Source organism: Rhizorhabdus wittichii (assembly GCF_017607425.1).
GTDB lineage: Bacteria > Pseudomonadota > Alphaproteobacteria > Sphingomonadales > Sphingomonadaceae > Rhizorhabdus > Rhizorhabdus wittichii.
The window spans coordinates 4,456,625-4,679,572 of record NZ_CP059319.1 but is presented as its reverse complement, the minus strand read 5'-3'; the positions used below and the strand labels follow the sequence as shown (position 1 = coordinate 4,679,572).

Annotated in this window: 212 protein-coding genes, 1 tRNA gene and 2 pseudogenes (2 of these 215 only partly in view); 73 read left to right on the top strand and 142 right to left on the bottom strand. The window is 69.4% G+C overall.

All coding sequences use genetic code 11. The annotated features are described in order from the left end of the window. Nucleotides 1–1,191, bottom strand: the 5' portion of a protein-coding gene (locus HRJ34_RS22530; RefSeq protein ID WP_208632443.1) for a Xaa-Pro dipeptidase. It extends 90 nt beyond the left edge of the window; the window shows 1,191 of its 1,281 coding nt (coding positions 1–1,191); its start codon is at nt 1,189–1,191; its stop codon lies off the left edge, out of view. 68 nt (nt 1,192–1,259) lie between these two features. Here HRJ34_RS22530 and HRJ34_RS22525 point away from each other — a divergent pair, with 68 nt between their 5' ends. Next, entirely contained in the window at nt 1,260–1,802 is a 543-nt protein-coding gene (locus HRJ34_RS22525) for a hypothetical protein (protein WP_011952952.1), read from the top strand. A gap of 66 nt (nt 1,803–1,868) precedes the next feature. Continuing rightward, nucleotides 1,869–2,054 (top strand): hypothetical protein, encoded by a 186-nt coding sequence (locus tag HRJ34_RS22520; protein WP_011952953.1) that lies wholly within the window; start codon nt 1,869–1,871, stop codon nt 2,052–2,054. A gap of 68 nt (nt 2,055–2,122) precedes the next feature. Here HRJ34_RS22520 and HRJ34_RS22515 read toward each other — a convergent pair whose 3' ends face one another. The 3 genes from HRJ34_RS22515 to HRJ34_RS22505 are packed head-to-tail and all read right to left on the bottom strand — an operon-like array spanning nt 2,123 to nt 7,447. Further along, on the bottom strand, nt 2,123–5,209 hold the full coding sequence (locus tag HRJ34_RS22515) for a CHAT domain-containing tetratricopeptide repeat protein (RefSeq protein ID WP_208632442.1): 3,087 nt from the start codon (nt 5,207–5,209) through the stop codon (nt 2,123–2,125). Beyond that, nucleotides 5,206–7,029, bottom strand: a complete 1,824-nt coding sequence (locus tag HRJ34_RS22510) for a M48 family metalloprotease (RefSeq protein WP_208632441.1) — start codon at nt 7,027–7,029, stop codon at nt 5,206–5,208. Before HRJ34_RS22510 ends, HRJ34_RS22515 begins: the two co-directional genes overlap by 4 nt. Nucleotides 7,030–7,069: 40 nt before the next feature. After that, nucleotides 7,070–7,447 (bottom strand): hypothetical protein, encoded by a 378-nt coding sequence (locus HRJ34_RS22505; protein WP_226948903.1) that lies wholly within the window; start codon nt 7,445–7,447, stop codon nt 7,070–7,072. Nucleotides 7,448–7,793: 346 nt separating this feature from the next. Here HRJ34_RS22505 and HRJ34_RS22500 point away from each other — a divergent pair, with 346 nt between their 5' ends. Then, nucleotides 7,794–8,690: a TonB-dependent receptor domain-containing protein gene (locus tag HRJ34_RS22500; RefSeq protein WP_208632439.1), complete on the top strand. Its 897-nt coding sequence runs from the start codon at nt 7,794–7,796 to the stop codon at nt 8,688–8,690. A gap of 19 nt (nt 8,691–8,709) precedes the next feature. Here HRJ34_RS22500 and HRJ34_RS22495 read toward each other — a convergent pair whose 3' ends face one another. Beyond that, nucleotides 8,710–9,027: a DMT family transporter gene (locus tag HRJ34_RS22495; RefSeq protein ID WP_029548761.1), complete on the bottom strand. Its 318-nt coding sequence runs from the start codon at nt 9,025–9,027 to the stop codon at nt 8,710–8,712. 46 nt (nt 9,028–9,073) lie between these two features. Between HRJ34_RS22495 and HRJ34_RS22490 the strand changes: the two genes are divergently transcribed. Beyond that, nucleotides 9,074–9,718: a DUF1345 domain-containing protein gene (locus HRJ34_RS22490; protein ID WP_011952959.1), complete on the top strand. Its 645-nt coding sequence runs from the start codon at nt 9,074–9,076 to the stop codon at nt 9,716–9,718. Between the two features lie 171 nt (nt 9,719–9,889). Here the strand turns inward: HRJ34_RS22490 and HRJ34_RS22485 are convergent, their stop codons facing one another. The 3 genes from HRJ34_RS22485 to ispG are packed head-to-tail and all read right to left on the bottom strand — an operon-like array spanning nt 9,890 to nt 12,421. Beyond that, on the bottom strand, nt 9,890–10,369 hold the full coding sequence (locus tag HRJ34_RS22485) for a GNAT family N-acetyltransferase (RefSeq protein ID WP_208632438.1): 480 nt from the start codon (nt 10,367–10,369) through the stop codon (nt 9,890–9,892). Then, a complete protein-coding gene (locus HRJ34_RS22480) occupies nt 10,366–11,253 on the bottom strand; it encodes a DMT family transporter (RefSeq protein WP_208632437.1) in 888 nt (295 codons plus the stop codon). The genes HRJ34_RS22485 and HRJ34_RS22480 overlap by 4 nt, the downstream gene beginning before the upstream one ends. 43 nt (nt 11,254–11,296) lie before the next feature. Beyond that, nucleotides 11,297–12,421 (bottom strand): flavodoxin-dependent (E)-4-hydroxy-3-methylbut-2-enyl-diphosphate synthase, encoded by a 1,125-nt coding sequence (gene ispG / locus HRJ34_RS22475; RefSeq protein WP_208632436.1) that lies wholly within the window; start codon nt 12,419–12,421, stop codon nt 11,297–11,299. Between the two features lie 181 nt (nt 12,422–12,602). Between ispG and HRJ34_RS22470 the strand changes: the two genes are divergently transcribed. From HRJ34_RS22470 to HRJ34_RS22460, 3 genes are all read left to right on the top strand, one after another. Beyond that, entirely contained in the window at nt 12,603–13,559 is a 957-nt protein-coding gene (locus HRJ34_RS22470) for an isoaspartyl peptidase/L-asparaginase family protein (protein WP_208632435.1), read from the top strand. Beyond that, nucleotides 13,559–14,401 carry a S1/P1 nuclease gene (locus tag HRJ34_RS22465; protein ID WP_208632434.1) on the top strand — a complete coding sequence of 281 codons (843 nt, stop codon included), beginning with the start codon at nt 13,559–13,561 and terminating at the stop codon, nt 14,399–14,401. The genes HRJ34_RS22470 and HRJ34_RS22465 overlap by 1 nt, the downstream gene beginning before the upstream one ends. Before the next feature lie 106 nt (nt 14,402–14,507). Beyond that, nucleotides 14,508–14,960, top strand: coding sequence for a hypothetical protein (locus tag HRJ34_RS22460; RefSeq protein ID WP_016745669.1), 453 nt, complete (start codon nt 14,508–14,510; stop codon nt 14,958–14,960). 152 nt (nt 14,961–15,112) lie between these two features. Here HRJ34_RS22460 and HRJ34_RS22455 read toward each other — a convergent pair whose 3' ends face one another. The 22 genes and pseudogenes from HRJ34_RS22455 to HRJ34_RS22350 all read right to left on the bottom strand — a co-directional run bounded on the left by HRJ34_RS22455 (nt 15,113) and on the right by HRJ34_RS22350 (nt 36,090). Next, nucleotides 15,113–15,310 carry a hypothetical protein gene (locus tag HRJ34_RS22455; protein ID WP_011952966.1) on the bottom strand — a complete coding sequence of 66 codons (198 nt, stop codon included), beginning with the start codon at nt 15,308–15,310 and terminating at the stop codon, nt 15,113–15,115. A gap of 7 nt (nt 15,311–15,317) precedes the next feature. Further along, nucleotides 15,318–16,220: an SPFH domain-containing protein gene (locus tag HRJ34_RS22450; RefSeq protein WP_011952967.1), complete on the bottom strand. Its 903-nt coding sequence runs from the start codon at nt 16,218–16,220 to the stop codon at nt 15,318–15,320. A 137-nt stretch (nt 16,221–16,357) separates the two neighbouring features. After that, nucleotides 16,358–16,885 carry a peptidoglycan-associated lipoprotein Pal gene (pal, locus tag HRJ34_RS22445; RefSeq protein ID WP_016745667.1) on the bottom strand — a complete coding sequence of 176 codons (528 nt, stop codon included), beginning with the start codon at nt 16,883–16,885 and terminating at the stop codon, nt 16,358–16,360. Between the two features lie 66 nt (nt 16,886–16,951). After that, nucleotides 16,952–18,271 (bottom strand): Tol-Pal system beta propeller repeat protein TolB, encoded by a 1,320-nt coding sequence (gene tolB, locus HRJ34_RS22440; RefSeq protein ID WP_011952969.1) that lies wholly within the window; start codon nt 18,269–18,271, stop codon nt 16,952–16,954. 67 nt (nt 18,272–18,338) lie between these two features. After that, nucleotides 18,339–19,136: a hypothetical protein gene (locus tag HRJ34_RS22435; RefSeq protein WP_226948902.1), complete on the bottom strand. Its 798-nt coding sequence runs from the start codon at nt 19,134–19,136 to the stop codon at nt 18,339–18,341. After that, nucleotides 19,136–19,639 carry a protein TolR gene (gene tolR, locus HRJ34_RS22430; protein WP_011952971.1) on the bottom strand — a complete coding sequence of 168 codons (504 nt, stop codon included), beginning with the start codon at nt 19,637–19,639 and terminating at the stop codon, nt 19,136–19,138. Before tolR ends, HRJ34_RS22435 begins: the two co-directional genes overlap by 1 nt. Continuing rightward, nucleotides 19,639–20,337, bottom strand: a complete 699-nt coding sequence (tolQ, locus tag HRJ34_RS22425) for a protein TolQ (protein WP_011952972.1) — start codon at nt 20,335–20,337, stop codon at nt 19,639–19,641. Before tolQ ends, tolR begins: the two co-directional genes overlap by 1 nt. Nucleotides 20,338–20,341: 4 nt before the next feature. Next, the gene (locus HRJ34_RS22420) at nt 20,342–20,785 is read right to left on the bottom strand and encodes a YbgC/FadM family acyl-CoA thioesterase (RefSeq protein WP_011952973.1); all 444 of its coding nucleotides are present in this window, start codon (nt 20,783–20,785) and stop codon (nt 20,342–20,344) included. Between the two features lie 207 nt (nt 20,786–20,992). Further along, nucleotides 20,993–22,021, bottom strand: coding sequence for a Holliday junction branch migration DNA helicase RuvB (gene ruvB, locus HRJ34_RS22415; RefSeq protein WP_011952974.1), 1,029 nt, complete (start codon nt 22,019–22,021; stop codon nt 20,993–20,995). A gap of 73 nt (nt 22,022–22,094) precedes the next feature. After that, on the bottom strand, nt 22,095–22,694 hold the full coding sequence (ruvA, locus tag HRJ34_RS22410) for a Holliday junction branch migration protein RuvA (protein ID WP_011952976.1): 600 nt from the start codon (nt 22,692–22,694) through the stop codon (nt 22,095–22,097). After that, nucleotides 22,691–23,188: a crossover junction endodeoxyribonuclease RuvC gene (gene ruvC, locus HRJ34_RS22405; protein ID WP_016746461.1), complete on the bottom strand. Its 498-nt coding sequence runs from the start codon at nt 23,186–23,188 to the stop codon at nt 22,691–22,693. The genes ruvA and ruvC overlap by 4 nt, the downstream gene beginning before the upstream one ends. A 264-nt stretch (nt 23,189–23,452) precedes the next feature. After that, entirely contained in the window at nt 23,453–24,196 is a 744-nt protein-coding gene (locus HRJ34_RS22400) for a YebC/PmpR family DNA-binding transcriptional regulator (RefSeq protein WP_011952978.1), read from the bottom strand. Between the two features lie 170 nt (nt 24,197–24,366). Beyond that, nucleotides 24,367–25,652: pseudogene (locus HRJ34_RS22395) on the bottom strand (dihydrolipoamide acetyltransferase family protein). Between the two features lie 6 nt (nt 25,653–25,658). After that, nucleotides 25,659–26,663, bottom strand: a complete 1,005-nt coding sequence (locus HRJ34_RS22390; RefSeq protein WP_208634410.1) for an alpha-ketoacid dehydrogenase subunit beta — start codon at nt 26,661–26,663, stop codon at nt 25,659–25,661. Nucleotides 26,664–26,742: 79 nt separating this feature from the next. After that, complete coding sequence (locus tag HRJ34_RS22385; protein ID WP_016746465.1) at nt 26,743–28,002, bottom strand: 3-methyl-2-oxobutanoate dehydrogenase (2-methylpropanoyl-transferring) subunit alpha; 1,260 nt, start codon at nt 28,000–28,002, stop codon at nt 26,743–26,745. 269 nt (nt 28,003–28,271) lie between these two features. Beyond that, nucleotides 28,272–29,702, bottom strand: coding sequence for an ATP-binding protein (locus HRJ34_RS22380; protein WP_208632432.1), 1,431 nt, complete (start codon nt 29,700–29,702; stop codon nt 28,272–28,274). After that, nucleotides 29,699–30,406 carry a response regulator gene (locus tag HRJ34_RS22375; RefSeq protein WP_011952983.1) on the bottom strand — a complete coding sequence of 236 codons (708 nt, stop codon included), beginning with the start codon at nt 30,404–30,406 and terminating at the stop codon, nt 29,699–29,701. Before HRJ34_RS22375 ends, HRJ34_RS22380 begins: the two co-directional genes overlap by 4 nt. Then, nucleotides 30,403–31,113 carry an EF-hand domain-containing protein gene (locus HRJ34_RS22370; protein ID WP_011952984.1) on the bottom strand — a complete coding sequence of 237 codons (711 nt, stop codon included), beginning with the start codon at nt 31,111–31,113 and terminating at the stop codon, nt 30,403–30,405. Before HRJ34_RS22370 ends, HRJ34_RS22375 begins: the two co-directional genes overlap by 4 nt. Further along, nucleotides 31,110–32,318 carry an ABC transporter permease gene (locus HRJ34_RS22365; RefSeq protein ID WP_011952985.1) on the bottom strand — a complete coding sequence of 403 codons (1,209 nt, stop codon included), beginning with the start codon at nt 32,316–32,318 and terminating at the stop codon, nt 31,110–31,112. The genes HRJ34_RS22370 and HRJ34_RS22365 overlap by 4 nt, the downstream gene beginning before the upstream one ends. A 133-nt stretch (nt 32,319–32,451) precedes the next feature. After that, nucleotides 32,452–33,180: an ABC transporter ATP-binding protein gene (locus HRJ34_RS22360; RefSeq protein WP_011952986.1), complete on the bottom strand. Its 729-nt coding sequence runs from the start codon at nt 33,178–33,180 to the stop codon at nt 32,452–32,454. Further along, nucleotides 33,170–34,585 carry an efflux RND transporter periplasmic adaptor subunit gene (locus HRJ34_RS22355; RefSeq protein ID WP_030091197.1) on the bottom strand — a complete coding sequence of 472 codons (1,416 nt, stop codon included), beginning with the start codon at nt 34,583–34,585 and terminating at the stop codon, nt 33,170–33,172. The genes HRJ34_RS22360 and HRJ34_RS22355 overlap by 11 nt, the downstream gene beginning before the upstream one ends. Next, on the bottom strand, nt 34,585–36,090 hold the full coding sequence (locus HRJ34_RS22350; protein WP_226948901.1) for an efflux transporter outer membrane subunit: 1,506 nt from the start codon (nt 36,088–36,090) through the stop codon (nt 34,585–34,587). Before HRJ34_RS22350 ends, HRJ34_RS22355 begins: the two co-directional genes overlap by 1 nt. A 239-nt stretch (nt 36,091–36,329) precedes the next feature. Between HRJ34_RS22350 and HRJ34_RS22345 the strand changes: the two genes are divergently transcribed. The 4 genes from HRJ34_RS22345 (at nt 36,330) to HRJ34_RS22330 (ending at nt 39,700) form a co-directional block, all read left to right on the top strand. Further along, a complete protein-coding gene (locus HRJ34_RS22345) occupies nt 36,330–37,307 on the top strand; it encodes a retroviral-like aspartic protease family protein (protein WP_011952989.1) in 978 nt (325 codons plus the stop codon). A 75-nt stretch (nt 37,308–37,382) separates the two neighbouring features. Further along, on the top strand, nt 37,383–37,934 hold the full coding sequence (locus tag HRJ34_RS22340) for a peroxiredoxin (protein ID WP_011952990.1): 552 nt from the start codon (nt 37,383–37,385) through the stop codon (nt 37,932–37,934). 2 nt (nt 37,935–37,936) lie between these two features. Beyond that, on the top strand, nt 37,937–38,602 hold the full coding sequence (locus HRJ34_RS22335; protein WP_208632430.1) for a hypothetical protein: 666 nt from the start codon (nt 37,937–37,939) through the stop codon (nt 38,600–38,602). 267 nt (nt 38,603–38,869) lie between these two features. Beyond that, the gene (locus tag HRJ34_RS22330; RefSeq protein ID WP_226948900.1) at nt 38,870–39,700 is read left to right on the top strand and encodes an MsnO8 family LLM class oxidoreductase; all 831 of its coding nucleotides are present in this window, start codon (nt 38,870–38,872) and stop codon (nt 39,698–39,700) included. Between the two features lie 150 nt (nt 39,701–39,850). Here the strand turns inward: HRJ34_RS22330 and HRJ34_RS22325 are convergent, their stop codons facing one another. The 4 genes from HRJ34_RS22325 to HRJ34_RS22310 form a co-directional block, all read right to left on the bottom strand. Beyond that, nucleotides 39,851–40,648, bottom strand: coding sequence for a DUF72 domain-containing protein (locus HRJ34_RS22325; RefSeq protein WP_016746472.1), 798 nt, complete (start codon nt 40,646–40,648; stop codon nt 39,851–39,853). Continuing rightward, nucleotides 40,648–40,998 (bottom strand): GFA family protein, encoded by a 351-nt coding sequence (locus HRJ34_RS22320; protein ID WP_011952994.1) that lies wholly within the window; start codon nt 40,996–40,998, stop codon nt 40,648–40,650. The genes HRJ34_RS22325 and HRJ34_RS22320 overlap by 1 nt, the downstream gene beginning before the upstream one ends. Before the next feature lie 13 nt (nt 40,999–41,011). Beyond that, nucleotides 41,012–41,365 carry a DUF1428 domain-containing protein gene (locus HRJ34_RS22315; RefSeq protein WP_011952995.1) on the bottom strand — a complete coding sequence of 118 codons (354 nt, stop codon included), beginning with the start codon at nt 41,363–41,365 and terminating at the stop codon, nt 41,012–41,014. Between the two features lie 75 nt (nt 41,366–41,440). Next, on the bottom strand, nt 41,441–42,337 hold the full coding sequence (locus HRJ34_RS22310) for a LysR family transcriptional regulator (protein WP_029993807.1): 897 nt from the start codon (nt 42,335–42,337) through the stop codon (nt 41,441–41,443). Nucleotides 42,338–42,430: 93 nt separating this feature from the next. Here HRJ34_RS22310 and HRJ34_RS22305 point away from each other — a divergent pair, with 93 nt between their 5' ends. Beyond that, nucleotides 42,431–43,576 (top strand): acyl-CoA dehydrogenase family protein, encoded by a 1,146-nt coding sequence (locus tag HRJ34_RS22305; RefSeq protein WP_011952997.1) that lies wholly within the window; start codon nt 42,431–42,433, stop codon nt 43,574–43,576. A 172-nt stretch (nt 43,577–43,748) separates the two neighbouring features. Continuing rightward, a complete protein-coding gene (locus HRJ34_RS22300; protein ID WP_208632429.1) occupies nt 43,749–45,350 on the top strand; it encodes a carboxyl transferase domain-containing protein in 1,602 nt (533 codons plus the stop codon). A 17-nt stretch (nt 45,351–45,367) separates the two neighbouring features. On the opposite strand, the gene HRJ34_RS22295 is transcribed toward HRJ34_RS22300, so the two are convergent. Then, the gene (locus HRJ34_RS22295; protein WP_208632428.1) at nt 45,368–45,775 is read right to left on the bottom strand and encodes an endonuclease domain-containing protein; all 408 of its coding nucleotides are present in this window, start codon (nt 45,773–45,775) and stop codon (nt 45,368–45,370) included. Between the two features lie 80 nt (nt 45,776–45,855). Here HRJ34_RS22295 and HRJ34_RS22290 point away from each other — a divergent pair, with 80 nt between their 5' ends. Then, nucleotides 45,856–47,727 (top strand): acetyl/propionyl/methylcrotonyl-CoA carboxylase subunit alpha, encoded by a 1,872-nt coding sequence (locus HRJ34_RS22290; RefSeq protein WP_208632427.1) that lies wholly within the window; start codon nt 45,856–45,858, stop codon nt 47,725–47,727. Between the two features lie 19 nt (nt 47,728–47,746). Here the strand turns inward: HRJ34_RS22290 and HRJ34_RS22285 are convergent, their stop codons facing one another. The 3 genes from HRJ34_RS22285 to HRJ34_RS22275 form a co-directional block, all read right to left on the bottom strand. Beyond that, nucleotides 47,747–48,445 carry a class I SAM-dependent methyltransferase gene (locus tag HRJ34_RS22285; protein ID WP_016746476.1) on the bottom strand — a complete coding sequence of 233 codons (699 nt, stop codon included), beginning with the start codon at nt 48,443–48,445 and terminating at the stop codon, nt 47,747–47,749. After that, nucleotides 48,438–48,896 carry an Rrf2 family transcriptional regulator gene (locus HRJ34_RS22280; protein WP_208632426.1) on the bottom strand — a complete coding sequence of 153 codons (459 nt, stop codon included), beginning with the start codon at nt 48,894–48,896 and terminating at the stop codon, nt 48,438–48,440. Before HRJ34_RS22280 ends, HRJ34_RS22285 begins: the two co-directional genes overlap by 8 nt. Before the next feature lie 131 nt (nt 48,897–49,027). Continuing rightward, nucleotides 49,028–49,840, bottom strand: coding sequence for a hypothetical protein (locus HRJ34_RS22275; RefSeq protein ID WP_011953002.1), 813 nt, complete (start codon nt 49,838–49,840; stop codon nt 49,028–49,030). 334 nt (nt 49,841–50,174) lie between these two features. On the opposite strand from HRJ34_RS22275, the gene HRJ34_RS22270 reads away from it, so the two are divergent. Continuing rightward, nucleotides 50,175–51,041, top strand: coding sequence for a hypothetical protein (locus HRJ34_RS22270; protein WP_208632425.1), 867 nt, complete (start codon nt 50,175–50,177; stop codon nt 51,039–51,041). A 21-nt stretch (nt 51,042–51,062) separates the two neighbouring features. On the opposite strand, the gene HRJ34_RS22265 is transcribed toward HRJ34_RS22270, so the two are convergent. The 7 genes from HRJ34_RS22265 to HRJ34_RS22235 form a co-directional block, all read right to left on the bottom strand. Continuing rightward, nucleotides 51,063–51,136 (bottom strand) — tRNA-Gly (locus tag HRJ34_RS22265). 288 nt (nt 51,137–51,424) lie between these two features. Next, nucleotides 51,425–52,450, bottom strand: coding sequence for a copper resistance protein B (locus HRJ34_RS22260; RefSeq protein ID WP_208632424.1), 1,026 nt, complete (start codon nt 52,448–52,450; stop codon nt 51,425–51,427). Further along, complete coding sequence (locus HRJ34_RS22255) at nt 52,447–54,138, bottom strand: copper resistance system multicopper oxidase (protein WP_208632423.1); 1,692 nt, start codon at nt 54,136–54,138, stop codon at nt 52,447–52,449. Before HRJ34_RS22255 ends, HRJ34_RS22260 begins: the two co-directional genes overlap by 4 nt. Before the next feature lie 75 nt (nt 54,139–54,213). Next, nucleotides 54,214–54,459: a hypothetical protein gene (locus tag HRJ34_RS22250; protein ID WP_208632422.1), complete on the bottom strand. Its 246-nt coding sequence runs from the start codon at nt 54,457–54,459 to the stop codon at nt 54,214–54,216. Nucleotides 54,460–54,482: 23 nt separating this feature from the next. After that, nucleotides 54,483–54,818, bottom strand: coding sequence for a hypothetical protein (locus HRJ34_RS22245; RefSeq protein WP_011953058.1), 336 nt, complete (start codon nt 54,816–54,818; stop codon nt 54,483–54,485). Between the two features lie 65 nt (nt 54,819–54,883). Continuing rightward, nucleotides 54,884–56,263 (bottom strand): metal-dependent hydrolase family protein, encoded by a 1,380-nt coding sequence (locus HRJ34_RS22240; protein WP_081663703.1) that lies wholly within the window; start codon nt 56,261–56,263, stop codon nt 54,884–54,886. Between the two features lie 73 nt (nt 56,264–56,336). Further along, on the bottom strand, nt 56,337–57,350 hold the full coding sequence (locus tag HRJ34_RS22235; protein ID WP_208632421.1) for a helix-turn-helix domain-containing protein: 1,014 nt from the start codon (nt 57,348–57,350) through the stop codon (nt 56,337–56,339). Nucleotides 57,351–57,576: 226 nt separating this feature from the next. Here HRJ34_RS22235 and HRJ34_RS22230 point away from each other — a divergent pair, with 226 nt between their 5' ends. The 3 genes from HRJ34_RS22230 to HRJ34_RS22220 all read left to right on the top strand — a co-directional run bounded on the left by HRJ34_RS22230 (nt 57,577) and on the right by HRJ34_RS22220 (nt 62,658). Further along, entirely contained in the window at nt 57,577–59,889 is a 2,313-nt protein-coding gene (locus HRJ34_RS22230) for a TonB-dependent receptor (RefSeq protein ID WP_208632420.1), read from the top strand. 71 nt (nt 59,890–59,960) lie between these two features. Beyond that, on the top strand, nt 59,961–62,078 hold the full coding sequence (locus HRJ34_RS22225) for a PQQ-dependent dehydrogenase, methanol/ethanol family (protein WP_208632419.1): 2,118 nt from the start codon (nt 59,961–59,963) through the stop codon (nt 62,076–62,078). A gap of 97 nt (nt 62,079–62,175) precedes the next feature. Next, entirely contained in the window at nt 62,176–62,658 is a 483-nt protein-coding gene (locus HRJ34_RS22220) for a GlcG/HbpS family heme-binding protein (RefSeq protein WP_208632418.1), read from the top strand. Between the two features lie 12 nt (nt 62,659–62,670). Here HRJ34_RS22220 and HRJ34_RS22215 read toward each other — a convergent pair whose 3' ends face one another. Further along, a complete protein-coding gene (locus tag HRJ34_RS22215; RefSeq protein WP_011953064.1) occupies nt 62,671–62,865 on the bottom strand; it encodes a hypothetical protein in 195 nt (64 codons plus the stop codon). Nucleotides 62,866–63,133: 268 nt separating this feature from the next. Here HRJ34_RS22215 and HRJ34_RS22210 point away from each other — a divergent pair, with 268 nt between their 5' ends. Then, nucleotides 63,134–64,510 carry an OprO/OprP family phosphate-selective porin gene (locus tag HRJ34_RS22210; RefSeq protein ID WP_208632417.1) on the top strand — a complete coding sequence of 459 codons (1,377 nt, stop codon included), beginning with the start codon at nt 63,134–63,136 and terminating at the stop codon, nt 64,508–64,510. A gap of 47 nt (nt 64,511–64,557) precedes the next feature. Here HRJ34_RS22210 and HRJ34_RS22205 read toward each other — a convergent pair whose 3' ends face one another. The 5 genes from HRJ34_RS22205 to HRJ34_RS22185 form a co-directional block, all read right to left on the bottom strand. After that, nucleotides 64,558–65,400, bottom strand: coding sequence for a TorF family putative porin (locus tag HRJ34_RS22205; protein WP_208632416.1), 843 nt, complete (start codon nt 65,398–65,400; stop codon nt 64,558–64,560). A 216-nt stretch (nt 65,401–65,616) separates the two neighbouring features. Further along, the gene (locus HRJ34_RS22200; RefSeq protein WP_029993790.1) at nt 65,617–67,134 is read right to left on the bottom strand and encodes a SulP family inorganic anion transporter; all 1,518 of its coding nucleotides are present in this window, start codon (nt 67,132–67,134) and stop codon (nt 65,617–65,619) included. Beyond that, nucleotides 67,131–67,820 carry a carbonic anhydrase gene (locus HRJ34_RS22195; RefSeq protein ID WP_011953068.1) on the bottom strand — a complete coding sequence of 230 codons (690 nt, stop codon included), beginning with the start codon at nt 67,818–67,820 and terminating at the stop codon, nt 67,131–67,133. The genes HRJ34_RS22200 and HRJ34_RS22195 overlap by 4 nt, the downstream gene beginning before the upstream one ends. 167 nt (nt 67,821–67,987) lie before the next feature. After that, nucleotides 67,988–69,316 (bottom strand): ATP-binding protein, encoded by a 1,329-nt coding sequence (locus HRJ34_RS22190; protein ID WP_011953069.1) that lies wholly within the window; start codon nt 69,314–69,316, stop codon nt 67,988–67,990. After that, nucleotides 69,313–70,023: a response regulator transcription factor gene (locus HRJ34_RS22185; RefSeq protein ID WP_011953070.1), complete on the bottom strand. Its 711-nt coding sequence runs from the start codon at nt 70,021–70,023 to the stop codon at nt 69,313–69,315. Before HRJ34_RS22185 ends, HRJ34_RS22190 begins: the two co-directional genes overlap by 4 nt. A 246-nt stretch (nt 70,024–70,269) precedes the next feature. Here HRJ34_RS22185 and HRJ34_RS22180 point away from each other — a divergent pair, with 246 nt between their 5' ends. After that, entirely contained in the window at nt 70,270–70,530 is a 261-nt protein-coding gene (locus tag HRJ34_RS22180; RefSeq protein ID WP_011953071.1) for a hypothetical protein, read from the top strand. Nucleotides 70,531–70,602: 72 nt separating this feature from the next. Here the strand turns inward: HRJ34_RS22180 and HRJ34_RS22175 are convergent, their stop codons facing one another. The 10 genes from HRJ34_RS22175 to HRJ34_RS22130 all read right to left on the bottom strand — a co-directional run bounded on the left by HRJ34_RS22175 (nt 70,603) and on the right by HRJ34_RS22130 (nt 81,648). Continuing rightward, nucleotides 70,603–72,171, bottom strand: a complete 1,569-nt coding sequence (locus HRJ34_RS22175; protein WP_011953072.1) for an AMP-binding protein — start codon at nt 72,169–72,171, stop codon at nt 70,603–70,605. A gap of 104 nt (nt 72,172–72,275) precedes the next feature. Beyond that, nucleotides 72,276–72,710 (bottom strand): SRPBCC family protein, encoded by a 435-nt coding sequence (locus HRJ34_RS22170; protein WP_016746007.1) that lies wholly within the window; start codon nt 72,708–72,710, stop codon nt 72,276–72,278. A gap of 11 nt (nt 72,711–72,721) precedes the next feature. Beyond that, entirely contained in the window at nt 72,722–73,774 is a 1,053-nt protein-coding gene (locus HRJ34_RS22165) for a Rieske 2Fe-2S domain-containing protein (protein WP_208632415.1), read from the bottom strand. A gap of 11 nt (nt 73,775–73,785) precedes the next feature. Further along, nucleotides 73,786–75,873, bottom strand: a complete 2,088-nt coding sequence (locus tag HRJ34_RS22160) for a TonB-dependent receptor (RefSeq protein WP_011953075.1) — start codon at nt 75,871–75,873, stop codon at nt 73,786–73,788. 142 nt (nt 75,874–76,015) lie between these two features. Next, nucleotides 76,016–76,762, bottom strand: coding sequence for an arsenical resistance protein ArsH (gene arsH, locus HRJ34_RS22155; protein ID WP_012048457.1), 747 nt, complete (start codon nt 76,760–76,762; stop codon nt 76,016–76,018). Beyond that, a complete protein-coding gene (locus HRJ34_RS22150) occupies nt 76,759–77,427 on the bottom strand; it encodes an aquaporin (RefSeq protein WP_012048458.1) in 669 nt (222 codons plus the stop codon). The genes arsH and HRJ34_RS22150 overlap by 4 nt, the downstream gene beginning before the upstream one ends. Continuing rightward, nucleotides 77,424–77,858, bottom strand: a complete 435-nt coding sequence (arsC, locus tag HRJ34_RS22145) for an arsenate reductase (glutaredoxin) (RefSeq protein ID WP_012048459.1) — start codon at nt 77,856–77,858, stop codon at nt 77,424–77,426. Before arsC ends, HRJ34_RS22150 begins: the two co-directional genes overlap by 4 nt. Before the next feature lie 11 nt (nt 77,859–77,869). After that, on the bottom strand, nt 77,870–78,202 hold the full coding sequence (locus tag HRJ34_RS22140; protein ID WP_208632414.1) for an ArsR/SmtB family transcription factor: 333 nt from the start codon (nt 78,200–78,202) through the stop codon (nt 77,870–77,872). Nucleotides 78,203–78,264: 62 nt separating this feature from the next. Beyond that, nucleotides 78,265–78,888, bottom strand: a complete 624-nt coding sequence (locus tag HRJ34_RS22135) for a glutathione S-transferase family protein (RefSeq protein WP_012048461.1) — start codon at nt 78,886–78,888, stop codon at nt 78,265–78,267. Nucleotides 78,889–78,948: 60 nt separating this feature from the next. Further along, nucleotides 78,949–81,648: a LuxR C-terminal-related transcriptional regulator gene (locus HRJ34_RS22130; RefSeq protein ID WP_226948899.1), complete on the bottom strand. Its 2,700-nt coding sequence runs from the start codon at nt 81,646–81,648 to the stop codon at nt 78,949–78,951. A gap of 70 nt (nt 81,649–81,718) precedes the next feature. Between HRJ34_RS22130 and HRJ34_RS22125 the strand changes: the two genes are divergently transcribed. After that, the gene (locus HRJ34_RS22125) at nt 81,719–82,402 is read left to right on the top strand and encodes a type 1 glutamine amidotransferase domain-containing protein (protein WP_030092165.1); all 684 of its coding nucleotides are present in this window, start codon (nt 81,719–81,721) and stop codon (nt 82,400–82,402) included. A 13-nt stretch (nt 82,403–82,415) separates the two neighbouring features. On the opposite strand, the gene HRJ34_RS22120 is transcribed toward HRJ34_RS22125, so the two are convergent. Then, nucleotides 82,416–83,276 carry an acyl-CoA thioesterase gene (locus HRJ34_RS22120; protein ID WP_226948898.1) on the bottom strand — a complete coding sequence of 287 codons (861 nt, stop codon included), beginning with the start codon at nt 83,274–83,276 and terminating at the stop codon, nt 82,416–82,418. A gap of 69 nt (nt 83,277–83,345) precedes the next feature. Here HRJ34_RS22120 and HRJ34_RS22115 point away from each other — a divergent pair, with 69 nt between their 5' ends. Beyond that, nucleotides 83,346–83,861: a MaoC family dehydratase gene (locus HRJ34_RS22115; RefSeq protein ID WP_029993781.1), complete on the top strand. Its 516-nt coding sequence runs from the start codon at nt 83,346–83,348 to the stop codon at nt 83,859–83,861. On the opposite strand, the gene HRJ34_RS22110 is transcribed toward HRJ34_RS22115, so the two are convergent. The 4 genes from HRJ34_RS22110 to HRJ34_RS22095 are packed head-to-tail and all read right to left on the bottom strand — an operon-like array spanning nt 83,807 to nt 87,153. After that, a complete protein-coding gene (locus HRJ34_RS22110) occupies nt 83,807–84,439 on the bottom strand; it encodes an FMN-dependent NADH-azoreductase (RefSeq protein WP_012048466.1) in 633 nt (210 codons plus the stop codon). The genes HRJ34_RS22115 and HRJ34_RS22110 overlap by 55 nt on opposite strands. Next, a complete protein-coding gene (locus tag HRJ34_RS22105) occupies nt 84,432–84,746 on the bottom strand; it encodes a Rieske (2Fe-2S) protein (protein WP_208632412.1) in 315 nt (104 codons plus the stop codon). Before HRJ34_RS22105 ends, HRJ34_RS22110 begins: the two co-directional genes overlap by 8 nt. After that, a complete protein-coding gene (locus HRJ34_RS22100; RefSeq protein WP_012048468.1) occupies nt 84,746–85,906 on the bottom strand; it encodes an acyl-CoA dehydrogenase family protein in 1,161 nt (386 codons plus the stop codon). Before HRJ34_RS22100 ends, HRJ34_RS22105 begins: the two co-directional genes overlap by 1 nt. Before the next feature lie 26 nt (nt 85,907–85,932). Beyond that, the gene (locus tag HRJ34_RS22095) at nt 85,933–87,153 is read right to left on the bottom strand and encodes an aromatic ring-hydroxylating oxygenase subunit alpha (protein WP_012048469.1); all 1,221 of its coding nucleotides are present in this window, start codon (nt 87,151–87,153) and stop codon (nt 85,933–85,935) included. Between the two features lie 72 nt (nt 87,154–87,225). Here HRJ34_RS22095 and HRJ34_RS22090 point away from each other — a divergent pair, with 72 nt between their 5' ends. Beyond that, a complete protein-coding gene (locus HRJ34_RS22090; protein ID WP_208632411.1) occupies nt 87,226–88,065 on the top strand; it encodes a sugar phosphate isomerase/epimerase family protein in 840 nt (279 codons plus the stop codon). Continuing rightward, nucleotides 88,062–88,586: a VOC family protein gene (locus tag HRJ34_RS22085; RefSeq protein ID WP_208632410.1), complete on the top strand. Its 525-nt coding sequence runs from the start codon at nt 88,062–88,064 to the stop codon at nt 88,584–88,586. Before HRJ34_RS22090 ends, HRJ34_RS22085 begins: the two co-directional genes overlap by 4 nt. On the opposite strand, the gene HRJ34_RS22080 is transcribed toward HRJ34_RS22085, so the two are convergent. Continuing rightward, nucleotides 88,578–89,057 carry a VOC family protein gene (locus HRJ34_RS22080; protein ID WP_208632409.1) on the bottom strand — a complete coding sequence of 160 codons (480 nt, stop codon included), beginning with the start codon at nt 89,055–89,057 and terminating at the stop codon, nt 88,578–88,580. The genes HRJ34_RS22085 and HRJ34_RS22080 overlap by 9 nt on opposite strands. A gap of 7 nt (nt 89,058–89,064) precedes the next feature. Then, nucleotides 89,065–89,871 (bottom strand): SDR family oxidoreductase, encoded by an 807-nt coding sequence (locus tag HRJ34_RS22075; RefSeq protein ID WP_012048473.1) that lies wholly within the window; start codon nt 89,869–89,871, stop codon nt 89,065–89,067. Between the two features lie 198 nt (nt 89,872–90,069). Here HRJ34_RS22075 and HRJ34_RS22070 point away from each other — a divergent pair, with 198 nt between their 5' ends. Together HRJ34_RS22070 and HRJ34_RS22065 are read left to right on the top strand one after the other, a co-directional pair. Further along, nucleotides 90,070–90,996 (top strand): SDR family oxidoreductase, encoded by a 927-nt coding sequence (locus tag HRJ34_RS22070; protein WP_016745991.1) that lies wholly within the window; start codon nt 90,070–90,072, stop codon nt 90,994–90,996. Between the two features lie 26 nt (nt 90,997–91,022). Next, on the top strand, nt 91,023–91,808 hold the full coding sequence (locus HRJ34_RS22065) for an SDR family oxidoreductase (RefSeq protein WP_208632408.1): 786 nt from the start codon (nt 91,023–91,025) through the stop codon (nt 91,806–91,808). 200 nt (nt 91,809–92,008) lie between these two features. Here HRJ34_RS22065 and HRJ34_RS22060 read toward each other — a convergent pair whose 3' ends face one another. Together HRJ34_RS22060 and HRJ34_RS22055 are read right to left on the bottom strand one after the other, a co-directional pair. Then, nucleotides 92,009–93,355 carry an aromatic ring-hydroxylating oxygenase subunit alpha gene (locus tag HRJ34_RS22060; RefSeq protein ID WP_208632407.1) on the bottom strand — a complete coding sequence of 449 codons (1,347 nt, stop codon included), beginning with the start codon at nt 93,353–93,355 and terminating at the stop codon, nt 92,009–92,011. Then, nucleotides 93,352–94,707: an aromatic ring-hydroxylating oxygenase subunit alpha gene (locus HRJ34_RS22055; RefSeq protein WP_016745988.1), complete on the bottom strand. Its 1,356-nt coding sequence runs from the start codon at nt 94,705–94,707 to the stop codon at nt 93,352–93,354. The genes HRJ34_RS22060 and HRJ34_RS22055 overlap by 4 nt, the downstream gene beginning before the upstream one ends. Nucleotides 94,708–94,810: 103 nt before the next feature. Between HRJ34_RS22055 and HRJ34_RS22050 the strand changes: the two genes are divergently transcribed. Continuing rightward, on the top strand, nt 94,811–95,344 hold the full coding sequence (locus tag HRJ34_RS22050; protein WP_208632406.1) for a VOC family protein: 534 nt from the start codon (nt 94,811–94,813) through the stop codon (nt 95,342–95,344). A gap of 72 nt (nt 95,345–95,416) precedes the next feature. Next, nucleotides 95,417–95,974: a carboxymuconolactone decarboxylase family protein gene (locus HRJ34_RS22045; protein ID WP_016745986.1), complete on the top strand. Its 558-nt coding sequence runs from the start codon at nt 95,417–95,419 to the stop codon at nt 95,972–95,974. Nucleotides 95,975–96,186: 212 nt separating this feature from the next. On the opposite strand, the gene HRJ34_RS22040 is transcribed toward HRJ34_RS22045, so the two are convergent. Further along, entirely contained in the window at nt 96,187–98,655 is a 2,469-nt protein-coding gene (locus tag HRJ34_RS22040; RefSeq protein WP_208632405.1) for a TonB-dependent receptor, read from the bottom strand. Nucleotides 98,656–98,909: 254 nt separating this feature from the next. Between HRJ34_RS22040 and HRJ34_RS22035 the strand changes: the two genes are divergently transcribed. Genes HRJ34_RS22035 through HRJ34_RS22025 form a run of 3 tightly spaced genes read left to right on the top strand, consistent with a single transcriptional unit; the run spans nt 98,910 to nt 101,133 of the window. Beyond that, nucleotides 98,910–99,206 carry a putative quinol monooxygenase gene (locus tag HRJ34_RS22035; RefSeq protein WP_012048481.1) on the top strand — a complete coding sequence of 99 codons (297 nt, stop codon included), beginning with the start codon at nt 98,910–98,912 and terminating at the stop codon, nt 99,204–99,206. Continuing rightward, complete coding sequence (locus tag HRJ34_RS22030; protein ID WP_012048482.1) at nt 99,203–100,840, top strand: class I adenylate-forming enzyme family protein; 1,638 nt, start codon at nt 99,203–99,205, stop codon at nt 100,838–100,840. Before HRJ34_RS22035 ends, HRJ34_RS22030 begins: the two co-directional genes overlap by 4 nt. Continuing rightward, nucleotides 100,837–101,133: a putative quinol monooxygenase gene (locus HRJ34_RS22025; RefSeq protein WP_208632404.1), complete on the top strand. Its 297-nt coding sequence runs from the start codon at nt 100,837–100,839 to the stop codon at nt 101,131–101,133. Before HRJ34_RS22030 ends, HRJ34_RS22025 begins: the two co-directional genes overlap by 4 nt. A 30-nt stretch (nt 101,134–101,163) precedes the next feature. On the opposite strand, the gene HRJ34_RS22020 is transcribed toward HRJ34_RS22025, so the two are convergent. Genes HRJ34_RS22020 through HRJ34_RS22000 form a run of 5 tightly spaced genes read right to left on the bottom strand, consistent with a single transcriptional unit; the run spans nt 101,164 to nt 106,692 of the window. After that, entirely contained in the window at nt 101,164–102,564 is a 1,401-nt protein-coding gene (locus HRJ34_RS22020; RefSeq protein WP_208632403.1) for a dihydrolipoamide acetyltransferase family protein, read from the bottom strand. Between the two features lie 11 nt (nt 102,565–102,575). Continuing rightward, nucleotides 102,576–103,586: an alpha-ketoacid dehydrogenase subunit beta gene (locus HRJ34_RS22015; RefSeq protein ID WP_012048485.1), complete on the bottom strand. Its 1,011-nt coding sequence runs from the start codon at nt 103,584–103,586 to the stop codon at nt 102,576–102,578. 14 nt (nt 103,587–103,600) lie between these two features. Then, on the bottom strand, nt 103,601–104,575 hold the full coding sequence (locus HRJ34_RS22010) for a thiamine pyrophosphate-dependent dehydrogenase E1 component subunit alpha (RefSeq protein WP_012048486.1): 975 nt from the start codon (nt 104,573–104,575) through the stop codon (nt 103,601–103,603). A 10-nt stretch (nt 104,576–104,585) separates the two neighbouring features. After that, nucleotides 104,586–105,917 (bottom strand): aromatic ring-hydroxylating oxygenase subunit alpha, encoded by a 1,332-nt coding sequence (locus tag HRJ34_RS22005; protein ID WP_012048487.1) that lies wholly within the window; start codon nt 105,915–105,917, stop codon nt 104,586–104,588. 13 nt (nt 105,918–105,930) lie between these two features. Then, nucleotides 105,931–106,692, bottom strand: coding sequence for an SDR family NAD(P)-dependent oxidoreductase (locus HRJ34_RS22000; protein ID WP_012048488.1), 762 nt, complete (start codon nt 106,690–106,692; stop codon nt 105,931–105,933). Nucleotides 106,693–106,926: 234 nt separating this feature from the next. Between HRJ34_RS22000 and HRJ34_RS21995 the strand changes: the two genes are divergently transcribed. Further along, nucleotides 106,927–107,637 carry a TetR/AcrR family transcriptional regulator gene (locus tag HRJ34_RS21995; protein WP_012048489.1) on the top strand — a complete coding sequence of 237 codons (711 nt, stop codon included), beginning with the start codon at nt 106,927–106,929 and terminating at the stop codon, nt 107,635–107,637. Here HRJ34_RS21995 and HRJ34_RS21990 read toward each other — a convergent pair. Further along, the gene (locus HRJ34_RS21990) at nt 107,625–108,356 is read right to left on the bottom strand and encodes a ThuA domain-containing protein (RefSeq protein WP_012048490.1); all 732 of its coding nucleotides are present in this window, start codon (nt 108,354–108,356) and stop codon (nt 107,625–107,627) included. The genes HRJ34_RS21995 and HRJ34_RS21990 overlap by 13 nt on opposite strands. Before the next feature lie 71 nt (nt 108,357–108,427). Here HRJ34_RS21990 and HRJ34_RS21985 point away from each other — a divergent pair, with 71 nt between their 5' ends. The 3 genes from HRJ34_RS21985 to HRJ34_RS21975 are packed head-to-tail and all read left to right on the top strand — an operon-like array spanning nt 108,428 to nt 111,155. After that, nucleotides 108,428–109,633 carry a CaiB/BaiF CoA transferase family protein gene (locus HRJ34_RS21985; protein ID WP_030092721.1) on the top strand — a complete coding sequence of 402 codons (1,206 nt, stop codon included), beginning with the start codon at nt 108,428–108,430 and terminating at the stop codon, nt 109,631–109,633. Continuing rightward, a complete protein-coding gene (locus HRJ34_RS21980) occupies nt 109,630–110,001 on the top strand; it encodes a Zn-ribbon domain-containing OB-fold protein (RefSeq protein WP_012048492.1) in 372 nt (123 codons plus the stop codon). Before HRJ34_RS21985 ends, HRJ34_RS21980 begins: the two co-directional genes overlap by 4 nt. A gap of 2 nt (nt 110,002–110,003) precedes the next feature. After that, a complete protein-coding gene (locus HRJ34_RS21975) occupies nt 110,004–111,155 on the top strand; it encodes a thiolase (RefSeq protein WP_208632402.1) in 1,152 nt (383 codons plus the stop codon). A gap of 248 nt (nt 111,156–111,403) precedes the next feature. On the opposite strand, the gene HRJ34_RS21970 is transcribed toward HRJ34_RS21975, so the two are convergent. The 4 genes from HRJ34_RS21970 to HRJ34_RS21955 form a co-directional block, all read right to left on the bottom strand. After that, nucleotides 111,404–112,528, bottom strand: a complete 1,125-nt coding sequence (locus HRJ34_RS21970) for an OmpA family protein (protein WP_404947156.1) — start codon at nt 112,526–112,528, stop codon at nt 111,404–111,406. Nucleotides 112,529–112,754: 226 nt separating this feature from the next. After that, complete coding sequence (locus HRJ34_RS21965) at nt 112,755–113,525, bottom strand: enoyl-CoA hydratase/isomerase family protein (RefSeq protein WP_208632401.1); 771 nt, start codon at nt 113,523–113,525, stop codon at nt 112,755–112,757. Then, the gene (locus tag HRJ34_RS21960; protein ID WP_208632400.1) at nt 113,518–114,069 is read right to left on the bottom strand and encodes a nuclear transport factor 2 family protein; all 552 of its coding nucleotides are present in this window, start codon (nt 114,067–114,069) and stop codon (nt 113,518–113,520) included. Before HRJ34_RS21960 ends, HRJ34_RS21965 begins: the two co-directional genes overlap by 8 nt. 83 nt (nt 114,070–114,152) lie before the next feature. Then, the gene (locus HRJ34_RS21955) at nt 114,153–114,527 is read right to left on the bottom strand and encodes a winged helix-turn-helix transcriptional regulator (RefSeq protein ID WP_012048497.1); all 375 of its coding nucleotides are present in this window, start codon (nt 114,525–114,527) and stop codon (nt 114,153–114,155) included. Between the two features lie 75 nt (nt 114,528–114,602). On the opposite strand from HRJ34_RS21955, the gene HRJ34_RS21950 reads away from it, so the two are divergent. Next, complete coding sequence (locus HRJ34_RS21950; protein ID WP_319025630.1) at nt 114,603–115,199, top strand: FMN-dependent NADH-azoreductase; 597 nt, start codon at nt 114,603–114,605, stop codon at nt 115,197–115,199. A gap of 36 nt (nt 115,200–115,235) precedes the next feature. Here HRJ34_RS21950 and HRJ34_RS21945 read toward each other — a convergent pair whose 3' ends face one another. Genes HRJ34_RS21945 through HRJ34_RS21935 form a run of 3 tightly spaced genes read right to left on the bottom strand, consistent with a single transcriptional unit; the run spans nt 115,236 to nt 118,306 of the window. Then, nucleotides 115,236–116,558 (bottom strand): LLM class flavin-dependent oxidoreductase, encoded by a 1,323-nt coding sequence (locus HRJ34_RS21945; RefSeq protein ID WP_016746614.1) that lies wholly within the window; start codon nt 116,556–116,558, stop codon nt 115,236–115,238. Nucleotides 116,559–116,572: 14 nt separating this feature from the next. Next, on the bottom strand, nt 116,573–117,172 hold the full coding sequence (locus HRJ34_RS21940; protein WP_226948897.1) for a VOC family protein: 600 nt from the start codon (nt 117,170–117,172) through the stop codon (nt 116,573–116,575). A gap of 39 nt (nt 117,173–117,211) precedes the next feature. After that, nucleotides 117,212–118,306, bottom strand: a complete 1,095-nt coding sequence (locus tag HRJ34_RS21935) for an aromatic ring-hydroxylating dioxygenase subunit alpha (RefSeq protein ID WP_208632397.1) — start codon at nt 118,304–118,306, stop codon at nt 117,212–117,214. 141 nt (nt 118,307–118,447) lie between these two features. Between HRJ34_RS21935 and HRJ34_RS21930 the strand changes: the two genes are divergently transcribed. Next, entirely contained in the window at nt 118,448–119,347 is a 900-nt protein-coding gene (locus tag HRJ34_RS21930; protein ID WP_012048502.1) for a fumarylacetoacetate hydrolase family protein, read from the top strand. Here HRJ34_RS21930 and HRJ34_RS21925 read toward each other — a convergent pair. Genes HRJ34_RS21925 through HRJ34_RS21905 form a run of 5 tightly spaced genes read right to left on the bottom strand, consistent with a single transcriptional unit; the run spans nt 119,338 to nt 126,391 of the window. Continuing rightward, a complete protein-coding gene (locus HRJ34_RS21925; RefSeq protein ID WP_208632396.1) occupies nt 119,338–120,522 on the bottom strand; it encodes an MFS transporter in 1,185 nt (394 codons plus the stop codon). The genes HRJ34_RS21930 and HRJ34_RS21925 overlap by 10 nt on opposite strands. Further along, complete coding sequence (locus tag HRJ34_RS21920) at nt 120,519–121,922, bottom strand: RidA family protein (protein WP_208632395.1); 1,404 nt, start codon at nt 121,920–121,922, stop codon at nt 120,519–120,521. Before HRJ34_RS21920 ends, HRJ34_RS21925 begins: the two co-directional genes overlap by 4 nt. A gap of 59 nt (nt 121,923–121,981) precedes the next feature. Then, nucleotides 121,982–122,944 (bottom strand): MBL fold metallo-hydrolase, encoded by a 963-nt coding sequence (locus tag HRJ34_RS21915; protein WP_208632394.1) that lies wholly within the window; start codon nt 122,942–122,944, stop codon nt 121,982–121,984. Between the two features lie 37 nt (nt 122,945–122,981). Beyond that, nucleotides 122,982–123,626: an RICIN domain-containing protein gene (locus HRJ34_RS21910; protein ID WP_012048506.1), complete on the bottom strand. Its 645-nt coding sequence runs from the start codon at nt 123,624–123,626 to the stop codon at nt 122,982–122,984. Continuing rightward, entirely contained in the window at nt 123,623–126,391 is a 2,769-nt protein-coding gene (locus HRJ34_RS21905; protein ID WP_208632393.1) for a TonB-dependent receptor domain-containing protein, read from the bottom strand. Before HRJ34_RS21905 ends, HRJ34_RS21910 begins: the two co-directional genes overlap by 4 nt. A gap of 184 nt (nt 126,392–126,575) precedes the next feature. Between HRJ34_RS21905 and HRJ34_RS21900 the strand changes: the two genes are divergently transcribed. Together HRJ34_RS21900 and HRJ34_RS21895 are read left to right on the top strand one after the other, a co-directional pair. Beyond that, on the top strand, nt 126,576–127,187 hold the full coding sequence (locus HRJ34_RS21900; RefSeq protein WP_226948896.1) for a VOC family protein: 612 nt from the start codon (nt 126,576–126,578) through the stop codon (nt 127,185–127,187). A gap of 48 nt (nt 127,188–127,235) precedes the next feature. Continuing rightward, nucleotides 127,236–127,904 carry a GntR family transcriptional regulator gene (locus HRJ34_RS21895; RefSeq protein ID WP_016746692.1) on the top strand — a complete coding sequence of 223 codons (669 nt, stop codon included), beginning with the start codon at nt 127,236–127,238 and terminating at the stop codon, nt 127,902–127,904. A gap of 135 nt (nt 127,905–128,039) precedes the next feature. Here the strand turns inward: HRJ34_RS21895 and HRJ34_RS21890 are convergent, their stop codons facing one another. From HRJ34_RS21890 to HRJ34_RS21880, 3 genes are read right to left on the bottom strand one after another with little or no spacing between them, the layout of a single operon-like run. Then, nucleotides 128,040–128,996 carry a quinone oxidoreductase family protein gene (locus tag HRJ34_RS21890; protein ID WP_208632392.1) on the bottom strand — a complete coding sequence of 319 codons (957 nt, stop codon included), beginning with the start codon at nt 128,994–128,996 and terminating at the stop codon, nt 128,040–128,042. Nucleotides 128,997–129,033: 37 nt separating this feature from the next. Further along, nucleotides 129,034–129,930, bottom strand: coding sequence for a fumarylacetoacetate hydrolase family protein (locus tag HRJ34_RS21885; protein WP_208632391.1), 897 nt, complete (start codon nt 129,928–129,930; stop codon nt 129,034–129,036). Further along, on the bottom strand, nt 129,927–130,352 hold the full coding sequence (locus HRJ34_RS21880; protein WP_012048512.1) for a nuclear transport factor 2 family protein: 426 nt from the start codon (nt 130,350–130,352) through the stop codon (nt 129,927–129,929). Before HRJ34_RS21880 ends, HRJ34_RS21885 begins: the two co-directional genes overlap by 4 nt. Nucleotides 130,353–130,537: 185 nt before the next feature. On the opposite strand from HRJ34_RS21880, the gene HRJ34_RS21875 reads away from it, so the two are divergent. Continuing rightward, nucleotides 130,538–131,323, top strand: a complete 786-nt coding sequence (locus tag HRJ34_RS21875) for a TetR/AcrR family transcriptional regulator (protein WP_226948895.1) — start codon at nt 130,538–130,540, stop codon at nt 131,321–131,323. Between the two features lie 188 nt (nt 131,324–131,511). Here the strand turns inward: HRJ34_RS21875 and HRJ34_RS21870 are convergent, their stop codons facing one another. The 8 genes from HRJ34_RS21870 to HRJ34_RS21835 all read right to left on the bottom strand — a co-directional run bounded on the left by HRJ34_RS21870 (nt 131,512) and on the right by HRJ34_RS21835 (nt 143,519). Next, nucleotides 131,512–133,254 (bottom strand): FAD-dependent monooxygenase, encoded by a 1,743-nt coding sequence (locus HRJ34_RS21870; protein ID WP_208632390.1) that lies wholly within the window; start codon nt 133,252–133,254, stop codon nt 131,512–131,514. Nucleotides 133,255–133,274: 20 nt separating this feature from the next. Further along, nucleotides 133,275–134,288 carry an MBL fold metallo-hydrolase gene (locus HRJ34_RS21865; RefSeq protein ID WP_208632389.1) on the bottom strand — a complete coding sequence of 338 codons (1,014 nt, stop codon included), beginning with the start codon at nt 134,286–134,288 and terminating at the stop codon, nt 133,275–133,277. Continuing rightward, nucleotides 134,288–136,450: a TonB-dependent receptor gene (locus HRJ34_RS21860; protein WP_148218917.1), complete on the bottom strand. Its 2,163-nt coding sequence runs from the start codon at nt 136,448–136,450 to the stop codon at nt 134,288–134,290. Before HRJ34_RS21860 ends, HRJ34_RS21865 begins: the two co-directional genes overlap by 1 nt. 545 nt (nt 136,451–136,995) lie before the next feature. Then, nucleotides 136,996–139,188: a TonB-dependent receptor gene (locus HRJ34_RS21855; RefSeq protein ID WP_208632388.1), complete on the bottom strand. Its 2,193-nt coding sequence runs from the start codon at nt 139,186–139,188 to the stop codon at nt 136,996–136,998. A 172-nt stretch (nt 139,189–139,360) separates the two neighbouring features. Beyond that, the gene (locus tag HRJ34_RS21850; RefSeq protein WP_208632387.1) at nt 139,361–140,392 is read right to left on the bottom strand and encodes a fumarylacetoacetate hydrolase family protein; all 1,032 of its coding nucleotides are present in this window, start codon (nt 140,390–140,392) and stop codon (nt 139,361–139,363) included. A gap of 37 nt (nt 140,393–140,429) precedes the next feature. Then, on the bottom strand, nt 140,430–141,467 hold the full coding sequence (locus HRJ34_RS21845; protein WP_208632386.1) for an SMP-30/gluconolactonase/LRE family protein: 1,038 nt from the start codon (nt 141,465–141,467) through the stop codon (nt 140,430–140,432). Next, nucleotides 141,464–142,393 (bottom strand): BKACE family enzyme, encoded by a 930-nt coding sequence (locus HRJ34_RS21840; protein ID WP_012048520.1) that lies wholly within the window; start codon nt 142,391–142,393, stop codon nt 141,464–141,466. The genes HRJ34_RS21845 and HRJ34_RS21840 overlap by 4 nt, the downstream gene beginning before the upstream one ends. A gap of 175 nt (nt 142,394–142,568) precedes the next feature. Next, nucleotides 142,569–143,519 carry a LysR family transcriptional regulator gene (locus HRJ34_RS21835; RefSeq protein ID WP_012048521.1) on the bottom strand — a complete coding sequence of 317 codons (951 nt, stop codon included), beginning with the start codon at nt 143,517–143,519 and terminating at the stop codon, nt 142,569–142,571. A gap of 187 nt (nt 143,520–143,706) precedes the next feature. On the opposite strand from HRJ34_RS21835, the pseudogene HRJ34_RS21830 reads away from it, so the two are divergent. Continuing rightward, nucleotides 143,707–144,493, top strand: a pseudogene (locus HRJ34_RS21830) (SDR family oxidoreductase). Between the two features lie 26 nt (nt 144,494–144,519). Then, on the top strand, nt 144,520–145,404 hold the full coding sequence (locus tag HRJ34_RS21825; protein ID WP_208632385.1) for an SDR family NAD(P)-dependent oxidoreductase: 885 nt from the start codon (nt 144,520–144,522) through the stop codon (nt 145,402–145,404). A 144-nt stretch (nt 145,405–145,548) separates the two neighbouring features. Here the strand turns inward: HRJ34_RS21825 and HRJ34_RS21820 are convergent, their stop codons facing one another. Together HRJ34_RS21820 and HRJ34_RS21815 are read right to left on the bottom strand one after the other, a co-directional pair. Next, nucleotides 145,549–146,613, bottom strand: a complete 1,065-nt coding sequence (locus tag HRJ34_RS21820) for an amidohydrolase family protein (protein ID WP_208632384.1) — start codon at nt 146,611–146,613, stop codon at nt 145,549–145,551. A gap of 11 nt (nt 146,614–146,624) precedes the next feature. Then, nucleotides 146,625–147,098 (bottom strand): nuclear transport factor 2 family protein, encoded by a 474-nt coding sequence (locus HRJ34_RS21815; RefSeq protein WP_226948894.1) that lies wholly within the window; start codon nt 147,096–147,098, stop codon nt 146,625–146,627. Between the two features lie 126 nt (nt 147,099–147,224). Between HRJ34_RS21815 and HRJ34_RS21810 the strand changes: the two genes are divergently transcribed. From HRJ34_RS21810 to HRJ34_RS29510, 3 genes are all read left to right on the top strand, one after another. After that, a complete protein-coding gene (locus HRJ34_RS21810) occupies nt 147,225–148,313 on the top strand; it encodes an aromatic ring-hydroxylating dioxygenase subunit alpha (RefSeq protein WP_208632383.1) in 1,089 nt (362 codons plus the stop codon). Next, a complete protein-coding gene (locus HRJ34_RS21805; RefSeq protein ID WP_012048527.1) occupies nt 148,294–149,298 on the top strand; it encodes a VOC family protein in 1,005 nt (334 codons plus the stop codon). The genes HRJ34_RS21810 and HRJ34_RS21805 overlap by 20 nt, the downstream gene beginning before the upstream one ends. A 268-nt stretch (nt 149,299–149,566) precedes the next feature. Beyond that, nucleotides 149,567–150,781, top strand: a complete 1,215-nt coding sequence (locus HRJ34_RS29510) for an acyl-CoA dehydrogenase family protein (RefSeq protein WP_208632382.1) — start codon at nt 149,567–149,569, stop codon at nt 150,779–150,781. Between the two features lie 56 nt (nt 150,782–150,837). On the opposite strand, the gene HRJ34_RS21795 is transcribed toward HRJ34_RS29510, so the two are convergent. Continuing rightward, nucleotides 150,838–151,896, bottom strand: a complete 1,059-nt coding sequence (locus HRJ34_RS21795; protein WP_226948893.1) for an amidohydrolase family protein — start codon at nt 151,894–151,896, stop codon at nt 150,838–150,840. Between the two features lie 194 nt (nt 151,897–152,090). Here HRJ34_RS21795 and HRJ34_RS21790 point away from each other — a divergent pair, with 194 nt between their 5' ends. Next, nucleotides 152,091–152,960, top strand: coding sequence for an SDR family oxidoreductase (locus tag HRJ34_RS21790; RefSeq protein WP_012048530.1), 870 nt, complete (start codon nt 152,091–152,093; stop codon nt 152,958–152,960). 16 nt (nt 152,961–152,976) lie between these two features. On the opposite strand, the gene leuD is transcribed toward HRJ34_RS21790, so the two are convergent. The 7 genes from leuD to HRJ34_RS21755 all read right to left on the bottom strand — a co-directional run bounded on the left by leuD (nt 152,977) and on the right by HRJ34_RS21755 (nt 160,163). Beyond that, on the bottom strand, nt 152,977–153,594 hold the full coding sequence (leuD, locus tag HRJ34_RS21785) for a 3-isopropylmalate dehydratase small subunit (protein ID WP_208632380.1): 618 nt from the start codon (nt 153,592–153,594) through the stop codon (nt 152,977–152,979). Between the two features lie 3 nt (nt 153,595–153,597). Next, nucleotides 153,598–155,040, bottom strand: a complete 1,443-nt coding sequence (leuC, locus tag HRJ34_RS21780; RefSeq protein ID WP_208632379.1) for a 3-isopropylmalate dehydratase large subunit — start codon at nt 155,038–155,040, stop codon at nt 153,598–153,600. After that, complete coding sequence (locus tag HRJ34_RS21775; RefSeq protein WP_208632378.1) at nt 155,037–155,960, bottom strand: hydroxymethylglutaryl-CoA lyase; 924 nt, start codon at nt 155,958–155,960, stop codon at nt 155,037–155,039. Before HRJ34_RS21775 ends, leuC begins: the two co-directional genes overlap by 4 nt. Then, complete coding sequence (locus tag HRJ34_RS21770; protein WP_226948892.1) at nt 155,957–157,183, bottom strand: CaiB/BaiF CoA transferase family protein; 1,227 nt, start codon at nt 157,181–157,183, stop codon at nt 155,957–155,959. Before HRJ34_RS21770 ends, HRJ34_RS21775 begins: the two co-directional genes overlap by 4 nt. A 74-nt stretch (nt 157,184–157,257) precedes the next feature. Further along, nucleotides 157,258–158,214, bottom strand: coding sequence for a LysR family transcriptional regulator (locus HRJ34_RS21765; protein WP_208632376.1), 957 nt, complete (start codon nt 158,212–158,214; stop codon nt 157,258–157,260). Nucleotides 158,215–158,346: 132 nt separating this feature from the next. After that, nucleotides 158,347–158,622, bottom strand: coding sequence for an HU family DNA-binding protein (locus tag HRJ34_RS21760; protein ID WP_012048536.1), 276 nt, complete (start codon nt 158,620–158,622; stop codon nt 158,347–158,349). Between the two features lie 200 nt (nt 158,623–158,822). Then, entirely contained in the window at nt 158,823–160,163 is a 1,341-nt protein-coding gene (locus HRJ34_RS21755; RefSeq protein WP_012048537.1) for a hemolysin family protein, read from the bottom strand. A gap of 113 nt (nt 160,164–160,276) precedes the next feature. Here HRJ34_RS21755 and HRJ34_RS21750 point away from each other — a divergent pair, with 113 nt between their 5' ends. Then, entirely contained in the window at nt 160,277–160,945 is a 669-nt protein-coding gene (locus HRJ34_RS21750; RefSeq protein WP_012048538.1) for an OmpA family protein, read from the top strand. Nucleotides 160,946–161,051: 106 nt separating this feature from the next. Here HRJ34_RS21750 and HRJ34_RS21745 read toward each other — a convergent pair whose 3' ends face one another. From HRJ34_RS21745 to HRJ34_RS21735, 3 genes are read right to left on the bottom strand one after another with little or no spacing between them, the layout of a single operon-like run. Then, entirely contained in the window at nt 161,052–161,504 is a 453-nt protein-coding gene (locus tag HRJ34_RS21745) for a nucleoside deaminase (protein WP_012048539.1), read from the bottom strand. Between the two features lie 32 nt (nt 161,505–161,536). After that, a complete protein-coding gene (locus HRJ34_RS21740; RefSeq protein WP_208632375.1) occupies nt 161,537–161,743 on the bottom strand; it encodes a YqaE/Pmp3 family membrane protein in 207 nt (68 codons plus the stop codon). Nucleotides 161,744–161,745: 2 nt separating this feature from the next. Then, a complete protein-coding gene (locus tag HRJ34_RS21735; RefSeq protein ID WP_226948694.1) occupies nt 161,746–162,066 on the bottom strand; it encodes a hypothetical protein in 321 nt (106 codons plus the stop codon). 152 nt (nt 162,067–162,218) lie between these two features. Between HRJ34_RS21735 and rpmB the strand changes: the two genes are divergently transcribed. Next, on the top strand, nt 162,219–162,512 hold the full coding sequence (rpmB, locus tag HRJ34_RS21730; RefSeq protein ID WP_012048542.1) for a 50S ribosomal protein L28: 294 nt from the start codon (nt 162,219–162,221) through the stop codon (nt 162,510–162,512). A gap of 257 nt (nt 162,513–162,769) precedes the next feature. Here the strand turns inward: rpmB and HRJ34_RS21725 are convergent, their stop codons facing one another. After that, nucleotides 162,770–163,717: an esterase-like activity of phytase family protein gene (locus HRJ34_RS21725; RefSeq protein ID WP_208632374.1), complete on the bottom strand. Its 948-nt coding sequence runs from the start codon at nt 163,715–163,717 to the stop codon at nt 162,770–162,772. 215 nt (nt 163,718–163,932) lie between these two features. Between HRJ34_RS21725 and HRJ34_RS21720 the strand changes: the two genes are divergently transcribed. Continuing rightward, nucleotides 163,933–164,328: a YMGG-like glycine zipper-containing protein gene (locus tag HRJ34_RS21720; RefSeq protein WP_012048544.1), complete on the top strand. Its 396-nt coding sequence runs from the start codon at nt 163,933–163,935 to the stop codon at nt 164,326–164,328. A 449-nt stretch (nt 164,329–164,777) separates the two neighbouring features. On the opposite strand, the gene cobT is transcribed toward HRJ34_RS21720, so the two are convergent. Genes cobT through HRJ34_RS21700 form a run of 4 tightly spaced genes read right to left on the bottom strand, consistent with a single transcriptional unit; the run spans nt 164,778 to nt 169,030 of the window. Beyond that, nucleotides 164,778–166,616, bottom strand: a complete 1,839-nt coding sequence (gene cobT, locus HRJ34_RS21715) for a cobaltochelatase subunit CobT (protein WP_012048545.1) — start codon at nt 166,614–166,616, stop codon at nt 164,778–164,780. Next, nucleotides 166,616–167,380, bottom strand: a complete 765-nt coding sequence (locus HRJ34_RS21710) for a tyrosine-protein phosphatase (RefSeq protein ID WP_016744778.1) — start codon at nt 167,378–167,380, stop codon at nt 166,616–166,618. Before HRJ34_RS21710 ends, cobT begins: the two co-directional genes overlap by 1 nt. Further along, nucleotides 167,377–168,381: a cobaltochelatase subunit CobS gene (gene cobS / locus HRJ34_RS21705; protein WP_012048547.1), complete on the bottom strand. Its 1,005-nt coding sequence runs from the start codon at nt 168,379–168,381 to the stop codon at nt 167,377–167,379. The genes HRJ34_RS21710 and cobS overlap by 4 nt, the downstream gene beginning before the upstream one ends. A 46-nt stretch (nt 168,382–168,427) precedes the next feature. Next, a complete protein-coding gene (locus tag HRJ34_RS21700) occupies nt 168,428–169,030 on the bottom strand; it encodes a J domain-containing protein (RefSeq protein ID WP_012048548.1) in 603 nt (200 codons plus the stop codon). A 51-nt stretch (nt 169,031–169,081) separates the two neighbouring features. Here HRJ34_RS21700 and HRJ34_RS21695 point away from each other — a divergent pair, with 51 nt between their 5' ends. The 3 genes from HRJ34_RS21695 to HRJ34_RS21685 all read left to right on the top strand — a co-directional run bounded on the left by HRJ34_RS21695 (nt 169,082) and on the right by HRJ34_RS21685 (nt 170,044). After that, nucleotides 169,082–169,366: a BolA family protein gene (locus tag HRJ34_RS21695; protein ID WP_029548583.1), complete on the top strand. Its 285-nt coding sequence runs from the start codon at nt 169,082–169,084 to the stop codon at nt 169,364–169,366. Between the two features lie 69 nt (nt 169,367–169,435). Continuing rightward, complete coding sequence (locus HRJ34_RS21690) at nt 169,436–169,618, top strand: DUF1328 domain-containing protein (RefSeq protein ID WP_012048550.1); 183 nt, start codon at nt 169,436–169,438, stop codon at nt 169,616–169,618. Nucleotides 169,619–169,693: 75 nt separating this feature from the next. Then, a complete protein-coding gene (locus HRJ34_RS21685; protein ID WP_208632373.1) occupies nt 169,694–170,044 on the top strand; it encodes a hypothetical protein in 351 nt (116 codons plus the stop codon). A gap of 7 nt (nt 170,045–170,051) precedes the next feature. Here the strand turns inward: HRJ34_RS21685 and HRJ34_RS21680 are convergent, their stop codons facing one another. Further along, nucleotides 170,052–171,116, bottom strand: coding sequence for a DUF3667 domain-containing protein (locus tag HRJ34_RS21680; RefSeq protein WP_037505643.1), 1,065 nt, complete (start codon nt 171,114–171,116; stop codon nt 170,052–170,054). A gap of 170 nt (nt 171,117–171,286) precedes the next feature. Between HRJ34_RS21680 and HRJ34_RS21675 the strand changes: the two genes are divergently transcribed. From HRJ34_RS21675 to HRJ34_RS21665, 3 genes are all read left to right on the top strand, one after another. Beyond that, entirely contained in the window at nt 171,287–172,576 is a 1,290-nt protein-coding gene (locus HRJ34_RS21675) for a glutamate-5-semialdehyde dehydrogenase (RefSeq protein ID WP_208632372.1), read from the top strand. A gap of 201 nt (nt 172,577–172,777) precedes the next feature. Continuing rightward, nucleotides 172,778–174,097: a dicarboxylate/amino acid:cation symporter gene (locus tag HRJ34_RS21670; RefSeq protein WP_208632371.1), complete on the top strand. Its 1,320-nt coding sequence runs from the start codon at nt 172,778–172,780 to the stop codon at nt 174,095–174,097. 129 nt (nt 174,098–174,226) lie between these two features. Next, entirely contained in the window at nt 174,227–174,880 is a 654-nt protein-coding gene (locus HRJ34_RS21665) for a DUF4136 domain-containing protein (RefSeq protein WP_208632370.1), read from the top strand. 156 nt (nt 174,881–175,036) lie between these two features. Here the strand turns inward: HRJ34_RS21665 and dnaE are convergent, their stop codons facing one another. Next, on the bottom strand, nt 175,037–178,504 hold the full coding sequence (gene dnaE / locus HRJ34_RS21660) for a DNA polymerase III subunit alpha (RefSeq protein ID WP_208632369.1): 3,468 nt from the start codon (nt 178,502–178,504) through the stop codon (nt 175,037–175,039). Between the two features lie 292 nt (nt 178,505–178,796). Between dnaE and HRJ34_RS21655 the strand changes: the two genes are divergently transcribed. Beyond that, the gene (locus HRJ34_RS21655; RefSeq protein ID WP_226948891.1) at nt 178,797–180,071 is read left to right on the top strand and encodes a cytochrome B6; all 1,275 of its coding nucleotides are present in this window, start codon (nt 178,797–178,799) and stop codon (nt 180,069–180,071) included. 47 nt (nt 180,072–180,118) lie between these two features. Here the strand turns inward: HRJ34_RS21655 and HRJ34_RS21650 are convergent, their stop codons facing one another. From HRJ34_RS21650 to proS, 6 genes are all read right to left on the bottom strand, one after another. Continuing rightward, on the bottom strand, nt 180,119–180,526 hold the full coding sequence (locus HRJ34_RS21650; RefSeq protein WP_208632368.1) for a TadE/TadG family type IV pilus assembly protein: 408 nt from the start codon (nt 180,524–180,526) through the stop codon (nt 180,119–180,121). Next, a complete protein-coding gene (locus HRJ34_RS21645) occupies nt 180,523–181,023 on the bottom strand; it encodes a TadE/TadG family type IV pilus assembly protein (RefSeq protein WP_012048559.1) in 501 nt (166 codons plus the stop codon). The genes HRJ34_RS21650 and HRJ34_RS21645 overlap by 4 nt, the downstream gene beginning before the upstream one ends. Then, a complete protein-coding gene (locus tag HRJ34_RS21640; protein WP_208632367.1) occupies nt 181,020–182,897 on the bottom strand; it encodes a pilus assembly protein TadG-related protein in 1,878 nt (625 codons plus the stop codon). The genes HRJ34_RS21645 and HRJ34_RS21640 overlap by 4 nt, the downstream gene beginning before the upstream one ends. A 67-nt stretch (nt 182,898–182,964) precedes the next feature. Further along, nucleotides 182,965–183,636, bottom strand: coding sequence for an ABC transporter ATP-binding protein (locus HRJ34_RS21635; RefSeq protein ID WP_029994623.1), 672 nt, complete (start codon nt 183,634–183,636; stop codon nt 182,965–182,967). Then, nucleotides 183,629–184,879 (bottom strand): lipoprotein-releasing ABC transporter permease subunit, encoded by a 1,251-nt coding sequence (locus tag HRJ34_RS21630; RefSeq protein ID WP_012048562.1) that lies wholly within the window; start codon nt 184,877–184,879, stop codon nt 183,629–183,631. The genes HRJ34_RS21635 and HRJ34_RS21630 overlap by 8 nt, the downstream gene beginning before the upstream one ends. Before the next feature lie 163 nt (nt 184,880–185,042). After that, nucleotides 185,043–186,356 carry a proline--tRNA ligase gene (proS, locus tag HRJ34_RS21625; RefSeq protein ID WP_012048563.1) on the bottom strand — a complete coding sequence of 438 codons (1,314 nt, stop codon included), beginning with the start codon at nt 186,354–186,356 and terminating at the stop codon, nt 185,043–185,045. Between the two features lie 452 nt (nt 186,357–186,808). On the opposite strand from proS, the gene HRJ34_RS29505 reads away from it, so the two are divergent. After that, nucleotides 186,809–186,937, top strand: a complete 129-nt coding sequence (locus HRJ34_RS29505; protein ID WP_264306190.1) for a hypothetical protein — start codon at nt 186,809–186,811, stop codon at nt 186,935–186,937. 171 nt (nt 186,938–187,108) lie between these two features. On the opposite strand, the gene HRJ34_RS21620 is transcribed toward HRJ34_RS29505, so the two are convergent. From HRJ34_RS21620 to tpiA, 3 genes are all read right to left on the bottom strand, one after another. Beyond that, nucleotides 187,109–188,743 carry a CTP synthase gene (locus HRJ34_RS21620; RefSeq protein WP_016744815.1) on the bottom strand — a complete coding sequence of 545 codons (1,635 nt, stop codon included), beginning with the start codon at nt 188,741–188,743 and terminating at the stop codon, nt 187,109–187,111. Between the two features lie 141 nt (nt 188,744–188,884). Continuing rightward, nucleotides 188,885–189,259, bottom strand: coding sequence for a preprotein translocase subunit SecG (gene secG, locus HRJ34_RS21615; RefSeq protein ID WP_016744814.1), 375 nt, complete (start codon nt 189,257–189,259; stop codon nt 188,885–188,887). Nucleotides 189,260–189,335: 76 nt separating this feature from the next. After that, nucleotides 189,336–190,088 carry a triose-phosphate isomerase gene (gene tpiA / locus HRJ34_RS21610; protein WP_208632366.1) on the bottom strand — a complete coding sequence of 251 codons (753 nt, stop codon included), beginning with the start codon at nt 190,086–190,088 and terminating at the stop codon, nt 189,336–189,338. 136 nt (nt 190,089–190,224) lie between these two features. Between tpiA and HRJ34_RS21605 the strand changes: the two genes are divergently transcribed. From HRJ34_RS21605 to HRJ34_RS21595, 3 genes are all read left to right on the top strand, one after another. After that, on the top strand, nt 190,225–192,162 hold the full coding sequence (locus HRJ34_RS21605; RefSeq protein ID WP_208632365.1) for a peptidylprolyl isomerase: 1,938 nt from the start codon (nt 190,225–190,227) through the stop codon (nt 192,160–192,162). Between the two features lie 13 nt (nt 192,163–192,175). Further along, on the top strand, nt 192,176–193,687 hold the full coding sequence (gene trpE / locus HRJ34_RS21600) for an anthranilate synthase component I (RefSeq protein WP_012048568.1): 1,512 nt from the start codon (nt 192,176–192,178) through the stop codon (nt 193,685–193,687). A gap of 189 nt (nt 193,688–193,876) precedes the next feature. Continuing rightward, nucleotides 193,877–194,653 carry an outer membrane protein gene (locus HRJ34_RS21595; protein WP_264319405.1) on the top strand — a complete coding sequence of 259 codons (777 nt, stop codon included), beginning with the start codon at nt 193,877–193,879 and terminating at the stop codon, nt 194,651–194,653. A 232-nt stretch (nt 194,654–194,885) separates the two neighbouring features. Here the strand turns inward: HRJ34_RS21595 and HRJ34_RS21590 are convergent, their stop codons facing one another. From HRJ34_RS21590 to hflK, 3 genes are all read right to left on the bottom strand, one after another. Next, nucleotides 194,886–196,442 carry a Do family serine endopeptidase gene (locus tag HRJ34_RS21590; RefSeq protein WP_012048570.1) on the bottom strand — a complete coding sequence of 519 codons (1,557 nt, stop codon included), beginning with the start codon at nt 196,440–196,442 and terminating at the stop codon, nt 194,886–194,888. A gap of 180 nt (nt 196,443–196,622) precedes the next feature. Continuing rightward, the gene (gene hflC / locus HRJ34_RS21585) at nt 196,623–197,492 is read right to left on the bottom strand and encodes a protease modulator HflC (RefSeq protein WP_012048571.1); all 870 of its coding nucleotides are present in this window, start codon (nt 197,490–197,492) and stop codon (nt 196,623–196,625) included. Next, nucleotides 197,489–198,538 (bottom strand): FtsH protease activity modulator HflK, encoded by a 1,050-nt coding sequence (hflK, locus tag HRJ34_RS21580; protein ID WP_404947155.1) that lies wholly within the window; start codon nt 198,536–198,538, stop codon nt 197,489–197,491. Before hflK ends, hflC begins: the two co-directional genes overlap by 4 nt. A 70-nt stretch (nt 198,539–198,608) precedes the next feature. Between hflK and HRJ34_RS21575 the strand changes: the two genes are divergently transcribed. Together HRJ34_RS21575 and HRJ34_RS21570 are read left to right on the top strand one after the other, a co-directional pair. Beyond that, complete coding sequence (locus HRJ34_RS21575; protein WP_012048573.1) at nt 198,609–199,610, top strand: Mrp/NBP35 family ATP-binding protein; 1,002 nt, start codon at nt 198,609–198,611, stop codon at nt 199,608–199,610. Nucleotides 199,611–199,632: 22 nt separating this feature from the next. Then, nucleotides 199,633–200,049, top strand: a complete 417-nt coding sequence (locus tag HRJ34_RS21570) for a CoA-binding protein (RefSeq protein ID WP_208632364.1) — start codon at nt 199,633–199,635, stop codon at nt 200,047–200,049. Between the two features lie 151 nt (nt 200,050–200,200). Here the strand turns inward: HRJ34_RS21570 and HRJ34_RS21565 are convergent, their stop codons facing one another. The 3 genes from HRJ34_RS21565 to ubiA all read right to left on the bottom strand — a co-directional run bounded on the left by HRJ34_RS21565 (nt 200,201) and on the right by ubiA (nt 203,433). Then, nucleotides 200,201–200,980 carry a 3'(2'),5'-bisphosphate nucleotidase CysQ gene (locus HRJ34_RS21565; protein ID WP_012048576.1) on the bottom strand — a complete coding sequence of 260 codons (780 nt, stop codon included), beginning with the start codon at nt 200,978–200,980 and terminating at the stop codon, nt 200,201–200,203. Beyond that, complete coding sequence (locus tag HRJ34_RS21560) at nt 200,973–202,319, bottom strand: TldD/PmbA family protein (protein ID WP_012048577.1); 1,347 nt, start codon at nt 202,317–202,319, stop codon at nt 200,973–200,975. Before HRJ34_RS21560 ends, HRJ34_RS21565 begins: the two co-directional genes overlap by 8 nt. Before the next feature lie 196 nt (nt 202,320–202,515). After that, nucleotides 202,516–203,433: a 4-hydroxybenzoate octaprenyltransferase gene (gene ubiA, locus HRJ34_RS21555; RefSeq protein ID WP_226948890.1), complete on the bottom strand. Its 918-nt coding sequence runs from the start codon at nt 203,431–203,433 to the stop codon at nt 202,516–202,518. A gap of 66 nt (nt 203,434–203,499) precedes the next feature. Between ubiA and HRJ34_RS21550 the strand changes: the two genes are divergently transcribed. The 3 genes from HRJ34_RS21550 (at nt 203,500) to HRJ34_RS21540 (ending at nt 206,647) form a co-directional block, all read left to right on the top strand. Beyond that, entirely contained in the window at nt 203,500–204,234 is a 735-nt protein-coding gene (locus HRJ34_RS21550; RefSeq protein WP_208634407.1) for a 16S rRNA (uracil(1498)-N(3))-methyltransferase, read from the top strand. Nucleotides 204,235–204,275: 41 nt separating this feature from the next. Further along, nucleotides 204,276–205,646, top strand: a complete 1,371-nt coding sequence (locus HRJ34_RS21545; RefSeq protein WP_012048580.1) for a glutamate--cysteine ligase — start codon at nt 204,276–204,278, stop codon at nt 205,644–205,646. Nucleotides 205,647–206,104: 458 nt separating this feature from the next. Then, complete coding sequence (locus HRJ34_RS21540; protein ID WP_012048581.1) at nt 206,105–206,647, top strand: CAP domain-containing protein; 543 nt, start codon at nt 206,105–206,107, stop codon at nt 206,645–206,647. A 121-nt stretch (nt 206,648–206,768) separates the two neighbouring features. On the opposite strand, the gene HRJ34_RS21535 is transcribed toward HRJ34_RS21540, so the two are convergent. Further along, nucleotides 206,769–207,266 carry a PEP-CTERM sorting domain-containing protein gene (locus tag HRJ34_RS21535; protein ID WP_012048582.1) on the bottom strand — a complete coding sequence of 166 codons (498 nt, stop codon included), beginning with the start codon at nt 207,264–207,266 and terminating at the stop codon, nt 206,769–206,771. Nucleotides 207,267–207,490: 224 nt separating this feature from the next. Here HRJ34_RS21535 and xrtV point away from each other — a divergent pair, with 224 nt between their 5' ends. Both xrtV and epsI read left to right on the top strand, forming a co-directional pair. Then, nucleotides 207,491–208,423 (top strand): exosortase V, encoded by a 933-nt coding sequence (gene xrtV / locus HRJ34_RS21530; protein WP_226948889.1) that lies wholly within the window; start codon nt 207,491–207,493, stop codon nt 208,421–208,423. Next, nucleotides 208,420–209,166: an exosortase-associated protein EpsI, V-type gene (gene epsI / locus HRJ34_RS21525; protein WP_012048584.1), complete on the top strand. Its 747-nt coding sequence runs from the start codon at nt 208,420–208,422 to the stop codon at nt 209,164–209,166. Before xrtV ends, epsI begins: the two co-directional genes overlap by 4 nt. Nucleotides 209,167–209,174: 8 nt before the next feature. Here epsI and HRJ34_RS21520 read toward each other — a convergent pair whose 3' ends face one another. Continuing rightward, nucleotides 209,175–209,444 (bottom strand): XrtV sorting system accessory protein, encoded by a 270-nt coding sequence (locus HRJ34_RS21520; protein WP_012048585.1) that lies wholly within the window; start codon nt 209,442–209,444, stop codon nt 209,175–209,177. Nucleotides 209,445–209,587: 143 nt separating this feature from the next. Between HRJ34_RS21520 and HRJ34_RS21515 the strand changes: the two genes are divergently transcribed. Next, entirely contained in the window at nt 209,588–210,415 is an 828-nt protein-coding gene (locus HRJ34_RS21515) for a SurA N-terminal domain-containing protein (protein ID WP_226948888.1), read from the top strand. Between the two features lie 254 nt (nt 210,416–210,669). Here the strand turns inward: HRJ34_RS21515 and HRJ34_RS21510 are convergent, their stop codons facing one another. Next, nucleotides 210,670–212,136, bottom strand: a complete 1,467-nt coding sequence (locus tag HRJ34_RS21510; RefSeq protein ID WP_030092468.1) for an undecaprenyl-phosphate glucose phosphotransferase — start codon at nt 212,134–212,136, stop codon at nt 210,670–210,672. After that, the gene (locus HRJ34_RS21505; protein WP_226948887.1) at nt 212,130–213,719 is read right to left on the bottom strand and encodes a tetratricopeptide repeat protein; all 1,590 of its coding nucleotides are present in this window, start codon (nt 213,717–213,719) and stop codon (nt 212,130–212,132) included. Before HRJ34_RS21505 ends, HRJ34_RS21510 begins: the two co-directional genes overlap by 7 nt. 96 nt (nt 213,720–213,815) lie before the next feature. Between HRJ34_RS21505 and HRJ34_RS21500 the strand changes: the two genes are divergently transcribed. Together HRJ34_RS21500 and HRJ34_RS21495 are read left to right on the top strand one after the other, a co-directional pair. Beyond that, on the top strand, nt 213,816–214,805 hold the full coding sequence (locus HRJ34_RS21500) for a glycosyltransferase family 2 protein (protein ID WP_208632359.1): 990 nt from the start codon (nt 213,816–213,818) through the stop codon (nt 214,803–214,805). Beyond that, on the top strand, nt 214,802–215,944 hold the full coding sequence (locus tag HRJ34_RS21495) for a glycosyltransferase (RefSeq protein WP_208632358.1): 1,143 nt from the start codon (nt 214,802–214,804) through the stop codon (nt 215,942–215,944). The genes HRJ34_RS21500 and HRJ34_RS21495 overlap by 4 nt, the downstream gene beginning before the upstream one ends. A gap of 4 nt (nt 215,945–215,948) precedes the next feature. On the opposite strand, the gene HRJ34_RS21490 is transcribed toward HRJ34_RS21495, so the two are convergent. Beyond that, the gene (locus HRJ34_RS21490) at nt 215,949–217,502 is read right to left on the bottom strand and encodes a hypothetical protein (protein WP_016744601.1); all 1,554 of its coding nucleotides are present in this window, start codon (nt 217,500–217,502) and stop codon (nt 215,949–215,951) included. A gap of 64 nt (nt 217,503–217,566) precedes the next feature. On the opposite strand from HRJ34_RS21490, the gene HRJ34_RS21485 reads away from it, so the two are divergent. After that, nucleotides 217,567–218,604 carry a glycosyltransferase gene (locus HRJ34_RS21485; protein ID WP_226948886.1) on the top strand — a complete coding sequence of 346 codons (1,038 nt, stop codon included), beginning with the start codon at nt 217,567–217,569 and terminating at the stop codon, nt 218,602–218,604. On the opposite strand, the gene HRJ34_RS21480 is transcribed toward HRJ34_RS21485, so the two are convergent. Then, a complete protein-coding gene (locus HRJ34_RS21480) occupies nt 218,601–219,962 on the bottom strand; it encodes an oligosaccharide flippase family protein (RefSeq protein WP_226948885.1) in 1,362 nt (453 codons plus the stop codon). The two genes, HRJ34_RS21485 and HRJ34_RS21480, sit on opposite strands and share 4 nt — an antisense overlap. A 132-nt stretch (nt 219,963–220,094) precedes the next feature. Between HRJ34_RS21480 and HRJ34_RS29295 the strand changes: the two genes are divergently transcribed. Together HRJ34_RS29295 and HRJ34_RS21475 are read left to right on the top strand one after the other, a co-directional pair. Further along, nucleotides 220,095–220,295, top strand: a complete 201-nt coding sequence (locus tag HRJ34_RS29295) for a hypothetical protein (RefSeq protein WP_016744604.1) — start codon at nt 220,095–220,097, stop codon at nt 220,293–220,295. Further along, nucleotides 220,292–221,743, top strand: a complete 1,452-nt coding sequence (locus HRJ34_RS21475) for a GMC oxidoreductase (RefSeq protein WP_016744605.1) — start codon at nt 220,292–220,294, stop codon at nt 221,741–221,743. The genes HRJ34_RS29295 and HRJ34_RS21475 overlap by 4 nt, the downstream gene beginning before the upstream one ends. 6 nt (nt 221,744–221,749) lie before the next feature. Here HRJ34_RS21475 and HRJ34_RS21470 read toward each other — a convergent pair whose 3' ends face one another. Next, nucleotides 221,750–222,948: the 3' portion of a hypothetical protein gene (locus HRJ34_RS21470; protein ID WP_208632355.1), read on the bottom strand. The gene runs 307 nt beyond the window's last position; 1,199 of the gene's 1,506 nt are visible here — the last part of the coding sequence; its start codon lies beyond the right edge, outside the window; the stop codon is at nt 221,750–221,752.

Genomic DNA, 222,948 nt, shown 5'->3' with positions numbered 1-222,948 from the left:
GTCGGCATAATGGCCGGGCGCCACCGCGCCGACGTCGGCCGACCAGCCGAGCAGCTCCGCCGCCGTCACCGTCGCCGCCTGGATCGCCTGCATCGGCGTCATCCCGTAGCGGACCATATATTTGAACTGCCGGGCGTTGAGGCCGTGCGGATAGACGCCGGCGTCGGTGCCGAAGCTGATCTTCACTCCGGCCTTCACCGCCTTGCGGAATCCCTCGCGCTGGGCGTCGGTGGTCTCGCGATTCTTGCGGAGATGATCGGCGGGCCACCCCTCGCGGGTGCCGACCTCCTCGATATAGTCACCGTTATAGATATCCATGTCGAGGAACACGCCTTTGGCCTTGGCCAGCGCGATGCCCTCGTCGTCGATCAGCGAGGCATGCTCGATCGCGCGCACCCCGGCGCGGATCGCCGCCTTGATCCCCGCCGCGCCATGCGCGTGCGCCGTCACCCAGCCGCCATTGGCCTTCGCCGTCTCGACCGCCGCGCGCATCTCCTCCTCGCTCAGTTCCTGCACGCCGGGCTCGGTCCCCTCGGCCAGCACCGCGCCGGTCGCGATCAGCTTGATCGAGTCGACCCCGCGCTGGAACAGCTGGTTGACCTTGAGGCGCACGTCCTCGGGACCGGTGACGACGCCGACCCGCATGTCGGCGGGAAGCTGCACGTCGGGGGCGAAGCCGGTCACCTCGCCGCCGCCGCCCGGCACGGTGATATAGGCGCCGACCACGCTCATCCGCGGCCCCTCGACGTCGCCCCGCCCGATCGCGTCGCGCAGCGCGACGTCGCTATAGGCGCGGAAGGTGCCGACGTCGTGGACGGTGGTGAAGCCGGCACGCAGCGTCTCGCGGGCGTGGCGCGCGCCGACATAGGCGATCTCCTGCTGGCTGTGCAGCAGCGGCTCGGCGACGTTGCTGGTCTGCCCCCAGTCGGCGAGATGGGTATGCATGTCGATCAGCCCCGGCAGCACCGTATAGCCCGACCAGTCGAGCAGCGCCGCGCCTGCCGGCGGCGGGGCATAGGGGGTGACGGCGGTGACCCGGCCGTCGTCGATCCGGATCAGCCGGTCGGTCAGGACCACGCCCTTCTCGCTGTCGACCAGCCGCCCCGCGCGGACATAGCTGGTCTCCGCCTGCGCGGCGCCCGCGACGAGCAGCGCGAGGCCGATGACGGAACAAAGACGACGCAAGGCCATTCCCCAAGCTCCCGATAAGCAGAATAACGCTCTTTTCTTCCCGCAATTGCCGCCGCTAGGAAAGTGCCATGATCAAGCCCGTTCTCCGCTTCGCCTTGCTGGCCCTGTGCTCGGCCTCCCCGCTCGCCGCCGGCGCCCGGCAGCCGGACAACGCCCAGACGGAAAACGCACAGACACCGGAAGAGGAAGGGCGGCTCCAGTCGGTGGGCAAGAGCGCCGGGCGGATCGCCAGCCAGCCGGTTCGCGACGTCGGCGTCGCCAAGACCGACATCCCGGCTCCGCTGCAAAAGGCGTGGGACGCGCCCTACGGCATGGCCGGCATCCGCACCTGCCGCGACATCTCGCGCGCCTTCCACGAGCTCACCGACGTGATCGGACCGGATTTCAAGACCGGCGACGTCAAGAAGGAGAACAAGGCGGGGAAGCTCGCCGAGGCGGGCGGCAAGACGATCGTCAACTCGTTCATCCCGTTCCGCGGCCTCGTCCGCGAGGTGACCGGCGCGGCCCCCGCGCAGCGCCGGCTCGAACGCGCGGTCGCGGCGGGCTATGCGCGGCGCGGTTTCCTGCGCGGCATCCACCAGACCCGCAAATGCAGGACTCCCTTGTCCTGAAAGTCTGCTTGTGGCGGACGCGCGCCGCGCTATCCTCTTCGTCCAAGGAATGAAGGAGAGGAAGGCATGCTCGTCATGTTCGTCGGCACCGATCGGGTCGAAACCGCGATCAACGCCCATCAGGTGACCTTCATCTCGCAGGTCAGCGACGGCACCCGCATCCGCTTCGGCGAGGGCCGCAGCATCACCGTCACCGAGCCGCTGGCCGAAGTCATCGAGAAGCTCAACACGGGCCTGCGCCCGCACGAATAGCCGATAGAGCGATTTCGAGGCGGATGGAAACATCTGCCGCCTCGGAAATCGCGACCGCCTTATATGGCTCAGCCGTCGTCGGAGCCGATGACGGTGAACGGCGCCCAGGCGGCCGGATGCGCCCAGGCCGGCGACCAGCCGGGCAGCGCCGATCCGTCGGCGCGGCGGCCGGTGCGCACCGCGCGCATCGCCCGTTGCAGCGCCGCCGCCCGGCTGAGCCCCGCCTTGCGCGCGACCAGCGTCTCGACCGTCAGCGCCGCCGTCGCGTCGTCGGCGACCCGCCAGCGGCTGGCGAGCAGCGACCCCGCCCCGGCATAGAGGAAGGCGCGGCCGAGGCTCGACAGGCTGTCGGCGCCGGGAGTGCCGTCGGCGGTGGCGGTGTTGCAGGCCGACAGGATCACCCAGTCGGCCGACAGGTGCATCCCCGTCACCTCCGACGCGGCGAGCAGGCCGTCGTCCTCGGGCGATCCCGTCTCGGGCGGGGTGAAGGCAAGGCCCGGCTCGCGCAGGCCGCCGATCTCGCCCGGCAATATGCCATGGGTAGCGAAGGCGATGATCCGCGCGCTGCCGACCGCCTGGTCGCGGCGCACCGATCCCTCGGTCGCGGCGGTGCCGAGGTGGAGCAGCTCGGGGGTCGCGCTCAACGTCGCCGCCATCGCCTTGAGCTCGACCTCGGTGCCCGGCAGCGGGCTCAGCTCGCGCAGCGCGGAGGGATCGGCCAGCCCCTGTCCCGCGCGGTCGACCGGTTGCGGGATGCGCAGGAAATCGTCGATGTTGCGCCCGCCGCCCGCCGGACCGACGAAGTTGGGCGCGCCATAGCCGACGAACTGGACCTGCCCGCCGCCGCCGGCGGCCGCCGGAATCACGGGCGCCGCGCGCAGCACCGACACCGCCGGCAGCACGGTCAGCGCATAGCGATCGGCCAGCCAGGGCGTGTCGCGCAGCGCCGCCGCATCCGCGCTCCCCACGGCCGGCGCCGCCGTCGGCAGCAGGCCGAGCGGCAGCTCGGCGAGCGCCCCGCCGGTCACCACGAACAGGCCGCGGCTGCCGGCCAGCGCCGGTTCGACCGGGGCGATCAGGTCGCGGTAGAGGCCGAACGCCGCCGCGCGATCGAACGGCGGCCAGCCGGGCGCGGCGTCGCCGCAGCCCTTGGGATCGACCTGGCAACGCAGCCGGCGGACCGTCTCCCCGACCGCCGCCGCCCCGGCGTGGCGCGACCAGCGGATGTCGCCGGGCCCGGGACCGGACCCCAGCGCGAAGCTGTAGAGGTCGTCCCCCGCCGCGACGATCAGCAGCAGGCCGTCCGCCTTGCCGAGCCGCCCGCGCGCCTCGTCGAGCGCGACGCTCTGCGCGCCGATCAGCCGGGCATAGCTGGGGAAGTCGTGCGCCAGCCGGCGGTCGGCCTCGGCCAGGTCGCGCGCGTTGGACGCGATCAGGTCGCGGGTCTGGGCGATGCGCGCGCCGTCGCCGGCGATGAGCTGGCGGAGCAGCCGCGCGTCGAGTTCGGCGGCGCGATCGGACAGGTCCTGCTGGCGCCGGACCAGCGCGCCGAGCGGTCCCTCGCCGGCGGCGGTGCGGGCGGCGGTCCGCGCCATGCTGCGCGCGGCGGCCGACACCGACAGGTCCTGCGCGGCGAGGAAGGCATCGGCCCTCAGTGCCGCCGCCTGGCCGGGCGCGCGGGCGGCCTCGGCCCAGCTCGCGCGGATCAGCGTGGCGAAGGCGCCGGCCAGCGGATCGAAGCGGCTGGCGTCGGCGGCCTCGGCGCGCGCCACCGCCTGCTGCGCGCCGTCGCTGTCGCGCGCGTCGCCGATCCGGCCCGCGCGGCGGCGGCGGACGATCTCGGCCGCCTCGCGCGCCGCCTTCACCGCGTCGGCCGGGCGGCCGAGCGACAGATAGAGATCGGCGAGGTCGGTCAGCGCCTCGGCGAGCGCCGGATGATCGGCCCCGAACGCCGCGCGCCGCGCCGCCACGCCCTGCTCATAATAAGGCAGGGCGGCGTCGAAGCGCCCTTGCGCCGCCAGCACATGGCCGAGCCGCAGCCGCGCCGTCGCGATGTCGGGATGGCCGGCGGGCAGCGTCCTGAGCCGGATCGCCAGCGCCCGTTCGAACAGCGGCTGCGCCTCGGCGGCCTTGCCCTGCCGCTCCAGGTTGACCGCGACGTTGGACAGGCCGATCGCCGTCACCGGATGATCGCCGCCATAGGTCCGCTGCCAGATGGCGAGCGCGCGGGCATAGAGCGGCGCGGCGGCGGCATAGTCGCCCTGCCGGTTCAGATTATGCGCGGCATTGTTGTAGCTGGTCGCGGCGGCGAGCCCCTCCGGGTCGATCGCGGTGCGGATGTCGAGCGCGCGGCGATAGGCCGGGGCGGCGTCGGCATGGCGCCCCTGCCCGTCGAGGTTGAAGCCGAGATTATTGTAGCTGGTCGCGACCGCCGGATCGTCGGGCCCCAGTTCGGCGATGCGCACCGCGAGCGACTGGCGGTAGAGCGGCTCCGCCTCGATCGGCCGGCCGAGCGCGTCGAGGTTGGAAGCGACGTTGCCCTCGATCAGCGCGAGGTCGAGATCCTCGGGTTCCCAGCGCTGCGCGATGCCGAGCGCCCTGGCGTAGAGATCGCGCGCCTCGGTGAAGCGCCCCTGCCGGCCCAGCGCATAAGCGAGATTGTTGTAGGCGAGCGCGGTGGCGCGCCCCTCTTCCCCCGCCTTCGCCCGCGCCCGCCCGAGCGCCGCGCGGTAGAGGCCCTCCGCCTCGTCATATTGCCCGAGCGCCTGGAGATTGGCGGCGAGGTTGGAGGCGGCCTGCTCGCTCAGCCGATCGTCGGGCCCCAGCCTGGCGGTGAAGATGGCGAGCGCCCGGCGATAGAGCGGGGTCGCCTCGGCCGGCTTGCCCTGCCGCACCAGCCAGCCGGCGATCAGCGACAGCGTGCCGCCCACCTCGGGATGGTCGGCGCCCTTGCTCGCCTCCTCGATCGACAGCGCCTCGCGGCCGAGCGCGATCGCCTCGTCCCAGCGCCGCGCGGCGGTCGCGGCGCCGATCCCCGTCTCGATCCGCGCCAGCCGCGCATCGGCCTCCGGCGCGGCGGCGGCCAGCGGCGCCGCGAGCACGAGCGCCAGCGCGGTGAGCAGGCCGCCGGCCCGGCCCGGGCGCATCGCCCTCATCCGCCGAAGGGCAGCTTGAAGCCGAGCGGGTTGGACGGCTGCTGCGCGGCCTGCGGCATCGCCGCCTTGCAGCGCTCGGTGATATAGTCGCGGCCCTTCACGGTCATGCAGGCATTGTACACGACCTGCGCGCCCGCCATGTCGCCGGCCGCGATGTCGCGCTTGATCTCGATGCTCTTGAAATGGTCGGGGTCCTTGAAGCGCGCCTTGCCCTCGGCGATCAGGGCGTTGCTGTCGCTCATGTCGCCGGCGCCGATCTCCATCTCGGTATAGCTTTCGTAGAGCTGGAGGTTCTGGACGCCGGTGCCGGTGCGCGCCGCCTGGAAGAAGCTCCCGGCCTGCGCGACATTGCCCTGGTCGCGCGCGGCGAGCCCGGCGACATAGTTGACGAAGGTGGGCGCGGTGCGGCTGCCGGCGCCGAGCGCGCGAAGCTGGGCCGAGGCGCCCGCATAGTCCTGCGCGAAATAGCTGGCGCGCGCCTTCATATAGGCGTTGCGCATCGCCACTGCGCGGGCGAAGTCGGGCTTGCCCTTGATCCGGCCGATCAGCGCGCCGGTGTCGATCGGCGGATCGGCGGTCGGGTAGCCGGCCTGGAAATAGGCGGCCAGGCCCTTGCGCCGTTCCTCGGGCGGCAAATGGGTGTCGCCGCCCATCGATCGGGTGATGTTGCCGAGGTTGGAGACCAGCGCCCCGCCCGCGGTCTTGAGCAGGCCCGACCCGAAGCCCTGCATGCCCGCGCCGCCGGTCGCGGCGAAGCCCGCCACGTTGCTGGAGGCGAAGCCCTTCATCGCCTCGCCCATGCTGGCCTGCGCCGCATCGGCCGCCGCCTTGCGCTTGTCGTAGGACGCCTTCTGCGCCTCGAACGCCTTCTGGAGCCGCTCGAACACATTGGCGTAGCTGTCGATCGTCATGTTGCTGCGGATCAGCAGGTCGACCGCCAGCGCGTCGGCCTCATTCTCCTGGTCGCGGTTCCACGAGGTCGCGAAGATGTCGTCGACCGCGAAGCGCAGCGCCTCGGCCACCGGCGCCGCGCGGCGGGCGCCCGCGTCCATCCCGCTCTGCATCGTCGCCAACGAGACGTTGCCGCCGCTCCGCTTCATCGCGGTGAAGGCGCTGCCCGCGCTCCACGCGACCGACACCGCCTGGGTGGCGCCGCGCGCGCCGGCGATCGTCTCCGCCTTGGCGAAATGGCCGAGCAGCAGGTGCGAATATTCGTGGGCGAGGACGAACAGCACCTCCGAATCCGACTGCGCCGCCTCCAGCAGGCCCATCGACACGACGATCGTGTTGTCGGGCAGCGCCTGTGCCTGATAGGCCTCGTCGGCGCGGAACAGCAGCTTGGGCGTGCGTTCGAGCGGCGCATAGGGCCAGGCCTTGGCGAAGGCCTCGAGCACCGGCCGCAGCTCGCGCTCGAAGGCCGGGATGTCGACCAGGTCCATCCGCGCCGAACGGGTGTTCATCACCTGCGCCGACAGGCCCATCGACCCGGCGGTATCGCCGACGCCGCTGCGCATCTTGTTGCCGGAGACGCACAGGTCGCCCGCGTCGAGGGTCGAGATGAAGGGCGCCTTGTCGATCGAGAATTTGCCGCGCGCCTTCTTGTCGACCTTCTTCGCCGCGAGCAGCGATCCGGCCGCCGGCACCGGACAGCCGGTCAGCGGGACATAGGGCGCGTCGGGGAGCGAGGCCACCACGGGCTCGACCGGCGCGGCCGCGACCTTGGCGGGCGCGGCGGCGCGCTTCTTCTTGGGGGCGGCGTCGATCGTCGGGGCGGTGCCGAGCGCGATCGCCACGGCCGCCAGGATCATGCTGTGTCGCATCTGAAAAAACCCTCCTGTTGTGCCCCCCGATCTCCCTTCGCTACTTGCCCCCGCCGCAGCCGAGCCCCAGCGACTGCTGCAAACCTTCCTCTTCCATCTTGGCGAAGCTCATCGCATTGGCGTCGCACTTGATCGCCGCGAGGTCGCCGACATAGTCGACCGTCGACAGCCGCAGCCAGGCGAGCTTGCCGTCGAGCCGGACGCCGACGAAGCCGGCCTTCGCGCCGACCACCTGCGCCCCCGCCGACCCGGCCGCCGGCATCGACGCGACCGGCACGTCGCGCAGCTTGGTCCCGGCATCGTCGTAGATCGGCAGCGGATCGCGCTTATAGGCCTTGATCGCGGGGGCGTCGGCCGCCTGCGCCACCGCCGGCAGCACCATCCCCGCCGCCAGCACGGCCATCACGACAAGACGCATCGACTCTCGCACCATATCACACCCCTGTCATGCCCCCCGTCCCCATCTCTTATACGGGACGGGAGAGCGCCCGGTTGCCCCCAGGCAAGACGAAATCGTCCACGGCCAGCCTTAACGCCGGAAACGCCCGCCGCTGTCATCTCGATCACAGCCCCGGCCATCTCGTCTTGCGCCGAGCATAGCATGGCGTTCGGGCGCTGGCGCGTGATTCGGGACACGGTCGCCGCCGTCCCCCACCCGTGCGCACGGCAATATTTCTGACGCCCGGATGACCCGCCTCCGACTCGCGGGCGCCATCGCGCGGTCATCGCTCGCGGCTAAACGCTGGGCCGACAGGGGGAAGACCATGCGACCGCTCATCGGACTGGCGACGCTCGGCCTCGCCATGCTGCCCGAACCGGCCATCGCCCAGCCGCTCGCCGTCGCCGACGCGCCGGCCGGCTGGCTCGGCCTGCGCAACCGGCCGTTCAGCGTCGCCCGATTGATCGGCGAGCCCCGCGCCCGCCGCGCCGACGCCGCCCGCGCCCGCACGCTCGGCCCGGCCCCCGACGGGGAACGGCTGATCAGCTTCGCGCGCAGCGGCACCGATGCGCCGTCGGCATCGCTGCTGCTGCGCGACGCGCCGCGCTTCAGCCGCCTGCCGGGCAAGCAGACCGAGGATTATGAGGTGGGCCTGCGCAGCGCCCTCGCCGGCGAGGCGATCACGCTCCAGGCCGGCCTGTCCTACAACAAATTCCGCAACCTGCAGACCAGCCTGCACCAGGGCGGGCGGCTGATGACCGCCAGCGCGGGCAAGGCCAAGACCTATGGCGTCGAAAGCATGGCGCGCTGGACGGCGAGCGGGCATGTCAGCCTGTTCGCCACCGCCGCCTATCGCGAGGGGCGGCTCAAGAACCGGGTCCGCGACGGGCGGAAATTCCGCCTCTCGCCCGACCGCTCGGCCTCGCTCGGCGCGGTGGTGCTGATCCCGGCCGGCGCGGGGCGGATCGCCTTCATCCCCAGCCTCGCCTATCAGTCGGCGATGGGATTGGGCCGCGACGATGGCGGCCAGGGCGCGACCGCGCTGGTCAACGCGCAGATCGGCTATGCCTTTTCCGACAGTTTCGAGGTCGAGGCGCTCGCCGCCAACCTGCTCGACAGCCGCCCGGCCCGCCCGGCGGCGCGCAGCGCCACGGCGCAGATCGCCGGCGAACCGCGCGTCTTCGGCATCCGCGCCCGGCTGCGCTTCGGGGCCGGCCTCTGAGCCTTGCCGGCGACGCGCGTCAGTGCGCGGTCAGCTTGAGCCCGGCGATGCAGGCGACGATCGCGAAGATCAGGACGATGCGCAGCGGCGTCGCCGGCTCGCCGAACCACGCCATGCCGACGATCACCGTCCCGATCGCGCCGATCCCGCCCCAGACGGCATAGGCGGTGCCCATCGGGATCGACCGGCTCGCGACCTCGAGCAGGCCCATCGACAACGTCACCGAGGCGAGGAAGCCCAGCGTCCAGGGAATGTTGCGGAACCCGTCGACGAAGCGCAGGCAGGTGGTGAAGCCCACTTCGAAGCAACCACCGACGATCAACCATATCCAAGCCATGCGGCGGGCCATAGCGGGGCGATCCGGCTTAGGCTAGACAGGCGCCATGGCAGCCCCGCTCGCTCTCGGCCATCGCCTCGCGCCGCCGCGCTTCCTCGCCTTCATGGCGCTCGGCATCATCGGCTTCCTCGTCGCCTTCCGCTCGATGGGCTGGACGCGCGCGGCGATGATCGGCTTCGACATCGGCGCGGTCGTCTTCCTGCTGTCCTGCCTCCCGCTGCTCGGGCGCGCGCCCGACGCGATGCGCGAATCCGCCGAACGCAACGACGCCAACCGCGTCACCCTGCTCGCGATCACCGGCACGGTGTGCAGCGTGATCCTGGTCGCGATCGCCGAGGAATTGTCGGCGCGCAGCACGGCCAGCCCAAGCATCGTCGGGCTGATCATCGGCACGCTGCTGGTCGCCTGGCTGTTCAGCAACATGATCTATGCGCTCCACTACGCGCATCTCTTCTATAGTCGGGGCGAGCACGGCAAGGACGCTGGCGGACTCGGCTTTCCGAGCGAGGACGAGCCCGATTATTGGGACTTCATCTATTTCGCCTTCACGCTGGGCATGACCTTCCAGACCTCCGACGTCGAGATCGGCGGGCGGGCGATCCGGCGCGTGGTGATCCTCCACTGCTTCGCCGCCTTCGTCTTCAACATCGGCGTGCTCGCCTTCACGATCAACGTGCTCGGCGGCGGGTAAGCCCACAGCCACCACTGCCGTCATGCTGAACTTGTTTCAGCATCCACCAGGCCGCTCAGGCTGGACTGGCGATGGCGGGAGACCTTGCCGCAGGAACCCAAGGGTCACGGGCCAGCCTCTTGGTGGATGCTGAAACGAGTTCAGCATGACGGCTATGGGAAGGCCGAGGCCCTACCCCTTCAGCGCAGCCAGCGCGTCGCCGTCGATCCTCCAGGGTTCCCAGCCCTCCATGTGGCGGCCGCCCAGCCTGCGGTAGAAGCCCTTGGCCAGTTCGTTCCAGTCGAGCACGCCCCAGTCGATCCGTGCGCAGTCATGCGCCTGCGCCTCGCGGCCCAGCGCCTGGAACAGCGCGCGGGCGACGCCGCCGCCGCGCGCGTCGGGATCGACGAACAGGTCCTCCAGATAGAGGCCGTGGCGGCCCGTCCAGGTCGAGAAGTTGAAGAACCACACCGCGATGCCGACCACCCGGCCGTCCTGCTCGGCGACATGGGCGAACACCTTCGCCCCCTCCCCGAACAGCAGCGCCGCCAGCCCCTCGGGGGTCGCGTCGACCGCGTCGGGCGCGCGCTCATAGGTGGCGAGCGCGTGGATCAGGCGGAGGATGTCGTGCTCGTCGCCCGGGCGGGCGCGGCGGACGATGGGGTCGGTCATGGGATCACATCTCTTTCCATATCGGGGGCCCGCGCGGCGATCAGGCAGCCGGCGACGATCAGCACCGCCCCCGCCAGGGTCGGCAGCCCGACCTTCTCGTCGAAGAAGAGGAAGCCCCACAGGCTGGCCCAGATGAAGCCGGTGAACTCGACCGGGGCGAGATAGCTCGCCTCGGCGCGGGCATAGGCCCAGCTCAGCAGCGCCAGCGAGACCGTCGCCAACAGCGCCGCGACCAGGATCAGCGGGACCTGGCCGGCGGGCGGCAGATGCGCGAACCAGGGCATGGCGAGCGCGAGGCACAGCGCCATCACCACGCTCTGGAAGAAGGCGACCTCATAGGGATCGGCGAGCTGCGCCTGCCGCCGCATCAGGATGATGTTATAGGCATAGGCGACCGCCGAGAGCAGCACCGCGACCGCGCCGAGCAGGGCGTCGGGGCCCATCGCGGCATGCGCCTGCCCCCACAGGATGACGAGCACGCCGCCGAAGCCCATCGCCGAACCGAGCAGCGCGCCGCGCTTCATCCGTTCCTTGAGCAGCAGCACCGCCAGCCCCTGCGCGATCAGCGGGGCGATGAAGGTCAGCGCGACCGCCTGCGCCATCGGCGTCCGCGCCAGCCCCCAGAAGAACAGCATCGCCATCACCGCCGACACCACGCCGCGTTCGACATGCAGCCGCATCGCCGCGCGCGACGGGCGGGCCGGGCGCGACCACAGCCAGGGGATCGCGCCGAAGCCGATCCCCGCGAAGCCGCGCCAGAGCAGCGTGTTGTAGGTGCCGATCGCCAGGCTGAGCGCCTTCACCGCCGCGTCCATCGACGAGAAGACCGCGATGCCGAGACAGGCGACCGCGAAGGCGATCACCGGAGCGGCATGCCGGCTCATCGGGCGGGACGGCCCCGGCCATGGCCGGGACGGCGGGCTGGCGTCATTCGGCCGCTTGCGCCTGCGCCGCCTCGGCCGCCTCGATCTCGGCGGCCTTCGCCTCGACCAGCCTGACGATATGGTCGACCATGCCGGCGTCCTGCACGGTGTGGTCGGTGACGCCCGACAGATAGACCATGTGCTTGCCGGCGCCGCCGCCGGTCAGGCCGATATCGGTCTCGCGCGCCTCGCCGGGGCCGTTGACGACGCAGCCGAGCACCGACAGCGACAGCGGCACGCGGATATGCTGGAGCCGCTCCTCCAGCGTCTGGACGGTGCGGATCACGTCGAAGCCCTGCCGCGCGCAGGACGGGCAGGAGACGACGCGGACGCCGCGATTGCGGATGCCGAGCGCCTTCAATATCTCGAAGCCGACGCGGACCTCCTCCTCGGGCTCGGCCGACAGCGAGACGCGGATGGTGTCGCCGATCCCGGCCCAGAGCAGGTTGCCGATGCCGATCGCCGACTTGACGGTGCCGCCGATCAGCCCGCCCGCCTCGGTGATGCCCAGATGGAGCGGGCAGTCGACCGCTTCGGCCAGCCCCATATAGGCCGACACCGCGAGGAACACGTCCGACGCCTTCACCGCGACCTTGTACTCGTGGAAGTCGTGGTCCTGGAGCAGCTTGATATGGTCGAGCGCGCTTTCGACCAGCGCCTCGGGGCAGGGCTCGCCATATTTCTCCAGCAGGTCCTTCTCGAGGCTGCCGGCGTTGACGCCGATCCGCATCGAGCATCCGTTCGCCTTGGCGGCGCGGACAACCTCGGCGACGCGCTCGGCCGAGCCGATATTGCCGGGGTTGATGCGCAGGCAGGCGGCACCCGCATCGGCCGCCTCCAGCGCGCGCTTGTAGTGGAAATGGATGTCGGCGACGATCGGCACCTTCGCGGCGCGGACGATCTGCCGGAGCGCGGCGGTCGACGCCTCGTCGGGGCAGGAGACGCGGATGATGTCGGCGCCCGCATCCTCGCAGCGGCGGATCTGGTCGATCGTCGCCTTCGCGTCCTCGGTCGGGGTGTTGGTCATCGTCTGGACGGTGACCGGCGCGCCGCCGCCGACGGCGACGTTGCCGACCATGATCTGGCGCGACGGACGGCGCTGGATGTCGCGCCACGGGCGGATGGACATGGGATTCCGTTCTTTGAAAAGCTTCGGCGCCCGTATAGGCTGATTCCATCCATTGGAACAGCCGTCACGCCGGCCCTCGCCGGCATCCTCGCGGAGCATCGCTCCGCAGCCGGGACGACTGGCTCCATTCGACATTGCGGGCGTCCCGCGCGGGGCGTCCCTCCTGCTCAGGTGATCAGACGTGACCGAACTACGCTCCCTCACATCCTATTGGAGCGGCCCGGCCGAAGGCTGGACGCTCGTCATCCACGGCGGCGCGGGCCAGCTCCGCCGCCTGCTGCTCGGCAGCGACGCCGAGGCGCATGCCACGGCGGTGCTGACCGCCGCGCTCGACGCCGGCGCGACGATCCTCGCGGGCGGCGGCACCGCCGTCGACGCGGTCGAGGCGGCGGTGCGCGTGCTGGAGGACGATCCCTATTTCAACGCCGGCCGCGGCGCGGTGTTCAGCGCCGACGGGATCAACGAGCTCGACGCCGCGATCATGGACGGCGCGACGCGCGAGGCCGGCGCGGTCAGCGCGGTGACCAAGGCGCGCAACCCGGTGACGCTCGCCCGGGCGGTGATGGAGCAGAGCCCGCACGTCATGCTGACCGCGTCGGGCGCCGACCGCTTCGGCGCCGAGCACGACATCGAGCAGGTCGCCCCGGCCTGGTTCCACACCGACGAGCGCTGGCGCCAATATGAGGAGCTGCGCGCGGGCGGGACGTTCGACGCCGACCTCAAATATGGCACGGTCGGCGCGGTCGCGCGCGACGACAAGGGCCGGCTCGCCGCCGCCACCTCGACCGGCGGGCTGACCGGCAAGCGCTGGAACCGGATCGGCGATTCGCCGGTGATCGGCGCCGGCACCTGGGCCGAGGACGCCGGCGCCGCCACCTCCTGCACCGGATCGGGCGAGCATTTCATCCGGATCGGCGCGGCGCACGAGCTGTCGGCGCGGGTCCGCCTGGCGGGCCAGTCGATCGGCGAGGCCGGCGCGGGCGTGATCGGCGAGATCGGCGCACTCGGCGGCATCGGCGGGCTGATCAGCGTCGACGCCCAGGGGCGCGGCGGCTGGTGCTTCAACAGCCAGGGCATGTATCGCGGCCTCGCCCGCGCCGACCAGCCGCACATCGTGGCGATGTACGGGGACGATTGATGCGGCGATGGCTGATCCTGCTGGCGGCCCTGGTGGGGCTCGCCAGCCCGGCCCATGCCTGGTGGGAATATGGGCATGAGACGGTCGCGACGATCGCGATGCAGTCGGTCCGGCCCGACACGCGGCAGGCGATCCGGCGCCTGCTCGCGCGCAGCGACCTGCTCGAGACCCCGACCTGCCCGGCGCGCACGATCGAGCAGGCGTCGGTCTGGGCCGATTGCGTCAAGACGCTCAAGGACCGCTACAGCTATGCCTATAGCTGGCACTACCAGAATGTGGACGTGTGCCGGCCGTTCGAGATCAAGGGCAACTGCCCCGACGGCAACTGCGTGTCGCGCCAGATCGAGCGCCAACTCCGCCTGCTCAAGGACAGGAACCAGCCGCAGCGGGTGCGGGTCGAGGCGCTCGTCTTCCTCGTCCATTTCATGGGCGACCTGCACCAGCCGCTCCACGCCGGCGACCGCCACGATCGCGGCGGCAACGACATGAAGGCCGATTACGGCTTCCGCCCCAACACCAACCTCCACAGCATCTGGGACGGGCTGCTCGCCGACCGGGCGATATCGACCCCGCCGGCCGGGCCGGGCGGCATCCTCGCCGAAGTACCGCCGGCCGATCGCGCGGCCGAGGCGGCGGGGTCGGTCGAGGACTGGAGCCGCGAGAACTGGCAGGTCGCGCACGACGCCTATGCCGCGCTGCTCGGCGACGCCTGCGCGCCGGTCCCCGCCACCCGCCCGGTGCTGACCAACGCGACGATCGCGACGCTGGTCCCGGTGATGCGCCATCAGATCGCGCGCGGCGGCCTCCGCCTCGCGCGGCTGCTCGACGAGGCGCTGGGATAGGATTTTAGGACGTCATCCCAGCGAAGGCTGGGATCTCGCTTCCCTTCGTGCGACAGGCGGAAGGCAGGGAGATTCCGGCTTTCGCCGGAATGACGGTGGAGCCCGCATGCGCTATTTCCTCGATACCGAGTTCAACGGCTTCGGCGGCGACCTGCTCAGCCTCGCGCTGGTGCCCGAGCATGGCGACCAGGACTATTATGTCGTGATCCCGAGCGAGGGCCCCTATCATCCCTGGGTCGAGAAGCATGTCGTCCCCTATCTGGAGACGGTGCCCCGCAACCTGCTCAACCGGCTCGACCGGGTGGCGGCGGCGCACGACGTCGCGGCCTATCTGGGCAATGATCCCGACGTGACGATCGTCGCCGACTGGCCCGAGGACATCGCCCTGTTCTGCCGGCTGCTGCTGGTCGGCGAGACCGAGATCGTCGACGTCCGCCACATGCGCTTCGAGTTCCACCGCACGCCGGGCTTCTCGACCGCGCGCAACAGCCAGGTGCCCCACAACGCGCTCCACGACGCCCGCGCGCTGCGGGATCATCTGCTGTCGCTGGAGGATTGAAGAACGGGGCGGATGAGCGACACCGCCTCCCCCGTCATTCCCGCGAAGGCGGGAATCCACTGGCGAACGAACTCCGAACCAACAGAGGCTCGACCAGGCGGCCTGATGGATTCCCGCCTTCGCGGGAATGACGAAGAAGAAAGGTTCGTCCGCTAATCCCGTTCCACCGCCGGCCGCCCGCGCGGGCGCTTCTCGGCCGGGGCGACCCTGATCCCGCGCCGGGCCAGCGCCTCGCGCAGCAGGCATTCGATCTCGGCGTTGACGCTGCGCAGGTCGGTCGCCGCCGCGCGTTCGATCGCGTCGAACAGCGGCTGGTCGATGCGCAGCGGATAGGCCTTCCTCGCCGGCATGGCCCGCCTATTGGTAGAGCGTGCCGGCGTTGACGATCGGCTGGGTGTCGCGCTCGCCGCACAGCACCACCATCAGGTTGGACACCATCGCCGCCCGCCGTTCGTCGTCCAGTTCGACGACACCGCGCGTCGACAATTGATCGAGCGCCAGTTCGACCATCGACACCGCGCCGCTGACCAGCGTCTGGCGCGCCGCGACCACCGCCTCGGCCTGCTGGCGGCGGAGCATCGCGCCGGCGATCTCGGGCGCATAGGCGAGGTGGGTCAGCCCGCATTCGTCGACGGTCAGGCCCGCCACCGCGAGCCGCGCCTTGAGCTCGGTCTTGAGCGCGGCGTTCACCTCCTCATGATGGCCGCGCAGGGTGATCTCCTCGGGTCCCATGTCGTCATAGGCATAGGCCGATCCGATGGTGCGCACCGCCGCCTCGATCTGGACGATCACGAAGTCGCGATAATCGTCGATGTCGAACAGCGCCTGGGCGGTGTCCGACACGCGCCAGACGACCTGCGCCGCGATCTCGATCGGGTTGCCGCGCCGGTCGTTCACCTTCAGCGCCTCCGATACGACATTGTTGGCGCGGACCGAGATCAGCCGGCGCGACATCCAGGGCCAGACCCAGCGCAGCCCGGTCGCGCGGTCGGTGCCGCGATAGGCGCCGAACAGCAGGATCGCCGCGGCCTGGTTGGGCTGGAGGACGTAGAAGCCGCTGATCGACAGGACGAAGCCCAGCACCGCGAGGACCGCGACCGGCAGCATCGACAGCGGCCCTTCGTTCGCGATCAGGCCGACGACGGTGGCGATCGCGATGCCGAGCAGCACCAGCGCGACGAACAGCATGAACCAGCCGCTGGCGGTGGCGGCGGACCGCTCGCGGCTCGCCTGCAGTTCAACGAAAGAGGATTCGTCCATTCTACTCTCCTCCTATAAATATGATATCATATTTATATCAAACCGGCGGCATCGGCAATGCTTGCGCGCGCGACAAGGAAAAGGGCCGCCGGCATCGTGCCGACGGCCCTTTCCTTTTGGCTGTTCCGCGTGGCGTCTTAGTTGGGGACGACCGTCACGGCGCGGCGGTTCTGCGCCCAGGCCGCCTCGTCCGAACCGGTCGCGACCGGGCGTTCCTTGCCGTAGCTGATCACCGAGATGCGCGAGGCGGAGACGCCCGCGCTGACCAGGAAGTTCTTCGCGGCATTGGCGCGGCGCTCGCCGAGGGCGAGGTTGTATTCGCGGGTGCCGCGCTCGTCGCAATGGCCTTCGAGCGTCACCGAGACGTTCGGATATTTGGCCAGCCAGGACGCCTGCCGGGTGAGGATCGCCTGATCCTCGGCGTCGACGTCATAGGCGTCGGTGGCGAAATGGATCGTGTCGGTGCCCGCCTGCGACAGGAAATCGGCGCGCGAGCCGGGGACCGGGCCGGTCGACGGCGGCGGCAGCGGCGCTTCCGGCGCGGGGGCCGGGGCGGTGGTCGCCGGCGGCGGCGGCAGCTCCTCCGGCTTCTTCTTCGCACAAGCGCTGATGCTCAGCGCCAGCGCCGAGACCAGCACGATCTTCATCGTCGTACGCGCCATCATCAAATCTCCTTCTAACTGATTACGGATCAATAACGTGTTTTATTCCCAAAGGCTCCCGGAAAACCGTCAGGGCAGCAGCGGGCCCCATGCCGGATCCGATCCGTCGAGCGGCGTCGGCACCGGCCGTTCGTTGACGCCGGTCAGGTCGACCGACCAGAGATCGGCCTTGCCCGACCCCTGCGCCGTCCGGAAGAACATGATCACCCGGCCGTTGGGGGACCAGCTCGGCCCCTCGTCCTGCCAGCCGTTGGTCAGGATCTTCTCGCCCGATCCGTCGATGTTCATGATGCCGACGTTGAAGCCGCCGCCGATCTTCGTGAACGCGATCAGATCGCCGCGCGGACTCCAGGCGGCGCTGCCGTAGCGGCCCGATCCGAAGCTGATGCGGTTCTGGTTCGAGCCGTCGGCGTTCATCACATAGAGCTGCTGCGTGCCCGACCGGTCGCTTTCGAACACGATCTTCGATCCGTCGGGCGAATAGCTGGCGCCGGTGTCGATGCCGGGCGAGGTGGTCAGCCGCTGCGGCGTGCCGCCGCCCGCCGAGACGCGGTAGATGTCGGTGTTGCCGCCCACCGCCATCGAGAAGACGATGGTGCGGCCGTCGGGCGAGAAGCGCGGCGCGAAGGTCATGTTCGGCTGGTCGACGACGAGCCGCTGGCTGCCCGATCCGATGTCGTACACATACACCCGCGCGCGGTTGTTGGTGTAGGACATATAGGTGATCGTCTGCTGGTTCGGCGCGAAGCGCGGCGTCAGCACGATCGTCTGGCCATTGGTCAGGAAGCGGTGGTTGGCGCCGTCCTGGTCCATGATCGCCAGCCGCTTGATGCGGTTGGTCTTGGGGCCCGTTTCGGACACGTAGACCACGCGGCTGTCGAAATAGGGCCCCTCGCCGGTCAGGCGGGTGTAGACCAGGTCGGCGCATTTGTGCGCGGCGCGGCGCCACTGGGCCGGCTGGACGACGAAGCCCTGGCGGGTCAGCTCGGTCCGCGCCAGCACGTCGTAGAGATAGCAGCCGACCGTCAGCGACCCGTCGCCATTGGCCTGGACGAAGCCCTGGATCAGCGCCTGCGCGCCGCTCTGCGTCCAGAACATGTAATCGGGCGCGGTCACCTGCGGATGGGTGACGGTCTGCAACGCGCTCTTCGGCAGCGGGCTGAACAGGCCGCTGTTCTTGAGGTCGTTGGTGACGACGTCGGCGACGCGCTGGCCGAGCGCGGCGGTATCGCCGGCCGGCGTGTTGGCGACCGCCGGGGTCGGCATGCCGGGGATGGCGATCGGCATCGGCTGGGCGATGCCGCCGGTGATGTCGACTTCGAGCTGGGCCGCGGCGGGCGCGGCGAACAGGGCCAGGCTCAGCAGCGACAGGGCAAGGCGAAAACGCATTCTCGTCTCCTCTGCCCCGTTCCGGGATGTAGACCCGAAATCGGGGGTACAAGTCAAATTCACGGGCTCAGCTCATCTGCGCCGGACGGAAGGTGAAGATCAGGTCCTGCCAGGCCTCGAACAGGTCCGGCGGCAGCTTGTAGGGCGCGCAGCGCTGCAACGCGCGGGTCGCCGCCTCGTTCATCTGCCGCACATAGGGCTGGTTGGCCGGGGTGACGCCGAGATTGCCGATCACCTCCGGCGCCGCCGCGATCGACCCGTCCTTCTTCAGGCGCAGCCGGATGCGGCTGATGATGCTGGTCGTGTCGGTGCCGCCGGCGGGGATGGTGTAGCAGGGCTTCACCTGGCTGGCGATCAGCGCGACCAGGCCGTTCATCGCGATCGGGCTGATCGCGGCGGCGCGCGGCGCGGCGGCCTTGCCGGTCGACTTCTCGACCGGGATGCCCTTGAGGAAGTCGGTGCCGAGCGAGGTCGCCTTGGGCTTCGGCTTGGCCGGCGCGGGGGTCGGCTTCTCGACCGCCTTCTCGGGCGCGGGCGCCGGCGCACTGGGACGGGCTTGGGCGCGGGCTTCGGGGTCGGCGCAGGCCGGGGCGGCGTCAGGGGCCGGCTGCGGCGGGCGGCGCGGGTCGGCTCCGGCGGTCTCCTCGGTCGGCCCGACCTCGGGCGCCTGCGCGGCCTGCGGCGGCGCCTTCGAGACTTCGGGCGCGGCCGAGGTCAGCCCGGCCTTGTCGACCAGCATCACGTCCATCGGCTCGCTCAGCTTGGGCAGCTTGCGCACGCTCATCAGGTTGAGCGACAGGATCACGAGCAGGGCGACATGCCCCGCGATCGATATTCCCAGTCCCGCGCCTTCCGCCCGGTCCATCACGGCACCGCCGGCTCGGGAACCTCGTCCCCGTCGATCCGGCCGCCGGTCGCGGCCGGCGCGGCGCCGTCCTCGCCCAGGGTCACGAGCGCGACGCGGTTGAGCCCGGCATGGTTGAGCGCGCCCATCACCGCCATCACCCGGCCATAGTCGAGCGCCCGGTCGGCGCGCAGGAAGATCTGCGGGCTGTCCTTGCCCTTGCCCGAGGTGCTGGCGATCTGGGCGAACTGGGCGGCCATCGCCGAGATCTGGATCTCGCGATCATCGATGAAGACATGGCCGTCCTTGTCGATCGAGAGCTGGATCGGCTTCTTGTCCTGGTCGAGCGCGCCGGCCGAGCTTTCGGGCAGGTCGACGGGGACGCCCGCGAGCAGCAGCGGCGCCGTGACCATGAAGATGATCAGCAGCACCAGCATCACGTCGACCAGCGGCGTGACGTTGATGTCCGCCATCGGCGCGCGGCGCGCGCCTCGGCCGGAGACGGGGCCTGCGCCCATGCCCATCAGGCGCGCTCCAGCTCGCGGCTGAGCGTCATGTGGATCGCGTCGCCGAAGCGGTGGAGCTGCCCCTCGATCTTCGAGACGCGGTGGAGCAGCCGGTTATAGGCGATCACCGCCGGGATGGCGGCGAACAGGCCCAGCGCGGTGGCGAACAGCGCCTCGGCGATGCCGGGGGCGACGACGCCGAGCGAGGTGTTCTGCGACGCGGCGATGTCGGTGAAGCTGCGCATGATGCCCCACACCGTGCCGAACAGGCCGACGAAGGGCGCGACCGAGCCGACCGTGGCGAGGATGTTGAGCCGGTCGGACAGGCGATCGATCTCCGCCCCCGCCGCCGCCGCCATCGCGTTGGAGAGGCGCGCGCGGGTGCCGTCGCGATCGACCGGCTGGCCGTTGCGCACCGAGCGGCGCCATTCGGCGACGCCGGCCGAGAACACCTTGGCGGCGGGAATGTCCTGCCGGCCGGGGCCCTCGTAGAATTTGTCGATGTCCTCGGACTTCCAGAAATCGGTCTCGAAACCCTTGCTCGCCCGAAAGGCGCGGGTGAGCGCCATGCTGCCCGAGACGATGATCGTCCAGGTCCAGACGCTGGCCAGCAGCAGGCCGATCATCACCGCCTTCACGACGATGTCCGCCTGCAGGAACAGCGCGATCGGCGACAGCGCCGATGTCGATGCGGAGACCGCCAGATCCTGCATCATCAGTTCAATCCATCCCTTTCAATCGTTCAAACGTCTCGATCCAGTGGCGGGGCTGCCGCTTGAGCCGGCCGTCGGGGCCGACAAGCGCGACCGAGACTTCGGCCTCGGTCACTGTTTCGGTCCCGCGCATGACTCTCTGATGAACGACGCACAGGGGCCCCCGCATATTCCCGACCCGGCTGAGAATAATCAACTCGTCGTCGAGCCGGGCGGGTGCCCGGTAGCGGATCGTCATCCCGGTCACGACATAATTGCCCTCGCCCCGTTCCATCGTCCCGCGCTGGTCGATCCCGGCGACGCGCATCATGTCGCTGCGCGCCCGCTCCATGAACCGCAGATAGCTCGCATGGTAAACGACGCCGCCCGCATCCGTATCCTCGAAATAGACGCGCAGCGCGAACAGGTGCGCGCCGTCCTCGAAGCGGCCGGAATAAGGCGTTTCATGCATGCTGAACGTTGTTTAGGCGATCGAGAGCCGAAATGAATCCCCTTTGACGGGATTTTCTTCATTTCGACGCGCGGGCGCTTCCTTTCGACGATAGCTCAACGCAATCAATCGGAGCCCCAGGCTCCGCAAGGCCGAAGGCCGCCCGAGCTCATGCGAGGATAGCCAAGGCCGGCGGATGCCGGCCGCCCGGCGCCTGAGGGCCAAATCCTAAACGTCGAAGAGTCCGTCCTGGCCGGCCTCGGGCGGCGGGTTGAGGCCGAGATGCTTCCAGCCGCGGCCGTTGAGGCAGCGCCCCCGCGCGGTGCGCGCGATCAGGCCGAGCTGGATCAGATAGGGCTCGATCACGTCCTCGATCGTGTCGCGCGGCTCGGACAGGCCGGCGGCGAGCGTCTCCACCCCGACCGGGCCGCCGCGATAGATGTCGGCGATCATGTGGAGGTAGCGGCGGTCCATCGCGTCGAGGCCGAGATTGTCGACCTCCAGCCGGTTGAGCGACTGGTCCGCCACCTTGGCGTCGACGATGTCCGCGCCCAGCACATGGGCGAAGTCGCGCACCCGGCGCAGCAGCCGCCCGGCGATGCGCGGCGTCCCCCGCGCGCGCCGGGCGATCTCCATCGCGCCGTCGGAGGCGATCGGCAGGTCGAGCAGGCGGGCGGCGCGGCTGACCACCCGCTCCAGTTCCTCGACCGTGTAGAATTGCAGGCGGATCGGGATGCCGAAGCGATCGCGCAGCGGCGTGGTGATCAGCCCCTGCCGCGTCGTCGCGCCGACCAGGGTGAAGCGCGGCAGGTCGATCCGCACGCTGCGCGCCGACGGCCCCTCGCCGATCATCAGGTCGAGCGCGCGATCCTCCATCGCCGGATAGAGCACCTCCTCGACCTGCGGCTGGAGGCGGTGGATCTCGTCGATGAACAGGACGTCGCCGTCTTCCAGGTTGGTGAGCAGCGCCGCGAGGTCGCCCGACTTGGCGATCACCGGGCCGGAGGTGGCGCGGAACCCCGCCCCCATCTCCTTGGCGATGATCTGCGCGAGCGTCGTCTTGCCGAGGCCGGGGGGCCCGAAGAACAGCACATGGTCGAGCGCGTCGCCGCGCTGGCGCGCCGCCTCGATGAACACGCGCAGATTGTCGCGCGCCGCCTGCTGCCCGACGAATTCGTCGAGCGACCGGGGCCGCAGCGCGGCGTCGACGTCCTCGGCGCGGCGGCCGGCGGACAGGAGGCGATCGGTATCGGTCATGCTCGTCGCCGTTCCCTAACCGTTCCCGGGGGCCGCTGTCGAGCGCCGTCGCCGCCCGGTCACCGACGCCGCGCTATTTCGCCGCCTTGCGCAGCGCGAGGCGGACGACCGCGTCGAGCGTGGCGCCGTCGCCCAGCTCCTCGATCGCGGCGCCGACCGCCGCGCTCGCCTCGGCGGGCCTGAAGCCGAGATTGGCGAGCGCCGACAGCGCGTCGGTCGAGACGCCACCCTTCGCGGCGGGCGCGGCGCCGAGGCCGGGGCCGAGGGCGACCCCGCCCATCTTGTCCTTCAATTCGTTGACGATGCGCATGGCGAGCTTGGGTCCGACGCCGTTGGCGCGGGCGATCATCGCCTTGTCGCCGCCCGCCACCGCGCGCGACAGCTCGCCCGCGTCGAGCACCGAGAGGATCGCCAGCGCGACCCGGCCGCCGACGCCCTGGACGCTGGTCAGCAGGCGGAAGGAGTCGCGCTCCCCGGCCGATCCGAAGCCGTAGAGGGTGATCGCGTCCTCGCGCACCTGCATCTCGGTGAACAGCAGCACGTCGCCGCCCGTCTCCCCGATCGCCGACAGGGTGCGGGCCGAGCACCAGACGAGATAGCCGACCCCGCCGACATCGAGCACCGCATGGTCGGCGCTCGTCTCGGCGAGGACGCCGCGCAGCCGCGCGATCATGCGACCACCCGGCGCATCGCGCGCGCGCTGGCGAGATGATGGGCGTGGGTGACCGCCACCGCCAGCGCGTCGGCCGCGTCGGGGCCCGACAGCTTCGCGCCGGGAAGGAGAACCTTGACCATCGCCTGCACCTGCCTCTTCTCCGCGCCGCCCGTGCCGACCACGGCCTTCTTGACGATCGAGGGATGATATTCGCCGACGCTCACCTCGGCGAGCGCGGCGGCGAGCAGCACCACGCCGCGCGCCTGGCCGAGCTTGAGGGTCGACTGCGCGTTCGAGTTGCCGAGCACCTCCTCGACCGCCGCCCCCTCGGGCCGGTAGGTCCGGATGATCTCCGCCAGCGCGCTGTGGAGCAGATAGAGCCGACGCGACAGCTCCATCGACGGTTCGGTCTTGATCTGGCCGTTGGCGACATGGCTCAGCCGATTCCCGTCCGCGGCGATCACACCCCAGCCGGTCGTGCCGAGCCCCGGATCGAAGCCGATCAGGATCATGGGAGAAGGGATGCCATGTTCATCACATGTTCCCTTTCGCCCAGACGCAGGCCTTTGTGAAGTGAAAAGCGGCGATGCCGGCGATCCCTCGCCAGGCATCGATCGTCATGCCGAACTCGTTTCGGCATCCACCAGGTCACAGGCTCCGCCGCACGGAGGATGACACCGAGAGCCGCAAGAATCTCGAAGCTGCGACCCAGCCTCGGGGTGGATGCTGAAACAAGTTCAGCATGACGATTGGTATCCCCGGGGCTTCTCCTGCCGTTACCCCAGCTTCGCCATCACCTCTTCGGGGACGTCGTAATTGCCCCAGACGGTCTGGACGTCGTCGTCGTCGTCGAGCGCGTCGATCAGCTTGAGGAGCTTGGCCGCGTCGTCCTCGCCGACCGTCACCTGGGTCTGCGGGCGCCAGGCCAGCTTGGCGCCGTCGGGCTCGCCCAGCACCGGCTCGAGCGCCTTGGCGACCTCGTGCAGCGCGTCCTGCGCGGTCCAGATCTCGTGGCCGTCCTCGGACGAGCTGACGTCGTCGGCGCCGGCCTCCAGCGCGGCCTCGAACACCTTCTCCGCATCGCCCGCCGCGAGACCGTAGCTGATCAGGCCGAGCCGGTCGAAGCCGTGGCTGACCGATCCGCCCGCGCCGAGATTGCCGCCGTTCTTGGAGACGATCGTGCGAACGTTGGTCGCGGTGCGGTTGCGGTTGTCGGTGAGCGCCTCGATGATCAGCGCGACGCCGCCGGGGCCGAAGCCCTCATAGCGGATCTCTTCGTAATTGGCGCCGTCGCCGCCCGCGGCCTTGTTGATCGACCGTTCGATATTGTCCTTGGGCAGGCCTTCCTTGCGCGCGGTGATCACCGCCTGGCGCAGGCGCGCATTCATCGCCGGATCGGGCAGACCCATGCGCGCCGCGACGGTGATCTCGCGGCTGAGCTTGGAGAACAGCGCCGAGCGCTTCTTGTCCTGCGCACCCTTGCGGTGCATGATGTTCTTGAATTTGCTATGACCGGCCATTGCCGTCCCGTCCCGAGCTATCGTTGAGTGGCGCGCTCTCTAGCGCCCCACCCCGCGCCAAGGCAACTGCCTAGGCTTCATCGTCATCCCGGCGAAAGCCGGGATCTCACTTTTCTTCGTCGCAGAAAGGCAATGAGATCCCAGCTTTCGCTGGGATGACGTAAGGAAGCTCAATCCACGAACAGCAGCGCGGGCGTCTCGATCAGCCGCTTGAGCGCCTGGACGAAGCTGGCGGCGTCCCAGCCGTCGACGACGCGGTGGTCGCACGAGATCGACAGGTTCATCAGCTTGGCGGCGACGACCTGGCCGTCGCGGAACACCGGGCGCTCGACCACCTTGTTGGGGCCGATGATCGCGACCTCGGGCCGGTTGATCACCGGCGTCGTCGCGATGCCGCCGAGCGGGCCGAGCGAGGTGATGGTGAGCGTCGATCCCGACAGCTCCCCCGACGTCGCCTTGCCGCTGCGCGCGGCCTCCGCCAGCCGGACGATCTCGCTCGCGAGCTGCCAGATATTGCGGTCCTGCGCGTCGCGGATGACCGGCACCATCAGCCCGGCGTCGGTCTGCGTCGCCATGCCGAGATGGACCGCGCCCGAGCGGGTGACGATCCCCGCCTCGTCGTCGTAGCGCGCGTTGATCATCGGGAAATCGGGCAGCGTCCTGCAGATCGCGGTGATCAGCAGCGGCAGCATGGTGAGCTTGGGCTTGGCCCCGCGCGTCGCGTTGAGGTCGGCGCGCAGCTCCTCCAGCTTGGTGACGTCGATCTCCTCGACATAGGTGAAGTGCGGGATGGCCCGCTTCGACGCCGCCATGTTCTCGGCGATGCGGCGGCGCAGGCCGATCACCCTGACCTGCTCGTCGGCGCGGGCCCGGCCGACCGGGCGATAGCCGCCGCCGGCATTATAGGCGAGGAAGGCGTCGAGATCGGCATGGCGGACGCGCCCGTCCTCGGCGGCCTTGACGTCGGCGAGGTCGATGCCGAGGTCCCTGGCGCGCTGCGGAATCCGGCGGCGGGGAAGAGGATTTTCCCCTCCCGCAAGGCGGGGAGGGCTGGCAGGGTTCCTGTCGGCGCAGCCGACGGCTTTTCCCCGGCCTCGATCGGTGCAGGCTCGCTTCGCTCGCCACCCACCCCCGGCCCCTCCCTGGAAGAGAGGGGAGAGGAAGAAGGCTCCGGCTTCACCACCTGCGCCGGCTCGGCCTCGACCGCGCCGTCGCCCTCGACCTCGAACACCGCGAGGATCGAGCCGATCGCGATCTGCTCGCCGACCTCGCCGGCGATCTTCACCACCTTGCCCGCGACCGGCGCGGTCATCTCGACCGTCGCCTTGTCGGTCATCAGGTCCGCGAGCGGCGCGTCCTCCTCGACCATGTCGCCCGGCGCGACGTGCCAGGCGACGATCTCGGCCTCGGCGATGCCCTCGCCGATGTCCGGAAGCTTGAAACTATAGGTGCCCATCTCGGATCAATCCTGCATCACGCGCTTGAACGCTTCGGTCAGCCGCACCGGGCCGGGGAAATAGGCCCATTCGAGGCTGTGGGGATATGGCGTGTCCCATCCGGTCACGCGCTGGACCGGCGCCTCCAGCCAGTGGAAGCAATGCTCCTGCACCAGCGCCGACAGCTCGGCGCCGAAGCCGCTGGTCTTGGTCGCCTCGTGGACGACCATGCAGCGCCCGGTCTTCCTGACCGACTCGACCACCGTCTCGATATCGAGCGGGACCAGCGTGCGCAGGTCGATCAGCTCGGCGTCGATGCCGGTCTCCTCGATCACGCTGTGCGCGACATGGACCATCGTGCCATAGGCGAGGACGGTGACGTCGTTGCCCTCGCGCACCACCCGCGCCTTGCCGAGCGGCACCTTGTAGTAGCCCTCCGGCACCGCGCTCTCGGCGAACTTGCTCCACGGCTGGACCGGGCGGTCGTAATGGCCGTCGAACGGGCCGTTGTAGATGCGCTTCGGCTCGAAGAAGATCACCGGATCATTGTCCTCGATCGCGGCGATCAGCAGGCCCTTGGCGTCATAGGGGTTGGACGGGATCACCGTCTTGAGCCCGGCGACATGGGTGAAGATGCCCTCGGGACTCTGGCTGTGCGTCTGCCCGCCGAAGATGCCGCCGCCAAACGGGGTGCGCACCGTGATCGGCGCGGTATATTCGCCGGCCGAGCGGTAGCGCAGCCGCGCCGCTTCCGACACGAGCTGGTCGAGCGCCGGATAGATATAGTCGGCGAACTGGATCTCGGGCACCGGGCGCAGGCCGTAGGTCGCCATGCCGACCGCGACGCCGATGATGCCGCATTCGCTGATCGGCGTGTCGAACACGCGGGTCTTGCCGTAGCGCTTCTGCAGCCCCTCGGTCGCCTTGAAGACGCCGCCGAAATAGCCGACGTCCTCGCCCAGCACGACGATCCTGTCGTCGCGGCCCATCGCGACGTCGATCGCCGAGTTGATCGCCTGGATCATGTTCATCGTGCGGGGGTCTTCGGTCATGCGACGATCTCCCCACGCGTCATCCCGGCGGAGGCCGGGACGACGATATGCGACGCCCTCATATCCCCGCCGCCTTGCGCTCGTCGTGCATCTGGGCCGACTGCTCCTTCAGGTGCCACGGCATCTCCTCGAACACGTCCTCGAACATCGAATCGAAGGATTGCTTGAGGCCGTCCTGGAGGATGCCGTTCTTCTCGGCCTCCTTCTGGGCGGCCTTGACCAGCTCGGCGACCTCGAGGTCCATCGCCGCCTGGCGCTCCTCGTCCCAGATGCCGAGGCCGACGACATGCTTCTTGAGCCGCGCGATCGGGTCGCCGAGCGGCCATTTGCCACCCTCCTCGGCCGATCGGTACTTGGTCGGGTCGTCCGAGGTCGAATGACCCTCGGCGCGATAGGTGAAATGTTCGATCAGGGTCGGGCCGTGGTTGTTGCGCGCCCGGTCCGCCGCCCATTGCGTCGCGGCATAGACGGCGAGCGCGTCATTGCCGTCGACGCGCAGGCCGGCGATGCCATAGCCGATCGCGCGCGCCGCGAAGGTCGTCGCCTCGGCCCCCGCAAAGCCCGAGAAGGACGAGATCGCCCACTGGTTGTTGATGACGTTGAGGATGACCGGCGCGCGATAGACGGCGGCGAAGGTCAGCGCGGAATGGAAATCGCCCTCGGCGGTCGATCCCTCGCCGCACCAGGCCGCCGCGATCCGCGTGTCGCCGCGCGCCGCGCTCGCCATCGCCCAGCCCACCGCCTGCGGATATTGGGTGGTGAGGTTGCCCGAGATCGAGAAGAAACTGGCCTGCCGCACCGAATACATGATCGGCATCTGGCGGCCCTTCAGCCGGTCGGCGCGGTTCGAGTATATCTGGTTGATCATGTCGACGATCGGCCAGTCGCGCGCGATCAGCAGGCCCTGCTGCCGGTAGCTCGGGAAGCACATGTCGTCATAGTCGAGCGCATGGGCGGCGCCGACCGAGGTCGCCTCCTCGCCGGTGCACTTCATGTAGAAGCTGGTCTTGCCCTGGCGCTGCGCGCGGTAGAGCCGCTCGTCGAAGGCGCGGGTCAGCGCCATGCTGCGCAATATCTTGAGCAGCGTCTCGGGCGCGAGGCGCGGGTCCCACGGCCCCTGCGCCCGCCCCTCGTCGTCGAGCACGCGGACCATCGCATAGGGCATGTCGCGCAGGTCGGCCGGGCCGGCGTCGACCGGCGGCCGGCGCACCGCCCCGGCGACGGGCATGTCGAAGTCGGCGAAGTCGACCGTGTCGCCCGGCCGGAACGCCGGCTCGGGCACGTGAAGCGACAGCGGCGGCAGGTTACGGCCCGTCATGCGCAGCTCATCCTCATACCTAATCGGTCAGCACTGCTGACCCTTATCGCGCCTATAGCCTCTTGGAATAATATTACAACAGCCATTCCAAAAATTACAACGGCTCACGGACTCGCCGGAAAGCGATCCTTCTACCGCCATTCCCGCCGCCGCGAAATCTCCGTCATCCTGGCGGAAGCCAGGACCTCCCTGCCTTGGTTGGAGCGCAGGAGACGAAGAAAAGGGAGATCCCAGCTTCCGCTGGGATGACGAACCGTGGACCGCCCCTGTCAGCCCCGGACCGGCAGGCGGCAGATCGCCTCCAGCCCGCCGCCGGCCCGATTCGCGAGGATCAGGCTGCCGCCATGTTCCTGCGCGATCGCCCGGGCGATGCTGAGGCCGAGGCCGATTCCCCCGGTCGCGCGGTTGCGCGACGGCTCTCCGCGCTCGAACGGCTGGAACATCGCCTCCAGCGCCTTGTCGGGAAGGCCGGGCCCGCGATCGGCGATCCGGATCTCGGCCTCGGCCTCGATCCGGGCGACGCCGATCTCGACCCCGCCGCCATAGGCGACGCCATTGTCGATCAGGTTCTGGAACAGGCGCTTCAACGCCATCGGGTCGCCCGCCACCTCGGCCGGCTCGACCGTGCCCAGCGCCACCGGCCGGCCGATCTCGCGCTCGTCGGCGGCGAGGTCGGCGAGCAGCCGATCGATCGCGACCGGCTCGACGATGTTCACGCTGCCGGTATCGCGGACGAAGGAGATGGTCGCTGCGATCATCGCGCGCATCTGCTCGATATCGGCCTGCACCTTCTCGCGCATCTCGTCGGGCGCGCCCTCGATGCGGAAGGCGATCCGCGCGAGCGGGGTGCGCAGGTCGTGCGCGATCGCGCCGATCATGTTGGTCCGCTCGGCCAGATAGGCCGACAACCGCTGCTGCATGCGGTTGAGCGCATGGGCGGTGACGCGCAGTTCGGTCGGCCCTTCCTCGACGATCAGCGGCGCCTGCGGGTTGGCGCCCATCCGGTCGGCGGCGTCGGCGATCCGGCGGATCGGCTTGGCCAGCGCGCGCGCGAAGATCCAGGCGAAGGGGATGACGGCGAGCAGGCTGAGCCCGAACAGCATCAATATCCGCTGCTGCCACGACGCCAGCCAGGCGCGCGGCGGGGTCCGCACCACCCGCCAGCCGCCGTCGGTGCGCAGCCCCGCGACGACCGTGTCGAAGAACAGCGGCTCGCCGCGGCGGACGATCACCCGGCGGTCGTCGCGGCCGCCGAACGGCATGTTGCTGCGCTGGTCGGGCTCGAAGAACAGCCGGACATCCTCGATCGGGACGCCGATCCGGTCGGCGAGCCGCGCGGTGAAGACGTCGGAGCTGACCATGTTCGGGTCGGGCAGCGGCGGCGCCGGCCGCTGCACCGTGCCCAGCCGCCGCTCGCGCTCATGATCGTCGGGGTCGGGCCGGACGGGCGGCGCCGGCGACAGGTCGACCGGGCCGGCGTGGCCGTGGGGGACGACCATCACCCGCCAGCGGCGCTCGCGCGGAATCTTGCGGCCGGCCAGCGCCTCGGCGATGTCGGACAGGCTGTTGAAGTCGGGGCGCGGCGGCGGCGCCCAGGCGAACAGCGCGACGGTGACGACGAACACCACCGCGACGCTGGCGAGCAGCAGCAGCAGCGTCTGCCAGAAGATCGACAGGCCGCCGCCGCGCACGCGGGTCATTCGCCTTCGACCTTCAGCGTGAACATATAGCCTTCGTTGCGGATCGTCCGGATCGGATCGTCGGGGCCGAGCTTCTTGCGCAGCCGGCTGATCGTCACGTCGATCGCGCGGTCGAACACGTCGCTGTCGACGCCCTTGCCCGCCTCGATCAGCTGGTCGCGGCTCAACACGCGCTGCGGCCGGTCGAGGAAGGCGGCGAGCACGCGGAACTCGGCGTCGGTCAGCGGCGCGGCCGGCGCGTCGAGCCGACGCACCTCGCGCTGGACGATGTCGAGCGTCCACGGGCCGAAGCGGCGGACCGCCCCGCCCGTCGCGGCGGCGGCGGCCTCCTCGCCCCGGCGGCGCAGCACCGCGCGGATGCGGGCGAGCAGCTCGCGCGGGTTGCACGGCTTGGGCAGATAATCGTCGGCGCCGACCTCCAGCCCGATGATCCGGTCGGTGTCCTCGCCCATCGCCGACAGCATGATCACGGCGGGGCCGCCGGGCTTGCGCACCCGCCGCAGGATCGACAGCCCGTCCTCGCCCGGCATCATCAGGTCGAGGACGATCAGGTCGGGCCGCTCGGCGGCGATGCGCGCGTCCATCTCGGCGCCGTCGGCGGCGCTTTCGACGCGCAGGCCGTTGGCGCGCAGGAAATCGGTGATCAGCGTCCGCAGGTCGCCATCGTCGTCGACCACCAGGATCAACGGGTTGCCGCCGCTCATCGCCGCTTCTCCTTCGCCTTCTCCTTGACCCGTTCGAGGCAGGCCGCGTTGGCCGCGACCTGCGCGGGCGTCTTGGGCAGCTGCGCGAAGCTCAGCGCCTTGGTCTGCTGCGGATCGAGATCGGCGAAGCGGTCGGCGGCGGCGGCGCGGAACTCCTGCGCGGTGATCGCGCGGTTGAGGTCGCTGTCGGCCGCCGCCACCGGATTGGGGATGTTGAGGAAGGCGTAGCGTCCCGCGCCGATCGCGCCGTCATAGCCGGCCCCCGCGCCGGGCCGGCCGCCGCGCCGCTTCGCCGGTCGCGGCCGATCGCGATCGTCGTCCTTCGCGCCGCCGTCGGCCGGGCGCTCGGGGCGCCGCTGGTAGAGGCGGATCTCGGGGGCGACGTCCTGTTCGTAAGCGCTGACCTCGTCGGGCAGAAGCTCGCCGCTCTTGTCCTTGTCGAGCGTCGCGAAGAAACGGTCGCCGTCGAGCATCAGCTCGCCCACCGTCAGCACGCCGTCCTTGTTGCGGTCGGCCTGGTCGAACCAGCGCCGGACCGGATCGTCGGCGCCAGGATCATCATTGGCTCCCTTCGGCCGGAACGGCTCGCCCATCGGCGAGATGAACAGCACCGGCCGCACCGGTTCGGGACAGACCGGCGGCGGCCCGTCGCGGCGCGCGGCGACGGGCGACGCCAGCAGCAGGGCGAGGAGAAGGGCCTGTCTCATTCGTGCCGCAGCGCCTCGATCGGGTTGAGCGACGCCGCGCGCCGCGCCGGGAAATAGCCGAACACCACCCCGATCAGCGCCGAGAAGATGAAGGCGACGAGGTTGATCTGCGGATCGAAGATGAACGGCACCTTCAGCACCGGCGCGAGGATCAGGGTCGAGACCAGCGCCAGGAACAGGCCGAGCAGCCCGCCCAGGCAGGCGAGCGTCACCGCCTCGACCAGGAATTGCAGCAGCACCTCGCGCGCGACGGCGCCGATCGCCAGGCGGATGCCGATCTCGCGGGTCCGCTCGGTCACCGAGACGAGCATGATGTTCATGATGCCGATGCCGCCGACCAGCAGGCTGACCGCCGCCACTGCGCCGAGCAGCGAGGTGAGGATCTGGGTGGTGCCCGACAGCGTGTCGGATATCTGCTTGGTGTCGAAGATGTTGAAGTCGTCCTCGGCGCCGTCGCTCAGGTGGCGGCGCTCGCGCAGCAGGTCGCGCAGCGACGCCTGCACCCGCTGGCTGTCATAGTCGGCGTCGACCGAGATCATCATCATGCGGACGTCGCGATTGCCGGTCATCCGCCGCTGCACCGCCTTGTAGGGCATCAGCACGATGTCGTCCTGGTCGTTGCCGAAGCCGCCCTGCCCCTTGGGCGCCAGCGTGCCGATGATCTCGCACGAGATGTTCTTGATGCGGAAGCGCTGGCCGACCGGGTCGATGCCGCGGAACAACCGGTTGCGGACGGTGTTGCCGACGATGCACACCGCCTTGCCCGCCTGCTCCTCGGCCGGCGAGAAGATCCGCCCGCCGGTGAAGGTCCAGGGCTGGGCGGTGAAATATTCGCGGTTGGTGCCGTTGACCGTCGTCGACCAGTTGGCCGCGTTGTAGACGGCGGTGCCGGTCGACTGGACCAGCGGCGCCACCGCCTGCACCCCGACGATCTGGGTGCGGATCGCATCGAGGTCCTCGATCTTGAAGTCGGGCGGCTGTGGCCCGCCGCCGCCGCGCCCGAAGCCCTGGCCGGGCCGGACCTGGAGGACGTTGGCGCCGAGGCTGGAGATCTGCTGCTTGACCGCGGCGGTCGCGCCCTGGCCCAGCGTCACCATCGTCACCACCGCCCAGACGCCGATGACGATGCCGAGGATGGTCAGGAAGGAGCGCAGCAGATGCCGCCTTATCTCGCGCACCGCGAGCAGGAAGGTGGTGCCCCACATCAGGCAAGGCCTCCGGCTGCGGCAAAGCCGTCATGCTGAACTTGATTCAGCATCCATTGCCGCAACGCCCGAAACGATGCGTTGCGCGTCTGGATCCTGACTTTCGTCAGGATGACGGTCGAAGGGGACGGCCTCACGCCTTCACCCCCGCCCCTTCGGTCACTTCGAACCGCTCGACCAGGCCGTCGCGGAAATGGATGATGGTGTGGGCATAGGCCGCCATCTCGGACTCGTGCGTCACCATCAGCACGGTGATCCCGCTGTTGCGGTTGAGGTCGGTCAGCAGCTCCATGATCTCGATCGAACGCTCGGTGTCGAGATTGCCGGTCGGCTCGTCGGCAAGCAGCACGTCGGGATGGGTGACGATCGCCCGCGCGATCGCGACGCGCTGCTGCTGGCCGCCCGACAACTCGGCGGGGGTATGGTCCCACCAGTCGGCGAGGCCGACCTTATCGAGCGCCGCCATCGCCGCCGCCCGCCGCGCCGCCTTCTCCTCGCCGCGATAGACCAGCGGCAGCTCGACATTCTCGAGCGCGGAGGTGCGCGCGAGCAGGTTGAACCCCTGGAAGACGAAGCCGAGATAGCGGCGGCGGAGCAGCGCGCGCTGGTCGCGCTCGAGCTTCTCGACCTGGTGGCCACGAAACAGGAACTGCCCGGCGGTCGGCACGTCGAGACAGCCGAGGATGTTCATCGTCGTCGACTTGCCCGATCCGGACGGCCCCATCACCGCGACGAAGTCGCCGCGCGCGATGTCGAGGTCGACGCCCTTGAGCGCGGCGAAGGCGGTCGGTCCCTCGCCGAAGACCTTGGTGACGCCGCGGAGCTGGATCAGCAGCTCGCCGGGGGCGACGTCACTGGCCATTGCGCCGCTGCCCGCTTCCGCCCTGGCCGCCTGTCCCCTGGCCGCGCCCGGAGCCGCCGCTGCCGCCCGCCGCATATTGGCCGATCACGACCTGCATGCCTTCGCTCAGCTTGCCGCCGGTCACCTCGGCCTGGCTGCCGTTGCTCTCGCCGACGGTGATCTCGACCGGCTGGGGCTGGCTGCCCGAATCGGCGACGACATAGACGGTCTGCTTGCTGCCGCGGCCGATCGCCGCCTCGCGCTCGCTCGATCCGCCGCGGCGGCGGACCCGGGGGGCGAGCACGCTGGTGATCCCGCCGCCGTCGCTGCCCGCCGCCTGCCGGTCGGGGGTGAAGCGCAGCGCCGCCGACGGGACGAGCAGCACGTCCTTCTTCTGGGTGGTGATGATGTCGGCGGTCGCGGTCATGCCCGGACGGAGCAGCCCGTCGCCATTGGCCACGGTCAGCCGCGCCGTATAGGCGACGACCCCGCTCGTCGTGGTGCTGGCGGTGCTGCTCGACGACGAGCTCGACGAACCGGTGCCGGTCGCGTTGGCACCGACGTCGACCCGCTCGATCGTCGCGGGGAAGGTGCGGCCGGGAAAGGCGTCGACGGTGAAGGTCGCCTTCTGGCCCTTCTGGACCTGCCCGACATCGGCCTCGTCCACCTTCACCTCGAGCCGCATCTGGCGGAGGTCCTCGGCGATGGTGAACAGCACCGGCGCGTTGAACGAGGCGGCGACGGTCTGCCCCGGCTCGATCGAGCGCGACAGCACCTGGCCGTTGACCGGCGAGCGGATGAACGCCTTGGACAGTGCGGTCTGCGCCGAGGACAGGGTGGCCTGCGCCTGGTCGACCGCGGCCTTCGCCGTCGAAACGCCCGCCGTCGCGCGGGCCGCATCGCCCCGCGCGACGTCGAGCTCGGTCGCCGACGGCACCTTGCCGCCCGATAGTCGCCAGACCTGTTCCTGTCGTCGCAGCGTCGCCCGCGCCTGCTGTTCGGTCGCCTCGGCCTGCTGGACGCCGGCGCGCGCCGAGGCCAGACCGGCATCGGCCTGGTTGACCGCGTCCTGCAACCGCGACGTATCGAGCTTGGCGAGGAGCTGGCCCTTCTTCACCCGGTCGTTGTTGTCGACATAGACCTCGACGATGATGCCCGACTGCTCGGAGCCCACCTCGACCTGGTTGGTCGGCGCGAGGTTGCCGGTCGCCGAGACGATGACGGTCAGGTCGCCGCGCTCGACCGGGCGGGTCGCATAGGCGGCCTTGTCGTCGCCGCCGAGGATCAGCCGCCACAGGATGACCAGCACCACGACGATGGCGAGGCCGATGCCGATCCGGCGGAACAGCACCGCGCGCGGCGAGGTCGGCTCGACGCCGAGGAATTCGTCCAGATCCTGCTGGGGCTGCTTGTCGGGATCGGTCATCAGGGTCTCGTCTCGGCAGGGGCGGGCCGTTTGCCGCCTTCATAGGGTCCGGGGGCCGGGATCGGCGCGGTCTGCCAGCCGCCGCCCAGCGCCTTGTAGAGCTGGATGGTCGCGCTCGCCCGGGCGGCGCGCGCGCTGGCGGCGGTGTCCTGGCTGCTCAGCCGGGTGCGCTGGCTGTCGAGCAGCGACTGGAAGTCGACCAGGCCCGACCGGTACTGGAGCTGCGCGTAGCGCGCGGCGTTGTTCGCCGCCTCGTAGCTGACGGCGAGGTCGGCCTCGCGCCGCTCGGCGACCTCGCGGCCCTTCAGCGCGTTCTCGACCTCTTCGAGCGCGGTCAGCACCGCCTGGCGATAGGCGTCGTAGGCGGCGTCGGTGGCGGCGCGCTGGCCGACGATCGCGGCGCGGATCTGCCCGCCCTGGAAGATCGGCGCGGTGATGCCCGCGACGAGGTTGCCGATGCCGTCGCTGATCACGTTGCCGATCGAGGTCGACGAGCCCGAGAAGGAGCCCGACAGCCGCAGCGCCGGATAGAGCTGCGCGGTCTGCACGCCGATCCGGGCGCTTTCGGCGGCGAGCGAGCGCTCGGCGCTGGCGACGTCGGGGCGGCGCTCGATCACCTGCGCGGGGATCGGCGCATCGACCCCGGGGGCGAGCGGGATCGAGGCGGGCGAATCGATCAGCGCGGTGACGGCGCCGGGCGCCTCGCCCAGCAGCACCGCGATGCGGTTGACCGCGGTCGCATAGTCGTTCTCGATCGTCGGGATCGAGGCGGCGGTCTGGGCGCGGAGCTGGCGCGCCTGCTCATAGTCGAGGCTGGAGACGAGGCCGGCCTGGCGCCGCCAGCCGACCAGCTCGAAGGTCTCGTCCTGCGCCGCGAGGTTCTCGCGCGCGATCCTGAGCCGGCTCTGGGCGAGGCGCGCCTGGACATAGTTGAGCCCGACCTCCGACGCGATGCTCGCCTGGGTGAAGCGCAGGTCGGCCTCGCGCGCCTCGGCGGTGGCGCGGGCGGCCTGGATCGATCGGCGGATGCCGCCGAACAGGTCGGCTTCCCAGGCGACGTCGAAGCCGCCGCGATAGACAGTGGTGTCGCCGCCGCTGCCGATCGTCTGGCCGGTCGAGGGATCGATGATCGTGCGGCTGTCGGCGCCGACGCTGCGGGTGACCGAACCGCTGGCCCCGGCGGTCGGCAGCGCCTGCCCCTGGGTGCCGCGCAGCGTGGCGCGCGCCTGGCGCAGCCGGGCGGCGGCGGCGTCGACGTCGAGATTGCCGGCGAAGGCGCTATCGATGAGCTGGGTGAGGATCGGGTCCTCGAAGCTGTCCCACCAGCGGGCCAGGTCGACCATGTCCTGTTCGGCGGCGATCGTCGACGACGCCTGGAACTGGTCGGGAATCTTCAGGTCGGACACCGACGGCGGCCGATAGTCCGGCCCCGCATTGCAGGCGGACAGCAGCAGCAGGCCCAGCCCCAGGGCGGGGCGCGCGGCGTTCGCAAGGCGTTCGTCCATCCTCATGCCGGCTCTGTTAGCGCCCTTTCATGTCCGGGGATTTCACCGCTGAAACGCGGATGTCGCATCGCACATAATCCGCGTCGTCGTCCGATCGCAACAAGGACGACAGCGATCCGGTTCCCTTTCGGCGCGATCGGCGGCGGCGTTTTCCGGCCGGCCACCCGCGAGACGCCGCCGGCAGACGATTGTGGAAGCCTCCGAAAAGGCATATCCTGCGGACCAGATCGGAGAGACCGATGGAGAGGAAGCTTCCCGTAATCAAGGGCCTGGCCGCGCTGTTCGCCGCCGGCCTGATCGCCGTCCCGGGCGCCGCCACCACCGGCGATCCCGCGCCGTCGGCCCCGGAGACGATCCAGGGCAACCGCGACATCAACAAGCGGCTGACCGTGCCGGTGACGATCGACGGCGGCGGCACCTACCAGTTCGTCGTCGACACCGGGGCCGAGCGCACCGTGCTCTCGCGCGAGCTGGCCGAGCGGCTGACCCTCGTGCCGGCAGCCCCCGTCACCCTGCTCAGCATCGCCGGGGAGGACCAGGTCGCGACGGCGATCGTGCCCGGCCTCCACCTCACGGCGAGCCGCAGCCGCATGGAGGCGTTCGAGGCGCCGCTGCTCTCCGAATTCCACCTCGGCGCGGTCGGCATGCTCGGCATCGACAGCCTGCAGACCAAGCGGGTCGTGCTCGATTTCCGGGCGATGCGCATGTCGATCAGCGAGGCGCCCCGCTCGACCCGCGTCGCGACCGACGAGATCGTCGTCACCGCGCGCCGGCGGCTCGGCCAGCTCATCCTCGTCGATGCCGAGGCCGAGGGGCAGAAGGTCAACGTCATCATCGACACCGGATCGGCGGTGTCGATCGGCAATCCGGCGCTGCGCGAGCGGCTCGAACGGCGCAAGCGGCTGGGCCCGGTCGTGCCGATCAGCATCACCAGCGTCACCGGCGGGCAGACCCCGGCCGACTATAGCTCGGTCCACGAGATCCGGATCGGCGGAGTCACGCTGAAGGACATGCCGATCGCCTTTGCCGACGCGCAGATCTTCCACCGGCTCGGCCTCGACAACCGTCCGTCGGTGCTGCTCGGCATGGACGCGCTGCGGCTGTTCGACCGGGTGTCGATCGATTTCGCCAACCGCAACGTCCGCTTCCTGATGCCGGGCGACGCCTGGCAGGTGGCGCCGCCCCAGCTGGCGGGGATGGTCCCGCACCGGGGCTGATCGCACCGAATCGAACGGATCGGCTGGACGTTCGCGCATGGAAGGCTAATTTGCGGCTTTCCGATGGAGAGTCCAATGCGCCCCCTGCTGCCCGTCCTGAGCTTGATCGCCGCCCTCGCCCTGCCCGCCGCCGCGCCAGCCGCGCTCAAGGTCGGCGCCAAGGCGCCGGCGTTCGACACGCGCGCGTCGCTCGCCGGCAAGGATTTCGACTTCTCGCTCGCCAAGGCGCTCAAGAAGGGCCCGGTGGTGCTCTATTTCTTCCCGGCCGCCTTCACCAAGGGCTGCACGGTCGAGGCGCACGAGTTCGCCGAGGCGACCGACGACTTCGCCAGGCTGGGCGCGACCGTGGTCGGCATGGCGGCCGACCCGATCGAGAAGCTCAACCAGTTCTCGGTCCAGGAATGCCGCAACAAATTCGCGGTCGGCGTCGCCACCCCGGCGATGATCAAGGGCTATGACGTCGCGCTGGAGGCGGGACTGATCCCCAACGTCACCGGGCGCACCAACCGCACCTCCTATGTGATCGCCCCCGACGGGCGGATCGTCTTCGTCCATTCGGAGCTGGGCGTCGCGGGCCATGTCAGCGGCACGATGAACGCGGTCAAGGCGCTCAAGGCCAAGCGCTGAGCATGGTCCCCGGAACGGCGGCGCGCTCGGCCGCCGCGCTGCTGCTCGCGCTCGCCCCGGCCGGCGCGCGGGCGGCCCCGCTCGACGGCTATGTCCGCCGGCTCGAATATGCCGCGGTGGTCAGCGACCTCAACGCCCGGCTGCTCGCGACGCCGAGCGCGACGCGGACGCTCGAAGGCTGGTGCCGCGCCCACCGCCTAGCCGATCGGCCGGCGATCGTCGCCGACCGGATCGCCGGCGCCGGCAAGCCGATCGCGCCCGAGCAGCGCGCCCGGCTCGGCATCGGCCCCGACGAGCCGGTCCGCTATCGCCACGTCCGGCTGCGCTGCGGCGACCGGGTGCTGTCCGAGGCCGACAACTGGTACGTCCCGTCGCGGCTGACGGCGGAGATGAACGCGCAGCTCGACGGGGGCGACACGCCGTTCGGCACCGTCGTCGCGCCGCTCGGCGTCGCCCGGCGCACCGTCTCCGCCGAGCAATTGTGGCGGCCGCTGGCCGAGGGGTGGGAGATGTTCCGCGACGTCGAGGCCACCGACCGCACCGTGCCGCCGGTCGCGGCCGAGCTGATCCGCCACCGCGCGATCGTCGTCGACCGGACCGGGCGGCCGATCGCCGAGGTCGCCGAGACCTATGGCGCGCCACTGCTCGATTTCATGGGCGCCCGATAGTTTTTCTGTCGCGACGGGCGGGAGCGGCGCGGTTGGCAGACGCGCCGCGCCTGCCTACCTTCACTGCATGACCGATCCCGCGCCCTTCCGCCTCTCCGTCCTCGACCAGTCCCCCGTCGCCGCCGGCAGCGACGCGGCCGAGACCGTCCGCAACACGCTCGATCTCGCGCGGACCTGCGACGCGCTCGGCTATGACCGCTACTGGCTGGCCGAGCATCATGCGTCGATGAGCATCATCGGCGTCGCACCCGAGGTATTGATCGGCCGGTGGCGCTGGCGACGAAGCGGATCGGGGTCGGGTCGGGCGGGATCATGCTGCCCCTTATCGCCCTTCAAGATCGCGAGACCTTCCGGCTGCTCGGCGCGATCGCGCCGGGGCGGATCGACCTCGGCCTCGGCCGCGCGCCGGGATCGGACCAGCGCACCGCCTACGCCCTCCAGCGCGACCGGTCGCGCCGCATCCCGCCCGACGATTTCCCGCAGAGCGTGAACGAGCTGCTCGGCTATCTCTCCGACAGCCTGCCCGCCGACCATCCCTTCGCGCCGCTCGCCCGATCGCTGCCCGACGGCACGCAGGGCTCGCCCGATCCGTGGATGCTCGGCTCCTCGCCCGACAGCGCGCAATGGGCCGGCGAGCTCGGCCTGCCCTATTGCATCGCCGACTTCATCAACGCGCAGGCGCTGCCGCTCGCCGACATCTACCGCCGCGCCTTCCGCCCGTCGCGCTGGGCGAGCGAGCCGCACCTGATGGTCGCCAGCTGGGCGATCGCGGCCGACGATCGTGCCGAGGCGGAGGAACTGGCGATGCCCTTCGCGATGATGTTCGCGCATCTGCTGCGCGGCGACACGATCCGGGTGCCATCGGTCGAGACCGCGCGCGCCTGGACCGCCGCCAACCCCGGGGCGCCGCGCCGCGACCGCCGCCTGCTGCTCGGCGACGGCCGCGAGGTCCGCGCCGGGATCGAGCAGGTCGCCGAGCTGTACGGCGCGCAGGAGATGATGCTGGTCAACATCATGCCCGACCACGCCAGGCGCCGCCGCTCCTACGAGATGATCGCGGAGGCCTTCGGGATGACGCGGACGCCGGAAGCGGCTTAAACGAAACGCATCCCTCTCCCGTCAACGTCGCTCATCCTGAGGAGCCATTGAGCGAAGGCGAAATGGCGTCTCGAAGGTCCTTCGAGACAGGCCTTCACCTGCGTTCGGTCCCTCCTCGGGATGAGCGGGTCAGATAGAAAGGTCGATGCTCTACCCCAGCCGCTCGATCAGCGCCTGCGCCCCCGCCGGATTGCGTTCCTTCGCCCCGGCGATGAGGAACAGGAAGACGTCGCGCCCGTCCGCGCCGCCGTCCGCCGGCGAACCCGCATAGGGCAGCCCCTCGGGCGCCTCGCCCGCCGCCCATGACCGGGCGATCCCGGCCCAGCGGTCGAGCGCGGCATCGTCATAGCCGGTCGGCACCTCGGCGCTGGTCCGCTGGAGCCGCGCATAGGCGAAGGGCGCGGTCAGGTCGGCGATCATCGGATAGGTCTCATGCTCGGCGAACACGACCGCGCAGCCGCGCTCGCGCGCCAGGTCGACGAAGGCGGGGCAGACGAAGCTGTCGTGCCGCACCTCCAAGGCATGGCGCAACGCCACCCCCTCCTGCTCCGCGGGCAGCAGGTCGAGGAAGCGGGCGAAATCGTCGGGCTCGAATTTCTTCGTACCCATGAACTGCCACAGGATCGGGCCGAGCTTCGGCCCGAGCTCGGCGATCCCCTGCCCGACGAATTTGGCGATCGACTCCGCCCCGTCGGCCAGGACCTTGCGGTTGGTGCAGAAGCGTGACGCCTTGACCGTGAAGACGAAGCCGTCGGGCACGGTGGCGGCCCATTTCCGCCAGCTCTCGCGCTTCTGGGTGCCGTAATAGGTGCCGTTGATCTCGATCCCGGTCAGCCGCTGGCCGGCATATTCGAGCTCGCGGGCCTGGGCCAGGCCCTTGGGGTAGAAATTGTCGCGCCACGGCTCGTAGGTCCAGCCGCCGACGCCGACATGGATGGCGCCTGCCATCAGAAGCTGGCCCCGTCGACCTTCTGTATCTCGAGCGCATCGGGATCGACGCCCTCGACGCAGCGCAGGTTGACCGCCGCCATCTCACTGCCGTCGGGCATCTTCCCCATCGCGAAGGACTGGGTGCCGCAGGTCGTGCAGAAGCGATGCTCGATCGCGTGCTTGTGGAAGAAATAGCTCTTCAGATCGTCCTCGCCCCGCTCCAGCCGGAACTGCGCGGCTGGGAAGAAGGCGAGAAGGAAGCCCTTGCGCCGGCAGTGCGAGCAGTTGCACGCCATCGCCTGGGCCGGCACCTCCGCATCGACCGTATAGGCCACCTTGCCGCAATGACAGCTTCCTTCGAACGCCATGATCGTCTCTCCCTCAATTCTCGACGAAGGTCTTGAACCCGCCATAGATCAGGCGCTTCCCGTCGAACGGCGCATTCTCCATGTCGTGCTTCATCCGCGGGTCCTCCATCACCTTCTTGTTGATGGCGTCGCGGGCTTCGCGCGATTCATAGGTGATCCAGGAAAAGACCACCGTCTCGTCGTCCTTCAGATGGACCGCGCGGGGGAAGCTGGTCAACTCCCCGACCGACACGTCGTCGGCCAGCGCCTCGACATAGGACAGCGCGCCATGGCTCATCCACACGTCGCGCGCCCGTTCGGCCAGCGCCGTGTAGTCGTCGAGCTTGTCCTTCGCCACCGCGACGATGAATCCGTCCACATAAGGCATGTCCGTCTCCTTCCCGTTTCCCGGACCGCAGCATAGCGCATCCGCATGACAAGGACGGAGTCGGCGGTCCCGATCCTACACGCCGCGCCGCGCGAATCCGTCGACCGGTCGGCTTTCGATCAGGTCGACGAGGATGCGGATCGCCGGCCGGTCGCGCAAGGCCCGGCCGGCATGCTCGCCGAACAGCAGCCCGATGTCGCGGGTGAAGTCGAAATCGGTCAGGCGCGGGCGCACCACGCCGGGCGCGCGGAAGCTATCCGGCATCACCGTCACGCCCAGCCCGGCGCGGACGAGGCGCAGCGCGCGATCGTCGCTGGTGACGCGCGCGGGGAAGAAGGGGCGGACGCCGCGCGCGGTGAAATAGCGGCTGGTGTCCGACAGCAGCTCGCAATGGCGGCGGACGATCATCGGCTCGCCGGCCAGTTCGGCCCCGTCGATCATGTCGCGATCGGCGAGCCGGTGGGTCGCCGCCATCGCCAGCGCATAGCCCTCGGTCAGCAGCCGTTCGGCCGGCAGCCGGCTGTCGCCGCGCAGGATGGTCAGCGCCACGTCGAGATTGCCGCGCGCCAGCCGCTCGGCCAGCTCGCGCTCGCGCCCCTCGACCAGCTCGACCCGCTCGCCGCCGCCGCTGTCGCGCAGCCGCGCGGCATAATCCTCGATCCACGCCGCCGGGATCGAGCCGAGCACGCCCAGCCGCACCGTCGCGGGCGCCGCCGCCGACTGCACCGCGCGCTCGGCCGCCGCGAACTCGGCCTCGATCCGGCGTGCATGGCCGGCGAGGTCGACCGCCGCCGCGGTCAGCTCGACCCGGCGGTTGGTGCGGATGAACAAGGGACGGCCGAGCAGGGTTTCGAGCTTGGCGATGCCGGCGGACAGGGTCGGCTGCGAGACGTTGCACGACGCCGCCGCCTTGGAGAAATTGCCCTGGTCGATCACCGCCAGGAAGTAACGGAGCAGATAGCGGTCCACCATAGATATGGTCTATGATGTTCCCTCATCCCTTTCAATTTTTCTTATGGACGCGACTGAATTATCAGGGCGGTTCGGAATATCGGAGAGGTTGCCATGGCAGATTTCGACTTCGCGCTGGGCGAGATGGCGGATGCGATCCGCGACACGACGGCGCGCTTCGCCGCCGACCGGATCGCCCCGCTCGCGGCGAAGATCGACGCGGACGACTGGTTCCCGCGCGAGATATGGCCCGAAATGGGCGCGCTCGGCCTGCACGGGATCACGGTGGACGAGGCCGACGGCGGCCTCGGCCTCGGCTATCTCGAACATGTCGTGGCCCAGGAGGAGGTCGCCCGCGCCTCGGCCTCGATCGGGCTGAGCTACGGCGCCCATTCGAACCTGTGCGTCAACCAGATCCGCCGCTGGGCGACCGCCGAGCAGAAGGCCCGCTACCTCCCCAAGCTGATCTCGGGCGAGCATGTCGGCAGCCTCGCCATGTCGGAGGCGGGGGCCGGCTCCGACGTCGTCTCGATGAAGCTGCGCGCCGACCGGAAGGGCGACCGCTATATCCTCAACGGCACCAAATTCTGGATCACCAACGCGACCTATGCGGACACGCTGGTCGTCTACGCCAAGACCGGCGAGGGTTCGCGCGGCATCACCACCTTCCTCATCGAGAAGGGCTTCAAGGGCTTCTCGATCGGGCAGAAGATCGACAAGGTCGGCATGCGCGGATCGCCGACCGCCGAGCTGGTGTTCGACGATTGCGAGGTGCCCGAGGAGAACGTCATGGGCCCGGTCGGCGGCGGCGTCGGCGTGCTGATGTCGGGCCTCGACTATGAGCGGACCGTGCTCGCCGGCATCCAGCTCGGCATCATGCAGGCCTGCCTCGACACCGTCCTGCCCTATGTCCGCGACCGCAAGCAGTTCGGCCAGCCGATCGGCGCCTTCCAGCTCATGCAGGCCAAGGTCGCCGACATGTATGTCGCGCTCAATTCGGCGCGCGCCTATGTCTATGCGGTGGCGAAGAACTGCGATGCCGGCCGGACGACCCGCTTCGACGCTGCCGGCGCGATCCTGCTCGCCAGCGAGAATGCGGTGAAGGTCGCCAACGAGGCCGTCCAGGCACTGGGCGGCGCGGGCTACACCAAGGACTGGCCGGTCGAACGCTATATGCGCGACGCCAAGCTGCTCGACATCGGCGCGGGCACCAACGAGATCCGCCGCATGCTGATCGGCCGGGAAGTGATCGGGGCATGACCGGCCGTCACAACCATATATCTCCCTCCCCTTCAGGGGAGGGATGTAAGGGTGGGGTACGGAGTGAAGGGGCTCAATGCCCCTTCACGGAGTTCTCCGGGACGATCGGGGAAGGCTCGCTGCGCTCGCCACCCACCCCTTCCCCCTCCCTTGAAAGGGAGGGGCTTATCCGATGACCCGGCTTTCCACCCTCGCCGACCCCGCATCGCCGGACTTCGCCGCCAACGCCGCGCACAACCGCGCGCTGGCCGAGGAGCTGCGCGCCCGTGTCGCCACCGCCGCGCTCGGCGGGTCGGAGGCGCATCGCGAGCGCCATGTCGCGCGCGGCAAGCTGCTGCCGCGCGACCGCGTCCATCGCCTGCTCGATCCGGGCTCGCCCTTCCTCGAGGTCGGACAGCTCGCCGCCAACGGCATGTACGACAAGGAGGGCGGACCGCCCGGCGCCGGGGTGATCGCCGGGATCGGCAGCGTCCGGGGCCGCCACTGCATGATCGTCGCCAACGACCCGACGGTGAAGGGCGGCGCCTATTTCCCGATGACGGTGAAGAAGCATCTCCGCGCGCAGGAGATCGCGCGCGAGAACCGGCTTCCCTGCATCTACCTGGTCGATTCGGGCGGCGCCAACCTGCCTCACCAGGCCGAGGTCTTCCCCGATCGCGACCATTTCGGCCGCATCTTCTTCAACCAGGCGCAGATGTCGGCCGAGGGCATCCCCCAGATCGCCTGCGTGATGGGAAGCTGCACCGCGGGCGGCGCCTATGTCCCCGCCATGTCGGACGAGACGGTGATCGTCCGCCAGCAGGGCACGATCTTCCTCGCCGGCCCGCCGCTGGTGAAGGCCGCGACCGGCGAGGTGATCACCGCCGAGGACCTGGGCGGCGGCGACCTCCACGCGCGCAAGTCGGGCGTGGTCGACCATCTCGCCGAGAATGACGAGCATGCGCTGCTGATCGTCCGCGACATCGTCGCGACGCTGCAGCCGCCGTCCCCCGCGCCGGTCAACCGCGCCGATCCGAAGGCGCCGCTGTTCGACCCCGCCGAGCTCTACGGCATCGTGCCGCAGGACGTCCGCGCGCCCTATGACGTGCACGAGGTGATCGCGCGGATCGTCGACGGATCGGAGCTGCACGAGTTCAAGCCGCTCTACGGCACCACGCTGGTCTGCGGCTTCGCCCATATCTGGGGCCAGCCGGTGGCGATCCTCGCCAACAACGGCGTGCTGTTCTCCGAAAGCGCGCTCAAGGGCGCGCATTTCATCGAGCTCGCCTGCCAGCGCCGGGTGCCGCTGCTGTTCCTCCAGAACATCTCGGGCTTCATGGTCGGCGGCAAGTACGAGGCGGAGGGCATCGCCAAGAACGGCGCCAAGCTGGTGACCGCGGTCGCCACCGCCAGCGTGCCCAAGATCACCGTGCTGATCGGCGGCAGCTTCGGCGCCGGTAATTACGGCATGTGCGGCCGCGCCTATCAGCCGCGCTTCCTGTTCACCTGGCCCAATGCGCGGATCAGCGTGATGGGCGGCGAGCAGGCCGCGTCGGTGCTGGCCACCGTCCACCGCGACGCCGACACATGGACGCCCGAGCAGGCCGAGGCGTTCAAGGCGCCGATCCGCCAGAAATACGAGGACGAGGGCAATCCCTATTATGCGACGGCGCGGATGTGGGACGACGGGATCATCGACCCCGCCCAGACCCGCGACGTCCTCGGCCTCGCCCTCGCCGCCACGCTGAACGCCCCGATCCCCGATCGCGCGCAGTTCGGCGTGTTTCGGATGTGAATATGGCCCGTCGAAACCTAAAATTCCTCCCCGGAACGGGGAGGGGGACCGTCCGCAGGACGGTGGAGGGGCAATCGCTGACGACAAACGGCAACGATATGCTCTACAACCGCTGCCATATCCGCCAACACCTCCTTGGCCGGAATGCGCGCCACCAACACGTTCCGGTCCGCAAGCCAGGCATCGCGAACCGCATCGCGTTCCAATCGACTACCCATGTCGTGGGCCATGCCGTCGACCTCGATCGCGACGCGGACCTCCGTAGAATAGAAGTCGAGAACATAGCCGCCCGCCGGATGCTGACGCCGAAACTTGAAGCCTCCCGGCCGTTGACGCAGCACGCGCCACAACAGGCCTTCGGGCAAGGTCAATTCGCGGCGCAGCCGGCGTGCGCGTTCGACCGTCTTTCTCGGACCCGTCAACATCGGGACTGCCCCTCCACCATGCTTCGCATGGTCCCCCTCCCCGTACCGGGGAGGAATTGGGGGCGCAACGGAGACCTCCTATGATCCGCTCGCTCCTCATCGCCAATCGCGGCGAGATCGCCCGCCGCATCATCCGCACCGCGCGGAAGATGGGCATCCGCACCGTCGCGGTGCATTCGGACGTCGACGCCGCCATGCCCTTCGTGCGCGAGGCGGACGCGGCGGTGTGCATCGGCCCCGCCCCGGCGCGCGAATCCTATCTGGTCCAGGCGAAGATCCTGGAGGCCGCGAAGGCGACCGGCGCCGAGGCGATCCACCCCGGCTACGGCTTCCTCTCGGAAAATGCCGAGTTCGCCGAAGCGGTCGAGGCGGCCGGCCTCGTCTGGGTCGGCGCGCCCGCCCATTCGATCCGCGCCATGGGCCTGAAGGACGCCGCCAAGAAGCTGATGGTCGCGGCCGGCGTGCCCGTCACCCCCGGCTATATGGGCGAAGACCAGGATCCCGCCCACCTGAAGGCCGAGGCCGACCGGATCGGCTATCCGGTGCTGATCAAGGCGGTCGCCGGCGGCGGCGGCAAGGGCATGCGCAAGGTCGACGCGTCCGCCGACTTCGCCGACGCGCTGCTGTCCTGCCAGCGCGAGGCGGCCTCCTCCTTCGGCGACGACCGCGTGCTGATCGAGAAGTACATCCTCGGTCCCCGGCACATCGAGGTGCAGGTGTTCGGCGACCGGCACGGCCATGTCGTCCACCTGTTCGAGCGCGACTGCTCGCTCCAGCGCCGCCACCAGAAGGTGATCGAGGAGGCCCCCGCCCCCGGCATGGACGCGGCCACCCGCGCTGCGGTCTGCGAGGCGGCGGTCAAGGCGGCCAAGGCGGTCGACTATGTCGGCGCGGGCACGATCGAGTTCATCGCCGACGCCTCCGAAGGGCTGCGCGCCGACCGCATCTGGTTCATGGAGATGAACACGCGGCTGCAGGTCGAGCATCCGGTGACCGAGGCGATCACCGGCCAGGACCTGGTCGAATGGCAGCTTCGTGTCGCGTCGGGCGAACCCCTGCCGAGGACGCAGGAGCAGCTCTCGATCAACGGCTGGGCGATGGAGGCGCGGCTCTATGCCGAGAATCCGTCGAACGGCTTCCTGCCGTCGACCGGCCCGCTCACCCGCCTGCGCCTGCCGCGCGGCATCCGCGTCGACAGCGGCGTCGAGGAGGGCGGCGAGGTGTCGCCCTATTACGATCCGATGATCGCCAAGCTGATCGTCGCGGCGCCGAGCCGGCCGGCGGCGGCGGCGAAGCTCGCCCAGGCGGCGGCGCGGGTCGAGGTCTGGCCGGTCCGCACCAACGCCGCCTTCCTGGCGCGCGCGGCGGCCGATCCCGATTTCGTCGCCGGCCATGTCGACACCGGCTTCATCGAGCGCCACGCCGACCGGCTCGTTCCCCCCGCCGAACCGTCGGCGGCGGTGCAGCAGGCCGCCGCCCGCGCGCTGCTGCCGACGGAAGCAACCGATGCCTGGACCAGCCTGACCGGCTTCCGCGCCAATGCCGCGCCCGAGCGGCGGATCGAGGTCGAGGTGGCGGGGCATAGCCATCTGGTCGCGCTCGACGACGGCGCGGCCGGCGGCAAGCTGCGCGCCGTGGGCGGCGAGACGCTGCTGTTCCTCGACGGCGAGACCTGGCCGGTCGAGGCGCCGCGCGCCGACCATGCCGGCGGCGGCGGCGCGGTGTCCGACGGTGCGCTGCTGGCGCCGATGCCGGGCAAGGTGATCGCGGTCGAGGTCGCCGAGGGCGATAGGGTGACCAAGGGCCAGAAGCTGCTGGTGCTCGAGGCGATGAAGATGGAGCAGGCGATGCTCGCCCCGTTCGACGGCATCGTCGCCGAACTCAAGGCCAGCGTCGGCGGCCAGGTGAGCGAAGGCGCCATGCTCGCCCGGGTGGAGAAGGCGGAGGACTGAGCCTCCCGCCTTCGCCGTCTCACGCCGTGCCGACCCAGCCCCGCCAGGTGAAGGCCGCGTAGAACAGGCTCAGTTCGGCGAAGCCCGCCGCGCGCAGGATCGTCTCGTCCTGCTCCGGGGTGAACATGTTGACGGCGCGGTCGACCGAATCGCGGGCATTCTCGGCCAGCGCGGGATCGACCCCGGACGAGACCGCGAAGGCCGCGTAGCGCGACAGCCAGAGCCTACGCTCGCCCCGCTCCTGCGGAAAGCTGCCGTGCACCGCGACGAAGGGCGCGCCGGGGTGCAGCCGCTCGCGGATCGCGGCGGCGGTGCGGCAGCGCTCCTCGGCGTCGAGGAAATGGAGCGTCAGCAGGCAGGTCGCCCCGTCGAACGGCCCGGCGGGCGCATCGTCGATATAACCCTGAACCAGTTCGACCCGCTCCATCAGCGGCCCGAGCGTGCGTTCGGCCAGCGCGAGCATCTCCGCCGCCGGATCGACGCCGACGAAGGTCCAGCCGGGATGCGCCTCGGCCAGCGCCTTCAATTCCAGTCCGCCGCCCGCGCCGAGCACCAGGACGCGGCCGTCGTCGGGCACCCGCTCGGCGAGCAGCAGCCCGGTCATGCGATGGACCGCCTCCAGCCCCGGCACGAAGCGGCGCGGCCCGTCCGAATAGTGCGCCACCTTCTCCGCGTCCCGGAATCCCTTCATGAAATCCAGCGCGCCGTCCTCAGCCATGGTCGATCTCCTTGCGGCCCCGCGGCCGGGCCGTCATGCGCGCGTGGAAGTCGGCGCTGAGCATCGCCAGCGTGACCTCTCCGAAGCGCGCGAGCAGCAGCGCCTCGGCATCGTGGAAGGCCCGTCCGAGCGCCGCGTTCACCGCCTGCTCGACCAGGCAGCCGGGCGCCTCGGTCCGATGCCCCATCGCCAGCAGCGAGGGACCGCCCAGCGCGTCGTAGATGTCCCGAAGCGTGATGCCGTCGAGCGGCCGGGCGATCGTCCAGCCGCCGCCATGGCCCTTTTCGGAGCGGACGAGCCCCTGCTCGCGCAACCCCGCCATGACCCGGCGGACGACGACCGGATGGGTGTCCATCGCCTTCGCCAGCACCTCCGACGTCACAGGGCCGTCCTGTTCCGCCATGTGCAGCAGCACATGGAGCACGCCCGACAATCGGCTATCGCGTTTCATGTAACTTCAAATAGTACATAATAACCCGATGTCAATCGCCGCGTGGCCGCCACCGGCCCGTTCCCGGAAAAGCTACCGTGCTGGTGAAGAGGCGAGGACGCGAAGACGGGTGCGGTGGCGCCCGCGCGTCGTCAGGCGAATTGCATCGCCTGCGAGCGACGGCCCAGCCTGCGCAGGCTCGATCCGATCAGGCCGAAACCCAGGACCAGCGTCATCCAGGTCGCGACGTCGGGCGCCGCGGTCACATAGGGGCCCGTCAGCGAGACGCTGTCCAGCAACGAGAAGGGCGGCTGGCCCGCGGGCGTTCCCATCGCAAGGAAGTACAGCGTGTCGCTGGCCTGCGTCGCGACGAAATTGAAGGTCTGCGTCTGCCAGCCGGTGAAGCCGTGGTTGACGTTGTTGAGGATCGCGGTCTGCTCATCGATGTCCTGACCGAGGAAGCCGAATTGCCAGCCATCGGTCGATGGACCATTATAGCCATATTCCTGGGCGCCGGCATAATTGAAGCTCAGCTGATAGCTCTGGCCGACGATCAGCCCGGTGATCGTCTGGGTAAGCTTGCCGACATGATAGGCGCCATCGGCCCCGATGAAATTGCCGCCGGTCGGGCTGGCGGAAAGGCCGTTGTTCACGCCCTTGCCCGGACCCCACAGCTTCAGCGTGGATTCGCCCGGCGATCCGCTGCTCGACGCGGTCGAACTGTTGAGGACATAGGTGTAGCCGTAATTATGGTCCGCATCGCGCTGGGACGTCCAGCCCACGACGTTGGTGTTGCGGCGAAGCTGGCCGAGGCCGTTGGTCGTCTGTTCGAAGTCGCCGTTGACGATGAACTGGTGCATCGGATCGATCGTCGCGCCCGCGGGAGCGGTCGCGAGCATGCCGGCGGCCAGCCCCAGCAGGACCAGACCGATCCGCGTGCCCACGCCACGAAAGCCCTTCGCCATTTCCATCCCCCCAACCAGGCGCGACGACCCAAAGCCGCATCCATGACGAAGCAAGTTCCGCGCCAATAAATCTTGCCATGGCTTTTCAACAGGCTGTGGCGGACGTCGTTTTCGTCAGCCCAGCGGCATGTAAGATTCCCCGACGGTGGTCAATCCGGCTTATTGCCTGAAATTGTAAACCTTTGTTGAAGATGATCATGGTCGGCTTTCGACTGTGGGAGCCGCGGACTATGAGGGGGACCGACCTCTTTTCCAGGACGGCGACAGGTCGTACTTGACGAAGGGGGCGCCGCATCCGACCGGAGGGGTCGGCGCGGCCGGAGGGGGAACGGACGTGGGGATCAGGACGAGAGGCGGGATATCGGCATGTCTGGTCGCGGGAGCGGGCCTCGGGCTCATCCTCCTCGCCGGCTGCGGCAAGACCCCCAAGGGACAGGTCGTCGCGATCGTCAACGGCAACGACATCTCCATGCAGCAGCTCAGCGTCGAGGCGCAGGACCTTCCACTCCCCATTCCCGAGACGATCGACCGGCGGGCGCTGAGCAAGGCCATCCTCCAGGCCGTGATCGACCGCGAACTGGAGGTGCAGGCGGCGCGCGAGCAACGGCTCGACAAGACACCCCAGTTCCTCGCGCTCAAGCAGCGGAACGAGGAGGAGTTGCTGGCGGGCATGCTCGGTCACAAGATCGCGCAGACCGTGCCGCTGCCGACCGCTGAGGAGATTCGCAACTATATCGTCACCCATCCCCTGCAGTTCGGGCAACGGCAGCGGCTGGTCCTCGATCAGCTCGGCTTCGCGCCGCCCGGCGATCGGCGGCGGCTGGCGGCGGTGCTGACCGACGCCCACTCGCTCGACGCGGCGGCGGCCGCGCTGCGGTCGATCGGCATCGCCGCCGAGCGCGGCCAGGGCGCCATCGACACCGGCCAGGCCGATCCCGAACTGGCGCGACAGCTCGACCGGGCGCCCGCGGGCGAACCGATCCTGCTGCCCCAGGGCGATCGCCTGGTCGTCGGCGTGATCACCGCCCGCGAGCCCATCCGGATGTCGAGCGACGACATCCGCATCGCCGCCGCGCGCGCCGTCCGCGCGGCCGCCCTGCTCCACGAAAGCCAGGCGCAGATCGCCGCCGCGCGCAGCACCGCCGAGATCAGCTATGGTCCGGGCTTCGCGCCGGACAAGCCGCCCGCCGCAAGGCGATGAAGGAAGGAACCCGTTGGCGTTTGGAGCGGGCGAAGGGAATCGAACCCTCCTAGCTAGCTTGGAAGGCTAGAGCATTACCACTATGCTACGCCCGCTCTATCGATGATCCGGCGGCCGTGAGGCCGCGTGATCCGGTGCCCCTCGTCGGGGCTCCGTGGTGAGCAGCCTTTAGCCCTGCCCTCGAAAAGCGTCAAATGCTGTTCGCGCCGCCCGCGCCCTTGGCGGCGCTTTACGCGAAACTTACGCCATGGCGCGGCCATCCGTCTCGAAACTTCACGGCGGTCCGGGCGAAGGGAGCACACCCCTCGCAACCGCTCCCTGTTCCTCCGGCCTGCGAGCCCCTCGGGTGGGCGGGGCATCGCGCCCCGCCCGCTCCCTTTGGATCAGAACCAGAAGCGGATGCCCGCGACGAAGCCCTTCGAGGTCACGTCCTCGCCGGCCAGCCGGGCATAGCGGGCCGTGTCGCCGAACCGCCTCTCCCAGTTGAAGCCGACATAGGGCGCGAACTCGCGGACGATCTCGTAGCGCAGCCGCAGCCCCGCCTCGATCGTCGACAGGCCCGATCCGATGCCGCTCTCGGGCACGTCCTGCGCCGACAGATTGACCTCTACTCGCGGCTGGAGGACCAGGCGCTGGGTGATGCGCTGGTCGTAATGCCCCTCGAACCGGGCGAGCAGGTCGCCCTTGTTCGACAGGAACAGCCGCGCCTCGAGGTCGAACCAATAGGGGGCGAGCCCCTCGATGCCGACGGTCGCATAGCTGCGGTCAGGCCCACGCTGGACGTCCTGCCGGACACCCGCCTGCAGGTTCCAATAGGGATCGAGCGCGTGCGACCAGAGCGCCTGCACCTCGCCCGCCTCGACGCCCTCGCCCCGCGTCGCCTCGCCTTCGGTGGTCAGCAGGAAGCGGTCGATGTCGCCGCCGAACCAGGCCTGCCCATCCCAGCGATAGCCGTCGCGCCCGTCGCGGAACTGACGCTCGAACAGGTTGAGGATCACCTGCCGCTGCGTCATCGAACCATGTTCGTGGAGCATGTGCGCCTGGGCGCGCGCCATCGCCTCCGCGCCCCAGAAGCGATCGGCGAGGCGGTCGCGCTGGACTTGCGGGGGCGGCGCGGTTCCGGCGGGCAGGTCGGTGCCGGTCGCATCGGCGGCCGGGGCCGGCGCGGGCGCGCCATGCCGATGCGCGGACGGCTTGGCGTCCGGCGCCATGTCATGGCCGGCATGCGGATCGGCCGCCGCCGGCGTCATGTCGTGACCGGCGTGCGGATCGTCCTGCGCCGGGGCCGGAGCCGGCTGGGAGGCCGGCGCGGGCATCGCCATGCCGGACCCGTGATCGTGCGCGTGCTGCGCGACGGCCGGCGCGGCCAGCGCGAGGCCCGGCAGGGTGAGGATGAGGAGCGCCTTCATGCCGCGCCTCCCTCGGCCCGCACCTGCACGACGCGCATCATCCCGGCATGCATGTGGTAGAGCATGTGGCAGTGGAACGCCCAGTCGCCCTCGACCCCGGTGACGTCGAAGCTGACCAGCCCGCCCGGGGCTACGTTGACGGTGTGCTTGCGCGGCGCATGGTCGCCATGGCCGGTGACCAGTTCGAAGAAATGGCCGTGCAGGTGGATCGGGTGCGCCATCATCGTGTCGTTGATCAGGTTCACCCGCACCCGTTCGCCCACCCTTATCGGGATCGGATCGCGCGCCTCCGACAGCGTCTTGCCGTCGAACGACCACATGTAGCGCTCCATGTTCCCGGTCAGGTGGATGTCGATCGAGCGTGTCGGCGCGCGGACGTCGGGGTTGCGCTCGCGCGCGACGAGGTCGCGATAGACCAGCACCTTGTGCCCGGCATCGGCGAGGCCCTGCCCCGGCTCGCCGGTCCGGTCCTTCGGCATCGGCGAGAGGGTCTGCACGCCCGGCCCCATCGCCACCGACGGCGCATTGGCCGGGTTGCGCATCGACATGTCCATCTCGAAGCCTTCCATGGCGCTCATGTCCATGCCCATGTCGGTCATGTCGGCGACCGGGCGGCGGCGCAGCGGCGGCACCTCCGCGACCATGCCGAGGCGCGGCGCGAGGGTCGCGCGGGCCATGCCCGAACGGTCGACCGCCTCGCCGACGATCGTATAGGCGCGATCCTCGGCCGGCTCGACGATCACGTCATAGGTCTCGGCGACGGTGATCTGCAGCTCGTCGACGGCGACCGGGCGGACGTCCAGGCCGTCGGCCTGCACCACCGTCATCTTCAGCCCGGGGATGCGGACGTTGAAGATCGTCATCGCCGAGGCGTTGACCAGCCGCAGCCGCACCCGCTCGCCCGGCCGGAACAGCGCGGTCCAGTTGTCGCGCGGGCCATGGCCGTTGACCAGATAGTCGTAGGTGCTGCCGGTGACGTCGGAGATGTCGGTCGGGTCCATCCGCATCTCCCCCCAGTCGAGCCGGTCCTTCAGCCCCTGGTCGCGGCCCGCCAGCAGGCCGGCCAGCGTCTGCCGCTGCATGTTGAAATAGCCAGGCTCCTGCTTGAGCTTGCGGAACAGCACATGCGGCGGGAGCCGGCTGTGGTCGGACAGCATCACGACATGCTGGCGATCGCTGGCGATCGGATCGGTCCCGGCCGGATCGATCACGATCGGCCCGTAGAGGCCGAGCTGCTCCTGCAGGCCCGAATGGCTGTGATACCAATAGGTGCCCGCCTGCACGACGGGGAACTCGTAGGTGAAGCTCGATCGCGGCGCGATGCCGGGAAAGGAGACGCCCGGCACCCCGTCCATCTGGAAGGGCAGGATCAGCCCGTGCCAGTGGAGCGAGGTCTCCTCGTCCAAGCTGTTGTCGACGCGGATGCGGACGGGCCGCCCCTCGCGCAGCCGCAGGATCGGCGCGGGGGCGCCGCCGTTGATGCCGATCGCCAGCCGGTCGCGGCCGTCGATGCGCATCGTCGCGTGGCCGATGCGCAGGTGGATGTCCCCGCCCGACTCCTCGGGCAGGGGGTCGGCGATGCCCGGCGTGCCGGTCTGCGCCCAGGCCGGCCACTGGCCCAGCCCGGCCGCCGTCGCGCCCAATATGCCGGCGCGCAACATCGCGCGCCGGTCCCATGATCGGTTCATGATCGAATGTCCCAGTTCGCCCTCGGGGGCGTGTAACGAATGGGAGGGAGCGGCAAGCCGCCCCCTCCCCGCACGTCAATGATCGTGCGCGTCGGTTCCGGACGTCGCGGCGTCCTTGGCCTTGTCGCAGCAGTCGCCGCCCTTGGCCTTGTCGCAGCAATCCTTGCCCTGCTTCGCCGCCATCTTGTCGCAGCAGCCCTTCGCCTCCTCGGCGGGCCTGGCGTCCGCATGGCCGGCATGCTGGGCGTGGGGATCGGCGGCGGTCTGCGCAGCCGCGGGAGCGGCGATCGCCAGCGTGATCGCGGTCATGATAAGCTTCATCGATAGTCTCCTGAGATGTGTGTTCAGATCTCGGGAGCGTTTCGGGGAGGGGGTGTCTCGCGGGCGAGGTCGATGCCGTCGAGCTGGGCGACGCGCAGCATCGCCGGCGGCACGCCGCCGATCGACGGCGCCCGCACGAGGAAGGGCGCGCTGGCATGGAGCGCCGAGCAGGCCGCCGCGCAATCGATCTTCAGGCTGTTCTTGCCGTCCGGCTTGCCCGGCAGCATGCCCGCGCAATGCGCGTCCATCGTCATCGCGACCGGCTCGGACGCCGGCATCGCCGCGCCCGCGTCGGCCATCAGGACCGGCGACAGGAGCAGCGCGAAGGCCGCCAGGAACAGGGCAAGCGCACGAAACATCGCGCTTCTCCTACCGGATCGCGCGGCGATATCCAATGCCGAACTCGACGGACGCGCGGACCGCGTCAGGAAACCGGCTTGCCGTCCGCCTTGACGACGTCGCCGCCCTTCATGACGAAATCGACCTGCTCGAGCGCGGCGACGTCCTTCAGCGGATCGCCGGTCACCGCGATCAGGTCGGCGAAGCGGCCCGCCTGGACGAGGCCGACGTCCTTGCTGCCCAGCAGGTCGGCGGCATGGCCGGTCGCGGTCTCGATCGCCTCCATCGGCGACAGGCCGGCGGCGACGAGCAGCTTGAACTCCTGCGCGTTCTCGCCATGCGCCGACAGGCCGAAGGTGTCGGTGCCGAAGGCGATCTTCACGCCCGCGGCATGCGCGTCATGGGTGTTCTTCTGGAGCATCGGGGCGATCGCGATCGCCTTCTGCGCGGTCGAGGGATTGAGCCGCTCGGGGTGCGCCTTGGCGGTCTCGTAGACGCGCTGGCCGACCAGCAGGGTCGGCACCAGATAGGTGCCGTGCTGCTTGAACAGCTTGTAGCTCTGCGCGTCGGCGAAGCTGCCATGCTCGATCGAATCGACCCCCAGTTCGATCGCATGGTCGATCGCCTGCTTGCCATGGGCATGCGCCGCGACCTTCATGTCGAGACTGTGGGCGGTGTCGATCACCGCCTTGATCTCGTCGTCCTGCATGAGCTGGAGGTTGGGGTCGTCGCCGATCGACATGACGCCGCCCGATGGCATGATCTTGATGACGTCGGCGCCCTCGCGCTTGAGCCGGCGGACCGTCTGGCGGGCCTCCTCGGGGCTGTCGATCACGGCGTCGCGCGCGTGCGGCAGCTCGGCGATGTCGGGGATCAGGCCGTTGGCGGGATCGCTGTGGCCGCCGGTCGGGCCGAGCGCCTCACCGGCCACCCACAGGCGCGGGCCGGGGATCGATCCCTCGGTCACCGCCTTCTTGAGCGCGACGACGGCGGCGGTCGAATCCCCGACGCTGCGGACCGAGGTGAAGCCGGCGAGCAAGGTCGCGCGCACGTCCTTCACCCCGTCGATCAGGTCGTCATAGGCCGACCGCGTCACCGCGCGGCGGATCGGATCGCCGGGGTGGAAGGCCATGGTGATGTGGACATGGCAGTCGATCAGGCCGGGCAGGACGGTGCGGTTCGACAGGTCGACCACCGTCTCGCCCGCGCGCGCCTCGACGAAGCCGGGCTCGACCGCGCGGATGCGATCGCCGTCGATGACGATCGAGACGCGCTCGCGCGCGGCGGCGCCGCTGCCGTCGATCAGCCGGCCGGCATGGACGATCGTCGTCGCGGCGATCGCCGAGGTCGCGGTCGACATCAGCAGGGTGGCGGCAAGGAAGGCGTTGCGCAGGATCACGTCGGTCTCCGCTGGTTCAGGGGGTCGTTGGGAAGCAAGGCACTGTGGCGGGAAAGGCTGGGGCAAAGCCGGACGGGAAACCTGTGCGGGGCCCCGGCAATCTTATGGATGCCCCCATTTTCGTGCCCCCTCCCGCCGGTCAGTTCAGGCTGGCGCGCCCGGCCCGCGGGGAGAAGCCGAAGGTCCGCTTGAACGCCGTGGCGAAATTGCTGGGATGCTCGTAGCCGGCGTCGAACGCGATCTCGGTGATCGACAGCTCGGTGGTGCGGAGCTGGCGCAGCGCCTGCTCCATGCGCTGCCGCTGGCGATAGCTGGCGATCGTCGTGCCGGTGATCTGCTTGAAGCTCTCCATCATCTGGGTCTCGTTCCAGGCGATCTCGCGGCAGAGCTGGGCGATGTTCATCGCGCCGCCTTCCTTGCTGTCGAGCAGCGCGCATAATTGCTGGACCTTGCGGCGATCGCGCTCGCGCGGAGCGGCGGCGCTGGTCCCCGACAATTGCCGGAGCGCCAGGTAGAGCAGCTCGAGCGCCTTGGCCTCCAGCATGAGCTGGCCGAGCGAATCGCCTTGCAGGGCCATCATCTCCTCGACCAGCGCGCGGAGTTGCGGCGGCAGCGGAATATAGCCATGGGCGAAGCGCGAGACCGGGCCCTTGAGATATTCGACGATCGGCGCCGGCAGGTCGCCGTCGACGGGGGACAGGAACTGCCCGGCGAATTCGCGGCTGCACACCATGGTGATGCAGCGCATCCGCGCATCCTCGCGCACGGTCTCATATTTCACCGTGCGCGGCGGCTGGACCAGGAAGGCCATCACGCCGGGCTCGACGGTCATGTTCTCCCGGCTGGCGCCGCTGATCGCGCTCGGCCCGTCGAGCTTGAAGTGCAGCTTCAGATGATCGTCGCTGACGAACATCGCCTCCTTGCTCCGCGCCCGATAGACGTCGGTCATCACGAAGGAGAAGCCCGGCCGGACGGTCATGCCCTGGAACCAGCCCGACGCCTCCGCGTCGGACGGCCGCATCCGCGGCATGCGCCGGGCGCCGGACAGCGGATCGGGCGCCAGGCCGGCCAGGAATTTCCGGGCATCGTCATCGAGCATCAACCCGAGCGTCGGATCGATGGCGCCATGATCGCGGATCGGACTGTCGTTCAAGCCTGCTCCCCCGGAAAGGGTGGAGACTATACGCCGGCGGCCGGTCCTGTCCACAACGGCCGGGGCGGACCGGCCATCGCCGGCGCGGACCGAAGCGCCCTTTTGGCTTTCGCAAAGATATTTCGGGGATTCGGAAAGGACGCCCCGCCCCGTCCCCCGCAGTCTGGGATCGACCCGCGACATGGACCGAAGATTCCTGCGCGACCTTCAAAAGGGGACCGAATTGATGCAGCCCACCTTCGCCAAGTCCATTTCCCTGCCCGCCCTGCTGGCGATCACCGTCTCTGCCGTCGCGCTCGCCGCGCCGGCCCGCGCGCAGGACGGCGTCGCGGCCGACGGCGAAGGCGGCGACATCGTCGTCACCGCCCGCAAGGCGCGCGAGCGCCTCCAGGACGTTCCGATCTCGGTCAACGCGCTGTCCGGCGACCAGCTCCGCGATCGCGGCGCGGTCGACGTCAAGGACGTGCTGCGCAGCGTCCCCGGCCTGTCCTTCTCGGGCACCGAGCGCGGCCTCGGCAACTACAACATCCGCGGCATCAGCACCGTCGCCTCGGCGCCGACGGTCGGCATCTATCTCGACGACATCTCGCTCGTCACCATCGCCACCTCGTTCAGCGGCGCCTTCGACCCGGTGTTCTTCGACATGGAGCGGCTGGAGGTGCTGAAGGGCCCGCAGGGCACGCTCTACGGCGGCAGTTCGATGGGCGGCGCGATCAAATATGTCAGCGCCCGGCCGAAGCTGAACGTGACCGAAGGCAGCGTCGCCGCCGGGATCGGCACCACCGCGCACGGCTCCGCCTCCTATAATGCGGAGGCGGTGCTCAACCTGCCGCTCGTCGCCGACAAGCTGTCGGTGCGCGGCGGCGTCTTCTATCGCCACGACGGCGGCTATGTGGACAATGTCGCCGACGGCACCGTCACCAACTCGCGCTATTCGAGCACGGCTCCCGGCTACACGCCGCAGGTGCAGCCGTCGCTGAGCACCCGCAACCAGGCCAACTACAACAATGCCGACACCTATGTCGGCCGCCTGTCGCTGCTGTGGCAGCCCGACGAGAGCTGGTCGATCCGGCCGGCCGCCTTCTACCAGCACTACAAGCTCGCCAATCCCGGCCAGTTCTTCCTCGGCATGCCCGAGCTGACCGCTTCCTACCGGATCAAGCAGCCGACCACCGACAAGGCGGGCATCTACAGTCTGGCGATCGACAAGGAGCTGGGCGCGGTCCAGGCGACCTCGCTGACCGCCTATTTCGACCGCAAGCTCGATTTCGTCCGCGACTACAGCTATTTCATCGGCGGGCTGGTGCCGCCGCTCTACCCGCTGACCAGCCGCAACCTGTCGGCCAGCCGCACCAAGACCTTCAGCCAGGAGCTGCGCCTCGCCTCGAACGATCCCGGCGCGCGGCTGAGCTGGATCGCGGGCCTCTATTATTCGCACCAGGACGACCGGCTCTACCAGATCGCGGCCACCCCCGGCGCCACCCCGGTGATCGGCACCGAGGTCGGCTATGTCGGCGACACCACCACCATCACCAAGCAATATGCCGCCTTCGGCGAGGCGACCTACAAGCTGCTCGACAATCTCGACATCACCGCCGGCGTGCGGCTGTTCCAGATCAAGCAGATCGTCGACATCCTCGGCGACGGCCCGTTCAACGGCGGCCTGACCCAGATCGTCGGACGCAAGAGCAACGAGAAGGGCGTCAATCCGAAGGTCGGCATCTCCTACAAGGTGACGCGCGACAACCTGATCTACGCCTCGGCGGCGAAGGGCTTCCGCCCCGGCGGCCCGAACCGCTTCCAGATCAACCCGGCGCTGTGCGCCACCGACCTCGCCCGGCTGGGCCTGACGGCGGCGCCCAACACCTTCGATTCGGACAATCTGTGGAGCTACGAGCTGGGCACCAAGAACCAGTTCGGCAGCAGCGTCCTGGTCAACGCCGCGCTGTTCTACACCGACTGGAAGAAGATCCAGCAGCAGATCAACCTGTCGAGCTGCGGCTTCGCCTTCACCGGCAATGCCGGCAGCGCCGACGTCAAGGGCGCCGAGCTGGAGACCCGGTTCAACCTGACCCGCGCGTTCCAGGTCGGCGGCACCGCGACCTACAGCGACGCCAAGATCTCCACCGCCGCGCTCGGCACCAGCGCGCAGGACGGGGACCAGGTGCTCGCCGTGCCGAAATGGATGCTGAGCGGCTTCGCCAGCTACAGCGTCGAGGTGGCCGACGGCTGGCGCGGGCAGATCCGCGGCGAATATCAGTATCAGAGCCGCTCGCGCCGCCAGTTCGACCGGATCCAGTCGGTGGTCTTCCCCGGCGGCGTGCCCGGCACGGCGCCCAACCGCGCCGAGTTCCGCCAGGGCTATCAGGTGGTCAATGCCTTCGCCTCGGTCGGCGACGGCGAGACCGAGGTCCGCCTCTACCTCAACAATGTCTTCGACGTGGCGCCGCGGCTCGACACCGACCTGACCGGCGGATCGGACCGTTCGACGACGATCCGGCCGCGCACCGTCGGCCTCGAAGTCCGGCGGCGCTTCTAAACGGCCGCATATTGGGGAATGATCCTCGGGGGACGGCCGCCGCGCCGTTCCCCGACAGGGAGCGAGACGGAATGAAGCTGATCCCATGGCGCGGTCGCCGCGCCGTCATCCGGACGACGCTGGCGGGCCTGATCGCCCCGGCGCTGGTCGCCGCCAGCCTGGCGGGCGGCACGCCGCCGCACGACTGGCAGTTGGAGACCGCCTATCATTATCCGGGCACGCAGGTCGACGCGGGCACCGCCGGCCGGCTGGGCGTCGCCTGGGAGTTCGACGATTTCGTCGTGCGCGGCAGCACCCATCGCGGGGTCGAGGCGACCCCGGTCGTGGTCGATGGCGTGATGTACCTGACCGGCCCGTGGAGCGTCGTCTACGCGCTCGACGCGCGCACCGGAAAGCCGCTCTGGCAATATGATCCGGAGGTCGACGGCCAGTTCGCCCGCCGTACCTGCTGCGACGCGGTCAATCGCGGCGTCGCGGTCGCCGACGGGGTGGTCTATGTCGCCGCGCTCGACGGCTGGCTGGCCGCGGTCGACGCCAGGACCGGCAAGGAGCTGTGGAAGGTCGACACGATCACCGACCGCAAGATGAGCTATGCGATCACCGGCGCGCCGCGCGTCGCGGGCAGGAACGTCGTGATCGGCAATGGCGGCGGCGAGATGGGCGCGCGCGGCTACGCCAGCGCCTATGACCGCAAGACCGGCAAGCTCGCCTGGCGCTTCTTCGTCGTGCCGGGCGATCCCGCCAAGGGCGCCGACGAGCATCCCGAGGTGACCGAGGCGCGCAAGACCTGGGACCCCAAGTCGCGCTGGGACCTGGGCGGGGGCGGCACGCCGTGGGATTCGATCGTCTACGATCCCGACACCAACATCGTCTATGTCGGCACCGGCAACGGCATGCCGCACCCGTCCTGGCTGCGCAGCCCGGCCGGCGGCGACAATCTCTATCTGTCCTCGATCGTCGCGATCGACGCCGACACCGGCCGCAAGAAGTGGCATTACCAGACCACTCCCGCCGACAGCTGGGACTATACCGCGACCCAGAACATGATCCTCGCCGACATCGAGATCGGCGGCCGCCCGCGCAAGGTGATCATGCAGGCGCCGAAGAACGGCTTCTTCTACGTGCTCGACCGGGTGACGGGCGAGCTGCTGTCGGCGGAGAAGTTCACCACCGTCACCTGGGCCGACCGCGTCGACATGAAGACCGGCCGGCCGGTGGTCAGCGACCAGTCGGACTATTCGAGGAAGACCAAGCTGGTCTGGCCGTCGGAAGCGGGCGGGCACAATTGGCAACCCATGTCGTACAGCCGGGAAACCGGGCTGGTCTACATCCCGGTGCTCGAGGCGCCGATGACCTTCCAGATGCTGGAGCAACCGAAATACCGGCCCTACAGCAATCTGCAGGGCTCGGCCGCCTCCTTCCCGAGCTTCGCCTTCGGATCGAACAAGACCGGCGGCGCCGACGACATCCTCGCCGGCCAACCCAGGCCGACCTTCCAGCAGATCGTCCGCGCCTGGGACCCGGTGCGCCAGAAGGAGGCCTGGGCGACGAAGCCGATGCCCTTCTGGAGCGGCGGCACGATGGTGACCGGCGGGCTCGTCTTCCAGGGTTCGGCCGACGGCTGGCTGACCGCCTATGACGCCAGGACCGGCGCCGTGGTCCACCGCGTCGATGTCGGCACCGGCATCATGGCGTCGCCGATGAGCTACACGATCGACGGCGTCCAATATGTCGCGGTGACGGCCGGCATCGGCGGCGCCCTCAACGTGTCCTACCCGCCCGGCGCGGTGGCGATCGAGCGGCAGAACAGCGAGCGGCTGATCGTGTTCAGGATCGGCGGCCCCGCGCCCAGGCTGCCGCCGCTGCGCGAGGCCCGGCCGTTCACCGTGGCGCCCGCCCAATATCGCGGCACCCAGGCCCAGGAGCAGCACGGCGCCGCCCTCTACGGCGAGAATTGCGGGCGCTGCCACGGCGGGCCGACCGGCGCGGGCGGCTATCCCAACCTGTGGAAGATGACGCCCGAGACGCATGCCGCGTTCGAGTCGATCGTCCTCGACGGCGCCTTCGCCTATGCGGGCATGGCCTCCTTCGCCGACGTGCTGAGCAAGCAGGACGCCAGGGACATCCACGCCTTCCTGGCGAAGCCGCACGACGAGAAGGCCCAGCCCACCGAGAACCGGATGCACTAATATCCTTCCTTTCCGTCATTCCCGCGAAAGCGGGAATGACGATGGGGGCCGAAGGATATGCCTCGATTCAAACCAACGGTCGCCCACGGAGAACGACATGAAGCTTTGGAAGATACCGGGCGGCGCGGTCGCGCTGCTCGCGATGACGGCCGCCGCGATGCCGGCCATGGCCACGCCGGCGCTCCAGCTGCGCGACGCCGTGGCGATGGCGCAGGGCGCGACCGAGGCGGCCGGGCGCGGCGGACACGCCGTCTCGATCGTCATCGTCAATCGCGAGGGCCGGGTGATCCTGGCGCAGCGGATGGACGGCGCCTCGTATAAGAGCCTCGACGTCGCCGAGGGCAAGGCCACCACCGCCGCCGCGCTCGGCCTGCCGACCCGCCTGCTGCAGGAGGCACTCGCCAAGGGCGACCAGTCGGTGCTGTCCGTGCCGGGCGCGATCGCGATCGCGGGTGGCGTGCCGGTGACGGTCGACGGCGCGACGATCGCCGCGATCGGCGTCAGCGGCGGCGCCCCCCAGGACGACGAGGCGATCGCCACCGCCGCGCGCGACCGCTATCCGGGCGCCAAGCCGCGCTGACGCCGATCGCCCTCAATGGGCGAGCGAGGCCCAGGCGGCGGCGCTGAGCGCCAGGCATCCCCCCGCCGCCGACGCCGCCATCAGCCCATGGCCCATCAGGGTCAGGACCGGCGCGTCGGGACGCGCCTCGCGGCGGTTGCGGGAAAGGCTGGTCAGGATGAAGGTCGTCAGGAAGCCGTAAGCGAGCGCGAAGATCGGAAGCGCCATCGATAGTCCCCACCATGATGTTGCGACGCAGCAATCATGCGCGCCCGAGTCGGTCAACCGCCTTGCCGTCGCCCGATCGGCGCTTTGCCGGCCCCTGCGCCGGAGCGTGGTTCGAACCGGTTGTTGCGCGGCCGGAAAGACGGCCTGAATAATGGCTTTTTCAAGATGATTTATTACAAAATATGTCTGGAGTGTTGCTTGTAACAAAAAGGACATGGAAGCGTCACATCGGCCTCAACGCGGCTGGTCGCCGCCCGGGAGACATTCCATGTTCCGCATTGCCCGCGTGGCCCTGGCCGCCACTGCCTCGCTGATCGCCATGCCGCTGGCCGCGGCCCCCCTGTCGGCCGAGGAGAGCCAGGCCCTGCGCGAGGAGGTCCGCGCGCTGCAGGCCCGACTCGCCGCGATCGAGGCGCGGCTGGGCGAAGCGCCGCCGGGCGCTGCCCCGGCGGCGGCATCGGCCCCGGCCGTGACGGCGGCGGCCGCCGCTTCGGCCCCCGCGACGGCGATCGGCTGGAAGGGATCGCCGCAATTCACCAGCGACGATCGCAGCTTCAAGGTGAAGGGCCGCATCCAGCTCGATGCGGGCTATGTCTCCAAGCCGCGCGGCATCGTCGATCGCGGCCTCGGCTTCTCGAACGAGGTCCGCCGCATCCGGCTCGGCGGCGAGGGCAAGCTCGGCAGCGGATTCGGCTACAAGCTCGAGGTCGAGCTGTCGGACAACAAGGTCGGCCTGGTCGACACCTTCGTCACCTATGACACGGGCCCCTGGCAGGTCTCGATCGGCAACCAGAACCAGTTCCAGTCGCTCGACGAGCTGACCAGCGACACCACCGGATCGCTGATGGAGCGCGCCGCCTTCACCGACGCCTTCAACTTCGAGCGGCGGCTGGGCATCGCGGTCCAGTATCATCGCAAGGACATCCTCCTCCAGGGCGGCGTCTTCTCCGACGACATCGACGCGCTGGCCGACTCGAGCGACGGCCCGAACGGCGGCGACGAGAACAACAGCTTCAGCATCGACGGCCGCGCCGTCTATGCGCCGAAGCTGGGCGGGACGCAGATCCATCTCGGCGGCTCGGCGCATCTGCGCATGCTCAACCGGCTGTCGGACGCGCCGACGCGCTATCGGCAGCGTCCCTTCCTGCACAGCACCAACAGCCGCATCCTCGCGACGCCGAACATGCTGGTCGACCGCGAGTTCAACTATGGGCTGGAGGTCGCCGCCATCCATGGCCGCTGGCACACCGCCGGGGAGGCGAACTGGCTCGACGCGATCGGGCCGGGGCCCAATTCGCGCTTCTTCGGCGGCTATGCCGAGGTCGGCTATTTCCTGACCGACGACACCCGCACCTATCGCAACGGCATCTTCGGCGGGGCCAAGCCCTCCTCGCCGTTCGGCAAGGGCGGCATCGGCGCGATCCAGGTCAACCTGCGCTACGACTATCTCGACCTCAACGACGGCGCGATCCGGGGCGGGACCCAGAATGGCTGGTTCGCCGGCATCATCTGGACCCCGGTCGAATATCTGCGCTTCAACCTCAACTACGGCTATCTCGCCTATACCGGCGCCGCGATCCCGGCGGGCGGGCGAACCGACTATGGGATGCATGTCGGCGGGGCGCGGGTCGAACTCGACTTCTGATCGGTGAAGGGGCGCGCGGCAATCGCGCGCCCCTTCGTTCCGTCGTCTCAGAAAGCCGCCGTCAGCGAAAAGACCAGCTTGCCGCCGGCGATCGAGGAACCGTTCTTCGTCGATGCGAAGTTCGGCAGCAGATAGGCCGATTCGCTCCTGCCGATGTCGGTATCGACATAGGCGACGCCCGCCGTGACCGGGGTCCCCGGAACCGCGACGTCGACCCCGACCAGCCAGTCGAGATATTTGCCGGTCGGCGCGATGCTGGTACCGTTGGGGCCGAGGCCCGCATTGCCGTTCGAATAGCCGAGATGCGCCTTCAGCGTGACCGGGGTCTGCGGGATGGCGCCGGAGACGTCGGCCCAGAGGTAGAGATTGTCCTCCTTGTCGCCCGGATCGTCGTAGACGCCGGTCGAAGCCGACGCGCCCGAGACATACCAGCGGCCGAGCGCCTGCTGCTTCGGCGCATAGGCGACGCCGCCGAGCAGCGTGACCGGGCCCAGCGTGCCGCTGAGCTTGGCATAGAGTTCGGCGAAGTCGGTCTTGTCGGCGCCGCCCGGATACATGAACCAGGTGAGGCCCGCGTCGAGCGCGACGCCTTCGCCCAGCGCAACCTTGTAGCCGCCGAAGATGTCGAGCTCGGTGTTGGAGCCGCCGAAGGTGCCCCAGCCGGCGAGGTTCGATCCCCAGGTGCCGACATAGAAGCCGCTCTCATGGCCGACGGTGATGCCGCCCTGGATCGCCATCTCCTTGTCGGTCTGGGAAACGCCGCGGAAGCGGTAGTCGCTGGCGAGGCCGATGCTGCCGGACACGCTGAACGGCGAGCTTTCCTCCTGGGCCAGGGCCGGCGTCGCGACGAACAGCGCGAGGACGGCGGCGGTGGTTTTCTGGAAACGCATAAGACAATCCCCTTTGATAAGGTTTCGGATCGTCCCTCCTTTCGCCGGCCTGCGCTTCCTCTGATCGGGTCGCGTCACGATCGACGCGGCCATTATGGAAACGGGATTCTCAGTCCCCTGTTTCCCGTCCGTTACAAATCATTGCGGGGGTCCGGCGCCACGCCCTAAGGGGTAGCGGCGTGGCGCCGGCGCAACACCCGACCGTTTTGGGGCCGGTCAGGCTGCGATCTTGCGGAGCTGGTCGTCCCCGGCGTCGAGGTCGACCCGCGTCCCTCCGGACCGGCGGCGCTGGATCCATTCGCCCAGCATCTCCGCCGAACTGTGGTCGATCGCCGGCACCTTGCGGATGTCGAGGCTGACCGCGCGGCCGCCGGGGATCGCTTCGAGCGCCTTGAGGAGCTTCGGCAGCGTCAGGAAGGTCGCCGCTCCCTCGAGCCGGATCTCGCTCTGCTCGTCGCCGTGATTCGCGTCGACCCGCAGCCGCAGCCGCCGCAGGTGCGGGACCAGCTCGAGCAGCGAGAGGCCGAGGCCGACGAGCACGCCGGTCAGCAGGTCGGTCGCCACCACCATCACGAAGGTCGCCACCCAGATCACCACCGGCAGCACGCCATGATGGTGGAACAGGTGGCGGACGTGCGCCACCGACACCAGCCGCCAGCCGGTGACGACCAGGATGCCGGCGAGCGAGGCCATCGGGATCTCGCGCAGCAGCCAGGGCAGCAGCGCGACGAAGGCCAGCAGCCAGGCGCCGTGGAGCACCGCCGACAGCCGCGTCACCGCGCCCGCCTGGACATTGGCCGAGCTGCGGACGATGACGCCGGTCATCGGCAGCGCGCCCGCGAAGCCGCACAGCAGGTTGCCGACGCCCTGGGCGCGCAGCTCCTTGTCGTAATCGGTGCGGACGCCGTCATGCATCCGGTCGACCGCCGCCGCCGACAGCAGCGTCTCGGCGCTGGCGATGAAGGCGATCGCGACCGCCGTCACCAGCAGCGCGGGATCGAGCATCTGGCCGAGAAAGCCGGCATCCGGCGGCGCGATCGCGGCGACGATCGAGGACGGCACCTCGACCCGGGTGATCGACAGGCCGAGGCCCCAGGCGACCAGCGTGCCGGCGAGGACGCCGACCAGCGCGCCCGGCACCAGCTTCATCGTCGCCGGCCGCAGCTTCTCCCACATCAGCATCGCGACGATCGTGACCAGACCGATCGCGAAGGCCATTTCGGCCGCGGCGACGTTCGAGGCCGACAGGCCGAACAGCCGCGCCGGCATCGCCGCGAGGTTCTGGAGGCCGTTGGGCAGCGGCTTGGCGTCGAACAGGACGTGGAACTGGCCGACGACGATCAGCGCGCCGATCCCCGCCAGCATGCCATGGACGACCGCCGGGGAGATGGCGCGGAACCAGCCGCCCAGCTTGAGCACGCCGGCGACGAGCTGGATCGCGCCCGCGAGCGCGAGGATCGGGCCGAGCGCCGACAGGCCGTGGTCGCGGACCAGTTCGAACACGATGACGGCGAGGCCCGCCGCCGGGCCGCTGACCTGCAGCGGCGATCCGGCGAGCGCGCCGACGACGAGGCCGCCGATGATGCCCGTGATCAGGCCCTTTTCGGGCGGCACGCCCGACGCCACTGCGATGCCCATGCAGAGCGGCAGCGCGACCAGGAAGACGACGATCGACGCCGTGAAGTCGCGCGAGAAGCTGACCGGGAAGAGCGAGGCGAGGCGCGCCGAGATCATTCGGCGGCCTCCAGCACGTCGGCGGCGCGACGCGACGCGGCCTGCAGCGCGACCGGCAGCGGACGATCGGCGGCGAGCGGCAGGAAACGCTCCGTCTCGCCGTCGAGCGCGAGCACCTCGCCGGCATGGATGTCGACATACCAGCCGTGCAGGGCCATCTCGCCCCGCGCGATCGCCGAGGCGACCGAGGGGTGGGTGCGGAGATGGGCGAGCTGGCCGACGACGTTCTCGAGCGCCAGGACGCGGACCCGGTCGGTGCCCGAAACGTCGGGATAGGCATCCTCGGCGACCTTCTGCGCGGCGTGCGAATGGCGCAGCCAGGCGGCGACGTTGGGCATGCCGTCGAGCGAGCCGGGGCTGCACAGCGCCTTCATCGCGCCGCAGTCGGAATGGCCGCAGACGATGATGTCGCGGACGCCCAGCACCATCACCGCATATTCGACGGTCGACGAGACGCCGCCATTGGCCTGCGAGAAGGGCGGGACGATGTTGCCGGCGTTGCGGCAGACGAACAGGTCGCCCGGCGCGGCCTGGACGATATATTCGGGGACGACGCGCGAATCCGCGCAGGATATCATCAGCGCCTTGGGGCTCTGCCCGTCACGGGCGAGCTTCCCGTAGAGGGCGCTGTTGCTCGTGAACACATGCTCCTGAAAGCTGAAGACTCGACCGATCAGCTCGTTCATCGTGGGACTCCTGGGATATGGTCATGCGACCGGCATCATGGAGCCCGGAGATAGGGGGGCGTTTTTGCCGCAGCGCAGCGCCCCTGTAAGAAATGATTGCTGCGCGGCGGCGTGCGCCGCTCGACCGCTTCCTCGCCATCCCGGCGAAAGCCGGGATGGCGAGGAAGCTAGGCGGTCGGCGGCCCGTCGATCGGCAGGTCGATCTCCGCCATCAGGCCGCCGGTCGGCCGGTTGGAGAGGCGGAGGACCCCGGCATGAGCGCGCACGATGCGCTCGACGATGGCGAGGCCGAGGCCCAGCCCCTCGGTGTTGCGACGGCGCGCGGTGTCGAGCCGGACGAAGGGCTGGCGCACATCGTCGAGGCGCGCCTCGGGAATGCCGGGCCCGTCATCGAGCACCCGCAGGATCGCGCGGTCGTCGCGCCGCTCGACCTGGACGGCGACATGCTTGCCGTGGCGCAGCGCGTTGGTGACGAGATTGTCGAGCGCGCGCTTGACGTCGTAGAGGCGGACATAGGCGTCGAGATGCTCGGGCCCTTCATAGCGGACGCGATGCCCCTCGTCGGAGGCGTCGTCGACCCGGGTCGCCGCCATCACCGCCAGGTCGGTCCGCACGACGGGCTGGTTGCTCTCCTCCCCGCCGAGGAAGGCGAGCAAGGAGCCGATCATCGCCTCCATCTCGATCGCGTCGCGCTGCATGGCGTCGCGCGCCGCGCCGTCGCCGATCATGTCGATCCGCAGCCGCAGCCGCGCGATCGGGGTGCGCAGGTCGTGGCCGACCGCCGCCAGCGCCTGGGTGCGGTCGCTGATCAGCCGCTGGATGCGGTCCTGCATCGCGTTGAACGCCCGGATCACGCGCAGCACCTCGCCGGTGCCGATCTCGGGCAGGATCACCCGGTCGCCATAGCCGTAGCGCTCCGCCGCCTGCGCGAGCATGCGGACCGGCTTGAGCGTGTTGCGGATCAGCAGGCTGCCGATCACGAGCAGGCCGATCGCCGGGACCAGCGCCAGCATCACCCGGCCGATCGCGAGGTCCCAGCCGCCGACCACGTCGCGGGTACCGAAATGGATCCAGCTTCCGTCGGGCAGGGTCATCCCGCCGACGACCATCGAATCGAGGCCCGGCGACTTGAGCCGCAGCCGGACGTTGGAATCGGCCAGCGAGGGTTCCCAGGTGACGATCTGCTCCCGCATCTCGCGCAGTTCCGGGGCCATCGGCGGCGGCGGCGGCTCGGTGGCGCCCCAGCGGACGTCGTAGCGGTCGGTGGTGAGTAGCGAGGCCATCATCGCCCGCTCGTGGACCGGCCGCTCGGCGATCAGCTTGCGGGTGATGACGAGATGCTCGGCCAGCCGGTGCGCCTCGTCCTCGCGCAGCGAGAACTGGCTCGCGCGTTCGTAGAGCAGGGTGCTGGTGCAGAACTCGACCGTGACCGTCAGCAGCAGGATGACCAGGATCCGCCCGACCAGCCCCAGCGACGGGCGCACCAGATGGATCAAGCGCGGGTCACTTCGGCGTTGAACATATAGCCGACGCCGCGGACGGTGGTGATCGGCGCATCGCGGCCCTCGCCCTGCAGCTTGCGGCGCAGGCGGCTGACCAGCACGTCGATGCTGCGATCGGACGCGTCGCCGAGCCGGGTGCGCGACAGCTCGATCAGCCGCTCGCGCGCGATCACCCGCTGGGCGTTGTGCAGGAAGCTCGACAGCAGGTCGAACTCGGCGCCGGTCAGGTCGACGACGGCGCCGCTCGGCGAGGTCAGCTCGCGGCGCGGGAAATTGACCTGCCAGCCGTCGAAGCGCGCCTCGTTGCGGCGGCTCTGCTCGCTCTGCCGGTCCATGCCGCCGCGGCGCAGCACGGCGCGCACCCGCGCCATCAGCTCGCGCGTGCCGAACGGCTTGGCGAGATAATCGTCGGCGCCGATCTCCAGCCCGATGACGCGGTCGGTCTCGCTGCCCTTGGCGCTGATGAAGATGATCGGGACGTCGCTCTTCTGCCGGAGCTGGCGGCACAGCTCGATGCCGTTGGTGCCGGGCAGCATGATGTCCAGGATGATCAGGTCGATCGGCTCGGCGTTGAAGGCGATCCACATCTCCGGCCCGGTCGCGGCGGGGCGCACGACATAGCCGTTCTCCTGCAGGGCCCGCGCCGTCAGGACGCGGAGCGACGGATCATCCTCGACCAGCAATATGGTACTCGACGTCACGATGGGCAGCCTCGGTTCGATACGGGGTGATCGCCTCCGCACCTATGTACGCCCGGCAGGAGCGTCAACGGCAGCGGTGCGCAAAAACCGTTGCAGCATCGCCGCAGCAACAGTTTGAAATGGTCACGCAACCGCCGCGAGAAAATGCCGCCCGGCGAGCGGACATGATTTCTTACACGATCGCGATCCGGGAGCAACGCGGCCCGCCTAGCTGCACGTCGAAAGCCGAATATCCGGAGATCGACGATGCGCCTGATCCTGTCCGCCGTTTCGCTGTCGCTGCTCGCGGCGTCGCCGCTGGCCGCCGCCGACCTGCGCACCACGCACCGCGAGGTCGCGGTGCCACCGGGCAAGCTCCACGCCCGCGCCTTCCGTCCGATCGCGCCGCAGCCCTGCGCGCTCGCCCGCACCAACCCGTCGGGCAGCCGCGTCGCCGCGACCCTGCCGGCCCGCCCGGCCGACGCCTGTCGCGCCGCCGAGGCCGCGAAGGCCGCCCCGACGGGCTGAGGTCCCCCCGCCGCTCCCCAGCGGCACGGAAGCGGGCCCGTCCGGCTCGAGCGGGCTCGCTTCCCTTGGCCTTCAGGACGCCCGCAAATGGCCGCGATAGGCGGTGCGCAGCGCCCGCTTGTCGATCTTGCCGGTCGTCCCGAGCGGCATGGCGTCGACCCGGACGACCCCGTCGGGCACCCACCAGCGCGGCACCGCCCCGTCAAACGACTCCAGCAGCGACGCATCGGAGCAGTCCTCGCCCTCGCGGAGTTGGACGACGAGCAGCGGCCTTTCGCCCCAGCGGTCGCAATCGGCGGCGATCACCGCGCAATGCGCGACCGCCGGATGCTCGGCGGCGATCGCCTCCAGCCCCTGCGAGCTGATCCATTCGCCGCCCGACTTGACCACGTCCTTGTCGCGATCGGTGATCTGGAGGAAACCGTGCTCGATCATCGCGACGTCGCCGGTCTCGAACCAGCCCTCCGCATCGGTGGCCGGGGTCTCGCGGCCGAAATAGCGGCCGACCGTGGCATAGCCGCGCGCGAACAGCCGACCCGGCGCGCCCGGCCCGGCGGCGGGATCGTCGCTCACCACCTTGAGCTCGACGCCGAGCGGAGGGCGGCCCTGCGACATCAGCAGCCGGCCGGCCTCCTCGGGCGGCAGCGCCGCCGACGCCGCGCTGGGGGCGGCGACGGTGCCGAGCGGCGACAATTCGGTCATGCCCCAGGCATGGCGCACCTCGACCCCATAATGGTCGGTCAGGCGGCGCTGCATCGAGGGCGGGCAGGCCGCTCCGCCGATCACCACGCGGCGCAGCGGCGCCAGCCCGCCGCCCTCGCGATCGAGATGGTCGAGCAGCCCCTGCCACACGGTCGGCACCGCCGCCGACATCGTCACCCCCTCCTCGGCGATCAGCCGGTGGACGCTGGCGCCGTCGAGCCGCGCGCCGGGCAGCACCAGCTTCGCGCCGACCGCCGGGGCGGCGAAGGCGATGCCCCAGGCATTGGCGTGGAACATCGGCACGATCGGCAGCACGCTGTCCGCGGCGCCGATGCCGAACAGGTCGGGCTGGAGGATCGCGAGCGTGTGGAGGAAGTTGGAACGGTGGGTGTAGAGCACCCCCTTGGGATCGCCGGTGGTGCCGGAGGTGTAGCAGAGCCCGGCGGGCTGATCCTCGCCGAAGCCACCCCAGCGCGCCGGCTCGTGCGCCGCGATCAGCGCGTCGGTGCCGTCGCCCAGCACGATGATCCCCTCGATCCCGGGGCAGAGGGCGCGCACCGCCTCCGCCATCGGCAGCAGCGCTGGATCGACCAGCAGCAGCCGGTCCCCGGCGTCGCCCGCGACCCAGGCGAGCTGCGTCGCGTCCATCCGCAGGTTGAGCGTGTGGCACACCGCGCCGATGCCCATGATCGCATACCAGGCCTCGAAATGCGGCAGCGTGTTCCAGCCGAGCGTCGCGACCCGGTCGCCGGGCCCGATCCCGTGCGCGACCAGCGCCGCCGACAGCCGCCGCGCGCGATCGGCGCATTCGGCATAGGTCCGCCGCACCATCGTCCCGTCGGGCGCCGCGCCGACCACCGCCTGGTCGGGATGCCACCGCTCCGCATGGACCAATATCCGGTCGAGCGTCAGCGGCCAGTCGAACATCGATCCGTTCATGCCGTCCTCTCCTCCCCTTTTCGATCAGGGTTCGGCGGCAAGCTGCCATCGATCAGGGCCGTCCGACAAGCATCTCCGTCGTTTCGCGGGCGGGCGGCCCGGCGTCAGGCGCCGACGGCGGCCCGGACATTGTCGAAATAGAGGCCGATATTGCCGCGCGACAGGCCGCGCAGCTCCTCCCCCCGCGCCGGATCGAGCGGCAGGAAGCGGGTGCGGACGACGAGGATGCAGGCATCGGGCCCGGCCGGCGTCACCGTGATCCGCCCGCCATAGTCGGCCCAGGGCAGCGGGCCATAGTCGACCATGTCATAGCCGATCGCGCGCTCGGCATCATCGAGCTCGACGAGCCGCTCGACCACCGCGCCGCTGCCGATCGACGGATCGAGATGATAGGTGCGCCGCGCGCCGATGCCCCGCCCCGCCACCTCGACCCGCGCGACATAGCCCCGGGTGAGGACATCGCCGCCGAAATCGCCGACCAGCGCCCAGACCCTGTCGGCCGGGGCCTCGATCCGCTGCGCGACCGCCACCGTCTCCATATGCGCCCCTCCTATCGGATGAAGTCCGCGCCGGGATGCGCGCGCGGATAGGTCTTCAGATAATCGACGAAGCGGCCCAGCGCCTTGTCGCTGCGGGTGAACATGCCGCGCGTGAAGCGGATGCTGTTGAGGATCTCGACGTCCTGGTCGACCACCGCGATCTCCAGCTTCTGCGCGAAGTCGAGCGTCTCGGCCACGCGGGCGTCGTCCTCCGGCGTGCCGTCCGACTTGCGGGTGGCGATGACGAAATAGCTGCGCAGCGTGCCCGGGCGGTGGATGCCGCACGGATAGAGGAAGGCGAACCAGCGGCCGTTCACGCTGCCCATCTGGTAGAAGATGTTCGAGCCGCGGATGCCGACCTTGTACTCGATCGCCGCGCCGGTCTCCCTGAAGTGGCCCTTCAGGTCATAATCGTAGCCGAATTCGTGCCAGTTGATGTCGCGGGTCGCGTCACCCTGGATGTCGATCCCGTGGACGACCTCGATATGGTTGAAGTCCGACGTGTTGCACATGAACACCCAGGGATCGGCCAGCAGGTCGAGGCTGGGGATCTCGGCGTGGAAGGCAAGCTCCTCGTCGGGAAAGCCCAGCTCGGGCAGGTCGAACAGCGGCTCGGTGCCGTTGAACGCCCAGATCAGGCCGAAGCGCTCCTGCACCGGATAGCGGAAAACCTTCATCCCCTCGACGATCCGGTCGCCGGTGGGGGTCCGGCTGCACCGGCCGCTCCGGTCGAACTCCCAATGGTGGAAGGCGCAGACCAGCCGGTCGCCCGCCACCTTGCCGATCGACAGGTCGGCGCCGTTGTGCGGGCAATAGGCGCTGACGACGTTCGCGATGCCGTCCTCGGTCCGGTAGACCGCGACCCGCCCGTCGAGGAAGTTGCGGCCCAGCACCGCGCCGGCCGCCACCTCGCTCGACCGGCACAGCGGGAACCAGCTCTGGGTGAACAGGTCGCCGTCGCCTTCATAGGCGACGTCGCGCCCGTGGCGGCGACGGTCGATCAGCTCGATCGCCGCCGTCCGGCCGTGGAAGAACTCCTCTAGGTCGCGCGGTTGGGTCGTCATGGATGGCCCCGTCAGAAGTTGAGGGTCGCCGAGACGCCATAGCGGCGCGGCTGGCCCGGATAGCGGATGTCGGCGGCGCCGGCCGAGAATTCCTTGGCGAAGAACTCCTCGGTGTAGCGCTCCTTGAACAGGTTGGTGGCGTAGAGCGCGATCGAGTAGCGCTTCGCATCGAAAGTCAGCCGGGCATTGACGAGGTGGACCGCGTCCTGCCGGTCGGCATTGTCGATGTGCCAGTAATTGCCCGACCGGCCCGAATAGTCGACGCGGGCGACGATGCCGCGATCGCCGCCGACCGGCACCCGATACTGGCCGAACGCGGTATAGGACCAGCGATAGGTGAGCGGCACCCGGTTGCCGCGGAACCGCGCGGTGCCGTCGAAATCCTTGATCTTCGTGTCGATGAAGCCGAGCGACGCGCCGAGCTGGAGGTTGCGGACCGGCCGCGCCTGCGCCTCCAGTTCGAAGCCGTAGATGTCGGTCTTGCCGACGTTGACGATGCCCTGGTCGGCGACGTTGAGGATGAAGACCTGCTGGTCCTTGTAGCGCATGTAGAAGGCGGCGGCGTTGAGCGTCAGCCGGCGGTCGAGCAGGCTGTTCTTGCTGCCGATCTCCAGCGTGTCGGCGACCTCGGGCTTGTAGATGGCGGGGAAGACCGCGTTGGGCGGATTGAAGCCGCCGCTGCGGAAGCCGCGCGCCGCCGTCGCGTAGATCATGGTGTCGGGGGTCGGCGAATATTTGATCGAGACCTTCGGCTGCCATTCGTCGAAATTGGCCTTGCGCTTCGGCCCCGGCACGAGCCGGTTGGTCTGTTCGCGCCGGTCATGGTCGTAGCGCAGCGCGCCGGTCAGCTCGACCGTGTCGGTGACGCTGTAGTTGAGCTGGGCATAGGCGGCCTTGGTCAGGATGTCCTCGGTCGCGCGCGCCGCCGGCAGCGGGATATAGGCCGAGGGCGGCAGCTTCGACGCGGTCGGATCGGGCGAGATCAGGACCACCGTGTCGACCCGCCGCCGCGCGTCGAGCAGATAGGCGCCCGCCGTCCAGCGCAGCCTCTGCGTCGAGGGGGAAGCCAGGCGGAATTCCTGGGTGAAGCTCTCGTAGCGGCGGAGCTGGGTCGCGCCGAGGATCGACTGCGGGAACCAGTCGAGATCCTCGCTCAGGTCGATCCGGGTGGTGTTGAACGCGCTGATCGAGCTCAGCGTGAAGGGATCGAATTCATAGTCGACCTTGAGCGACCCGTCCTTCACCGTGCGCGGACTGCGGCCCAGGAAATCGTTCTGGATCGGCACGCTGCTGTCGTTCGGCTGGCCGTCGGGCAGCGGGATGTACCAGGAGGCGCCCGCCTTGAGGTCGCCATAGGCGCCGCGCAGGTCGATCGTCAGCCGCTCGGTCGGCGTGAAGATCAGCCGGCCGCGCAGGTTGAGGTCCTCGACGAAATCGACCTTCCGGTCGAGCGTGACGTTGCGGAAGACGCCGTCGAACTTGCGATAGTCGCCGGCGATGCGGAACAGCAGCCGGTCGGGCACCAGCGCGCCGCTCAGCGTTCCCGACAGGCGGCGGTCGTCGCCATTGGCATAGTCGACCGAGACGCGGCCCTGCAGGTCGTTGGTCGGCCGCTTCGTGGTGATGTTGATCGCGCCGCCGATCGCGTTGCGGCCGTAGAGCGCGCCCTGCGGCCCCTTCAGTACCTCGATCTGGTCGAGGTCGAGCAGCGCCTGCTTGATCATGTCGGTCGAGGTCATCTGGACCCCGTCGATGACGAGCGCGACCGGCGCCTCGCCGTTGCGGACCTGTCCGATGCCCCGGATGTTGATCGCGACCGTGCCGGCGTCCTGCGAATCGACCAGCGAGATGTTCGGCATCAGCGCGGTGACGTCGTCGATGCTGCGGATGCCCGCCTCCTCGATCGTCCTGGCGGAGAAGGCGGTGACCGAATCGGGCACCTGCTGCAGGCTCTCCGAGCGCTGCCGCGCGGTGACGACGATGTCGTTGCCCTCGGCGGGATCGGCGCCGGCGGCGGCCTCCTGCGCCACGGCGGCGCTCGCCGCGAACAGGCAGGCGGTGCCGAGCAGCCCGGCCAGCATGCGGTTCCTGAATGTCATCTCCACGTCCCCCTCGATAGGCATCGCGCCGGGCTCTGACCCGTGCGCCGTGCCCCAAGGCTATGGCGAGGGAGGCGTCCGCGTATATCGGTAGAAAAGGTGGAGCGGCGGAACGGGATGGTGGAGCGCGCGCCCCGGGGGGCTACGCCCGCGCGGTGGCGATGGCCGACAGGTCCGAAGCCCGATCGACCGGCACCCCGGCCTGCTTGCGTTCGGAGTAGCGGTGGACGAGCTGCGCCGCATGGGGACGCAGCAGGACGGTGAAGCGAACCAGTTCCTCCATCACGTCGACGATCCGATCATAATAGCTCGACGGCTTCATGCGGCCGGCTTCGTCGAACTCCTTGTAGGCCATGGCGACCGACGACTGGTTGGGGATCGTGAACATGCGCATCCAGCGGCCGAGCAGGCGGAGCGTGTTGACGGCATTGAACGACTGCGATCCGCCCGATACCTGCATGACGGCGAGCGTGCGTCCCTGCGTCGGGCGCATCCCCTTCATCTCCAGCGGCAGATGGTCGATCTGGGTCTTCATGATGCCGGTGATGGTGCCGTGGCGCTCGGGGCTGCACCAGACATGCCCTTCCGACCACATCGACAGCTCGCGCAGCTCGCGGACGGCGGGATGGTCGTCGCCCGAGACCTGATCGGGCAAGGGCAGGTCCGACGGGTCGAAGATGCGCGTCTCGGCTCCGAACAGTTCGAGCAGGCGAGCCGCCTCTTCCACCGCGAAGCGCGAGAACGACCTGTCGCGGAGCGAACCGTAGAGCAGGAGGATACGGGGCGGCGGCTGGTCGGCCCCGAGGCCGATGGCCGGACGGTCGATCAGGAAGCGGCGGTCGAGCGCCGGCAGATGATCGGGGTCGGGCAATGGGCGCACGCGGTTCATGCGATTTCCTTCGGGACGTCGGAGAAGATGATGTCGCCGACGCGATGGGCGGCCAGCGCGCCCGCGACCTGAGCCGCGACGAATGCGGGCACGCAGGCGGGCGCGATGCCGGCGAAGCTGTCGCTCAGCGATCGCGCGACGGTGATCGCCGGATTGGCGAAGCTGGTGGACGAGGTGAACCAATAGGCGGCGGTGATGTAGAGGGCGACGCTCGCCGGAATGCTGCCGGGCCGGACCTTCGCCGTTCCCAGGATCGTCAGGACGAGCCCGAAGGTGGCGACGCCTTCGCCGATCCACTGGCCGGGGCCGGCACGGACCTTGTCGGACAGCTGGAGGAGCGGCACCGCGAACATGGCATGGGCCGCCCAGACCCCGAGGATGCCGCCCGCCAGTTGAGCGCAGGCATAGGCCGCGGCGGCGGCCGTCCCGATATGGCCCCGCAGGCGCATGACCAGGGTGACGGCGGGGTTGAGATGGGCGCCCGACACGGGCCCCAGCATGGCGACGAGGACGAACAGGATCGCGCCGGTGGCGAGCGTGTTGCCCAGCAGCGCGACGGCGACATTCCCGCCGGCCAGCCGCTCGGCCATGATGCCCGAGCCGATGACGGTCGCGAACAGCAGGAAGCTGCCCAGCGCCTCGCCCGCGATCGCCTGACGGTTCATGCCGATGGGATGCGCTGGCCCGCGGCGTCGACGACCCGTTCGCCGTCTTCCTTCGTGAACGCCCCCCGCTGCGCTTCGGGGAGGATGTCGAGAACCGCCTCGGACGGGCGGCAGAGCTTCACCCCGAGCGGCGAGACGACGAGCGGGCGGTTGATGAGGATCGGGTGCGCCATCATCGCGTCCAGCAGCGCCTCGTCGGAAAGCGACATGTCGTCCAGGCCCAGTTCCGCATAGGGCGTTCCCTTCTCGCGCAGCAGATCGCGGGGGCGGATGCCGGCGCGCTCGACGAGTTGCACCAGCAGCGCGCGGGCGGGCGGGGTCTTCAGATATTCGACGATGTGCGGCTCGATGCCGGCGTTGCGGATCAGGCCGACGACGTTGCGCGACGTGCCGCATTCGGGATTGTGATAGACGACGATGTCGACGGCCACGGGACGACCTTTCAGCAGCAAGGGGAGAGTTCGGCGACGAGCGGCGCGCACAGCTCCGCATTCCCCGCGCAGCAGTCCTTCACGAGGAACAGCGTCAGCGCCCGCAAGCCATCGAGATAGGCGCGGTAGATGATCGAGCGGCTCTGCCGTTCGGAACAGACGAGGCCGGCGCGCGCGAGGATGCCGAGATGCGCCGACATGGTGTTCTGCGGCACGTCGAGCCGGCGGGCGATCTCGCCCGCGGCCATGCCGACCGGCTCGTGTTTCACCAGCAGGCGGAACACGTCGAGGCGCGTCCCCTGCGCTAGGGCGCCCAGCGTCGCGATGGCCGAATCATTATCCATATATCCAGCATAGTGGATATATGGATAATGGCTAGAGGGTGGAGAACCGATGCCGATGCCGCTCAATCCGCCTGGGCGAAATAGGCCAGCTGGTCGTCATGCGCCTTCCTGAACGCGGGACGCCCGGTCACGCGGGTCAGATAGCGCTCGGTCGCGGGCCGGTCGCCGAAGGCGCGGACCTTCGCGACGCGCAGCACGTCCGCCATCAGCAGGTCCGCCGCGGTGAAGCGATCGGCGACCAGCCATTCCCGCTCCTTCAGCACCCGTTCCATCGTGTCGAGGCGGTTGGCCAGCCAGCCGGTCAGGCCGTTTTCGGTCGCGCCGGAGACTTCGAGGAACCACCAGGGAACCGTGACCATCTCGATCGAATTGAGCGCGGCGACCACCCACTGGACCGTTTCCGCTTCCTCGGCCGGATCGTTCGGCATCAAATGGCTGCTCTTGCGGGCCAGGTGCAGCAGGCAGGCGCCGCTCTCGAATAGCGCGAGCTCTCCGTCGCTCAGGAACGGAATCTGGCCGAAGGGCTGCTGCGCGAGATGATTGGTCTCGCGGCCCTCGAACGGGACCGAGCACATGCTGTAGGGAAGACCCGCTTCCTCGCACGCCCATCGCAGCCGCAGATCGCGCACGAAACCGCGAGGACCTTCGGGAACCCAGTCATAGGTCCAGATCTTGATCATGCTCATCGCCATCGGCCTCCGCACCATAACGTCCATGGACGCTAGACGGTCCACGACCCGATTGCATCAGATCAGCCGCAGGTTGCGCGCCGCCGAGATCGCGCGCGACCGGGTCGCGACGTTGAGCTTGCGGTAGATGTTGATGCGGTGCGTCTTGATCGTGCTCTCGGCGACGCCCAGGCTGCGCGCCATCTCCTTGCTCGACAGCCCGTCGGCCAGCCCGCGCAGCACGTCGATCTCGCGCGGGGTGACGATGACGTCGCTCGCGGCGGGCGGGATCGCGGTGCCGCCCCGTCGCGCGGCCGGCGTCGTCTGCCGCAGCCGCGCGACGGTGCTGCGCTGCGCCGGCTCGAACAGGTGGAGCGCCTCCTCGCATGCCGCCAGCACCGGCGGCAGCAGCGCGCCGAACTGCGAGACGATGCCGATCAACCCCTCGCTCTCGGCCGCCTCCAGCGCCTGGCGGACGGCGTGCGCCGCCTCGGTCCGCCGCCCGGCCGCGACCGCGCCGGCCGCGCGCAGGATCGCCATCTCGATGTCGAGCGCGACCGATCCCGCCTCCGCGACGTCGGCTTCCAGCGCCGCGACCAGCGCCTCGTCAGGCCGCCCGAGTTGCACGGCGCAGGCCGTCAGCGCGACGCGATAGTCGCAGAACAGCCGCCGGTCGCGCTCGCGGAACACGGCCGAGGGCTCGCCCAGTTCGGCGAGCAGGGGCCCGGCCAGCTCGGCCCGGTCGAGGCAGAGCCATATCCGCGCGCGCAGCAGGTCGAGCTGGTAGCGCAGGCGCGGCAGGCCCCGGCGCTCGGCGGTGGCGCGGCCGCGCTGGATGACCTGCTCGGCCGCCGCGAGGTTGCCGGTCCGCGCCGCCAGCCAGGCCTGGGTCGCATAGGCGGCGACGAACACCTCGTGCCAGCCCTCGCTCACCTCGATCACCGGCACGGCCGATTCGAGCAACTCGGTCGCGCTCGACAGGTCCCCCGACAAATAGAGCGTATAGGCGAGCAGCGAGATCGCGACCGCGACCTGGGCGCTGCCCTCGCCGAAATGGCGGTTGGCCTGTTCGAAGCTGCGGCGGAAATAGAGCTCGGCCTCGCGCCGGCGGCCGGTGCGGATCTGGGACAGGCCCAGATATTGATAGGCATAGACCTCCAGCAGCGGGAGCTGGTGCGACCGGGCGAGCTTGAGCGCCTTTTCGCCATGGACCCGGCACCAGATGTCGTCGCCGCGATCGAAGCTCGCCAGGCAGGACAGGTGGTGGAGCAGCACGCGCAACGTCGGGTCGTGCCCCTCATGCGCGAGCTGCCGTTCGAGGAAGCGGCCATAGGCGGCCGGGATCGCGCGATCCTCGTAGATATGGGCGACGAGGTCGTTGCACAGCATCTCGCTGGCGAGGCCGGGGTCGGTCGCCTCGACCCGGTCGAGCGGCAGCACCGCGAGCAGCCGGTCGAGCATCGCCCGCGCCTCGGGCAGGCGGCCGTTCTGGGCGGCGAAATAGACCCGGCCGAGGGTGACGCGCGGGAAGTCCGCCGGGGGCACCTGATCGATCTCGTCGACGTGACGGAGCAGCGTGAGGCCGCCGCGGATCGCCATCCGCCATCCGCCAGCCGCCTCCATGATCGCGGTCGCCGCGGTCCGGTCGGAAACGCGCGCGGCATGGCCCAGCGCCTCGGGCAGCAGATTCTCCCCGGCCAGCCAGGCGGCGGCGCGCAGATGGAGCGCGTCGAGCCGGGCCTGGCTGTCCCGTGCGAGCATATCGTAGAGGAATTCGCGCAGCAGCGGGTGGAAGCGATACCAGACGCCGTCGTCGTCGAGCGGCGTCACCAGCAGGTTGCGGCGGCGCATCTGGTCGAGCATGTCGGCGCCATCGTCGCGGCCCGAGATCGCATCGCCGAGCCCGGTGCAGATACGCTCGGCGATCGAGGTTTCGAGCAGGAATTGCTGGACGTCGGCCGGCAGGCCGGAGAAGACCTGCTCGGCCAGATAGTCGGCGAGGTCGCTCGACCGCCGGGTCAGGTGCTCGAGCGTGTCGACCTGGTCGCGCCCCGCCAGCCACAGGCGCAGCAGTTGCAGCGCGGCCGGCCAGCCCTGGGTTCGCTCGATCAGCTCGCCCCAGTCGACCTTGCTCGACTGGTCGCTCAGGAAACGGAGCGCCTCGCTGTCGGAGAAGCGGATGTCGTTCTGTTCGAGCAGCAGGAGCTGCCCGCGGACCCGCAGGCTCGACAGCGCGATCTCGGGCATGCCGCGCATCGCCATGATGATCGCGGCGTGGTTCGGCATCCGCTCGATCACATAGTCGAGGAAGCGGTTGGTCGCGGGCGAGGCGATGCGGTGATAGTCGTCGATGATCAGCCGGACCGGCTCCTCGCTGGCCTCCAGCGCGACGACGATCGCCCGCGCGGCCGCCTCGGCGGCGAGGCCGGGCAGGCCGGCGTCGATCGCCTCCTGCGAATAGGGCAGCGGCAGGCCGGCGCGGTGCAGCGCGGCCATCAGATAGGCGAAGAACTGGTCGCTCTCGAACTTCGAATCGTCGACGCTGTACCAGGCGACCGCGACGTCCCCGCGCCGCCACTGGGCGTGGCACTGGCTGAGCAGGGTCGTCTTGCCGTAGCCGGCGGGGGCGGAGAGGACGGTCAGCCGCTCGGCCGCGCCGGTGATCCGCCCGACCAGCGCCTCGCGCCACAGCAGGTCGATCGTCCTGTTGGGCGGCGCCAATTTGGTGCGGATCAGCATCGCCGCATAATGCCACAGGCGCCGCCGGCTCCTATCCACCTAATTGGTGGATTGCCGCGCCGCCCGCCGGCCGCCACGCCAGACGGGCAATTTTCGAGGACGCGTGACGATGACCAAGACCATCCTGTTCGTGCTGACCGGCCAGGCCGAGCTCGGCGACACCGGCGCCAGGACCGGGGTGTGGCTGGAGGAGCTGGCGACGCCCTATCGCGCGCTCGACAAGGCCGGGCACGAGATCATGTTCGCCACCCCCGGCGGCGTCCCCGCCCCGCTCGACCCGGCGAGCCTGGAGGAGCCGTGGCTGCTGCCCGCCGGGCATTGGCTGCTCGGTCAGCCGGCGGCGATGGCGAAGCTGGAGGCGCCGCTCGACCTCGCCGCGATCGATCCGGCGCGGATCGACGCGATCTTCCTGGTCGGCGGTACCGGCACGCTGTGGGACTTCCCCGCCTGCCGCCCGCTCGGCGCGCTCGCGACAGCCCTCCACGCGCAGGGCAAGCCGGTCGCGGCGATCTGCCACGGCGTCGTCGGGCTGATGACCGCCACCGCGGCGGACGGGTCGCCGCTGGTCGCCGGCAAGGCGATCACCTGCTTCAGCAATGCCGAGGAGGCGATGCTCGAATATGACAAGCTCGTCCCCCTGCTGGCCGAGACCGCGCTCGCCGGGCAGGGCGCCGACTATCGCTGCGCCGCGCCGTTCGAGCCGCTGGTCGTCGCCGACGGCGGGCTGATCACCGGGCAGAACCCCGCCAGCGCCGAGCCGCTCGCCGCCGCGCTGCTCGAGCGGCTCGGATAAAGTATAGACATTATCACCGCGCCAGCCGGATCAGCCCTTCCTGGGCGACCGAGGCGACCAGCCGGCCGTCCCGCGCGAAGATCGTGCCGCGGCCGAGCGTGCGGGCGCCGCCGGCATAGGGGCTGTCCATCGTGTAGAGCAGCCACTCGTCGGCGCGGAACGGCTGGTGGAACCACAGCGCATGGTCGAGGCTGACGTCGCTCAGGCCATGGTCCGACCAGCTTATCCCGAGCGGCAGCAGCCCGGTGTGGAGGATATAGAGGTCCGACGCGAAGGCGAGCATCCGCTGATGCTCGCCGGGGTCGTCGCCGAGCCGGTCGCGGGTGCGGAACCAGAAGGAGCGGCGCGCCGGCGCGCGGGGCGGGTCGAGCGTGTGGAACGGCTCGACCGCGCGGACGTCGAGGCCGATGTCGCGATCCCAGAAGACGAGCCGATGCGGCGGCATATGGGGCAGCGCGGCGGCGATCGCCTGCTCCTGCGGCGGCAGGTCGAGCGGGTCGGGGACGTCGGGCATCGTCGCCTGCTGCACCGGACCCGGCTCGGCCGCGTGGAAGGAGGCGGACAGGGTGAGGATCAGCTCGTCGCCCTGCCGCGCCTCGACCCGGCGGGCGGAGAAGCTGCGGCCGTCGGTGTCGCGGCTGACGGTGAAGTCGATCGGCCGGTCGACCCGGCCGGCGCGCACGAAATAGGCGTGGCAGCTATGCGCCAGCCGCCCCGCCGCGACGCTGTGCTGCGCCGCCGCCAGCGCCTGCGCCAGCACCTGCCCGCCGAACAGCCGGAACAGCGGCCCGCCGGTCGGCGCGGCGCGGAGCACGCCGCCGTCGCCTTCCTCGAACCGGAACAGATGGGCAAAGCGATGATCGGTCTCGTCCACAAATGACTCCCGTTTCGGCATGTCCCTTGGCAAAGCAGGGCCGGCCGGCTTCCTGGCAGGAGATGATCGATGACCGACCATGATGCCCCCTTCGTCCCCGCCCGGCCGACCCGCTGCTTCGAGGACCTCGTGGTCGGCGAGGTCCGCCGGTCCGAGCCGCGCCTCGTCACCGAGGCGGAGATACTCGCCTTCGCGCGCCAATGGGACCCGCAATGGTTCCACAGCGACGCCGACCTCGCCCGCCAGTCGGTGTTCGGGGAGGTCGTCGCCAGCGGCATCCACACCCTCGCGCTGTGGCGGCAGATGGATCATGCGATCAATGCCGACATCGACTTCGTCTGCGGCATCGGCTGGGACGAGGTGCGGATGAAGAAGGCCGTCCGCGCCGGCGACAGCATCCACGTCACCTCCGAGATCGTCGAGCTGCGCCCCTCGACCTCGCGCGCCGATCGCGGCACCGCCATCACCCGCTATGCCGTCGTCAACCAGCATGGCGAGGAGGCGGTGAGCTTCCGCAGCATCAACCTGGTCTATACCCGCGCCGGCAGGGAGAGGCCGGAGAGCAGCGCGTCGACCTCGGCATAGGCGCGGTCCATCGCCGCCGCGACGCTCGCCTCGTCGCCATAGGTCGGGCGGACATGGATCGCATCGACGTCGGTGACGCCGATGAAGCCGAGCCAGGTCCTGAGATAGGCGAGCTGGAAATCATAGGCCGCCATCGGCCCGCCCGGCCGGATGTCGAGCGCGCCCGAGGTGACCAGGATCGCGCGGCGGCCGGCCGCCAGCCCCTCGCCCTGCCCGTCGACCACCCGGAAGGCCAGGCCGGGCTGGGTGATCAGGTCGATATAATGCTTGAGCCGGTAGGGGATGCCGAAATTCCACATCGGCACGGTCAGGAGCCAGCCGTCGAACGACAGGAAATGATCGACCATCCGGCCGATCGCCGCCCAGTCGGCGCGCACAGCCTCATCGACCGGCCGGCCCTCGATCAGCGCATAGCGCCCCTCGATCGCGGCGCCGTCGAAGGCGGGCAGGTCGGCGTCGAACAGCGCCAGCCGTTCGATGTCGTGCCCGGCGAGCCCGGCGATCAGCCGGTCCGCCACCATGTTCGATCGCGATCGCGCGCCACGCGGGCTCGCGTCGATGTGCAACAGCCTAGCCATCGGGCAGGTCGACGACGATCTCGCCGTCCTCGACGCTGACCGCATAGACCGCGATCGGCTTCTTGGTCAGCGTCCCGTTCGGGGCGCCGGTGCGCATGTCGAAGCGGACGCCGTGCAGCGGACAGAAGATGTGCGGCCCGCGGACCTTGCCGCCCTCCAGATGGGCGAAGGCGTGGCTGCACATATTCTCGATCGCGAAGACCCCGGCGCCGGTGCGGCACAGCAGCACCGACTTTCCGCAGGCGTCGAACGCCTTGTTGCCGCCTTCGGGGACGTCGTCGAGCGCGGCGATGCGCTGCTTCGCCATCAGCGCCTCTGGTCGAAGCGGCGGCCGAGCATCGCCGCGGCGATGTTGACCTTCTGGATGTCGATCGCGCCGCCGGCGATGCCCCAGCCCCAGCTGTCGCGCAGCCGGCGCTCCATCGGGAAATCCTTCGAATAGCCATAGGCGCCCATCAGCTGGACGGCGTCGCCCGCCACCTCGCGCGCGATCGAGTTGGCGAAGCATTTGGCGGTCGAGCTGTCGAGGATCGAAGGCAGCCCGTCCTCGGCATTGGCCGCCGCGCGCCAGATCAGCAGGCGGGCGGCGTCGACCTTCATGTGCATCTCGGCGAGCTTGAGCTGGACCGCCTGGAACTCGACGATCGGCTTGCCGAACTGCCTGCGCTCCTGGACATAGTCGGTGACGTCCTCCAGCGCGCCCGACGCCTGGCCCAGCGCCATGGTGGCGTTGCCGCAGCGTTCGAGGTCGAACGTCTCCATCAGCTTCTTGAAGCCGCCCGCCGGCACGACGATGTTGTCGAGCGGCACCTCGACATCGTCGAAGGTCAGGTCGGCCGAGGGCACGCCGCGGAAGCCCATGAGCTGTTCGTTGGGGCCGAAGCCGAAGCCCGGCGTCCCCTTCTCGACCAGCACCGCGCCGATCGCCCTGGGGCCGGGATCGTCCGACAGCCGGCAATAGACGAGATAGGCGTCGGCATGGCCGCCGCCCGAGCACCAGCGCTTGGTGCCGTTGATGACGAGCCGGTCGCCCTTCACCACGCCCTTGGTCTTGAGGTCGGTCAGCGCCGATCCGGCGTCGGGCTCCGACATGCCGATCGCGACGACCATCTCGCCCTTGCAGACGGCGGGGACGATGCGGCGCTTGAGGCTGTCCGACCCGAAATGCTCGATCGCGCGCACCGGGCCCACCGAGGATTCGAAGATCGGGAAGGCGACCGCCGAGGATATCTTGGCGAACTCCTCCAGCACCACCAGCGCCTCGAGATTGCCGAGGCCGAGGCCGCCCAGTTCCGCCGGCACGTTGATGCCGAGGAAGCCCATCTCCGCATAGCGGCGGACCAGTTCATGGCTGGGCGGGACATTGTCGCGCTCGCACGCCGCCGCGATCGCCGGCAATTCGGCGCGGGCGAAGGCGCGGGCCGCCTCGCGCAGTTCCTCCTGCTCGGATGTGAGCCTGAAATCCATGCCTCTCCCCTATGATCCGATGGTGGTCAGCGCGTGACCCAGTCGTGCAGCACCTGCTCGACCCGCGCCTCGGGCGGCACCTGGTTGAGGCCGATGCGGCGATCGAGCTCCTCGTGCCAATGATAGATGCGCCGCTCCTGATAGTTGAGCGGCATGCCGCGGAATCCGTCGCTTTCGAGCGATTCCTGGATCTGCGGGGCGAACTGGAGGTCCTCGTAGAGGATGCGTTCCCAATTGGCGATCCGCTTCGCCCACATCGGATGCGGGTTCTCCGGGTCGTGGTCGGGCCCGATCCAGCTCGACACCACCCGCGACGAGCGCGGGCCGGTCGGCCAGAACTGGAGCAGCGGGATGCCGCTGTCGGACGGCGGCATCACGAAGTTGGGATAGATCTGGTAGCTGACGTTGTTGTTGGCCGGCAGGTCGGTGACGGTGTCGATCTTCGGCATGCCGATCGTGCCCGGGTCCTTCCAGTCGGGGCGGCTGTTCGGCGTCACCATCCGGCTGTGCCCGTTCGGCCAGAGCGTCACGATCATGCCGCGATGGTCGAGGAAGCGGTCCACCGTGTGCTGGTGGATCGACTTGATGTGATAGACCTCCAGAAAGGCGTCGAGCAGCACCTTGACGTTGCAGCCGACCTCGTAGCTGCGGCTGTCGACGAGGCGGAGGCGGTCGAGCTGATACTGGTCGAGCTCCTTCGCCATCGGGCCGATATGGTCGATCAGCGGCTGCGCCTCGGCATCCTCGTTGACGAAGATCAGGTTGCCCAGCGTCTCGCAGCGAACCGGCACCAGCGACCGGCAGGAAAAGTCGAGGTCGACGAAGTCGCGCTTGTCGCGGACGGCGGTGAGCTTGCCGTCGAGCGTGTAGCTCCAGCCATGATAGCCGCAGACGAAGCCGCGCGCCTCGCCCGCCTCCGCCGTCACCAGCGGCGCGCCGCGATGCTGGCAGGTGTTGAAGAAGGCGCGCAGGTCGCCCTGCAGGTCGCGCACGACGATGACCGGCGATCCGGTGTTGCGGGTCAGGAACCAGGAGCCGGGGTCGGGGAGCTGGTCGACATGGCCGGCATAGAGCCAGGCCCGCTTCCACATCCGCTCCTTCTCCAGCGCCAGGAAATCGGGATCGACATAGCGGCGGCCGGGAATGTCGGGCAGCTTGGGGAAACCCTCCGGCGCGGCCTTGCGGCCGCGCTCATAGTCCATACGGGCATAATCCGGCCCGGCGCTGTCATGGCTGATGGCGTCCATCGATCCTGTCCCGTAGCGTCCTTCGTCTCTTCCGATTGACTCGCCCTACCACAGCCGCGCATAAAAACAATCATGAATGATTTTTTATTGCCCCCGGCGAAGCTCTCGCTCCACCATCTGACGGCGCTCGACGCGTCGCCGGCGGAGCTGGCCGCGATCGCGGGCCGGCTGGGGTGCGACCATGTCTGCCTGTTCACCCATGTTCCCGAGGCGATAGCACGACTCTTCCCCTGCGTGGGCGAGGCGGACGTCGCGGAGCTGTCGGCGGCGCTCGGGCAGGCCGGCGTGACATTGTGCAACCTGGAGGTGTTCCCGCTCGACGCCGATCCCGACTGGGCCGGCTTCGAACGGGCGCTGGCGGTGGGGCAGGCGCTCGGCGCGACGCGCGCGACGGTCCACATCCACGATCTCGACGACCGCGCGGGGGCGGCGGCGCTGGCGAGCTTCTGCGACCTGGCGGCCGGGTTCGGCATCGTCGCGGGGCTGGAGTTCAACGGCTTCTCGGCGGTGCGCACGCTGCCGCAGGCGGCGGCGATCGTGGCGGCGGCGGACCGGCCCGGCGCCTCGCTGGTGTGCGACATGCTGCACCTGGTGCGGAACGGCGGCGGCCCCGCCGACATCGCCGCCGCGCACGACCGGATTGGCTATCTCCAGATCTGCGACGGCCCGCGCGAGCGGGCGCGCGACGAGGCCTGGCACGAGGCGATCCGCGAGCGCGCCCTGCCCGGCGCCGGCGACTTCCCGCTCGCCGCCGCGCTCGCCGCGCTGCGGCCCGGCACGATCGTCGACGTCGAGGTGCCGCAGCATGCCGCGCGCAAGGCGGGAGTCCCGCCGTTCGAACGCGCCCGCCGCGCCGTCGAGGCGGCGCGCACCCTGATCGCCAACCACCTGCCGCACGAGGCCGCCCGATGAGCTTCCAGCCCCGCATCATCCAATATGCCTGGGTCGTCCCCGACCTGGCCGAGGCCGCCCGCCGCTGGCATGCGGCGACGGGAATCGGACCCTTCCTGGTCAACCGCGACCTCAGGCTCGACGAGCCGCGCTATCGCGGCGCGCCGAGTGAGACCCGCTTCTCGACCGCCGTCGCCCAGCATGGCGAGGTGCAGATCGAGTTGGTCGAGCAGCATGACGACGGCCCCTCCGCCTATCGCGACACGGTGCCGGCGGGGGCGACCGGCTTCCACCATGTCGCCTTCATCGCGGAGGACTTCGCCGCCGACCTGGCCCATTATACCGGCCAGGGCTTCGCGGTCGCGGCGGACGGGCTGTTCGGACCGATGCGCTATGCCTATGTCGACACCTCGGCGGCGCTCGGCCACATGATCGAGATCGTCGAGGACAAGCCCGCCATCCGCGCCTTCTTCGCCGCCGTGCGCAAGGCGGCCGACCGCTGGGACCGCGACCCCGCCACCCTGCTGCGCGAGCTAGGCTGACGGCTCCAGGGCCTTCGCCCGGTCGAAACCGAAGCCGCAGCCCTCGTCGACGATCTGGAGCAGCTCGACGACATTGCCGTCGCAGTCGCGGCCATAGGTGGCGCGGGTCGCGGCCGATCCGCCGGGCGGGCCGTTGAACGCCATGCCCAGCGCGGTCAGCCGCTCATATTCGGCGAAGACGTCGTCGCAATAGAGGCAGAGGTGGATCAGGCCATGGTCGCACATCCGCGGCCGCACCGCCGTCCCGCGCGGCGAAGCATATTCGAACGCCTCGATATAGAGATTGCCGAGACGGAGCATCTGGTAGCGCGCGGCGCTGTCCTTCAGCCCGACCATCGTGTCGACGCGTTCATTGCCTTGCTCCCACGCGCCTTCGCCGCAGCGTTCGAAACCGAACCAGCGCCGATAATGATCGACGAAACGGTCGAGATCGGGCGTCGAGACGGCGAGGTGATGGACGCCGCGGATCATCGCCGGCTCACGCCTGGGGCGCCGCCGCGGCGCGCGCGGCCTGCACCGCCGCGACGATCTCGGCGTTGCGCGGGTTGCGGCGCAGGGTGACGCCGCCGCTCACCTGCAAGGTCTGTCCGGTCATGAAGCAGGCGTCGGAGACGAGCCACGCCACCGCCTCGGCGACGTCCTCGCTCGTCCCCACCCGGCCGAGCGGATATTCCTTGGCGAAGGCGCCGATCACCGCCGGGTTGCGGCCGGCCTTGGCGGTCATCGGCGTGACGGTGAAGCCCGGCGCCACCGAATTGGCGCGGATGCCGCGATCGCCGAATTCGTTGGCGATGCAGCGGATGACATGATCGGCGCCCGCCTTGGTGCCCATATAGGCGGCGTGGTCCTCCAGCATGATCGTCGCCGTCGCCGAGGATATTTGGATCAGCGACCCGCCGTCGCGCATCGCCCGCAGCATCGCCTGGTAGAACAGGATCGCGCCGGTGAACTGGAGCGCGGTGATCTTCTCGATCTCTTCCTTGCTGGTGTCGAGGAACGGCTTGAGCAGGCCCCAGCCGGTCGCGTTGACGGCGATGTCGATCCCGCCGAAGCGGTCGACCGCCGACGACGCCAGCCGCGCCAGGTCGGCCTCGCTGGTCAGGTCGCACCGCGCGACGGCGAGACCGCCCAGTTCGTCGGCCAGTTCGGCGAGCGGTTCGGGATCGCGCCCCGCCACCACGAGTCGCGCGCCGTCGGCCGCGAGTCGCCGCGCGATCGCCTGCGCCATGTTGCCCCGCCCCGCCGCGCCGATCACCACCGCGACCTTGCCGTCCAGTTCCGCCATCGCCCAATCTCCTCTCTCCGCGCCATTAAAAACAGGCATGACTGCCTTTTTCAAGACCACTATCGTTGTCACGCCCCTACGGAGCGATGCGCGAGGCCACGGTCGTTCCGGGGAAAAGCCCGCTCAATAAAAAAGACATTTGTGATTGTTTTCTTCATCGGCGATGCTAAGCCATGTCGGGAGGAGCCTGAACGATCGATGGATGCGAATTCCACCCAGTCCGCGCCCGGCGGCCATGTCCGCCCGGACCCGAACGACCCGACCCGGCCGAAGCGCGGCCTGACGCCCGACGACCTGGCGACGCATGACACGGTGTTCCGGCCCGACCTGCTGGCCGGCCATCGCATCCTGATCACCGGCGGCGGCAGCGGCATGGGCAAGGCGGCGGCGTTCCTCGCCGCGCGGCTGGGCGCCGAGGTAGCGATCTGCGGCCGCAACGCCGACAAGCTGGCCGTCACCCGCGACCAGATCCGCGCCGCGACCGGCCGCGAGGTGATGACCGCCGCGATGACGATCCGCGATCCCGAGGCGTGCGAGGCACTGATCGCCGAGATCCACGATCGGATGGGCGGGCTCGACACCGTCGTCAACAATGCGGGGGGACAATTCCCGCAGGACGCGATCGACTTCAGCCGCAAGGGCTGGCTGGCGGTGATCGACACCAACCTCAACGGCACCTGGTGGATGATGCAGGAGGCGGCGAAGCGCTGGCGCGAAACCGGCGCGCCGGGCCACATCATCAACATCGTCGCCAATGTCGAGCGCGGCATGCCGCAGGCGGCGCACACCTGCGCGGCGCGCGCGGGGGTGATCTACCTGTCGAAGACGGTCGCCACCGAATGGGCGCCGTTCGACATAAGGATCAACTGCATCGGCCCCGGCGTGATCGAGACCGAGGGCTTCGGCGTCTATCCGGAGGAGGCGCTGGTCCGCTTCCACAAGGCCAATCCGATGAAGACGCGCGGCAATGCGTGGGACGTGGCCGAGGCGATCGCCTATCTCGCTTCCCCCGCCGGCCGCTTCGTCAACGGCGACCTGCTGGTGATCGACGGCGGGCAGGCGCAGTGGGGCGTCGTCTGGCCGGGCGGCATGCCGGACTATTTCGACGAGAGCGGCGCGGCCTGATCGTCCGCCGACAGACGGAGAGGGTTATGACACAGGATCGCGGCGGCGAAGCGGCCGGGCGGGTAGCCGGCAAGGTCGCGCTCGTCACGGGCGGCGGATCGGGGCTCGGCAAGGCCGATTGCGAGGCGCTGGCGCGCGAGGGGGCGACGGTGGTCGTCACCGACGTCAGGATCGAGCCCGCGCTGAAGGTCGCCGACGCGATCGGCAACGGCGCGCTCGCGCTGGCGCTCGACGTCGCGTCGGAGGACCAGTGGATCGCGGTGATCCGGGCGATCGAGGAGCGGTTCGGCCGGCTCGACATCCTCGTCAACAATGCCGGCGTGGTGCTGTCGGCCGATGTCGAGGGGACCACGCTCGACCAGTTCCGCTTCGTCAACGCGGTGATGAGCGAGGGCGTGTTCCTCGGCTGCAAATATGCGATCCCGCTGATGAACCGCAACGACGGCGGATCGATCGTCAACATGTCGTCGACCGGCGCGCTGCTCGGCTATCCGATATTCCTCGCCTATTCGGCCGCCAAGGGCGCGGTGCGATCGATGACCAAGTCGATCGCGGTGATGTGCCAGGAAAAGGGCTACAAGATCCGCTGCAACTCGATCCATCCCGGCGCGATCGAGACGCCGATGGTGCAGGAGGCCGAGGGCCGCATCGGCCAGGAGCAGGCGGTGCCGAAGGGCGTCCTGCCCGCCGGCGCCAAGGGCGCGCCCGAGGACGTCGCGGCGATGGTGGTGTTCCTCGCCTCCGACGAGGCGCGCTTCGTGACGGGCGCGGAGTTCGTCGTCGACAACGGGGTGACGATCCGGCCGTTCTGACCCGGCCCCGCCCACCGTCATGCTGAACTTGTTTCAGCATCCACCGTGCCACAAGCGACGGCGGTGCGGATGATCAACTGATTTTCCTGCCGTCACCCCAGCGCAGGCTGGGGTCCATGTCTCTATCCTCCCCGGTGGTCATCTGGCTGATGAGAGACATGGGCCCCTGCCTCCGCAGGGGCGACGTGTCGGTGTGAAAACTACCGCCCCATCCAGCGATCGAGCTCGACGTGGAAGTGGCGCAGCCGCGCCTCCTGCTCGCCCCAGAGCGGGCCGCGGAAACCGCGCGAGCGGGCGCCGGCCTGGACGATCGGCAGCAGGTCCGAATCCTGGTCGAGCACCTCGCCCATGCCCGGCGGCTCGCCGAGCCCGGTGTGGACGACGTCGGGCCGGGTCTCCCCGGTCAGGTCGACATCGTCGCCCAGCCCCATCCACAGCGGCGCGCCATAGCCGGGCACGTCGACATGGCGGTAGAGGATCGTCGTCTCATAGGTGAAGCGCTCGGGATCGTCGGCGTCCGGCTTGAAGCGGTGGAGGAACACCGCCTCGGGATGGCAGCCGATCTGCGCGTTGGGGAAGATGCCGAAGATCACGCTGTCGGTGAGTTGCGCGTCGCTGAACCGTTCATAGCCGAGCCCGAGCCGCGCCGAGCGGTCGCGCTTGGCCATCGCGATCGCCGAGCGGCTCTCCCGCGCGGTGCCCTGGAAGGTCGCGGGGTCGAGACCCGCGTCCTGGAGCATCGCGGCGATGCCGGGGTTGATCGCCTCCTGCTCGGGGAAATGCGAATTGGGCTGGCCGAAGGGGACGAACTGCCGGCTCATCCCGCCCGGATAGAGATCGATATGGGTGCGGTCGTCGAGCATCCCCATCGTCTGGGGATGGATCGCGTGGAGATGGTAGCTTTCGTAGAAGGCGTCGACGCCGCCCTTCCAGTTGGCCGCCCAGTCCGACCGGCGGTGCTGGACGACGTGCATCTCGTCGATCCGGTAATTTTCGAGCATCGGCAGGATCGGGCCGAGATAGTCGCGGAGCGGCGGCGGATTCTCTGCCATCGACAGGAAGACGATCCCCGCCGCCGCCTCGACCCTGACCGAGCCGAGGTCGGTGCCGTGGCACAGCACCTCGGGCCGGAAGGTCTCCGGATCGGTGACGGCGAGGTTGCGGCCGTCGAGGCCGAAGCGCCAGCTATGGAAGGGGCAGGTGAAATCGTCCTGCGATCCGACGTCGTCCTGGACCAGCCGGCTGCCGCGATGCGGGCAGACATTGTAATGCGCGGCCAGCCCGCCATCGGCCGTACGGACGATGATGAAACTCTCGACGCCGATGTCGAACCGCATCCAGTCGCCCGGCTCGCGCACGTCGCTGACCGGGCCCGCCATCAGCCAGGCCTGGGCGAAGACCTTCTCCCATTCCTCCCGCGCGAAGGCCCGCGAGGTGTAGCGGGCGGGATCGGGGCGGGCGGCGCCATTGTCGACATGGGCGGCGGGCGCGTCGAACGGATGGGTCGAGTCCTTGTGGACCGCCCAGCCGCGCCGGTCGTAGTTCATGCCGGCTCTCCATGGCCCATGCGCCGGTCTAGCTCGGCATGGAAATGGCGCAGCCGCCCTTCCTGCTCGCTCCACAACGGCCCCCGGAAGCCGCGCGAGCGGGCCCCGGCCTGGACGATCGGCAGCAGGTCCGAATCCTGGTCGAGCACCTCGCCCAGCCCCGGCGGCTCGCCGAGCCCGGTGTGGACGATGTCGGGCCGAGTCTCCCCGCTGGTGTCGATGTCCTCGCTCAGCCCCATCCAGGCCGGCGGCGCGTAGCCGGGCGCGTCGACATGGCGGTAGAGGATCATCGTGTCGTAGGTGAACTGGTTGGGATCGGTCGCATGCGGCAGGAAGCGGTGGAGGAACACCGCCTCCGGATGGCAGCCGATCTGCGCATTGGGAAACAGGCTGTAGACGGTCGAGTCGCTGAGCTGCGAATCGCTGAACCTGTCATAGTCGAGGCCGTAGTCGGCGGCGCGCCTGCGCTTGGCGGCCTGCACCGCGGCGCGGGTCTCCTTCGCGGTGCCGGCATAGGTCGCGGGATCGATGCCGGCGTCCTTGAGCATCAGCGCGATGCCGGGGTTCACGCTCTCCTGGTCGGCGAAGCGCGGGCTCGGCTGCGCGAAGGGGACGAACTGGCGGCTGAGCCCGCCCGGATAGAGGTCGATCTGGGTGCGGTCGTCCATCAGGCACTGGGTCTGCGGATGGACGGCGTGGAGATGGTATATCTCGGCGAAGGCGTCGACCCCGCCCTTCCAGTTGGCGCCCCAGTCGGACCGGCGGTGCTGGATGACGTGCATCTTGTCGATCTCGTACAGCTCGAGCTGCGGCAGGATCGGGGCGAGCCACTCCTTCACCGGCGCGATGTCCGGGTCCATCGAGATGAACACCAGCCCGACCGCGACCTCGCAGCGGACCGAGGTCATGTTGATGTCGTGGCACAGCACCTCGGGCCGGAAGGTCTCGGGGTCGGTGACCGCGACATTCTCCCCGTTCAGGTCGAACCGCCAGCTGTGGAAGGGACAGGTGAATGCCGACTGGCTGCCGAAATCGTCGAGGACGAGCCGGCTGCCGCGATGCGGGCAGACATTGTAATGGGCGTGGACCTCGCCGTCCTCGCCCCGGACGACGATGAAGCTCTCATTGCCGATGTCGAAGCGGGCGAAGTCGCCCGGCTCGCGGATGTCGGAGACCGGACAGGCGATCAGCCAGCTCCGCGCGAACACCTTCTCCCACTCCTCCGCCGCGAAGGCGCGGTCGTGGTAGCGGGCCGGCGTCGGCCGGGCGGTGCCGTTGTCGACATAGCTGTGCCGATAGAACGGATGCGGCGCCCCGACATGGATGTCCCACAGGCGGAAATCGTAGTTCATCGCGTCTCTCCTCGATTCCGTCTTCGCGCGGATCGACATGCATAAAAAAACATGCATGATTGTTTTGCAAGGTCAAATCACAGACCGTTACGGGAGAGAGCGAATGAGTCGGCTGTTCGGGCGGATCTTCCAGCTCGCTTATGTCGTCGAGGATATCGACGCGGCGATCGCGCACTGGACCGGAACGATGGGGGTCGGCCCGTTCGTCCGCTTCCCGGTTCCGCTCCAGGCGGACTGGCTGGAGGTGCGCGGCCGGCGGGTGCCCGCCGACGCGGACATCTTCGCCGCCGTCGCGATCGCCTATAGCGGCGATACGATGATCGAGCTGATCCAGCCCGGCAGCGCCCCCTCCCCCTATCGCGAATTCCTCGCCGCCGGGCGGCGCGGCGCCCATCATCTCGGCACCTATGCCGACGATTACGACGCGCAGATGGCCGCCGCCCGCGCCGCCGGGATCGGGGTGGCGATGGAGGGCGTGCTGCCGATGTCGCGCTTCGCCTATCTCGACACCGACCTGCTGTGGCCCGGAACGATGGTCGAGATCATCGAGGCCAAGCCCGAGATGCACGCCTATTTCGGCGCGATCCAGGCGGCCGCGCGGAACTGGGACGGAAAGACGCCGGTCCAGGCGATCTGAGCCGGCCGGCGGGCCGGGCGCGACGCCGGTCCATCCGAAAGCCGGAAAGCCCGTCGCGAAGGAGAGAGACGGATGCCCAACATCGATATCCCCGCCGACGCGCTGGCCGATCCGCTCGGCCATGCGCTGACGCGGCATTCGCCCGTGATCGGGGCGGCGGCCGGCGAGTTCGTGCGCGCGGTCTACCAGTCGCTGCGCCTGTCGCTGCGCATCGCCGAGGCGGCGCGCTACCGCATCGCGCAGATCAACGGCTGCCTGGTCTGCCAGGGCTTTCGCGCCGCCGACCATCTCGACGGCTATTTGGCCTCGGTCGGCGGCGATCCGGCGAGTTCGCTGGTCGCGCGCGGCGGGGCCCGCCCCGACGAGGCCTTCTACGCGGCGGTCGACCAGTGGCGGACGAGCCCGCTGCTCGACGATCGCGAGCGGCTGGCGGTCGACCTCGCCGAGCGCATGGCCTTCGCGCCGAACGAGCTGGGCTATGACGAGCCGTTCTGGGCGACGATGCGCGCCGCCTATAGCGACGCGGAGATCACCGACCTGACCCTGGCGATCGGGATGTGGATGGCGATGGGCCGCTTCACCCACGCGCTCGGCCTCGACACGGTCTGCCTGCCGGCCGCGGCGGCGTAAGGGTTGAAGCGTTCCGCTCGGCTTTCCGTTTCTGTCGTCATTCCCGCGAAAGCGGGAATCCATGGACGGCGGCCCGCAAGAGACGGAATGTGCCGTGACCGTGGATTCCCGCTTTCGCGGGAATGACGGAGGAGTGATGGAATCGGCGTGACATGATCACGTCCATCGCAAAGACTGAACGGCGCCCGTCACGCGGGCGCCGTCCCCCAAGGTCAGTTGCCGAGCTTGAACCCCAGTTCCGCGCCGAAGTAGCGCGGCGGGCCGTACTGGCCGTTGGCCCACAGGCCGCCGACCACCTGCGCGCCGGTCAGGTAGCGCTTGTCGCTGAGGTTGCGGCCGATCAGGCGGACATAATATTTGTCGTCGGCCTGCATCAGCGTGATCGACGCGTTGTACAGCGTCCGGGCGTTGAGGAAGGTGTTCTCCGCCGGGCTGGTGATCGACTGGGTGAACAGGTTGCGGGCGACATAGTTGATGTTGCCGTTGAACTGCAGCTTGAAGTCGCCGATCGGCAGCTCGTAGGTCGCATCCGCCGTCCACTGCCACTTGGGCAGGCGGTCGAGCGGCGCGGTCGACAGGTCGTAGCCCGCCGGGATCGGCGTGACGTAGCTCTTGTACTTGCCGTCCTGATAGCCGACGAGGCCGCGCAGGGTGAGGCCGTGCACCGGGATCAGCGTGCTTTCCAGCTCGATACCCTTCACCGTCGCCTTGGCGGCGTTGAAGAAGCGGGTGACCTGGAACTGCTGCCCGCCGACCACCAGCGGCACGACGATCTGCTTCTGCAGGTCGTTATAGTCGACGTAGAAGCCGGTCAGGTTGAAGCGCAGGTGCCGGTCGAACAGCTCGGTCTTCACGCCCGCTTCGTAGCTGTCGGCGCGCTCCGGCTTGGTGGCCGAGGCCGCCGCCGCGAAGGCCGCCGGATTGTCGCTGCCGTCGGCGTTGACGAAGGGATGGAAGCTGCCGATCTGGTCGTTGAAGCCGCCCGCCTTGAAGCCGCGCGAATAGGTCGCATAGGCGAAGACGGTCGGCGTCGCCTGCCAGCCGAGGCTGACGCGCCAGGTCGGTTCGCGGGCGCTGTCCTTCACCTTGATGACGCCGGCGGTATAGTCGAACACGTTCGCGTCGAGCGCGTTCTCCAGCACGATCGACGGATCGAACCCGCCCTCGAGCTGCTGCGCGAACACCTGCTGGCGGCCGTACCAGCTCTTGTTCTCCCAGGTGTAGCGGAAGCCGCCGGTCAGGGTCAGGGTCGGCGTGAACTTGAAGGTGCCCTCGACGAAGGTCGCCTTCGAGCGGGAGCGCTGCGCGTTGCACAGCAGATAGGGATTGTCGTTCCAGTTGCCGAAGCCCGGCCCGCCGCTGGCGAGGTCGAGGAAGCCGAGCAGCTGCGCCACGCAGAAGCTGGTCTTGTCCTTCTGGTAGAAGCCGCCCGCGACGAAGTTGAACGGCCCGTCGAACGAGGAGGCGAAGCGCAGTTCCTGCTGATAGGTCTTGCGGTTGTCGTCGCGCTGCGCGTCGAACAGCGACAGGACGGTGCCGTCGGACGCGACCGGCGCGGTGCCCATATAGGTGTTGGGCAGGCGCGACCGCTGGTTGCGATAGCCGCTGACCGAGGTGAAGGTGCCCCAGTCGGTCTTGTAGTCCATGTTCAGGTAGACGCCGTCGACATTGACGATCTGGCCGCTCTTCTCCTTGATCAGCGCGGCCTGCCGGTCGGTCAGCGCGGCGTTCTTGAGCGGATCGCTGTTACGGTTCGGCACCGAGCCGAGCCCGAGCGAGTGGAACAGGAAGCCGTTCGACGCCGGGGTCAGGTTGACCGAGGGGACGCTGTCCGACCGGTCGCGCAGATATTCGTACTGGAGCAGCGCGCTGAACGCGTCGCTCGGCTCCCACAGCAGCTTGGCGCGGGCGTTCCACACGTCCTGCCCGCCGAGCGAGCGGCCGTCGCCGCAGCCGCTCTGCCCCGCGAACTTGGCGGCGAAGGCGGTGGCGGCGAACGGGGTGACGGGGCCGAAGCAGCCGCCATTCTTGTAATAGCCGTCCGACTGGGTGTGGCCGATCACGCCGCGGAAGGCGAGCGTCTGGCCGATCGGCAGGTTGAACGAGGCCTGCGGGATCACCGTGCCGAAGTCGCCGACCTGGAGCCGGCCCTCGACCTCGATCTTCTCGAGCTGGGGCCGCTTGGTCTTGACGACGACCGCGCCGCCGGTGGTGTTCTTGCCGAACAGCGTGCCCTGCGGCCCGCGCAGCACCTCGACCTGCGAGACGTCGAAGGTGTCGAGCAGCTGGGTCTGCACCGACGGCATGACGAAATCGTCGACCAGCACCGCCACCGGCGGCTCGAAATAGACGATGATGCTGTTCTGGCCGACGCCGCGGATCGAGAAGGACGCCGCGTTGAAATTGGTGATCGTCGCCGCCGAGAAGTTCGGCACGAAGGCGGCGAGGTCGCCGACGTTGCGCGGGCTCGCCTGCCGGATCAGATTCTCGTCGACGGCCGAGATCGCGATCGCGGTCGACTGGAGGTTGGAGTCGCGCCGCGTCGCGGTCACGACGATCTCCTGAAGCCCGCCATCCGACGCCGTCTCCGCCGTCTCGGCGGGCGCCGACTGCGCCAGCGCCGGAACCGCCGCCGCGAGCGCCGCGCACGCACTACCCACATACCAATGTCGCTTGAGCATCCCCGTCCTCCTCCGTGAAGCCCGACTCTTGCGGCCGGGCCCGTTCAGAACGGGGCGGAGATTACCGCAGGTGATGCAAATTGCAATCAGTCATGTATGTTTTATTTTTTTGCTTATTGCCCGCAGAGCGGCGGCTTGATGCGTCGCAACAAAAGAGACGGATCGAAAATTGCCCTCTTGAAAAATCAGTCATGATTGTTTTCTAATGCGCCCGGCATGGCGCTCGAGCGTCGAATGGCGGAGAGGGTCGCCGAATGGCATACAGCTTCCTGTCGCGGTTCCGGATCAAGGCGGACCGCGAGGATCGATTCGTGGCGCTGGCCCGGCAGATGGAATCGCTCGTCGATCGCGAGCCCGGCACGCTCGCGTTCAAATTCTTCCGGCTGGGCGAACCCGGCATGTTCGCGGTCTACGAATCCTTCGTCGACGAGGCCGCCGACAAGGCGCATATGGAAACCGATCATGGCAAGCCGCTGATCGAGCAGATGATCGGCTGCATGGACGGCAGTTACGAGCGCGAGATGCTCTACGATCTGGAGCCGGCCCGATGAGCGCGCCGATCTACACCTATGGCGCGATGCTGCGCGCCAGCGCCGCGGCGCGCGGCGATGCCGACGCGCTGGTCTTCCCCGACCGCCGGCTGAGCCACGCCCAGCTCCATGCCTCGGCCCGCCGCTGGGCGAAGGCGCTGCTGGCGATGGGGGTCGAGCCCGGCCGGAATGTCGGCATCCTGCTGACCACCCGGCCCGAATTCGTCGAGGTGATGTTCGGCATCGCCATGATCGGCGCGGTCGCGGTGCCGGTCAACGCGCGCTACCAGGCGCATGAGCTGGCCTTCCTCGTCCGCGACGCCGATCTCGTCGCGCTGGTCACCACCGGCGCCGTCACCGACCAGCTCGATTTCTCGCGCCGCCTCCAGGCCGCCTTCCCCGCCCTCGCCGACGCCGATCCCCATGCGCTCGACCTCGCCGACGCGCCGCTGCTGCGCCGGATCGTCTGCATCGACCCGCCCTGCCAGCCCTTCATGGTGTCGGCCGAGGCGGCGCTGGCCGAGGGCGATCCGATCGACGACGCGGCGGTCGACGCAGCGATCGACGCGGTCGATCCCGAGCAGATCGCGCTGGTGCTCTATACGTCGGGCACCACCGCCAATCCCAAGGGCGCGCTGATCAGCCACCGCGCGATCGTCGGCAACAGCCGCAACCTCGGCAAGCGCTACCGCGTCACCGCCGCCGACAAGGTCTGGTCGCCGCTGCCGATCTTCCACATCGCCGGCATCCTGCCGCTGACGATGGTGATCGACGCGGGCGGCGCCTATCTGACGGTGCCGCATTTCGACGCGGCGACCGCGCTCGCCATGCTCGGGCGCGAGGGGGCGACCGTCGCCTATCCCAGCTTCGTCACGATCATGCAGGACCTGATCACCCATCCGAGCTTCGCCACCACCGACCTGTCGAAGCTGCGACTGATGAACTCGAACTTCGCGGTCCAGCCGGCCTGGATCAAGGAGGCGATGACCAAGGCGATGCCGCACACCGTCCAGGTCGGCACCTATGGCCTGACCGAGGGCGCGGGGACGATCTGCACCAGCAACATCGACGACCCGTTCGCGCTGCGCACCGGCCGGCTCGGCGTGCCGCTCGACGAATGGGAGGTGCGCATCGTCGATCCCGAGACCGGGCGCGACTGTGCCTTGGGCGAGCAGGGCGAGATCGTCGCGCGCGGGCCGAACATGCTCAAGGGTTATTACAACGCGCCCGACAAGACCGCCGAGGTGCTGCGCGGCGGCTGGTTCCACACCGGCGACATCGGCTCGTTCGACGCAAGCGGCCACATCATGTTCCACGGCCGCACCAAGGACATGCTCAAGGTCGGCGGCGAGAATGTCGCCGCGGCCGAGATCGAGGCGATGCTGCAGACCCATCCGGCGGTGAAGCTGGCGCAGGTCGTCGGCCTGCCCGATCCGCGCTATGTCGAGGTGCCGGCGGCGTTCGTCGAGCTGGTCGACGGCGGCCAGGTGTCCGAGGCCGAGCTGATCGCCCATTGCAAGGGCAAGCTCGCCACCTTCAAGATCCCGCGCCATGTGCGCATCGTCAGCGAGTGGCCGATGTCGACCTCCAAGATCCAGAAATTCCGGCTGCGCACCCAGCTCGTCGAGGAACTCGGCCTGGGGGCGGCGGCATGACGGCCAAGAGCTTCATCGCCGAGCTGCGCGCCAGGCCCGGCCGGGGCCCCGAACTGATCCGGCTCCAGACCGAACTCAAGACCCTGGTGTTCGAGAGCGAACCCGACGCGCTGGTCTACGAGCTGTTCCAGTCGGAGGACGACCCCGACCTGTTCCAGGTGGTCGCCACCTTCCGCGACGACGCGGCGTTCGACCATCACATGCACATCGACTTCCACGACCGGCTGGTCCCGCCGATCCTCGACTGCCTCGACGGCGAGATGAAGATCGCCTTCTACCGATCGCTGGGATGACGATCAGAGTCAGCGCAACGGCCCCTTCCCCTACAACAGCCCCGGATTCTCGATCAGCCCGGCCAGCGCCGCCAGGAAGCGGCCACCGTCGGCGCCGTCGATCGCGCGATGGTCGCAGGACAGCGACAGGTGCAGCACCGGGACGATGCGGATCGCGCCGTCGTCGTCGATCGGCTCGGGCCGGGCGGTGCCGACCGCGAGGATCGCGCCCTGCGGCGGGTTGATGATCGCGTCGAACTGCTCGACCCCGAAGCCGCCGAGGTTCGACAGCGAGAAGCTGCCGCCGCTGAACTCCTCGGGCTTGAGCTTGCCGGCGCGGGCGCGCTGGGCGAGCCCCGCCATGACCGCCGAGATCTCCGCGACCGACAGCCGGTCGGCGGCGCGGACGATCGGCGTCACCAACCCCTTCTCGGTCGCGACGGCGACCGCGACGTCGGCGTCGGCGAAGCGGTGGATCTCCTGGCCGTGGACCTGGATGTTGACCTGCGGCACCTCCATCAGCGCCAGCGCGCAGGCCCTGACCAGATAGTCGTTGACGCTCGGCCGCTGCCCCTGGACGGCGGCGCGCAGCGCGAGCAGCCGGTCGGCGCGCACCCGGCGGCGGACGTAGAAATGCGGAATCTGCTGCTTCGCCTCGGTCAGCCGGCGCGCGATCGTGCGGCGCATCGACGACATCGCCACGACATCGACCGCGCCCGAGGCGGAGGGAACAGGCGCGGCAACGGAAAGCTCGGCCGGGGCCGGAACGGGAACCGCCGCGAGCACGTCGGCCTTGCGGACGCGGCCGCGCGGGCCGCTGCCGGCGATGCCTTCGAGGGCGACGGCATGGATCGCCGCGACCCGGCGCGCCATCGGCGTCGCGAACACGGTCGTCGCCGGCGGCGTCGGCAGCACGCCGACCAGCGTCGGCGCGGTCGGCGGGGCGATCGCCCGGTCGACGTCCTGCGCGGTGATCCGGCCGCCGCGGCCCGAGCCCGCCAGGCCGGCGACGTCGAGCCCCGCCGCGACCGCCTTGTCGCGCGCGACCGGGCTGATCGCGATCCCGTCCGGGATCGCCGATGCGGCGGCTACGGGGGCCACGGGTTCGGGGGCTGCGGCGGGCGCCTCGTCGCCATCGGGCGCGAAGCCGGCGTCGACCGGCTTGAAGCCGGCCACCAGAGCGTCGATCTCGGCCGGGTCGGCCTCGCCGCCGTCGGACAGCACCGCCAGCAGCGCGCCGACCGGATAGGTCTGCCCCGCCTCGGCGATCAGCCGGACGAAGCGGCCGTCGGCCTCGGCCTCGACCTCATTGGTGATCTTGTCGGTCTCGATCAGGGTCAGCACCGTACCCTTCGCGAAGAGCTGGTTCTCGGCCACCATCCATTCGGCGATGGTGCCTTCCGACATCTCGATGCCCCATTTGGGCATGGTGAAGGCTTTGAGCCTGGCCATGGTCGCGCCCCTCAGCCGGCGGCGAGGGCGCGGCGGACCGCGGCCTCGATCTTCTGCGGCGACGGCACCCAGGCGCGTTCGAGCTCGCGCGCGAAGGGGATCGGGCTGTGCGGGCCGGTGACCATCTCGGGCGGCGCCTTCAGGCTGGAGAAGGCCTTGGTCGCGACCAGCGCGCAGATGTCGGCGGCGAGGCTGCAGCGCGGCGGGCTCTCGTCGACGACGACGAGCCGGCCGGTCGCCTCGACCGAATCGAGGATCGCCTCCTCGTCGAGCGGGCTGGTGGTGCGCAGGTCGATGACGTCGCAGCCGATCCCGTCGGCGGCAAGCTTGTCGGCCGCCTTCTCGGAGAAATTGACCATCCGGCCGCAGGTGACGATCGTCGCGTCACCGCCCTCGCGCACCATCCGCGCCTCGCCGAAGCGCTGGCGGTGGTCGCCGTCGGGGACCTCGCCCTTCACGCCGTAGAGCGTCTTGTGCTCGAAGAACATCACCGGGTCGTCGCCGCGCAGCGCCTCGGTCAGCAGCCCCTTGGCGTCGGCCGGGGTCGCGGGCAGCACCACCTTCAGCCCCGGCATCGCGGTCAGCATCGCATAGACCGACTGGCTGTGCTGGGCGGCGGTGTTCATGCCCGCGCCGTAGACCAGGCGGATCACCGCCGGGCAGCGGGTCTTGCCGCCGAACATGTAGCGGAACTTGGCGATCTGGTTCCATATCTGGTCGAGGCTGACGCCGACGAAATCGGCGAACATCAGCTCCGCCACCGGGCGCTTGCCGGCCAGCGCCGCGCCGGCCGCCGCGCCGACGATCGCGCTTTCGGAGATCGGCGTGTCGATCACCCGCTCAGGGCCGAACTTGGCATAGAGGCCGCCCGACGTGCCCCAGATGCCGCCGATCGCCTCGGGCCCGCCGGCGGTGCCGTTGCCGCCGACGACGTCCTCGCCGAGCAGCATGATGTCGGGATCGCGTTCCATCTCCGCATGGAGCGTCTGGAGGATGGCATCGCGGATGGTCATGATCGCCATGTCAGCGGCCTCCCTCAATAATAGTCGACATAGACGTCGTCGGCGACGGTCGCCGGATCGGGCGCGGGCGCGGCGCGCGCCTCGGTCACCGCCGCCTCGATCAGCGCGGCGACCTCGGCGTCGACCGCGTCGAGATCGGCGGGGTCGAGCAGCTTCGCCTCCGCGACCTTCGCGCGGAACGCCTTGAGGCAGTCGCGCTCCTCGCGGATGCGGTCGAGCTCGCCCTTGCCGCGATAGCGCTGCGGGTCACCCTCGAAATGGCCGAAGAAGCGCTCGGTATCGAGCTCGATCGCCGCCGGGCCGTTGCCGGCGCGGACATGGTCGAGCAGCTCGCGCATCGTCTCATAGGTGTCGAAATAGTCGCAGCCATTGGCGCGCCACGCCTTCATCCCGAACGCCTCGGCGCGGCTGGCGATGTCCCTGGCGGTGCCGACCGCATAGGCGTCGCCGGTATGTTCCGAATAATGGTTGTTCTCGAACACGAAGATCGCCGGGGCCTTCGTGACCACCGCCATGTTCATCGCCTCGAAGGTGGTGCCCTGGTTGCAGGCGCCGTCGCCCGAGAAGGCGATCGCGACCCGCCCCTTGCCGTCGAGCCGGGCCGCCAGCGCCGCGCCCACCGCCTGCGGCGCGCCGCCGCCGACGATGCCGTTGGCGCCGAGCATGCCCACCGACAGGTCGGCGATGTGCATCGATCCGCCGCGTCCCTTGCAGGTGCCCCCGGCGCGGCCGAAGATCTCCTGCATCATCGCCTTCACGTCGCATCCCTTGGCGATGCAATGGCCGTGGCCGCGATGGGTGGAGACGATCATGTCCTCGACGCCGAGCTGGTCGCAGATGCCGACCGCGACCGCCTCCTGCCCGGCATAGAGATGGGTGAAGCCGGCGATCTCGCCGGTCTTGATCTCCTCGTGCAGGCGTTCCTCGAACTGGCGGATCGTCGCCATCCGGCGATAGGCGCCGACCAGCTCCTCGCGGCTCAGTTGCATCAGCTTTTCCTCAGAGATCGCCGGGGGACTTGCCGCCCGGACCGTAGACATGATCGTCGAGCACCTTGTGGAAGTGCCGGATGCGCAGCTCCTGGTCGCCGATCCACAGGCCGGGAAAGGCGTCCGACTGCATCCCCTTCTGGACGGTCGGCAGGTTGAACGCGTCCTGGTCGAGCACCTGGCCGATCGACTTCTCGCCGTGGCGGAAGCGCTTGTGCCGGGGCCGCTCGGGCCATTCCTCGCCCTCGGGCACCAGCTCGAGCATCCAGATGTCGTAGAGCATCTTGTCGGGATCGGTCGGATGCGGCCGCTGCCGGAACATCATCACGTCGTCGGCATGGACGTTGAGCGAGACGTTCGGGAAGATGGTGTAGTGATAGTCGTCGGTGAGCTGGTCGTCGTTGAGCGCCGAATAATCCTTGCCCTGCGACGCGCCGTGCTCGCGCTTGAAGAGCTGGACGTCGCGGCGGATGTCGCTGACCCGGCCGTCATAGTCGGCGGGGTCCATCCCGGCCTTGACCATGATGTCGTGGATCGCCGGCGGGATCGAGGAGGGCAGCGCGACCCGGCCCGACACGCAGGCGAAGGGGACGAGGTAGCGGCTGTGCCGCTCATAGACGTCGATCTGCGCGTTGGTGTCGTCGAGATACCATTGCAGCTGCGGGTGGATGCCCTGGACGTGGTAGACCTCGCTGAACGCGTCGACGCTCGCCTTCCAGTTGCAGTCCCATTCGACGGTGATGTCGCGGACCCACGCCATCCGCTCCATATGATAGGGGCCGAGATGCTGCGGCATCGGCGCGAGATAGTCCTCCAGCGGACCGACGTCGGGGTTGAGCGAGAACCAGACGAAGCTGCCCCATTCGGCGCAGGGGTAGGCCGGCAGCCGCATCCCCGGAGGTCCGCCCTGCGGGAAGGTGTCGAGATCGGGGATGCGGGCGATGCAGCCGTCGAGCCCATAGGTCCAGTGATGGTACATGCACCGGAAATCCTCGGCATTGCCGAGCCCTTCGGGACGCAGCCTGTTGCCGCGGTGCAGGCAGACATTGGGAAAGGCGCGGACCGATCCGTCCTGCTGGCGGACGATCAGCACGCTCTCCTTGCCGATGTCGGTGCAGATATAGTCGCCCGGCTCCTTCAGGTCGCACGACCGGCCGCCGAGCAGCCAGACCTTGGTCCAGACCTTGTCCCATTCGAGCTTCATGAATTCGGGCGAGGTGTAGCGCGCGGCCGGGATGACGTCGTAGCCGAGGTCCGGGTCCTCGGCCTTCCATGCCGGCGTGCCGTCGGGCCAGTCCTGCGGATTGACCCGGATCATGTCGACCTTGCGCTTCACGTCCATCGGGCGCGGCCTCTCAGAAGTGCGTCCGGTTGGTGAAGGCGCCATCGACGACGAGGTGCGATCCGTTGCACCAGCTCGCCGCCGGGCTGGCGAGGAAGACGATGCAACGGGCGATCTCCTCGGGCGTGCCGAGCCGGCCGGCCGGCTGCTGGCGGAGCTGCGACTGGTAGAATTTCTCCATCGTGCCCTTGATCATGTCCCAGTTGCCGCCTTCGAACTCGACCGGGCCGGGAGAGACGACGTTGACGCGGATGCCGTCCTTGCCGTGGGCCAGCGCGAGCTGCTTGCCCCAGGTGACGAGCGACGCCTTCATCGCGTTGTAGGGCTGCGGCCCGCCCATCGCCTCGGCGGCCGAGGTGGTGGCGATCAGGACGATCGAGCCCGACTGCCGCTCGGCCATGGTCGGCAGCACGGCCTCGACCGCGCGCACCGGGCCCATCACGTCGACCTCGAACGCGTTGTGCCAATATTTCTCGCTGCCCAGGCCACCGCCGGCCGAGCTGATCGGGATCAGGATGTCGCAGCCGTCGAGGGCCTCGATCGCCCAGGCCAGCCACGCCTTGTAGTCGTCCGCCTTCTTCACGTTGACGGCCTTGCCGACGACATTGGTGCCGTAGCGCTTGAGGCTCGCCACCGCGTCCTTGACGCCGTCCTCGGACCGGGCGGCGATCGCCAGGTCGCACCCTTCGCGCGCAAGCGTCTCCGCCACCGCCATGCCGATGCCGCGCGCGGCCCCGACGACGATCGCCTTCTTGCCCTGCAAACCGAGATCCACCTTCACCTCTCCGCCCGTCGCCGGCGATGCCACTTCGCCGCCGGCTTCTCCCCCTTCTTCTGCACCGCCTCCCCCGCCAGGGCAAGATGAAAACAAGCATGAATGTTTTTTATTTGGATTCCCACTATCCGCATATCATCAGGCCGGAGCTGTGCTATGGACAGGGTGACAAGGCTGCTTGACAGCCCCCATCAAAAACAAACAAGATTGTTTCTTGAGTAAGGATCGAAGTCCATGGCGTTGGCCGCAGTCCGTTCCGGTTCCCCCGCCCGCCAGCCGCGCGAACGCGGCCAGGGCGGCCAGACCCAGCAGTCGCTGAAGAGCGCGCAGACGCGTGCCCGGCTGATCGACGCGACGATCCGCTGCATCGTCAAGGTCGGCTATGCCAACACCACCACGCCGCAGGTCGCGGCCGAGGCCGGCCTGTCGCGCGGCGCGATGCTCCACCATTTCGAGAACGGCTCCGCGCTGATCAAGGCGGCGATCGTCGAGCTGCACGAGAAGCGGCTGCGCGCCTTCCGCCGCGCCGCCGACACCGAGAATCACGACGTCGACGCGCTGGTCCGCGCCTATTGGCGGCAGCTCCAGAAGCCCGCCTTCGTCGCCTTCCACGAACTGGCGCTGGCGGCGCGCACCCATGCCGACCTCGCCAAGATCCTGCAGCCGCTCCAGGTCGAGTATCGCGAGCGCTTCAACGCGCAGGCGGTGGCGCTCTTCCCCGAATGGCAGGGCGACCGCGAGCGCTTCGACCTCGCCATGACGCTGTCGCAGACGATGCTCGAGGGCATGGCGATCAACGTCCTGACCGGCGCGATGGCCGAGGCGATGGTCGAGCCGATGCTGGGCCTGCTCGAGGACCAGATCCGCGCGATGAATCCCAAGCTCTCCAAGGGCGCGCGCGCCAGGCCCGCCAAGGATCAGCCGGCCAAGGATCAACCCGATTGAGGCAGGCCCCAGCGAATGCCGCGGCGGAGCAGTTCGGCGAACACCGGATAGTTCCAGGAGCAGCGCTGGGGGTGCGGCCAGAAATCGGCCAGCGGCCGCAGGTCGTAATGGCCCCGGCAATGGCCGAGGGTGAGGTAGAGGATCGCCCCCTCGCCCACCCGCCGTTCATAGAGCACGGGCACCTCGGGCTCGTCCCATTCCGAGTCGCGGAATTCGGGGCAGGAGCCGGTGAAGCCGGTGTGCAGCAGCACGTCGATCTCGGCGGTGCGGTGGGTCAGGTACAGCTCGTCCTCGACCCGGAAGTCGCGCAGGCCGGCGGTCATCTGATGGTCGCCGCGCGTCACGAACACCTTGAACGGCGCGATCGGCGGGTGGCCGGCGAAGCGGGTACCGAGCAGGCCGGTGAAGGCCGGCGCGACATCGGGCGTGTCGACCAGCCCGTCCGCGCCGAAGCGCAGCGTCGCGTTGGTGCCGTGCAGCGCCAGCCAGCGGCCGCCGCGCGCCAGGAACGCCGCCAGCGCCTCGGTCTGCGCCGCATCGGGCAGCAGGTCGCAGGTATAGGTGATCAGCAGGTCGGCCGCCGCGAGGCTGGCGAGATCGCCATAGTCCGACGCCACCGAGGTCCGCGCCTCGGGCAGCTCCGCCAGCAGCTTCAGCAACTCCAGACGCGCAAAGTCGATATCATGATATTTCCCCGCCGCGACCAGATGAACCTTCATGACCTCGCCTCCCTCACGTGCATGCGCATGAGGCTATGCCCCGCGCCGGGGCTGGCAAGGGGGGACTCGCTGTGAGCGGGCGGCTGCAGGGGCCGCTGGCCGGGGTCCGGGTGATCGACTGCACCAGCGTGCTGATGGGCCCCTATGCCACCCAGATCATGGCCGACCTCGGCGCCGACGTGATCAAGGTGGAGAGCCCCGACGGCGATACCACCCGCTATCTGCCGCCCGGCCCGGACGCGACGCGCGGCGGCATGTTCCTCAACGTCAACCGCGGCAAGCGCAGCCTGGCGCTCGACCTCAAGCAGCCCGAGGCGCGGGCGGCGCTGGTCAGGCTGGTCGAGGGCGCCGACGTGTTCGTCCACTCGATGCGGCCCGGCGCGATCCAGCGGCTCGGCCTCGACTATGCGGCGCTCAAGGACGTTGCGCCGGGGCTGGTCTACGCCAATCTCTACGGCTTCGCGCGCAGCGGGCCCTATCGCGACTATCCCGCCTATGACGACATCGTCCAGGCGGCGTCGGGGCTGGTCGATTTGCAGGCGCGGCTGTCGGGCGGGGAGCCGACCTATCTGGCGACCGTCGTCGCCGACAAGGTGACCGGGCTGACCGGCCTCTACGCGATCCTCGCCGCGCTGTTCGCGCGGACCCGCACCGGCCAGGGCCAGGAGGTCGAGGTGCCGATGTTCGAGACGCTCGTCTCCTTCACGATGATCGAGCATCTGTGCGGGTCGCTGTTCGATCCTCCGCAGGGGCCGCCCGAATATCCGCGCGTCACCGCCGCCGCCCGCCGCCCCTACCGGACGAAGGACGGCCATATCGGCGTGATGATCTACAACGACAAGCATTGGCGCGCCTTCTTCCACGCGATCGGCGATCCCGAATGGACGCGCGACCCGATGTTCGCGTCGATGCGCAGCCGCACCCAGAATATCGGCACGGTGCTGCACAAGCTGGCCGAGGTGATCGAGGAGCGGACCACCGCCGAATGGATCGAGCTGTTCCGCCGCGCCGAGGTGCCGGCGATGGCGATCGCGACGCCGGCCGACCTGCTCCACGACGAGCATCTCGAGGCGACCGGCTTCTGGAACGAGCGCGACAGCGAGTTCGGCCGGCTGCGCTTTCCCGGCATCCCGACCCGCTTCTCCGCGACGCCGGGCGCGATCGGCGATCCGGGGCCCGCGCTGGGCGCCGACAGCCGCGCGATCCTGGAGGAGGCGGGGTTCGACGCGGCGACGATCGCCGCGCTGGTCGCCGGCGCCAACCGGGTGCCGGCATGAGCGCGACCGGACCCGAGCGCCACTGGCGCGCCGCGCTCGCCGAGGGGCGCTTCCTGCTCCAGCGCGCCCGCGCCAGCGGCACCGTCTTCTTCCCGCCCCGGCTGATGGAGCCGGGCAGCGGCGACGACGAATGGGACTGGATCGAGGCGAGCGGCCTCGGCACCGTCCACGCCGTCACCGTCATCCATCCCAAGCCGCCGCAGCCACCGCGCGCGGTGGTGCTGGTCGACCTCGACGAGCAGGTGCGGCTGATGAGCGAGGTCGAGGGCGTTCCCGCCGAGGCGATCGCGATCGGCCTGCGCGTCCGCGCGCGGATCGGCGAGCGTGACGGCGCCCCCATCCTGCTGTTCGACGCGGCGGGGGCCTGACCATGGGCGGCACCTTTCCGCGCGGCGCGACCGCGATCGCCGGCCTCGCCACCTTCGGCCTCGGCGAATGTCCCGGCTGGACCTCGCTCGAAATGGCGGCGAAGGCCGGCCAGCTCGCTGTCGCCGACGCGGGGCTGACGATGCGCGAGGTCGACGGGCTGTTCATCTGCCTGCCCGACGACGTCCTCGCCGGGCTCAGCCTCGCCGAATATCTCGGCCTGTCGCCGCGCTTCACCGACTGCAACCGCACCGGCGGATCGGCCTTCATGAGCCATGTCGCGACCGCCGCGACGATGCTGGCGGCCGGCTATATCGACACCGCGCTGATCACCTATGGATCGAACCAGCGCAGCGGCGGCGGCAAGCTGTCGACGCCGGTCGGCAGCAATGCGTGGGAGGCGCCCTACAGGCCGCTCTTCCCCGCCTCCTCCTACGCGCTCGCGGCGTCGCGCCACTTCCACCAATATGGCACGACGCGCCGCCAGCTCGCCGAGGTGGCGGTCGCCGCGCGCGCCTGGGCGAACGGCAATCCCGAGGCCTTCGCCCAAGGGCCGCTCGGCATCGATGAGGTGCTGGCGGCGCGGATGCTGTCGAGCCCGATATCGGTCAGGGACTGCTGCCTCGTTACCGACGGCGCCGCCGCGGTGGTGATGACGCGGATCGACCGGGCGCGCGACGCGCCCCGGCCGCCGGTGCCGGTGCTCGGCGCGGCGGCCGCGACCTGGCACAACGCCATCTCGCAGATGGGCGACCTGACGACGACGGCCGCGGCCGAATCGGGCCCGCGCGCCTATGCGATGGCGGGGATCGGCCCCGGCGACGTCGACGTCGTCGAGCTCTACGACGCCTTCACGATCAACACGATCCTGTTCCTCGAGGACCTCGGCTTCTGCCCCAAGGGCGAGGGCGGCCGCTTCGTCGAGGACGGCGCGATCGCGCCGGGCGGGCGGCTGCCGGTCAACACCAATGGCGGCGGCCTATCCTGCTGCCACCCCGGCATGTACGGCCTGTTCGCGATCGTCGAGGCGGCGCGGCAGGTCCGGGGAGAGGCGGCGAACCAGATCCCCGGCGTCGACATCGCCCTCGCCCATGGCAATGGCGGCGCGCTGTCGAGCCAGGCGACGGTGATCCTGGGGTCGGCGGCGACCATCTAAGATCGTTTCAGGCGTCATGCCGGCGGAGGATCGTAGGCGGACAGCGGACTGCCGGGGGCAGTCCGCAGCCGGAGATCGGTTCGCAAAGCGAACCGGGGCATCTCGGCGGATGGAGAGATGAGGCCGGGGCAGGAGCCGCCGGAGATCCCGGCCTCCGCCGGGATGACGGCAATGTCTCAAAGAAAAGGGGCCGGCCCGAAGGCCGACCCCGATCCTGCGCGTCATCGACGGATCGATGACGGCAACGCTTACATGCCGCCGTAGGTGATCTCGACGCGGCGGTTCTGCGGCTCGCGGACGCCGTCGGCGGTCTCGACCAGCGGGCGGCTTTCGCCGAACGCCTCGGTCGTGATCGCCGAGTCGGGCACGCCCTTGCCGGCGAGGTAGGCCTTCACCGAGTCGGCGCGGCGCTGCGACAGGCCGACATTATACTGGTCGCTGCCCGACTTGTCGGCGTGGCCGGCAAGCTGGACCCGCGCCTGGCCGGTCGTCGCATAGGCATTGGCCGCATTGTCGAGGATCGACGCGGCTTCCGCCGTGATGTCCGACTTGTCCCAGTCGAAGAACACGATGAACGGACCTGAGTCTCGACCACCGGCGGAGGCGGCGGCGGAGGCGGCGGGGGCGTGAGGAGGCGGCGGCGGGGCGGCGGCGGCGGCGGCGGCGGAGCGGCCGGCGACCCGGATGTTGTAGATCAGGCTGAGCAGCGCGCTGTGCGAGCGCCACTTGCCGCTGTACTGCGCGCCGACGACGTCGACCGGGCGCACCTTGGTGACGTTGAAGTAGCGATATTTCAGACCGACATCGACATGGCTGCTGACCGCGTAGCGGACGCCGGCGATCGCCTGCCAGGCGAAGCGCTTGGACAGGTCATAGTCGAGGAAGTCCCCGCCGGAGACATTGTAATTGTGGAGCTTGAGCGCGGCGATGCCGGCGCCGCCGCCGACATAGGCCGACAGGCCGTCCTCGTTGCCGAAGTCGAGCAGGCCGTTGAGCATCACGCCGAAGGAGATGTTCTTGCCCGAGGCGTCCGGATAGACGCCCGGAGGCGCGCCGAAGCCGCCCGGTCCGGCGGGGGTGCGCGACGGGCCGGTGGTGATGCCCTTCACGCGATCACGCTTGTAGGAGATTTCCTCCTCCAGCCTGAACATGCCGAAGTCGTAGCCGAGGATGGCATCGACGTCATAACCGAGCTTGTTATCGATCGTCGTCCGGCCGCCCGGCGACAAAGGCGACGGGCCGACGTTGAACTTGGTATCCTGCGGCTGCATCAGGCCGCCTTCGATACCGACATACCAACTGTTGTCGCGCGCGAACGCGGGCCCCGCGAGCGCCGTCGCGGCAAGCGCGGTCAATAGGGCTAATCTACGCATCTCGTTCCCCTGTACTAAGCTGTCCGATCGGACATGGGTCTCCTGAAACTTCGAGGTCCGGCGACCGACCCGAAACGAGGCCCGAAAGAGAACAGACATTTCGGCCGCGCATCGGAGTTCCGAACGGCCGGTAAACGACGCTATCGCGATTGAGTTTCCTCGCGATCATTTTATGTGCGGAACACTTGGAACCGTTGCATAATAGCAACAGCCGCCGGCGGCCGGATCAGGGCCGGGCGCGACCCTCGGCATAGGCGCGGACGGCCGCCCGCTCGGCGGCCGAGCCAAGCGTCTCCTCGCCATAGCGGCGGCCGAAGTCGAGGCTCTCGTGGATCGGCGCGTCGGCGGCGAAATCGTGGAGCGCGAGCGCGCGGCGGACCGTGTCGCGGTCGAACCCCGCTATCTCCCGCGCAACCTCCATCGCCCGCGCCGCCAGCCGCCCGGCCGGCACGACCTCCGACACCAGTCCCAGCGCGAAGGCGCGCTCCGCCGCGATCGGCTCGCCGGTCAGGATCAGGTTCAGCGCGGTCGCGCGCGGCACGGCGCGGGCCAGCCGCTGCACCCCGCCCGCGAAGGCGAACATGCCGCGCTTGACCTCGGCCAGCCCGAACAGGGCATGGTCGGCGGCGACGACGATGTCGGCGGCCAGCACGATCTCGAACCCGCCGGCCACCGCCGCGCCGTTGACCGCGACGACCAGCGGCTTGGTCCGCCGCCGCTCGGTCAGCCCGGCGAAGCCGCGGCCGGGGATCAGGCCGTGCCCCGCCCCCCGCTCGGCCGCCTCCTTCAGGTCCATGCCGGCGCAGAAGGCGCGGTCGCCCGCCGCGGTCAGCAGCAGGACATGGATGGCCGGGTCGCGCTCGGCCTCGTCCACCGCGCGGTCGATCGCGATCGAGGCGGCGGCATCGAGCGCGTTGCTGCGCGCCTCCCGCTCGATGCGGATCAGGCGGACGGCGCCATGGTCCTCGATCGCGACCGACGCGGCGGGATCAGCCATGCGCCGCCCCCTCCGCCGGCGCGGCCCAGCCCGGCAGCGCCTCCGGGAAGTCGGCCGGCAGCGGCGTGTCATAGGCGCGGTTGCGGTCGCGATGGCCGAGGATGCCGGGATAGTCGGCGGCGTCGACATAATAGAGGAAGCCGATGACCCGCTCGCCGAAGCGCCACCCCGCCGGGGTGCGGACATAGACGTCGCGATAGCGCAGCGCCGCCACCATCATCCGGTCGCAGCGCCACAGCTCGGCATGGCCCGAGACGCGGCCGGTCGCGCGGTCGGGATCGGCGTCGTCGACGTCGATCAGCACGTCGTGCATATAATGGGCGCCCGGCCCCAGCACCGCGAAGCGCCTATGATATTGCGCCATGATCGCGTCGATCCCGCGCGCCTCCATCACCCCGTCCTCCGACGCGACCCGCGCGTCAGAGGCGAACAAGGCGGCGATGGCGGGCAGGTCGCGATCGTCGATCGTGAAGCAATAGGCCGCCACCAGCCGCCGTATCGCCGCCTCCGCCTCGATCCGGTCGATCCTCTGGGCAAGGTCCATGGCATCCTCATAAAAAAATCAGCATTGCCGCTTTTATTATGAGGACTATGCCGGTCGCGCGCCGGCTTGCCAATGCCCTTCGCTCAGCCCTCCTGGCGCCGATCGAAGGCGCTGCGATGGCCGTCGATCTCGGCGATATGGTCGCGCACCCAGCCGCCCAGCCGCAACCCTTCGGCGGCGAGCGAGCGGCCGAGCGGGGTCAGCGCATATTCGACCTGCGGCGGAACCGTGGGGTGGACCGTCCGCCCGACCATGCCGTCGCGTTCGAGCGTCCTGAGGGTGCGGGTCAGCATCTGCTGCGAGATGCCGCCGACCGCGCGGCGGACCTGGTTGAAGCGCAGCGGTCCGTCATGGAGGGTGACGATGACGGGCAGGGTCCAGCGGTCGCCGATCCGCGCGAGCAGCCCGCTGACCCGCATGCATTCGCCATGCGCCAGGACGGAGGAGGTCATATCCATGTGACTAGGCCCCAAAAATATGCGTTCTTGGCCGGTTCCGCCGACCTTCCTAGCTAGATGGGAACTTCAGCAGAAATGGATAGTCCCCTCATGAAACTCCTGCACCTCGATTCCTCGATCCAGGGCGATGCCTCGGCCAGCCGGCACCTGTCGGCGGCGGTGGTCGACCGCCTCCAGGCGCTGCATCCGGCGCTCGACATCGCCTATCGCGACCTCGCCGCCGATCCGCTGCCGCACATCGTGCCGGCCGGCTTCGCCACCCCCGAGGCCGCCGCTTTGCTCGACCAGTTCCTCGCGGCCGACATATTGGTGATCGGCGCGCCGATGTACAATTTCGGCCTGCCGAGCCAGCTCAAGGCCTGGTTCGACCACATCCTCGTCGCCGGCAAGACCTTCCGCTACACCGAGGCCGGCGCCGAAGGCCTGGCCGGCGGCAAGCGCGCGATCGTCGCGCTGTCGCGCGGCGGCTTCTATTCGGAGGGCCACCCCGGCGCCGCCTTCGAACATGCCCAGAGTCATATCGGCGGGATGCTCGGCTTCATCGGCATCCAGCCCGAATTCGTCGTCGCGGAGGGCGTCGCCTTCGGCCCCGAGCAGCGCGCCGCCGCGATCGCCGCCGCCGAGGCGCATATCGCCACGCTCGAACCCGTCGCGCTGCGGACCGCCGCCTGATCATCGACCCGGCGGCGGATCATATTCCGCCGCCGGTCATCCCACGGCATGGGGGTGGGCGGGCTCCGGCAGGCCGAGATGGCTGCGCAGCGTATCGCCCCGATAATCGGCGCGGAACGAGCCGCGCCGTTGCAGCTCCGGCACCACCAGATCGACGAAGTCGGTGAACGCGCCCGGGAAGAAGGGCGGGATCAGGATATAGCCGTCGCACGCCCGCTCGCGGACCCATTCCTCCATGGTGTCGGCGATCGTCTCCGGCGTACCCTGCAGCAGCAGATAGCCGCGCGACAGCGCGAACAGGTCGTGGATGTCCTTGAAGCGCAGCCCTTCCTTGCGGGCCTTGGCGCACAGCACTTCGAGGAAGCTGCGCTGGCCGGTCTCGGTCGGCTTCAGGTCGGGCACCGGCCCGTCGAGCGGGATTTGGGTGAGGTCGAAGCCGAAGCGCTCCGACATCGTCACCAGCGCCGATCCCGGCTCGATCAGCGCGGCCAGTTCCTCGAACCTGGCGCGCGCCTCCTGCTCGGTCCGGCCCACCACCGGATAGAGGCCGCAGAGGATCCTGGCATGGTCGGGATCGCGGCCGGCGGCGGCGACCTGCTGCTTCATCCCCGCATAGAAGGCCTTGGCATCGTCGATGTCCTGCTGGACGGTGAAGATCACCTCGGCATGCTTGGCGGCGAAGGCCTGGCCGCTGCCCGACGATCCCGCCTGGACGATCACCGGCTGCCCCTGCGGCGAGCGCGAGAGGCCGAGCGGCCCCCGGACGCTGTAATGATCGCCGACATGGTTGAGGACGTGGAGCTTGCTCTCGTCGATGAACCGCCCGGTCGCCTTGTCGGCGACGCGCGCGCCGCTCTCCCAGCTGTCCCACAGCCCCTTGACGACCTTCAGATATTCGTCGGCGATCTGGTAGCGCAGCTCGTGCCTGGGCAGCTCGCGCCCGAAATTCTCGGCGACGCCGGGCTGGCCGGTGGTGACGACGTTCCAGCCCGCCCGGCCGCCGCTGATCCGGTCGACCGTACCGATCGCGCGGGCGAGGTTATAGGGCTCGGTGAAGGTCGACGACACCGTCGCGATCAGGCCGATACGGCTGGTCGTCGCGGCGAGCGCGCCGAGCAGCGTGGTCGGCTCCAGCCCGAAGATGAAGGTGGGGTTGCCCTTCACCGACGACACCGGGGAATCGGCGAAGAACACGAAGTCGAGCCTGCCGCGCTCCGCCACCCTGGCGATGTCGAGCAGCGCGCCGAAATCCTCGGTGTCGGTCAGCGCGCCGGGAATCCGCCAGCCGGCGACATGATTGCCGGCGGCCGCGACGAAGACGCCCAGGTGCAGCTGGGCGGGGTCGGTTTTCACGTCCATTGCTCCGCCCTCCCTCAATCGCGATGCATGTCCCAGGGTGTCATGCCCTCGGGGAGTTTGGGACGTCGGGTGATCTGGTCGAGGGGTGTTCCGGCCTCATAGGCGGCGATCATCGCCTCGGGATCGAAGACGATGCCCATGAAGTTCTCCTCATAGGCGCCGGAGGCGAAGAAGCGCTCGACGCCCTCGACGTCGAACACGTCGTACTGGAGCTCGACCTTGGTGCCGTCGGGATCGCGATAGTACATCGAGATGGTCGGGCCGTGGTTGATCGTCCAGAAGGGCGCGATGCCGTGGGCCTCGAGCCGGCGGTAGGTGGCGAGCAGGGCGCCGAGCTCGGCATAGGTGAAGGCGATGTGCTCGGGCCCGGCATTGGCCATGTCCTGGTCGCGCAGGTCCGGCATGTTGATGATGCCGATGCGGTGATGCTCGTCGTCATAGGTCATGAAGCTGAGCTGCGCATTCTCGTAGGAGGGCTGCGCGTCGAGCACCGTCGACCACCAGGCCTTGCTCGCCTCGAAGCGCGGCGTGCGGATCACCACATGCGCCAGCTTCGACGGCTTCACGGCTTCGGGATAGGCGGCGGAAAGGTCTCGGGCGACCTGGGTGGCCATGTTCGTCATTCCTGGAAAGAGAGGTGGGGAAACGCCGGCTCAGCCGACCGCTTCCGCGCTGCGCGCGGGCTGCGGCCGATCGGCCTGTCCGGCCTGCTGTTCGGCCTGTTCGGCGGCGATCATCCGGTCGAGCGTGCGGCGCAGCTCGACCGCGCCGATGTCGGCCTGCAGCAGCGCGGGCTTCATCGACCAGAATTCGCGGTCGCCCATCGCCTCCTGGACGGCGTTGAGCATCACCTCGTCCTCATGGACGAAGGCATATTCGGTGCCGGTGCGGATGCCCTGGTCGAGTTCGGCGTCATCGGTCCGGAAATTGCGGCAGATCGCCCAGAAATAATGGGTGGTCGTGTCGGTCTCCGGCGTCAGCAGATGGGCGTTCTTGGTCTCCAGCCCCTCGTCGCGCGGGCGGCCGTGCAGCACGACGCCGGTGTTGTTGCGGACGAAGCAGGGCGCCTTCCAGCCACCCTCGACCCAATGGTCCATCGTCCCTTCATAATCGCCGCGGGTCATCCGCCACATCATGTCGAAGATGGCGGGCGGCGCGCCGTCGCGGCCGTAGCGATTGGCCCAGATCGTGCCGCCCTCGTCCTTGACCAGCTCGGTCTTCGCGCGGCGCACCATGTCGCAGGCCAGCGAATTGTGATGGACCATGTGGAGGTGCGCCTCGTCCATCAGATTGTCGTTGATGTAGCGATAATTGGCGCGGACGTGGAGCACGCCCTTGACCGTCCGGTAGCTCGGGTCCTCGAGGAACTCGAAGTCGGGGATCATCGCCAGGTCGGCCCGCGCCGGATCGCCCATCCAGATCCAGGCGGCGCCGAGCCGCTCGGTGACCGGATAGGTGCGCAGGCGCGCGCCGGCGGGGATACGGCCGTCGCCGTCGGGGTTGAAGACGCAGCGGCCTTCGCCGTTGAAGCGCAGGCCGTGATAGGGGCACTCGATCGCGTCACCGACGACCTTGCCCAGGTGCAGCGGCGCGAAGCGGTGCGGGCAGGTGTTGGCGGTGGCGACGAGCTCGCCCGCCTCGGTCCGATAGAGCAGCACCTGCTCGTTCAGGATCTTGCGGGTCAGCAGATTGTCGGAAACCTCGTCCGACCAGGCCGCCACATACCAGGCATTGCGTAGGTAAACCATCCGACTCTCCCTCGATTCCCGGCCGTCGTTGCGGCGGCTGTTTCGATTTGACCTATTTCATCAATTTGGACATAAACGTCAAAAATGTCAATGCCGCTCTTCGCGGCGGGCGAAGCCGCCCTTTTCCACGGAGGAGACCCCATGAAGATCGTCACGTTCCAGGATGAAGACCGCGTCGGCTATGGCGTGATCGAGGGCGGGGAGATCGTCGACCTCTCCACCGTCCCGCACGCGCCGCCGCACGTCCGCGCGCTGCTCGACGCGCATGGCGACGGGCTCGAACCCGCGCTGCGCGCGCTCGCCGCCGCCGCGACGAGGCGGGTCCGGCTCGACGCGGTGCGGCTGCTCGCCCCGATCCCGAACCCGCGCAAATTCCTGTCGCTCGGCGGCAACTATGCCTCGCACCTCGCCGAGTCGGCGAAGATCGGCATGGTGCGCAGCCCGACCCAGGTCTGGTTCAACAAGCAGACGAGCTGCGTCAACGGCCCCTATCTGCCGATCGAGAAACCCGTCCTGTCCGACCAGCTCGACTATGAGGGCGAGATGGGCGTGGTGATCGGTCGCCGCTGCCGGGGCGTGAAGGCGGCCGACGCGATGGCGGTGGTCGCCGGCTATCTGGTCTGCAACGACGTGTCGGTGCGCGACTGGCAGCTCCGCGCGCCGACCCACATGCTCGGCAAGTCGTTCGACAGCCATGGCCCGATGGGCCCCTGGCTCACGACGAAGGCCGAGATTCCCGATCCGCACGCGCTGCGCCTGACCACCCATGTCAACGGCGAGCTGCGCCAGAGCGGGTCGACCGGCGACATGATCGCCCGGATCGGCGACATGATCGAGGAGCTGACCAGCGCCTTCACCCTCGAACCGGGCGACATATTGTCGACGGGCACCCCGGCCGGGGTCGGCGGGCTGATGGACCCACCCTGCTATCTGAAGCCCGGCGACGTGGTACGGGTCGAGATCGAGCGGCTCGGCCATATCGAGAACCGGGTCGAACCGCAGCCCGAGCCGATCCGCCCGACGGTGCCGGTCTATCCCTGACCGGCGGCGGGCCGCCGGCCATGCGCGAAGCGGAGGATCAGCCCGCTGAGCAGCACCGGCACCGCCACGCAGGCGAACAGCGCCTGGTCGGACAGGCCGGCGCCGAGCATCTCGCCACCGATCAGCGGCCCGGCGATCGACCCGAGCCGGCCGACGCCCATGGTGAAGCCGACGCCCCGGCCGCGCGCCGAGGGCGGGAACAGCGCCGCCGCCAGCGACGGCAGGGTGAGCTGCGCGCCGATCACCGTCGCGCCGGCCAGCACCAGCAGCGGCGTGGCGACGACCGCGCTGGGCAGGTGGCTGCCGAGCGCGACGGTGAAGGCGGCCCCGACCAGCAGGGCGAAGCCGGCGACGCGGAACGGCCCGACCCGGTCGAGGATGCGGGTCAGCGCCAGCGCGCCGACGATCCCGCCGACGTTGAGCAGCACCGCGCCGATGATCGCCCGTTCGGGCGTCGCCCCGGCGCGAACCAGGATCGTCGGCGCCCAGGAGACGAGGAAATAGCCGACCAGCAGGATCAGGAAGGCGGCGGCGAACAGCGACAGGGCGGCGGTACGGCGGCCCCCGCCGAGCACCGGCTCGCGCGCCGCGTCCGCCGCGTCGCCATGGTGCGCGCCCGGCCGCGCATCGCCGATCCAGGCGAAGATTACCGGCACCAGCAGCAGCGCGAGGATGCCGCCCATCCACAGCGCCGAGCGCCAGCCGAGCGGCCCGATCATCGCCGCGACCACCATGCCGCCGACCACCGCGCCGAGCGGGAAGCCGAGGAACATGCGGGTCACGGTCGCGCTGCGGCGCTCCGGCCCGACGCTGCCGGCGGCAAGCGCCGAGATGGCGGGGATCGCGCCGCCGAGACCGAGCCCGGCGAGCAGGCGGAACAGGATCAGCGTCCCCATGTCGGGCGCCATCGCGCAGCCCATGGTCAGCAGCCCGAACAGGGTGACGCAGCCGAGCAGGGTCCGCCGGTGGCCGATCGCGTCGGCGAGCGCGCCGCCACCGACCGCGCCGATCGCGGCCCCGACCAGCCCCGCCCCGAAGATGCGGCCGACCTGCGCTTCGGCGAGCCCCCATTCGCCCGCGAAGGCGGGGGCGATGAACGATATCACCAGCGTGTCGAAGCCATCGAGCATCGCCACGGCGAAGCAGAGCCAGAATGTGCGGGCAGCGGGCGTCATGCGGACTTGTCTCCTGCGGGTGCGTGGACGATCGCGTCCCACTGCATCACCGCGCCGGGCGCGATCAGCGGGTCGCCGCCGCCCATCGCCACCGCCGACAGCGCCGGCGGCTCGTGGGGGAAGGCCTCGCGCCAGGCGCCGAGCATCTCGGGCAGATGGGCGAGGTCGTCGAGGAAGGCCTGCACCTTGCAGACGTCGGCCAGCGAGGCCCCCGCCTCGGCGCACAGCCGCGACAGCGTATCGAGGATCGCCGTCGCCTGGTCGCGCGCGGGCGATCGGAAATGCGGCACGTCCGCGCCCGCGCGCCAGCCCGCGGGCACCTTGCCGGTCGCGTCGAGCGCGAGCAGCCCGCTGGTGAACAGGAAGTCGCCGGCATGGACCGCGAGCGGGGCATGGCCGGGCGGCGCGGGCCCGTCCGCCAGCGTGATGCCGCGCCGCGACAAGCCGGAATCGCCGGCGAGCAGCAGCATCGCGATCTCGACCCGCGTGCCCTTGATGACCAGCTCGGCGCCGGTGACGAGGTTGCGGGCGGGCGGATCGTCGGGGAAGTAGCGGCGCCAGACCCGCTCCATCCCGGCGACGTCGGACGGATGGCGCACCGTCACGTCCGCCTTCACGCAACGGTCGAGGCTGGTGCCAGCCGCCTCCGCCATCCGCGCCATCGTGCGCAGCGTATAGTCGGTCTGCGCCTCGATCTCCGACCCCAGCCAGATATAGGGGTTCACCCGCGCCTCGGGCGCGATCATGCCGCGCGGTCCCATATGCGCGGTCGCCATCCAGTCGCCCTTGAAGTCGGTCGCGCCGAAGCCGGCGAGGAACACCCAGTCGCCGATCCGGGTCGCGGGCGAATAGCCGATCTTGGGCTGCGGCACGTCGTCGGGCATGGCGAAGCCGCGCTTCTCGACGCCGGGGCGCGGCTCGACCGCGATGAAGTCGACCGACAGCAGCGCCTCGGGCACCGGTAGCTGGCGCACGCCGATGCCGGTCGACGAGCGCTGCGGATCGCCGACCATCGCGCCGAGGTTGCGGGCATAGGGCGTGCCCGACGGGAAGGCCGGCCAGGTCGCCTGCCCCGCCGCATAGGCCGCGTCGTCGGGATAGCGGGCGCGAATCCACTGCCAGACGCGGACGAGGTCGCGCCGCCGGTCGCACCCCGCCGCCGCCAGCACCGCGCCGAGATCGTCGAGGATCAGCCGCGATTCGGCGTCGAGCGGTTCGCTCGCCCAGGGCCGGTCGGGATCGGTCCGCGCCTCCGCGCGCAGGCCGTCGCGATAGTCGGTCGCCATCAGCCCGCCGCCGAACAGCCAGCCGCCGGCGGCGACCGCATGGCTCCATCCCGGCGGCGCCGGCATCGACGGCGGATTGATCACCCGCCGGGCCGATCGGGACTGCTCGCTCATATCCTCTCCCTTCCCGCGTGGAATGCGGGATGGGGGCGTCGGCCCCCATCCCGTCCGCATCATTCCTCGGCGGCGTTGGGATTGGCGGTGTTGGTCGCCTCGGCGGCGCCGTTCATGATCTTGTCGACGACGTTCTGCCAGGCGCCGTGCATCGGCCCGACATTGGGCTCGCGCTTGCGGTAGAGATAGTCCCACATCGTCACGATGTCGGCCTTCAGCCACATCGAATAGCCGCGCCAGTCCTTGAACTCGGGCATGGTGACGGTTTCGAGGATCTTCGGCAGCGGCGTGCCCTTGACCATCTCGTCGAGCACCGCCTTGCGGAGCGCGGTGACATATTCGATGTTGTTGAGGATGTCGCTCTTCGGCGAGACGCCGCCGTGACCGTTGATGATCACGTCGATGTCGTACATGCGATAGACGGTGTTCCAGGTGTCGAGCATGTTGTCGACGTCCATGTCGCGGAAGTCGGGGATCAGCCCTTTGCCGCGCTGCATGAAGTCGGGCGCGATCAGCACCTTCTCGTCGGGCAGATAGGCCTGGATCAGATTGTCGCTGTGGGTCGGCCCGAAATAGAGCAGCTTGACCTGCTTGCCGCCCAGCCAGATCGTCGCCTCCTTGCTGAAGGTGATGTCGGGGACCGAGGTGTTGCGGCCTTCGCGGACGATCGCCTCGCGGTTCTTGTCATGGGCGATGGTGACGGCGGTGTCGTCGAACACGTCGAGGTCGCAGATATGGTCCTCATGGTCGTGGCTCTCGATCACATAGCGGACCGGCAGGTTGAAGCGCTTCTTGAGCTCGCCCTTCAGCCACACCGCGGTGCCCTCGCTGCGGCAGGTCGCGTCCATGACGATCAGGCCGTCCTTGGTCACGATCACGCTCGATATCGCGGCGCCGAGGCGATCGCCCTTCACCCACCAGACGCTGGGGCTCGCCTGGACGAGCTGGGCGGCCTGCGCGCCGGCCGTGGCGACGGCGGACGCGGCCAGGCCGAGGGCCAGTTTGGCGAACAATCTCATCATGCATTCCCCTCTTTTCATAGTCGTGGCGTGGGTGGGTTCAGGAAGGATCGGGGCCGGGCGCGGACAGCCGCCACGCCTGGCGCGGCGCCTCGGCCGGCGCGCAGCTGCTGACGGTCAGCGCCCGCTGCAGCCAGGGCTGGCCGGGCGCGCGGTTGCCCGCCTCGTGCGCCTCCAGGCCGATGGTCAGGCATTTGGCGGGGTCGACCTCCGACCGGATCTCGCCGTTCGCCGCCAGCCGGAAGCGCTGGCGCGGGCTGGCGCCGCACGGCGCGAGCACGACCCAGCTATCCTCGCGGACGACGCTGTCGGGCGTCGCGCCGGTGCGATGGACCTCGGCGCAGAGGTCGAAGCGGGTGAAGCGGATCTGGCCGCGATCGGCGAAGGCGCTGCGCGAGACGAGCTGGTCGACGAAGAAATAATGCGACTTGGGCAGCCCCAGCTTGCACGTGTGCACCTCGAGCGGCCAGCGCGGCTCCCAGCCGGTCAGGCCGGCGCTCAGCACGCCGAACCCCGGCACGTCGGCGCAGAAATGCCGGGGCTCGCCCAACTCGTCGGCCGATTGCAGCATCACCTCGTCGGCGGTCGGCGGCGGCGCGGCGAAGCGTTCGAGGTTCGCTTGGCCCCACGCCTGGGTCGACAGCAGCGCGCAGGCCGCCGCGACCGCGAGCGACCGGCGCCTCACCGGCGGAACCGGACGCCGACGCGGAACTGCCGGCCGATCGTGTCGAAGAAGCTGGCGTTGGTGCCGGTGCTGGTGAAGGCGTTGCCGCTGGTCGCGACCGACACCGCCGGGTCCTTGTCGAACAGGTTCTGGACCACCCCGAAGATCTGCATCTCGGTCCCGTGGGTGCGCGAGAAGGTGTAGCTCGCCGACAGGTCGAAATAGGTCCGGCTCGCGGTGCTGTTGTCGTCGATGTCGGCCGGGCCCCACGCCTTGTTGAGGACGCCGCCGCTGACATAGCGGCTGGTCAGCGTCGTCGAGAAGCCGCCCCGGTCGTAGGTGACGGTGGTCTGCGCGCGCCATTTGGGCAGGCCGAGCCCGTCGCCGGTCACGCCGTCATAGCGCAGGAAGGTGCCGAAGGAGTCGACTTCGCGCTTGAACACATGGCTGGCGAGCGCGCGGATCGAGAGCTGCCCCTCGCCGAGCGGGCGGCGATAGGAAGCGTCGATGTCGAGGCCCCGCGCGCGTTCCGACAGGACATTCTGCGGCAGCACGCGGATCTCGGTGACGAGATTGCCGGCGCCCCGGCTGATCGCGGCGCAGAGCGCCTGGACGCCCGCCTGGCACTGGTCGATCACGACCTGCGCGTCGGGGGTGAAGATCGCGTCGTCGATCTTGATGTCGTAGACGTCGACCGAGGCGGAGAAGCCGGGGAACCAGTTCGGCCGGTAGACGATGCCCGCCGACTTGGTGATCGCCCGCTCGGGGCCGAGGTTGCGGTTGCCGGCGACGACGCGGCGCACCGAATAATTGCCGCCCGCGACCGGATCGACGATCGCGAAATTGGTCGACGCGCTGGCGAGGAACAGCTCGTTCAGGTTGGGCGCGCGGATGTCGCGGGAGATGGTGCCGCGCAGCCGGAGCTGGTCGTCGACCTCCCACGACAGCCCCGCCTTCCACGTCGCGATGCTGCCGCTGGTGCTGTAGTCGGTATAGCGGACCGCGCCGTCGAACTCGACCCGCTTGGCGAAGGGCAGGTCGACGAGCAGCGGCACCACCGCCTCGAAATAGCCTTCGCGGACGTTGAAGGAGCCCGCCGACGGCTTGTAGTTGCCGAGGAAGAAGCCGTTGGTCAGCGAGATCGGGTCCGGCTGCCGGGCGTTATACTGCTCCTTGCGCCATTCGACGCCGAGCGCGACCGAGACCGGCCCCGCCCACAGGCTGAACGGCTCGCCGCGCAGGTTGGCGGCGGCGACCTGCTGCTTGATGACGGTGCTCTGGGTCGCCTCGCCGAAGATATAGTCCTGCGCCGCTTGCGAGACGCCGCCGGTGCCGAACACGTCGAACGGCACGCAACCGTTGCCGGGACTTGTCAGGCTCGACCGGCAGACGATGTTGCCGTTGGCGACGCCGGTCTGGATCAGCCCCTGGTCGACCGCGTCGACCGCGTTGTTGTAGTTGGCGGTGATGACGTTGTTGACGGCGGCGGTGTCGAACAGCGTCCGGCCATATTGATAATAGGCGTCGTAGGACCAGCTTCCGCCGAGATCGCCGGTCGCGCCGACGACGCCGCGGATCAGCTCGCGGCTGCTCTTGACCTTGGCGACCGGCAGGTCGGTGTGGAGCTTGCCGAGCTGGAAGCTGGTCAGCCCGGCCGCATCCATCCGCGCGGCGGTGACGGGATCGAGATAGGCGTTCTGCCGGCTGATCGTGATGTTGCCGTCGCGCTGGTAGAGGCGCACCGAATAGGAGGAGTCGGCCTTGGCGTAATTGCCGTCGGCGAACAGGGTGAAGGCCGGCGAGACCTCATATTCCGCGCGGGCGTAGACGGTGTCCCAGTTGACCGGGGTCAGGAGCTGCTGGTCCTGGCCAGCGAGATAGCCGTCGCCGCCATAGGAGAGCAGGCCGCTGACCGAGCCGGGATTGAACCGCGCCGGCTCCCCGCCCGCCAGGAACTGCGTGCCCGCCAGCGGACCCGCCGAGATCAGGCCGCCCGGCGTGCTGCGCGACAGGCCGACATTGGGCACCAGCAGCCGCATCGGCGCGGAGCCGCCCGCGACATAGGCGGGGTTGTTGACGATGTTCCAGCCCTTGTACCAGTCGCGCGATCCGGCGCGCGGAACGTCCTTGAGCTCGTTATGCTCGACGCTGGCGATGAAATGGCCGCGCCCGTCGGCGAAGGGCGTGCCGAAGCTGAGATTGGCCTTGAACTGGCCGCCGTCGCCATGGTCCGAAATGCCGCTGACGATCTCGCCCTTCAGCCCCTTGAACTCGCGGTCGAGCACCAGGTTGACGACGCCCGCGACCGCATCCGAGCCCCAGGCCGACGAGGCGCCGCCGGTGACGATGTCGACCCGCTGGACCAGCGCCTGCGGCAGCAGCGCGAAATCGACGTTGCCGGTCAGCGAGGACGGGGTGACGCGGCGGCCATCGAGCAGCACCAGCGTGCGATTGACCCCCAGGCCGCGCAGGTTGAGGAAGCTCGCCCCCGACGACGAACCGTTGCGGTTGGTGGTCGGCGACAACGAATTGGAGAGCTGTGGAAGCTGGTTGATATAGTCGGCGAGCTGGACCTGCGCCGATTTCTGGATCTCGGCCACGCCGACGACGGTGGTCGGGGTCGGCGCCAGATAGCCGTCGCGGACGACGCGCGTGCCGGTGACGACGATGTCGCCCGACGGCGCGCCCTCCCCGGCCGGCGCATCCTGCGCCATGGCGGGCGACGCCAGCAGCGCGGCGATCGCCGCCCCCGCCAGGAACGTTTCCCGAAGATTCTTCTGCCGCATGTTGCTCCCTCCCTGGACGGCGATGCGGGGCGGACCTCGTTCGTCGCCACCGCTCGCGATTATTGTCGGATGCGCTCTTTAAGATTGTCGACCATCGGACAAACTGATCAAGCCACGCCAAAATCGATCCGTCAAGCGTTTGTTGACATTAATATCGTATTATGGTCGACAATATTCAAACAAGATGATGAGGGACACCAGCATGACCGCCGCGCGCAATCTGGCCGCCGCCTATCCCGAAGCCGTGAAGCCGTCGAAGCTGGCGCATGTGGTGATCCGCACGCCGCGCTTCGAGGCGAGCAAGGCATGGTGGTCGACGGTGCTCGACGCGCAGCCCTCCTACGAGAATGCGCAGCTCAGCTTCATGACCTATGACGACGAGCATCACCGCATCGGCATCATCAACATGCCGGACCTGCGCGACCAGGACATGGCCAATGCCGGGCCCGAGCACATCGCCTTCACCTATGCCGAGCTCGGCGCCCTGCTCGCCACCTACCGCCGGCTCGAGGCCCAGGGCATCGCGCCCTTCTGGACGATCAACCACGGCCCGACCATCTCGATGTACTATCGCGATCCCGACGGCACCAAGGTCGAGCTCCAGTACGACGTGTTCGACGTCGAGGGCGTCGAGCGCTTCTTCGCCTCCGGCGCCTATGAGGAGAACTTCATGGGCATCGTCTTCGATCCCGAGGAGATGATCGCCGCCTATGAGGCCGGAACACCCCTCGACCAGATCACCCGACGTCCCAAACTCCCCGAGGGCATGACACCCTGGGACATGCATCGCGACTGAGGCGATGGCATCTTGTCGACATGATACCGGATGCGATACCCAGCCAGCATGAACGACACCCGGATCCAACGCTCCTCGCTCCAGTCGGAAGTCTGCAACCGGCTCCGGCAGGAGATCATCGACGGGGTGTGGCGGCCGGGGACGCGGCTGCAGGAACGCCTGCTGTGCGAGCGCTACGGCATTTCGCGGTCGCCGCTGCGGGAATCCTACCAGAGCCTGGTCGCCGAAGGGCTGATCGAGGTGACGCCGAATCGCGGCGCGGTCGTCACCGCGCCGACGCCCGAGAAGACGCTGCAGAATTTCGAGCTGCTCCGCGCGCTCGAGCTGCTCGCCGTCCGCCTCGCCTGCCGCTCGGCGAAGGAAGAGGAGCTGCGCGACATCGCCGAGCTCGACGAACAGATGCGCGACACCATGGCGCGCAACGACATCCACGGCTTCCTCAAGCTCAACAACAGCGTCCACCGCGCGATCGTGCTGGCGAGCGGCAACGAGCCGCTGGCCGACGTCCACCTGGTCACCTCGCGCCAGATCATCCGGGTGCAGAATCTCGACGGTCCGCTCACCCATCGCGCCAGCGAGGGCATGCACCAGCATGACGAGATCATCGCCGCGCTGGTCGCCCGCGACGAGGACCGCGCCGTCCGGCTGTTCGAGGAGCATCTGGACACGGTCGAGGAGAATCTGCGCAGCCGGCTCCGGGAATTCGAGCCGGCCTGAACGGGTCGCGCGCACCCTCACCACCTCATCCGTCATTCCCGCGCAAGCGGGAATCCACGGTTACGGGACATCCGGCCTCTTGCGGGCCGCCGTCCATGGATTCCCGCTTGCGCGGGAATGACGAGAGGGACTCGATCAGATCATCACCACGGGCCGCCGGTCGGCGGTCGCCGCCTGCTCCCAGGCCCGTGCGACGTCGGCGAGCGGATAGCGCTCGATCCCGACATCGAGCCGCCCCTCGGCGGCGAGCGCGAGGATGTCGGCGGTGATCCGCTTCATCCGGTCGAGCGGCGGCATGTTGGCGGTGCCGCTGCCGAGCAGTTCGATCCGCGACCCGCGCAGCAGCGCCGACGGCAGCGTGATGTCGCGCCCCGCCATCTCCCCGACCGACACGAAGCGGATCGGCGTCGCCTGCCCGGCGGCGTGGAGATCACCCTTGGTCAGGCTTTCGAGCAGCGCCTCCGCCGGCATGCCCCAGAGATAGTCGACGACGACGTCGAGGCCGTCGCCGATCACCGCCGAGAAGCGCGCGACGAGATCCTCGCGCGGCAGCGACAGGTCGACGGTCGCGTCGGCGCCGAGGCCGGCGAGGACGTCCCGGTTGCGCCCGGCGGCGACGACCCGTCCCGCGCCGAGCAGCCGGGCGACCATCACCGCCATCCGCCCGGCATTGCCGGTGGCGCCGAGGATCAGCACCGACTGGCCGGGCCGGAGCCCGCCGCGCCATTCGAGCGGAAGCCAGGCGGCGATCGCCGGGTTCACCACCGCCGCCGCCGCCGCGGTGTCGAGCGCGCCGGGCACCGGTACGGTCCAGGCCGCCGGCGCCAGCTCCGCCATCGCCCCATAGGGGCGCCGCGTCGCCATGAAATAGACCCGCTCGCCCGCCGCATCGGCGCCGACGCCGTCCAGCCCGCAGACCACCGGCAACGCCCGGGGGCTGGCATAATGGGTGCCCGCCGCGATCGCCCGGTCGATCGGCTTGATCGCCGCCGCCGCCACCCGCACCAGCGTCTCCGCCCCCTGCAGGTCGGGCTCGGCGAAATCGGCGGGACGCGGCAGCCCGCCCAGCCGATCGAGGACCACAGCCTTCATTCCGGCACCTCGCCGCCGCGCCGCGTCGCGCCCTGCCTCATTGGATGAAGCTCGTCTGGTCGAGCGGTTCGGCCACCACCCGGTTCTCGATATGGCCGAGCCCCTCGATCTCGACGCGGACGACCTGCCCCTCGCGCAGCCAGGCCGGCGGGTTGCGGCCCGCCGCGACGCCGCTCGGCGTGCCGGTGAGCAATATGTCGCCGGGCTCGAGCGTCATCACCTGGGTCAGATAGGCGATCATCGCGTCGATGCCGTTGACCAGCTCGCTGGTCCGGCCGTCCTGCACCACCGTCCCGTCGACCAGCGTCCGGATCGCGAGATCGTCCGGGGTGGCGACCTCGTCGGCGGTGGTGATCCAGGGACCGATCGGCGCGTGGGTGTCGAACGACTTGCCGAGCGTCGCGGTCGGCGCCTTGAGCTGCCAGTCGCGGACGCTGACGTCGTTGGCGACCAGATAGCCAGCGATCACCTTGCGCGCGTCGGCCGCCGCGACATGGCGGCAGCGCCGGCCGATGACGATGCCCAGCTCGCATTCATAGTCGAGCTGCTCGGACGAGGCGGGCAGGTGGATCGGATCGAACGGGCCGGCGATCGCGCTGACCTGCTTGTTGAACCAGATCTGGTTGGAGAGGTCGGGGATCGGAATGCCCTTGGCGCGGACCTCCTCGACATGGCTCGAATAGTTGAAGCCGATGCCGAGCAGCTTGGACGGCCGGGTCAGCGGGGCGAGCAGCCGGGCATCGGCCAGCGCGACGCCCTCGCCCGCCCTGTCGGCGGCGTGGCGGAGACGGGCCATCGCCGCATCGCCGCCGGCGAGCAGCGCCTCGATCGAGGCCGGCAGGTCCGGCGCCAGCGAGGCGAAGGGGAAGGCGGCTCCATCACGGACGAGCGCCGGCACCGCCGCGCCGTCGAGCGCGATCGTCGCGAACTTCATGCCGCGCCTCCCTCGACCGCGAAGCGGCCCTCGAAGGCGATGTCGAGCCGGCGGGCGGCGAACAGGGCACGCTGCCCGTCGAAGCGCAGCTCGTCGGTCGAGGTGCCGACCGCGACCTTCGCGGCCTCGCCGGTCGGCAGCAGCATCGTGACCATGGCGTAGGCGGTGACGCCCATCGTCCCGTCGGCGCGCTCGTCGAAGCGCAGGTTCGACAGGATGTGCCGCACCTTGCGCTCGCCGGGTTTCGCGCGGGCGCTGAACCAGTCGTGGATCTCGGCCCGGCCGGCGAGCTGGAAATGGGGGGCGTCGACGGTGGCGTCGTCGGTGAACAGCTCGGCGATGCGGTCCCCCATCCCCATGTCCGCCCGCCAGCAGAATTCATGCAGCAAATCGGCGGCGACGGCGCGCTTCTCCAAATCCATTCGACATCCCTTCCCAAATCGATGGCCGACATCTTGTAGGATTGTCGACCATATTGCAATATACGGTTCGGACAAAATGGCTTCCGCCCGCCGAGAGCCCGGATTTCCGACCGTTCCGGGTGGCGTTCGCATGGCCAATGGACTACATCGTCAATCCGAAAGGGCTCATTCCGACCCTTTCGCCCATGGAGAGCATCATCTTGGAGGACGGAGCGCCGCGCCCGGAATCGAGCGAAGCCGCCAAGCCGGCCCGGCGCAAGGCGCGGACCGCCCCCCGCACGTCGCGGCTGAACCCGGTCCAGCTCGCCCGCAGGGTCGAGGTGGGCGAGCAGCGGCGCGCCAAGTCGCGCAACAAGCTGATGCAGGCGGCCTACCGCCTGTTCGCCGTGCACGGCGCCGAAGCGCCGACGATCGACGACGTGATCGCCGAGGCGAAGGTCGCGCGCGGCACCTTCTACAATCATTTCAAGTCGCGCGACGAGCTGTTCCGCGCGGTCGGCAACGACGTCTCCTTCGCGATCAACTCGGTCATCTCGGGCGCGATCGACGAGATGGAGGACCCGATCGAGCGGATCATCCTCGCCTTCCGGCTGTTCATCCGCTTCGCGGTGTCCGATGCGGCGCGCGGCTGGATCCTGCTGCGCACCATGCCGCTCGCCGGGCCGCTCAACGCCGGCGCCAAGGAGTTCATCGCCGCCGAGTTCGAGGCGGCGTTCGGGAGCGGCCGGCTGCGCGCGATGCCGATGGCCGTCGCGATCGACATGGGCCTGGGCATGCAGATCATGACGATCCACCGGGTGCTGGTCGAGAAGGTCGGCAACGACCATATCGACCTCGCCGCCGGGGAGATGGCGGTGGCGCTGGGCCTCGACCCGGCCGAGGCGCGGGCGCTGGCCTCCATCCCGATCGAGGAGGACGATGCGCGGGCCGCGGCGGCGCGGGCCTATTCCTTCCCGGTGGAGAAGGGCTGATCCGGCCGATGGTTTCGGACTCGATCGCAGCCTGTCGGTTTTCCTCATCTTTCCGTCATTCCCGCGAAAGCGGGAATCCATGGACGGCGGCCCGCAAGAAGCCGGATTCCCGTAACCATGGACTCCCGCTTTCGCGGGAGTGACGGCGGGGGGCCTGACGACATGCCTCGGTCCCATCTGGAACGAGCCTAGGACGAACGCCCCAGCAGGGCGGCCACTCCACGCGCCAGCTCCTCCCCCGCTTCGGTCGAGAAGGCCGGCGCCATCCAGGCGACATGGGTGTCGGGCCGGACGAGGATCGCCCCCGAATCGCCAGTCTCGCGCAGGCCGCGCCACGCCTGGTAGCTGTCCTCATGGTCGCCGCCGGGCCCGATCAGGCTCACCCCGATGTCGAGCCCGAACCGGTCGGCGACGGCGCGGCAGACGTCGCGCCACCCCTCCCCGCCGGGACCGGTGAGCAGGTGGAAGCCGCCGTCGGAGACGATGTCGAGCGTCGACCGCTCGACCCCGTCGCGGCCGACCAGCCGGGCATGCGGCAGCACCGCGCCGGGGCAGACCTGCGGCCGGTGGATCAGGTCGGGGTCGGCGCTCGGCCGGTAGGCGACGCCGCAATCGACGACCGCGCCCTCGGGATAATGATAGCCGAGCTCGAAGCCGGCGGCGCTGAACTGATAGGCCTGGAGCGCGAAGGCCTCGGCGACCCGCGCGCGCACCTGCTCGCCGGCCTCGCCCGGCGCCGACAGCAGGTCGAGGCACGCCTGCCCCTCCGCCACCGTCTGGCCCGGCGCATAGCCGAGCGCCGCCGCGACGGCGGGGAATTCGCCGACGCTCTTCATCGACCGCGCGATCACCGCCGCGCCGATCGGCTGGCGCTCGACCCCATAGGTTTCCAGCAGCGCCGGATCGGCGACGCCGCGCTGCACGAGGTCGAGCTTCCACGCCAGATTATAGGCGTCGAGCATCGAGGTGTTGGCGCCGAGCCCGTTGGCGGGCGAGTGGCGATGGACCGCGTCGCCGACGCAGAAGACGCGGCCGCGCGAATAGCTGCGGGCGACCTGCGCGTTCATCAGCCAGGTGCCGGCGTGGAGGATCTCCACCGCGACGTCGGGATCGCCGACGATGTGGCGGATGCGATCGACCAGCACATCATGGTCGAGGTCGGGCTCGCCGGTGGCGGGATCGTACATGAAGGTGACCATCCACTGGTCCCACGGCTCGACCGCGACGAACACGCCCGATCCGATCCAGAAGGGGCTGCCCGGCTGGTTGGTCCAGAACAGCGCGCCGGGGCGATGCGCGACGTAACGGCTGAGATCGGCGCGGATCCAGACGTTGATCGCCGCGCCCCAGCCGGCCGGCCCGTCCAGTTCGAGACCGATGTCGCGCGCGACCAGGCTGTTGGCGCCGTCCGCGCCGACCAGATAGTCGGCCTCGATGCGGACCGTCTCGCCGGTCGCCCGGTTGCGGACGGTGGCGCGGACGCCGCCCTCGTCCTGCTCGACGGCGAGGCAGTCCATGTTGAACAGCAGCTTGCCGCCCCGCCGCAGCAATTCCTCGGCGAGGATCGGCTCGAGGTTGTGCTGCGCGATATTGGCGGGGTCGCAGGGCGAGCTGTCATGATAGCCGCCCGGCCCCGACGAATGATAATGTTCGAGCCGGCCGATCTCGCGCCCGGCGAGGCTGACGCACCAGACGACGTTCCGGACCGCGCCCTGCGGAAAGGCGCGGCGGCGGACGGCCTCCTCCAGCCCGAGGCCGCGCAGCAGCTCCATCGCGCGCGGGTTGATGTGGTGGGCGCGCGGCGTGTGCGCGGTCCAGCCATAGCGGGTGATGGTCAGCGCGTCGCAGCCCTGGCGCTGCAACAGCAGGCCGGCGGCGAGCCCGGCCGGCCCGGCGCCGACGACGAGGACACCGGTTCTGATCGTTTCCATGGAAGCTTTTTTACCGTTGGTCAGAGGATGGCGCCGTCATGGGCGACGACGATCTCGCCCGCGAAATGCGGCCGCGCCTGGGCGATCCAGGCCGCGTCGGGGACGATCTTCGAGCTGCCCGGCGAGAGATGGTGGAGGACCAGCGTCTTGACCCCGGCCGCGGCGGCGACCTTCGCGGCGTCGGCCACCGAGGTGTGCGCCTTGAGGACATGCTCGGCGAACTTGGCGGGATCATAGCCCTGCGGCGCCGAGCTGCCGGCGCCGTTGATCCGGGCGTCGCCGTCGGCCGGCGGCGGCGCGCCCTTCATCATCTCGATCGTCCGCGCCACGTCGCAGGCCTCGTGGACCAATATGTCGGCGCCCCTGGCGAGGCCGATCAGCGCGTCGGACGGAGAGGTGTCGCCCGAGAAGACGACCGAGCGGTCGGCCGTGTCGAAGCGATAGGCGAGCGCCGGCTCGACCGGCGGATGGTGGACGACGACCGACCGGACGCGGACGCGGTCGTCCTGCATGACCGGCCCCGCCGCGGATATCTCGTCGACCCGCACCGGCGGCATCGGCGGCGAGTGCATGTCCTCCTTGTAATAGTGCAGCGGCAGCGCATTGGCCGACAGCAGGTCGTCGGTGATCTTGCGGAGCGGCGGCGGCCCGTAGACGCGCAGTTCGTCGCGCCGCCCCTGCAACCAGGAGAAGAACAGGAAGGAACCATAGTCGAGCAGATGGTCGGCATGGTTGTGGGTGATGAACACCGATCCGATCGCCGCGACCGACAGGCCCGCGCGCGAGATGCGCTCGCACGCGCCATAGCCGCAATCGATCAGGTAGACCGCGTCGCCGACCACCAGCGCGCTCGCCGCCATGCCGCGCTCGCCCCCCAGCATCGGCCCGCCGCCGGTGCCGAGCAGGTAGAGCTTCGTCGCGGAGGACGCCGACGCCGTCGCCGCCCGGACGGCCGGTGCGCCGCCGGCGGCGACGGCCGCCGCCAGCCCGATGCCCCCCAGCATCGAACGACGGCTGACGCGCTGCGATGTCATCAGAATTTCACTCCGAGGGTGATGCCGTAGGTGCGGGGCGCCTGATAGGAGGCGTTGCTGTCGAACGTACCCGCCTGGAGCGTGTTGAATATCTTCTCGTTCAGGATGTTGCGCATCCACAGCCGGGCGTTGACCCCGTTGGGGAAGTCGAGCCGCGCCCCCGCCGCCAGCAGGTTGTAGGACGGCTGGCGCAGGATATTGTCGGGCTGGGTGAAATAGCCGTCATTATAGGTGTAGCTGAGGTCGACCAGCAGGTCGGCGAAGCTCAGCGGCGTGCGGTGGGTCGCGGTCAGCGTCGCGCTGAAATCGGCAGTCACCGGCAGGCGGTTGCCCTTGGCCGATCCGGTGGTGATGACGATGCCGGTCGGCACCTGGGTCGAGATCACCGCATTGGGGAAGCGGGTGAAGCGGTCGTGGAGCAGGGTCATGCCGCCCGACAGCGACAGCCGGCTGCTCAGCTTCGCCTCGAAATCGACGTCGAGGCCGTACACCCGCGCCGCCGCGCCGTTGTAGAAGCTCTGCTGCGATCCGATGAACTTCGACACCTGGATGTTGCTGTAGTCGTAATAGAAGCCGGCGACGTCGATCCGCAGGTGGCGGTCGAACAGATTGGCCTTGGCGCCGACCTCATAGGCGTCGAGCCGTTCGGGCAGATAGGCCGCGTCGGTCGGGAACTGGCCGTTGAAGCCGCCGCTCTTGAAGCCGCGATTATAGGAGGCATAGACCAGCAGCTGCGGCGAGAAGCGATGGTCGACCGCGACCCGCCAGGTCGGCCGGTTGTAGCGGACGCTGCGGTCCGCGACCGGCGCGCCGGGCACCGGGGCCGGCAGCGCGGCGAAAGTGGTGAAGCTCTCGATATCGGTCAGGCTCTTGCGCTCGCGCGTGTAGCGGATGCCGAGGGTCAGCCTGGTCGCGTCGGTGATCGGCGCGGTCGCCTGCGCATAGCCGGCCAGCGAACGCGTCCCCAGCCGGGCATAGCTGAAGCTGCCGGTGACCGGGCCCAGCGGGCTCGACGGCCTGACGAAGCCGTCCAGCGCCACGCCGTTGGGATCGAACCGGCCCGCCGCGTTGAAGTAGAAGGCGCCGAGCACCCAGCTTATCTTCGAATCCGGGTTGGAGGTGAGCTGGACCTCCTGGCTGAACTGGCGGTCCGACTGGCCGATGTCGATCGACACCAGCTTGAGGTTGCTGACGTCGCCGTCGAAGACGAGGCTGTAGCGCGCCTTGCGATAGGCGCTGATGCTGACCAGCGAGGCGAAGCCGAGATCCTGGGTGATCTGCGCGGTGGCGCCACCGCTCTTGACGCGGCTGTTCGGCTGGACGTCGCTCGCCGTGTCCCAGGTCCTGGTGGGGAGGATCAGGCCCGGAAAGGGGAAGCCGGTCCCCGGCGCCAGCACGGTCGACGGGCTGATGTTGTTGCGGTTGTCGAGATAGTCGCCGGTGATGCGGACCTTGGTCGCGTCGCTCGGCTCGAACAGCAGCGACGAGCGGACGGCGACGTCGTGATAGGTGCGATAGGCGTCCTTGCCGGTGACGATATTGTCGCCCCAGCCCTTGCCCTGCACCTCGGCATGGCCGGCGAAGTTCATCGCCACTGTGTCGGACAGGCCGCCGGTGACATAGATATCGCCGGTGAAATCCTGGTAGTTGGCGGCGGTCACCGATGCGGTGCCGCCGAAATCATGGCTCGGCTGGCGGGTGATCACCTGGATCAGGCCGCCGGTCGTGTTGCGGCCGAACAGCGTGCCCTGCGGCCCCTTCAGAATCTCGACCCGCTCGATATTGGCGAGCGAGAACAGATTGGCCTGCGGCGCCGCCTGGTAGACGCCGTCGACATAGACCGCGACGCCGCCCTCGAAGCCCGGTCCGACCGCCGCGTTGCCGATGCCGCGGATGCGCGGCTGCAGATAGCCGGCGACGGTGACCAGGGTGACGCTGGGCGCCGCGGCGATCATGTCGCGCATCGAATTGACGCCGCGCGCCGTCAGCATGTCGGCGGTCGCGGCGGTGATCGAGATCGGCACGTTCTCCAGGCTCTCGGAGCGGCGCTGCGCCGTCACGATGATCTCGGCGATGCCCGAATCGTCGACGGCGGCGGCGGTCTGCGCGGCCGCCAGCGCCGGCACCTGCCAGAGCGCCGCGCCCGCCGCCAGCGCGGACATGATCCGAACAGGACGAATTTCGATTGCCATTGTCAGCCCCTCCCAGCTTTCTGTTTTCGAAATGACTTATTTGTCCAAATTATAACGCCGCCCGATGACGGTCAATATGATTTGAACAAGAATGTCATATAACAATCGAACGCTGGAGCGACGGTCGGTCTCTGCCGGAAAATGGACGGTTCGATCCGATGCAGGCTTTACGGATGGTATCGAATCACGCCGCCCTGTCGTCATTCCCGCGAAAGCGGGAATCCACGGTTGCGGAGCATCCAGTCTCTTGCGGGCCGCCGTCCATAGATTCCCGCTTTCGCGGGAATGACGACAGGGGCGGAGGACGTGGCTCCATGCAGTCTGGAACGAGTCCAGCAGGGGAACCGGCGGAGGAAATCCATCCTCTCGGCGACCTACACGATCCACCTATTTGACGAATCAGGCTATATTGCGTGACGGGTGCCGACACGAAAACGCCGGACCGAAGACGGGCTTCGATCCGGCGCGTTGGTCGCGGTCCCTGAACGGGACGGCGAGAGGGAAGGGGGCGGGCGCTACAGCCGGTAGCCGACCCGCAGGCCGTAGGTGCGCGGCGGCTTGAAGCCGCCATTGAGCGCGAAGCCGGTCGTCTGCGCGGCGATGAACTTGTTCGCCACGATCTTGCGGTTGGTCAGGTTCTTGCCGAACAGGCTGGCGCGCCAGTGGCCGTCTTCGCTCTCATATTGCAGCGAGGCGTCGACCGTCGCCACCGCGTCCTGCGAGAGGAGATTCTCGTTGAACTCGGTGAAATAGACCTTGCCGGTCCAGGCGACGTCGCCGCGCGCCGACAGCCGGCCGGGCACGCCGATCGGCAGGTCGAACTCCGCGCCCGCGTTGAGCGACCATTTCGGCGCGTTGGCGAGCCGGTTGCCCGACAGGTCGAGCAGGCCGAGTTCGGGACGGGCCGGATGCTTGGTGCTGTATTTGCGGAAGGTGGCGTCGAGATAGGTGGCGTCGGCGTTGAGCGTGACGCCCTCGACCGGCCGCGCCCGCAGCTCGACCTCGGCCCCCTTGACCCGCGCCGCCGCCGCATTCTCGGTGACGATCGAGACGTTGATGATCCGGTTAACCTGCAGGTCCTTGAAGTCGTAGTAGAAGGCCGCGGCGTTGAGCTGGACCCGGTTGTCGAGGAAGCTCGACTTGATGCCCGCCTCATAGGACCAGATATATTCGGGATTGACCGGCGGATTGGGGTTGCCGCTCAGCAGCACGCCGCTCTTGAAGCCGCGCGTCGCCGACGCATAGAGCATCACATTCTCGACCGGCTTGTAGTCGATGCTGAACTTCGGCGTCAGCGCGTGCCAGCTCTTGTCGACATGGACGGGCACGACGACGTTGGCGGCGTTCGGCGGCGGCATGAAGCTGAAGATGGTGAAGGTGCCGTTCGAGCGGCGCTTCTCGTCGCTGTAGCGGACGCCGGCGGTCAGCCGGAGATGGTCGACCACCTCATAGGTCCACTGGGTGAAGGCCGCATAGGCCTTGATGTCGATCGTGCCGTCCTCATGATAGTCGGCGGCCGGGAAGCCGAGGGCGGCGCCGATCACCGGGAAGCCGAGGTCGAGCTCCGCCTTGAGCGATTCATCGTAGTAGAACAGGCCGGCGACGCCGTTGAGCCGGTCGCTGGTGTAGAGGAGCTGGAGCTCCTGCGAGAATTGCCGGGCGTTCTCCGCCGTCAGGGTCGGCGAGAACACCGCATAGGAGGTCGTCTCGGGATCGTTGATGTTGGCGCGGCGCGACTTGCGATAGCCGGTGATCGACTGGAAGCGCAGGCCCCCGCCCAGATCGACGCCGATCGTGCCCGACAGGCCCCAGAAGGTGCGGTCGTTGCGGGTCGGCACCTCGGTCGTCACGTCGCGGCTGTTGGGCAGCAGCGTGCCGCCGAGCAGCAGGCCCGGCATCGGCACGTCGGAGCGATAGGGACCGAAGCCGTTGAACGGATAATTATGGTCGTCCTCGCGCGCATAATCGGCGGAGAGGGTGATATCGACATTGGCGGCGGGATCGACCTGGAGGATGCCGCGCACCGCCCAGCTGTCCTGGTCGCTGACGTCCTCGTTGAGGGTCACGTTGCGGCCATAGCCGTCATGCTTGACCTTCTGGAAGGCGATGCGCGCGCGGACGTCGCCCTTGCCATCGAGCGGCCCGCTGATCGCGCCGTCGAGCTGGATGCGGTCGTAATTGCCGTAGGTCAGGTCGAGATAGCCGCTGAGGTCGCGGGTCGGCTTGCGGGTGATCAGGTTGACGCTGCCGCCGGTCGCGTTGCGGCCGTAGAGCGTGCCCTGCGGGCCGCGCAGCACCTCGACCCGTTCGAGGTCGAAGAAGGAGGCGAGCTGCGCCGAGGGCCGGCCGATGACGACGCCGTCGACCTGGAAGGAGACGCTCGGGTCCTGGCCCGAGGAGATCGAGGTCAGGCCGATGCCGCGGATGAACAGCCGGTTGTAGCCGGCATGCTGGCCGACCGACACGCCGGGCGCGATCGACTGGAGGTCGGAGACCGACAGCACCTGCCGCCGTTCGAGCGCCTCGGCGCCCAGCGCGGTGACGGTCACCGGGATGTCCTGGAGCTTCTCGCTGCGCTTCTGCGCGGTGACGACGATCTCCTCCAGGCCGATATTGTCGGCGTCGGCGGCGGGCGCCGTCTGGGCCTGGGCGGAACCGGTGGCAATGGCCGCGACGGCGGCGGCGGCAAACAGGTGATGTAGTCGCATTCACTCCCCCATGATCTGGATCTTGCGTCCTCGCGATCGATATTCCGCCAGACCATGCCATTGTGAAAATCGTATATGGAGATGCGGCCCATTAGCGCGACTGATGCGGAACGGGCCGCCCGTCCCGAAGGATGAGCGGCCCGTCAAACCATTAAACCGACAGGGTTTTCTGTCAGGCGGGCTCCAGCGGGACGAAGGGCCGGTGCAGCACCGCCCCCTCGGCGAGCCGTTCGGCGACGCAGCGGTTGCGCTGCGTGCCCAGCCCTTCGATGGTCCCCTCCATGACGTCGCCGGGCCGAAGGAAGCGGCCGAAATGGGTGCCGTTGCCCGAGGGCGATCCGGTGCAGATGATGTCGCCCGGCAGGAGCTGCATGTGCACCGAGAAGGCTTCGATCAGCCGCGCGATCGGGAAGATCATGTCGGCGGTCGATTCATGCTGCATGACCTCGCCGTTGAGCTTGAGCGTGATCATCAGCTGTTGCGGATCGGCGACGAAGGCGGCGGGCACGATCAGCGGCCCCATCGGCAGCATGCCGGGCCCGCTCTTGCCCGACACCCAGTCGAGCCCGAGCTGCGGCACGTCGGGCCGGTAGAGATGGTCGCGGACGCTGATGTCGTTGACGACGACATAGCCGGCGACATGGTCGAGCGCGTGGTCGCGGCCGACGCGGCGGGCCGGCTTGCCGATCACCACGCCCAGCTCCAGTTCCCAGTCGAGCTGCTCGCTGTCGGCGGGCACCGCCAGGTCGTCGAACGGGCCGAGGATCGACGAGAAGGGCTTGAGGAAGGCGAAGGGCTGCCCCTTGGCCGCGCGATGGTCCATCACCCGCACCGCCTCGATCCGCCGCTCCTCGCGCGAGCGGCCGACGTTGAGGCCGTGATCCTGGTCGATCATGATGTCGATGACGTGCTTGCGATAGTTCGCGCCCGAGCAGATGATCTGGCGCGGCACGATCGGCGCGACCGCCTGCAACATGCTCGCCGCCAGCGCGCGGGGCCCCGGATCGGCGGCCCGCCGGGCGGCCTGGTCGCGCAGCAGCGGCCACAGATTGTCCCAGTCGTCGAACAGGTCGAGCATCGACCGGATGCCCTCGAAGCCGGGCAGGCCCGCGAGCGGATGGACGAGCTCGCCGATGACGAGCGCGGGAAAGGGCGTGCCGCCGTCTCCGGCGAAGCTGCCGAGGGCGAAGGATGGGGTGCTCATGCGGATTTGGTCCTTGCTGTCCAGGGGAGGCCGGCGGTCACCAATGGACCATCGGCAGGCCCGCGATCGGGGAGTCGAAACAGGCGATGCTGGTGCCGCGCAGGCTGCCCAGGCAGGCGGTGCGCAGGTCGGGCCCGGCGAAGGTGACGCTGGCCATCCAGCGGGCGACGTCGCCGCCGCAGGCCATCATCGTCTCGAAGCTGACCGGCTTGCCCGAGGCGAACTCCGCCTCGAACCGCGCGGTCGCTTGGCGGTCGCCGTCGTCGAGCAGTTCGAGCAGCTCGCCGTCGGGGGTGATCGCGACCAGCCGGTCGGCCATGATCATCGTCGCCCAGAGATTGCCGTAGGCGTCGAAGGCGATGCCGTCGATCGTCCCGGTGCCGAGGCTCGACGGCCCGTAGACCTCGCGGTCGGTGAGCGATCCGTCGTGCTGAACGCGCAGCCGGCTGACCCGCTTGCCGGTGGTCTCCGCGACGTAGAGCCACTCCTCCTCGGCGTCGAAGCGGATCTCGTTGGTGAACATGAAGCCGTCGGCGACCATCCGCAGCCCGCGCGCGTCGAGCAGGTAGATCGACCCGTCGGCGATGTTGGGCGTCACCGCGTCGCTCCACGGATTGATCATCGTCGAGACGGTGATCCACAGCCGGTCGCGGCTGTCGCGCAGCACGAAGTTGACCTTGCCGAGCGGCCGGCCGTCGATGTTGTCGGCGAGCACCCGCGTCTCGCCGCGGCGGTCCATGATCTCCAGCCGGTCGGTGCCGAAATTGGAGATGATGATGTCGCCATCGCGGGCGAAGGCGAGGCCGTTGGGCAGGGTGCCGGTCAGCAGGCTCGCCGCCGCGTCGCCGGCCAGGTCGAAATGGCCGTCGACCGTCTGGGTGATCAGCGTCTGCGCTCCGTCGGGGGCGATGTGCATCACGCCGCCGCGCGCGTCGGCCGACCACAGGCTGCCGTCGCGTTCGGCGAGGATGCATTCGGGGCGCTGCAGGTCGCGCCCGACATGGCGGATGGCGGCGGGGTCGACCTTCCAGCCCTTGAGCGGATTGGGGCCGCGGCCGGTGCGGATCAGGGTCATGCCGACACCTTCACCGACGCGCGGTCCTTGAGCTTGAGCATGGCGCGCGCCTCGTCGGGGGTCGCGACCTCGAGCGAAAGCGCCTCGAGCACGGTGCGGATGCGGCGCACCTGCTCGGCATTGCTGGTCGCGAGCTGGCCGGGGGCGCCCCACAGGCTGTCCTCCAGCCCGACGCGGACATTGCCGCCCATCGCCGCCGACATCGTCGCGATCGGCATCTGGTGGCGGCCGCCGCCGAGCACCGACCAGACATAGTCGTCGCCGAACAGCCGGTCGGCGGTGCGCTTCATCATCGCGATGTCCTCGTAATGGACGCCGATGCCGCCGCGGATGCCGAACACGGTCTGGATGAACAGCGGCCCTTCGAGCAGCCCGCGATCGCGGAAATGCGCGGCGGTGTAGAGATGGGCGACGTCGTAGCACTCGATCTCGAAGCGGGTGCCGTTGGCGCCGCAGCTCTTCAGGATATGCTCGATGTCGCGGAAGGTGTTGCGGAAGATGTTCGCGTCGCTGTTGCGCAGATAGGGTTCCTCCCAGTCGTAGCGGAACTCGCGGAAGCGGCCGAGCATCTCGTAGAGGCCGAAGTTCATCGTCCCCATGTTGAGCGAGGCGATCTCGGGCTGGAAGGTGAGCGCGGGCTGGAGTCGCTCCTCGATCCCCATCGTCGGCGCGCCGCCGGTGGTGATGTTGATGACGACGTCGCAAGCCTCGGCGATCTGGGGCAGGAAGCGCCGAAACAGCGCCGGGTCCTGGCTCGGCTTGCCATTTTCGGGATCGCGCGCGTGGAGATGGACCACCGAAGCCCCCGCCGCCGCCGCCTCGATCGCCGCGGCGGCGATCTCGTCGGGCGTCTTCGGCAGATGGGGGGACATCGACGGCGTATGCACCGCCCCCGTGACGGCACAGGTCACGATCACCTTTCGCATGGAGCTCTCCCATTGGTCGGGCCCGCCGGCGCGTCGGGACGCGCCGGTCGGGCCGGTCTGAAATTCTACGGGAAAGTCTTAGGAAGCCGCGCGCGCGGCGGGAAATCGGCAAGCATAATGGGATGCATCTGTCCCACCTATGGATCGCAGGCGGGAGTAGCCCGTCACGAGGTCGTCAGGCCGGCGCGCCCTTGCGCGGCCCCATCGAGCGGCCGACGTCGAGGATCAGGTTGCGCATCCAGCTATGGCCGGGGTCGGCGTCGCTGCGGACGTGCCAGTTGAGCCGTTCGGTGAGGGTCGGCAGGCGGATCGGCGGTTCGAGCAGCCGCACCCCCAGCATCGGCGCGAACATCTCGGCCAGCCGGTTGGGCACGGTGCCGATCAGCGTGGTGCCCTGAAGCTGGAACAGCAGCGACGAGAAGCTCGGCGCGATCAGCGCGGGGGACTGGTCGAGCCCGCCATGCTCATAGGCCGCCCGGTCGGTGGTGAAGGTGTTCTCGCCGAACGAGACGGTGGCGTTGGGATAGGCGCGGAAATCCTCCGGGGTCAGCGCGCCGTCGAACGGATGGTCGGCGGCGACGACGCAGGTGTAGCAATCCTCGAAGGCGTCGGCGCCGCGCAGCATGTCGGGATGGCGCGAATGCATCAGCAGGGTGCGCTCGACCACGGTGAGCAGGAAGTCGATCTCGCCGGTCTCGAGCCGGTCGAAGCTCTTGTTCACCAGCCCCTCGACCGCCAGCTCGATTCCCGGCGCGCGGGCGGACAGCTCGCGCACGATCCGGGGCAGGATCGTCATCGAGCAATAGTCGGTCATGGCGATGCGGAATTCGCATTTCGTCTCGGCCGGGTCGAAGCTCTCCTCGCTGCCCAGCGCGGCCTTGACCATCAGCAGCGCCTCGCGCACCGGACCAGCGAGCGCCCGCGCCCGCACGGTCAGCTCCATCTCCCGCCCGACGCGGACGAGCAGCGGGTCCTCGAAGATGTCGCGCAGCCGGGCGAGCGATCCGCTGACCGCCGGCTGGGTGACGAACAGCCGCTCGGCGGCGCGGGTCACGCTCTTCTCGGTCAGCAACGCGTCGAGAACCACGAGCAGGTTGAGATCGAATTGCGTCAGGCTGAGCGCCATCGCCCTGTCCTCCCCTCGCCGGCGGCCTCGTCCCGGGCCCGATGGCATCAGGCCTACAGGACAAGGGGCCTGCATTGCCATCGCGAAGATTGATGGGACCGATCAACATTAGCGATTTCCAGCGCCGCCCGCGCGCGGGAATAAGGGCCGCCCGCCGCGCCGTGCGGCCTTTGGGGAGGAAGGACATATGGACAAGCCGATCGATCCGACCCGGCTGTTCGACCTGTCGGGGCGGGTCGCGATCGTCACCGGCGGGTCGCGCGGGCTGGGGCTGCAGATCGCCCGCGCGCTGGGCGCGAACGGTGCCCGGCTGGCGCTGGCCGCGCGCAAGCAGGCCGAGCTCGACGAAGCGGTGGCCGAGCTCGCGACGGACGGCATCGAGGCCGTCGCCTTCACCGCCGACCTGGCCGACGGCGCGGCGCCGGCGGCGCTCGCCCGCCAGGTGATCGAGCGGTTCGGCCGGATCGACATCCTCGTCAACAATGCCGGCGCCACCTGGGGCGCGCCCGCCGAGGACTATCCCGCCGACGCCTGGGCCCGGGTGATCGACGTCAGCCTGAGCAGCGTCTTCCTGCTCAGCCAGGCGGTGGCGAAGGCCGCCTTCCTGCCGCAGGGCGGCGGCGCGATCGTCAATGTTGCCTCGGTCGAGGGGCTGCTCGGCCATCATCATCGCCGGCCCGGAACGGTCGCCTACAACGCGGCCAAGGGCGGGGTCGTCAACATGACCCGCGCTCGCCGCCGAATGGGGCCGCCGCAACATCCGCGTCAACACGATCGCGCCCGGCTATTTCCCGTCGAAGATGACCGGCAAGATCCTCGCCGACCATGGCGCCGAACTGATCGACCAGACCCCGCTCGGCCGGCTCGGCGGCCCCGGCGACCTGATGGGGCCGGCGCTGCTGCTCGCCTCCGACGCCGGGCGGCACATCACCGGCCAGACGATCGCCGTTGACGGCGGCGCCAGCATCATCTGAACATATTTCCGCAACAGGAGCACAGCATGTCGATCTCGCTTCACGGCCGGGTGGCCGTCGTCACCGGCGCCGGCAACGGCCTCGGCCGCTCGCACGCCCTGGCGCTGGCGGCGCACGGCGCCCGCGTCGTCGTCAACGACCTGGCCGAGGCCGACGCCGAGCGCGTCGCCGCCGAGATCCGCGCGGCGGGCGGCGAGGCGATCGGCGTCGCCGCGAGCGTCACGGACGCCGGGCAGGTCGCGGCGATGGTCGAGCGGGCGATCGGCGAATGGGGGGCGATCGACATCCTCGTCAACAATGCCGGCATCCTGCGCGACAAGAGCTTCGCCAAGATGGACCTCGCCGATTTCCGGCTGGTCGTCGACGTCCACCTGATGGGCGCGGTCCACTGCACCAAGGCGGTGTGGGACCATATGCGCGCGCGCAACCATGGCCGGATCGTCTTCACCACCTCGTCGTCCGGGCTCTACGGCAATTTCGGGCAGGCCAATTACGGCGCCGCCAAGATGGCGCTGGTCGGGCTGATGCAGACGCTGGCGATCGAAGGGGCGAAGAACGGCATCCACGTCAACTGCATCGCCCCGACCGCCGCGACCGCGATGACCGCCGACATCTTCGACGAGGCGACCCTCGCCCGCCTGACCCCGGACCGGGTGAGCCCCGCGATCGTCATGCTCGCGTCCGACGCGGCGCCGACCCGGCGGGTGATCCTGGCCGGTGCGGGCAGCTTCGAGCAGGCCAACATCACGATGACGCAGGGCCTGTTCCTCGGCGCCGAGGACGACGTCGCGGGCGCGCTGCTCGACCGGCTCGACGGCGTCGCGGACCGCGCGGGCGAGCTGGTGCCCGGAACCGGCTTCGACCAGTGCCGCCACGAGATCGCGGCGGCAAGCGTGACGGTGGGGGCTTAGCCTCGCCGCCCGCCTCCTGTCGTCATTCCCGCGAAGGCGGGAATCCACGGTCACGGCACATTCCGTCTCTTGCGGGCCGCCGTCCATGGATTCCCGCTTTCGCGGGAATGACGGAGGATGGAAAATCGGCGGGATTCGATCTCCTCAGTCGAGCCCGAGCAGTGCCGCCGCATTGCCGCCGAGGATGCGGCGCTGGCTGTCCTCGTCGAGCCCGGCGACGACCGACGCCGGGTCGTAATGGCCCATGTCGAACGGATAGTCGGTGCCGAGCACGACCTGTCCGACGCCGACCTCGTCGATCAGCCGGGCGAGGTGGCGCGGCTCGTAGACGAGGCTGTCGAACCAGATCCGCTTGAGCTGCTCGGACGGGGCGCAGGAGCAGCCGCCCGCCTCGGGCCGGACCGCATGGCCATGGTCCGACCGGCCGACATAGGTCGGCAGATAGCCGCCGCCATGGACGGTGACGATCCTGAGCCGGCGATGCCGGTCGAGCGTCCCGCCGAAGATCAGCTTCGACAGGCACAGCGCGGTCTCGAACGGCTGGCCGACGATGTTCATCAGATAATGGTCCGCCAGCCGGTCGCCCAGCGTCGTGCCCCAGGGGTGGATCAGCACCACCGCGCCCAGCTCGTCGGCCTTCGCCCAGAAGGGATCGAAGCGGCGGTCGGCGATGTCGACGCCGTCGACCAGCGACGATATCTCGACGCCCTTGAAGCCATGGTCGCGCATCGCCGTCTCGAGCTGCGCCGCGGCGCGCTCGGGGTGCTGGAGCGCGACGGTGCCGAGCCCGACGAAGCGATCGGGATGCGCCGCGCAGACCGTGGCGATCGCATCGTTCATCCGCCCGACGATGCGGTCGGCGAGGTCGGGCTCGGCCCAATAATGATATTGGGTCGGCGCCGGGCTGATCGCCTGCACGTCGACCCCCATCGCGTCCATGTCGCGCAGCCGCTCGTCGGCGCCGGTCAGGCGCGGCATCAGCGCGCCGATCCGTTCGCGGTTGACCGCGAGCGAGGCGGCGCCGATCGCCGCCGCCTCCGCGCCCGCGCGCTCGGCGAGCAGCGGATGGCCCGCGACCAGCGCCTCGACCTCGGGCGCGGCGAGGTGGCAATGCAGGTCGATCGTCCGGAAGGGCAGCCGCGCGACCGGAGTGCCCAGCGTGACGGGGGCGGCCTGCGGCGAGCAGCGGTGCAGCATCGCATCGGTCATCGCCGGTCTCCTCAGGCAGGCAGGTTGGTGGACTGGAAGGCGATCATCCGCCAGCCCCCGTCGCGCCACGCCCAGACCTGGAGCGCTTGGGCGCGAGTGCGGATCGGCTCTTCCCGGCCGCGCGGCAGGACCAGATTGTCCATCGTCCCGGTCATCACCGCGATGTCGCCCGAGATGCGGACGTCGAGCGGGCCGCGCGACGCTTCCAGGAAGGCGAGCTCCTGCTCGACGAAGCGGAAATAGCCGTCGAAATCGTCGGTGACGCCGCGCGTATGGGTGTGGGTGATGTCGGGCGCGACGAGCGTGCGCAGCGTCGCGAAGTCGCGCGCCACCAGCGCCTCGCCGCGCCGCTGCTCGGCCGCGATCACCCCCGCTATCCCGCGCTCGCCCTCGTCCATCGCCATCCGCTCCTCGCATCGTTTCGGACAGGCCATAGGAAGGCCGCGCGCCGCGCCCCAATCGAAAGTGCCGATGGCATCCATCATCGCGGTCGATAGGGACCCATATGCGGCAGCGATGCAATGGATCGCCAACGCTGATTTCCGGCCGATCGCCAAGCCCCCTACCATCCCGCGCCGAGCCCGCGACCATGACCGGGCCGGGAGGGAGAGATGAGTTTCCTGCGCAACGCCTGGTATGTCGCCGGGTGGTCCGGCGACCTGGGGCCCGCGCCGCGGCGCATCCGGGTCCTGGGCGAGTGGATCGCCCTGTTCCGCCTGGCCGACGGCACCGCCGCCGCGATCGGCGACCGCTGCCCCCACCGCTTCGCCTCGCTGGGCGACGGCAAGCTGGTCGGCGACAGCCTGCAATGCCCCTATCACGGCCTGCGCTTCGACCGCGACGGGCGCTGCGTCCACAACCCGCACGGCGACGGCAGCGTCCCCGCCGGCGGCGGGGTGCGATCCTATCCGCTGGTCGAGCGGCACGGCGCGCTATGGGTCTGGACCGGCGATCCCGGACGCGCCGACCCGGACGCGATCCCCGACTTCGCCCGCTTCGACGATCCCGCGCTCGCCGTCTCGCGCGGCCATCTGAAGGTCACCGCGCCCTATGAGCTGGTGACCGACAATCTGCTCGACCTCAGCCACGCCGCCTTCATCCATCCCTTCCTCGCCTCCCCCGACGCGGCCGACCGCACGCGCACCGGCGTCCGCCAGGAGGACAACACCGTCTGGTCGCAGCTCTGGATCGACCGCGAACCGATCACGCCGCTGTTCCGGCTGGTGTGGGACCATCCCGACGACCAGGCCGAGATGCGCTCGCACATGCGCTGGACGGCGCCGTCGACCCTCTATCTCGACGTCGGGATGACCCCCGACGGCGCCGACCCCGACGACAGCCCCGCTTTGCCGAGCGCGCATCTGCTGACCCCCGAGACCGAGGGTTCGACCCATTATTTCTGGATGGTCGGGCGCAACCGCGGGCAGGCCGACGCCGCGATCGGCGAGCGGATCCATGCCGGCATCGCACGCGCCTTCGCCGAGGAAGACGAGCCGATGATCGCGCGCGTCGCCGAGAATATGGACGGCGCCGACTTCTGGTCGCTGCGCCCGATGATCCTGGCCGGCGATGCCGCCGCCGTCCGCGCCCGCCGCATCCTGGCGCAAATGATCCGCGCGGAGGGGGCCGCGCCCGACGCCCCCGCTGCCGCCCGCATCCCCGCCATCGAAGGAGCCCAGCATGGCCATCATCGGAATTGAACGCATCCTCTACCGGGTCGACGACGTCGACCGGTCGATCCGCTTCTTCGAGGATTTCGGGCTGCCGCTGCTCGACCGCGACGATGGCGGCGCCTGCTTCCGCCTGCCCGACAATGCGCGGGTCGACATCCGGTCGATCGCGACCGATCCGGTGCCGGGATCGCAGATCGTCGGCATCGGCGTCCATGAGATCGTCTGGGGCGTCGACACCGCCGAGAATCTCGAACGGCTCGTCGCCCGCCTCGCCACCGACCGCGAGGTGCGCCGCGACGCCGACGGCATCTGCCACTTCGTCGCCGACGGCGGCATCGCCATGGGGCTGCGCCACTGGCCCGAGAAGCGGCAGATCTTCGCGCCGACCGAGCCGGTCAACTCGCCCGGCAACCTGCAGCGGATGAACGTCCACCGCCGCTGGATCGCCCGCGCCCGGCCGAAGGGGATCAGCCATATCGGCGTGATCTCGCCCGACATCGAGGGCCTGTCCAATTTCCTGCGCGAGCGGCTCGATTTCCGGCTGAGCGACCGGCAGCGCAGCTTCGCGGTCTATGTCCGCGCCGACGGGGTCAACGACCATCACAATCTGGCGATCCTCAACGCCAATGCCGGCCTGCCGGGGATGGACGGGACGCTGCGCTTCCACCACGTCAACTATGTCGTTACCGACCTCGACGAGATGATGGCGGGCAAGAACCACCTCGAACGGCGCGGCTGGCCGAAGTCCGAATGGGGGATCGGCCGCCACCGCATCGCATCGGCGCTGTTCTGCTACTTCCCCTGCCCGGCGGGCGGCGAGGCCGAATATGGCGCGGATTCGGACGCCCTCGACGACAACTGGATCCCGCGCGACTTCAGCCCGATGTTCGGCATCGCCCACTGGATGCACGACCTGCCCGCCTTCCTGCGCGACGGCGCCGAGTGGGACGTGACCTTCGCGGCGGACGGCGTGCCGACGAAAGGCGGGGTCCAGCCTCATCCCGATATCTAGGCGCCTGTCGGCGCGTCGCGGCACCGGCCCACTCCCCCACCCAACGGCAGTATCTTATGGGCGGCCGGGTGGGGGAGCGGGCCGGCGCCGTCTCGAAATGCGCCCTTCCGCGCATTTCCACAGACTCCGAAGGACGCATTGTCCGCGCTTATGCGGCGCATCGCGAATGAAGATTTCCGGCTGCTTTCTCAACCCAACATAATCGTCCCGCACCGTGAATCCGGTCCGATCGAACGGGCCGGCGGACAGAAACGAGGATCAGGAAAGCATGTCTCCAGAGGCGCAGATCAAGAGCGGGACCAGCGGCGAGACCCGTGTGAAGGGGGGCGGGGCGAGGGGCGTCCCGTCCCACGCCGACTGCGTCGCCATGGCGGAGGAGCTGGCCCCCCGGCTGGCGCCGTTCGTCGACGAGGCCGAGCGCTCCCGGCGGGTGCCCAAGGGCGCGGCCGACGCGCTGATCGCGTCGGGGCTGATGCCGCTGGTGCGCCCGGCCCGGCACGGCGGCTATGAGCATGGCTGGATGGCCTATGCCGACGTGCTCGCCCCGATCGCGCGGCAATCGGGCTCGCTCGCCTGGGTGCTGGGCTTCCTGCTCCACCACCAATGGGCGCTGGGCTTCTTCCCGCAGGCGACCCAGGACGAGGTCTACAGCCAGGCCGCCGATCCGTGCATCGCGTCGATGTTCGCCCCGTCCGGCCGGGCGACGGCGGAGGGGAGCAAGCTGCGGCTCACCGGCGAATGGTCCTTCTCCTCGGGGATCGACAATTGCGACTGGGTGATGCTGGCCGGCTTCGCCGAGATCGCGCCGGGCGAACCGCCGATCAATTGCTGGTTCCTGCTCAAGCCCGGCCAGTTCGAGGTGCGCGACACCTGGCACGCGGTCGGGCTGAGCGGCACCGGATCGAACAATGTCGTGGTCCGCGACGCGCTGATCGACGCGGATTATTGGGTTCGCGCCGATCCCTTCGGCGGCGACGACATGAGCGCGCGCAGCGGCAATCGCGGCATCCGCTTCATCACCCCGCCGGTCGGCCAGTTCCAATATGGGCTGGTCGCGCCGATGATCGGGATCGCGATGGCGCTGCACGAGGAGGTGCTGCGCTTCAACGCCGGGCGGCAGGGCCTGCTGATCCCCGGCAAGATCGCCGACGATCCCTTCCTCCAGGCGGGGCTCGGCGAGTCCGAGGCCGAGCTGGCGGCGGCCTATGCGGCGATGAGCAAGCTCGACGACGCGATCGCGGCGGGCGAGATGCGCACCCCCGACGGGATTGCGCGCTTCCGGGCGGGGATGGGCTTCGTCGCCAAGACGATCACCGCCGCGTCGGAACGGCTCTTCTACCTGAGCGGCGGGCGCGGGCTCGACAGCCGCAAGCCGCTGAGCCGCCACTGGCGCGACCTGCACGCGATCACCAACCATGCCGCGCTCAAATATGAGATGATGTTCCAGGGCCTCGGCCAGGCGGCGCTCGCCCGCGTCAGCTGAACCCCGGCCGGCAAAAGCAGGGGCGGTCGCCGGAATCGGCGGCCGCCCCTTTTCGTTCAGAGGCCGAGCAGAGCGGCGGGCGTGGTCCGCGCGATCCGGGTCACGTCTTCGGCCGAGAGGTTGGGCGTCGCGCGCAGCGCCGACAGGCCGTCGGCCTCGCCCACCGGGAAGTCGCTGCCGAGCACGATCCGGTCGACCCCGACGACCCGGATCAGTGCGGCGAGGATCTCGGGCCCGTAGACGCAGCTGTCGTAGTAGAAGTCCTTGAGATAGGCGCTCGGCAGCTTGCTGATGTTGCGGCTGGTATCGGGGCGCTCATGCGCGTTGCGGTCGAGCCGGCCGTAATAATGCGGCAGGAAGCCGCCGCCATGCGCGATGACGATCTTGGCGCGCGGGAATTTGTCGAACACGCCATTGTAGATGATCGAGGTCATCACCTTGACCTCCTCGACCCCCTGCCCGACCGAATTGGCCAGCGCGAAGCCGTCGAGCGGCGGCTCCTTGCCCTGGCCGTGCGGGTGGATGAACACGGTGACGCCGAAATGCTGAACCGCCTCCCACAGCGGGTCGAAGCGCGGATCGCCGAAATAGGCGCCGTCGGGCGATTGCGAGGAGAGCTGCAGCACCTTCATGCCGAGCTGCGTCACCGCGCGCTCGAGCTCGGGAATGGCGAGCTTGAGGTCCTGGGTCGGCAGGCCGAAGGCGCCGTGGAAGCGGCCGGGATGGGCCTTCACCCATTCTCGCGCGATCCGGTCGTTGACCCGCTGGTGGACGCCCAGGTCGTGCCGGGCGTCACCCCAGCTGATCCCCTGGGTCGCGTTGGAATGACCGACGACGTGCGCCTGCACGCCATATTTGTCCATGTGCGCGACATGGACGTCGGGCGAGGCGAAGCCCTGCATCCAGGCGGCGAGATCGGTGCTCACCATCTGCCCGGTGATCAGGTTGGGCAGGTCGGGATCAATCATGTGGGTGTGGAAGTCGATCGCCCCGGCGGTGCCGCCGGCGGCGAGCAACGCCGACCCAGGCAGGCCCGCCGCGAGCGCGGCCGCCGCCCCGCCCGCCGCGGCCTTGAGGAAGGATCGTCTCGCCATCCGGCAGCGGCGGCAGCTCATCATCGTCTCTCCTGTTGGGGCATCGACCCCAGCTTGGGGACGAGCCGGCCGGCATCAAATCAGATGTCGCGATGATCCGCATAGGACTCGATGATGCGTTCCCATCATTACCACCGATGAATCCCATCATGGCTGCTGCTTTCCGGCCGGGCGCGGCGTCGGCTAGGTTTCCCCAAACGATCCGGGAGAAACAGATGACCGCCCAGCCGACGATCTTCCTCAACTGCGCGGGCAGCAGGACGCAGCGCGAGGTGCGCGACGTGCTGGCGCGGCAGGGGCGGCCGATGCGCGCCTATGGCCGGACGCTCGACGCCGCCGCGATGAAGGCCGCCGGGGTCGCCGACACCCGCATCGGCGGGCTGCTCGACATCGACGCGCTCGCCGCCGCGATGCAGGGGTGCGGCACGGTGATCCACATGGCGCCCGCGCTCCAGGACAAGGAGGTCGCGATGGGGCAGTTCGCGATCGACGCCGCCCGCCGCGCCGGGGTCGATCGGTTCGTCTATGTCTCGGTGATCAACCCGCAGATCGACTATCTGATGAACCACCGCGCCAAGCTGGCGGTCGAGGATTATCTGATCGGATCGGGGCTCAACTACACGATCGTCCGGCCGATGCATTATTACCAGAATATCGACGTCGCGGCGGCGGTCGCCTCGGGCCGGATGGCACTGACCTATTCGATCGACCGGCCGCTCGGCTTCGTCGACATGGCCGATGTCGGCGAGATCGTCGCCAAGGTCGCGATCGAGCCCGGCCACGACCATGCCGCCTACGACCTGGCGAGCGAGGACCATAAGGGCGTCGAGCTGGCGAGCATCCTGGCCGACCTCAGCGGCAAGCCGATCGAGGCGTTCCGCCTGCCGCTCGACCAGATCGTCGCGATGCTGGCGCCGATGCTCGCCTCGGAGCCCGGCGGGGTCGACTGGACCGCGAGCGCGATCGAGCGGCTGTTCACCTATTATGACCGGTTCGGGCTGCGCGGGAACGCCAATGTCCTGTCCTGGCTGCTCGGCCGCAAGCCCAACGGCTTCGCCGACTATGCGCGCCGCTGCCTGAGCTGATCGGGCGGCGCGCGGTTCAGTCCGCCGCCAGCACTTCCTCCGCCACGTCCGCGACCCACGGCATCGCCGCCGCGGTGCGCGCCTCGAACCGCGCGATCGCGTCGCCATGGGCCAGCGTCGCCGCGATCTCGTCGATCCCCTCGATAAGGTCCTGCTTGCGCCGGGGATCGATGGCGAAGCGGATCACCGCGTCCCCGGCCGCGATGGTCTGGGCCGGCAGGTCGACCGTCATCCGCGCGGTCGCCGGATCGGCCGCCAGCCGCAGCAGCCGCTCGACCTCCGCCTCCGGCAGGACGATCGGCAGCAGGCCGTTCTTGAAGCAGTTGTTGTAGAAGATATCGGCGAAGCTCGGCGCGACGACGCAGCTTATCCCGAAGTCGAGCAGCGCCCAGGGCGCATGTTCGCGGCTCGATCCACAGCCGAAATTGTCGCGCGCGATCAGCATGCCCGCGCGGTCCCACGGCGCGCGGTTGAGCACGAAGCCGGGGTCCCGGCGCAGCGCCCAGAACAGCTTGTCGCCCAGCCCCTCGCGCGTCGTCGTCTTGAGGAAGCGGCCGGCGAGGATCTTGTCGGTGTCGACATTGGCGACCGGCAACGGGGCGGCGATCGCGTCGAGACGGGTGAAGGGCTGCATCGTTCAGGGCCTTTGCGGATTGGCGATATGGCGCGGATCGACGATATGGCCGGCCAGCGCCGCAGCGGCGGCCATGGCGGGGGACATCAGGTGGGTGCGCCCGCCCGGCCCCTGCCGCCCCTCGAAATTGCGGTTCGAGGTCGAGGCGCAGCGCTGCCCCGGCTGCAACTGGTCGGGGTTCATGCCGAGGCACATCGAGCAGCCCGCCTCGCGCCATTCGAAGCCGGCGTCGAGGAACAGCCGGTCGAGCCCCTCGGCCTCGGCCGCCGCCTTGACCTGGCCCGAGCCGGGCACGACCAGCGCGCGGACGCCCGGCGCGACACGGCGTCCGCCGATCATCGCCGCCGCCGCGCGGAGGTCCTCGATCCGGCCGTTGGTGCAGCTTCCGATGAACGCCATGTCGATCGGCGTGCCGGCGATCGGCGCGCCGGGCCGCAGCCCCATATAGTCGAGCATCGCCTGCGCCTGGCCGCGCTGCGCCTCATCGGCGATCGCCGCCGGATCGGGAACCGCACCGTCGATCGTCGTCACCGCCTCCGGGCTGGTGCCCCAGCTCACCATCGGCGCGACGTCGCGCGCGTCGATCACGACGGTGCGGTCATAGTCGGCGCCCTCGTCGGAACGCAGCGTGTCCCAATAGGCCCGCGCCCGTTCGAACGCCGCGCCCTTCGGCGCGTGCGGCGCGTTCGCGAGCCAGGCATAGACCGTCTCGTCGGGCGCGATCATGCCGGCGCGGGCGCCCGCCTCGATCGACATGTTGCACAGGGTCATCCGCCCCGCCATGTCGAGCGCCGTCACCGCCTCGCCGGCATATTCGATGACATGGCCGGTCGCCCCGCCCGTCCCGATCCGGCCGATGATGTGGAGGATCAGGTCCTTGGCGGTCACCCCGGCGCCGAGCCGGTTGTCGACCCGGATCAGCATCGCCTTCGCCGGCCGCTGGATCAGCGTCTGGGTGGCGAGGACATGCTCCGCCTCCGACGTGCCGATGCCGAAGGCGAGCGCGCCGAACGCGCCATGGGTCGAGGTGTGGCTGTCGCCGCAGACGATGGTGGTGCCGGGCAGGGTCAGGCCCAGCTCGGGCCCGATGATGTGGACGATCCCCTGCCGGGGGCTGCGCAGCGGCACATAGGGGACGCCGAATTCGGCGACATTGCGTTCGAGCGCCTCGACCTGCAGCCGGCTCTCGGGCTCGGCGATCGCGGCGACGCCGCCCGAACGGTCGTCGGTCGGGACATTATGGTCGGCGACCGCGATCGTGCCGCCGGGCCGGCGCACCTTGCGGCCGGCAAGGCGCAGCCCCTCGAACGCCTGCGGGCTCGTCACCTCGTTGACCAGGTGGCGGTCGATATAGAGCAGCACCGCGCCGTCGCCGATGTCGGCGACGACATGCGCGTCCCAGACCTTCTGAAACAGCAGCCGCGGCCGCGACGCCGCGCCGGTCATGCCGCCGCCTTGCGGGCGCGGGCGGCCAGCGCGTCGCGCACCCGGCCGCCGATCTGCGCGCCGGGCAGCTCCGCCACCCCGCGCGCCGCCTCGACCAGCCGGTCGAGGTCGATGCCGCTGGCGACGCCCATATGGTCGAACATCCAGACCAGGTCCTCGGTCGCGACATTGCCGGTCGCGCCCGGCGCGAAGGGGCAGCCGCCGAGCCCGGCGACCGAGGCGTCGAACACGCGGATGCCGACGTCCCACGCCGCCAGGACGTTGGCCGCGCCGAGGCCATAGGTGTCGTGGCCATGGAACGCCCAGCCGCGCACCTCCGGAAAGCGATCGCGCGCGGCGGCGAACAGCGCGCGGACCTGCGTGGGGTCGGCGCGGCCGGTGGTGTCGCACAAGGCGATCTCGACATCGGCGGTCGCGGCGACGAGAGGATCGAGCAGCGCCAGCACCGCATCGGCCCCGATCCGCCCGACATGCGGGCAGTCGAAGGCGGTGGCGAGGTTGAGCCGCATCGCGGCGCCGGCCGGCATCATCGCCACCATCTGCGCATAGTCGGCGACCGACTCCATCGGCGTGCGGCGGACATTGCCCATATTGTGCCGTTCGCTGACCGACAGCACCGCGCTCAGATGCGTCGCGCCCGCCGCGAAGGCCCGCTCGGCATGGCGCGCGGTCGGCACCAGCACCTGCGCGTCGAGGCCGGCGAGCCGATCGGTCACGGCGACGATCTCGGCGGCGTCGGCCATCTGCGGCAACGCGCTGGGGCTGACGAAGGAGGTCGTCTCCATCCGGCGCAGCCCGGCGGCATGGAGCTGCCCGATCAGCGCGATCTTGTGCGGGGTCGGGATGAACGGGCCGACCGACTGGAAGCCGTCGCGCGGCCCCACCTCGACGATCGTGACGGATTGCACCGCGTCGCTCACAGCACGCCCTCCTGCTTCAATGCATCGATCTCGGCCGGGGCGAGGCCCAGCAGTTCGCCGAGCACCTCGTCGGTATGCTCGCCCAGGTCGGGGCCGGCCCAGCGCACCGTGCCCGGTGATTCAGGGACGTGCGGCACCATGCCGGCCTGGAGCACCGTCCCGAAATGCTTGTCGGGCACCTCGCGGACCATGCCCCGCGCGCGATATTGCGGATCGGCGGCGCAGTCGGCGGCGGTGTAGGCCTTGCTGTTGGGGATGTCGCTCGCGTCGAGCCGGGCGACCAGTTCCCCGGCGGACAGCGTCCGGGTCCAGGCGCCGATCAGCTGGTCGAGCGTGTCGACATTGGCGACCCGCTCGGGATTGCTCGCATAGCCGGGCGCGCCGATCAGCTCGGCATGGCCGACCAGCGTCATCAGCTTGGCGAACAGCGGCTCCGAATTGGCGGCGATCAGCACCCATTGGCCGTCGGCGGTGGGATAGGCGTTGGTCGGCGCCGCCGTCGCGATACCGCCGCCGGCCGGCTGCTTGATCTTGCCGAGCGCGCCATATTCGGGGAGCATCCCCTCCATCATGCTGAGCACGCTTTCGGTCAGCGCGACGTCGATCGTGCGCGCCCGCCCGTCGCCGCCGGCGCGGTCGCGCTGCCACAGCGCCGCCATCACCCCGAAGGCCGCATAGAGGCCGGCGATCGAATCGCCGATGCTGACGCCGACGCGCACCGGCGGCAGGTCGGCCGTGCCGGGCGCCTGGTTGGTCAGGTAGCGCAGGCCGCCGATCGCCTCGCCGATCACGCCGAACGCCGCGCGGTTCGCGCCCGGCCCGTCCTGCCCATAGCCCGAGACATGCGCGACGATCAGGTCGGGGCGCACCCCGCGCAGCACCTCGGGCCCGAGCCCCATCTTCCGAAGCTGGCCGGGGCGGAAATTCTCGACGACGACATCGCACTCGGCGACCAGCCGCAGGATCAGCGCGCGGCCCTTCTCCGACTTGAGGTCGACCGTGACGCTGCGCTTGTTGCGGCCGTGCATCGACCACCATAGCGAGCGGCCGTCGATCATCTCGCCCCATTGCCGGACGGGATCGCCGCCGCGCGGCTCGATCTTGACGACGTCGGCGCCCAGGTCCGCCAGCAGCCGCGTGCAGAAGGGCGCGGCGACGAAATGGCCGATCTCGAGGACGCGCAAGCCGGACAGGACCGGCGCGAGGGTGGCTGGCTGGGTCATCCCCGCATCTGGCCGCCGCGCGCCGCGATCGTCCATGCCGTTTCGGGCAAGCCTGCCTTGCCTCGGAGGAGAGGTCAGCCCCGTTTCGGGGCCTGGCCGTCCAGCAGATGATCGAGGAATTTGCGCGCCGCCGCCGACAGTTGGGCCCGGTCGCGCGCGCAGATCACCAGCGGCCGTTCGGCCCAGGGTTCATCGAGCCCGCGAACCGCGATCCCCTGCGCGGCGGCGACCCGCGCGACCGCCGCCGAGGGCAGGATGCCGACGCCCATCCCGGCCGCGACCATCTCGCGCACGCCCTCGAAGGTGCTGACGCGGGCGACCTCGTCGAGCGGGCGCCCGAGCGCCGCCGCCTGCCCGCGCAGCAGGGTGTGGAGCGAGCTGCCCGTCGCCATGCCGATGAACGGATGGTCGAGGAGCTGCTCGAAGCGCAGCCGTTCCTGCCCGCTCAGCGCGTGATCGTCGCGCATGACGACGACCAGCTCGTCGACCATCCAGGGAAAGATGTCGAGCGAGGCGGTGTCGATCGTGCCGGAGACGAAGCCGAGGTCGCACCCGCCGACCTGGAGCGCGTGGACGACGTCGGGGCTGTTCGCCTCGTCGACGACGATGTCGATGCCGGGATGCGCGGCGGTGAAGCTGGCGATCCGCTCGGGCAGGCGGCCGATGATCGCGGTCAGATGGGCGCGGACGCGGACCACGCCGCGGGTCCCGGCGCTGACCTCGGCGAAATCCTCCGCCATCCGGTCGATCAGGTCGAACACCCCGCGCAGGCGGGGCAGGCTGGCGATCGCCGCGTCGGTCGGGCTGACGCCGCGATCATGGCGCTGGAGCAGCTTGACGCCGATCCGCCCCTCCAGGTCGGAGATGCGCCGGCTGACCGCCGAGAGCGATATGTTCTCCTGCGCGGCGACCTTGGCGAGATTGCCCTCCTCGATCGCCGCGAGCAGCAGCCGCAGCGAGACGAGGTCGTAATTGCGCAGGAAACCGGCGGTGAGGTCGCGCTTCGAGCCGGTCCGGGCGTTCTCCGTCAAAGCTGCTCCCCTCCGGGGATCTTATAGCCGCGATCGGCCTGTCCCCAAATGAAAAGGGCCCAAATGAAAAGGGGCGGCATCGCTGCCGCCCCTCGCCAATAGCGTCCACCGGGGGAAAGCCCCCGGACGGGATCAGCCGTTCAGCGCATCCTTCAGCGCCTTGGCGGCGGTGAACGAGACCTTCTTCGACGCGGCGATCGTCAGGGTCGCGCCGGTCGCCGGGTTGCGGCCTTCACGCGCCGGGCGGTCGGTGACCTTGAACTTGCCGAAGCCCGGCAGCGAAACTTCATCACCCTTCTTGGCGGCGTCCGTGATCGCCTTCAGGGCGGCGTCGATGACGCGCTTGGCGGCAGCCTTGTCGATACCCTGTTCGGCGGCGACGACGCCTGCGATGTCGGCAGTGTTCATGATCACTCCTGGTCTTGCTTGTGTAGAGAAACCCTATTGCCCCGCCTGGGCGGCGCAAGGCGCCCCTTGTGCTCGGCTCTTTCGGCGGGAGCAATTGGAAAGTCGCCTGAAAGCGCGAAAAATTACATTCATCGGCAAATTAGGGATGAATTTTCGACGGGACGCCCTTTAAGCGCGCCGTTTCGAGGAACCGGAAGGGGCTATTCAGCCCCCGGAATCACCGCCGCAAGCAGCTTGTCGATGCGCCGGCCGTCCATGTCGACGACCTCGAAACGCCAGCCGCGATGGTCGAACGATTCGCCGGTGGTGGGCAGATGCTTCAATCGCCACAGCGCAAAGCCCGCGGCCGTAGCGAAATCGCGGTCCTCGGGCAGGTCGATGCCGAGACGATCGGCCATGGTGTCCGCGGCCAGCGTTCCCGAGATCAGCCAGCTTCCGTCCTCCCGCTCGACGAACGGCGGGTCGGTATGATCGTCCTGGTCGGACGCGAATTCGCCCGCGATCGCCGCGAGCAGGTTGGCGGGCGCGACCAGCCCTTCGAAATGGCCATATTCGTCATGGACGAAGGCCATCGGCACCTCCGCCTCGCGCAGCGCCTTGAGCGCGTCCATCGCCTCGACATGGTCGGGCATGACGATCGCCTTGCGCAGGATCGCGGCCAGATCGATCGGCTCGCCCTTCACCAGGCGGCGGACCAGGTCGCGCGCATGGATGACGCCCAGCATCTGGTCGACCGATCCGTCGGCCACCGGCATGCGCGTGTGCGGAATCTCGGCGAGCTGCGCCAGCAGCTGGTCCGGGGTCGCGTTGATGTCGATCCATTCGACCTCGGTGCGCGGCGTCATCACCTCGCGCACCGGCCGGTCGGCGAGCCGCACGACGCCCGAGATGATCGCGCGCTCGCTCTCCTCGATCACGCCGGCCGAGGAGGCCTCGGCGACGATCAGGTGGAGCTCTTCGGCGGTGACGTGATTCTCGGACTCGCGGGCCAGGCCGAGCAGGCGGAAGATCAGGGCGCTGGTCCGGTCAAGCAGCCAGACGAACGGCGCGGTCAGCCGCGACAGCCACAGCATCGGCACCGCGACCAGCGCGGCGATCGGCTCGGGCGCGCGCAGCGCGAACTGCTTGGGCACCAGTTCGCCGACGATCAGCGACACGAAGGTGGTGAGCGCGATGACCAGCGCGAAGCCGATCTCGGGCGCGCTGGCGGCGGGAACGCCGAGCAGGGCCAGCCGGTCGCCCACCGGCCCGCCCAGGCTGGCGCCCGAATAGGCGCCGGCGAGGATGCCGATCAGGGTGATGCCGATCTGGACCGTCGACAGGAATTTGCCGGGATCGGCGGCGAGCTGGATCGCGGTGCGCGCGCCCCGGCGCCCGGCGCGGGCCATCGCTTCCATCCGCGCCTTGCGGGCGGACACGATCGCGAGCTCGGACATCGCGAAAACGCCGTTCAGCGCGACCAGGGCGACGATTATCACCAGGTCGAGCCAGGGAAAGGGGGCCAGGGGAACAGGGTGCGGCATGGCGCTGGCGACGTTCATGCCGTGGATTTCGTCTTCGCACAACCGTGATCGACGACCGGACGGCTCCGAAACAAAAGCGGCCGACGATGGTTCACAACCCAACGTCAAGCGTGAAGAGCGGAGAAGAAGGCATGCACAAGACGAAGATGCTGGTGGCGATGTTCGCCGCCTCGACCCTGCTGGCCGGGTGCGTCACCGATCCGGACACCGGCCAGCGCCGCCTGTCGAAGGCCGGGATCGGCGCGATCGCGGGGACCGCGCTGGGCGCCGGCGCCGGCGCGCTGGTCGGGGGCCGGCACAACCGGACCGAAGCGATCGTCGGCGCCGGGATCGGCGCGCTCGCCGGTGGCGCGATCGGCGTCTATATGGATCGCCAGGAGGCCAAGCTGCGCGAGCAGACCGCCGGCACCGGCGTCGAGGTCGAACGGCAGGGCGACGAGCTGCTGCTCAACATGCCGGCCGGCATCACCTTCGCGACCAACAGCTACGAGGTGCAGCCGCAGTTCCGCACCACGCTCGACAAGGTGGCGTCGACGCTGTCCGAATATGGCAAGACCTATGTCGACGTGTACGGCCACACCGATTCGACCGGCAGCGACGCGATCAACGAGCCGCTGTCGCGCAACCGGGCCGAAGCGGTCGCCAACTATCTGTCGGGCCACGGCGTCGCCGCCGCGCGGATCGGCACGCAGGGCTTCGGATCGCGCCAGCCGGTCGCCTCGAACGCGACCCCCGATGGACGCCAGGCCAATCGCCGGGTCGAGATCAAGATCGTGCCGATCAAGGAAGGCGATATCTGAGCGTTAGAGCGATTTCTAGGCAGATGGAAACATCTGCCGACTCGGAAATCGCGGTAAAACAACAATCTAGATCGGCCGATCCGATGCAATCGGATCGTGAGCCGCTCTAGCGCCGGGCGGCGAAGAAGTCCCTCAGCAGTGCCGCCGCCTCCCCCTCCCCGATGCCGCCATAGGTTTCGGGGCGGTGGTGGCAGGTCGGCTGGGTGAAGAAGCGCGGTCCGTTGGCGACCGCGCCACCCTTCGGATCGTCGGCGCCATAATAGAGCCGGCGCAGCCGCGCGTGCGCAATCGCCCCGGCGCACATCGCGCAGGGCTCCAGCGTGACGTAGAGATCGCAATCGTCGAGGCGCTGCGCCCCCAGCCGCGCGCTCGCCGCGCGAATCGCCTCGATCTCGGCATGGGCGGTGGGGTCGGTCCCGCCGCACATCGCATTGGCGGCCGCGGCGACGACCTCGTCCCCCCGCACGATCACCGCGCCGACCGGCACTTCCCCGGCGGCAGCGGCCTCGGCGGCGAGATCGAGCGCGAGGCGCATCGGATAGGGAAGCGGGAAGCCCATCGCCCCGATCTACGGAGCGACGGGCTTAAAATCTAGCGAATGGGAATCTGGTCCGGAACGAACAACAGCGCCAGGGCGAAGATCATCCCCGGCACCCAGCCGATCACGGTCAGGACGACGGTGAGCCAGAAGGCGGGGGTCAGCCCGCGCGACAGGAAGACGCCGAGCGGGGGCAGCAGGATCGCCGCGATCACGGTCCAGGGGGTGACCGGCCGCCAGGCGTCCTGCTGCGTCGCCATGGTCATTTCGCCTTGTCGACGGCGACGGTCGGCAGCTTGACCTGTTCCTTGGTGGTGCCGACGTCGACCTTGGGCACGGTCACGTCGGTCGTCTTGCTGCCGACGCTGACCTTGGCGGTATCGACGTCGAAGGCCGGCGCCTGCCCGCCCGAGACGCGCACGTCGGGCGCCTTCATCTCGCGGGTCTGGTTGATGTCGATCAGCCCGAAGGCGAAGGCCGCGATGACCGCGAGCACGGCGACGATGCCGATGATGATGCCGACCCGGGCGCCGCTCCGGCTGCGCGCGGGATATTCCTCATAATGTTCGTGCGTCGTATTCACGTCCGGCACTCCTGCGCTGATTCGATGGAGCAAGGACAACGATCGGACGGGGCGAGGGTTGCATCGGGCCGGTCCATCCAGCTTGACGAATCCCTGGAACGGGGCTATCGGCCGCGACTTTCCGGGCAACCCGAACATCAGGACGAAGTACAATGTCGCGCATCTGCGAGCTGACCGGCAAGGGCCGCCAAGTGGGCCACAACGTGTCCCATGCCAACAACAAGACCAAGCGGACCTTTCTGCCGAACCTGCAGAACGTCACGCTGATCTCCGATTCGCTGGGCAAGGGCGTGAAGCTGCGCGTTTCGACGCACGGCCTGCGTTCGGTCGAGCATGTCGGCGGCCTCGACAACTGGCTGCTCAAGACCTCGGACGATCTCCTGTCGCTGCGCGCGCGTCGCCTGAAGCGTGACATCGCCAAGAAGCAGCAGGCCGTCGCCGCCTGATTCGCCTGCCGCCCGCTCCGGCGGGCCGGGACGGATATGAAACCGGATCGCTCGCGCGGTCCGGTTTTTGCTGTTTGCTTGGTGCCTTTGATCGGCCCTCAAGCGCCGGGCGCGAGGCATCCGCCGCGCTTGGCTTTCCTCGCAGTAGCTCGGGCGGCCGTTCGGCCTTGCGGAGCCTGTGGCTCCGTTTCCTCATCTCCGCGTCATGCCGGCGGAGGCCGGCATCTCGGGCGGCTCCTGCCTCGACCCTTTTCTCTCTACAACTCGAACTTCAACAGCAACGTCCGCTCGATCGGCACCCGGTTGTCGTCGGAGATGATCCACAGGATGGTGCGGTCGCCGTCGCGAGTGGCCGCGATTCCCTCCATATTGTCGACGGTGAGCGGCGGCTTCAGCTCGGCGACCAACTCGCTGGTCAGGGTCGCGCCGGGAGCGATTCGCGCCGGGTCGGCAATGCCCACGATCGCGGAGAAGCCGTCGAGCAGCCCGAAACGCCGGTGGAGGATGACGAGTCGCCCGTCGGGCAGTTGCGCCGCGTCGGTCGGGACATAGCCGTCGCGCGGCGCGCGATAGCCGAACTGATAGGGAGCGTTGCGGGCCTTGGTCGGATCGCCGGGGAACATCAGCGCGGCGTGGACGTGCGGCGCGATCGCCCGCCCCTCGGCGAACACGACGAAGCGGCCGCCGGCCAGCCGGACCATCGCCTCGGGCCCCGAATTGCGCGACCAGTCCTTCATCGCCGGGGGAAAGGCGACCGCCTGCAGCAGGGTCAGGTCGGGCGAATAGCGCAGGATCGCGTTGTGATATTCGAAGCCGACCCAGACGTCGCCCTCGGGCCCGATCATCATCGATTCCGAATCGCGATCCCCCTTGCGCCCCTCATAGCCGGGAAAGGCCGGCAACTCGCCGAAGCGGCTGTCGCTGACGACGCCGGGGGCGGCCATGCGGAAGCGCAGATAGTGGCCGGTGTCGGACAAAGCGAGGAAACGGTCCCCCTGCACCGAGAGCGCCGAATAGCCCCCGAAGTCGCGCTGCCGGCTGGTGAGCTGCCAGCCACCCAGATAGCGCAGCCGGCCGACCGTCGTCCGCGCCGGATCGTCCGGGTCGAGCGGGACCGGCGTCGCCACCACCTTGACTTCCGCCTGCGGGAAGCCGGCCGATCCCGGCACCAGGCAGAACAGCAATGCGGCCAGCAGCTTCCTCATGCCGCCGCCGATACCGCCAGACGGCCGATTCCCAAAGGCCTTCCCACCGATCGCGCGGCCCGGCCGGGTGCCTCGCGAAGCTGAACGGCGGCCAACAGGCGCGTTCAGCATCGGCTCACGCGAATCATGGAATAAGCGTCTCATCGATCGGGCCCATCCGGCCCTGCCAAGGGGTTCCGCTCTGCGGGACGCGCGGTTGAGACAAGGAGGTTGTTATGTTGCGCAAGTTTATCGCGGCCGCGGCAGCTTCGGCGGCTCTGTTCACGGCGGTGGCCCCGGTTGCGGCCCAGGCCCAGTATTTCGGCGGCGGCCGTTTCGAGCAGGTCCGCGACTGGCGCGGTGACCGCGGCTATCATCGCGATCGCGGCTATTATCGCGGCGACCGCGGCTATTACCGGGATCGCGGCTATTATCGCGACCGTGGCTATTATCGTGGCGGTCGCTGCCGCGACAAGGGCACCGGCGGCACCATCATCGGCGCGATCGCCGGCGGCCTGCTCGGCAACGAGATCGGCAACGGCCGTTACGATCGCGGCGACGGCACCACCGGCGCCATCGTCGGCGCGGGCATCGGCGCCCTCGCCGGCCGGGCAATCGACCGCGACTGCTAAGGGCTGACGCCCAGGCGGGAGCCCCGCTCCCGCCGATGGCGGCGCCCACCCATTTTCCAACCAACCGGTTCCCCGCGTGGCGTTGTGGGGAGGAGGGTCGTCGGTCTCGCTGGAGGAGTCGGCGGCCCTCCACTGTTGTGCGGAGCACAACAGTGGAGGTTGTTTGTTTTGGCCTCAGGCGCCGGCGGTCGCATCCGCGACCCCACGGCTCGCACGGCGAGCCGATCTCCGCCTACGGACTGCCCCCGGCAGTCCGCGGACCGGCTCCGATCCTCGCATAAGCTCGGGCGGCCATTCGGCCTTGCGGGACGCTGACGCGTCCCGTTCCACCGCAGAAGTTCTGCGTCGGAGCCCGTCAGGGCTCCGCAAGCGCGAACGCGCGCCCGAGCTTATGCGAGGAAGCCAAGCCGGACGGATGTCCGGCGCCCGGCGTCTGAGGGCAACCGCGCCTAGCGCGGTTCCAAATCAAACAAAGCAGCAAGCTGCTCGACCATCGTACCGCCGAGCTGCTCGACGTCCATGATCGTCACCGCGCGCTGGTAATAGCGGGTCACGTCGTGGCCGATGCCGATCGCGATCAGCTCGACCGGCGAGCGATTCTCGATCCAGCCGATCATCTGGCGCAGGTGCCGCTCCAGATAGGAGCCGTTGTTGACCGACAGGGTCGAATCGTCGACCGGCGCGCCGTCGGAGATCACCATCAGGATCTTGCGCTCCTCGCGCCGGGCGATCAGCCGGTTGTGCGCCCACATCAGCGCCTCGCCGTCGATATTCTCCTTGAGCAGCCCTTCGCGCATCATCAGGCCGAGCGACTTGCGCGCGCGGCGCCAGGGGTCGTCGGCCTTCTTGTAGACGATGTGGCGCAGGTCGTTGAGCCGCCCCGGCGCGGGCGGGCGCCCCGCCGCCAGCCAGGCCTCGCGCGACTGGCCGCCCTTCCAGGCGCGGGTGGTGAAGCCCAATATCTCGGTCTTGACCGCGCACCGCTCCAGCGTGCGCGCCAGGATGTCGCCGCAGATCGCCGCGATCGAGATCGGCCGCCCGCGCATCGACCCCGAATTGTCGATCAGCAGGGTGACGACGGTGTCGCGGAAATCGGTGTCGCGCTCGATCTTGTAGCTCAGCGAATGGGCTGGGTTGACGACGACACGGGCGAGCCGCGCGGCGTCGAGCATCCCCTCCTCCTGGTCGAAGTCCCAACTCCGGTTCTGCTGCGCCATCAGCCGGCGCTGCAGCCGGTTGGCGAGCTTGGTGACCGCGCCCTGGAGGTGGACGAGCTGCTGGTCGAGATAGGCGCGCAGCCGCGTCAGCTCCTCGTCGTCGCACAGCTCGGTGGCGGCGATCTCCTCGTCGAACTGGGTCGTATAGGCGTGATAGTCGAAGCCCGGCGGCAGATCGGACATCGGGCGGTTCGGGCGGACGGGCATCATGCCCTCCTCGCCGTCGTCGCCCATGTCGCTGTCCATCTCGGACTCGCTGTCCTGGTCGAGCTCGCGCTGCTCGCCCTCCTCCTCGCCGCCCTCGGACTGCTCGGCGCGCATCTCGACCTCGGAGTCGCTCGACCCGCCCGAATCCTCGCCCTCGTCCTGCTGGTCCTGGCCTTCCTCCTGATCCTCGCCCTCGTCGTTGTCGCCGGCCTCGGGATCGGTCTCGGGAAGCTGCTCGCCCTCGGTCAGCTCGAGATCCTCGAGCAGCCGGCCGATCAGCCTGGCGAAAGCCGCCTGGTCGTCGAAGGCGAGCTGGAGCGCGTCGAGGTCCTTGCCCGCCTTCTCCTCGATCCAGTCGCGCACCAGGGCGAGGCCCGGCGCGGCGATCGCGGGCGCCGGCTGGCCGGTCAGCCGCTCGCGCACCAGCAGGCCGATCGCGGTCGACAGCGGCACTTCCTCGCGCACCCGCGCCCGCACCAGCGGATCGGAGCGCAGCCGCACCTCGAGCGCCTTGTTGAGATTGTCCCGGACGCCCGCCATCGCGCGCGACCCGATCGCCTCGACCCGCGCCTGTTCGACCGCGTCGTGGACGGCGCGCGCGATCGGCTCGGCCGGCGCGGCGCGCTCGTGGATGCGGGTGTCGTGATGGCGCGCCCGCAGCGCGAAGCCGTCGGCGAAGCCGCGCGCCTCGGCCACCGCCTGTGCCGGCAGGTTGCGCGACGGCATCGGCACGCGGAGCTGCTTGAGCGAGAAGGAAGGCGCCTCGGCGGTGAAGCTCAGTTCGAGCTCGGGATCGCGCGCCATCGCCCGGGCGGTGCCGCCCAGGACGAGCCGGAAGCCTTCGATGGGGGATTGGTCGGCCATCAGTCGAGCAACACTTCCTGGAGACGCGCCCGGACCGGCGCGTCGACGCCGATCGAGGCAAGATAGGCGTCGACCCCGCCATGGTCGCGATCGAGGCTGTCGAACGCCGCAGCGAGATAGTCGGCATCGGCGGCGAGCAGCGGCCGCATCACCGCCGCGTCGACGGCGAAGGCGGCATCGGCCCGATCCATCAGCCGGGAGAAATCGGCGTAGCGATTGGTCAGCAGATAATCCTCGACGATCGTCGCGCGCGGCACGCCGAGCGCCGAGAGGATCAGCATCGCGCCGATGCCGGTGCGGTCCTTGCCCGCCGAGCAGTTGAACAGCAGCGGGACGTGCCCGGCCGCGATCCGCTCGAACAGGAAGCGGTAGGAGGGGGCGTGATCGACCAGTATCTCGCCATAGAGATGGATCATCCGGGCGCGGACGTCGTCGGCCGAGCCGGCATTGCCGCGCAGCAGCTCGCCCAGCACCCCGCTCGATTCGGTGAAGTCGCGCGACCAGTAGAAGACCCCGGCCGGCTCGCACCAGCGGGTCGGTTCACGGCGCCGCTCGCCGGGGCGGCGCAGGTCGCACACCGTGGCGATGCCGAGCCCGGCCAGATAGCGCTCGTCCGCCTCGGTCAGCATCGACATGACGCCCGAGCGGAACAGCATGCCGCGCCGCACGAAGCGGCCGTCCGCCGTCGCATAGCCGCCCATGTCGCGCAGGTTGAACCCGCCTTCGAGCGGCAGCAGCGGCGAAAGCTCGGCCGTGGTCGTCATGCTTTCCCGACGACGCTCTCCGGCAGGTCCTTCCCGAACACGCGCTGATAATATTCGGCGACCAGCGGCCGCTCGCTCTCGTCGCACTTGTTGAGGAAGGACAGGCGGAAGGCGAAGCCCACATCGTTGAAGATCAGCGCGTTCTGCGCCCAGCTGATGACGGTGCGCGGGCTCATCACGGTCGAGATGTCGCCCGCCATGAAGCCCTGGCGGGTCATGTCGGCGACCTTGACCATGTCCTCGACCACCTTCTTGCCGTCGGGCTTGTCATACTCGCCGGACTTGGCGAGCACGATCTGCGCCTCGGTCGCGGCAGGCAGATAGTTGAGCGTGACGACGATGTTCCAGCGGTCCATCTGGCCCTGGTTGATCTGCTGGGTGCCGTGATAGAGGCCGCTCGTGTCGCCTAGGCCGACCGTGTTGGCGGTCGAGAACAGGCGGAACCAGGGGTTCGGGCGAATCACCCGGTTCTGGTCGAGCAGGGTCAGCTTGCCCTCGGTCTCCAGCACGCGCTGGATCACGAACATCACGTCCGGGCGGCCCGCGTCATATTCGTCGAAGACGAGCGCGGTCGGGGTCTGCAGCGCCCAGGGCAGCAGGCCTTCGCGGAACTCGGTGATCTGCTGGCCGTCGCGCAGCACGATCGCGTCGCGGCCGATCAGGTCGATGCGGCTGATGTGCGCGTCGAGGTTGATGCGGATGCACGGCCATTTGAGCCGCGCCGCGACCTGCTCGATATGGCTCGACTTGCCGGTGCCGTGATAGCCCTGGACCATCACGCGGCGGTTGTGCGCGAAGCCGGCGACGATCGCCAGGGTGGTGTCCGGATCGAACACATAGGCGGGGTCGAGGTCGGGCACCCGCTCGTCGGCCTCGGAGAAGGCCGGCACTTCGAGATCGCTGTCGATCCCGAACAGTTCGCGCACCTTCACCATCCGGTCGGGGGCCGAAAGCACCGTGTCGGTGCGGCTGTCGGGCTGGACGTTGGGCAGGTCGGTCATGGGGTATGCCTTTTGGGGGATAGTCTTTGGGATCAAACTTTGCTGCTTATGCGAAGGCGGGACGGCCTTTGAGCTGCGTATAAGCCGAAATCACGTCCTGCAAAGCCTTCTCGTGGGTCCGGTCGCCGCCATTTTTGTCCGGATGGTAGCGGCGGACCAGCTCGGCATAGCGGCTGCGCAGGGCGCGCCGGTCGGCGTCCTTGTCGAGTCCCAGCACCTTGAGCGCCTTGCGGTCGCCGTCCGACAGCGGCCGGCCGTCGACGCGCTCCTGCTCCGTCCGGCGGGCGAATCGGGCACCGATCGCGTCGAGCGGATCGGTGAAGTCGGCCCAGCGCGGCGCGGCCCCCGCATTGGGCGAGAAGGCGCGCGTCTCGCGGTCCCAGCCGCCATAGGGGGTCTGCTGCGCCTCGATCTCCTCGGTGCTCATGCCCTCGAAGAAATTATAGCCGCTGTTGAAGGCGCGGACATGGTCGAGGCACAGATAGCGCCAGTCGCCCGGCCCGTCGAAGCCCGGCGCCCGCCCGCCGCGCGCGGGCGCGCGGAACTCGCCCGCCGCCTCGCAGCCGGGTTCGGCGCATGGCTGCGCCCCGCTCTCGATCCGGCCATGGAAACGGGTCCGTGTCTTCCGGGCCGTGGATTCTTCGCTCAACGCTCGCCTCTTGTCTCGCCTCTTGTCATGCAATCCCCCTATATAGAGCGGATGAGCGAACTTCCCACCGGCCCCGTCGCCGCCGAGATCAGCCGCCGCCTCACCGCCGCACTCGCCCCCACCCGACTCGCCGTGATCGACGACAGCGAGAGCCATCGCGGCCATGCCGGGCACGACGGATCGGGCGAAAGCCATTTCACCGTCGAGATCGAGAGCCCCGCCTTCGCCGGCCAGAACCGGGTGGCGCGCCAGCGCGCCGTCAACGCCGCGCTCGGCGACCTGCTGCGCGAGCGGGTCCACGCGCTGGCGATCCGGGCGAGGGCGCCGGGCGAATAACGATTCGCCGGGAACTTTCCGTTCCGGCCTTCCGTTCTCCACCCAATCCGCTGGGATGGAGAGACTGCAATGTTGAAATGGGCGCTTATCTTCCTCGTCGTCGGCCTGGTCCTCGGCGCGCTGGGCTTCGGCGGCATCGGCGGGGCCTTCGTCGGCCTTGCCAAGATCCTGTTCTTCATCGCGATCGCGCTGTTCATCGTGTTCGCGCTGCTTGCGCTGTTCGCCGGCAAGAAGATCAGCGACTCGATATAGGGCGCGATCCCAAATCTGGCCGGGCCGCTGCGCAGCCCCTGTGCGCGGCGGCCCGCTTGGATTATCATCGGCCGCATGAAGATCGTCACCGCCACCGTCCTTGCCGCCCTGATCGGCAGCGCAGCCCCGGCCTTCGCCGCCAACAGCTTCAGCGACCAGCTCAGGAAGCTGTCGCCGCTCCAGCAGCGCTCCACCCTGCGGCGCGCCGTGCTCGACGAGGGCAAATATTGCCGGCGGATCGGCCCGGTCGCCTATCAGGGCCCTTACAAGAATCTCGACATGTGGACGGTCCAGTGCGACCGCGACGCGTCCTATGCCGCCTTCATCGGCCAGGATGGATCGGTCCAGGTGCGTCCCTGCGCCGACCTCGCCTCGCTCAAGCTGCCGACCTGCCGCCTGCCGAAGCCCGCCATCGCGAAGAAGTGACCGGCTTTCAGGCGCCCATCGCCACCAGGAAGATGAAGAAGATCAGCGCGGCGCTATAGGCCGCGACGATCAGCGCGACGGTGCGCCAGAGCGCGCCGAACCGGCCGAGGCCATAGGCGCCCTTGAGCTGCCGGTACATGTGCCAGGGCGGAAACAGCAGCAGCACGAGCACGATCAGCCCGTCGGGCGCGCCGATCGCCGCGGCGATGCTGAGCGCCACCACCATCAGCGTCATCGCCGACAGCGAATAGGTCGCGAACACGGCGTGGTCGTAGAGGCCGACGTCGCGCCGGAACAGGAACAGCATCCAGATGAAGGGCAGCGAGATCGGGATCAGCGCCCAGGAGAATTTATAGGCGCTCGACTGGAGCTTGTAGGCGGCCAGATCGGGATTGGCGGCGGCATGGCGGATGACGTGGTCGACGCCGGGAATGCCGGTCTTGAGCCCCGCCTTTTCGACGTCGATCGGCTCGCTCTTGATCTCGGGCTTGAGCACACCCTTGGTCACCAGCCGCAGCTCGGCCTCCTCGGAGACGAGATCGCCCAGCCGTTCGTTGAGCTCGGGGTCCTTCTGGCCCTTCGCCTTGAGCGCCGCCTTCTGCGCGCGAAGCGTCTTGAGATCGGCCTCGACCTTGACGAGCTGGTTGGCGGCGTCGCTGCGCGCCTTGGCCATCGACGCGGCATCCTCGGCGCTCAGCGGCCCGAACGGCCCGCCGAGCAGCCCGAACACCGCGACCATCAGGAACACCGAGAAGAGGAACAGCGCCATCGGCGAGACGAACTTGACCCGCTCGCCCTGGATATAGCGGCGGGTCACCTCGCCGGGCCGGCGGAACAGCAGCGGCAGCGTGTGCCAGGTCCGCCCTTCGAAATGGAACACGCCGTGGAGGATGTCGTGGAACAGCGCGCCGGCCGTCCGATGGATGTGCCCCGCCTGTCCGCAGGCATGGCAATGCGCGCCGATCAGCGCGGTGCCGCAGTTCAGGCAGGCGCCCCCATGCGCGCCTTGCCCCGCCGCGCCGGCGCCGTCGACGGCGCGCGCGACGACCGCCCCCGTCGCGACATCGGCCATCGCTTCGAATTCCCCTGACATGGATGAAAGCTAGCATTGCCCGTGGCCAAGCGCGAGTAGGCTTTGGCTGACGGCGGGCCCATGCTAGACCTTGAAGAGAGCCTGATTCACGTCATCGGCGGAAGCGCTTTGCGCTTCCACCTCAAACGATCAGGCTCTAGGACCCGCGCATGACCGAGACCCTCGCCATCCGCCCCGCCGACGCCCCCAGGGATTCCGCGGCCCTGATCGCGGACATGGGCGCCCGCGCCCGCGCCGCCGCCGTCCGGCTGGCCGGCGCGCCAACCGCCGACAAGGCGAAGGCGCTGGTCGAGGCCGCGAAGGCGATCCGCGCCCGGGCGGCGGCGATCCTCGCCGCCAATGCCGAGGACGTGGCGCGCGCGCAGGCCAACGGCCTGACCGCCGCGATGATCGACCGGCTGACGCTCGACCCCGCCCGGCTCGAAGGGGTCGCCGCCGGGCTGGAGGCGGTCGCCGCGCTGCCCGATCCGGTCGGCCAGCGCATCGACGAGACGCGCCGGCCCAACGGCCTGCTGCTCCAGCGGGTCCGCGTGCCGCTGGGCGTGATCGGCATCATCTACGAAAGCCGCCCCAACGTCACCGCCGACGCCGGCGCGCTGTCGCTGATGTCGGGCAATGCCTGCATCCTGCGCGGCGGATCGGAGGCGACCGCCAGCAACCGCGCGATCCATGCCGCGCTGCTCGACGGCATCCGCGCCGCCGGCCTGCCCGAGGACGCGATCCAGCTCGTCCCCATCACCGATCGCGCCGCGGTCGGCGCGATGCTGGCGGCGCAGGGGCTGATCGACATCATCGTGCCGCGCGGCGGCAAGAGCCTGGTCGCGCGGGTGCAGGACGAGGCGCGGGTGCCGGTGCTCGCCCATCTCGACGGCATCGTCCATCTCTACATCGACCGCGCCGCCGACCCCGCCAAGGCGGTGCCGCTCGCGGTCAACGCCAAGATGCGCCGCACCGGCGTCTGCGGCGCCACCGAGACGCTGCTGATCGACCGCGCCTATGGCGCCCCCGCCACGATCGTCGACGCGCTGGTCGAAGCGGGCTGCGAGGTGCGCGGCGACGCCGACGCCCGCGCGATCGACGACCGGGTGCTGCCCGCTGCCGACAGCGACTGGGACTGCGAATATCTCGACAGCATCCTGTCGGTGGCGATCGTCGACGGGGTCGAGGGCGCGATGGCGCACATCGCCCGCCACAGCTCGCACCACACCGACGCGATCGTCACCGAGGACCAGCCGACCGCCGACCGCTTCCTCGCCGGCGTCGACAGCGCGATCGTGATGCACAACGCCTCGACCCAGTTCGCCGACGGCGGGGAGTTCGGGCTGGGCGCCGAGATCGGCATCTCGACCGGCCGCCTCCACGCGCGCGGCCCGGTCGCGCTCGAAGGGCTCACCACCTACAAATGGCTGGTGCGCGGCAAGGGGCAGTTGCGGCCGTAACGTCCCTCGCCCAGCCCCCACCCCGTCATGCCGGCGGAGGCCGGCATCTCTGGCGGCTCCTGCCTCGGCCTCTTCTCCTCTCTCCTGAGATCCCGGCCTCCGCCGGGATGACGGATTTTGGTGGCGCCCCCATAGCGCCGCTGTGCGACCGATAAGTTTATCTCGTTTGTGGGGAATGGGGCCCGTCCCCACTTTCCCGCCATGGCCGCAGCCCCCAAGCCCGCATCGCGTTTCTTCAGCAGCTTCGGCCTGCAGGTGCTCGCCGGCATGGCGGTCGGGCTGCTGCTCGGCCTGCTCGCGCGGTCGATAGGGCCGGCCGGCGGCGCGCCGAACGGGCTGGCGCAGGCGCTCGACCTGGTCGGGACGATCTTCGTCGACCTGCTCAAGGCGCTGGTGCCGCCGCTGATCTTCGCGGCGATCGTCAGCTCGATCGTCAACCTGCGCGACATCAACAACGCCGCGCGGCTGGTCGGGCAGACGCTGCTCTGGTTCGCGATCACCGCGCTGATCGCCGTGTCGATCGGCATCGCGCTCGGCCTGCTGATCCAGCCCGGCGTCGGATCGGGCGCGATCCCGGCCGAGGCGGCGGCGCCCAAGACGGTGGGAAGCTGGCTCGACTTCCTCAAGGGCCTCGTCCCCGCCAACGCGCTCGGCCTCGCCGCCACCGGCAAGGCGGCCGACGGCGGCGGGATCACCGTCACGCTCGGCTTCAACGTCCTCCAGATCATCGTCATCTCGATCGCGGTCGGCGCGGCGGCGCTGCGCGCGGGAGAGACGGCCGAGCCGTTCATCGGCTTCGTCCGTGGCCTGCTCGCGATCATGCGGCGGCTGCTCTGGTGGGTGATCCGGCTGACCCCCATCGGCAGCGCCGGGCTGATCGGCACCGCGATCGTCAAATATGGCTGGGACGCGCTGGCCGGGCTCAGCGCCTATGCCGTCGCCATCTATGTCGGCCTCGCGATCATCCTGCTGATCGTCTACCCGACGCTGCTGCTGCTCAACGGGATCAGCCCGCGCCGCTTCTTCAAGGGCGCCTGGCCGGCGATCCAGCTCGGCTTCGTGTCGCGCTCCTCGGTCGGCACCCTGCCCGTCACCGAACGCTCGGCGGAGGTGCTCGGCGTGCCGCGCAGCTATGCCGCCTTCGCGGTGCCGCTCGCCTCGACCACCAAGATGGACGGCTGCGCCGCGCTCTATCCGGCGATCTCGGCGATCTTCGTCGCGCAATTCTACGGCCTGCCGCTCGGCCTGACCGACTATGGGCTGATCGTGCTGACCTCGGTGCTCGGCTCGGCCGCGACCGCCGGGCTGACCGGCGCCACGGTGATGCTGACGCTGACGCTGTCGACGCTGGGCCTGCCGCTCGAAGGCGCCGGCCTGCTGCTGGCGATCGACCCGATCCTCGACATGGGCCGCACCGCGATCAACGTCGCCGGCCAGATCCTCGTGCCGATGATCGTCGCCCGGCGCGAGGGCATATTGGAGGAGCCGGTTCCCGAAGGCCTGCTGCCCGCCGAAGCCTGATCGAAACCCTTTGCATATCCCGAACGTTCAACCGTTGTTCACGCTTCGCTTGCGATAAACTGTGGTCGAACTAGGTTGAACGCCCGCCCCGACCGCGGGCATCCGGAAGAAAGACAAGGCGCTCCGAATATGCCGATCCTCCGCAAAGTCCTCGCCGCCGCCGCGCCGCTCGCGCTGCTGGCGGTTTCCGCCTGCACCCAGCCGTTCGAGGCCAAGGTGTCGCGCTTCCAGGCGCTGCCCGTGCCCGAAGGCCAGACCTTCGCGGTGGAAGCCGCCGACGCGCGCAACGAGGGCGGGCTGGAGTTCGCCCAATATGCCGGTCTCGTCACCCAGCGCCTCGCCGCCTATGGCTATCGCCCGGTCGAGGGCGGCGCCAAGCCCGAGCTGGTCGTCAAATTCGGCTATGGCGTCGACCAGGGCCAGCCCAAGACGGTCTCGCGCCCGGCGCCAGGCCCGGCCTTCGGCCCGTGGGGCGGCTGGGGCGGCCCCTATGGCCGCCGCTGGGGCTACGGCTCCGCCTTCTATTATGGCTGGGACCCGATGTGGTACGATCCCTGGTACCAGCAGATCAACACCTACACCGTCTACACCAGCCATGCCGAAATGGTGATCGAGCGCACCGCCGACGGCAAGCATGTGTTCGAAGGCAAGGCCCGCGCCCGCTCGCTCGACGACGCGCTGCCCAAGCTGGTGCCCAATCTGGTCGAGGCGATGTTCACCAACTTCCCCGGCCAGTCGGGCGAGGAAGTGCGGATCACGATCGCGCCGGACAAGAAGCGGTAAGGGCCCGACAAAGCCCCTCCCTTTCAAGGGAGGGGTTAGGAGTGGGTAACGGAGACGAGGGACTCGATGCCCCTCGGCGGAGTTCTGCGGGAGGAGCGAGGATGCTCGCTGCGCTCGCCACCCACCCCCTGCCCCTCCCTTGAAAGGGAGGGGGGATTACCCCACCACCGACAATTGCGGCCGACCCGCCGTGCCGATCCGGGCGGTCATGCCCGGCAGGCGCTCGATCCGGGCGACCAGTTCGGCGTCGAGCTGGAAGTCGCGGCCGAGCAGCACGTCCGCCCTGCCGCCGTCGGGCAGGATCGCCTTGAGGTACATCTCGCCGCGGCCGCCGCGCTCGTCGGCCATCAGCGCGGCGAGCGCCGGGATCGCCGCCGGATCGGCGGTCTCGACGTCGACGCGCAGCTTGATCTGCTGCATCGACTCATAGCTCTGCAGCCCGCGCACCGTGACCCGGGGCGTCTCCTCGCCCGCGCGCCAGTCGAGTTCGACCCGCAGCAGCGCGCAGGCGCCCGACCGCGCCGCGGCCTCCAGCTCGGCCGAGGCGTTCTCCTCGAAGCAGGTGGCGATGAACTGCCCGCTCGAATCGGAGCAGGTCGCCATCATGTAGCGCTTGCCCTTGGCCGAGGTCCGCCAGCGGGCGTCCTCGATCAGCGCCGACATCACCGAATTGACCCGCCCGCCGTCGACCGGCGCCGGCAGCGCGCACAAGGCGGCGAAGCTGCGCGCGCCGTTCGCCTCGGCGAGGTGGCGGACCTGGTCGGTCGGGTGCGAGGAGAAATAGAAGCCGAAGCTCTCCTTCTCCGCCGCCATCCGGTCGGCCAGCGTCCAGTGCAGCCCCCGGTCGATGCGGATCGGCGCGAGCGCGGCGGGGCTGTCGCCGAACAGGCCGCCCTGTCCGCTCTCGCGCTGCTCGGCCGCGCTCGACGCATGGGCGAGGATCAGCTCGGCCGAGGCGAAGATGCCGGCGCGCTCCGTCTCGATCTCGTCGAAGGCGCCGCCGCCGGCCAGGCTTTCGAGCTGGCGGCGGTTGAGCTGGCGCGGGTCGATCCGGTCGGCGAAATCCTCGAGGCTCCCGAACGGCCCCTTCGCCTTGCGCGCCTCGACGAGCTGCTCCATCGCCTTCTCGCCGACGCCCTTGAGCGCGCCGAGCGCATAGCGGACGAACAGCTCCTCGTCCTGCTGCTCGACCGCGAACTCCGCCTCGCTATGGTTGATGCAGGGACCCAGGCACTGGATGCCCATGCGGCGCATGTCGTCGATGAAGATGGCGAGCTTGTCGGTCTGCGCCATGTCGTAGCACATCGACGCGGCGTAGAATTCGGCCTTGTGGTGCGCCTTCAGCCAGGCGGTGTGATAGGCGACGAGCGCATAGGCGGCCGCGTGGCTCTTGTTGAAGCCGTAGCCCGCGAATTTGTCGATCAAGTCGAACAGCTCGTTGGCCTTGGCCGCGGCGATGTCGTTGGCGGCGCAGCCCTCGACGAAGCGGCTGCGCTGGGCGTCCATCTCCGCCTTGATCTTCTTGCCCATCGCGCGGCGCAGCAGGTCGGCGTCGCCGAGCGAATAGCCGGCGAGGATCTGCGCCGCCTGCATCACCTGCTCCTGGTAGACGAAGATCCCGTAGGTCTCCTTCAATATGCCTTCGAGCAGCGGGTGCGGATATTCGATCTCCTCGCGCCCGTTCTTGCGGGCGCCGAAGGTCGGGATATTGTCCATCGGGCCCGGCCGGTAGAGCGACACCAGCGCGATGATGTCCTCGAAGCAGGTCGGCCGGACGGCCGCCAGCGTGCGGCGCATGCCTTCCGATTCGAGCTGGAACACGCCGACCGTGTCGCCGCGCTGAAGCAGGGCATAGACCTCGGGATCGTCCCAGGGCAGCGAATCGAGATCGACCGCGATCCCGCGCTGGTTGAGGAACTGCACCGCCTTCTGCAGCACCGACAGCGTCTTGAGGCCGAGGAAGTCGAACTTCACCAGGCCGGCGCCCTCGACGAACTTCATGTCGAACTGGGTGACCGGCATGTCCGAGCGCGGATCGCGGTAGAGCGGCACCAGCGCGTCGAGCCGCCGGTCGCCGATCACCACGCCGGCCGCGTGGGTCGAGCTGTGGCGCGGCAGGCCTTCCAGCTTCATCGCCAGGTCGAGCAGGCGGCGGACCTCGATGTCGCCCTTATATTCGGCGGCCAGCTCGGGCACGCCGTTGAGCGCGCGGTCGAGCGTCCAGGGGTCGGTCGGGTGGTTGGGGACGAGCTTGGCGAGCCGGTCGACCTGGCCGTAGCTCATCTGCAGCACGCGGCCGGTGTCCTTGAGCACCGCGCGCGCCTTCAGCTTACCGAAGGTGATGATCTGCGCGACCTGGTCGCGGCCATATTTCTCCTGGACGTAGCGGATCACCTCGCCACGCCGGGTTTCGCAGAAGTCGATGTCGAAGTCGGGCATCGACACGCGTTCCGGGTTGAGGAAGCGTTCGAACAGCAGGCCCAGCCGCAGCGGATCGAGATCGGTGATGGTCAGCGCCCAGGCGACCACCGAGCCCGCGCCCGAACCACGGCCCGGCCCCACCGGGATATCGTGATCCTTCGCCCATTTGATGAAGTCGGCGACGATCAGGAAATAGCCGGGAAACCCCATCTTGATGATGATCTCGGTCTCGAAGGCGAGCCGGTCGAAATAGGCCTGGCGCTGCTCGGCATCGGTGACGCCCAGCTTCTCCAGCCGCATCTCCAGCCCCTCGCGCGCGTCGCGGCGCAGCGCCTCGGCCTCGCCCTCGCGGTCGCCGGCGAGGCTGGGCAGGATCGGCTTGCGATAGGGCGCGGCGACGGCGCAGCGCTGCGCCACCACCAGCGTGTTCGCCAGCGCCTCGGGGATGTCCTCGAACAGCTTCGCCATCTCGGCGGCGGGCTTCATCCACAGGTCGGGCGAGCTGCGCGGCCGTTCGGCGGTATCGATGTAGGAGGAGCTGGCGATGCACAGCATCGCATCGTGCGCGGCGTGGAATTCGGGCTCGGCGAAACAGGCCGGGTTGGTCGCGACCAGCGGCAGGTCGCGCGCATAAGCGAGGTCGATCAGCGCCTCCTCGGCGGCTTCCTCGTCGGCATTGCCGCGACGGGCCAGCTCGACATAGAGCCGGCCGGGGAACAGCGCCTCCAGCTTGTCGGCATAGCTCGCCGCCGCGCCGGCCTGCTCGGCGGCGAGCAGCCGGGTCAACGCGCCCTCGCCGCCCGCGGTCAGCGCGATCAGCCCGTCGGTCCGCCCTTCGAGCGCCGACAGCGGGACATGCGCGTCCTCATGCACCGGCCGTTCGAGATGCGCGGCCGAGACCAGCGCGCAGAGATTGTCGTAGCCCGTCATGTCCTGCGCATAGAGCGCCAGCCAGTCGATGATGAGCTGGTCGATGCCGGGACGCCGGATCGCCAGCATCGTGCCGATCACCGGCTGGACGCCTTCCTTCTTGGCGCCGTCGGAGAAGGCCATCGCGGCATAGAGGCCGTTGCGGTCGGTCAGCGCCGCCGCCGGGAAGCCGAGCTTCTTCGCATGCTTCGCGATCGCCTTCGGGTCGATCGCGCCTTCGAGCATCGTATAGGCGGAAAAGATCCGCAGCGGCACGAACGACTGGTAAGGCATGATCCCAATCTATGCCGCCGCGCCGGATTCGCCAGCCCCCTCGCGCGGCTTATCCACATCTTCGTCGCGGAACCGTCATCGATCGAGAATCTGAATATCTGTCATCGAGATAATCCCGCGACAGTCGGTACGATACCGGATTGATCTTCGGGCAGCCTTCCATAGCCTTCGCGCAGGGCAAAGCTACGGGACAACTTATAGGGAGGTTGCCGTGCTCAAGATCCATCGAAAGCGTTTATTCGTCCTCGTCACCGCCTTGTTTGCGGGGGCAGCGACGATCGCTGCCGACGACATGGACTTTTCCCAGCTCGTTCAGTCGACCCAGAAGGAGAAACCTCAATTCGCCAAGCGGCAGCAGGATCTGCTCGCCGCGCGCTACGACCTGTCGAACCGGCCGGTGGCCGGCGTCGAGATGGCGGGCGGCAAGGCCGTGCAGGGCGGCGTCCGCGTCCGGCTGCCGAACGGCGTCACCTGGGACCAGCTTGCCGCCATGTCGCCCGAGGAGATCCAGGCGAAGGGCCTGTGGCCGGCCGGCTTCTATCCGCTGCCGCATCCGCATCACGAGGCCGGGGGCATGGTCTTCCCCAAATTCGCGATCGACGAGACCCGCCGCCAGACGGGCCGCGACATCGCGCGCTTCGACCTCGACTATGACCTGCCCGATCACATGCTGCCGAAATTCCCGGCGCCGATCTTCCTGACCACCCGGCCGGACCTGGGCGACGTGTCGAAGGGCCAGCTCGTCACCACCCAGAATTACTGGATGCTGTTCAAGGACGCGCTCAACCCCAAGCAGCTCGACGGCCTGCGGCTGCTGCTCACGCCCTTCCCGCAGCAGCAGTTCAACGCCACCGACGACCGGCGCAGCCTGGCCCCCAGCCTCGGCGTCGCCTGTTTCGACTGCCACGCCAACGGCCACACCAACGCGGCGACGCACACGGTCGGCGACATCCGGCCCAACGAATTCCGCCACCGGATCGACACGCCGTCGCTGCGCGGCGTCAACATCCAGCGGCTGTTCGGGTCGCAGAGGGCGCTCAAGACGGTCGAGGACTTCACCGAGTTCGAGCAGCGCGCCGCCTATTTCGACGGCGACCCGACGACCGCGGCGAAGAAGGGCGTCAACACGCTCAACCGCGCCGACCAGGTCCATGCGATGGCCGAGTTCCAGGAGCTGCTCGACTTCCCGCCGGCGCCGAAGCTGACGCCGCTGGGGAGGCTCGATCCGAAGAAGGCGACCGCCGCCGAACTGCGCGGCGAGGCGATCTTCCACGGCAAGGGCCAATGCGCCGTGTGCCATGGCGGGCCTTATTTCACCGACAATCTGATGCACAACCTGCGCACCGAGCGCTTCTTCAAGCCGAAGATGATCAACGGCCGCTTCGCCTCGGCGGACGGCCCGATCAAGACCTTCACCCTGCGCGGCATCAAGGACTCGCCGCCCTATCTGCACGACGACCGGCTGATGACGCTCGACGACGTGGTCGAGTTCTTCAACATCGTGCTGGGCACCGGCCTGACCGCCGACGAGAAGAAGGACCTTGTCGCCTTCCTCTACACGCTCTGAGACCAAGGCGGGGGAGCGCGCGGCGCTTCCCCGCCGGCATGACGCGGCTAGCTCGCCGTCGGGAAGCAGCTTTCGGTGCTGAGCGCGGTCAGCTTGCTCGGCAGCAGCTTGGTCGACGCGCCCTGATAGCTCGAGGCGATCGCCACCCTGGTCATGCCCGCGACCGACGAGCAGGTCGCGGCCGGGGTGAGCGTCACCGCCGCCGCCGTCAGCTTCACCCCCCCGGCCGCCGCGCGGGCGACGGCGTAGCTCTGCACCTCCCCGGCGGTCTTGCAGCCGGTGACGCCGAGCGCGGCGCAGCGCGCGCTGTTGACCGCGACCTCCTGCAGCGTCTGGTAGGTCCACGCCATGCGCGCGCCGTCGATGGTCAGGAACATGAACATCAGGAAGGCGGGTGCGACCAGCGCGAACTCGACCGCGGTCACGCCCCTCGCGTCGCGCAGCAGCCGGGTCATTGCAGGCGCACCATCGCGGTGCGGGTCTGCGTCATCGTGCCCCCCAGCATCGCCGCCGGCACCAGCAGCGTGCTCGCCGTCGCGGTCGCGCTGATCCGCATATAATAGCCGGGCAGGCTGCCGTCCGAGCAGGTCTTGTCGCAGCCGAGCGCGCTATAGGTCGGCGCGCCGCCGCTGATGCAGGCGCAGGTGCGGCCGCTATTGGCGCAGGTCGCATTGCCGTTGCAGCTGATCGAGACGGTCGGCGCGCTCGACAGCTTCGCCGCCGCCGCGACATAGGTGCCGATCGCCGACTGGTCGACGCTGGCGCGGCTGTTGAAGGCGATCATCGCCCCCTGCTCGACCGCACTGTCGAGGCGCAGCCGCTGCTGATACCACATGGCGATGTCGAGTCCGGCGGTCATCACGAAGAAGAACAGGACGGAGAGCAAGGCGAACTCGATCGTCGCCACGCCACGGCGGTCGTCGCGCAGGCGATGGAGAAGCGCCCGGATCATTTGAACAGCGCCACATTGGCCACGCTGCTCGACGTGCCCGACAGGCCGGAGCAGGCACTGGCGACGTTGGTGCCGCCCGACAGGTTGAGCGTGCTGACGATCATCATCAGGCAGTTCGATCCGTTGCCCGACATCGACGCGCCGCCGGTGAGCGTCACGTCCGACTTGGGCGCGTAGATCAGCCCGGCATATTTGCCGCTCGCCCCGCCGCCCATCGTCGAGGCGGACGATGTCTTGGTGGCGAACAGGATGCCGGGCACGCCATAGCTGGCCAGCGCACCGGGCGCGGCGAGATCGAGCGTGGTGCCGCCGGCCAGGCTGTAGGTCCCGCTCATCGCGAAGGTCACGTCGGTGCCGGTCATCGCGCCACCGGTGCCGTTGGTGAAGTTGCCGTTGAGGATGTAGACGCCCGACCCGAAGGTCATCGCTCCGCTGCTGCTCAGATTTCCGTTGATGACGTGGGTCGCCGCCTTCGGGAGGATCAGCGTGCTGCCGCCCCCCGTGGTGATCAGGCCGTTGACGCTGAACGTGCCGCCGGCGGCGGTCGGGCTCGCGCAGTTCGCCGTGAAGCATAGCGTGCTGCCATTGCCGAGGTTGATCGCGGTGCCCGACGCATTGCCGATCGTCACGGCGTCACCGACGCCGATGCCGATCCGGATCGTGGTGCCGCCCGCTATCACTATGCCGCCGCCGAGCATGAAGCCGCCGCTGCCGACGTTCAGCGTGCGCCCGCCCGAGACGTTGAGCGAGCCGAAGCTGTGATCACCGTTGCCGATCGTGACCACGCTGCCATTGTTGAAATCGAACAGGCCGGTGACGGTGACGGCGCCATCGCCGATGGTCATGCCGCTCCCGCCCATGCTGACCGATCGCGCCTTCAGGGTCAGCGGCCCCTCGAACACCGCGGTGATGCCGCCGGACATGACGATGTCGCGCAGGTCGTAGGACTTGGCCGGGAAGGTGTAGGTCTTGGTGCCGCTGTTCCAATAGGGCGCGACGTTCGCCGCCGGGCTGTAGTTGAGGATATAATCCTCGGTCGACGCGCTGGTCTGGGTCGTCGGCGTCACCAGCGGCGTGGTGCAGCTCCGGTTGCCGTCGGCATAGTCCGGGTCGCTATAGCCGCTGAGCTGGTTCACCTTGCACAGCAGCCCCTTCAGCGTGCTGTCGTCCTTCATCCAGTCGGTCGCCGCGCTCGCCTTGTTCTGGACGATGTCGTTTGCGGTCGGCGACGTGGTGATGCCCTTGCCCGGATTGTCGATGCCCTTGCCCGCATTGACCTGCTTGGCGGTGATGGTGGTGCCCCAGGGGACGGTCACCCCGGCATTGGTGTTCACCGCGCAGCCCGGCGAGGTGATGCTGACGCCGCCGCTGAGGGTGATGCCATAGGTCGGCGTCGAGGACAGCGCGGCGATGCAGGGCGGCGCGGTCGTCGTCGTCGCGGTGGTGGTCGCCGATCCGGTCGCCGTCACGTCATAGGCGAGCGCCGAGGAGAAGACCCGGCCGAGCGCGATCGGGACCGAGGTGGTGACCGAAACCTGCACGAGCTGCTTCGAGGTCGCCGAATCGGTGACGAGCGCGACCGTCGCCGCGCTGGCGGGCAGGCCCTGCGCGACGACCACCGCCTTGGCGGTCGCGGTCATCTCGCTGGGGTTGCTGTTGACATTGTAGGCGAGCGCCCCGGCCAGCGCCGCCATGTCGGCGATCCGCTGGTTGGCGGTGTCGGCGGCATAGCCGCGGCTGATCTCGACCGCGAAGGCGCCCATGCCGACGAGCACGGTGAGCGACAGCGCGCCGATCACCGCGACGGCGCCGCGCGTCGCGCGCGCCAGGCCGGCGCCATGCGCCGCCATCGAGGACATCCAGGCCCGGACCATCGGGCCCGTCTAGGACGGAATGCTTAATAAAGCGGTCAGGCGCGATGGTTAACGGGCGGCGGCCCGATCAGTCGAGCCGCCCCTCGTGCAGCCGCACGACCCGGTCCATCCGCGCCGCCAGCCGCTCATTATGGGTCGCGACCAGCGCCGCCGATCCCTCCTGCCGCACCAGCCGCAGGAACTCGGCGAGGACGATATCGGCGGTGGCCTCGTCGAGATTGCCGGTCGGCTCGTCGGCGAGCACCAGCGCCGGCCGGTTCGCCAGCGCGCGCGCGACCGCGACCCGCTGCTGCTCGCCGCCCGAAAGCTGCGACGGGCGATGGCCGAGCCGCTGCGCGAGGCCGAGCGCAGTGAGCAGCCCCTCGGCCCGCTCGCGCGCGGGCGCGGCGTCGGCGCCGTGGATGAGCTGCGGCAGCACGACATTCTCGACCGCGGTGAAATCGGGCAGCAGATGGTGGAACTGGTAGACGAAGCCGAGCCGGTCGCGGCGCAGGCGGGTGCGCCCGGCCGAATCGAGCTTCGCGGCCTCCTCGCCGGCGATCCGGATCGATCCCTCGAACCCGCCTTCGAGCAGGCCGACCGCCTGCAGCAGGGTCGACTTGCCCGATCCCGAGGGCCCCAGCAGCGCCACGATCTCGCCCGGCGCGATCGACAGGTCGACCTGCCGCAGCACATGGATCGCGACGTCGGCCTGGTGGAAGGTGCGGCTGAGCGCCTGTACGGCAAGGACGTCACTCATAGCGCAGCACCTCCACCGGATCGGTGCTCGCCGCCTTCCACGCCGGATAGAGCGTCGACAGGAAGCTGAAGCCCAGCGCCATTGCGATGATCGCCCCGACCTCGACCGGGTCGCTCTTGGCCGGCAGCTCGGTCAGGAAGCGGATCGACGGGTCCCACAGATTCTGGCCGGTGACGAACTGGACGAAATTGACCACCGCCTGCCGGTAGAAGAGGAAGACCGCGCCGAGCGCGATGCCCGCGCCGGTGCCGAGCACGCCGATCACCGTGCCCACCGTCATGAAGATCTTCATCAGCGCGGCGCGCGAGGCGCCCATCGTCCGCAGGATCGCGATGTCGCGCCGCTTGGCGCGGACCAGCATGATCAGCGACGACAATATGTTGAACACCGCGACGAGGATGATCAGCGACAGGACGACGAACATCGTCACCCGCTCGACCGCCAGCGCCTCGAACAGCGAACTGTTGAGCGCCCGCCAGTCGCGAATCTCCCCCTGCATCGCGATGCGCGGCTTGAGCGGCGCCAATATCTCGCCGACCCGATCGGCGTCGACCGTCTGGATCTCGATCATCCCGACCGCGTCGTCGAGCATCAGCAGCGTCTGCGCGTCCGACATCGGCATCACCACGAACGCCTTGTCATAGTCGTAGACGCCGACCTCGAAGATCGCGGCGACCTGATAGGAGACGATGCGCGGCACGGTGCCGAACGGGGTGGTCTGCCCCTGCGGACTGATCAGGCTGATCTGGCTGCCGAGGTCCGCGCCGAGCTGCTCGGCGAGCCGCGCGCCGATCGCGACCCGGTCGGAACCGGGGGTCAGCGCGTCGAGCGAGCCGCGCACCACCTTGCCCTGGATCACCGGGTTGCGGCGGATGTCCTCGAGCGTCATGCCGCGCACCAGCACGCCTTCGACCCGACCGCCGAAGCTCGCCATCAGCGGCTGCTCGATCAGCGGGGTGGCCGAGACGACGCCGGGCAGCTTGCGCGCATCGGCGGCGATCCGGCGCCAGTCGCCGAGCTTGCCGTCATAGCCCTGCACCACGGCATGGCCGTTGAGCCCGACGATCTTGTCGAACAGCTCCGCGCGGAAGCCGTTCATCACGCTCATCACCACGATCAGCGCGGCGACGCCGAGCGCGACCGCGACCAGGCTGATCGACGCGACGAGGAAGATGAACGCCTCCCCCCTGCCCGGCAGCAGGTAGCGCTTGGCGATCATCCGTTCGTAGCGGTTGAGCAGCATCAGGCCTCCCTCTCCCCTCTGGGGAGAGGGTCGGGGTGAGGGGCGCGAGGGCAAAGCCCGAGCGTCCGGCCTCGACCGTTCGGACCGCCGGGCATCGAGCCCGCCGGCCCGATCCCCTCTCCCTTCCCTCTCCCCCAGGGGGAGAAGGCAAGCAGCGGCAGCCTCACCCGGCGATCCTCGCGATCGCGTCCTCGACCGACAGCTCGACCTTCTCGCCGGTGGCGCGGCGCTTGAGCTCGACGACGCCCTTGTCGAGGCCCTTCGGGCCGACGACGATCTGCCAGGGCAGGCCGATCAGGTCCATCGTCGCGAACTTGGCGCCGCCGCGCTCGTCGCGGTCGTCGTAGAGCGTCTCGATCCCGGCCGCTTCCAGCTTCGCGTAGAGATCGTCGGCCGCCGCGGCGCAGCGGGCGTCGTCGGCGCGCATGTTGATCAGGCCGACCGTGTAGGGGGCGACCGCGTCGGGCCAGACGATGCCGGCATCGTCGTGGCTCGCCTCGATGATCGCGCCCATCAGGCGCGACACGCCGATGCCGTAGCTGCCCATCTGCGGCGTCACCGGCTGGCCGTCGGGGCCCTGCACGGTCATCCCCATCGCCGCCGAATATTTGGTGCCGAAATAGAAGATGTGGCCGACCTCGATGCCGCGCGACTGCTTGAGGCTGTCGCCCGCCGCCGCCTCGCGCGCCGGATCGCGCTTCTCGTCGGTCGCGGCATAGTCGGCGGTCAGGCCGTCGACGAAGCCCTGCAGCGCCGCGACGTCGTCGACATCGACGTCGAGCGCGCGCTCGACCTCCCAGTTGGTGTGGTAGAAGACCTCGCTCTCGCCGGTCGGCGCCAGCACGATGAACTCGTGGCTGAGGTCGCCGCCGATCGGGCCGGTGTCCGCCTGCATCGGGATCGCCGACAGGCCCATCCGCCGGAAGGTGCGCAGATAGGCGACGAACATGCGGTTGTAGCTGTGGCGCGCGCCTTCGATGTCGAGGTCGAAGCTGTAGGCGTCCTTCATCAGGAACTCGCGGCCGCGCATCACGCCGAAGCGGGGGCGGACCTCGTCGCGGAACTTCCACTGGATATGGTAGAGGATGCGCGGCAGGTCGCGATAGCTGCGAGCGTTGTCCCGGAAGATCGCGGTGATCATCTCCTCGTTGGTCGGACCGAACAGCATCTCGCGGTCGTGCCGGTCCTTGATGCGCAGCATCTCCGGCCCATAGGCGTCGTAGCGGCCCGATTCGCGCCACAGGTCGGCCGACTGCATGGTCGGCATCAGCAGCTCGATCGCGCCGGCGCGATCCTGCTCCTCGCGGACGATCTGCTCGATCTTGCGGAGCACCCGGTGGCCGAGCGGCAGCCAGGCGTAGATGCCGGCGGCGGTCTGCCGGATCATGCCCGCGCGGAGCATCAGCTTGTGGCTGACGATCTGGGCGTCGGCGGGGGATTCCTTCATCACGGGGAGGAAATGACGGGAGAGGCGCATGAAACGGGTTACTCGCGGTAAAATCGGGCCTGCCGCTGTCTATGCGGACGCGGCACGTCGGGCAACCGCCTCGCTCTCAAAAAGCCCTTTGGTACCGATCGGTCTCTGTTGCCGAGAAAACACACTCCCCGTCTTTCGAGTCCGGACGCCTTGAAAGCCAATGACAAGGCACCGGGCCGGCTGTAGGAGAAGTGTCACGGAACATGAGCAGAAAAAACGGCCATGGTTCGGGGAAAAAGTGAGGCTCCGCCGCCATTTAAAGGGGTGGCAGGTGTAGAGCCCACTAAGGGGGTTGGCGAATATCGTCACGCGGCGCCGGGATCGGGAACGATCCCGGCGTTTGCTATTTCAGGGCCTTTCCATCGCGAACCGCCGCGCTTCGGCCCCGCCCTATCGGCGGGACGGATAGCGGACGGGACCGAGGCGTTTTCCTCGCCGAGAGGAGAATCGCCATGGCCAGCCAGCCACCCCCGCCCGACGAGATACCGGGCGACGCCCCGGTCGACATCCCGGTACCATCGCCGACCGACCCCGATCCGGGCGCGCCTGCCGATCCCGTGATTCCCGACCTGCCGGGGTGAAGCGGGACTGGGCGGCTCCAGCCTTTGCCGATGACGCCTCTTTCCGTCATTCCCGCGAAAGCGGGAATCCACGGTCACGGGACATTCAGCCTCTTGCGGGCCGCCGTCCATGGATTCCCGCTTTCGCGGGAATGACGACAGGGCCGGGGACAGGCTTCAACCTGGAACGAATCAGACCAGCCGGCTCTGCTGGAGCGCCGCCGCGATGAAGCTGGCGAACAGCGGGTGCGGGTCGAACGGCTTGCTCTTCAGCTCGGGATGGAACTGCACCCCGACGAACCAGGGATGGTCCGGCCGCTCGACCACCTCGGGCAGCTCGCCGTCGGGCGACATGCCCGAGAAGACGAGGCCGCCGCGCTCGAGCGATTCGCGGTAATGGACGTTGACCTCGTAGCGGTGGCGATGCCGCTCGGAGATGTCGGTCGCGCCGTAGATGGTGGCGGCATGGCTGTTGCCCGACAGCTTGGCGTCATAGGCGCCGAGCCGCATCGTGCCGCCCAGGTCGCCGCCCGCCTCACGCTTCTGCAGGCCGTCCTCGCTCATCCATTCGGTGATCATGCCGACGACGGGCTCGTCGGTCGGGCCGAATTCGGTGGTCGAGGCGGCGGCGATGCCGGCGGTGTTGCGGGCCCCTTCGATGCAGGCCATCTGCATGCCGAGGCAGATGCCGAAATAGGGCACCTTGCGCTCGCGGGCGAATCGCACCGCGGCGATCTTGCCTTCCGATCCGCGCTCGCCGAAGCCGCCCGGCACCAGGATCGCGTGCATCGGCTCGAGCTGGGCGGCGATGCCGCCCTCCTCCTGCTCGAACAGCTCGGCGTCGATCCAGCGGATGTTGACCTTCACCCGGTTGGCGATGCCGCCATGGACCAGCGCCTCGTGCAGCGACTTGTAGGCATCGAGCAGGCCGACATATTTGCCGACCACGCCGATCGTGACCTCGCCTTCGGGATTCTCCAGCCGGTCCATGATCTCGGTCCAGCGGGTGAGGTCGGGCTCGTCCTTGGCCTCGATACCGAAGGCCGAGAGCACCGCCTCGTCCAGCCCTTCCTCATGATATTGCAGCGGCACGCCGTAGATGCTGCTGGCGTCGAGCGCCGGGATCACGGCTTCGGTCGGCACGTTGCAGAACAGCGCGATCTTGGCGCGCTCGCCCTCGGGCAGTGGCCGGTCGCAGCGGCAGACCAGCACGTCGGGCTGGATGCCGAGCGAGGTGAGGTCGCGGACGCTGTGCTGGGTCGGCTTGGTCTTCAGTTCGCCCGCCGCCGCGATATAGGGCACCAGCGTCAGGTGGACGAAGATCGAATTGCCGCGGCCGAGATCGTTCCGAAGCTGGCGGATCGCCTCCATGAAGGGCAGCGATTCGATGTCGCCGACCGTGCCGCCGATCTCGCACAGGACGAAATCGAGGCCCTCCGTGTCGGCGCGCGCGAATTCCTTGATCGCGTCGGTGACGTGCGGAATCACCTGGACGGTGGCGCCCAGATAGTCGCCGCGCCGCTCCTTCTGGATGATCGTCTGGTAGATCCGCCCCGAGGTGATGTTGTCCGACTGCCGGCCCGGAACGCCGGTGAAGCGCTCGTAATGGCCGAGATCGAGGTCGGTCTCCGCCCCGTCGTCGGTCACATAGACCTCGCCGTGCTGATAGGGCGACATCGTGCCCGGATCGACGTTCAGATAGGGGTCGAACTTACGGATGCGGACCTTGTATCCACGCGCCTGGAGGAGGGCGGCAAGGCTTGCCGCCATGAGACCCTTGCCAAGCGAGGAGACCACGCCGCCGGTGATGAATATGAACCGCGCCATGGGAGAATGGGTTTAGCCGCGCAGAGGGGCGAAGGGCAAGGTGGGGGACTCCTCGATATCGACAAAAAATTGTGGACGACCACGAAAAGGGTCGCGCCCCGGAACCGGGGCGCGCCTTTCATCCGCGGAAATGGGAAGATTTTATTGCGGCGTAGCGCCGTTCGAGGCGACGCCGCCGCCCTGGGCCGCCGCCGCGGCGAGCGGATCGTCGCTGACGGGCGCGGGGGCCGGCGCGCTCGCGGGGCCGGCGGTCTTGCCGACCAGCGAGGTGTCGATCGTGCTCGGCGCGCGCTCGACCGAGGCGAGCGCCGCCAGCGCGATGCTGAGCAGCACGAAGATGCCGGCGAGGATCGCGGTGGTGCGGGTCAGGAAGTCGGCCGCGCCGCGCGCGCTCATCAGCCCGCCGGGGCTGCCGCCCGAGGTCAGCCCGCCGCCTTCCGACCGCTGCACGAGGATGATCGCGACGAGCGCCGTCGCGACGATGATGTGAACCACGAGCAGGAAGGTGAAGAGCATTGCCGGCTTTCGATTTCGAATATCGGGCGCATCTAGTCGATCGGGGGCCAAGGTTCAACCTTGGCGACCCATCCGATCAGACCGAAGCGGCCACCGCGCCTTCGATGATCGGCACGAACTGCGCGGCGGTCAGGCTGGCGCCGCCGACCAGCGCGCCGTCGACGTCGGCGACCGCGAGCAGCTCGGCCGCATTGTCGGGCTTCACCGAGCCGCCGTAGAGGATGCGCACCCCCGCGCCCTCGCCGCCGAGCAGCGCGCCCAGCCTGGCGCGAATCGCCGCGTGCATCTCGGCGACGTCGGCGGTCGACGGGGTCCGGCCGGTGCCGATCGCCCAGACCGGCTCATAGGCGACGACCAGCGTCGCGGCGGTGCCGTCGCGCGGGATCGATCCGTCGAGCTGGCCCTCGACCACCGCGACCGCGCGGCCGGCGTCGCGCTCGGCCTCGGTCTCGCCGACACAGACGATCGCGGTCAGGCCGGCGGCGATCGCCGCCGCCGCCTTGGCCTGGACCTCGGCATCGGTCTCGTGCTGGTCGGCGCGGCGCTCGCTATGGCCAACGATCGCCAGCCGGGCGCCGGCCTCGACCAGCATCGCGGCGCTGACGCAGCCGGTATGGGCGCCCTTGGGCTGGGCATGGCAATCCTGCGCGCCGATCGCGAGGCCGGGCTGGCGCGCCGCCGCCGGGGCGATCAGCGTGAAGGGCGGGCAGACCGCCACGTCGACCGAAGCCTGCGCCTTCGCCGCCGCGGCGATCGCATCGAGTTCGGCGAGGCTGCCGAGCGATCCGTTCATCTTCCAGTTGCCGGCGACGAGCTTGCGCAGTCCCATTTCCGATCCTCTTTGGCTGTTGCGGGTCCGGCCTTAAGAGCCAATGTCGCGTCCCGCAACCATCCCCGCCATTGCGGCCACCGGCCGGCGGCCTTATGGCAGCGCAACCACTTCCCGGTTTCAGACGGAACGCCTGATGATCTCCTTTTTCCGCCGCGCGCTTTCCTCCTGGATCATCCTCGGCATCCTCGCCCTGGTCCTGGTCGCCTTCATCATCACCGGCGTCGAAAGCCCCGGTTCGATCGGGGGAACGAGCAACGGCGCCACGGTCGCGAAGATCGACGGCGGCAAGGTCAGCACCAACGACCTGCTGCGCCGCGTCCAGAACCAGTTCGACGCGCTCCGCCGCGAACGGCCCGAACTCGACCATAAGAGCTTCCTCGCCGCCGGCGGCTTCGAGGGCGTGACCAACGGGCTGATCGACGCCCGCGCGATCGACGCCTGGGGCAAGGAGCAGGGATTCGCGATCGGCAAGCGGCTGATCGACGCGCAGATCGCGGGCATGGACGCGTTTCGCGGGATCACCGGCGCCTTCGACGAGACGGTGATGCGCAACCGGCTCGCCCAGGCGCGGATCAGCGAGCGCGAGCTGCGCGCCGACATCGCCGGCGAGCTGATGCGCAACCAGATCCTGACGCCGGCCGTCGCGCTGGCGCCGACCCCGGCAAAGCTCGCCCGCCCCTATGCGACGCTGCTGCTCGAGGAGCGGATCGGACAGGTCGGGATCATCCCGCTCGCCGCCTTCGTCGATCCGCGCCAGCCGACCGAGGCCGAGATCGCCGCCGCCTACAAGGCCAACATTGCCGCCTTCACCCGGCCCGAGGCGCGCGTCCTGCGTTATGCGCTGTTCGGCGCCGAGCAGGTCGCCGCGACAGCGACGCCGACCGAGGCCGAGATCGCCACCTATTATCGCGAGAATGCGGACAGCTACGCGGCGCGCGAGATGCGCGGCCTGACCCAGGTCGTCACCCCCAACGAGACGCTGGCGCGCAGCATCGCCGCCGCCGCCCGGGGCGGACAGACGCTCGCCGCCGCCGCCGCCAAGGCGGGGCTGGAGGCGTCGACGCTGACCGGCCAGAGCAAGGCCGCCTATGGCGGCTCGGCCGGCGCCGCGGTCGCCGACCAGGCCTTCGCCGCCGCCGCCGGCAGCGTCGCCGGCCCCGCCAAGGGTTCGTTCGGCTGGTATGTCGTCAAGGTCGACGCCGTGACCGCCACGCCGGGCCGCCCGCTGGCCGAGGCGAAGCCCGAGATCGCCGCGCTGCTGACCCGCCAGAAGGCGCAGGAGGCGCTGTCCGAGCTCGCCGGCAAGGTCGAGGATGCGATCGCCGACGGCGCGAGCTTCGCCGAGGTCGCCGCCAACAACAAGCTGACCGTGGTCGAGACCCCGGCGTTGCTGGCCGGCGGCCAGCCGATCGACCGGCCCGACTGGAAGGCCCCGCCCGAGCTCGGCGCGCTGCTCAAGAGCGGCTTCGCCGGATCGCCCGACGACCGGCCGACGGTCGAGACGGTGGTCGCCGACCAGCAATATGCGCTGCTCGGCGTCGCCAAGGTGATCCCGCCGACGCCGCTGCCGCTGGCGCAGGTCCGCCCGATGGTGATCCGCGACATCGTGACCAAGCGCGCCGCCGAGCGCGCCAAGGCGATCGGCGACAAGATGGTCGTAGCGGTCAACCGCGGCGTGCCGCTGGCCAAGGCGATCGCCGACAGCGGCGTCGCCCTGCCCCCGGCGCGGCCCGCCCGCGCCCGCCAGATCGACATCGCCCGCGCGCAGCAGAGCGGGGCGCAGATCCCCGAGCCGGTCCGCGCGCTGTTCGCGCTGCAGAAGGGCAAGGCGAAGCTGGTCCCGAGCGCGCAGGGCGAGGCGCTGTTCGTCACCGTGCTCGACCAGGTCGTCCCCGGCGACCTCGCCAAGGCGCCGGGCCTGGTCGGCGCGACCCAGGAAGAGCTGGCCCGCGCGTCGAAGGCCGAGCTGGGCGACCAGTTCATCCGCGCCGTCAGCCTGGACGTCGACGTCAAGCGCTACCCGGAGGCGATCGCCGCCGCGAAGCGCCAGTTCGGCTCGACCGGTCAATAGGCCTGAGCGGAGGATGGGTTTCGCGCAGGACCAGGCCGCCCTGGACGCCTTGTCGCGGGGGGAGCCCGCGCTGGTGTGGCGGACGCAGGTCGCCGACACCGAGACGCCCGTCGCCGCCGCGCTCAAGCTGATCCGGCCGGGACGCGGCGACTTCCTGCTCGAATCGGTCGAGGGCGGCGCGGTGCGCGGCCGCTACTCGCTGCTCGGCCTCGCCCCCGACCTGCTGTTCCGCGCGCGTGGCGGCGCGGCCGAGATCAACCGGCGCTGGGCGACCGACCGCGACGCCTTCGAGCCGCTCGAGGACGATGCGCTCACCGCGATGCGCAAGCTCGTCACCGCCTGCCGGATGACGGTGCCCGACGGGCTGCCCCGCGCGCTCGCCTGCCTGGTCGGCTATTTCGCCTATGAGACGATCGGCCTGGTCGAGGCGCTGCCGCGCCCGCCGGCCAATCCGCTCGACCTGCCCGACATGCTGTTCGCGCGGCCGACGCTGATCCTCGTCTTCGACCGGCTCGCCGACCAGCTCTACCTGGTCGCGCCGATCTGGCCCGACACCGACGGCGATCCCGAAGCCAAGGTCGCCGGGGCGGTCGAACGAATCGAGGCGCATGCGGCGATGCTGGCGGGCCCGCTGCCCGCGCGCAGTCGCAGCGACGTCGATCCCGCCGGGCTCGGCCTCGCGCCGCAGATGGCGCCCGGCCGCTATGCCGAGATGGTGGCGCGCGCGAAGGACTATATCGCCGCCGGCGACATCTTCCAGGTCGTGCTGGCGCAGCGCTTCACCGTCGATTTCCCGCTGCCGCCGATCGACCTGTATCGGGCGCTGCGGCGGATCAACCCGTCGCCCTTCCTCTATTTCCTCGACCTGCCCGGCTTCGCGCTGACCGGCTCCTCGCCCGAGATACTGGTGCGCGCGCGCGACGGGGAGGTGACGATCCGCCCGATCGCCGGCACCCGCCCGCGCGGCAAGACCGCGATCGAGGACGTCGCCAACCGCGAAAGCCTGCTCGCCGATCCCAAGGAGCGCGCCGAGCATCTGATGCTGCTCGACCTCGGTCGCAACGACGTCGGCCGGGTCGCGCAGGCGGGCACGGTCGAGGTCACCGACAGCTACACGGTCGAGCATTACAGCCATGTCATGCACATCGTGTCGAACGTGGTCGGCCGGCTCGATCCGGCCAAGGACGCGCTCGACGCGCTGTTCGCGGGCTTCCCGGCCGGCACCGTGTCGGGCGCGCCCAAGGTCCGCGCCTGCGAGATCATCGCCGAGCTCGAGCCCGAGACGCGCGGCGCCTATGCCGGCGGCGTCGGCTATTTCTCCCCCGACGGATCGATGGACAGCTGCATCGTCCTGCGCACCGCGGTGGTCAAGGACGGGCGGATGCACGTCCAGGCCGGGGCCGGCATCGTCGCCGACAGCGACCCCGCCTATGAGCAGCGCGAATGCGAGGCCAAGGCAGGCGCGCTGATCGCCGCCGCGCGCGAGGCGCTGGCCCGGGCGGGCGAAGCCGACTTCGGACAATAGACAATCTTGTCAGCCGTTTAGGCGCGCCGCCGCGAATGTGACAATATTGCATCAGTCGCGGTAAAGCGGCCCGGCCGCTGGATCAAACCGCCGTCGAGAACCGTTCCTGTCATGCCCACAAGGCAACAGAAAGGGTTAGTAGACATGCGAGTATTGATTTCCACCACGGCCGCGATCGCACTGGCAGCCATGAGCGCCGGCGCAGCCTCGGCACAGAGCCCGTCCAGCAACTGGACCGGTTTCTACGTGGGTGGCCAGCTTGGCTATGCCTGGCAGCCGCGCGACGGCGACGAGCAGGTCCTGTTCGATCGCAACCTCGACGGCAATTTCGGCGACGCCTTCCCCAATTTCGCGCCGGGAAGCTGCGGCGGAGCGCCCACGTCGGCCTCCCCCACCACCGGCTGCGCCAAGGACAATGACGGCACCACCTGGAAGGTCCATGCCGGCTACGACTATCAGTTCGGCGAGACGAGCGGGCCGGTGATCGGCGCGGTCGCCGAATATGGCAAGACCTACCTCTACGACAACGTCACCGCCTTCAGCACCACGCCGGCGGTCTACAAGATGCAGGCGAAGATGCGCAGCGGCGGCGCGCTCCGCGCGCGCGGCGGCTATTCGTTCGACACCGGCACGCTGATCTACGGCACGGGCGGCCTCGCCTATGGCAAGATCCGCAACAGCTTCTCGACCTCGAACGGCGTCAACAGCTTCACCGTCGACGGCGCCAGCAAGGACGCCTGGGGCTATAATTACGGCGGCGGCATCGAGCAGAAGGTCGGCCGCTTCTCGGTCGGCGCGCTCTACCTGTTCACCTCGCTGAAGAACAACGACAGCACGGTGCGCGCGTCTGGCGGCCCCGCCGGCGGCCCGTTCACGGCGCAGAACGCGTCGGGCACCGACTTCAAGCGGAGCTTCAGCAAGTTCGGCTACCACTCGCTGCTCGCGACGGTCAGCTACCACTTCTGATCGCAGCGCAAGCGTAAAGGAAAAGGGCCGGAAGCTCGCGCTTCCGGCCCTTTTCTCATGGCTAAAGCGATTTCGGTTTACCCGACCCGCTCATCCTGAGGAGGGACTGAACGAAGGTGAAGGCCCGTCTCGAAGGATCCTTCGAGACGCCATTTCGCCTTCGCTCAATGGCTCCTCAGGATGAGCGGAGGAGAGGGCGTCCGATCAGATCGTCAACCGCCCTAACCGTCGATCAGTTGCGGATCTGCACGCCCACATAGCGCGGCGGATTGTTGCCGCGCTGGACGAACAAGAGCACGGTCGGGCGCTTGGCCTTCTGCGCCTCGGTGATCTTCGCCGCCGCCGCCTGGACCGTCGCCACCGGCACATTGTTGATCTGCAGGATGATGTCGCGCGGCTGGAAGCCGTTGGCCGCGGCATCGCTCGACGGATCGACATAGTTGATCACCACGCCGCGCAGCGTCGACGAGACGCCCAGGCGCCGGGCGATGTCGGGCGTCAGCGTCTGCAGACCGAGGCCGATCGCCGTGCGGGTCGACTGGTCGGGCGCGCTCTGCGCCGCGCCCGGGGCGTCGTCGCCCTGGTCCTCGTCGAGGTTGCCGGCGCTGGCGAGCTGGTCCTCGGGCGGGCGTTCGCCCAGCGTCACCGTCACCGTCTTGCGCTGGCCCTCGCGGATCAGCTCGATCGGCAGGCGCGCGCCCACCGCGGCCTTGCCGACGATGTAGGACAGCGTGTTGTCGGGGGTGATCTCCTGATTGTCGACGCGGACGATGACGTCGCCCTGGCGGATGCCCGCGCGCGCCGCCGCCTCGCCCGGCTCGACCCGGGCGACGATCTCGCCGCGGTCCTTGGGCAGGCCCAGGCTGCTGGCGATGTCCTCGGTCATCGGCTGGATGCCGACGCCCAGATAGCCGCGCCGCACCCGCTGGCCGGTGCGGAGCTGGTCGATGATCGGCTTGGCCTCCTCGGCCGGGATCGCGAAGCCGATGCCGACATTGCCGCCGGTCGGCGAGAAGATCGCCGTGTTGATGCCGATGACGTTGCCCTGCAGATCGAACATCGGGCCGCCCGAATTGCCCTGGTTGATCGAGGCGTCGGTCTGGATGTAGCGGTCATAGGGGCCGTTGATGCCGATCGAACGGTGCAGCGCCGAGACGATGCCCGCCGTCACCGTGCCGCCGAGGCCGAACGGATTGCCGATCGCCACCACCCAGTCGCCGACCCGGGTACGGGTCGAATCGCCGAACTGGACGAAGGGCAGGTTCTTCGCGTCGATCTTGAGCAGCGCCAGGTCCGACGTCTGGTCGCGGCCGACGATTGTCGCCTTATATTCCTTGCGGTCGGGCAGGGTGACGGTGATCGAGCTGACCACCGCGCCGCTGCCGCCCTCGGGCGAGGCCGAGATGACGTGGTTGTTGGTGACGACATAGCCGTCGGGCGAGATGATGAAGCCCGAGCCGAGCGAAGTCGCCTCGCGCGTGATCGGCTTGCCGTCGTCGCCCTGGCCGCCGCCGAAGCGCCGGAACAGTTCCTCGAACGGGGTGCCGGAGAAGGCGTTGCCGCCGCCGCGCACCTGGATCTTCTGGGTGGTGGAGATGTTGACGACCGCCGGCTGCAGCTTGGCCGCGAGATCGGCGAAGCTCATCGGCGCGCCCGGTCGGGGTGCGGTCGCGTTGATCGAGCCCGGCGCGTTCTGCGCCACCTGGGCGCCGACCGGTTGCTGCAAGGTCAGGGTTGCGGCCGCACCGCCCGCCAGCAAGGCCGCGGTGATCCCATAGGCATAACGCACTTTGGCCAACTCCTTAAATCTCCTGTCCTGCCGTTGCCGAATTCCGGGCTTATTATCTCTTTCCCGATCGCTGAACCCCGGTTGAACGGCGCTGTTCCTTTCGGGCCCGGACCCTGGTCGCCGCAGGCTGAACCAGCCCGCGGCGCGAATCAAGGGCCCGCCCCGTCATGACCAGGGGTGTCAGCGCCGCCCGCGGAACTCCCGCAGATATTCGTTGTCGGGCGACAGGATGACGTTGGACGACCCGGGCGCCTCGGTCCCGTCGGTGCCGAAGGTCATCCGATAGGACTGCATCGCCCGGTAGAAATTGTAGAAATCGGGGTCCTTGTTGAAGCTCTCGGCATAGGTGCCGGCCGCCTGCGCGTCGGCCTCGGCGGTGATGATCTGCGCCTGCTTGCGCCCCTCCGCGAGGATCGAGCGGGCCTCCTGCTCGCGCGCGGTGCGCATCCGGTTGAAGGCGGAATCGAGCGGGGTGCCGTCGGGCAGGTCGGCGCGCTTGATGCGGACGTCGACGATCTCCGCGCCGTACTGGCGCGCGACCCGGTTCAGCCGCGTCTGGATATTGTCCATCACCTGCCCGCGCTCGGGGCTGAGCAGCGACGCGAACGGACGCTTGCCGAGCTCGTTGCGGAGCGAGGAGCCGAGGATCGGGCGCAGCGCCTCCTCGACCCGGCGCTCGCTGCCGGCGGTGATCGCCATGCGCAGCGGATCGACGATCCGGTAGCGGGCATAGGCGTCGACCTCGAGCCGGAGCTGGTCGGTCGACAGCACCGACTGGCGCTCCATGTCGAAATCGCGGACGCGCTTGTCGATCCAGGTGATCTGGTCGATGAACGGGATCTTCCAGATCACGCCCGCGCCGGTCGCGCCGAAATCCTCGTTCGGGCGGTAGGCGTTGTAGACCGTGTCGGGCTTGCCGAAGCGGACGACCAGCGCCTGCTTGGTCTCGGGCACGATCGCCACGGTGCTACTGAGGACGACCACCGCGGCGATCGCGGCGATCGCCCAGCCGATCACGTTGCGGCTGGCGATGTTGTCGCTGACGTTCATTGCTGTTGAGCCGGCTTGGGCTGCGCGGGCGGCAGCGGGATGTAGGGCATGACGTTCTGCGTCTCGATGACCGTCTTGTCGGTCTTGGCGAGGACGCGTTCCATCGTCTCGTAATACATGCGGCGGCGGGTCACCTCGGGCGCCAGCTTGTACTCGGCATAGACCTTGTCGAACGCCGCCGCCTCGCCCTCGGCCTTGGCGCCGAGCTGCTGGGCATAGGCGCGCGCCTCGTTGAGATAGGCCTGGGCCTGCTGCTGGGCGGCCGAGACCGACTTGAACGCCTCGACCACGGCGGCGGGCGGGTCGGCCTGCTTGATCGCGACGCCCTGCACGGTGATGCCGGCACGGTAGCTGTCGAGGATCTCCTGCATGCGCTGCTGGACGCGGCCCTCGATCTGGCTGCGCTGCGGACCCATGGCGTCGTTGAGAGCGACCCGGGCGATCTCCGCGCGCATCGCGCTCTCGGCGACCTCGGCGACGGTCTCGTCCGGATCGGCCAGCTCATAGAGATAGAGCTCGGGATCGCGGATGTTCCAGCGCACCGAATAGGCCAGGTCGATGATGTTCTGGTCGCCGGTCAGCATCAGGTTCTGGCTGTTGCCGCCGCCCTGGGGGATGTCCTTCACGCGGATATCCTCGATGTCGACCTTGGTGACGATGTCGATCGGCGCCGGGAAGGAGAAGCGCATGCCCGGTTCGAGCGTGGTGGCATAGGAGCCGAGACGGGTGACGACGCCGCGTTCCTGCGGGTCGATCCGGTGGCTGCTGGTCCACAGGATCCAGACGAGCAGCAGCCCGCCGACCGCCCAGAGCGCGATGCGCCCGGCGTCGGGCTCCGGCCCGCCCCGGCCGCCGAAGCGGGCACGGCCGCGCCGCAGCAGCTCGTCGATGGCCGAGCGGCCCGCCGGGCCCGGCTGCCCGCGCGGCTGGTTCCAGGGGTTGCCGTCATCGCCGCCCCCGCCGCCGCCCGATCCTCCTCCGCCCCACGGCCCGCCCTCGTTGAGCATCGGCCGCGACGCCATTCCGCTGCTGTCGCTGTCGTTCATCCGGTCATTATAGGTACGGATCGGCGGAAAACAGTGCCCTTTCCTGGCGGAGCCCTTATTTGCACGCCCCATGGACATGACAGACTCGCTCCCCGCCGCGCTCGACGGCGTGGCCGATCCGATCAGCGGCAAGGGCCTGATCGCCAGCGGACGGGCCGCCCCGCCGCGCTTCGAGGACGGCACCGCCAGCGTCGTGGTCGACGTCACCGGCCTGTCGGGCGACGCCCGCTCCAAGCTCGAAACCGCCGTGAAGCAGGCGCTGATCGCGGTGCCGGGGGTGGAGACGGTGCGGGTGGCGATGACCGCCGAGAAGCGCGGCCGCAAGATCATCGCGATCGGATCGGGCAAGGGCGGGGTGGGCAAGTCGACGCTGTCGGCCAACCTCGCCGTCGCGCTCCGGCGGATGGGGCGCAAGGTCGGCCTGGTCGACGCCGACATCTACGGCCCGTCGCAGGCGCGGCTGCTGTCGACCGAAGGGATGCGCCCGACCGCGCAGGGCCAGAAGATGGACCCGGTGCTCTCGCCGCACGGCGTGCCGATGCTGTCGATGGCGCAGCTCGTCAAGCCGGGGCAGGCGATCGCCTGGCGCGGGCCGATGGCGGCCAACGCGCTGGGCCAGCTGATCGACGCCGAATGGGGCGACGTCGACCTGCTGATCCTCGACCTGCCGCCCGGCACCGGCGACGTCCAGCTCACCATGGTGCAGAAATACAAGCCGGTGGGCGCGATCATCGTGTCGACCCCGCAGGACCTGGCGCTGATCGACGCGACCCGCGCGATCGACTTCTTCAACCAGGCGCATGTGCCGATCATCGGCATGGTCGAGAACATGGCCGGCTATGCCTGCCCGCATTGCGGCGAGGTCTCCGACCCGTTCGGCCAGGGCGGGGCGCAGGCGGCGGCGATGTCGATGAACCTGCCCTTCCTCGGCCGGGTCCCGCTCGACATCGGCATCCGCACCGCGTCCGACGCGGGCCTGCCGCCGGCCGCCGAGGACGGCGACACGATCTTCGCACCGCTCGCCGCGAAGATCGCCGACTGGTTGAACCCGGCGAAACCCGCATCATTTTAAGGGGAGCACCGGGAGCCTCGCCATGCCGCTGACCGCCGACCAGGATATCGCCGACCTCCTCCGCACCGCGAAGACCATCGCCATGGTCGGCGCCAGCGACCGGCCCGACCGGCCGAGCCACGGTGTGATGCGCTTCCTGCTGTCGCGCGGTTACGACGTGATCCCGGTCAACCCGCAGCTCGCCGGGCAGCGCATCCACGACCGGCCGGTGCTCGCCTCGCTCGACGAGATTCGCGCGCCGGTCGACATCGTCGACATCTTCCGCAACTCGACCGCCGCCGGCCCGGTGATCGACGCCGCGATCGCCTCCGGCGCGAAGGCGGTGTGGATTCAGCTCGGCGTGTTCAACGACGAGGCCGTCGCCCGCGCCGAGGCCGCCGGGCTGAAGGCGGTGGTCAACCGCTGCCCCGCGATCGAGATTCCGCGCTTGGGACTTTGATTCCGTCCCTAGACCCGTTCCGGGTTGGACGAGGCACGCCCCCCAATCGTCATTCCCGCGAAAGCGGGAATCCATGGACGGCGGCCCGCAAGAGACGGAATGTGCCGTGACCGTGGATTCCCGCTTTCGCGGGAATGACGGAAGCCTGAATCTAGCGGACGACCGCCTTCGCCGCGCGCCGCGCCAGCCGGGCGACCGCATCGGCATGGATCGCCGGCGCGGTCGCCAGCACGCCGAACTGCTCGCCCTTGGTGCTGTTGTAGCGCAGCGGCCGGCCGAGCGCGTCGGTGACGGTCGCTCCCGCCTCCTGCGCGATCAGCGCGGCGGCGGCGATGTCCCACTCATGGCCCCAGCGGATGGTGGCGAGCAGGTCCGCCTCGTCGGCGGCGACCATCGCGATGCGCAGCGCGATCGAATTGGGCTTGGCGACGGTCACAAGGTCGGCATCGCCGCGCGGCAGGACGTCGGCCGGCACCCGCGCGCCGGGAAGCTCGATCCGGTTCGAGGCGCGCACCGCCACGCCGTTGCGGGTGGCGCCCTGGCCCGCCTGCGCGCGCCAATGCTCGCCGCGAGCCGGCGCGTCGAGCACGCCGATCACCGGCCGGCCGCCCTCGACCAGCGCGATCGACACCGCCCAGCCCTCGCGGCCGCGCACATAGTCGCGGGTGCCGTCGATCGGATCGACCACCCAGACCCGCACGCAGTTGAGCCGCTCGGCGCTGTCGGCGGTCTCCTCCGACAGCCAGCCGGCCTCGGGATCGATCGCCATCAGCCGCTCGCGCAGCAGCGCGTCGGCGGCGAGGTCGATGTCGCAGACCGGGCTGCCCGGCGTCTTGTCCCAGGTCCTGAAGTCGCCGCGCCACGAGGCGTGCGCCATCGCGCCGACCTCGGCCGCGACCGCGCTCACCGCATCTAACAGCCCCTCAGGCACCGGCTACCGTCATCCCTTCGATCCTGATCGTCGGGGCATCAACGGCGCGGCGGAAGACAAGATCCGAGGCCGGCGTCATTTCGCGGAACATATCCTTGAGATTGCCGGCGACGGTGATCTCGGCGACCGGCTCGCAGAGGCGGCCGTCGCGGATCACGAAGCCCGATGCGCCGCGGCTATAATCGCCGGTGACGCCGTTGACGCCCTGCCCGATCAGCTCGGTGACGTAGACGCCCAGCTTGATGTCGGCGATCAGTTCCTCGGGCGAGAGCGGCCCCGCCTCCAGATAGAGGTTGGTGAGCCCCGATCCCGGCGGGCCGCCGACGCCGCGCGTGGCATGGCCGGTCGGTTCGAGCCCGAGCTGGCGGGCCGAGGCCGAATCCATGATCCAGCCGGTCAGCACGCCGTCGGCGATGATGTCGCGCGCCGCGGTCGGCAACCCCTCGCCGTCGAACGGCTTGGAGCGCAGGCCGCGCTTGCGGAGCGGATCGTCGCGCACGACGATACCCCTGGCGAAGACCTGCTCGCCCAGCTTGTCGAGCAGGAAGCTGGTCCGCCGCGCGACGGCCGATCCGGTGATCGCCCCGGCGAGATGGCCGAGCATCCCCGATCCCACGCGCGGATCGTAGACCACCGGCATCGCGCCGCTCGACAGCTTGCCGGGGTTGAGCCGCTTGACGGCGCGGTCGCCGGCGCGCGCGCCGATCGCCGCCGCATCCTCGAGGTCGGCCAGGTGGCGCACCGAATGATAGGCATAGTCGCGCTGCATGCCGCCGCCCTCGCCGGCGATGACGCTGGCCGAGCAGCCATAGCCGCTGTTCGAATAGCCACGCGCGAAGCCGGTGCTGGTGGCGAGCGCGATGACGGTGCGGCTGGCCGAGGCCCCGGCGCCCTCGCTGTTGGTGACGCCCTCGACCGCGCGGGCCGCCGCCTCCGCCGCCTCGGCGCGCTCGCGCAGCTCGGCGGGCGACGGGTCGGCGCCGTCGTCGCCGTCGACATCGGGCAGCGCGCCGCGCAGCAGCCGGTCCTCGGGCGCGAGGCCGGCATAGGGATCCTCGGGCGCCTCGCGCGCCATCGCCACCGCGCGCTCGACCAGCGCGTCGAGCGCCGGCTGCGACAGGTCGGACGACGAGACGCTCGCCGAGCGGCGGCCGACGAACAGCCGCAGGCCGATCTCCTCGCCCTCCGACCGCTCGACATCCTCGAGCGCGCCGAGGCGCACCGATATCTGGGTCGCATTGTTGCAGACGTAGATGACGTCGGCGGCGTCCGCCCCGGCCTTGCGCGCGGCGGCGGCGAGGTCGGCGGTACGGCTTTCGGCTTCGGAGAGGCTGAGCATGTCGGCGACTTAGGTATGCCGGCCCCGAACGTCAAAGGGTAAAGGGGTTCCGGGCTTCTATCGCCGGTGAGCATCTTCTCCCTCGTCATTCCCGCGAAAGCGGGAATCCATGGACGGCGGCACCTCGCATCAAATAGCGTTCCGTGACCGTGGATTCCCGTTTTCACGGGAATGACGGGAGGAGACCGAATCCGTCCTAGGCCGTGGCGCCGACCACGAGGCAGGCGAGGAACATCAACAGCCCGGCGAAGCGGTTCGCGCGGAAGCGGGCGAGCGCGTCGGCCGGATCGTCGATGCGCAGCCCCGCCACCTGCCAGGCGAGGTGCAGCGCCATCGGCAGCAGCGCCAGCGTGCCGAGCAACTGCGGCCGGAGCAGCCAGAAGGCGGCGATCCAGCAGCCGAGCGCGAGCCCATAGAAGATGCCGATGCCGGCCCGCGCATGGGCGCCGAGCGCGCGGGCCGAGGACTTGACCCCGGCAAGCGCGTCGTCCTCGACGTCCTGCAGCGCGTAGATGGTGTCGTAGCCGATCACCCAGAAGATCGATCCGGCATAGAGCAGCCCCTGCACCGGCGAGAAGCCGCCCGTCACCGCCGGCCAGCCGACCAGCGCAGCCCAGGAGAAGACCAAGCCGAGCCAGGCCTGCGGCCACCAGGTGATCCGCTTCATGAAGGGATAGGCGGCAACCGCGCCGAGGCTGGCGAGCGCGGCGAGCGCGGCGACCAGGTTGAGCTGGACCAGCACGACCAGCCCGACCAGGCAAAGCAGCCCCAGCCAGGCCCAGGCCGCCCTGAGGCCGATGCGTCCGCTCGCCAGCGGACGCAGGACGGTGCGCGCCACCTTGCGGTCGAGGTCGCGGTCGACGATGTCGTTGTAGACGCAGCCCGCGCCGCGCATCGCGACCGCGCCGAGCGCGAACCACAGGATCAGGTCCCAGCGCGCGACCGCCCCGCCCGCCAGCGCGATCGCCCAGGCGCCGGGCCAGAACAGCAGCCAGCTTCCGATCGGCCGGTCGAACCGGGCGAGCAGCCAATAGGGGCGCAGGCCCGGCGGCAGCCGGCGGGCGATCCCGCGCAGCTCGCTATCGGGCACGATTTCCTCGACTTCGTCGGCCATGGGCGGCAGGTAGGGGAAAAGCCACGCCTTCGGAAGTCCCATGGCCCAGACCCTGCCCAGACCCCCATCTACCCCCCCGCCAGCCTGACCCGCCTGTTCGTCGAAACCCCGCTCGCCGCCGGCCTCGCGCTGACCATCGACGGCGGGCAGGCGCATTATCTGTCGACGGTGATGCGGTTGAAGGCGGGCGACGCGATCGCGCTGTTCGACGACATGAGCGGCGAATGGCGCGCGGTGATCGAGCAGGTCGGCAAGCGCGCCGTCGCCGTCCGCGTCGAGCAGCGGATGCGCGAGCGCGAGGCGGTGCCCGACCTGTGGCTGGTCGCCGCGCCGATCAAGAAGGGCCGGATCGACTGGGTCGCGGAGAAGGCGTGCGAGCTGGGCGTCGCGCGCTGGCGGCCGGTGATCACCCGGCGCACCATCGTCGACCGGTTGAACCTCGACCGGCTGCGCGCGCACATGATCGAGGCGGCCGAGCAGTGCGAGCGCACCGCGCTGCCGATCCTCGACGAGCCGGTGAAGCTGAGCGCGATGCTGCGCGACTGGCCCGCCGACCGGGCGCTGATCTTCGCCGACGAGGAAGGCGGCATGCCGATGGCCGAGGCGGTGAAGCCCGGCCCGGCGGCGATCCTGATCGGCCCCGAAGGCGGCTTCACCGACGAGGAGCGCGCCGCGATCCGGGCGGTGCCGCAGGCGATCGGCGTGTCGCTCGGCCCGCGCATCCTGCGCGCCGATACGGCGATGGCGGCGGCGGTCGCGCTGTGGATGGGACTGGCCGGCGACTGGCGCTCCGGACAATAATCAAACTAGCAACGTACCGATCGGTCCGCTATGGGCGCGCGATGAGCACGCGCAAGGCCTCCGATGGCGAAGATCCCCTGATCGAATCCCGCGAGGACCTGCTGTCGGTCTTCGTCGGCGGCGAAAAGCCCAAGGATCGATGGCGGATCGGGACCGAGCACGAGAAATTCGTGTTCTTCGAGGATTCGCACCGCGCCCCCTCCTATGAGGAGCGCGGCGGCATCCACGCGCTGCTGATCGGGCTGACCAAATATGGCTGGCGCCCGGTCTACGAGGGCGAGAACATCATCGCGCTCGAAGGCGAGGACGGCAATGTCAGCCTGGAGCCGGCGGGCCAGTTCGAGCTGTCGGGCGCCCCGCTCGACAATCTCCACCAGACCTGCGCCGAGACCGGCCGCCACCTCGAACAGGTCAAGGCGATCGGCGAGAAGCTCGGCATCGGCTATCTCGGGCTCGGCCTGTGGCCCGACAAGCGCCGCGACGAGCTGCCGATCATGCCCAAGGGCCGCTACGACATCATGCTGCGCCACATGCCGCGCGTCGGCACGATGGGGCTCGACATGATGCTGCGCACCTGCACCGTCCAGACCAACCTCGACTATGCGAGCGAGGCGGACATGGTGCGCAAATTCCGCCTCAGCCTGGCGCTGCAACCGCTGGCGACCGCGCTGTTCGCCAACTCGCCCTTCCTGGAGGGCAAGCCCAACGGCTTCCTCAGCTATCGCAGCCACATCTGGACCGACACCGATCCGCACCGCACCGGCATGCTGCCGTTCGTGTTCGAGGACGGCTTCGGCTATGAACGCTACGCCGACTACATGCTCGACGTGCCGATGTATTTCGCCTTCCGCGACGGCTATGTCGACGCGGCCGGGCTCAGCTTCCGCGACTTCATGGACGGCAAGCTGCCGGTGCTGCCGGGCGAGCGGCCGACGATCGGCGACTGGCAGGACCATCTGTCGACCGCCTTCCCCGAGGTCCGGCTCAAGAGCTTCCTCGAGATGCGCGGCGCCGACGGCGGGCCGCACGACCGGATCTGCGCGCTGCCGGCCTTCTGGGTCGGCCTGCTCTACGACGACGGTGCGCTCGACGCCGCCTGGGACCTGGTCAAGCACTGGACGATCGAGGACCATCACCGCATCCGCGCCGACGTGCCGAAGCTCGGCCTGCGCGCCGCCGGACCGCGCGGGCGCAGCCTGCTCGACCTCGCGAAGATCGTGCTCGACATCGCGGCGGACGGGCTGAAGGCGCGCGCCCGGCTGAACGGCGCGGGCGACGACGAGCGCGGCTTCCTCACCCCGCTGCGCGAGATCGTCGCGAGCGGCAAGACGCCGGCCGAGCGGCTGCTCGATCTCTATCATGGCGCCTGGGGCGGCGACATCAGCCACGTCTATCGCGACGCCCGCTTCTGATCGGCCAAGCGTGACGCCGCTGCAACAGTCGGCGCAATAAAGCCACCGCCCGTCCGCTTTTCGGCGCGACGGCGCGTGCGCGCTGGCACATCGGAAAATGTTGCGGTAGGAAGCCGTGCTGCGTCGGCAGGAGACACCCGCAACGGGGCTCGTCGCGGGAGAGAAATGCACCGGTGAAAGTCCGGTACGGCGTGCAAGACGTGGTGGCTGCGGTAAAATCGAGGGCAAGGCCTTGCCTGTCCCGAGCCGGGGGATCCGGCCCGCAGCTCCACCGCCCCATCCCTTTCCCTGATTGGTGAAGATCGCGTCAACCCTGCCGAGAATCCCCTGCGTTTCCGCGAAAAATACCCTGCGGCCGCGACGCAGGATGCTGAAGATCGCGATCACCAATCTCCCCAACCCGCCGGCAAGACCTGCCGCGCCACCATGGCGCCGATCGGATCGACCGGAGGAGCGGCATGGATTTCGGCTGGGGCAGGACGAAGGTGGCGAAGCTGGCGGGCGCGCTCGCCCTGGCGGCCGCGACTCCGTTCGTGCAGGGCGCGACCGGCATCGACAATCATTTCGAGGAGCGGCTGCTCGCCGGCCATAATCGCGAGCGGGCGATGCTGGGCATCCCGCCGCTGGCCTGGAACGAGCTGCTGGCGCGCGACGCCCGCCTCTATGCCGCGCGGCTCACCCGCGTCGGCTATCTCGTCCACAGCGAGGACGACCCCGCCGAGACCGATCCGCAGGGCGAGAATCTGTGGGCCGGCACGCGCGGCTATTACGGCCCCGAGCAGATGGTCGGCCTGTGGGTCGACGAGAAGACGGACTTCAAGGCCGGCGTCTTCCCGAACAACAGCCTGAGCGGCGACCTCGACAATGTCGCGCATTACACCCAGGTCGTCTGGCGCTCCTCGCGCGCGGTCGGCTGCGCGCTGGCGCATGGCCGCGTCGACGACTTCCTGGTCTGCCGCTACAGCGAGGGCGGCAACGTCATCGGTGAAGTGCCGTTTTGAAGATGACGTCATCCCGGCGAAAGCCGGGATCTCCCTTTTCTTCTTCTGCCTCGCCCACGATGAAGCGTTCAAGGCAGGGAGATTCCGGCTTTCGCCGGAATGACGGGAGAGGGTGGTCGGATTAGCCCTTCACGGGCTCCTCAGGCTCAACCCCATTCTTCCGGTACGTCACCCGCGCCACGCCGCCGATCAGCGCGAAGCCGAGCATGAGCTGGACCCAGGTCGACGGCTCGGGCACGCCCGGGGACGGGGGATTGGGGTTGCCGGTGCTCGGCGGCACGAAGATGCGCGGCGTCAGCGGGACCGCGACGTCGGGCGGCGGCGCCTCGGCCACCTGCAGCGGCGTCGTCTCGACCGGAACCGGGGTCACCGGCGGCAGGTCCGACAGCGCGAAGGGGGTGACGGTCGGGCACGGCGTCTCGGCCGACGCGACCTGGACGCCCTCGGGGGCCGCGCGGACGCGGGTCTTGGGCTTGGCATATTGGCGCGGCTGGGTCGCCTTGTGGACCGCATCGCGGACCTGCGGCACCCCCAGGCTCAAGGCCGTGGTTCCCGCCACCGGACAGACACAGGTCATCAGCAGCTTGGCCGCCTTGGACGCAACAGCTTCCTTCAACATGCAGAACTACCCCGATACTCCCCCGGCGCCATAAAGCGCATCGCTTCCAATAGCATATTTTCGGATCAAGTCCAAAATCGGGGTGGTAAACATGTGCAACTTCCGCCCGACGACGCCACCCCGCGCCATCCAACGACTGTTCCGCCACGCGGCGATCCGCTATGGGCAAGCTTGGCGCATCGGCGACGTCGATGCCCGGAACATGGTTGAGATGGCGTGAATCCTTGAGCAGACCTGTGGGGGACATGACGGAAAGCCGGCCGGTGGGGGACAATGGCCGCTACGGACTGGCCGATCTGCTGCCGCTGCTCGCCTTCGTGCGCCGCTTCTGGCCGCTCGCGATCGGCGTCGCCGCGGTGGTCGGGCCGACGCTCTACGGCGTCGCCACCCAGAACTGGACCACCGAGCAGGGGGCGCACGGCCCGATCGTGCTGGCGACCGCGCTGTGGCTGTTCTGGCGCCGCTGGGGCGAGGTGCGCTCGCTCGCGCACCCCGGCGACACGCGGCTCGCGGCGCTCGCCTATCTGGTCGTCGCGCCGCTCTACATGGTCGCGCGGATCATCAACGTCATCGAGGTCGAAGGCTTCATGATGTACGGCCTGCTGCTGATCACCGCCTATTGGCTGATCGGCTGGCAGCCGCTGCGCGCGATGTGGTTCCCGGTCTTCTACATGCTGTTCATCTTCCCGCCGCCCGACACGGTGGTGGCGATGGTCACCCAGCCGCTCAAGATCGGCATCTCGCAGACGGCGATCGACCTGCTCCACGGCCTCGGCTATCCGATCGCCGGGTCGGGGGTGATGATCATCATCGGCCAGTACCAGCTCCTGATCGCGGCGGCCTGCGCGGGGCTCAACTCGCTGATCAGCCTGTCGGCGATCGGCCTGTTCTACGTCTATATCCGGCACAATGCGAACTGGCGCTACGCGCTGCTGCTGATGCTCGCCATCGTGCCGGTCGCGATCCTCGCCAACTTCATCCGGGTGCTCGCGCTGATCCTCATCACCCATTATCTCGGCGACGAGGCGGCGCAGGGCTTCCTCCACACCTTCTCGGGCATCACCATGTTCCTGTTCTCGGTCCTCGGCATCTTCGCGGTCGACGCGCTGGCGTCGCCGCTGCGCCGCCGGCTGGCGCGCGGGGGCGGCGGACGATGAGCGACGACACCGACGACCGCCGCCTGCTGTCGCGGCGCGCGTTGATCGCGGGCGGACTGCTGACCGGCGCGGGGGTCGTCGCCAATGCCCGGCGGCCCGACATCCCCTTCCGCATGATCAAGGAAGCGAAGCTCAACCCGCTCTTCCCCTGGACGATCGGCGACTGGGAATATCAGACGAGCAGCGGCCTGGTGCTGCCGCCGCCCGACCAGATGAGCGACCGGCTCTACAACGCGATCATCACCCGCTATTACGCGTCGCCCACCCAGCTCCCGGTCATGCTCCTGGTCGCCTATAACGGCATCCAGGACGGCATGCTGCAGGTCCACCGGCCAGAGGTCTGCTATCCGGCGGCGGGCTATGCGATCGAGCATGAGCGGCTGATCGCCCTCGACGCGGGCGGCGGGGTCGAGGTGCCCGGCCATTATCTCGCCGCGCGCAGCGTCAGCCGCCACGAGCAGCTCATCTACTGGACACGGATCGGCAACGACTTCCCGACCCAGTGGTGGCAGCAGCACTGGGCGGTGGCGAAGGAGAATCTGAAGGGGCGGGTGCCCGACGGCATGCTGATCCGCTTCTCGACCGCGGCGCCCGACGACAAGACCGCGATCCTGACGCTCAAGCGCTTCCTGAAGCCCTTCTTCGCCTCGCTCTCCCCCACCGCGCGGCGGCTGGTGCTGGGCGAGGCCGGCGCGCCGGGGCTGAAGGACCAGATTCTTTCGAGCCAGCCGAAATCGCGCTGACGCCTATCCTAACCGCGTGGCTTGTCGAGCGGGCGCAGCACGACGTGGACGAAGGCGAGCGTGCCGACGATCACCGCGACGGCGATGAGGTGATAGACCAGCCCGCCGCCCGCCACCGCCTTGTTGCCGAAATAATTGGCGACCGCGCAGCCCGCCGACGCCGCCAGATAGTGCAGCATCGAATCCCGGGGAGGCTCGTCACCGGTCGATCGCTGCAGGAAAAGCACCACCAGGCCGGCGAAGATCGCGACGGTGACCCAATCGTAAACTGTTTCCAACTATGCAGCCCTCCCGCGGTCCATGAGCCATACAGGCTTGTCGCCGGGGCTGGCAATCATGTAGCACAGGAACGACGATCGGTGTTCCACAGGCGTCGGGGGAATTGGAAGTGAAGGTAAAAGCTGCACTTTTGGGCGGCGCGATGGCCGCGGCCCTGCTGGTTTCCGGCTGCCACAAGGAGCCGAAGGGCCAGATATTGGCCATCGTCAACGGCGAGGAAATCTCGCTGCAGGAGCTCAATGCCGAGCTGCAGGGCACGCGCATCCCGGATTCGGTCGACCGCGACAAGCTGCGCAAGCAGGTGCTGCAGCGGCTGATCGACCGCAAGCTGATCGTCCAGAAGGCGCGCGAGCAGGGTCTCGACAAGACCCCCGAATATGTCACCCAGCAGCGCCGGCTCGAGGAGAATCTCCTCGTCACGATGCTGGGCCAGAAGATCGCGTCGACGGTGCCGATGCCCGACGATCGCGACATCACCCAATATATCGCCGACAACCCGACCCAGTTCGCGAGCCGCCAGCGGCTGTTGCTCGACCAGATCCAGTTCGCGGCGCCGAAGGACCCCAAGCAGCTCCTGACGCTGCGTGACGCGCACACGCTGGAGGCGCTGGCGACCGGCATCCAGAAGCTCGGCCTCGGCATGTCGCGCGGCAAGGGCGTGATCGATACCGGCCGGCTCGATCCGGCGCTGGTCAAGGTGATCAACCAGCTTCCGCCGGGCGAGCCCTTCGTGCTGCCGTCGAACGGCCAATATGTCGCGAGCGTCATCGTCGGCCGCGACGCGACCCCGACGCCGACGCCGATCGCGCGCCAGGCCGCCGCCGAGATGGTCCGCCGCAAGGAGCTGGTCGCCGAGAGCAAGGCGCAGGTCGCCCGCGCCCGTACGAGCGCCGAGATTCAGTATCAGCCCGGCTACGAACCGGACAAGTCGGCGATCAAGGCCTCGCAGGCGAAGAAGACTGCTAAATAGCAGCCTTCTTCGCCTTCATTTGTTGGCCTCAGGCGCCGGCGTGCGCATCCGCGCACTTGGCTATCCTCGCATAAGCTCGGGCGCGCGGTCGCGCTTGCGGAGCCCTGTCGGGCTCCGACACAGACCTCATGCGGCAGAACGGGACGCGCCAGCGTCCCGCAAGGCCGAACGGCCGCCCGAGCTTATGCGAGGATAGCCAAGGCGGACGGACGTCCGCCGCCCGGCGCTTGAGGGCCAAACAAAAAACAACTCCGTCAATACACATCCCTGTCCCAGACCAGCCGCCACACCGTCTCCAGGATGATCCTGAGGTCGAGCATCAGCGACCAGTTCTCGATATAATACATGTCATATTCGACGCGCCGCTTGGCGCGCTCGACCGTCGCGATCTCGCCGCGCAGGCCGCGCACCTGCGCCAGGCCGGTGATGCCGGGCTTGACCCGGTGCCGCGCCGCATAGCCGCGCACCGCCTCGAAATAATAATCGTCGCCGACCTTCATCCGCGTCGCGTGCGCGCGCGGGCCGACGATCGACATCTCGCCGGTCACGACGTTGAACAGCTGGGGCAGCTCGTCGATCGACAAGCGGCGGATGATGCGGCCGACCGGCGTCACCCGGCTGTCGCCGCGCACCGTCCGCTCGGCGCCGCTCTCGTCCTGCCGGTCGACATGCATCGACCGGAATTTGAGCACGTTGATCTTGACGTTGTTGAAACCGAACCGCTCCTGCCGGAACAGCACCGGCCCCCGGCTGGTGAGCTTGATCGCGATCGCGGTCAGCAGCATCAGCGGCGAGAACAGGATCAGGCCGACGATCGCCACCGCCCGGTCCTCCATCGCCTTGAGGATGCGGTTGAAGTCGCGCATCGGCCGCTGCCACAACGCGAACAGCGGCAGCGATCCGATGAAGCGCATCGAATATTGCTGCGACAGGTCGAGCGCCTCGCGCGGCATCAGGCAGATGTCGACCGACACGCGCTGCAGCGCCTCGGTGATCTGGTCGAGCCGGGCCTGGCTGATCATCGGCAGCGCGATGATCACCATGTCGACGTCGCCCTGGGCGATGCGATAGACCAGCGCGTCGAGCGATCCGATGAAGGGCACCGGCCAGGGTCCGTCGCGTTCGATCCGCGTGGTCCGGTCGTCGGCGATGCCGAGGACCGTGACATAGGGCAATCGTTCGAGGTCGAGCAGCCGCAACACCCGTTCCGAGCTGGCGAGGTCGGCGCCGTAGATGACGATGCGCTGGCCGATATGGCCCGCCTGCACCAGATACCAGACCAGCTTGCGGACCACGAAGCGGCTGACGAACAGCAGCGCGGCGGTGAGCCCGAGATAGCAGAGCGCGAGGCCGGAGGAGAAGGGCTTGGCCTGGCCGAGCTGCCAGATCGTCGCGAACACCAGCAGCGCGGCGAGGAGGAATTCGAACGCCACCGCCTGGTCGCTGTCGCCGCCCCGTCCCATCGGATGCGCATAGCTGTTCCGCGACAGGCGGATCAGGAAGAAGTTGACCCCGACCAGCACCGCCACGTTGACATGCTGCTCGATGAAGTAGCGCGGGCCGAGGATCAGCTCATAGGCGAGCGGCGCCAGCAACGAGCCGAGCAGCAGGCACAGCAAGTCGACCCCCAGGATGATCGTCGCGATCACATTGGAGGTGAAGCGATATTTGCGCGACCGGAGTTCCGTCGGCGGCGCCTGCCCCTCGCTCACGTTCAGCATGCCGCGCCCGTCCTGCCACAAGTCGAGGGGGCTTGCCCAGCGGCACGCGCGGCGCGCCGGTTTTCGAGCGTCCGGCGCAGCTTCAGCCCGCCCGGCACCTGCTCGAGCCCCTCCATCACCTCCGCGACGCAGGCGGCGTCGCCGCGCGACAGGCACAGCTCCCCGCGAATCCGCCAGCCGTCGCGCGACCGGGGATTCTCGCGGGTGAAGCGGCGGGCGATGTCGAGCGCCATCGGCCCGCGCCGGGTCCGCAGCAGATGATCGACATAGGCCTGGAGCATATCGCCGTCGTCGGACAGCTCCTTCATCGCATTGGCATAGGCGCCGTCGGCGAGCACCGTCTCGCCGCGGCGGACATAGATGTCGGCCAGCGCGACGCGGCCTTCCGCCATGCGTGGATTGTCGCTGGTCAGGAGCTGGGCGTCGCGCAGCGCGCCAGCAAGGTCGCCCGCCGCCGTCGCCACCCGCACCCGCATCAGCAGCGCGCGGGGATTGCTCTTGTCGAAGCGCAGCACGCGGTCGACCAGCGCCAGCGCCGCCGGCCCCCGGCCCAGCCCCGACAGCGCGCCGGCATAGAGGACGTCGGCCTCGACCCCGGCGGCGGTGACGTCCTTGCCGTCGACGAAGGGGCGCAGCACCGCCTCCGCCTCGGCAAAGCGCCGCTGGTCGAGCAGCAGGTGGCCGAGCGCGATCTTCATCGCCCTGTCGCCGGTCCGGTCGACGAAGCGCCGGACCCCTTCGATGTCGATCCGGTCGCTGCCGACCTCGTTCCACAGGTCGACGATCCGCTGCTGGATCGCGGCGTCGCCGCGATGGCGCCGCAGCAGCCGCGCGAGCAGTTCGAGCGCGCGGCCGGGCCGGCCATGCTCGTAGAGCATCCGGGCATATTCGAAGCGCAGGTCGGCATTGTCCGGCTGCAGCGCGAACAGCCGGGCGAAGGTCCGCGCCACGTGGGGGAAGTCGTCCTGGGTGCCGTAGAGATCGAGCAGGGTCATCAGCTTGGCGGCCGATTCGCCGTCGGCCGCGATCGCCTTTTCGAGCTCGGCGATCGCCCCGTCGCGGTCGCCGTCCAGGGTGAGGACGCGGGCGCGCAGGATCTTGCCGCCTTCATTGGCCGGATCGATCGCCAGCATCCGGTCGGCGGTCGCGCGGGCGGCGGGCAGGTCGTGCCGCGCCGCCGCGACCGATCCCTTGACCAGCAGCATGCGCAGCGAGCGCGGCTGCTTCTCCAGAATCTGCTCGGCCAGCCGCTCGGCATCGTCATAGGAGCCGCCCGAATAGGATAGCTCGGCCATCGCCTGGATCGCCTCGGCATCGTTCGGGTCGAGCTCGACCAGCCGGGCATAGGCCTCATAGGCTTCGAGCAGCCGTCCGCTCGCCAGCTCGACCCGCGCCAGCCGCGCCCAATATTCGGGGATGTCGTCCTGCGCGGCCAGCGCGCGCTTGATCTCGATCCGCGCGGAGGTGAAATCGCGCCGGGCATAATAGACGTCGTAGCGCGCCGCCGCCTTCGACGCCTTCTCCTCGGCCGAGCCGCAGGCGACCAGCATCAGCAGCGCCGCCGCCGCGATGAAGCGTGCCAAGCCCGAAGCCATCTCTTGCCAGCCGTCCCTTTCCGCCCGATGACGGGCAGCCAGAACCCATCGGGGTCGCACGATCAATAGGGCAAAGTGTAAAACATGGCCTTTCCTGATGTCGCCGTGCCCGATATCGCCGTGGTCGTGATCGGTCGTAACGAAGGCGAGCGCCTCGACCATTGCCTGCGCTCGGTCGCGGGCCTGCGGACCGTCTATGTCGATTCGGGGTCGAGCGACGGCAGCGCCGATCGCGCGCGGGCGGCGGGGGCCGAGGTGATCGAGCTCGACGCGGCCGGCGGTTTCTCGGCGGCGCGCGGGCGCAATGCCGGAATCGAGCGGCTGCTCGCCGATCCGGCGGTCGTCCATGTCCAGCTGCTCGACGGCGATACCCGGCTCGATCCTGGCTGGCTGGCGGCCGGCAAGGCCGCGCTCGACGCCGATCCGGCGCTCGGCGCGGTGTTCGGGCGGCTGCGCGAGCAGGATGCCGGGCGATCGATCTACCGCTGGCTGTGCGACCTCGAATGGGCCGTCCCGCCCGGCCCGGCCGAGGCGTTCGGCGGCAATGTGCTGGCGCGCGCGGCGGCGCTGCGCGACGCCGGCCGCTACCGGACGGAGATGATCGCGGGCGAGGACCCCGATTATGCGCTGCGCATGCGCGGGCGCGGCTGGGGCCTGCTGTCGCTCGCCGCGCCGATGGGCATCCACGATTCGGGGATCGACCACTTCGGCCCCTGGTGGCGGCGGACGATCCGCGCGGGCCGGGGCTTCGCCGCGCTGGCGGCGCTGCACCCGGACGCGCCCGGCTATGCGCGTGGCCGCGCCCGCATCCTGTTCTGGGCGGGCGTGGTTCCCCTGATCGCGATCGCCGGGCTGGCGCTGGGAATCGCCGCCGATCGCCGCTGGCTGTTGCTGGCGCTCGCGGCGCTGCTGCTCGTCGCGACGCAGACCGTCCGCGTCACCGCGCGCGAAAGCCGCCGCCACGGGCCGCTGCGCGCCTTCGCGCTGTCGCTGTTCCTGGCGATCGGCAAATATGCCGAGATGATCGGGCTGCTGCGCCATCATCGCGACCGGCGGCGCGGGCGGACGCCATGACCGACCTGATCGCCTGGCTGATCGTCGCGCTGCCGGCGGTCGCGACGCTGGTGCTGGCGATCGAGCTGGCGGCGGCGCAGGCATCGCTCCGCCCGCCGCCCGCGCCGCGCGACGATCCGCGCATCGCGATCGTCATCCCCGCGCATGACGAGGCGGCCGGAATCGCCGCCGCCGTCACCGCCGCGCGCGCCGCCGCGCCGCCCGGCGCCCGGCTGCTCGTCGTCGCCGACAATTGCGCCGACGACACCGCCGCCCGCGCCCGTGCCGCCGGGGCGGAGGCGATCGAACGCGACGACCCCGACCGGCGCGGCAAGGGCTTCGCGCTCGCCTTCGCCCGCGACCATCTCGCCGCCGACCCGCCCGATGTCGTCGTCGTCGTCGACGCCGACTGCACGGTGGCGGACGACGGCATCGCCCGGCTGGCCGCCGCCGTCCAGGCGCAAGGCCGGCCGGTCCAGTCGACCTATCTGATGCGGCCCGCCCCCGATCGGGGAACGCTGGTCGCGCTGTCGGGCTTCGCCTTCCTCGTCCGCAACCTCGTCCGGCAGCGGGGCCTCGCCCGGCTCGGCGCGCCAGCGCTGCTGACCGGATCGGGCATGGCCTTTCCCTGGGCGGCCTTCGCCGCCGCCCCGCTCGCCACCGACGACCTCGCCGAGGACCTGGCGATCGGCATCGCCCTGACGCGGCAGGGCTTCCCTCCCGCCTTCCTGCCGCAGGTCGCGACCTGGTCGGACCCGGCGCGGCGCGACGCCACCCGCGCCCAGCGGACGCGCTGGGAGCAGGGCTTCCTCCGCACCGCGCGCGCCGCCGCCCTGCCGCTGATCGCCGCCGGGGGCTGGCCGCTCGCGTGGCTCGGCCTCCACCTGCTGGTGCCGCCGCTGGCGCTGCTCGTCGCCATCGACGGCGCGGTGCTGGCGCTGCTCGCCCTGCTGGGATCGCCCGCGCCCTTCGCGCTGCTGGCGACGCTGCTCGGCGCGACGGGCGCGCTGCTGCTGCTCTGCTGGTGGCGGTTCGGGCGCGACCAGCTGTCGGCGGGCCGGCTGCTGCTGATCCCCCTCTATGTGCTGTGGAAGCTGCCGCTCTACGCCGCCGCCGCGCTGCGACCCGAGCGGCGCTGGATCAGGACCGACCGCGACTGACCGGTCAGCGCTTCAGCCGCTCGATCGCTTCCAACACCGCCCGCCGCTTGGGCGTCTCGCTGAGCGGCTGACCGCTATATTCGGTCATGCCGAAGGCGGCGTTGCTCCCCGCCGAGCCGCTCGACGCGAGCAGCATCAGCATGTCGCCGAACTGGCGATCCCAGGCGTCGAGATATTTGCGATAGCTGTCGGCCATGCGCGGGTCGCGGTTGAGGCGCGGGACGAGCGTCGCGTCCTTGCCCGAATAGGTGATGTGCTGACCGCCCTCATAGCCGAGGAAGCGCAGGCCGCGCGCATCGGCCATCTGCTTGGCCCTGAGCGCGGGCACGAAGGTTTCCTGGACCATCCCGTCGAGCTTCGCGAACAGCGGCCCGAGGTCGCTGGTGTCGGCCGGCGGTTCGAGCAGCAGCGCCTGCCCGAAATAGGGCGCCATCGCGAGGGCATCGAGATGCGACGCGGTATCCTGATAGTCGAGCGCGATCGTCATCAGCTCGGGCCAGGCATTCTGGCCCGACAATATCCGGACGATGCGCGGCATCTGCCCGGCGAACACCTTCTCCCAGATCTTGAAGGACTGGGTGACCTTCTGGGCATAGCGCCGCATCCGCGCCTCGTCGCGGTTGCTGCCGAGCTTGGCGCGCTCGCCTTCCGCCAGCGCCTGCCGCGCGGCCGGGAAGCTCATGTTCCAGATCTCGTTGCCGATCTCGACATAGGCGGTCCGGCCGGGAGCGAGATGATCGCGGACATAGGTCGCGAAGCGCTCCATCGCCGCGTCGTCGGTGTTCCACGGCATCACGAACCAGGGATCGACCTGCGCCTCGTTCGCGAGCAGGACGAGATTTTCCATGGCGACGCCCTGCGCGCCGCCCTGGATAGTCGAGCTCGGCAGGGTACGCTGCGCCCAGTTCCCCGCGACATTGCCGTTCGCCGCCTGCCAGTCGAGATAACGGATCGCCTTGTACGGCCGCAGCCCGTCGACGAAGGCGCGGTCGAACACCGCCTTGCGGTCGGCCCCCGCCTCGCGGCAATCGATATGGCGGACGGGATCGGCGGGATCGGTCGTGTCGAGGCGGATCAGCGTCTTGGTCCCCGCCGGCCAGGTGAAGTCGAAGCGGCCCGGCGACGCCTTGCCGTCCTTGATCCCGATGCCGCCGAGCACCCCCTTGCCGTCGTAGAGGCAGGTGATCGCGACGTCGCCGCGATAGGCGGCGGCCGGCCGGACGAGCGCCATCGCGGCGATCTCGCCGGGCGCCAGCGAGCGGATGGTGCTCTCCTGGTCGATCCGGGCGGGGTCGAAGTCCTTCCAGCCATTGTGCGGGGCCTGCCATATGCCGCCGGCCGCGAGGTTCATGAAGGCGCGCTCGTTGCTCCAATAGGCCGGATAGCTGAGATTGAGGCCGAAGGCGGTCGGCCTGTGCGGCACCGGCGCGGCCTGCGTCGCCGCCTGCGCGGGGGCGGAGAAGGAATTGCCCTCCTCTGGACGGTTGACCTTCGCGATCAGGACACACAGCATGATCGCCGCGACCGGAACGACAATTCGGACGATCCACTGCTTCATCGTCAACCGCGCCCGTCCCCGTCTCCGATCCCTGGGCTTTATGGGCGGGGTGCCGAAAAGGAAAGTGCAGACTCTCATGCTATGGACGGTGGCGGCCCCCTTCTTCACCGCCGGCGACGAAGGCGACCGCTGGCTCGACGATCTGGTCGACGCCCCCGCCCACCGCTTCCTGAAGATCCCGGCCGCCCCCGCGCGCGGCGGCGACTGGCACCGGCGCGCGATGCGGGCGACGCCGGTCGGCCAATGGCTGCGCCACTGGCGGCAATCGGCCCGGGCGCTGGCGCAGGGGGACGGGGTGGTGACCGTCTTTCCCCAACTCGCCCTGACCGCCGCGATCCAGCGCCGGATCGGGCGGCGCGACGTGCCGATCGTCGCCTGGTGCTTCAACATCGGCCGCTTCCCCACCGGGTGGAAAAGACGCGTCGCGCGCTTCTTCCTGCGGTCGGTCGACATGTTCGTCGTCCACAGCCGGGGCGAGCTCGCCCTGCTGCGCGACCGGCTGATGATCGATGAGGCCCGGATATGCTTCGTGCCGCTCCAGCGCGCCGCCATCCCCCTGCTGGCGGACGAGGAGGCGGACGCGCCGTTCGCGCTCGCCATGGGATCGGCCAACCGCGACTATGCGACGCTGTACGAGGCGTGCCGCCGCACCGGCCTGCCGCTGACGCTGGTCGCCGCGCGCCATGCCCTGCCGGCCGAACCGCCGCCGCCGAACGTCACGTTGCGGAGCAATCTCGATCCCGCCGCCTGCCTGCGCCTCGCCCAGCAGGCGCGTGTCTCGATCGTCCCGCTCGCCGACGTCGCCGCCGCGTCGGGCCAGATCACCATGGTCGAGGCGATGCGGATGGGCCGGCCGCTGATCGTCACCGACGCCATCGGCAGCCGCGACTATGTCGTCGACGGCGCGACCGGCCTGCTGGTCCCGCCGCGCGATCCGGCGGCGCTGGCGGCGGCGATGCGGCGACTGTGGGACGACGCGGCGCTGCGGACCCGCCTGGCCGACGCGGCCCGGCGCTTCGCCGGGGAGAGCCTGTCCGACGAAGCCGCCGCCGCCACGCTCGCCCGCATCCTCGACGCGGTCGCCGCGCGGCGTAAGGGCTAACCGATCGCCGCCAGCCCAGCCGCGACGACATTGCGCGCAAACAGCCAGCTCAACGCGGCGCCCGGCAGCAACGCGGCGACCAGCGCCGCATAATAGAGGCCGTGCTGCCGCAGCCGGAAAAGCCCCTGCCGGCGCAGCAGCGCGATGCTGTAGAGCAGCGCGCCGAGTTCGGCGACGGTCAGCGCCAGCGGCAGCGCCAGCGCGCCGAGCGGCCGGAAGAAGGCCGCGATCCACAGCAGGAACAGGCCGAAGCGCAGCAGGTTCGCGTGCAGGATCGGCGAACTCCGCCCCATCGCCACCACCGTCTGGATATTGGCGAAGCTGTCGAGGTCGAAGCCGACCCGCAGCAGCAGCACGGTGAAGTAGATCCAGCCATATTCGTAGCGGTGGTCGAACAATATCCCGAACAGCGCCGGCGCGGCGCCCATCCCGAAGCCGATCCCGGCGAAGAGCAGCAGGAACTGGCGTTGGCGGGCGGCGTAGAAGACCGCCGCCAGCCGATCGGGCCCTTCGCGCCAGGCCCGCGACACCAGCGGAAAGAAGTAGCGCTCGACATAGTTGCGCCCGAAGGGCTGGGCGGCGAGGGCGAGGTTGGAGGGCAGGATATAGGCGCCGAAGCCGGCCATGCTGAACAGCCGCGCGAACAGGAATTTGTCCGACTGGGTGAGCAGCAGGGTCAGCAGGCTCGACGGCAGCACCCATCGCGAAAAACCCATCAGCTCCGCCGCGGAGCCCCGGTCCCAGGCGAGCCGCGAGCCGCCCTCGATCATCCGCAGGGTGAGCAGCATCCGCACGATCGCCCCGACATAGAGCCCGACGAGCAGCGCGCGATAATCGGGCATCACCAGCGACAGAGCGAGGTTGAAGGCGACCTGCACCGCCAGCGCGCCGAGTTCGATCAGGCAGACGGCCCGCACCCGCCCCTCGCGCTGCGCGAGCAGCAGCGTCATCGGGCAGAGCGCGTTCACCAGGAACAGCGGCGCCATCGCCGCGATCGGCGGCGCCAGTTCGGGCTTTTCGAGGAACAGCGCGACCGGCCAGGCGGCGAGCAGCATCGCCAGCGACAACAGGCCCGACTGGCCGAGCCGGATCGTCCAGAGAACGTCGAGCAGCCGGCGGTCGCCGCCGCGCCGGTGTCGGACGACGAAGTCGAGGAAGCCCAGGTCCGACATCATCGTCAGCGTCACCATGATCGAGACGATGATGCCGACAACGCCGAACGCGCCCGGATCGAGCAGCCGGGTGAGGACGATGTTGCCGCCCAGCCGCAGCACCAGCGTCGCGGCGGTGAAGACGAATACCGTCGTCCCCGCCTCGTCGCGCATCAGGCGCGCCATGGCCGCGAAAGGCCTAGCCACCGGGCCCGTCGCCGTGGCGCGGTCGACGATCGGCTATGGGCAAAAGCAGATTGCAGGCTAACATCGCTTCACCCCTTCCCGCAGCCAGCCTATGCGTGTGTAGGGTTCCAGGCCGGCTTGGAAAGTGGAAAGATGCCGAACGACGACAGCCCTTCGCTTTCCATCGATCGCCGCCTTGCCCTGGCCGGCGCGATGCTGATGGTCGCCCTCCCCCTCGACCGCGCGGCAGCCGCCGGCCCCGTCGACACGCTGCCGCCCCGGGACGACGACGAATTCCTGATGATCGACGGCTGGGTCCTGCGCCGCGACGACCTGGACCGTCACGGCGGATGATCATCGACTTCAACAGCGAGACGCAGCGGATCGACGACCGCGTCTACGACGTGGCGATCGCGGGCGGCGGCCCGGCGGGGATCAGCATCGCGCTGGCGCTGGCGGCGGCGGGCCGGTCGGTCGCGCTGATCGAAGGCGGCGGGCTCGACTTCAGCGAAGCCTCGCAGGCGAGCTATCAAGGCAGCCAGTCGGGCGCCGCCTACGGCCCGCTCGACGGCACGCGCCTGCGCTATCTCGGCGGCACATCGAACCACTGGACGGGCCGCTGCGGCGCGTTCGATCCGATCGATTTCGCGCCGCGCCGCAACCGCATCCTCCCCGGCTGGCCGATCGGGCGCGACGAGGTCTACCGCTTCGGAACGCAGGCGCGGGCCATCCTCGACCTGCCCCGGCCGCCGTTCCGGGCCACGCGGGCGACGCCGCTGCCCAGCAAATATTTCCGCCTGACCGAATTCGCGATGAGCCCGCCGACCCGCTTCCTCGGCAAATATCGCGAGCGGCTGCGCGCGGACCGGCGGATCGACTGCTACATCAACGCCAACCTCGTCCGGATCGGCGCGAACCGGAGCGGCGGCCATGTCGACGGCTATGACGTCCGCAACTATCGCGGCGTCCGCCGCCGGCTGCGCGCGCATCGCTACGTGCTGGCGCTCGGGGCGATCGAGAATGCCCGCATGCTGCTCAATGCGGACGATGTCGTGCCGACCGGCCTCGGCAACGGCTCCGGCATGGTCGGGCGCTGCTTCATGGAGCATCTCGACGTCAATCTCGGCAGCTTCGTGACGACCGACGAGCGCTTCTGGCGCGCCGGGCCGGTGGGCTTCAACCCCTCGGTGGCGCTGATGCGGCAGCAGGGGATCAGCAACGGCATCGTCTCGCTGACGCCGTCGATCAAGCCACGCTATTACGGCCGGGCGGCTTTCCTGCGCGAGCTGATCAGCGGACCGGGCTGTCGGATCAATCCCGACTGGACCCGCAAGATCACCGGCTCCTATTGCCCCGGCGACAATATCGTCACGTCGATGATCGAGCAGATCGCCAATCCCGAGAGCCGGGTCAGGCTGACCGGAGACCGCGACGCGTTCGGCCTGCGCCGGATCGACCTCCACTGGTCGATCCACCGCAACGACATCGCGACGATCGAGACGCTGGCGCGCGAGGTCGCCCGGGATCTCGCCCGCATGGACATCGCCCGGATGAAGATCGCGCCCGAGGTGCTCGGCCGCAGGATCACCAGCTTCGGGGTCCAGTCGCACCATATGGGCACGACCCGCATGTCGGCCGACCCGCGCTTCGGCGTGGTCGATGCGCGGCAGAAGGTGCACGGCATCGACAATCTCTACGTCGCGGGGTCGAGCGTCTATCCAACCGGCGGCGCGATCAATCCGACCTTCACCCTGGTGGCGATGTCGCTGCGGCTGGCCGATCACCTGGCGACGACGGCGTAGCGCCGCTCAGCGCAGCGCCGGCAACCTCTCGCCCTCGATATCGGGCAATGTCGCGACCAGCGGGGCGGGCTTCGCCGCCTTGCGCGCGGCGTCATGGGCGCGGGCGACCTCGAAGCGCAGCGCGATCAGCAGGGCGGCGACGACGAAGCTCAGCTGCATCGGCGCGGCCCAGCTGCTCAGCAGCGCGAGCGAGACGAGCAGCGCCGCCTGGATCGCGACCAGCGCCTGGGCGAGCAGCAATTGCTCGCGGTCGGGCCGCATCCGCCGGATCGCCGGATAGTGGAGGAAGGTGGAGAGCAGGAAGACGAGGAACGGGACCAGCGACGCCACCCCGCCCTGGACGACGATCGCCAGATAGGTGTTGACGAGATCGACGATGCCCTGCCCCTGGATGAAGGCGTCGAGCAGCCCCTGCTGGATCGCCTCGCGATAGCCGAACCACACGCCATGGCCGAGCGCGCGGGGAACCCCGGTGACGAGTTCGAGCCGGTAGAGGGTCGACAGGCGCGCGTCGTCATGCCCCAGGATCGGCAGGGTGGTGATGACGATCACCCCCGCCAGCGGCATCAGCAGCGCGAGCATGTACCGCCCGCGCAGCAACTGGAAGACCATGATCCCCACCGCGATCGCGACCATCCCCGATCGCGAGAGCGTCGCGGCCAGCCCGAGCAGCGTGGCGATGCCCAGCGCCAGCATCGGCCCGGAGCGCCCGCGCGCCTGATAGAGCGCCCAGGCCGCGGTCGCCGCGAGGCCGAGCATGGCGCCGCCCGTCAGCGGATGGGCATAGGGGCCATAGGCCCGGGCGATGCCGCCGCGCTGGAGCCAGGTGGTCGGCATGTCGATCGTCCACAGGTCGCCCTTGACCCAGGCGATCCCCGCATAGAGCGGCCAGTGGCGCACGGTCTCGAAGATGCACAGCAGGCTCGCCGCCGCCGCGCCGAACAGCAGCAGGCGCAGCACCAGTTCGGGCCGGGCGATCCTGACCCGCGAGAGGACATGGTAGGTCAGCATATAGGGGATGAAATAGTTCACCACGTTGCGCGCCATGCCGCTCGGCGGCGCCCGCAGCGAGACGCAGACGCAGAAGACCAGCAGGAAACCGAGCAGATAGAGGTCGGTCATCACGAAGCGCCGGCGCTGGTGATGCTCGGGATGGAGCAGATAGCCGGCGAACAGCGCGCCGGCGAAGGACAGGAAGGGGGTGA

Coding starts and splice junctions, on each gene's coding strand:
- HRJ34_RS22525 (WP_011952952.1), top strand. CDS start 1,260: ATGATCAAGCCCGTTCTCCGCTTCGCCTTGCTGGCCCTGTGCTCGGCC.
- HRJ34_RS22520 (WP_011952953.1), top strand. CDS start 1,869: ATGCTCGTCATGTTCGTCGGCACCGATCGGGTCGAAACCGCGATCAAC.
- HRJ34_RS22515 (WP_208632442.1), bottom strand. CDS start 5,209: ATGAGGGCGATGCGCCCGGGCCGGGCCGGCGGCCTGCTCACCGCGCTG.
- HRJ34_RS22510 (WP_208632441.1), bottom strand. CDS start 7,029: ATGCGACACAGCATGATCCTGGCGGCCGTGGCGATCGCGCTCGGCACC.
- HRJ34_RS22505 (WP_226948903.1), bottom strand. CDS start 7,447: ATGCGTCTTGTCGTGATGGCCGTGCTGGCGGCGGGGATGGTGCTGCCG.
- HRJ34_RS22500 (WP_208632439.1), top strand. CDS start 7,794: ATGCGACCGCTCATCGGACTGGCGACGCTCGGCCTCGCCATGCTGCCC.
- HRJ34_RS22495 (WP_029548761.1), bottom strand. CDS start 9,027: ATGGCTTGGATATGGTTGATCGTCGGTGGTTGCTTCGAAGTGGGCTTC.
- HRJ34_RS22490 (WP_011952959.1), top strand. CDS start 9,074: ATGGCAGCCCCGCTCGCTCTCGGCCATCGCCTCGCGCCGCCGCGCTTC.
- HRJ34_RS22485 (WP_208632438.1), bottom strand. CDS start 10,369: ATGACCGACCCCATCGTCCGCCGCGCCCGCCCGGGCGACGAGCACGAC.
- HRJ34_RS22480 (WP_208632437.1), bottom strand. CDS start 11,253: ATGAGCCGGCATGCCGCTCCGGTGATCGCCTTCGCGGTCGCCTGTCTC.
- ispG (WP_208632436.1), bottom strand. CDS start 12,421: ATGTCCATCCGCCCGTGGCGCGACATCCAGCGCCGTCCGTCGCGCCAG.
- HRJ34_RS22465 (WP_208632434.1), top strand. CDS start 13,559: ATGCGGCGATGGCTGATCCTGCTGGCGGCCCTGGTGGGGCTCGCCAGC.
- HRJ34_RS22460 (WP_016745669.1), top strand. CDS start 14,508: ATGCGCTATTTCCTCGATACCGAGTTCAACGGCTTCGGCGGCGACCTG.
- HRJ34_RS22455 (WP_011952966.1), bottom strand. CDS start 15,310: ATGCCGGCGAGGAAGGCCTATCCGCTGCGCATCGACCAGCCGCTGTTC.
- HRJ34_RS22450 (WP_011952967.1), bottom strand. CDS start 16,220: ATGGACGAATCCTCTTTCGTTGAACTGCAGGCGAGCCGCGAGCGGTCC.
- pal (WP_016745667.1), bottom strand. CDS start 16,885: ATGATGGCGCGTACGACGATGAAGATCGTGCTGGTCTCGGCGCTGGCG.
- tolB (WP_011952969.1), bottom strand. CDS start 18,271: ATGCGTTTTCGCCTTGCCCTGTCGCTGCTGAGCCTGGCCCTGTTCGCC.
- HRJ34_RS22435 (WP_226948902.1), bottom strand. CDS start 19,136: ATGGACCGGGCGGAAGGCGCGGGACTGGGAATATCGATCGCGGGGCAT.
- tolR (WP_011952971.1), bottom strand. CDS start 19,639: ATGGGCATGGGCGCAGGCCCCGTCTCCGGCCGAGGCGCGCGCCGCGCG.
- tolQ (WP_011952972.1), bottom strand. CDS start 20,337: ATGATGCAGGATCTGGCGGTCTCCGCATCGACATCGGCGCTGTCGCCG.
- HRJ34_RS22420 (WP_011952973.1), bottom strand. CDS start 20,785: ATGCATGAAACGCCTTATTCCGGCCGCTTCGAGGACGGCGCGCACCTG.
- ruvB (WP_011952974.1), bottom strand. CDS start 22,021: ATGACCGATACCGATCGCCTCCTGTCCGCCGGCCGCCGCGCCGAGGAC.
- ruvA (WP_011952976.1), bottom strand. CDS start 22,694: ATGATCGCGCGGCTGCGCGGCGTCCTCGCCGAGACGAGCGCCGACCAT.
- ruvC (WP_016746461.1), bottom strand. CDS start 23,188: ATGATCCTGATCGGCTTCGATCCGGGGCTCGGCACGACCGGCTGGGGT.
- HRJ34_RS22400 (WP_011952978.1), bottom strand. CDS start 24,196: ATGGCCGGTCATAGCAAATTCAAGAACATCATGCACCGCAAGGGTGCG.
- HRJ34_RS22390 (WP_208634410.1), bottom strand. CDS start 26,663: ATGAACATGATCCAGGCGATCAACTCGGCGATCGACGTCGCGATGGGC.
- HRJ34_RS22385 (WP_016746465.1), bottom strand. CDS start 28,002: ATGACGGGCCGTAACCTGCCGCCGCTGTCGCTTCACGTGCCCGAGCCG.
- HRJ34_RS22380 (WP_208632432.1), bottom strand. CDS start 29,702: ATGACCCGCGTGCGCGGCGGCGGCCTGTCGATCTTCTGGCAGACGCTG.
- HRJ34_RS22375 (WP_011952983.1), bottom strand. CDS start 30,406: ATGAGCGGCGGCAACCCGTTGATCCTGGTGGTCGACGACGATGGCGAC.
- HRJ34_RS22370 (WP_011952984.1), bottom strand. CDS start 31,113: ATGAGACAGGCCCTTCTCCTCGCCCTGCTGCTGGCGTCGCCCGTCGCC.
- HRJ34_RS22365 (WP_011952985.1), bottom strand. CDS start 32,318: ATGTGGGGCACCACCTTCCTGCTCGCGGTGCGCGAGATAAGGCGGCAT.
- HRJ34_RS22360 (WP_011952986.1), bottom strand. CDS start 33,180: ATGGCCAGTGACGTCGCCCCCGGCGAGCTGCTGATCCAGCTCCGCGGC.
- HRJ34_RS22355 (WP_030091197.1), bottom strand. CDS start 34,585: ATGACCGATCCCGACAAGCAGCCCCAGCAGGATCTGGACGAATTCCTC.
- HRJ34_RS22350 (WP_226948901.1), bottom strand. CDS start 36,090: ATGGACGAACGCCTTGCGAACGCCGCGCGCCCCGCCCTGGGGCTGGGC.
- HRJ34_RS22345 (WP_011952989.1), top strand. CDS start 36,330: ATGGAGAGGAAGCTTCCCGTAATCAAGGGCCTGGCCGCGCTGTTCGCC.
- HRJ34_RS22340 (WP_011952990.1), top strand. CDS start 37,383: ATGCGCCCCCTGCTGCCCGTCCTGAGCTTGATCGCCGCCCTCGCCCTG.
- HRJ34_RS22335 (WP_208632430.1), top strand. CDS start 37,937: ATGGTCCCCGGAACGGCGGCGCGCTCGGCCGCCGCGCTGCTGCTCGCG.
- HRJ34_RS22325 (WP_016746472.1), bottom strand. CDS start 40,648: ATGGCAGGCGCCATCCATGTCGGCGTCGGCGGCTGGACCTACGAGCCG.
- HRJ34_RS22320 (WP_011952994.1), bottom strand. CDS start 40,998: ATGGCGTTCGAAGGAAGCTGTCATTGCGGCAAGGTGGCCTATACGGTC.
- HRJ34_RS22315 (WP_011952995.1), bottom strand. CDS start 41,365: ATGCCTTATGTGGACGGATTCATCGTCGCGGTGGCGAAGGACAAGCTC.
- HRJ34_RS22310 (WP_029993807.1), bottom strand. CDS start 42,337: ATGGTGGACCGCTATCTGCTCCGTTACTTCCTGGCGGTGATCGACCAG.
- HRJ34_RS22305 (WP_011952997.1), top strand. CDS start 42,431: ATGGCAGATTTCGACTTCGCGCTGGGCGAGATGGCGGATGCGATCCGC.
- HRJ34_RS22300 (WP_208632429.1), top strand. CDS start 43,749: ATGACCCGGCTTTCCACCCTCGCCGACCCCGCATCGCCGGACTTCGCC.
- HRJ34_RS22295 (WP_208632428.1), bottom strand. CDS start 45,775: ATGTTGACGGGTCCGAGAAAGACGGTCGAACGCGCACGCCGGCTGCGC.
- HRJ34_RS22290 (WP_208632427.1), top strand. CDS start 45,856: ATGATCCGCTCGCTCCTCATCGCCAATCGCGGCGAGATCGCCCGCCGC.
- HRJ34_RS22285 (WP_016746476.1), bottom strand. CDS start 48,445: ATGGCTGAGGACGGCGCGCTGGATTTCATGAAGGGATTCCGGGACGCG.
- HRJ34_RS22280 (WP_208632426.1), bottom strand. CDS start 48,896: ATGAAACGCGATAGCCGATTGTCGGGCGTGCTCCATGTGCTGCTGCAC.
- HRJ34_RS22275 (WP_011953002.1), bottom strand. CDS start 49,840: ATGGCGAAGGGCTTTCGTGGCGTGGGCACGCGGATCGGTCTGGTCCTG.
- HRJ34_RS22260 (WP_208632424.1), bottom strand. CDS start 52,450: ATGAAGGCGCTCCTCATCCTCACCCTGCCGGGCCTCGCGCTGGCCGCG.
- HRJ34_RS22255 (WP_208632423.1), bottom strand. CDS start 54,138: ATGAACCGATCATGGGACCGGCGCGCGATGTTGCGCGCCGGCATATTG.
- HRJ34_RS22250 (WP_208632422.1), bottom strand. CDS start 54,459: ATGAAGCTTATCATGACCGCGATCACGCTGGCGATCGCCGCTCCCGCG.
- HRJ34_RS22245 (WP_011953058.1), bottom strand. CDS start 54,818: ATGTTTCGTGCGCTTGCCCTGTTCCTGGCGGCCTTCGCGCTGCTCCTG.
- HRJ34_RS22230 (WP_208632420.1), top strand. CDS start 57,577: ATGCAGCCCACCTTCGCCAAGTCCATTTCCCTGCCCGCCCTGCTGGCG.
- HRJ34_RS22225 (WP_208632419.1), top strand. CDS start 59,961: ATGAAGCTGATCCCATGGCGCGGTCGCCGCGCCGTCATCCGGACGACG.
- HRJ34_RS22220 (WP_208632418.1), top strand. CDS start 62,176: ATGAAGCTTTGGAAGATACCGGGCGGCGCGGTCGCGCTGCTCGCGATG.
- HRJ34_RS22215 (WP_011953064.1), bottom strand. CDS start 62,865: ATGGCGCTTCCGATCTTCGCGCTCGCTTACGGCTTCCTGACGACCTTC.
- HRJ34_RS22210 (WP_208632417.1), top strand. CDS start 63,134: ATGTTCCGCATTGCCCGCGTGGCCCTGGCCGCCACTGCCTCGCTGATC.
- HRJ34_RS22205 (WP_208632416.1), bottom strand. CDS start 65,400: ATGCGTTTCCAGAAAACCACCGCCGCCGTCCTCGCGCTGTTCGTCGCG.
- HRJ34_RS22200 (WP_029993790.1), bottom strand. CDS start 67,134: ATGATCTCGGCGCGCCTCGCCTCGCTCTTCCCGGTCAGCTTCTCGCGC.
- HRJ34_RS22195 (WP_011953068.1), bottom strand. CDS start 67,820: ATGAACGAGCTGATCGGTCGAGTCTTCAGCTTTCAGGAGCATGTGTTC.
- HRJ34_RS22180 (WP_011953071.1), top strand. CDS start 70,270: ATGCGCCTGATCCTGTCCGCCGTTTCGCTGTCGCTGCTCGCGGCGTCG.
- HRJ34_RS22175 (WP_011953072.1), bottom strand. CDS start 72,171: ATGAACGGATCGATGTTCGACTGGCCGCTGACGCTCGACCGGATATTG.
- HRJ34_RS22170 (WP_016746007.1), bottom strand. CDS start 72,710: ATGGAGACGGTGGCGGTCGCGCAGCGGATCGAGGCCCCGGCCGACAGG.
- HRJ34_RS22165 (WP_208632415.1), bottom strand. CDS start 73,774: ATGACGACCCAACCGCGCGACCTAGAGGAGTTCTTCCACGGCCGGACG.
- HRJ34_RS22160 (WP_011953075.1), bottom strand. CDS start 75,873: ATGACATTCAGGAACCGCATGCTGGCCGGGCTGCTCGGCACCGCCTGC.
- arsH (WP_012048457.1), bottom strand. CDS start 76,762: ATGAACCGCGTGCGCCCATTGCCCGACCCCGATCATCTGCCGGCGCTC.
- HRJ34_RS22150 (WP_012048458.1), bottom strand. CDS start 77,427: ATGAACCGTCAGGCGATCGCGGGCGAGGCGCTGGGCAGCTTCCTGCTG.
- HRJ34_RS22140 (WP_208632414.1), bottom strand. CDS start 78,202: ATGGATAATGATTCGGCCATCGCGACGCTGGGCGCCCTAGCGCAGGGG.
- HRJ34_RS22135 (WP_012048461.1), bottom strand. CDS start 78,888: ATGAGCATGATCAAGATCTGGACCTATGACTGGGTTCCCGAAGGTCCT.
- HRJ34_RS22125 (WP_030092165.1), top strand. CDS start 81,719: ATGACCAAGACCATCCTGTTCGTGCTGACCGGCCAGGCCGAGCTCGGC.
- HRJ34_RS22115 (WP_029993781.1), top strand. CDS start 83,346: ATGACCGACCATGATGCCCCCTTCGTCCCCGCCCGGCCGACCCGCTGC.
- HRJ34_RS22110 (WP_012048466.1), bottom strand. CDS start 84,439: ATGGCTAGGCTGTTGCACATCGACGCGAGCCCGCGTGGCGCGCGATCG.
- HRJ34_RS22105 (WP_208632412.1), bottom strand. CDS start 84,746: ATGGCGAAGCAGCGCATCGCCGCGCTCGACGACGTCCCCGAAGGCGGC.
- HRJ34_RS22100 (WP_012048468.1), bottom strand. CDS start 85,906: ATGGATTTCAGGCTCACATCCGAGCAGGAGGAACTGCGCGAGGCGGCC.
- HRJ34_RS22095 (WP_012048469.1), bottom strand. CDS start 87,153: ATGGACGCCATCAGCCATGACAGCGCCGGGCCGGATTATGCCCGTATG.
- HRJ34_RS22090 (WP_208632411.1), top strand. CDS start 87,226: ATGAATGATTTTTTATTGCCCCCGGCGAAGCTCTCGCTCCACCATCTG.
- HRJ34_RS22085 (WP_208632410.1), top strand. CDS start 88,062: ATGAGCTTCCAGCCCCGCATCATCCAATATGCCTGGGTCGTCCCCGAC.
- HRJ34_RS22080 (WP_208632409.1), bottom strand. CDS start 89,057: ATGATCCGCGGCGTCCATCACCTCGCCGTCTCGACGCCCGATCTCGAC.
- HRJ34_RS22075 (WP_012048473.1), bottom strand. CDS start 89,871: ATGGCGGAACTGGACGGCAAGGTCGCGGTGGTGATCGGCGCGGCGGGG.
- HRJ34_RS22070 (WP_016745991.1), top strand. CDS start 90,070: ATGGATGCGAATTCCACCCAGTCCGCGCCCGGCGGCCATGTCCGCCCG.
- HRJ34_RS22065 (WP_208632408.1), top strand. CDS start 91,023: ATGACACAGGATCGCGGCGGCGAAGCGGCCGGGCGGGTAGCCGGCAAG.
- HRJ34_RS22060 (WP_208632407.1), bottom strand. CDS start 93,355: ATGAACTACGACCGGCGCGGCTGGGCGGTCCACAAGGACTCGACCCAT.
- HRJ34_RS22055 (WP_016745988.1), bottom strand. CDS start 94,707: ATGAACTACGATTTCCGCCTGTGGGACATCCATGTCGGGGCGCCGCAT.
- HRJ34_RS22050 (WP_208632406.1), top strand. CDS start 94,811: ATGAGTCGGCTGTTCGGGCGGATCTTCCAGCTCGCTTATGTCGTCGAG.
- HRJ34_RS22045 (WP_016745986.1), top strand. CDS start 95,417: ATGCCCAACATCGATATCCCCGCCGACGCGCTGGCCGATCCGCTCGGC.
- HRJ34_RS22040 (WP_208632405.1), bottom strand. CDS start 98,655: ATGCTCAAGCGACATTGGTATGTGGGTAGTGCGTGCGCGGCGCTCGCG.
- HRJ34_RS22035 (WP_012048481.1), top strand. CDS start 98,910: ATGGCATACAGCTTCCTGTCGCGGTTCCGGATCAAGGCGGACCGCGAG.
- HRJ34_RS22030 (WP_012048482.1), top strand. CDS start 99,203: ATGAGCGCGCCGATCTACACCTATGGCGCGATGCTGCGCGCCAGCGCC.
- HRJ34_RS22025 (WP_208632404.1), top strand. CDS start 100,837: ATGACGGCCAAGAGCTTCATCGCCGAGCTGCGCGCCAGGCCCGGCCGG.
- HRJ34_RS22020 (WP_208632403.1), bottom strand. CDS start 102,564: ATGGCCAGGCTCAAAGCCTTCACCATGCCCAAATGGGGCATCGAGATG.
- HRJ34_RS22015 (WP_012048485.1), bottom strand. CDS start 103,586: ATGGCGATCATGACCATCCGCGATGCCATCCTCCAGACGCTCCATGCG.
- HRJ34_RS22010 (WP_012048486.1), bottom strand. CDS start 104,575: ATGCAACTGAGCCGCGAGGAGCTGGTCGGCGCCTATCGCCGGATGGCG.
- HRJ34_RS22005 (WP_012048487.1), bottom strand. CDS start 105,917: ATGGACGTGAAGCGCAAGGTCGACATGATCCGGGTCAATCCGCAGGAC.
- HRJ34_RS21995 (WP_012048489.1), top strand. CDS start 106,927: ATGGCGTTGGCCGCAGTCCGTTCCGGTTCCCCCGCCCGCCAGCCGCGC.
- HRJ34_RS21990 (WP_012048490.1), bottom strand. CDS start 108,356: ATGAAGGTTCATCTGGTCGCGGCGGGGAAATATCATGATATCGACTTT.
- HRJ34_RS21980 (WP_012048492.1), top strand. CDS start 109,630: ATGAGCGCGACCGGACCCGAGCGCCACTGGCGCGCCGCGCTCGCCGAG.
- HRJ34_RS21975 (WP_208632402.1), top strand. CDS start 110,004: ATGGGCGGCACCTTTCCGCGCGGCGCGACCGCGATCGCCGGCCTCGCC.
- HRJ34_RS21970 (WP_404947156.1), bottom strand. CDS start 112,528: ATGCGTAGATTAGCCCTATTGACCGCGCTTGCCGCGACGGCGCTCGCG.
- HRJ34_RS21965 (WP_208632401.1), bottom strand. CDS start 113,525: ATGGCTGATCCCGCCGCGTCGGTCGCGATCGAGGACCATGGCGCCGTC.
- HRJ34_RS21960 (WP_208632400.1), bottom strand. CDS start 114,069: ATGGACCTTGCCCAGAGGATCGACCGGATCGAGGCGGAGGCGGCGATA.
- HRJ34_RS21955 (WP_012048497.1), bottom strand. CDS start 114,527: ATGGATATGACCTCCTCCGTCCTGGCGCATGGCGAATGCATGCGGGTC.
- HRJ34_RS21950 (WP_319025630.1), top strand. CDS start 114,603: ATGGATAGTCCCCTCATGAAACTCCTGCACCTCGATTCCTCGATCCAG.
- HRJ34_RS21945 (WP_016746614.1), bottom strand. CDS start 116,558: ATGGACGTGAAAACCGACCCCGCCCAGCTGCACCTGGGCGTCTTCGTC.
- HRJ34_RS21940 (WP_226948897.1), bottom strand. CDS start 117,172: ATGGCCACCCAGGTCGCCCGAGACCTTTCCGCCGCCTATCCCGAAGCC.
- HRJ34_RS21935 (WP_208632397.1), bottom strand. CDS start 118,306: ATGGTTTACCTACGCAATGCCTGGTATGTGGCGGCCTGGTCGGACGAG.
- HRJ34_RS21930 (WP_012048502.1), top strand. CDS start 118,448: ATGAAGATCGTCACGTTCCAGGATGAAGACCGCGTCGGCTATGGCGTG.
- HRJ34_RS21925 (WP_208632396.1), bottom strand. CDS start 120,522: ATGACGCCCGCTGCCCGCACATTCTGGCTCTGCTTCGCCGTGGCGATG.
- HRJ34_RS21920 (WP_208632395.1), bottom strand. CDS start 121,922: ATGAGCGAGCAGTCCCGATCGGCCCGGCGGGTGATCAATCCGCCGTCG.
- HRJ34_RS21915 (WP_208632394.1), bottom strand. CDS start 122,944: ATGATGAGATTGTTCGCCAAACTGGCCCTCGGCCTGGCCGCGTCCGCC.
- HRJ34_RS21905 (WP_208632393.1), bottom strand. CDS start 126,391: ATGCGGCAGAAGAATCTTCGGGAAACGTTCCTGGCGGGGGCGGCGATC.
- HRJ34_RS21900 (WP_226948896.1), top strand. CDS start 126,576: ATGATGAGGGACACCAGCATGACCGCCGCGCGCAATCTGGCCGCCGCC.
- HRJ34_RS21895 (WP_016746692.1), top strand. CDS start 127,236: ATGAACGACACCCGGATCCAACGCTCCTCGCTCCAGTCGGAAGTCTGC.
- HRJ34_RS21890 (WP_208632392.1), bottom strand. CDS start 128,996: ATGAAGGCTGTGGTCCTCGATCGGCTGGGCGGGCTGCCGCGTCCCGCC.
- HRJ34_RS21885 (WP_208632391.1), bottom strand. CDS start 129,930: ATGAAGTTCGCGACGATCGCGCTCGACGGCGCGGCGGTGCCGGCGCTC.
- HRJ34_RS21880 (WP_012048512.1), bottom strand. CDS start 130,352: ATGGATTTGGAGAAGCGCGCCGTCGCCGCCGATTTGCTGCATGAATTC.
- HRJ34_RS21875 (WP_226948895.1), top strand. CDS start 130,538: ATGGAGAGCATCATCTTGGAGGACGGAGCGCCGCGCCCGGAATCGAGC.
- HRJ34_RS21870 (WP_208632390.1), bottom strand. CDS start 133,254: ATGGAAACGATCAGAACCGGTGTCCTCGTCGTCGGCGCCGGGCCGGCC.
- HRJ34_RS21865 (WP_208632389.1), bottom strand. CDS start 134,288: ATGACATCGCAGCGCGTCAGCCGTCGTTCGATGCTGGGGGGCATCGGG.
- HRJ34_RS21860 (WP_148218917.1), bottom strand. CDS start 136,450: ATGTCCGCGCTGGCGGCGGGCGCGGCGCTCTGGCAGGTGCCGGCGCTG.
- HRJ34_RS21855 (WP_208632388.1), bottom strand. CDS start 139,188: ATGCGACTACATCACCTGTTTGCCGCCGCCGCCGTCGCGGCCATTGCC.
- HRJ34_RS21850 (WP_208632387.1), bottom strand. CDS start 140,392: ATGAGCACCCCATCCTTCGCCCTCGGCAGCTTCGCCGGAGACGGCGGC.
- HRJ34_RS21845 (WP_208632386.1), bottom strand. CDS start 141,467: ATGACCCTGATCCGCACCGGCCGCGGCCCCAATCCGCTCAAGGGCTGG.
- HRJ34_RS21840 (WP_012048520.1), bottom strand. CDS start 142,393: ATGCGAAAGGTGATCGTGACCTGTGCCGTCACGGGGGCGGTGCATACG.
- HRJ34_RS21835 (WP_012048521.1), bottom strand. CDS start 143,519: ATGGCGCTCAGCCTGACGCAATTCGATCTCAACCTGCTCGTGGTTCTC.
- HRJ34_RS21825 (WP_208632385.1), top strand. CDS start 144,520: ATGTCGATCTCGCTTCACGGCCGGGTGGCCGTCGTCACCGGCGCCGGC.
- HRJ34_RS21820 (WP_208632384.1), bottom strand. CDS start 146,613: ATGACCGATGCGATGCTGCACCGCTGCTCGCCGCAGGCCGCCCCCGTC.
- HRJ34_RS21815 (WP_226948894.1), bottom strand. CDS start 147,098: ATGATGGATGCCATCGGCACTTTCGATTGGGGCGCGGCGCGCGGCCTT.
- HRJ34_RS21810 (WP_208632383.1), top strand. CDS start 147,225: ATGAGTTTCCTGCGCAACGCCTGGTATGTCGCCGGGTGGTCCGGCGAC.
- HRJ34_RS21805 (WP_012048527.1), top strand. CDS start 148,294: ATGGCCATCATCGGAATTGAACGCATCCTCTACCGGGTCGACGACGTC.
- HRJ34_RS29510 (WP_208632382.1), top strand. CDS start 149,567: ATGTCTCCAGAGGCGCAGATCAAGAGCGGGACCAGCGGCGAGACCCGT.
- HRJ34_RS21795 (WP_226948893.1), bottom strand. CDS start 151,896: ATGAGCTGCCGCCGCTGCCGGATGGCGAGACGATCCTTCCTCAAGGCC.
- HRJ34_RS21790 (WP_012048530.1), top strand. CDS start 152,091: ATGACCGCCCAGCCGACGATCTTCCTCAACTGCGCGGGCAGCAGGACG.
- leuD (WP_208632380.1), bottom strand. CDS start 153,594: ATGCAGCCCTTCACCCGTCTCGACGCGATCGCCGCCCCGTTGCCGGTC.
- leuC (WP_208632379.1), bottom strand. CDS start 155,040: ATGACCGGCGCGGCGTCGCGGCCGCGGCTGCTGTTTCAGAAGGTCTGG.
- HRJ34_RS21770 (WP_226948892.1), bottom strand. CDS start 157,183: ATGACCCAGCCAGCCACCCTCGCGCCGGTCCTGTCCGGCTTGCGCGTC.
- HRJ34_RS21760 (WP_012048536.1), bottom strand. CDS start 158,622: ATGAACACTGCCGACATCGCAGGCGTCGTCGCCGCCGAACAGGGTATC.
- HRJ34_RS21755 (WP_012048537.1), bottom strand. CDS start 160,163: ATGAACGTCGCCAGCGCCATGCCGCACCCTGTTCCCCTGGCCCCCTTT.
- HRJ34_RS21750 (WP_012048538.1), top strand. CDS start 160,277: ATGCACAAGACGAAGATGCTGGTGGCGATGTTCGCCGCCTCGACCCTG.
- HRJ34_RS21745 (WP_012048539.1), bottom strand. CDS start 161,504: ATGGGCTTCCCGCTTCCCTATCCGATGCGCCTCGCGCTCGATCTCGCC.
- HRJ34_RS21740 (WP_208632375.1), bottom strand. CDS start 161,743: ATGGCGACGCAGCAGGACGCCTGGCGGCCGGTCACCCCCTGGACCGTG.
- rpmB (WP_012048542.1), top strand. CDS start 162,219: ATGTCGCGCATCTGCGAGCTGACCGGCAAGGGCCGCCAAGTGGGCCAC.
- HRJ34_RS21725 (WP_208632374.1), bottom strand. CDS start 163,717: ATGAGGAAGCTGCTGGCCGCATTGCTGTTCTGCCTGGTGCCGGGATCG.
- HRJ34_RS21720 (WP_012048544.1), top strand. CDS start 163,933: ATGTTGCGCAAGTTTATCGCGGCCGCGGCAGCTTCGGCGGCTCTGTTC.
- cobT (WP_012048545.1), bottom strand. CDS start 166,616: ATGGCCGACCAATCCCCCATCGAAGGCTTCCGGCTCGTCCTGGGCGGC.
- HRJ34_RS21710 (WP_016744778.1), bottom strand. CDS start 167,380: ATGACGACCACGGCCGAGCTTTCGCCGCTGCTGCCGCTCGAAGGCGGG.
- cobS (WP_012048547.1), bottom strand. CDS start 168,381: ATGACCGACCTGCCCAACGTCCAGCCCGACAGCCGCACCGACACGGTG.
- HRJ34_RS21695 (WP_029548583.1), top strand. CDS start 169,082: ATGAGCGAACTTCCCACCGGCCCCGTCGCCGCCGAGATCAGCCGCCGC.
- HRJ34_RS21690 (WP_012048550.1), top strand. CDS start 169,436: ATGTTGAAATGGGCGCTTATCTTCCTCGTCGTCGGCCTGGTCCTCGGC.
- HRJ34_RS21685 (WP_208632373.1), top strand. CDS start 169,694: ATGAAGATCGTCACCGCCACCGTCCTTGCCGCCCTGATCGGCAGCGCA.
- HRJ34_RS21680 (WP_037505643.1), bottom strand. CDS start 171,116: ATGGCCGATGTCGCGACGGGGGCGGTCGTCGCGCGCGCCGTCGACGGC.
- HRJ34_RS21675 (WP_208632372.1), top strand. CDS start 171,287: ATGACCGAGACCCTCGCCATCCGCCCCGCCGACGCCCCCAGGGATTCC.
- HRJ34_RS21670 (WP_208632371.1), top strand. CDS start 172,778: ATGGCCGCAGCCCCCAAGCCCGCATCGCGTTTCTTCAGCAGCTTCGGC.
- HRJ34_RS21665 (WP_208632370.1), top strand. CDS start 174,227: ATGCCGATCCTCCGCAAAGTCCTCGCCGCCGCCGCGCCGCTCGCGCTG.
- dnaE (WP_208632369.1), bottom strand. CDS start 178,504: ATGCCTTACCAGTCGTTCGTGCCGCTGCGGATCTTTTCCGCCTATACG.
- HRJ34_RS21655 (WP_226948891.1), top strand. CDS start 178,797: ATGGACTTTTCCCAGCTCGTTCAGTCGACCCAGAAGGAGAAACCTCAA.
- HRJ34_RS21650 (WP_208632368.1), bottom strand. CDS start 180,526: ATGACCCGGCTGCTGCGCGACGCGAGGGGCGTGACCGCGGTCGAGTTC.
- HRJ34_RS21645 (WP_012048559.1), bottom strand. CDS start 181,023: ATGATCCGGGCGCTTCTCCATCGCCTGCGCGACGACCGCCGTGGCGTG.
- HRJ34_RS21640 (WP_208632367.1), bottom strand. CDS start 182,897: ATGGTCCGGGCCTGGATGTCCTCGATGGCGGCGCATGGCGCCGGCCTG.
- HRJ34_RS21635 (WP_029994623.1), bottom strand. CDS start 183,636: ATGAGTGACGTCCTTGCCGTACAGGCGCTCAGCCGCACCTTCCACCAG.
- HRJ34_RS21630 (WP_012048562.1), bottom strand. CDS start 184,879: ATGCTGCTCAACCGCTACGAACGGATGATCGCCAAGCGCTACCTGCTG.
- proS (WP_012048563.1), bottom strand. CDS start 186,356: ATGCGCCTCTCCCGTCATTTCCTCCCCGTGATGAAGGAATCCCCCGCC.
- HRJ34_RS29505 (WP_264306190.1), top strand. CDS start 186,809: ATGGCCAGCCAGCCACCCCCGCCCGACGAGATACCGGGCGACGCCCCG.
- HRJ34_RS21620 (WP_016744815.1), bottom strand. CDS start 188,743: ATGGCGCGGTTCATATTCATCACCGGCGGCGTGGTCTCCTCGCTTGGC.
- secG (WP_016744814.1), bottom strand. CDS start 189,259: ATGCTCTTCACCTTCCTGCTCGTGGTTCACATCATCGTCGCGACGGCG.
- tpiA (WP_208632366.1), bottom strand. CDS start 190,088: ATGGGACTGCGCAAGCTCGTCGCCGGCAACTGGAAGATGAACGGATCG.
- HRJ34_RS21605 (WP_208632365.1), top strand. CDS start 190,225: ATGATCTCCTTTTTCCGCCGCGCGCTTTCCTCCTGGATCATCCTCGGC.
- trpE (WP_012048568.1), top strand. CDS start 192,176: ATGGGTTTCGCGCAGGACCAGGCCGCCCTGGACGCCTTGTCGCGGGGG.
- HRJ34_RS21595 (WP_264319405.1), top strand. CDS start 193,877: ATGAGCGCCGGCGCAGCCTCGGCACAGAGCCCGTCCAGCAACTGGACC.
- hflC (WP_012048571.1), bottom strand. CDS start 197,492: ATGAACGTCAGCGACAACATCGCCAGCCGCAACGTGATCGGCTGGGCG.
- hflK (WP_404947155.1), bottom strand. CDS start 198,538: ATGAACGACAGCGACAGCAGCGGAATGGCGTCGCGGCCGATGCTCAAC.
- HRJ34_RS21575 (WP_012048573.1), top strand. CDS start 198,609: ATGGACATGACAGACTCGCTCCCCGCCGCGCTCGACGGCGTGGCCGAT.
- HRJ34_RS21570 (WP_208632364.1), top strand. CDS start 199,633: ATGCCGCTGACCGCCGACCAGGATATCGCCGACCTCCTCCGCACCGCG.
- HRJ34_RS21560 (WP_012048577.1), bottom strand. CDS start 202,319: ATGCTCAGCCTCTCCGAAGCCGAAAGCCGTACCGCCGACCTCGCCGCC.
- ubiA (WP_226948890.1), bottom strand. CDS start 203,433: ATGGCCGACGAAGTCGAGGAAATCGTGCCCGATAGCGAGCTGCGCGGG.
- HRJ34_RS21545 (WP_012048580.1), top strand. CDS start 204,276: ATGAGCACGCGCAAGGCCTCCGATGGCGAAGATCCCCTGATCGAATCC.
- HRJ34_RS21540 (WP_012048581.1), top strand. CDS start 206,105: ATGGATTTCGGCTGGGGCAGGACGAAGGTGGCGAAGCTGGCGGGCGCG.
- HRJ34_RS21535 (WP_012048582.1), bottom strand. CDS start 207,266: ATGTTGAAGGAAGCTGTTGCGTCCAAGGCGGCCAAGCTGCTGATGACC.
- epsI (WP_012048584.1), top strand. CDS start 208,420: ATGAGCGACGACACCGACGACCGCCGCCTGCTGTCGCGGCGCGCGTTG.
- HRJ34_RS21515 (WP_226948888.1), top strand. CDS start 209,588: ATGGCCGCGGCCCTGCTGGTTTCCGGCTGCCACAAGGAGCCGAAGGGC.
- HRJ34_RS21510 (WP_030092468.1), bottom strand. CDS start 212,136: ATGCTGAACGTGAGCGAGGGGCAGGCGCCGCCGACGGAACTCCGGTCG.
- HRJ34_RS21500 (WP_208632359.1), top strand. CDS start 213,816: ATGGCCTTTCCTGATGTCGCCGTGCCCGATATCGCCGTGGTCGTGATC.
- HRJ34_RS21495 (WP_208632358.1), top strand. CDS start 214,802: ATGACCGACCTGATCGCCTGGCTGATCGTCGCGCTGCCGGCGGTCGCG.
- HRJ34_RS21490 (WP_016744601.1), bottom strand. CDS start 217,502: ATGAAGCAGTGGATCGTCCGAATTGTCGTTCCGGTCGCGGCGATCATG.
- HRJ34_RS29295 (WP_016744604.1), top strand. CDS start 220,095: ATGCCGAACGACGACAGCCCTTCGCTTTCCATCGATCGCCGCCTTGCC.
- HRJ34_RS21475 (WP_016744605.1), top strand. CDS start 220,292: ATGATCATCGACTTCAACAGCGAGACGCAGCGGATCGACGACCGCGTC.